The organism is Caballeronia sp. AZ10_KS36 (assembly GCF_023631105.1).
Taxonomy (GTDB): domain Bacteria; phylum Pseudomonadota; class Gammaproteobacteria; order Burkholderiales; family Burkholderiaceae; genus Caballeronia.
On the sequence record NZ_JALQDQ010000037.1, the window covers coordinates 55,676 to 286,361 of the forward strand.

Annotated in this window: 187 protein-coding genes and 2 pseudogenes (2 of these 189 cut by a window edge); 95 read left to right on the forward strand and 94 right to left on the reverse strand. The window is 63.9% G+C overall.

The window, feature by feature from the left end:
• Positions 1-523, forward strand: the 3' end of a protein-coding gene (locus NCR35_RS22795; RefSeq protein ID WP_250536206.1) for a hypothetical protein. It extends 659 nt beyond the left edge of the window; only the last 523 of its 1,182 coding nucleotides appear in the window; the start codon falls outside the window, past its left edge; its stop codon occupies positions 521-523.
• Positions 524-560: 37 nt separating this feature from the next.
• A complete protein-coding gene (locus tag NCR35_RS22800; RefSeq protein ID WP_250536207.1) occupies positions 561-1,580 on the forward strand; it encodes a polysaccharide deacetylase family protein in 1,020 nt (339 codons plus the stop codon).
• An 18-nt stretch (positions 1,581-1,598) separates the two neighbouring features.
• On the opposite strand, the gene NCR35_RS22805 is transcribed toward NCR35_RS22800, so the two are convergent.
• Together NCR35_RS22805 and NCR35_RS22810 are read right to left on the reverse strand one after the other, a co-directional pair.
• Entirely contained in the window at positions 1,599-2,726 is a 1,128-nt protein-coding gene (locus NCR35_RS22805) for an MraY family glycosyltransferase (protein WP_244850665.1), read from the reverse strand.
• Between the two features lie 396 nt (positions 2,727-3,122).
• The gene (locus tag NCR35_RS22810) at positions 3,123-3,689 is read right to left on the reverse strand and encodes a serine O-acetyltransferase (protein WP_250536208.1); all 567 of its coding nucleotides are present in this window, start codon (positions 3,687-3,689) and stop codon (positions 3,123-3,125) included.
• Between the two features lie 186 nt (positions 3,690-3,875).
• Here NCR35_RS22810 and NCR35_RS22815 point away from each other — a divergent pair, with 186 nt between their 5' ends.
• Entirely contained in the window at positions 3,876-4,832 is a 957-nt protein-coding gene (locus tag NCR35_RS22815) for a glycoside hydrolase family protein (RefSeq protein ID WP_250536209.1), read from the forward strand.
• A gap of 90 nt (positions 4,833-4,922) precedes the next feature.
• Positions 4,923-6,005 (forward strand): EpsG family protein, encoded by a 1,083-nt coding sequence (locus tag NCR35_RS22820; RefSeq protein ID WP_250536210.1) that lies wholly within the window; start codon positions 4,923-4,925, stop codon positions 6,003-6,005.
• 64 nt (positions 6,006-6,069) lie between these two features.
• Here NCR35_RS22820 and NCR35_RS22825 read toward each other — a convergent pair whose 3' ends face one another.
• On the reverse strand, positions 6,070-7,185 hold the full coding sequence (locus NCR35_RS22825) for a GNAT family N-acetyltransferase (RefSeq protein WP_250536211.1): 1,116 nt from the start codon (positions 7,183-7,185) through the stop codon (positions 6,070-6,072).
• 202 nt (positions 7,186-7,387) lie between these two features.
• Between NCR35_RS22825 and NCR35_RS22830 the strand changes: the two genes are divergently transcribed.
• The 3 genes from NCR35_RS22830 to NCR35_RS22840 all read left to right on the forward strand — a co-directional run bounded on the left by NCR35_RS22830 (position 7,388) and on the right by NCR35_RS22840 (position 10,885).
• Positions 7,388-8,761, forward strand: coding sequence for a GNAT family N-acetyltransferase (locus tag NCR35_RS22830; protein WP_250536212.1), 1,374 nt, complete (start codon positions 7,388-7,390; stop codon positions 8,759-8,761).
• Positions 8,762-9,352: 591 nt separating this feature from the next.
• Positions 9,353-10,456: a glycoside hydrolase family protein gene (locus NCR35_RS22835; RefSeq protein ID WP_250536213.1), complete on the forward strand. Its 1,104-nt coding sequence runs from the start codon at positions 9,353-9,355 to the stop codon at positions 10,454-10,456.
• 132 nt (positions 10,457-10,588) lie between these two features.
• Complete coding sequence (locus NCR35_RS22840) at positions 10,589-10,885, forward strand: hypothetical protein (RefSeq protein WP_250536214.1); 297 nt, start codon at positions 10,589-10,591, stop codon at positions 10,883-10,885.
• Positions 10,886-11,004: 119 nt separating this feature from the next.
• Here the strand turns inward: NCR35_RS22840 and NCR35_RS22845 are convergent, their stop codons facing one another.
• The 7 genes from NCR35_RS22845 to NCR35_RS22875 all read right to left on the reverse strand — a co-directional run bounded on the left by NCR35_RS22845 (position 11,005) and on the right by NCR35_RS22875 (position 20,677).
• Complete coding sequence (locus NCR35_RS22845; protein ID WP_250536215.1) at positions 11,005-12,201, reverse strand: glycosyltransferase; 1,197 nt, start codon at positions 12,199-12,201, stop codon at positions 11,005-11,007.
• Positions 12,198-13,373 carry a glycosyltransferase family 4 protein gene (locus NCR35_RS22850; RefSeq protein WP_250536216.1) on the reverse strand — a complete coding sequence of 392 codons (1,176 nt, stop codon included), beginning with the start codon at positions 13,371-13,373 and terminating at the stop codon, positions 12,198-12,200. The genes NCR35_RS22845 and NCR35_RS22850 overlap by 4 nt, the downstream gene beginning before the upstream one ends.
• Positions 13,370-14,560 carry a glycosyltransferase family 4 protein gene (locus NCR35_RS22855; protein ID WP_250536217.1) on the reverse strand — a complete coding sequence of 397 codons (1,191 nt, stop codon included), beginning with the start codon at positions 14,558-14,560 and terminating at the stop codon, positions 13,370-13,372. The genes NCR35_RS22850 and NCR35_RS22855 overlap by 4 nt, the downstream gene beginning before the upstream one ends.
• Complete coding sequence (murJ, locus tag NCR35_RS22860; RefSeq protein WP_250536218.1) at positions 14,557-15,852, reverse strand: murein biosynthesis integral membrane protein MurJ; 1,296 nt, start codon at positions 15,850-15,852, stop codon at positions 14,557-14,559. Before murJ ends, NCR35_RS22855 begins: the two co-directional genes overlap by 4 nt.
• A gap of 85 nt (positions 15,853-15,937) precedes the next feature.
• Complete coding sequence (locus NCR35_RS22865) at positions 15,938-17,041, reverse strand: SDR family oxidoreductase (protein ID WP_250536219.1); 1,104 nt, start codon at positions 17,039-17,041, stop codon at positions 15,938-15,940.
• Between the two features lie 20 nt (positions 17,042-17,061).
• Complete coding sequence (tviB, locus tag NCR35_RS22870) at positions 17,062-18,339, reverse strand: Vi polysaccharide biosynthesis UDP-N-acetylglucosamine C-6 dehydrogenase TviB (protein WP_250536220.1); 1,278 nt, start codon at positions 18,337-18,339, stop codon at positions 17,062-17,064.
• A 91-nt stretch (positions 18,340-18,430) separates the two neighbouring features.
• Positions 18,431-20,677: a polysaccharide biosynthesis tyrosine autokinase gene (locus NCR35_RS22875; RefSeq protein WP_250536221.1), complete on the reverse strand. Its 2,247-nt coding sequence runs from the start codon at positions 20,675-20,677 to the stop codon at positions 18,431-18,433.
• Between the two features lie 573 nt (positions 20,678-21,250).
• Here NCR35_RS22875 and NCR35_RS22880 point away from each other — a divergent pair.
• The 6 genes from NCR35_RS22880 to NCR35_RS22905 all read left to right on the forward strand — a co-directional run bounded on the left by NCR35_RS22880 (position 21,251) and on the right by NCR35_RS22905 (position 26,482).
• The gene (locus tag NCR35_RS22880) at positions 21,251-21,868 is read left to right on the forward strand and encodes a DJ-1/PfpI family protein (protein WP_250536222.1); all 618 of its coding nucleotides are present in this window, start codon (positions 21,251-21,253) and stop codon (positions 21,866-21,868) included.
• Positions 21,869-22,044: 176 nt separating this feature from the next.
• Complete coding sequence (locus tag NCR35_RS22885; protein WP_250536223.1) at positions 22,045-22,470, forward strand: NUDIX domain-containing protein; 426 nt, start codon at positions 22,045-22,047, stop codon at positions 22,468-22,470.
• Between the two features lie 127 nt (positions 22,471-22,597).
• Positions 22,598-23,632 (forward strand): PDDEXK nuclease domain-containing protein, encoded by a 1,035-nt coding sequence (locus NCR35_RS22890; RefSeq protein WP_250536224.1) that lies wholly within the window; start codon positions 22,598-22,600, stop codon positions 23,630-23,632.
• A gap of 105 nt (positions 23,633-23,737) precedes the next feature.
• Positions 23,738-25,657, forward strand: a complete 1,920-nt coding sequence (locus tag NCR35_RS22895) for a DNA-binding protein (RefSeq protein WP_250536225.1) — start codon at positions 23,738-23,740, stop codon at positions 25,655-25,657.
• A gap of 73 nt (positions 25,658-25,730) precedes the next feature.
• Positions 25,731-26,144 (forward strand): ester cyclase, encoded by a 414-nt coding sequence (locus tag NCR35_RS22900; RefSeq protein ID WP_250536226.1) that lies wholly within the window; start codon positions 25,731-25,733, stop codon positions 26,142-26,144.
• Positions 26,141-26,482 (forward strand): GFA family protein, encoded by a 342-nt coding sequence (locus tag NCR35_RS22905; protein ID WP_250536227.1) that lies wholly within the window; start codon positions 26,141-26,143, stop codon positions 26,480-26,482. Before NCR35_RS22900 ends, NCR35_RS22905 begins: the two co-directional genes overlap by 4 nt.
• Before the next feature lie 13 nt (positions 26,483-26,495).
• Here the strand turns inward: NCR35_RS22905 and NCR35_RS22910 are convergent, their stop codons facing one another.
• Entirely contained in the window at positions 26,496-28,049 is a 1,554-nt protein-coding gene (locus NCR35_RS22910; RefSeq protein ID WP_250536228.1) for an MFS transporter, read from the reverse strand.
• Positions 28,046-28,570 carry a MerR family transcriptional regulator gene (locus NCR35_RS22915; RefSeq protein ID WP_250536229.1) on the reverse strand — a complete coding sequence of 175 codons (525 nt, stop codon included), beginning with the start codon at positions 28,568-28,570 and terminating at the stop codon, positions 28,046-28,048. The genes NCR35_RS22910 and NCR35_RS22915 overlap by 4 nt, the downstream gene beginning before the upstream one ends.
• A 167-nt stretch (positions 28,571-28,737) precedes the next feature.
• On the opposite strand from NCR35_RS22915, the gene pssA reads away from it, so the two are divergent.
• The 7 genes from pssA to NCR35_RS22950 all read left to right on the forward strand — a co-directional run bounded on the left by pssA (position 28,738) and on the right by NCR35_RS22950 (position 37,493).
• The gene (gene pssA, locus NCR35_RS22920; RefSeq protein WP_250536230.1) at positions 28,738-29,346 is read left to right on the forward strand and encodes a CDP-diacylglycerol--serine O-phosphatidyltransferase; all 609 of its coding nucleotides are present in this window, start codon (positions 28,738-28,740) and stop codon (positions 29,344-29,346) included.
• Between the two features lie 175 nt (positions 29,347-29,521).
• Positions 29,522-30,436 carry a DUF3034 family protein gene (locus tag NCR35_RS22925; protein ID WP_250536231.1) on the forward strand — a complete coding sequence of 305 codons (915 nt, stop codon included), beginning with the start codon at positions 29,522-29,524 and terminating at the stop codon, positions 30,434-30,436.
• A complete protein-coding gene (locus NCR35_RS22930; protein ID WP_250536232.1) occupies positions 30,436-30,876 on the forward strand; it encodes a group I truncated hemoglobin in 441 nt (146 codons plus the stop codon). The genes NCR35_RS22925 and NCR35_RS22930 overlap by 1 nt, the downstream gene beginning before the upstream one ends.
• Positions 30,873-31,484, forward strand: coding sequence for a methylamine utilization protein (locus tag NCR35_RS22935; protein ID WP_250536233.1), 612 nt, complete (start codon positions 30,873-30,875; stop codon positions 31,482-31,484). Before NCR35_RS22930 ends, NCR35_RS22935 begins: the two co-directional genes overlap by 4 nt.
• A 1-nt stretch (position 31,485) precedes the next feature.
• Positions 31,486-33,825, forward strand: a complete 2,340-nt coding sequence (locus tag NCR35_RS22940) for a putative bifunctional diguanylate cyclase/phosphodiesterase (RefSeq protein ID WP_250536234.1) — start codon at positions 31,486-31,488, stop codon at positions 33,823-33,825.
• A gap of 273 nt (positions 33,826-34,098) precedes the next feature.
• The gene (locus NCR35_RS22945; RefSeq protein ID WP_250536235.1) at positions 34,099-34,308 is read left to right on the forward strand and encodes a hypothetical protein; all 210 of its coding nucleotides are present in this window, start codon (positions 34,099-34,101) and stop codon (positions 34,306-34,308) included.
• A complete protein-coding gene (locus NCR35_RS22950) occupies positions 34,296-37,493 on the forward strand; it encodes an ATP-binding protein (RefSeq protein WP_250536236.1) in 3,198 nt (1,065 codons plus the stop codon). The genes NCR35_RS22945 and NCR35_RS22950 overlap by 13 nt, the downstream gene beginning before the upstream one ends.
• Positions 37,494-37,505: 12 nt before the next feature.
• Here NCR35_RS22950 and NCR35_RS22955 read toward each other — a convergent pair whose 3' ends face one another.
• Positions 37,506-39,071, reverse strand: a complete 1,566-nt coding sequence (locus NCR35_RS22955; protein WP_250536237.1) for a sensor domain-containing diguanylate cyclase — start codon at positions 39,069-39,071, stop codon at positions 37,506-37,508.
• A 216-nt stretch (positions 39,072-39,287) separates the two neighbouring features.
• Here NCR35_RS22955 and aroQ point away from each other — a divergent pair, with 216 nt between their 5' ends.
• On the forward strand, positions 39,288-39,725 hold the full coding sequence (gene aroQ, locus NCR35_RS22960) for a type II 3-dehydroquinate dehydratase (RefSeq protein ID WP_250536238.1): 438 nt from the start codon (positions 39,288-39,290) through the stop codon (positions 39,723-39,725).
• Between the two features lie 22 nt (positions 39,726-39,747).
• Here the strand turns inward: aroQ and NCR35_RS22965 are convergent, their stop codons facing one another.
• Both NCR35_RS22965 and NCR35_RS22970 read right to left on the reverse strand, forming a co-directional pair.
• A complete protein-coding gene (locus NCR35_RS22965; RefSeq protein ID WP_250536239.1) occupies positions 39,748-39,909 on the reverse strand; it encodes a hypothetical protein in 162 nt (53 codons plus the stop codon).
• 45 nt (positions 39,910-39,954) lie between these two features.
• Positions 39,955-40,254, reverse strand: coding sequence for a hypothetical protein (locus NCR35_RS22970; protein WP_250536240.1), 300 nt, complete (start codon positions 40,252-40,254; stop codon positions 39,955-39,957).
• A 291-nt stretch (positions 40,255-40,545) separates the two neighbouring features.
• Between NCR35_RS22970 and NCR35_RS22975 the strand changes: the two genes are divergently transcribed.
• Together NCR35_RS22975 and NCR35_RS22980 are read left to right on the forward strand one after the other, a co-directional pair.
• Positions 40,546-41,940: an amino acid permease gene (locus tag NCR35_RS22975; RefSeq protein ID WP_250536241.1), complete on the forward strand. Its 1,395-nt coding sequence runs from the start codon at positions 40,546-40,548 to the stop codon at positions 41,938-41,940.
• 23 nt (positions 41,941-41,963) lie between these two features.
• Positions 41,964-43,160 (forward strand): amino acid aminotransferase, encoded by a 1,197-nt coding sequence (locus tag NCR35_RS22980; protein WP_250536242.1) that lies wholly within the window; start codon positions 41,964-41,966, stop codon positions 43,158-43,160.
• 22 nt (positions 43,161-43,182) lie between these two features.
• On the opposite strand, the gene NCR35_RS22985 is transcribed toward NCR35_RS22980, so the two are convergent.
• The gene (locus NCR35_RS22985) at positions 43,183-43,551 is read right to left on the reverse strand and encodes a hypothetical protein (RefSeq protein ID WP_250536243.1); all 369 of its coding nucleotides are present in this window, start codon (positions 43,549-43,551) and stop codon (positions 43,183-43,185) included.
• 137 nt (positions 43,552-43,688) lie between these two features.
• On the opposite strand from NCR35_RS22985, the gene NCR35_RS22990 reads away from it, so the two are divergent.
• From NCR35_RS22990 to NCR35_RS23010, 5 genes are all read left to right on the forward strand, one after another.
• On the forward strand, positions 43,689-43,937 hold the full coding sequence (locus NCR35_RS22990; RefSeq protein ID WP_250536244.1) for a hypothetical protein: 249 nt from the start codon (positions 43,689-43,691) through the stop codon (positions 43,935-43,937).
• A gap of 54 nt (positions 43,938-43,991) precedes the next feature.
• Entirely contained in the window at positions 43,992-44,315 is a 324-nt protein-coding gene (locus NCR35_RS22995) for a hypothetical protein (RefSeq protein WP_175945636.1), read from the forward strand.
• A 149-nt stretch (positions 44,316-44,464) separates the two neighbouring features.
• Positions 44,465-47,050, forward strand: a complete 2,586-nt coding sequence (locus NCR35_RS23000) for a glucose/quinate/shikimate family membrane-bound PQQ-dependent dehydrogenase (protein WP_250536245.1) — start codon at positions 44,465-44,467, stop codon at positions 47,048-47,050.
• A gap of 349 nt (positions 47,051-47,399) precedes the next feature.
• Positions 47,400-49,118, forward strand: a complete 1,719-nt coding sequence (locus NCR35_RS23005) for an outer membrane protein assembly factor BamB family protein (protein ID WP_250536246.1) — start codon at positions 47,400-47,402, stop codon at positions 49,116-49,118.
• A gap of 43 nt (positions 49,119-49,161) precedes the next feature.
• Positions 49,162-49,542, forward strand: a complete 381-nt coding sequence (locus NCR35_RS23010) for a DUF1801 domain-containing protein (RefSeq protein WP_250536247.1) — start codon at positions 49,162-49,164, stop codon at positions 49,540-49,542.
• Positions 49,543-50,116: 574 nt separating this feature from the next.
• Here NCR35_RS23010 and NCR35_RS23015 read toward each other — a convergent pair.
• From NCR35_RS23015 to NCR35_RS23030, 4 genes are all read right to left on the reverse strand, one after another.
• Positions 50,117-51,496 (reverse strand): CoA transferase, encoded by a 1,380-nt coding sequence (locus NCR35_RS23015; RefSeq protein WP_250536248.1) that lies wholly within the window; start codon positions 51,494-51,496, stop codon positions 50,117-50,119.
• A 154-nt stretch (positions 51,497-51,650) separates the two neighbouring features.
• Positions 51,651-52,652 carry a 4-hydroxythreonine-4-phosphate dehydrogenase PdxA gene (pdxA, locus tag NCR35_RS23020; RefSeq protein WP_244850566.1) on the reverse strand — a complete coding sequence of 334 codons (1,002 nt, stop codon included), beginning with the start codon at positions 52,650-52,652 and terminating at the stop codon, positions 51,651-51,653.
• 34 nt (positions 52,653-52,686) lie between these two features.
• On the reverse strand, positions 52,687-53,997 hold the full coding sequence (locus tag NCR35_RS23025; protein ID WP_250536249.1) for a four-carbon acid sugar kinase family protein: 1,311 nt from the start codon (positions 53,995-53,997) through the stop codon (positions 52,687-52,689).
• Positions 53,994-55,001: a 2-keto-3-deoxygluconate permease gene (locus tag NCR35_RS23030; protein WP_244850563.1), complete on the reverse strand. Its 1,008-nt coding sequence runs from the start codon at positions 54,999-55,001 to the stop codon at positions 53,994-53,996. The genes NCR35_RS23025 and NCR35_RS23030 overlap by 4 nt, the downstream gene beginning before the upstream one ends.
• Before the next feature lie 288 nt (positions 55,002-55,289).
• On the opposite strand from NCR35_RS23030, the gene NCR35_RS23035 reads away from it, so the two are divergent.
• Positions 55,290-56,063: a DeoR/GlpR family DNA-binding transcription regulator gene (locus NCR35_RS23035; protein ID WP_250536250.1), complete on the forward strand. Its 774-nt coding sequence runs from the start codon at positions 55,290-55,292 to the stop codon at positions 56,061-56,063.
• Between the two features lie 16 nt (positions 56,064-56,079).
• On the opposite strand, the gene NCR35_RS23040 is transcribed toward NCR35_RS23035, so the two are convergent.
• Positions 56,080-58,554 carry a hybrid sensor histidine kinase/response regulator gene (locus tag NCR35_RS23040; protein WP_250536251.1) on the reverse strand — a complete coding sequence of 825 codons (2,475 nt, stop codon included), beginning with the start codon at positions 58,552-58,554 and terminating at the stop codon, positions 56,080-56,082.
• A 267-nt stretch (positions 58,555-58,821) separates the two neighbouring features.
• Positions 58,822-59,760 (reverse strand): LysR family transcriptional regulator, encoded by a 939-nt coding sequence (locus NCR35_RS23045; protein ID WP_250536252.1) that lies wholly within the window; start codon positions 59,758-59,760, stop codon positions 58,822-58,824.
• A gap of 113 nt (positions 59,761-59,873) precedes the next feature.
• Between NCR35_RS23045 and gbd the strand changes: the two genes are divergently transcribed.
• From gbd to NCR35_RS23070, 5 genes are all read left to right on the forward strand, one after another.
• Entirely contained in the window at positions 59,874-61,013 is a 1,140-nt protein-coding gene (gene gbd / locus NCR35_RS23050; RefSeq protein WP_250536253.1) for a 4-hydroxybutyrate dehydrogenase, read from the forward strand.
• Positions 61,014-61,117: 104 nt separating this feature from the next.
• Positions 61,118-61,321, forward strand: coding sequence for a hypothetical protein (locus NCR35_RS23055; protein ID WP_250536254.1), 204 nt, complete (start codon positions 61,118-61,120; stop codon positions 61,319-61,321).
• 141 nt (positions 61,322-61,462) lie between these two features.
• Positions 61,463-62,356 (forward strand): urea transporter, encoded by an 894-nt coding sequence (locus NCR35_RS23060; RefSeq protein WP_250536255.1) that lies wholly within the window; start codon positions 61,463-61,465, stop codon positions 62,354-62,356.
• A gap of 465 nt (positions 62,357-62,821) precedes the next feature.
• Entirely contained in the window at positions 62,822-63,598 is a 777-nt protein-coding gene (locus NCR35_RS23065; protein WP_250536256.1) for a class II aldolase/adducin family protein, read from the forward strand.
• The gene (locus tag NCR35_RS23070) at positions 63,544-63,807 is read left to right on the forward strand and encodes a 4-oxalocrotonate tautomerase (protein ID WP_250536257.1); all 264 of its coding nucleotides are present in this window, start codon (positions 63,544-63,546) and stop codon (positions 63,805-63,807) included. Before NCR35_RS23065 ends, NCR35_RS23070 begins: the two co-directional genes overlap by 55 nt.
• Positions 63,808-63,859: 52 nt before the next feature.
• On the opposite strand, the gene NCR35_RS23075 is transcribed toward NCR35_RS23070, so the two are convergent.
• From NCR35_RS23075 to NCR35_RS23090, 4 genes are all read right to left on the reverse strand, one after another.
• A complete protein-coding gene (locus tag NCR35_RS23075; RefSeq protein WP_250536258.1) occupies positions 63,860-66,034 on the reverse strand; it encodes a malate synthase G in 2,175 nt (724 codons plus the stop codon).
• Between the two features lie 192 nt (positions 66,035-66,226).
• Positions 66,227-68,464: a xanthine dehydrogenase family protein molybdopterin-binding subunit gene (locus NCR35_RS23080; protein ID WP_250536259.1), complete on the reverse strand. Its 2,238-nt coding sequence runs from the start codon at positions 68,462-68,464 to the stop codon at positions 66,227-66,229.
• 31 nt (positions 68,465-68,495) lie between these two features.
• Complete coding sequence (locus NCR35_RS23085) at positions 68,496-69,500, reverse strand: FAD binding domain-containing protein (RefSeq protein WP_284503236.1); 1,005 nt, start codon at positions 69,498-69,500, stop codon at positions 68,496-68,498.
• Positions 69,501-69,510: 10 nt separating this feature from the next.
• Entirely contained in the window at positions 69,511-70,113 is a 603-nt protein-coding gene (locus tag NCR35_RS23090; protein ID WP_250536260.1) for a (2Fe-2S)-binding protein, read from the reverse strand.
• Positions 70,114-70,473: 360 nt separating this feature from the next.
• Between NCR35_RS23090 and NCR35_RS23095 the strand changes: the two genes are divergently transcribed.
• Positions 70,474-71,160 (forward strand): nitroreductase, encoded by a 687-nt coding sequence (locus tag NCR35_RS23095; protein ID WP_250536261.1) that lies wholly within the window; start codon positions 70,474-70,476, stop codon positions 71,158-71,160.
• A gap of 227 nt (positions 71,161-71,387) precedes the next feature.
• Here the strand turns inward: NCR35_RS23095 and NCR35_RS23100 are convergent, their stop codons facing one another.
• Complete coding sequence (locus NCR35_RS23100; RefSeq protein WP_250536262.1) at positions 71,388-72,704, reverse strand: MFS transporter; 1,317 nt, start codon at positions 72,702-72,704, stop codon at positions 71,388-71,390.
• A 230-nt stretch (positions 72,705-72,934) separates the two neighbouring features.
• Here NCR35_RS23100 and NCR35_RS23105 point away from each other — a divergent pair, with 230 nt between their 5' ends.
• On the forward strand, positions 72,935-73,831 hold the full coding sequence (locus tag NCR35_RS23105; RefSeq protein WP_244850537.1) for a LysR substrate-binding domain-containing protein: 897 nt from the start codon (positions 72,935-72,937) through the stop codon (positions 73,829-73,831).
• A gap of 94 nt (positions 73,832-73,925) precedes the next feature.
• Positions 73,926-75,119 (forward strand): M20 aminoacylase family protein, encoded by a 1,194-nt coding sequence (locus tag NCR35_RS23110; RefSeq protein WP_250536263.1) that lies wholly within the window; start codon positions 73,926-73,928, stop codon positions 75,117-75,119.
• Here the strand turns inward: NCR35_RS23110 and NCR35_RS23115 are convergent, their stop codons facing one another.
• Positions 75,120-75,992, reverse strand: a complete 873-nt coding sequence (locus NCR35_RS23115; RefSeq protein WP_250536264.1) for an endonuclease/exonuclease/phosphatase family protein — start codon at positions 75,990-75,992, stop codon at positions 75,120-75,122.
• A 157-nt stretch (positions 75,993-76,149) separates the two neighbouring features.
• Between NCR35_RS23115 and NCR35_RS23120 the strand changes: the two genes are divergently transcribed.
• Positions 76,150-76,608 (forward strand): DUF4019 domain-containing protein, encoded by a 459-nt coding sequence (locus NCR35_RS23120; RefSeq protein ID WP_244850527.1) that lies wholly within the window; start codon positions 76,150-76,152, stop codon positions 76,606-76,608.
• Positions 76,609-76,622: 14 nt separating this feature from the next.
• Here NCR35_RS23120 and NCR35_RS23125 read toward each other — a convergent pair whose 3' ends face one another.
• The 7 genes from NCR35_RS23125 to NCR35_RS23155 all read right to left on the reverse strand — a co-directional run bounded on the left by NCR35_RS23125 (position 76,623) and on the right by NCR35_RS23155 (position 82,872).
• The gene (locus tag NCR35_RS23125; protein WP_250536265.1) at positions 76,623-76,928 is read right to left on the reverse strand and encodes a high-potential iron-sulfur protein; all 306 of its coding nucleotides are present in this window, start codon (positions 76,926-76,928) and stop codon (positions 76,623-76,625) included.
• 386 nt (positions 76,929-77,314) lie between these two features.
• Positions 77,315-77,443, reverse strand: coding sequence for an MFS transporter small subunit (locus NCR35_RS23130; protein WP_250536266.1), 129 nt, complete (start codon positions 77,441-77,443; stop codon positions 77,315-77,317).
• 27 nt (positions 77,444-77,470) lie between these two features.
• Positions 77,471-78,865: an L-lactate MFS transporter gene (locus NCR35_RS23135; RefSeq protein ID WP_250536267.1), complete on the reverse strand. Its 1,395-nt coding sequence runs from the start codon at positions 78,863-78,865 to the stop codon at positions 77,471-77,473.
• 244 nt (positions 78,866-79,109) lie between these two features.
• Entirely contained in the window at positions 79,110-79,895 is a 786-nt protein-coding gene (locus NCR35_RS23140; protein WP_250536268.1) for an enoyl-CoA hydratase, read from the reverse strand.
• Positions 79,896-79,908: 13 nt separating this feature from the next.
• Positions 79,909-81,552 (reverse strand): acyl-CoA synthetase, encoded by a 1,644-nt coding sequence (locus NCR35_RS23145; RefSeq protein WP_250536269.1) that lies wholly within the window; start codon positions 81,550-81,552, stop codon positions 79,909-79,911.
• 31 nt (positions 81,553-81,583) lie between these two features.
• Positions 81,584-82,219, reverse strand: a complete 636-nt coding sequence (locus tag NCR35_RS23150) for a glutathione S-transferase family protein (RefSeq protein ID WP_250536270.1) — start codon at positions 82,217-82,219, stop codon at positions 81,584-81,586.
• A 26-nt stretch (positions 82,220-82,245) separates the two neighbouring features.
• A complete protein-coding gene (locus NCR35_RS23155; RefSeq protein WP_250536271.1) occupies positions 82,246-82,872 on the reverse strand; it encodes a glutathione S-transferase family protein in 627 nt (208 codons plus the stop codon).
• Between the two features lie 458 nt (positions 82,873-83,330).
• On the opposite strand from NCR35_RS23155, the gene NCR35_RS23160 reads away from it, so the two are divergent.
• Together NCR35_RS23160 and NCR35_RS23165 are read left to right on the forward strand one after the other, a co-directional pair.
• Complete coding sequence (locus tag NCR35_RS23160) at positions 83,331-84,467, forward strand: porin (protein WP_250536272.1); 1,137 nt, start codon at positions 83,331-83,333, stop codon at positions 84,465-84,467.
• A gap of 56 nt (positions 84,468-84,523) precedes the next feature.
• Positions 84,524-85,141: a hypothetical protein gene (locus tag NCR35_RS23165; protein WP_250536273.1), complete on the forward strand. Its 618-nt coding sequence runs from the start codon at positions 84,524-84,526 to the stop codon at positions 85,139-85,141.
• Between the two features lie 67 nt (positions 85,142-85,208).
• Here NCR35_RS23165 and NCR35_RS23170 read toward each other — a convergent pair whose 3' ends face one another.
• The 4 genes and pseudogenes from NCR35_RS23170 to NCR35_RS23185 all read right to left on the reverse strand — a co-directional run bounded on the left by NCR35_RS23170 (position 85,209) and on the right by NCR35_RS23185 (position 87,591).
• Positions 85,209-85,370 (reverse strand): hypothetical protein, encoded by a 162-nt coding sequence (locus tag NCR35_RS23170; protein WP_175945321.1) that lies wholly within the window; start codon positions 85,368-85,370, stop codon positions 85,209-85,211.
• Positions 85,371-85,557: 187 nt separating this feature from the next.
• Positions 85,558-86,459: pseudogene (locus NCR35_RS23175) on the reverse strand (DMT family transporter).
• A 13-nt stretch (positions 86,460-86,472) separates the two neighbouring features.
• Complete coding sequence (locus NCR35_RS23180; RefSeq protein ID WP_250536274.1) at positions 86,473-86,847, reverse strand: hypothetical protein; 375 nt, start codon at positions 86,845-86,847, stop codon at positions 86,473-86,475.
• A 69-nt stretch (positions 86,848-86,916) separates the two neighbouring features.
• Positions 86,917-87,591, reverse strand: coding sequence for an HAD family hydrolase (locus tag NCR35_RS23185; protein ID WP_244850506.1), 675 nt, complete (start codon positions 87,589-87,591; stop codon positions 86,917-86,919).
• Positions 87,592-87,758: 167 nt separating this feature from the next.
• On the opposite strand from NCR35_RS23185, the gene NCR35_RS23190 reads away from it, so the two are divergent.
• Together NCR35_RS23190 and NCR35_RS23195 are read left to right on the forward strand one after the other, a co-directional pair.
• Positions 87,759-88,877, forward strand: a complete 1,119-nt coding sequence (locus tag NCR35_RS23190) for a 3-deoxy-7-phosphoheptulonate synthase (protein ID WP_248324629.1) — start codon at positions 87,759-87,761, stop codon at positions 88,875-88,877.
• Positions 88,878-88,994: 117 nt separating this feature from the next.
• The gene (locus NCR35_RS23195) at positions 88,995-90,791 is read left to right on the forward strand and encodes a GGDEF domain-containing protein (RefSeq protein ID WP_250536275.1); all 1,797 of its coding nucleotides are present in this window, start codon (positions 88,995-88,997) and stop codon (positions 90,789-90,791) included.
• Between the two features lies 1 nt (position 90,792).
• Here the strand turns inward: NCR35_RS23195 and NCR35_RS23200 are convergent, their stop codons facing one another.
• A complete protein-coding gene (locus NCR35_RS23200) occupies positions 90,793-95,679 on the reverse strand; it encodes a response regulator (RefSeq protein ID WP_250536276.1) in 4,887 nt (1,628 codons plus the stop codon).
• 611 nt (positions 95,680-96,290) lie between these two features.
• On the opposite strand from NCR35_RS23200, the gene NCR35_RS23205 reads away from it, so the two are divergent.
• Positions 96,291-97,154, forward strand: a complete 864-nt coding sequence (locus tag NCR35_RS23205) for a tetratricopeptide repeat protein (protein ID WP_284503267.1) — start codon at positions 96,291-96,293, stop codon at positions 97,152-97,154.
• Positions 97,155-97,235: 81 nt separating this feature from the next.
• Positions 97,236-97,724, forward strand: coding sequence for a low affinity iron permease family protein (locus NCR35_RS23210; protein WP_250536278.1), 489 nt, complete (start codon positions 97,236-97,238; stop codon positions 97,722-97,724).
• Positions 97,725-97,755: 31 nt separating this feature from the next.
• On the opposite strand, the gene NCR35_RS23215 is transcribed toward NCR35_RS23210, so the two are convergent.
• From NCR35_RS23215 to NCR35_RS23235, 5 genes are all read right to left on the reverse strand, one after another.
• The gene (locus NCR35_RS23215) at positions 97,756-98,712 is read right to left on the reverse strand and encodes an ABC transporter permease (RefSeq protein ID WP_250536279.1); all 957 of its coding nucleotides are present in this window, start codon (positions 98,710-98,712) and stop codon (positions 97,756-97,758) included.
• 1 nt (position 98,713) lies between these two features.
• Positions 98,714-99,709, reverse strand: coding sequence for an ABC transporter permease (locus NCR35_RS23220; protein ID WP_250536280.1), 996 nt, complete (start codon positions 99,707-99,709; stop codon positions 98,714-98,716).
• Entirely contained in the window at positions 99,706-101,268 is a 1,563-nt protein-coding gene (locus NCR35_RS23225; RefSeq protein WP_250536281.1) for a sugar ABC transporter ATP-binding protein, read from the reverse strand. Before NCR35_RS23225 ends, NCR35_RS23220 begins: the two co-directional genes overlap by 4 nt.
• A 68-nt stretch (positions 101,269-101,336) precedes the next feature.
• A complete protein-coding gene (locus tag NCR35_RS23230; protein ID WP_250536282.1) occupies positions 101,337-102,338 on the reverse strand; it encodes an ABC transporter substrate-binding protein in 1,002 nt (333 codons plus the stop codon).
• A 116-nt stretch (positions 102,339-102,454) separates the two neighbouring features.
• Positions 102,455-103,558, reverse strand: a complete 1,104-nt coding sequence (locus NCR35_RS23235) for a LacI family DNA-binding transcriptional regulator (protein ID WP_250536283.1) — start codon at positions 103,556-103,558, stop codon at positions 102,455-102,457.
• Positions 103,559-103,749: 191 nt separating this feature from the next.
• Between NCR35_RS23235 and NCR35_RS23240 the strand changes: the two genes are divergently transcribed.
• Both NCR35_RS23240 and NCR35_RS23245 read left to right on the forward strand, forming a co-directional pair.
• Positions 103,750-104,550, forward strand: a complete 801-nt coding sequence (locus tag NCR35_RS23240; RefSeq protein ID WP_250536284.1) for a phytanoyl-CoA dioxygenase family protein — start codon at positions 103,750-103,752, stop codon at positions 104,548-104,550.
• Positions 104,547-105,506, forward strand: coding sequence for an aldose 1-epimerase (locus NCR35_RS23245; protein ID WP_250536285.1), 960 nt, complete (start codon positions 104,547-104,549; stop codon positions 105,504-105,506). The genes NCR35_RS23240 and NCR35_RS23245 overlap by 4 nt, the downstream gene beginning before the upstream one ends.
• 78 nt (positions 105,507-105,584) lie before the next feature.
• Here NCR35_RS23245 and NCR35_RS23250 read toward each other — a convergent pair whose 3' ends face one another.
• From NCR35_RS23250 to NCR35_RS23260, 3 genes are all read right to left on the reverse strand, one after another.
• Complete coding sequence (locus NCR35_RS23250; protein ID WP_250536286.1) at positions 105,585-105,881, reverse strand: hypothetical protein; 297 nt, start codon at positions 105,879-105,881, stop codon at positions 105,585-105,587.
• Positions 105,882-106,239: 358 nt separating this feature from the next.
• A complete protein-coding gene (locus NCR35_RS23255; RefSeq protein ID WP_244850473.1) occupies positions 106,240-106,563 on the reverse strand; it encodes a hypothetical protein in 324 nt (107 codons plus the stop codon).
• Positions 106,564-106,707: 144 nt separating this feature from the next.
• Positions 106,708-106,929, reverse strand: coding sequence for a hypothetical protein (locus NCR35_RS23260; protein ID WP_244850471.1), 222 nt, complete (start codon positions 106,927-106,929; stop codon positions 106,708-106,710).
• Positions 106,930-107,068: 139 nt separating this feature from the next.
• Here NCR35_RS23260 and NCR35_RS23265 point away from each other — a divergent pair, with 139 nt between their 5' ends.
• From NCR35_RS23265 to NCR35_RS23275, 3 genes are all read left to right on the forward strand, one after another.
• On the forward strand, positions 107,069-107,440 hold the full coding sequence (locus NCR35_RS23265) for a DUF3140 domain-containing protein (RefSeq protein WP_250536287.1): 372 nt from the start codon (positions 107,069-107,071) through the stop codon (positions 107,438-107,440).
• A 95-nt stretch (positions 107,441-107,535) separates the two neighbouring features.
• Positions 107,536-108,747, forward strand: coding sequence for a putative DNA modification/repair radical SAM protein (locus NCR35_RS23270; RefSeq protein WP_250536288.1), 1,212 nt, complete (start codon positions 107,536-107,538; stop codon positions 108,745-108,747).
• Positions 108,748-108,749: 2 nt separating this feature from the next.
• Positions 108,750-110,183 carry a UdgX family uracil-DNA binding protein gene (locus tag NCR35_RS23275; RefSeq protein ID WP_250536289.1) on the forward strand — a complete coding sequence of 478 codons (1,434 nt, stop codon included), beginning with the start codon at positions 108,750-108,752 and terminating at the stop codon, positions 110,181-110,183.
• Here the strand turns inward: NCR35_RS23275 and NCR35_RS23280 are convergent.
• Positions 110,180-110,968 carry an SDR family NAD(P)-dependent oxidoreductase gene (locus tag NCR35_RS23280; protein WP_250536290.1) on the reverse strand — a complete coding sequence of 263 codons (789 nt, stop codon included), beginning with the start codon at positions 110,966-110,968 and terminating at the stop codon, positions 110,180-110,182. The genes NCR35_RS23275 and NCR35_RS23280 overlap by 4 nt on opposite strands.
• A gap of 222 nt (positions 110,969-111,190) precedes the next feature.
• Here NCR35_RS23280 and NCR35_RS23285 point away from each other — a divergent pair, with 222 nt between their 5' ends.
• The 5 genes from NCR35_RS23285 (at position 111,191) to NCR35_RS23305 (ending at position 116,388) form a co-directional block, all read left to right on the forward strand.
• Positions 111,191-111,943 (forward strand): DUF4410 domain-containing protein, encoded by a 753-nt coding sequence (locus NCR35_RS23285; RefSeq protein ID WP_250536291.1) that lies wholly within the window; start codon positions 111,191-111,193, stop codon positions 111,941-111,943.
• Positions 111,944-112,011: 68 nt separating this feature from the next.
• Positions 112,012-113,283 (forward strand): cardiolipin synthase, encoded by a 1,272-nt coding sequence (cls, locus tag NCR35_RS23290; protein ID WP_250536292.1) that lies wholly within the window; start codon positions 112,012-112,014, stop codon positions 113,281-113,283.
• A 117-nt stretch (positions 113,284-113,400) separates the two neighbouring features.
• Positions 113,401-115,467 carry a putative bifunctional diguanylate cyclase/phosphodiesterase gene (locus NCR35_RS23295; protein ID WP_250536293.1) on the forward strand — a complete coding sequence of 689 codons (2,067 nt, stop codon included), beginning with the start codon at positions 113,401-113,403 and terminating at the stop codon, positions 115,465-115,467.
• 94 nt (positions 115,468-115,561) lie between these two features.
• Complete coding sequence (locus tag NCR35_RS23300; protein WP_175945515.1) at positions 115,562-116,005, forward strand: MarR family winged helix-turn-helix transcriptional regulator; 444 nt, start codon at positions 115,562-115,564, stop codon at positions 116,003-116,005.
• 89 nt (positions 116,006-116,094) lie between these two features.
• Positions 116,095-116,388 (forward strand): DUF4148 domain-containing protein, encoded by a 294-nt coding sequence (locus tag NCR35_RS23305; protein ID WP_244851117.1) that lies wholly within the window; start codon positions 116,095-116,097, stop codon positions 116,386-116,388.
• Positions 116,389-116,392: 4 nt separating this feature from the next.
• Here the strand turns inward: NCR35_RS23305 and NCR35_RS23310 are convergent, their stop codons facing one another.
• Entirely contained in the window at positions 116,393-117,259 is an 867-nt protein-coding gene (locus tag NCR35_RS23310) for an EAL domain-containing protein (RefSeq protein ID WP_250536294.1), read from the reverse strand.
• A gap of 331 nt (positions 117,260-117,590) precedes the next feature.
• Entirely contained in the window at positions 117,591-118,712 is a 1,122-nt protein-coding gene (locus NCR35_RS23315; protein WP_250536295.1) for an ABC transporter ATP-binding protein, read from the reverse strand.
• A 256-nt stretch (positions 118,713-118,968) separates the two neighbouring features.
• On the opposite strand from NCR35_RS23315, the gene NCR35_RS23320 reads away from it, so the two are divergent.
• From NCR35_RS23320 to NCR35_RS23355, 8 genes are all read left to right on the forward strand, one after another.
• Entirely contained in the window at positions 118,969-120,339 is a 1,371-nt protein-coding gene (locus tag NCR35_RS23320; protein ID WP_244850452.1) for an ABC transporter substrate-binding protein, read from the forward strand.
• A gap of 29 nt (positions 120,340-120,368) precedes the next feature.
• Positions 120,369-121,310, forward strand: coding sequence for a carbohydrate ABC transporter permease (locus NCR35_RS23325; protein ID WP_250536296.1), 942 nt, complete (start codon positions 120,369-120,371; stop codon positions 121,308-121,310).
• Positions 121,307-122,188 (forward strand): carbohydrate ABC transporter permease, encoded by an 882-nt coding sequence (locus tag NCR35_RS23330; protein ID WP_244850439.1) that lies wholly within the window; start codon positions 121,307-121,309, stop codon positions 122,186-122,188. The genes NCR35_RS23325 and NCR35_RS23330 overlap by 4 nt, the downstream gene beginning before the upstream one ends.
• A gap of 36 nt (positions 122,189-122,224) precedes the next feature.
• A complete protein-coding gene (locus tag NCR35_RS23335) occupies positions 122,225-123,205 on the forward strand; it encodes a sugar-binding transcriptional regulator (RefSeq protein WP_244850437.1) in 981 nt (326 codons plus the stop codon).
• An 8-nt stretch (positions 123,206-123,213) separates the two neighbouring features.
• Complete coding sequence (locus tag NCR35_RS23340) at positions 123,214-123,960, forward strand: SDR family oxidoreductase (protein ID WP_250536297.1); 747 nt, start codon at positions 123,214-123,216, stop codon at positions 123,958-123,960.
• Between the two features lie 75 nt (positions 123,961-124,035).
• Positions 124,036-125,070: an NAD(P)-dependent alcohol dehydrogenase gene (locus tag NCR35_RS23345; protein ID WP_244850427.1), complete on the forward strand. Its 1,035-nt coding sequence runs from the start codon at positions 124,036-124,038 to the stop codon at positions 125,068-125,070.
• 35 nt (positions 125,071-125,105) lie between these two features.
• Positions 125,106-126,197 carry an alcohol dehydrogenase catalytic domain-containing protein gene (locus NCR35_RS23350; RefSeq protein ID WP_250536298.1) on the forward strand — a complete coding sequence of 364 codons (1,092 nt, stop codon included), beginning with the start codon at positions 125,106-125,108 and terminating at the stop codon, positions 126,195-126,197.
• Between the two features lie 147 nt (positions 126,198-126,344).
• On the forward strand, positions 126,345-126,584 hold the full coding sequence (locus NCR35_RS23355; RefSeq protein ID WP_244850423.1) for a hypothetical protein: 240 nt from the start codon (positions 126,345-126,347) through the stop codon (positions 126,582-126,584).
• A 27-nt stretch (positions 126,585-126,611) separates the two neighbouring features.
• On the opposite strand, the gene NCR35_RS29935 is transcribed toward NCR35_RS23355, so the two are convergent.
• Entirely contained in the window at positions 126,612-126,737 is a 126-nt protein-coding gene (locus NCR35_RS29935) for a hypothetical protein (RefSeq protein ID WP_284503238.1), read from the reverse strand.
• Between the two features lie 185 nt (positions 126,738-126,922).
• Here NCR35_RS29935 and NCR35_RS23360 point away from each other — a divergent pair, with 185 nt between their 5' ends.
• From NCR35_RS23360 to NCR35_RS23370, 3 genes are read left to right on the forward strand one after another with little or no spacing between them, the layout of a single operon-like run.
• Positions 126,923-127,378, forward strand: a complete 456-nt coding sequence (locus NCR35_RS23360; protein WP_175945496.1) for a (2Fe-2S)-binding protein — start codon at positions 126,923-126,925, stop codon at positions 127,376-127,378.
• A gap of 1 nt (position 127,379) precedes the next feature.
• Positions 127,380-129,620, forward strand: coding sequence for a xanthine dehydrogenase family protein molybdopterin-binding subunit (locus tag NCR35_RS23365; protein WP_250536299.1), 2,241 nt, complete (start codon positions 127,380-127,382; stop codon positions 129,618-129,620).
• A gap of 9 nt (positions 129,621-129,629) precedes the next feature.
• The gene (locus NCR35_RS23370) at positions 129,630-130,922 is read left to right on the forward strand and encodes a cytochrome c (RefSeq protein WP_250536300.1); all 1,293 of its coding nucleotides are present in this window, start codon (positions 129,630-129,632) and stop codon (positions 130,920-130,922) included.
• A gap of 25 nt (positions 130,923-130,947) precedes the next feature.
• Here the strand turns inward: NCR35_RS23370 and NCR35_RS23375 are convergent, their stop codons facing one another.
• Entirely contained in the window at positions 130,948-131,217 is a 270-nt protein-coding gene (locus tag NCR35_RS23375; protein ID WP_244850417.1) for a DUF1488 family protein, read from the reverse strand.
• Positions 131,218-131,536: 319 nt separating this feature from the next.
• On the opposite strand from NCR35_RS23375, the gene NCR35_RS23380 reads away from it, so the two are divergent.
• Positions 131,537-131,965, forward strand: a complete 429-nt coding sequence (locus NCR35_RS23380) for a DUF3331 domain-containing protein (RefSeq protein WP_250536301.1) — start codon at positions 131,537-131,539, stop codon at positions 131,963-131,965.
• A 25-nt stretch (positions 131,966-131,990) separates the two neighbouring features.
• Here NCR35_RS23380 and NCR35_RS23385 read toward each other — a convergent pair whose 3' ends face one another.
• From NCR35_RS23385 to NCR35_RS23395, 3 genes and pseudogenes are all read right to left on the reverse strand, one after another.
• Positions 131,991-133,457, reverse strand: coding sequence for an amidase (locus NCR35_RS23385; protein WP_250536302.1), 1,467 nt, complete (start codon positions 133,455-133,457; stop codon positions 131,991-131,993).
• Between the two features lie 28 nt (positions 133,458-133,485).
• Positions 133,486-134,196 (reverse strand): annotated as a pseudogene (gene mnmC2, locus NCR35_RS23390) (tRNA (5-methylaminomethyl-2-thiouridine)(34)-methyltransferase MnmC2); the annotation flags it as partial.
• Positions 134,193-134,897, reverse strand: coding sequence for a YceH family protein (locus NCR35_RS23395; protein ID WP_250536304.1), 705 nt, complete (start codon positions 134,895-134,897; stop codon positions 134,193-134,195). The pseudogene mnmC2 and the gene NCR35_RS23395, both read right to left, overlap by 4 nt.
• A gap of 421 nt (positions 134,898-135,318) precedes the next feature.
• On the opposite strand from NCR35_RS23395, the gene NCR35_RS23400 reads away from it, so the two are divergent.
• Both NCR35_RS23400 and NCR35_RS23405 read left to right on the forward strand, forming a co-directional pair.
• Positions 135,319-136,791, forward strand: a complete 1,473-nt coding sequence (locus NCR35_RS23400) for a circularly permuted type 2 ATP-grasp protein (RefSeq protein WP_250536305.1) — start codon at positions 135,319-135,321, stop codon at positions 136,789-136,791.
• 65 nt (positions 136,792-136,856) lie between these two features.
• Positions 136,857-137,921: an alpha-E domain-containing protein gene (locus tag NCR35_RS23405; protein ID WP_250536306.1), complete on the forward strand. Its 1,065-nt coding sequence runs from the start codon at positions 136,857-136,859 to the stop codon at positions 137,919-137,921.
• Between the two features lie 9 nt (positions 137,922-137,930).
• Here NCR35_RS23405 and NCR35_RS23410 read toward each other — a convergent pair whose 3' ends face one another.
• Positions 137,931-138,992: a zinc-binding metallopeptidase family protein gene (locus NCR35_RS23410; RefSeq protein WP_250536307.1), complete on the reverse strand. Its 1,062-nt coding sequence runs from the start codon at positions 138,990-138,992 to the stop codon at positions 137,931-137,933.
• 125 nt (positions 138,993-139,117) lie between these two features.
• Between NCR35_RS23410 and NCR35_RS23415 the strand changes: the two genes are divergently transcribed.
• The 4 genes from NCR35_RS23415 (at position 139,118) to NCR35_RS23430 (ending at position 147,133) form a co-directional block, all read left to right on the forward strand.
• Positions 139,118-142,582 (forward strand): transglutaminase family protein, encoded by a 3,465-nt coding sequence (locus NCR35_RS23415; RefSeq protein WP_250536308.1) that lies wholly within the window; start codon positions 139,118-139,120, stop codon positions 142,580-142,582.
• Between the two features lie 39 nt (positions 142,583-142,621).
• Positions 142,622-145,204 (forward strand): circularly permuted type 2 ATP-grasp protein, encoded by a 2,583-nt coding sequence (locus NCR35_RS23420; protein ID WP_250536532.1) that lies wholly within the window; start codon positions 142,622-142,624, stop codon positions 145,202-145,204.
• Positions 145,204-146,112: a transglutaminase family protein gene (locus NCR35_RS23425; RefSeq protein WP_250536309.1), complete on the forward strand. Its 909-nt coding sequence runs from the start codon at positions 145,204-145,206 to the stop codon at positions 146,110-146,112. The genes NCR35_RS23420 and NCR35_RS23425 overlap by 1 nt, the downstream gene beginning before the upstream one ends.
• Positions 146,113-146,254: 142 nt before the next feature.
• Positions 146,255-147,133, forward strand: a complete 879-nt coding sequence (locus tag NCR35_RS23430; protein ID WP_250536310.1) for a DUF7164 domain-containing protein — start codon at positions 146,255-146,257, stop codon at positions 147,131-147,133.
• Positions 147,134-147,160: 27 nt separating this feature from the next.
• On the opposite strand, the gene NCR35_RS23435 is transcribed toward NCR35_RS23430, so the two are convergent.
• The 3 genes from NCR35_RS23435 to NCR35_RS23445 all read right to left on the reverse strand — a co-directional run bounded on the left by NCR35_RS23435 (position 147,161) and on the right by NCR35_RS23445 (position 149,998).
• A complete protein-coding gene (locus tag NCR35_RS23435) occupies positions 147,161-147,841 on the reverse strand; it encodes a dihydrofolate reductase family protein (RefSeq protein WP_250536311.1) in 681 nt (226 codons plus the stop codon).
• A 48-nt stretch (positions 147,842-147,889) separates the two neighbouring features.
• A complete protein-coding gene (locus tag NCR35_RS23440) occupies positions 147,890-148,117 on the reverse strand; it encodes a hypothetical protein (RefSeq protein WP_250536312.1) in 228 nt (75 codons plus the stop codon).
• A gap of 132 nt (positions 148,118-148,249) precedes the next feature.
• A complete protein-coding gene (locus NCR35_RS23445) occupies positions 148,250-149,998 on the reverse strand; it encodes a methyl-accepting chemotaxis protein (RefSeq protein WP_250536313.1) in 1,749 nt (582 codons plus the stop codon).
• A gap of 255 nt (positions 149,999-150,253) precedes the next feature.
• Between NCR35_RS23445 and NCR35_RS23450 the strand changes: the two genes are divergently transcribed.
• Both NCR35_RS23450 and NCR35_RS23455 read left to right on the forward strand, forming a co-directional pair.
• Positions 150,254-151,156: a PilZ domain-containing protein gene (locus tag NCR35_RS23450; protein ID WP_250536314.1), complete on the forward strand. Its 903-nt coding sequence runs from the start codon at positions 150,254-150,256 to the stop codon at positions 151,154-151,156.
• Between the two features lie 511 nt (positions 151,157-151,667).
• Positions 151,668-152,996 (forward strand): tyrosinase family protein, encoded by a 1,329-nt coding sequence (locus tag NCR35_RS23455; RefSeq protein ID WP_250536315.1) that lies wholly within the window; start codon positions 151,668-151,670, stop codon positions 152,994-152,996.
• Positions 152,997-153,054: 58 nt separating this feature from the next.
• Here NCR35_RS23455 and poxB read toward each other — a convergent pair whose 3' ends face one another.
• Both poxB and NCR35_RS23465 read right to left on the reverse strand, forming a co-directional pair.
• Entirely contained in the window at positions 153,055-154,776 is a 1,722-nt protein-coding gene (poxB, locus tag NCR35_RS23460) for a ubiquinone-dependent pyruvate dehydrogenase (protein WP_250536316.1), read from the reverse strand.
• A gap of 79 nt (positions 154,777-154,855) precedes the next feature.
• Positions 154,856-155,926 carry an SDR family oxidoreductase gene (locus NCR35_RS23465; protein ID WP_250536317.1) on the reverse strand — a complete coding sequence of 357 codons (1,071 nt, stop codon included), beginning with the start codon at positions 155,924-155,926 and terminating at the stop codon, positions 154,856-154,858.
• Between the two features lie 261 nt (positions 155,927-156,187).
• Between NCR35_RS23465 and NCR35_RS23470 the strand changes: the two genes are divergently transcribed.
• Positions 156,188-159,181, forward strand: a complete 2,994-nt coding sequence (locus NCR35_RS23470) for a response regulator (RefSeq protein ID WP_250536318.1) — start codon at positions 156,188-156,190, stop codon at positions 159,179-159,181.
• A 16-nt stretch (positions 159,182-159,197) separates the two neighbouring features.
• Here the strand turns inward: NCR35_RS23470 and otnC are convergent, their stop codons facing one another.
• From otnC to NCR35_RS23490, 4 genes are all read right to left on the reverse strand, one after another.
• Entirely contained in the window at positions 159,198-159,857 is a 660-nt protein-coding gene (gene otnC / locus NCR35_RS23475; protein WP_250536319.1) for a 3-oxo-tetronate 4-phosphate decarboxylase, read from the reverse strand.
• Entirely contained in the window at positions 159,854-161,155 is a 1,302-nt protein-coding gene (gene otnK, locus NCR35_RS23480; protein ID WP_250536320.1) for a 3-oxo-tetronate kinase, read from the reverse strand. Before otnK ends, otnC begins: the two co-directional genes overlap by 4 nt.
• Positions 161,156-161,257: 102 nt before the next feature.
• Entirely contained in the window at positions 161,258-162,319 is a 1,062-nt protein-coding gene (locus NCR35_RS23485) for a sugar-transfer associated ATP-grasp domain-containing protein (protein WP_250536321.1), read from the reverse strand.
• A 190-nt stretch (positions 162,320-162,509) separates the two neighbouring features.
• Entirely contained in the window at positions 162,510-164,252 is a 1,743-nt protein-coding gene (locus tag NCR35_RS23490; RefSeq protein ID WP_250536322.1) for a hypothetical protein, read from the reverse strand.
• Between the two features lie 702 nt (positions 164,253-164,954).
• Here NCR35_RS23490 and NCR35_RS23495 point away from each other — a divergent pair.
• On the forward strand, positions 164,955-165,146 hold the full coding sequence (locus tag NCR35_RS23495; RefSeq protein WP_250536323.1) for a hypothetical protein: 192 nt from the start codon (positions 164,955-164,957) through the stop codon (positions 165,144-165,146).
• An 85-nt stretch (positions 165,147-165,231) separates the two neighbouring features.
• On the opposite strand, the gene NCR35_RS23500 is transcribed toward NCR35_RS23495, so the two are convergent.
• The 3 genes from NCR35_RS23500 to NCR35_RS23510 all read right to left on the reverse strand — a co-directional run bounded on the left by NCR35_RS23500 (position 165,232) and on the right by NCR35_RS23510 (position 167,937).
• Positions 165,232-166,518: a PQQ-dependent sugar dehydrogenase gene (locus tag NCR35_RS23500; RefSeq protein WP_502801719.1), complete on the reverse strand. Its 1,287-nt coding sequence runs from the start codon at positions 166,516-166,518 to the stop codon at positions 165,232-165,234.
• Positions 166,519-166,543: 25 nt separating this feature from the next.
• Positions 166,544-166,996: a DUF2231 domain-containing protein gene (locus NCR35_RS23505; protein ID WP_250536324.1), complete on the reverse strand. Its 453-nt coding sequence runs from the start codon at positions 166,994-166,996 to the stop codon at positions 166,544-166,546.
• 197 nt (positions 166,997-167,193) lie between these two features.
• Entirely contained in the window at positions 167,194-167,937 is a 744-nt protein-coding gene (locus NCR35_RS23510; RefSeq protein WP_250536325.1) for an SDR family oxidoreductase, read from the reverse strand.
• Between the two features lie 114 nt (positions 167,938-168,051).
• Between NCR35_RS23510 and NCR35_RS23515 the strand changes: the two genes are divergently transcribed.
• Positions 168,052-168,975 (forward strand): LysR family transcriptional regulator, encoded by a 924-nt coding sequence (locus NCR35_RS23515; RefSeq protein ID WP_250536326.1) that lies wholly within the window; start codon positions 168,052-168,054, stop codon positions 168,973-168,975.
• Between the two features lie 6 nt (positions 168,976-168,981).
• Here NCR35_RS23515 and pelG read toward each other — a convergent pair whose 3' ends face one another.
• The 13 genes from pelG to NCR35_RS23580 all read right to left on the reverse strand — a co-directional run bounded on the left by pelG (position 168,982) and on the right by NCR35_RS23580 (position 194,839).
• Positions 168,982-170,352 (reverse strand): exopolysaccharide Pel transporter PelG, encoded by a 1,371-nt coding sequence (gene pelG / locus NCR35_RS23520; RefSeq protein WP_250536327.1) that lies wholly within the window; start codon positions 170,350-170,352, stop codon positions 168,982-168,984.
• 5 nt (positions 170,353-170,357) lie between these two features.
• Complete coding sequence (gene pelF, locus NCR35_RS23525) at positions 170,358-171,950, reverse strand: GT4 family glycosyltransferase PelF (protein ID WP_250536328.1); 1,593 nt, start codon at positions 171,948-171,950, stop codon at positions 170,358-170,360.
• A complete protein-coding gene (locus NCR35_RS23530) occupies positions 171,947-173,011 on the reverse strand; it encodes a tetratricopeptide repeat protein (RefSeq protein ID WP_502801716.1) in 1,065 nt (354 codons plus the stop codon). Before NCR35_RS23530 ends, pelF begins: the two co-directional genes overlap by 4 nt.
• Positions 172,998-174,455 (reverse strand): PelD GGDEF domain-containing protein, encoded by a 1,458-nt coding sequence (locus NCR35_RS23535; RefSeq protein ID WP_250536329.1) that lies wholly within the window; start codon positions 174,453-174,455, stop codon positions 172,998-173,000. Before NCR35_RS23535 ends, NCR35_RS23530 begins: the two co-directional genes overlap by 14 nt.
• 4 nt (positions 174,456-174,459) lie before the next feature.
• Positions 174,460-175,005, reverse strand: a complete 546-nt coding sequence (locus NCR35_RS23540; RefSeq protein ID WP_244850360.1) for a penicillin-binding protein activator LpoB — start codon at positions 175,003-175,005, stop codon at positions 174,460-174,462.
• Positions 175,006-175,055: 50 nt separating this feature from the next.
• Entirely contained in the window at positions 175,056-179,399 is a 4,344-nt protein-coding gene (locus NCR35_RS23545; RefSeq protein ID WP_250536330.1) for a tetratricopeptide repeat protein, read from the reverse strand.
• Positions 179,374-182,292 (reverse strand): bifunctional glycoside hydrolase/polysaccharide deacetylase family protein, encoded by a 2,919-nt coding sequence (locus NCR35_RS23550; RefSeq protein WP_250536331.1) that lies wholly within the window; start codon positions 182,290-182,292, stop codon positions 179,374-179,376. The genes NCR35_RS23545 and NCR35_RS23550 overlap by 26 nt, the downstream gene beginning before the upstream one ends.
• A gap of 166 nt (positions 182,293-182,458) precedes the next feature.
• Complete coding sequence (locus tag NCR35_RS23555; protein ID WP_250536332.1) at positions 182,459-182,842, reverse strand: response regulator; 384 nt, start codon at positions 182,840-182,842, stop codon at positions 182,459-182,461.
• Between the two features lie 162 nt (positions 182,843-183,004).
• Complete coding sequence (locus tag NCR35_RS23560; RefSeq protein ID WP_250536333.1) at positions 183,005-183,184, reverse strand: CsbD family protein; 180 nt, start codon at positions 183,182-183,184, stop codon at positions 183,005-183,007.
• Positions 183,185-183,385: 201 nt separating this feature from the next.
• Positions 183,386-187,516, reverse strand: coding sequence for a chemotaxis protein CheB (locus tag NCR35_RS23565; RefSeq protein ID WP_250536334.1), 4,131 nt, complete (start codon positions 187,514-187,516; stop codon positions 183,386-183,388).
• Between the two features lie 412 nt (positions 187,517-187,928).
• Entirely contained in the window at positions 187,929-188,213 is a 285-nt protein-coding gene (locus NCR35_RS23570; RefSeq protein WP_250536335.1) for a hypothetical protein, read from the reverse strand.
• Positions 188,214-188,534: 321 nt separating this feature from the next.
• The gene (locus NCR35_RS23575) at positions 188,535-189,845 is read right to left on the reverse strand and encodes an SGNH/GDSL hydrolase family protein (protein ID WP_250536336.1); all 1,311 of its coding nucleotides are present in this window, start codon (positions 189,843-189,845) and stop codon (positions 188,535-188,537) included.
• Between the two features lie 173 nt (positions 189,846-190,018).
• Complete coding sequence (locus NCR35_RS23580) at positions 190,019-194,839, reverse strand: autotransporter outer membrane beta-barrel domain-containing protein (RefSeq protein WP_250536337.1); 4,821 nt, start codon at positions 194,837-194,839, stop codon at positions 190,019-190,021.
• 939 nt (positions 194,840-195,778) lie between these two features.
• Between NCR35_RS23580 and NCR35_RS23585 the strand changes: the two genes are divergently transcribed.
• Positions 195,779-195,991: a hypothetical protein gene (locus tag NCR35_RS23585; protein ID WP_250536338.1), complete on the forward strand. Its 213-nt coding sequence runs from the start codon at positions 195,779-195,781 to the stop codon at positions 195,989-195,991.
• Positions 195,992-196,109: 118 nt separating this feature from the next.
• On the opposite strand, the gene NCR35_RS23590 is transcribed toward NCR35_RS23585, so the two are convergent.
• Positions 196,110-197,528, reverse strand: coding sequence for a hypothetical protein (locus NCR35_RS23590; protein ID WP_250536339.1), 1,419 nt, complete (start codon positions 197,526-197,528; stop codon positions 196,110-196,112).
• 583 nt (positions 197,529-198,111) lie between these two features.
• Here NCR35_RS23590 and NCR35_RS23595 point away from each other — a divergent pair.
• The 6 genes from NCR35_RS23595 to NCR35_RS23620 all read left to right on the forward strand — a co-directional run bounded on the left by NCR35_RS23595 (position 198,112) and on the right by NCR35_RS23620 (position 204,498).
• Positions 198,112-199,065, forward strand: coding sequence for a C-terminal binding protein (locus tag NCR35_RS23595; RefSeq protein ID WP_250536340.1), 954 nt, complete (start codon positions 198,112-198,114; stop codon positions 199,063-199,065).
• A 73-nt stretch (positions 199,066-199,138) separates the two neighbouring features.
• On the forward strand, positions 199,139-200,179 hold the full coding sequence (locus NCR35_RS23600) for an ABC transporter substrate-binding protein (protein WP_250536535.1): 1,041 nt from the start codon (positions 199,139-199,141) through the stop codon (positions 200,177-200,179).
• 76 nt (positions 200,180-200,255) lie between these two features.
• Complete coding sequence (locus NCR35_RS23605) at positions 200,256-201,692, forward strand: sugar ABC transporter ATP-binding protein (protein WP_250536341.1); 1,437 nt, start codon at positions 200,256-200,258, stop codon at positions 201,690-201,692.
• A gap of 71 nt (positions 201,693-201,763) precedes the next feature.
• Complete coding sequence (locus tag NCR35_RS23610) at positions 201,764-202,621, forward strand: ABC transporter permease (RefSeq protein ID WP_250536536.1); 858 nt, start codon at positions 201,764-201,766, stop codon at positions 202,619-202,621.
• Positions 202,618-203,568 carry an ABC transporter permease gene (locus tag NCR35_RS23615; protein WP_250536342.1) on the forward strand — a complete coding sequence of 317 codons (951 nt, stop codon included), beginning with the start codon at positions 202,618-202,620 and terminating at the stop codon, positions 203,566-203,568. Before NCR35_RS23610 ends, NCR35_RS23615 begins: the two co-directional genes overlap by 4 nt.
• Positions 203,569-203,580: 12 nt before the next feature.
• Complete coding sequence (locus tag NCR35_RS23620; RefSeq protein WP_250536343.1) at positions 203,581-204,498, forward strand: SMP-30/gluconolactonase/LRE family protein; 918 nt, start codon at positions 203,581-203,583, stop codon at positions 204,496-204,498.
• A gap of 163 nt (positions 204,499-204,661) precedes the next feature.
• Here NCR35_RS23620 and NCR35_RS23625 read toward each other — a convergent pair whose 3' ends face one another.
• The 3 genes from NCR35_RS23625 to NCR35_RS23635 form a co-directional block, all read right to left on the reverse strand.
• The gene (locus tag NCR35_RS23625; protein ID WP_250536344.1) at positions 204,662-205,429 is read right to left on the reverse strand and encodes a FadR/GntR family transcriptional regulator; all 768 of its coding nucleotides are present in this window, start codon (positions 205,427-205,429) and stop codon (positions 204,662-204,664) included.
• A gap of 577 nt (positions 205,430-206,006) precedes the next feature.
• Positions 206,007-206,903: an oxidoreductase gene (locus tag NCR35_RS23630; protein WP_250536345.1), complete on the reverse strand. Its 897-nt coding sequence runs from the start codon at positions 206,901-206,903 to the stop codon at positions 206,007-206,009.
• Positions 206,904-206,943: 40 nt separating this feature from the next.
• Positions 206,944-208,161, reverse strand: a complete 1,218-nt coding sequence (locus NCR35_RS23635; protein WP_350029224.1) for an MFS transporter — start codon at positions 208,159-208,161, stop codon at positions 206,944-206,946.
• Positions 208,162-208,289: 128 nt separating this feature from the next.
• Here NCR35_RS23635 and NCR35_RS23640 point away from each other — a divergent pair, with 128 nt between their 5' ends.
• Complete coding sequence (locus NCR35_RS23640; RefSeq protein WP_250536346.1) at positions 208,290-209,240, forward strand: LysR substrate-binding domain-containing protein; 951 nt, start codon at positions 208,290-208,292, stop codon at positions 209,238-209,240.
• Between the two features lie 100 nt (positions 209,241-209,340).
• Here the strand turns inward: NCR35_RS23640 and NCR35_RS23645 are convergent, their stop codons facing one another.
• Positions 209,341-209,883 (reverse strand): ureidoglycolate lyase, encoded by a 543-nt coding sequence (locus NCR35_RS23645; protein WP_250536347.1) that lies wholly within the window; start codon positions 209,881-209,883, stop codon positions 209,341-209,343.
• 29 nt (positions 209,884-209,912) lie between these two features.
• The gene (locus NCR35_RS23650) at positions 209,913-210,857 is read right to left on the reverse strand and encodes a LysR family transcriptional regulator (RefSeq protein ID WP_250536348.1); all 945 of its coding nucleotides are present in this window, start codon (positions 210,855-210,857) and stop codon (positions 209,913-209,915) included.
• A 187-nt stretch (positions 210,858-211,044) separates the two neighbouring features.
• Between NCR35_RS23650 and NCR35_RS23655 the strand changes: the two genes are divergently transcribed.
• From NCR35_RS23655 to NCR35_RS23665, 3 genes are all read left to right on the forward strand, one after another.
• Positions 211,045-211,728: a DUF2848 domain-containing protein gene (locus NCR35_RS23655; RefSeq protein ID WP_250536349.1), complete on the forward strand. Its 684-nt coding sequence runs from the start codon at positions 211,045-211,047 to the stop codon at positions 211,726-211,728.
• A 5-nt stretch (positions 211,729-211,733) separates the two neighbouring features.
• Positions 211,734-213,089, forward strand: a complete 1,356-nt coding sequence (locus tag NCR35_RS23660; RefSeq protein WP_250536350.1) for an amidase — start codon at positions 211,734-211,736, stop codon at positions 213,087-213,089.
• A gap of 175 nt (positions 213,090-213,264) precedes the next feature.
• The gene (locus tag NCR35_RS23665; RefSeq protein WP_250536538.1) at positions 213,265-214,362 is read left to right on the forward strand and encodes a branched-chain amino acid ABC transporter substrate-binding protein; all 1,098 of its coding nucleotides are present in this window, start codon (positions 213,265-213,267) and stop codon (positions 214,360-214,362) included.
• 302 nt (positions 214,363-214,664) lie between these two features.
• Here the strand turns inward: NCR35_RS23665 and NCR35_RS23670 are convergent, their stop codons facing one another.
• From NCR35_RS23670 to NCR35_RS23695, 6 genes are all read right to left on the reverse strand, one after another.
• Positions 214,665-216,236 (reverse strand): methyl-accepting chemotaxis protein, encoded by a 1,572-nt coding sequence (locus tag NCR35_RS23670; RefSeq protein ID WP_250536351.1) that lies wholly within the window; start codon positions 216,234-216,236, stop codon positions 214,665-214,667.
• 444 nt (positions 216,237-216,680) lie between these two features.
• Complete coding sequence (locus NCR35_RS23675) at positions 216,681-219,869, reverse strand: bifunctional diguanylate cyclase/phosphodiesterase (RefSeq protein WP_250536352.1); 3,189 nt, start codon at positions 219,867-219,869, stop codon at positions 216,681-216,683.
• Between the two features lie 472 nt (positions 219,870-220,341).
• Positions 220,342-220,764, reverse strand: a complete 423-nt coding sequence (locus NCR35_RS23680) for a hypothetical protein (protein ID WP_250536353.1) — start codon at positions 220,762-220,764, stop codon at positions 220,342-220,344.
• A 186-nt stretch (positions 220,765-220,950) separates the two neighbouring features.
• A complete protein-coding gene (locus NCR35_RS23685; protein ID WP_250536354.1) occupies positions 220,951-222,306 on the reverse strand; it encodes a pyridoxal phosphate-dependent decarboxylase family protein in 1,356 nt (451 codons plus the stop codon).
• A gap of 88 nt (positions 222,307-222,394) precedes the next feature.
• Complete coding sequence (locus NCR35_RS23690) at positions 222,395-223,411, reverse strand: aldo/keto reductase (RefSeq protein WP_250536355.1); 1,017 nt, start codon at positions 223,409-223,411, stop codon at positions 222,395-222,397.
• Between the two features lie 123 nt (positions 223,412-223,534).
• Positions 223,535-223,951, reverse strand: a complete 417-nt coding sequence (locus tag NCR35_RS23695; RefSeq protein WP_250536356.1) for a MarR family winged helix-turn-helix transcriptional regulator — start codon at positions 223,949-223,951, stop codon at positions 223,535-223,537.
• 248 nt (positions 223,952-224,199) lie between these two features.
• Here NCR35_RS23695 and NCR35_RS23700 point away from each other — a divergent pair, with 248 nt between their 5' ends.
• From NCR35_RS23700 to NCR35_RS23730, 7 genes are all read left to right on the forward strand, one after another.
• Positions 224,200-225,327, forward strand: coding sequence for an oxidoreductase (locus tag NCR35_RS23700; protein ID WP_250536357.1), 1,128 nt, complete (start codon positions 224,200-224,202; stop codon positions 225,325-225,327).
• Positions 225,328-225,355: 28 nt separating this feature from the next.
• Positions 225,356-225,748: a hypothetical protein gene (locus tag NCR35_RS23705; protein WP_250536358.1), complete on the forward strand. Its 393-nt coding sequence runs from the start codon at positions 225,356-225,358 to the stop codon at positions 225,746-225,748.
• A complete protein-coding gene (locus tag NCR35_RS23710; RefSeq protein WP_250536359.1) occupies positions 225,745-226,728 on the forward strand; it encodes a zinc-dependent alcohol dehydrogenase family protein in 984 nt (327 codons plus the stop codon). Before NCR35_RS23705 ends, NCR35_RS23710 begins: the two co-directional genes overlap by 4 nt.
• Before the next feature lie 35 nt (positions 226,729-226,763).
• Complete coding sequence (locus NCR35_RS23715) at positions 226,764-227,168, forward strand: winged helix-turn-helix transcriptional regulator (RefSeq protein ID WP_035970164.1); 405 nt, start codon at positions 226,764-226,766, stop codon at positions 227,166-227,168.
• 197 nt (positions 227,169-227,365) lie between these two features.
• A complete protein-coding gene (locus NCR35_RS23720) occupies positions 227,366-227,788 on the forward strand; it encodes a MarR family winged helix-turn-helix transcriptional regulator (protein ID WP_250536360.1) in 423 nt (140 codons plus the stop codon).
• A 189-nt stretch (positions 227,789-227,977) separates the two neighbouring features.
• Positions 227,978-229,162, forward strand: a complete 1,185-nt coding sequence (locus NCR35_RS23725; RefSeq protein ID WP_250536361.1) for a thiolase family protein — start codon at positions 227,978-227,980, stop codon at positions 229,160-229,162.
• Positions 229,163-230,638: 1,476 nt separating this feature from the next.
• Positions 230,639-230,686: the start of an efflux RND transporter periplasmic adaptor subunit gene (locus tag NCR35_RS23730; RefSeq protein ID WP_250536362.1), read on the forward strand. The gene runs 1,176 nt beyond the window's last position; only the first 48 of its 1,224 coding nucleotides appear in the window; it begins with the start codon at positions 230,639-230,641; its stop codon lies beyond the right edge, outside the window.

A 230,686-nucleotide genomic window follows, 5' to 3' on the forward strand; every position in this document is an offset into this window, starting at 1 on the left:
ACGATTTTCTTTACGCCGCGCTGTACTAGTGCAGGCGGTGTTGCTCGCCATCGCGGCGGCGGTCAATCTCGCAATCAAGCTGAAATATGCGGGAAATAGCGGCGACGTCGCGCAGTTTCACCTGTTTCATAATCTCGACTTTCTGATTCATCCGTTGAGCTATCTGCGCTTCGAATACAACTATGGCGTCGTGATGTCGAAGGGTTTCAACGTCATCAACATCGTGATTGCCGTTGTTCTGCTGCGCTCGGGCTGGAGCAAGCTGCCGCTCGTATTGCGGCGTCATGTATGGATTGCGCTCGCCGTGAACGTGCCGCTTTTCATCACGTTCGGATTCCACGATGAATTGCGCAATCTGAGCATGCTGATCGTCGGCCTGCTGATGATCCTGTGCGTGAACATTGCGCTCGTGCTGGCGTACGAGCGCGCGGGCGCGGCCGCTGACGCGCGCAGCGATGTGCCCGAGACGCCCGCCGCGACGCCATTGCGCGACCGAAACGCGATGGCCCGGTCGGCTCGTTGATCCCCGTAGCCGCGCACATTCGTCGGGAGACCGATTCATGCCATTCGATCACGGCGTCTTCACCGTTTCTCTCGACTTCGAGCTGCTATGGGGCGTGCGCGAAACGCGCACCATCGAAAGCTACGGAGAGAATCTGCGCGGCGTGCGGCGCGCCATTCCGGAGATGCTGCGCGTGTTCGGCGCGAGCGGCATTCACGCGACCTGGGCGACGGTAGGCTTCCTGTTTCATCGCGATGTCGCGGAACTCAAGGCCAGTCTGCCCGATGCGCGGCCCCGCTATACGCGCCCCGGCATATCGCCCTATGAGTACATCGAAGCCGCCCGCGACCTCGATCCGCTCTATCACTTCGCGCCGGAACTGATCGAGCGCATTGCGCGCCAGCCGGGACAGGCCATCGGCACGCATACTTATTCGCACTACTATTGCCTCGAAGAAGGGCAGGGCGTGCGCGAATTCGAAGCCGATCTCGCGCGTGCAGTGGAAGTGGCGCGACGCGCGGGCGTGTACGTGCGAAGCATCGTCTTTCCGCGCAACCAGTGCAACGACGCGTACCTCGCTTCGCTTACCCGCTTCGGGGTGCTGTGCTATCGAGGCACGCAAGAGGGGCACGCCTATGCGGCGTCCGACAAGGCGGGACAGAGCCGGCTCATGCGAGCGACGCGCCTGCTCGACGCTTACATCGACCTCTCAGGCCACAACACGTATGCGCTCGACGAGTGCTATCGGGCGATGCCGTTCAACTTCCCGGCGAGCAGCTTCCTGAGGCCGTACAAGCGCAAAACGGCGTGGCTCGACGGTCTTCGTCTGAAGCGAATCACCGACGCGATGACCTACGCGGCCATCAACAAGCGGCTCTATCATCTGTGGTGGCATCCGCACAACTTCGGGCGCGACACGGCGCAAAACATCGCGTTCCTGCAGCGCATCGCGGACCACTACGCGCATCTGCGCGACAAGTACGGATTCGTGTCGATGAACATGGAAGAGCTGTGCGCGCTCGCCGCCCATCATCGGACGGACGAGCCGGAGCACAGCACGTCCGAAGTGGCGAACTGAGCCGCCGCTTGGCTTCCGTCAGCGCCGCGTCTCCTGCGACGTGGCCGGCGTGATCGACGAATGGCCGACCAGAAAGCGCGGCGTCCTGAAGTGCACGATGCACGCGTAGAACCACACGTAGACGCTCACGAACACGAGGTCGGTGGCGAACAGCACGACCGGCTCGTTCCAGAACAGCGACGCCGGCACCACGCCCACCGAGCACAGCACCCACAGATACGGCGACGTGCGTGCGTTGCGGCGTCCGCGCTGCCGCGCATCGCGATAATCGGCGCCCCTGAGCGCGATGCGCCGATACACGAGCGTATGCAGATGCACGCCGTCCGGCTGGCTGACCGGCCGCCCGCGCACCAGCTTGCGCCGATAGATCGAGAAGACGGTTTCGAAGAGCGGATAGATCGCGACCACGGCGGCGTACCACGCTGAGACTGCCGGGTGGCGGGCGATCAGGAGTACGAGCAGTTCCGCCATCACGAAGCCGATGAAATAGGCGCCGCCATCGCCGAGAAAGATCGCGGCGCCCGGATAGTTCCAGACGGCGAACCCCAGGATGGTGCCGATCATCGTCAGTGCAACGCTCATGATGAGCCAGTCGCCTACTTGGTGCGCGACAAAGCCTATCGACCCGAAGATGAGAATGGACGACACCGAAGCGAGTCCGTTCATGCCGTCGATCAGGTTGATCGCATTCGTGAGCCCCGACACCGTGAGCACGGTGAGCGCGATGGCGAGCGGCATCAGCGCGAGACCGCGATCGACGATCGGCAGGTCCACGCGCCCGATCACGGCATTCAACGCATACACGCCGCCGATCGCGCCGGCCATCGCGGCGAGCAGCCTTGCGCGCGGACTCACGCGCTTGGTGAGATCCTCCACGCAGCCCGCCATGAAGGGAATCGCCGCGCATCCGAGCAGCAAGAGAGACTCGCCGCGCGGATTCGCGCCGAATAGCCCGCCCATGACAAACGTAATACCCGTTCCTCCGATGATTGCGATGCCGCCGACACGCGGAACCGGAAAGGCATGATTTTTCTGCACTCCCGTGAGATCGTTGTCGAGCCATTTCGATCCCGCATGGCTCGTGTATTTCACGATCAGAAGAGTCAGACAAAACGAAGTGAAGCAGCCGAGGGCAAGGTTCAGCATTGTCGTTTACTCATTTTGTCAACAGTGCGGACGATTCGGTTCAGAACATGTTGCACCTGCGTGCGATGGCCTCGAATTGATACGGCACGGCCATGCGTGCAAGCAGATGCAACAGACCCGCTTCGGCTGAAAAAGGAACACCGATAAATAAGGGCTCCGAAGTCCCGTTTATAGAAAAGCCTTTTTTATGATTAATCCGGGAAATCCCGTGCATACACGGACGTTTGGAGTCCGAATATCATCGCGCGGACAGCCGTTTTGGTAACTATGTTTTTCGTTGACGAAATGTTAGCTAGACCGCGTATTGATCCAAAATTGGCGGGCCGCAAAAGCCTTCGTTTGTGCTTTAGCGACCTTGCCGACATATCTCATGTCGCCGTCATGACACCCGAACGGTCATGCGATGTCTTTGGCGACCCAGCGGCGCACGATATAACGGCCTTCCCGCCTGCGTGCGAGGTCGTCGCTGACCACGCGGGCAGGCACGCCCGCGACGGTGACGTTGGAAGGCACATTCGACGTCACGACACTGCCCGCGCCGATGGTCACCGAATTGCCAATCAATACGTTTTCGACGATGCACACGTTCGGCCCGATATATACGTTGTCCCCAATGGTCGCAGCTTGTCCGTGATTCGATCCGATGGTGACGCCTTGGGACAGATTGCAATTGGCGCCGATCACCGCTGTTTCATTCACGACGATGGTGCCGAAATGGCCGATGTAGAGTCCCGGTCCGATACGCGTTCCGGCGGGAATGATGATGCCGAATTGACGTTGCTTGCGGCGCAATATGATTCTAAGGAGTACACCGGACAATCCGCGGGAATACCCCGATGCGAGACGAAACCACACGGAGTAATTGAATCCTTCGGAAGAAACGAACTTGCGAACGAACACGCCGGCACCGAGCGATCCGGCGTAACGGAAGAGATCGCTTCTGATAAGGTCGATGGGCTTCATTGCTTGATTCGTCGTGTGAGTTGAAGAGCGGAGATGGCGGCCGTTGCCGCGTAGCCTAACGGCGTCGAGCGGGCGAATAAGTGTGAGAACTCACATTTCGTTCGACTTATTCAATCTGCAGCGCGCTTGCGCCTGAATGGTATGCACAGAAGACTCGCGATACGGCTGATTGCTTCGGGCGTTCTTTTGAACAGCATCGCGCCGCGGCTCGCGTGGGCCGACGATACGGTCGATGCCGCCACCTTCGGCGTGAAAGGCGACGGCACGACGAACGATCGCGTCGCGCTTCAGAAAGCCATCGACGCTTCGGTCGGCAAGACGCTCGTGATCGGCGGCCGCTGCCGCATCGACGCGGCCGGCATCGAACTCAGGAGCGGATCGCGCGTGCGCTTTCGGCCCGGCGCATCCATCAAACTGCTGCGGCACGATACGCCGTTCTATCAGATCGTCCGCATCTGGGACGTGAACGACGTGGTGCTGGAAGGCGCCATGCTCGACGGCAGCAAGGAACTGAATGCCGCGCCCGCCAAGCGCCACGAAGAGGGCTACGGCATGGGCATTTCGGTAGCGGGCAGCGCCAATGTGACGATTCGCTCGGCGACCACTATCGGCTGCTGGGGCGACGGCGTGTACATCGCGAACAGTTACCGCCCGAGCGCCACCGCGCCGGATGGCATTCGTCTCGTCGATCACCGCGCGGTCGGCTGCCGGCGACAAGGCGTGTCGATCATCAGTGGCCGCAATATCACCATCGAGCGGGGCGTATGGGAAGACATCGGCGGCACGGCCCCTTCTGCGGGACTGGATATCGAGCCGAATTCGAATCGCGACGTGCTCGAAAACATCCGCGTCGTCGATCCCGTCACGCGCCGCTGCAAGATCGGCATTCTCGTGTTTCTCGCGCAATTGCCGGGTCCGCGCGCGAAGAATGTCGATATTCGAATCACCGGGCATCGCGACGAGAATTCGGCCGATAACGCGTTCAGTGTTTCAGGACTCGATACGAAAGGCTGGATCGTGAAGGGCCGCGTGGAAAGCCGCGCGCCCACATGGGTGAATTCCCGGCTTGCGTCGGTCGAGAACGTGGACTACGACAAGCGCGGTCCCGCGGTCGTCGTGACGGACCTGCGGCTCGTGAGGTAGCGCCATCCGCGCGTTGTGTGACAACGTACAGACTCGATGCGTGCGCCGCCGCACGCTCGCGTTAGGCCGATATTCCTTGGGAATCCTTAGATGAAAGCACGGGCAATGCGATTGAACGACGCGCAGGCGTCTCGCACGGGGCATCGCGCGCCGAACTTCTTCGCGACGCCGAGCGGCTGGGCTTATATCGCCATTGCACTGGTCATTCTGTATCTGATGGCGACGAGCCCGCGCGAGGTGTCCACGCTGCTCGACCAAGACAATTACCTCGAATACTTTCGCCGCACGACGTGGGACTGGTTCGTCAGCTCCTACCATCAACGGACCTCGACGCTTGCTTTCGTCATCAGCACGGTCACGGAGGAATTCGGCTGGCGCGCATGGGTGGTCGGGCTGAATGCGCTGGGCTTGTCGCCCGACACGGGCGTGCGCGTGACCGTGGTGCTGCTCAACACGCTGATCTTCATCGCGCTGCTGGAAACGCGCAGGCCGCTCATCGGACTCTGCCTGTGGGCCGTGGTGCCGATGGCGCTCGCCACCGTCGGCACATTCCAGATTCGTCAGGGCATGGGCTTTTCCATCGCCATGCTGCTCTCGCTGCGTTATCAGCGGCCTCTGACGGGATGGGCGCTCGCGAGCTTCGTCCATACGACATTCGCCGTCCCTGCGCTGCTGCTCGTGGCGATCCGCGCTTGCGGCGACCGCCGGCGGCTTTCGTTCGTTTGCGCGGGCGTCACGGCAATCGTGCTCGTATCGTCAGCGGGCTTTCTGTTCCGCAACTTCGGCGGCCGGCGCATCGACGAATATGCGAACTATCAGAACGACTTCACGATGAAGCTCGTGGTGTTGCTCGTCGTCTATATGACAGCATCCATCGTCATGCTGTACTCGGAATGGAAGAACAGGCCGAAGACGCAGCCCACCGTCTGGACGGAGCTCGCCACCATGCATATCGTGCTGGTGTTTTATCTGGTGCTCGCGTTCGCGCTGTTCCCGTTCGGTAAAGGGCGCGTGTGGTATTGCGTGCAGTTGCTTTTGCCCTTCATCGTGGCGCAGATTCGCTTTCGCAACGCATTCTCGATCTGGTGGATCGTGGGCGTATTGCTGGTGTTGTCCGCCGAGATCATCAAGAGTTCTTTCGAGGGCGTCTACGCGTATTTCATCGGAAGCTAGACAAGCGAGCGATTCGTCATCGACGCGATAGGGGAGTCGATGACGAACGCTCTAAGGCTTCAGATCAGGTCTTTTCCGCCGGCATCTTGCGCAGACGTTTGGCGCCTGTCTTGGTCGCGGTCTTTTCGCCGCGCAGGACGGTCCGCAGTGCGCCGAAGTCCGCGCGCACTTTCTCGATTTCATAGCGCGTGACGAGACGGCCGCCGAAGCCCGACAGGAAGTCGAGAATGCTGGCGGTGGAAATGCCGTCCAGATCGAACAGGAGCTTGCGCTCGCGGGCGACGCGCGCCGCTTCCCAGATCAGCAGGCTGATGGCGCCGCCGTGCGCTTCCGGAAGACGCGAGGAAAGCAGGTAATAGAGCGCGCGGTCGTCCCACACGAGAGCGGTCTCGGCCACGAGCTTGCCGCTCTGGTCGAACGCGCCCAGCAACGTGCCCGACTTGCGTTGAAGCACTTCGGTCAGCAGTCGCCGCATGATCTGCGAGCCGTAGACGTTGTTGCGCTTGCGCACGGCGAGATTCTCGTCGTAGAAGCGCGTGAAGGCATCCGGGCTGTCGATCTCGCGTATGGTGAGCTGCTCGCTCGCGCGCCGCACCCAGTTGCGGGTATTGCGGCGCAGGCCGGACCATGCTTCTTCTTCGGTGCGTTCGGCGGGCATTTCCATCGTATAGCCGATCGACACGTCGTAGCCGTGAATCATGAAGGCGAAGGCTTCGGCTTCCGACATGCGTGTATCCATCAATTGATGAAAATGCGCGACCGGCGGGAGCTTCGCAATGAGTTGCCTCGTAATGTCGAGGCGATAGCACCATTCGCGATCGGGCGTGCCCGATTTCTGCGGCTTGATAATGGGGCCGAGCGTGCGAGTCATCGGCGGCAGGGCCGAGATGCGCCAAATGCCTTTGCGTTCGAGCGTGTACGGCATTTCGCCGATGACTTCATCGCCCTGTTTGACTTCGGCGATGCCCCACTTGCCGTCGCTCGTGATATCGAGCCACCACGGCTGATGAAAGATCGACCGTTCGAACGCACCTTGCGGCCGTGCGTTGTCGTTCGCGCTTGTGACGATCTCTTTTGCTTTAGCCTTGGGTTTGTTGGGTTTCGACTTCGGTTTGGCTTTGACTTGTTCGGTATTCGTCGTATCGGGTAGAGCACTGACGGAAAAGCATTCGTTATCCATTGTCCCTCGCAACTCGGTTCATGATAGCCATGGGGCTAATTTCGGGCCTTTCGGCAGTATCAGGATCAGGCGCTGTGCGCGTTCGTCGACAACTTTCCGTTGCGTCGCGTGACAGGATGGAAAGCGTGCGCCGAGATCGGATCTAAGAGGCAATGCATAGTTTTGGGCGATGTCAAGTGAATTCGTCTGGCGACGAATTACGATGTTTTACCGCAGGGTATTGAGCATTCGCGTGAACCACTGTACGGCATCGCACGTTGCGCGCCTTGCTCGGCGATGCAAGATTTCAGGCGCAGGACAGTCGAGGGTCCAGGCTCGCGTACTTTTGTCCACCCCGTCGATCCCTGTTCCACGGGCGATCCTAAACCAAGCAAGGGTCTTAGGCACATTCATGATTGCACCAGCACCGCACATCGAGATCATCAAATCACCCGAAGTATTCAAGGCACTCGAACCCGAATGGCAGACGCTCTGGAGGCGCGCCAACGGGCGTCACCACGAATCGTTCCCTGTTGCGTGGCTCAGTTGGGAGTGCGTGGCAAAACCGCTCGGGCGCGCGCTGCGGCTCATCGCGGTCCGTAGCGAAGGTCGTCTCATCGCCGTATGGCCGCTCGTTCGCTCGCGCAATCGGCTCTGGACCATACTGCGTCCGTTGAGCCCCGAATCCGCTGACTATACGACCCTGCTCGCCGATCCGGACCATGCGTCGCCCGCACTGACCGAAGCAGTGTGGCGCGCGGCGCAGGCGCAGTGCCCATCGGACATCATCCTGCTTCCGTATCTCGACAAGGACGGCGATCTTTATCGGCTGGCGCGCGCCCACGAGGGCATGATGGTCGCGAACGAGCATCCCTATGCGATTGCGCGACTCTCGCGCGAGAAGGACTGGGAGAGCTTCGCGGCGCCGCTCGGCACGTTGTCCGGGAAGAAGCCCGGCGCGTTGCTCAGGCGTCTGGAGCGGCAAGGCAAGGTCGAGATCCGCATTCTCGGCCCCGGCGACGCCGACGAAAACGCCCGCATGGTCGACTGGATGCTTGCCTGTAAGCGTAACTGGGCCGAGCGCGTCGACAAGAAGGGCGCATGGCTCTATTCCCCGCTATTCCGCAATTACCTGGTGAGCATTCTCAATTACCCGGCCGGGCCCGACGCCGAGCCGAGCGCGCGGATGATGGTGCTCATGCTCGACGGCGCGCCCATCGCGGCCAACATGATCGGGATGGGCACCGACAGCATCCTCGGCGCGATGGGCGGCTTCGACCGCCAGCACAGCAAGCTCGCGCCCGGCGCCATCACCACGGAGGCGTGGGTGCGCTGGGCGCTCGAACACCGGCTGGACTTCGACCTCGGCGTTGGGTCCGAGGCGTTCAAGCCGTACTGGAGCAAAGGCAATCTCTCGGTCGCAGTCAGTATTCAGATCGCCCAGTCTCCGTGGGGGCGCGTTGCATTCGCGATGCAAGACGGCATGGCGAAACTCGCCGCGATTCGCGCGGGAATGCGTCGGCCGAATACGGATGTCACATCCGTAAAAACCCGCAGCGAATCGGTAGAAACCCGCACAAGCGAAGCCGCTAAATAATCTGATTAAAATCCGCCGGCTGGAATATCGAGCAATCAAAGACGCAGCCGGCGCATTAATTCAGAAGAATATCCGCAGCAAGAATTTCACTTTTCTTCAGACGTGAAAACCGTCGTCCTTTTGCGACGACGGATTAATTTCGCCGCTCGTGCGAAATTAATATCAATCATCAGAAGTAATTCCCCGTGTTTTCCCGAATCCCCCGCCAGGCGTGCGATTGAGGCATGCGGTCGTCCTCGACATTTTGACCTGTCCCCGCTACTTCGTTACAGCTCGTTACGAAACAATATTAATGGTCATACAAGGTTATGTATCATACGTGCCCGGTATCGGTATTAGATACCGTGTTCCGCGAGCGTTATGAAGTAAGTTTGACCGTTATATCGAAAGCGGCTTGCTTTGGGCAATCAAGAGCCCCGGTTAACCCGCCCGGCAAATGTCGCCGATTTATCGGTCTTCGACGAACGTTCTTTTCCTAGTCGCCTATCAATAACGTCAAGCACAATGTCTTTTTCAAAAAAAACCTTTAATTCCTTCCTCGAGCACTCCGCCTCCCAAACCGAAAACCGCATTTTCACGCGACGCAAGTTCGTGACCGCGCTTGTCATGGGCGCCGGCACGGCGGCATTGGCCGCGTGCGGCGGCGGAAGCGCCGACGACCTCGCCGCCACCGACAAACGCTGGCACCGCAGGTCGACTGCTACGGACACGTCGGCGGCATCCAGCACGAGCGTCGCATCGTCGACGCAAGCAACCGCGAGCACGTCGACCTCGGGCTCCGTCGTCGACGCGAGTTCCTTCGGCGTGAAGGCCGACGGCGTGACCAACGACCGCGTCGCGCTGCAAAAGGCCATCGACGGCTCGGTGGGCAAGGTTCTGCTGATCTCGGGCAAGGTGCGCATCGATGCGGCCGGCCTCGATCTGCGCTCGAATTCGCACCTGCGCTTCGCAAGCGGCGCGTCGATCAAGCTGCTCGCGCACAACACGGCGAGCTACCAGATGCTGCGCGTGTTCGACGTCGATAATGTTCAGATCGAAAACGCCACGCTCGACGGCAGCAAGGAGCTGAATTCCGCCGCGAACGATCCGAGCGAGGGCGGCCAGGGCATGGGCATTTCGATTGCCGGCGGCACCAACGTGACGATCAGCTCGCCGACGACCATCAACTGCTGGGGCGACGGCATCTACATCGGCAACTCGTATCGCACGGTCACGAAGGCGAGCAACGCGGTCATGATCACCAAGCACACCGCCACGGGTTGCCGCCGTCAGGGCGCGACGATCACGAGCGGCAGCAACATCACGTTCGACTCGCCGACGTGGTCGACAATCGGCGGCACGATGCCTTCGGCCGGCCTCGACATCGAGCCGAACAACAACAACGCGGTGCTGCAGAACATCAAGATCATCAGCCCGACGACGAACAGCTGCCACTACGGCATTCTCGTGTACCTGGGCGCGTTCCCCGGACCGGTGGCGAAGGTCGTGTCGATCGACATCACGAACCACCGCGACAACGCTTCGAACCACGTGGCGTACGCCGTTGGCGGCTTGCAACTGAACGGCCGCTCGGTCACGGGCCACATCAGCAGCGACAACCCGGTGTACATGCATTCGGCGCTCGGCTTCAGCAAGACGGACTGGGATAACGCCGGTCCGTCGGTCGAAGTGACGAACATGACCTACACGCGCTGAGCGGCAGCGGTTCGTTGCGTTGAACAGGAGAGCCGTGTTTTTGCCGCGGCTCTTTTGTTTGTCGGCTGTCTCTGATTTCCACTCAGCGCCGAAGCACTAAACTTCCAGTGAAATTTGCCGAAAACTTAAGGCATGGATGGTGCTCTAAAGGGTGGCCCGATTGCGGTTTACCCGGGCACCGAATCATCTGGAGAGTGCATGGATTTCGCCACTACTGTCGGCACGATCGCGTTTTTCGCTGTCGTCGCTCTGGCCTTGCTGGCGCTGGCCGAGGTGCTGCTGCCGTCGCGGCGGCGCAGTCGCCGGAAATCGGATAACGCGGACGCGTCGTCCGGATTGTTCGGCGGCATGCGTTCGCGGTTTCATAAGTCCGGACCGCTGAAGCCGAACGAAGCCGCTCAATCGTCGCGCTCGGGCCACTCCGACTGAAAGCGTGCAGTTTTTTCAAAGTCTGCGGTCGTCGCGTTCAACGCCACCCTAAACTTCAATCGTCAGTCTGTCGTGTCGCGGGCAACAGCCTGAGCTTTCCATAAGCCTCAGAGGTCGTTTCAGGCATTCAGCCTCTCCGCTCGCGGGCCGCGCGGCATCGTACGAATTCCGCGGTACGTTTCCTCGTAGCGGCGCCAGGTCGTGTCGATGGAAAACTGACGGTCTATCCGCTCGCGAGCCGCCTTTCCCAGCGCCGCGCGTGTCTCTTCGCTCAGCGTCAGCATCGCGACGAGCGCGTCCGCAAGCGCGTCGGCATCTTGCGGCGGAACCACGAACCCCGTTTCGCCGATAAGCCATTTCGTATCGCCCACATCGGTCGCCACGCAGGGAACGCCGCAGGCCATCGCCTCGCCGACCACCGTCGGCAAACCTTCGCTGCGCGAGGAGAGGCAAAAGACGTCGAGCGCCGCGAGTGTCGTTTGCGGGTCCCGCAACGCGCCGAGCAGCCGGCACGCGTGCTCGACGCCGGCCTCGCGCAACCAAGCGACAAGCTCGCCGTTGCTCTCGTCGAGACCGCGCCCGGCCATCACGAAGCGGCAATGCGGCAGCCCCTGAAGCACGCGGCGCATCGCGGCGATGAAATTCGGGTAGTCCTTCACCGGGTGATATCGCCCGACGATACCGATCACCGGCGCATCCGCGTCGAAGCCGAGCGCGCGGCGCAAGGTCTCGCGCGCATGCGGCATCGGTTTGAAGACATCGGCTTCGAAGCCGTTCGGGATCACCATCATCTTGTTCGCGTAGTAGCCGCCGTGCGCATGCGAACGCCTGGCCGCCTCGCCGCAGCAGATGATCGAGTCCGGCACGCGCGCCGACAGCAGCGCGCACGCTCGCGTGACCCAGCGCGTCATGCGGTTGCTGCCGGTCGAACGCAAGTCGGTGTGGTGGATGCCCCAGACGAGCGCGGGTCGGGGCGCGCGCAAACCGCGCATGCGTCGCCAGGCGCTTGCGGCATGCACGGCGAGCCCGCCCATCAGATCGCCGTGATAAAGCCACGTCTGCACGACATCCGGATCGAGCTCGTCGAGCCAGCGGATCAGCGTCGCGAACTTGCGCGGACCGGGCACGCCGCGGCGCATGCCGAGGATGCGCACGTCGGCGCCCGCTTCGCGAATGCGCGCCGCCAGCGTGTCTTCGGACGAAAGCGAGATCACCGTATGTTGAACGCCGGTTCCGCGTGATGCACGTATCAGCCGGTAGAGCAGCATCTCCGCGCCGTCGGCCGGCAGCGCCGTGATGATATGGACGATCTTCACGGCGCGATGTGCAGCGACGAAGGCGCGCGCTCCGGCGCAGGCGCGAGCGTGCGATACACGCCGATGGTCTTGTCGAGCACGATGGCTTCGTCGAATTCGCGCAAGGCTTTCTCGCGAGCGGCAAGACCCAGCCGGCGTGCGAGCCCGCGATCGTCGTCGAGCAGGCGGATGGCGTTGGCGAGCGCCGTCGCATCGCGCACCGGCACCACGAGACCGTCCTCGCCGTTGCGACTGACGACTTCGCGGCAGCCGGGCGCGTCCGTCGTGATGAGCGGCAGCGCGCACGCCGCCGCTTCGATCAGCGATTTCGGCAGACCTTCGCGATAGCTCGGCAGCACCATCACGTCGGTTTGCGCGAGTAGCGCGGGCATGTCGCTCACGTGGCCGCGCCATTCCACGAGACCTTCGGCCACCCAGCCTTCTATGGTCGACCGCTCGATCGACGCAGGATTGCCCGCGTCCGGCATGCCCGCAAGCACGAAGCGGATGGTGCGCTGTTCGCGCTTGAGCGCGCGCGCCGCTTCGACGAATTCCGCGATGCCCTTGTCCCACAACATGCGCGCGGCGAGCAGCACGCGCAGCGGTTCGGACGAAAGCGGCGCGTCTTCGGGCGGCGCCTTGAAGCGCGAACAGTTCACCCCCGAGCCTTTGATGAGATGAATCGCTTTCTCATCGACAAGGCGCGCGGTCTTGAACATCGTCACATCGTCGGGGTTCTGCAGGATGAGGGCGCAGTCGTCGCCGTCGAGCGCGACGCGCAGCACGCGTCGAACGAGCGGGCGCAGCAGCCGCGCCTTCAGATCGCGGCTCGTGAACACGTAGCCGAGGCCCGCCACCGAATTCACCCGGGCGGGCACGCCGGCCAGCTTCGCGCCGAGCGATCCGTACACCGCGCTCTTGATCGTGAAACCGTGGACCAGCGCCGCGTCCTCTTCGCGAAAGAGGCGGGCGAGCCATAACACCAACGCGAGTTCGCGGAACGGATTGAGACTGCGGCGAATCATCGGCACGGCGCGCCAGCGAAAGCCGAGTTCGCATAGCTTCGGCCCGTATTCGCCCGGCGGCGAGATCAGCACGACTTCGTGACCCATGTCGCGTAACCGGTACGCCAGCGACAGGCGGAAGTTGTACAGATACCAGTCGGTATTCGCAAACAGGATGACTTTGTTCATGGCCTCGTCCCATGCAGCGTAGTTGTGCCCCGACGATTGCGGACGTTCGCGCTCTGCGGCGCGTGGATGCCGGCTGCCCGCACACCGACGCGCTGAAATAGCGCGTCCCAAAGCCTGAGAATCGCGTCGACCGAGTAACGCTCGCGCATCGACTGCGCGCCTTTGCGTCCCAGTTCGGCGCGCAGTCTTTCGTCGCCGAGCAGGCGAGCCAGCGCGTCGGCGAGCGCGTCCCGGTCGTTCGGCGGCACGAGCAGCGCGTCTTCGCCGTTGCGCGTGATGTCGCGCGGGCCGCTCTTGCAATCGACTGCCACGGCGGGCACGCCGAGCGCCATGCTTTCGGCGAGCGCGAGCCCGAATCCTTCGAAGCGCGACGACATGGCGAACGCCTGCGCGCGCCGCATCTCCGTCCACGGATCGCTCGTGACGCCGGGCAGGGAGATGCGTTCGCCGAGTCCGTGGCCTTCGATCTTCGCCTGCAGCGATGCGCGCTCGGCGCCTTCGCCCCATATGGTCAGATCCCACATCGGGAAGCGCGACGCAATCGACGCGAACGCGTCGATCAGGAGTCCGTAATTCTTCTGCGGATGAAGACGTCCGAACGAAGCGAGCCGCATGCGCCCGTTCTCCGCGGCAAGCGCGCGCGGCCCCGACTCGCGGAACAGTTCGGGCGGCAGCGGGTTCGGCATGACCGCCATATGGCGCACGCCGGGCACCATCGCCCGGAAAGGCTCAACCACGTTCTCGGTCAGGACCGTTACCGCGTCCGCGTGCGGATAGGCAAGACGTGTGGCGAGCCGCCAGAACCGCGAGCGGCCGTCGACGGACGGATCGTTGTGCTCGCACACGATGAGCGGCACGCGTTGCCTGAGCGACGCGAGAATGCCCGCGACGTTCACGTTATACAGAAAGCACACGACGACATCCGGCCGGCTTTCGGCGATCACCGCGCGCAGCGCGCGCTGGCGCTCCAGATAACCGAGCGCGCCGCCGCGCGGCTGCTTCACGCGGTCGGCCAGCCGCACGAAGCGCACCGCGTCCGAGAGCGCATAGAAGCAGGGCGTGCTTCGGCGATACGTCGCGACCAGCGTGACGGTGTCGCCCCGCGCGCTCCACGCATTGACGAGCGTGGCCGCGACACGTTCGGCGCCCCCGCTTCCCATCGAACTCACGAGCAGCGTGATGTTCATGCGACCAGATCTCCCGTGGGACGCGCGGGCGGCACGCGCCTCGCGATGATCATCGACAGGCAGAACACCGAAGCGTGCATCATGCCGGTTGCGAGCAGCACCCCCGGCATGCCGATCCAGCGCGTGAGCACGACATTGGCCAGCACCTTCACGACGAAGGCGAGCGCCGTGACCACCGCCATGTCCTTGTAGCGCCCTTCGACGGACAGCAGGTTCATCATCACCAGCGCCGCGAAGTAGAAGGGAAGCTGCACGAGCGAATAACGCATCAGCTCGGCGACGAGCAGCGTATTGCTCGCCGTGAACGCGCCGCGCTGAAACAGCACCTGCACCATCCACGGCGCGAGCGGATACGCAATCACGGCGCAGAGCGCGCCTGCGCCCAGCATCAGCACGGACCACTGGAACGCCGTCTGCCGCGCCCGCGTCACGTCGTCCTTGCCGAGAATGTCGGAGAGCACGGGCAGCGTGCCCTGCGCAATGGCGAGCGCGCCCATGCTGATCAACAGGCCGAAGACGCGGTTCGCATAGCCGAGTGTCGCGACCGCGCCATCGCCCAGATGCGCGACGAAGTATTGATCCAGCGCGGGCGAGCAGCACACCACGAGCTGGCCCAGCATAAAGACGCGCACCGCGCGATAGATGGGTTGCCAGCGGCTCGAACGGAACGTGAGCGAGAGCCGCGCGTAACGGCCTTCCACCTTGCCGCCGAGCGGCCAGACCACCAGCACGAATACCGCATAGCCGAGCAGCGTGCCCCACATGAGCGGCACCATCGCGCTCTTCTCCGTCATGAACAGCACGAGCAGCAGCGTCATCACGGCCGGCAAGCCGTCGAGCAGCGTGCCGATATGGCGCTCTTTCGACTGCAAGCGCGTGCCGTACGCGGTCTCGATCATGATGAGTACCCCGATGGGCGCCATCACCAGCATCATTTGATGCGCCATCTCCCTCGTCTGCGCGGAGAGGCTGCCCGCCATGAATTGCAGAGCGTACGGCCACACCAGATAAAGAATCGCGGTGAAGAGCAAGCCGACGACGATCCCCCAAGCCACCAGCTCGCCGAGAAACTGTGCCTCCTCGTTCGCCGACTGGCGGCGCAGATCCACGAATGCCGGAACCAGCACGATCGCGAACACGGCCGCGCATGCAGCCGGCAGCCACGAAACGAGCGTCAACGTGATCTGATACGCATCCACGACGTGACTGATGCCATAGCGGTACGCGATGACCATTTCCTTGGCCGCGCCCGCGCATCGCCCGAGCAGGACGAAGACGGCGACACGGGCCATCCCGCGCGCGGCGCGCAGGTGATCCGGGTGAAGCTGCAAAAGCCGTTCTCTCAGTGCCGCAAATTGTGAGATCAACGCAAGGGCCTCATGGTCCGCCGCCTGCGGCCGATAGCGCCTGTGCGCTGATTGGCTCGCGGTCAGCTTGTTCTGAAAGGAAGCGGACATACCACGGCATGGCCTTCTCGATGCCATCCGCGAAAGCGACCTTGCGTCCGTAGCCGAGCAGACGCTCGGCCTTCGAGACGTCGGCTTGCGAATGGCGCACGTCGCCCGCGCGGAACGGGCCGTACTCCGGGTCCCGGCGGCTCGTGATGCCATGTCGGGCGAGCGCCCGCTTGAGTTCTTCGTATAACTGCTTGAGCGTCGTGCGGTCCCCGACCGCGACGTTGTACACCTGCCCCTTCGCCTCGCGCGCGGCCATCGCGGCGAGGATATTCACTTGCACGACGTTATCGACATAACAGAAGTCGCGGCTCGTTTCGCCGTCGCCGTTGATGGTGATGACTTCGTCCTCGATCAGCGCGGCGGTCCACTTCGGAATCACGGCCGCATACGCGCCGTCCGGGTCCTGACGCTTGCCGAAGACGTTGAAGTAGCGCAGCCCTGTCGCGTGGAAGTCGTAGGTCCGCGCGAACACCGACGCATACAGTTCGTTCGCATACTTGGTCACGGCATACGGCGAGAGCGGCTGGCCGATGCGATCTTCCACCTTCGGCAAGCCCGGATGGTCGCCATATGTCGAACTCGACGCGGCATACGTGAAGCTCTCGACGCCCGCTTCGCGCGCCGCGCACAGCATGTTGAGAAAGCCGCTCAGGTTGACGTCGTGCGTCGCGATGGGATCGCGCACCGAACGCGGCACGGAACCGAGCGCCGCTTCGTGCAGCACGTGATCCACGCCTTCGAGCGCCGTCTTGCAGTCCGCGATGTTGCGGATATCGCCTTCGATGAAGCGAAACCGCTGCCACTGCCGCTCGCCGACGACGCTGCGCACTTCGTCCAGATTGCGCCGGTGTCCGGTCGCAAAGTTGTCGAGGCCGACCACGCGTTGATCGAGCGCGAGCAAGGCTTCCAGCAGGTTCGAGCCGATGAAGCCGGCCACTCCGGTGACAAGCCACGTCTGCGGCTTCTCGCGCAACGCCTGGCATACGGATTCGTAACGGTCGAGGTCAAGGTCGGGGTCGGGCATGGTCGTTCTCTGTGAGGGCGTCACAGACGCAGGTCGCTGGCGTCGGCCGGAAGCACGTACTTCAGGTCGTACACCACGTGCTGATCCTTGCCGAGCGCATGCAGCGCGTCAGCGCCCATCTCCGCGAACTGACGATGCGATACCGCCACGATGATCGCGTCGTACGCGCCTTTCGCGGGCTCTTCGATAGGCTGAATGCCGTATTCATGGAACGCATCTTCACGCGAGATCCACGGGTCGTAGACATCGACGTTCGTGCCGTACTGCTGAAGCTCCGTGACGATATCGACCACGCGCGAGTTGCGCATGTCCGGGCAGTTTTCCTTGAACGCGAGGCCCATCACCAGCACGCGCGCGCCGGGAATATAGATGCGCGCACGGGTCATCGCCTTCACGAGTTGCGAGACCGCGTAAGTGCCCATGCTGTCGTTCAGGCGCCGCCCCGCGAGAATGATCTCGGGGTTGTAGCCGATGGACTGCGCCATGTGCGTCAAGTAATACGGATCGACGCCGATGCAGTGTCCGCCGACGAGCCCGGGCCTGAAGTTGAGGAAGTTCCACTTGGTGCCGGCCGCGAGCAGCACGTCTTCGGTGTCGATGCCCATCTTGTTGAAGATGATCGACAGCTCGTTCACGAGCGCGATGTTCACGTCGCGTTGCGTGTTCTCGATGGCCTTCGCCGCTTCCGCCACGCGGATGCTGCTCGCCTTGTGCGTGCCGGCGGTGATGATCTGCCGATACAACTCATCCACGGCGTCCGCGACTTCGGGCGTCGAGCCCGAGGTCACCTTCTTGATGTCGGGCAGTCGATGCAGCTTGTCGCCCGGGTTGATGCGCTCGGGGCTGTAACCCGCGAAGAAGTCCACGTTGAAGCGCAGGCCCGACACGCGTTCGAGCACGGGCACGCATTCTTCTTCCGTGACGCCCGGATACACGGTCGATTCGTAGATCACGACATCGCCGGGTTTCAGCGCCGAGCCGATGGTCTCGCTCGCGCGCAGCAGCATGCCGAGATCGGGGCGCTTGTGCCGGTCGATCGGCGTCGGCACGGTGGCGATGAAAACGGTGCAGTCCTTGAGCGCAGCGGGATCGTCGGCGAAGACGAGCGACTTTGCGGCGCGCAGTTCGTCGTCGGGCACTTCGAGGGTCGCGTCGTGGCCTTCGCGCAGCGAGTCGATGCGATGGCGGTTCACGTCGAAGCCCACCACTTCATGATGCTTGCTGAACTCGACGGCGAGGGGCAGGCCCACATAGCCGAGCCCGATCACGGCGATCTTCTGGTCAGTAAGCGAACGCATGACGGTTTCTCCAGTCTCTAAGCAACGCGTGTCGGATGGTGCCTGGCGGTTCGTCTGCTGCGGCCCCGGAGCGCAGGGCCGCGGGCGACCTTTATTCGGGTGCGGACTCGTAGTTGTGCGCCACATAGGCGCTGCTGCCATAGCGGCCCGCGAGCGCCTTGTTCGCCGTATGCAGCGAGACGCCGTTGAGCAGCACGCCGGTCACGCGCGCGCCCGTCTGGTTCAGCCGCTTCATGGCCTCCTTGATTTCGCCGACGCGCGTGCGCCCATACAGCGAGACGAGGAAGATGGTGCCGGCGGCGGGAGCGATCGCGCCTGCGTCCGATACGGCGAGCACGGCTGCGGCGTCCACCAGCACGATGTCGTAGCTTCGCGACGCTTCTGCGATCACCTCGCGGTACTTCGCGCTCAAGAGCAGCTCGGCCGGGCTCGCCGGATACGGTCCGCCTTGCAGCACATCGAGATTCGGCAACACGTTGCGCTGAACCGAACCTTCGAAGGTATGCGTGCCGAGCAGAATGTTCGCGAGCCCCGGCCCCGGCTGAATGCCGAACTGCCGATGCAGATAGCCTTTGCGCAAGTCGGCGTCGATCAGCAGCACGCGCGTGCCGCCCGATGCGAGCACCGTGGCGAGATTCGCGGACAGAAACGACTTGCCGACGCCCGGCAGCGGCCCGGCGATCATGACGACGTTGTTGCGCGCCCCGACCAGCGAGAACTGGAGCGCGGAGCGCAGAATGCGCAGCGCTTCGACGGTCGGGTCTTTCGGGAACTGCGCGGCGAGCACCGCCTGACGCGGCGACGTGCCGTTCACGACGCTCGTGAGCGCCGACTGACGCGCGCTCTGCGGAATCGTCGCGAACACGCTCAGGCCCGTTTCGACCTCGATCTCCTGCGAATCCGTGACGCCGCGGAAGATGCGGTCGAGCAGCATCGCGAGTCCCACGGCCGCGAAGAGGCCGAGCGCGAGCGCGACGGCGAACGCGAGCCACTTGATCGGCTTGACCGGCAGTTCGGGCACGTCCGCCGTGTCGATCAACTGAACCGACGCGGCCTTGCCCGCCTTGATGAGCATCATCTCTTCGATGTTGTTGCGCAGCGCCGTGTAAAGGTCCGTGCTCACCCGGACGTTGCGCAGCAGGCGCAGCGCGCCTTGCTCTTCCATCGGCATGGAACGCGTGCGGTCGTTCAGCTTCGAGAGAAATTGCTCGGTCGCGGCGATCTGCCTGTCGATGGCGACGATTCGCGGGTGCGCGCTCGAAAACGTCGTCGAGAGTTCGTCGCGCGTATGGCGCAACGTCAGCAGCTGCGCGTTCGCGTCGGCGGTTTGCTTGAGAAGCAGACGGTTCGCTTCATCGGTGTCGAGCAGCGAATTCTTGTCGCGATAGGTGTTGTACGCGTTCTCCGCGTCTTCCATCTGGCGCTTGAGCACGGGCAACTGACGTTGCAGGTACGTGAGCGAGTTCTCCGCGATGACGGCCTTGCGGTCGCCATTGAGCCGCACGTACTGCCGGCCGATCTCGTTGATGGTCGCGGCCACCTGCACGGCGTCGGCGCTTTCGAGCGTCGCCTTCAGCACGCTCGATTTATTGCCCTGCTCGCTGATCTTCATCTGATTCTGGATCGCGTCGATGGTCAGCTGACGCGAGTAGTGCACGACCTCGAAGCCGACGCCCGGATTCCCTCGCATCGCCGTGACGAGCAGGCGCACGGGTCCCTTCGGCGTCTGCACCAGCAACACTTCGCCGACGGTGCCGATGACCGGCGTGCCGAGCGCGGGATTGCTCAACTCGTACTGTCCGTCCTTGCGCGCCGTCAGCCTGAACTTGCTGCCTTCGAGCTGGCGCGGCACGTCGAAGTCGGGAACGGTGATGGATTCGTCGCCCCATGCGTAATCGCCGAAACCGAAGAGGCCCGGCTCCGACAACTCGCCGTTGTGATGCGAGAAGCGGTTGCCGAAAATCGGCAAACGCCGCGGCTCCGCGCCGATGTAGAGCTTGAGCGCGTCGACCGCTCGCGAGACGACGAGCTTCGAGCCAAGCACCTGCATTTCGCCTTCGGCCGACGAGCGATCGTCGAGCGTCGGCAGCATGTTGCTCAGTGGATCGCCGGGGCGCGAATTCGATACGTCCTTGTTGTCTTCGACCTTGATCAGAATCGCGGATTGATAGATCGGCGGGCTCAGATACGCGTAAGCCGCGCCGAGCAGCAACGCAAAAAGCACGACAACGGAAATCAGCACGCGGTGATTGATCACCGTGTCGATTAAAGAGGCAAAAGGAATCTCGTCGTCGGTATCTGTCGCGGCTTCGTCGGACGTTTTAGCTCTGGCAATCATATTAAGCAGTTCCGGGCGCTTATGGTCGGTTCAAACAGAGACGGCGGACTTCTGAAGCGGGCGGCTCCGAGTGAGTTTCTAAGGAAAGCAAATGATTGTTCTGTGTGCGCGTGAGACAAATTGCGCGTGACGCAACCGTATCAGTCTGCATTTCACGGGTATGCGCGGAACCCCACACTCCGGCCTGCGGGTATATCGGATAGCGAATCAAATCGCCTGAGGATTATTTAAGAACGCTCGCGTCTAGTTAATTCGGGTTGCTAAAGCAAGAGCGTTTGCGTCGGTGTTTATACCGACGTGCATATCCATCTAATGAATCGAACGTGAATCGCGTGGGTTTATGACTCGCGTATTAATCGAGTCGACTATTTCCGCGACGAGCGGCGTTTGTTTTGAACGCTTAAAAGAACGATGATGCGAATGGCTTCGTCGGAAGAATGGGCTTCGCGCGAAGGCTCGAAGTACTAATAGAGATGCACCGGCGCTCGGATGTCCCGGTTGCCCGCGTTCGCTCGTGGCTTTAGTATGCGAAATCCCTAACGCCGGTCCCTAACGCCGATTCCTTTAGCCGCCATGCACATCGCCATTCTCACCTTCGAAGGCTTCAACGAACTCGACTCGCTCATCGCGCTCGGCATTCTGAATCGGATCAAGAGGCCGGACTGGAAGGTGTCGATTGCAAGCCCGTCGGCCGAAGTGCGCTCGATGAACGGCGTCGTGCTGAAGGCGCAGGCATCGCTGGAAGACGCGGCGGTCGCCGATGCGGTTATCGTGGGCAGCGGCATGCTGACGCGCGAAGTCGTCGCCGACGCGAGCCTGATGTCGCGGCTCGCGCTCGATCCCGCGCGCCAGCTCGTCGGCGCGCAGTGCTCGGGCACGCTCGTGCTCGCGAAGCTCGGCTTGCTGCAAGGCGTCCCCGCCTGCACCGATCTCACGACGAAGCCGTGGGTGCAGGAAGCCGGCGTCGCGATTCTGGAGCAGCCGTTCTTTGCGCGGGGAAACGTCGCGACGGCGGGCGGCTGCCTCGCGTCCCAGTATCTGGCGGCCTGGGTCATTGCGCGGCTCGCGGGCGTCGATGCGGCGCAGAGCGCGCTTCACTATGTCGCCCCGGTGGGCGAAAAGGACGCCTACGTGGATCGGGCGATGGCCAACGTGACGCCGTATCTGGATGCGGCGAGCGTTGTCGCATGAGCGCTTTTTCCGGTCGATAGCCGCTCGATTTGGTTAAACAGGTGCCGAAAAAAGCGGTGTAACCGATTGCGCCGCGCGGCGGTTATGCGTTACAACGAAATGACCGTCAGCGGCCGCAACGCTGACGAGGCAGCCGCGCGAACGGGGCGACGCGGCATTCATCTGGAGATGGGGACATGAGGGTTCGGGCGACGGTGTTGCTGGTTCGCCAACATGCAGTGCTGCTGGTGAAGGAACGGGGCGGTCCGTGGTTTCTGCCGGGCGGCGAAGTCGGTCACGGCGAGCTGGCGATGAGCACGGCCATCAGGGAGCTTTACGAGGAGACCGGCGCCGAGGCAAGCGCAGCGGCGTTTCTGTGGCAGCACGTGTCGGCGCATCACGTGCATCATGTTTATCGCGTGGCGATTCCGGCCGACGTGCGTCCGCATGCGAACTATCGCGCGGGCATCGACGAAGTGCGCTGGGTCGAGCTTTCGCAGCTCGCGGCCATGCCGGTCACGCCGGGCACGCGCGCCATTCTGAACCGCGCGGCCGGCGGCGGCACGACGCGCTCGTCGTGGCGGGACATCGGCTCGGCGCCGGGAGCGTCGGCGGGCTTTTGAGGGGCGCGAGCCGCGTCGCGCGGCTTGCGCTACGATCGGCACTGCGCGCAGCCGGATTGTCTCCGCGCCGCGGAGACAATCGGCGGGCGCGGCGCCGCGCCAGACCGCCGATTCCGACCCTCACCCTATGAGCGACCTGATTCCTTCTTCGCTTCTCGACGAAGTCCGCCGGCTGATCGATGCCGCCCGCGAGCGCGCGGCGGCCGCCGTCAACGCCGAACTCACGCTGCTCTACTGGCAGATCGGCAACCGGGTGCGCACCGAAGTGCTGCGCGGCGCGCGCGCCGAATATGGCCGGCAGGTGGTCGCAACACTGGCGCGCGAACTCGGCGCCCGCTACGGACGCGGCTGGAGCGAGAAGCAACTGCGGCACTGCATGCGGCTCGCGGAGATTTTCCCGGACGAGCAAAGTGTCTCCGCAGTGCGGAGACAATTGAGCTGGACGCATCTGAAGACGCTGATTTATATCGACGATCCGCTCAAGCGCGATTTCTACATCGAGCTTGCGCGGGTCGAGCGGTGGTCGTCGCGGCAAATGCAGGAACGCATCAATTCGATGCTGTTCGAGCGCAGCGCCATTTCGCGCCAGCCCGAATCCGCCATTGCCCATGACATAGCCGTGATGCGCGACGAAGGGCGCATGGAACCGGCGGCGCTGCTCAAAGACCCGTATGTGCTCGATTTTCTCGGGCTAAACGACCATTACCTCGAAAAAGACCTCGAAGACGCGATTCTCCGCGAGATGGAGCAGTTCCTTCTGGAACTCGGCGCCGGCTTCACGTTCGTCGCGCGTCAGAAGCGCCTTCAGATCGACGACGACGATTTCTACATCGACCTGCTGTTCTATAACCGCAAGCTCAAGCGCCTCGTCGCGATCGAACTGAAGCTCGGCGCGTTCAAGGCGGAATACAAGAGCCAGATGGAACTCTATTTGCGCTGGCTCGCGAAGCACGAACAGGAGCTGGACGAGCTGCCGCCGCTCGGCATCATTCTGTGCGCGGGCAAGAAGCAGGAGCAGATCGAGCTGCTGGAACTGAACAAAAGCGGCATCCACGTCGCGGAATATCTGACGGTGCTGCCGCCGCGCGAAACGCTCGAAGCGAAGCTGCATCAGTCGATTCAGGCCGCGCGGTCGCGCCTTCTCACGCAGGAACCGGATTGAAGCGATGCTTCATCCGACGAAAGCGGGGCGCGAGCGCCAAGTTGTTGGATAATCCTATCTTTCGTCTGGCAAGTCGTTGCCCGATGCCTGTAATTCGAGGCGCCTATGTTCACAGAAGCAGACAACATCACCGATGAAGAGATTTTCTCGACCGTTCAACGCCTGACCGACGCGGGTCGTCCGGTATCGCCCGTGACGGTCTGGTCGGAACTGCGTCGCGGTTCGATCGTATCCATTGCCGCCGCGCTCGAACGCTGGCGCGACGCCCGGCAGCCCGCGCCGCCGGTCGCGCAGCCTTCGGCCGAGATGCCGCAGGAACTGGCCGACGCGCTGATGAGCGCGGTGCATCGGCTGAGAAAGGCGTCGTGGGACGAGGCGCACAGCGCGGGCGCGCATCGCGCCGACCTGCTCGGGCAACGGCTCCAGACGGCGCTCGCGGAGCGCGACGAGGCGCTCGCCGTCTATCAGCAGACCGAGGGCGATGCGGCGAACAGTCGCCGGCAACTGGAAGAGTTGATGCACGCGCTGCGCGCATCGGAAGAAGCGGTGGCGCGTCTGCAGAATCAGCAGAACGCCGCGAACGAGCGCGCCGAGGCCGCCGAAGCGCGCGCCGGCGAGCTCGCGCAGCGCGTCTCCGCGCAGGACGCCGAACTGAGCGCGGCGCGACTGTCGCTCGACGATGAGCGCAAGGCGCGCGAGGCCGCGAGCGCCGATCTCGCGAACAAGAACGAAGAGCTCGCGCGTATCGCCCAAGAGCGCGACGAAGCGCGGCAGCATCACGCGGCGAGCGCGCAAGAAGTGGAGCGTCTGTCGCAGGAAGCGAGCACGGCGTCGGCGCGCGCCGAGACCGCGACCGCGCAGGCTAACGAAAGCGCCGCGCGCATCGCCGCGCTCGAGGCGGAACTGGACGCGGCGCGTCAGGCGCTTGCCAGCGAACGCGAAGCCGGCGCGGCGCGAGAAGCGCAAGCCTCCGCCCGCGACGAAGCCTTGCAGCGCGCGACGCGTGAGCTCGACGAAGCACGCGCGAAGATCGACGAGAGCGAGACGCGCATGTCGGCGCTGGAGTCGGAACTCGCGGCACTGCGCGAGGCGAACGCGGCGGCATCGGCCGCGCATGAAGCGTTGCAGCACGCCACGCGCGAACTGGACGAAGCGCGCGCCAGGATCGACGAGAGCCAGAGCCGCATCGCGGCGCTGGAGTCCGAACTGATCGCAGAGCGCCAGGCGAGCGCGACGCACGGCGCAGCGGCATCGACGGCGCAGGAAGCATTGCAGCACGCCACGCGCGAACTCGACGAAGCACGCGCCCAGATCAACGACAGCCACGCGCGCATCGCGGCGCTGGAGTCGGAGTTGTCGAGAGAGCGCGAGACTAGCGCGGCGCAGAGCGCGCAGGCATCCACGGCGCAGGAAGCGTTGCAGCAAGCCACGCGCGAACTCGACGAAGCACGGGCCCGCATCGACGAGATCACGCAGGAGAAGCACGTCGCGCAAAGCGAACTGGCGCGCGTGACGCAGGAAGCCGCCGCCGCGGTCGCCCGCGCCGACGAAGCGCAGCAGCAGGCCGCGACGCTCGCGCAGCAGCTTGCCGAGCGCGAGAAGAGCGAGGCCGCCATGCGCGACGAACTGCGCGACCACAAGATCGCATTGCAGACGGCGGGCGCGGCCAAGGAAGAGGAAATCGCGGCATTGCAGCGCCGTATCGCGGCGCAGGCGCAGACGCATTCGAAGGCCTACGACGAGCTTCGCAGCAACGCGGAGCAATGGGTCACGTATGCGCGCGACTTGAAGCAGCGGCTCGACGTGGCGAACGAGAAGATCCTCTTCATCGACGCGCGCAGCACCGGCGAGGTCGCGCTGTTGCGCCGGCTCTCGACGGAACTGGAGCGCCTGAAGCCGGATCACGAACTCGTGTTCCGCGAGGCGCAGCAGAAGGTCATCGGCGAAAAGATCGCGCAGCAGCTTGCGCAGAAGGGCTATCGGTACGATCCCACGACGGCCGTCATGTCGAAGATCGAAGGCTAAACGCGCCGTGTCCGCGCACCGCTTGGGCTAATCGAAGCGGTGCGCGCGTTTCATCACCGCGATGGGGCTTGCCATGCAAACGGAACGCAGCGGCCTGGCAGAGATTTACCGCGACTACATCGCGTGTCTGAACGAGCAGAACTGGCCGATTCTCGGCGCGTTCGTTCACGATGACGTGATCCACAACGGCCAGTGCATCGGGCTCGCCGGCTATCGGGCGATGGTCGAACGCGACTTCGCGCAGATTCCGGATCTTCGCTTCGATATCCGCCTGCTCGCCGCCGATCCGCCTTTCGTCGCGAGCCGCTTGTGGTTCGACTGCACGCCGAAGCAGGACTTCATGGGCCTGCGCATCGACGGCAGGCGCGTGTCCTTCGCGGAGAACGTGTTCTACGAGTTCCGCGAGCGCAAGATCGCGCAGGTGTGGTCCGTGATCGACAAAGCCGCGATCGAAGCGCAACTCCGAACCGCTGTGCCAATGCCATGATCGACGCTTCCTGTCATTGCGGCGCCATCCGCTTCACGCTCGACGCACCCCCCGCCGAAATCAACGCATGCCAATGTTCCCTCTGCCGCCGCTACGGCGCGCGCTGGGCGTACTACGCGTTGCCGGCTGTTCGCTTCGCGCCCGATTGCGGTCCAACTGATGTCTACATGTGGGGCCCGCGCCGGCTGGAGTTTCATCGCTGCGCGCAGTGCGGATGCCTCACGCACTGGCGCGCCGTGGACCTGAATCGCCCGGTCATGGGCATCAATACGCGGATGATGCCGCCCGAGGCCGTCGCTGGCGCGCGCGAGTTCCAAGGCGGCGAGGCCGCCGAATAGCCAATGCGAGCGGTCAATCGATCTGCTTTTGCCACACCGCGACCACGCTCGCGCAGAGCGCAACGCCGATCAGGAAGTAGAAGCCATCGAGCGAACTCAGAAAGCTCGCCTGTTGCGTGACGATGCGTCCCACTTCCGCGAGCGCCAGGCTCTTGGCCTGCGCCGCGCCGTAGCCGAGCGCCTCGAATCCGCCGGTCAATCTCTCGTACGTGTTCTGGAACAGCGGATTGAACGCGCTCACGGATTCCGCGAGCCGCGACTCGTGCACGGCCATGCGATGCTGTTCGAGAATGATCATGGTCGCGGTCGAGAACGAATACGTCAGTTGCTTGACGATATTCTTGAAGCGGTAGCCGTGGTTGAACTCCTCGATCGCGAACAGGCGAAACGTCACGTTCGCCACCGGCAACGCGATAAAAAGCAGCAACAGGCCGCGCAGCACGAGCGGCGCGACGAGCCACTGCATGCTGACATCGGGCGGCATGCTCGACATCCACAAGCCGACGAACGCGGCCAGCAGAAAGCCCGGCACGATCATCCATTTCTTGTGCTTGATGCGCGCCGAGAGCCGGAAGTAGACGAACGCCATCACGACCGAGGCCAGCGACGAAAGCCCGACGAGCCGCCCCGCGTTTTCCACCGGATAGCGCAGCCCGCCTTCGAGAAAGCGCGAGACGAGATAGCTCATCGCGTTGCTGACGTAATAGAACGCGACGTATAGCGTGATGCCCGCGCGAAAGGTCTTCTCGCGCAGCGCATGAAGCCGAAGCAGCGGCTGCGGATGATGCCACTGATGCCACACGAACCAGCCGAGCGACAGCACGCCGGCGACCGTCAGCACGATGAGTTCGGGCGACGTGCTGAAGAGCTCGAAGCGCACTTGCTGCATCACGATCTGCAACGCGCCCTGCGCGAACGCGAAGATGATGTACGGCCAGAAGTGCGCCTCGCCGCGCTGCTCGCGCTCGACGTGGCCGGCATGCGGCACCGCGAGCAGCGCGAACACGCCCATCGCGACGCCGCCCGCCGCGCCGCATGCGAAGAGCGCGCGCCAGCCGAGCCACGCGACGAAATATCCGCCGATCAGCGGCGCGAGTCCGCTGCCGAGCAGAATCATCAGCAGGAAATAGCGCACGGCAGTCGGGCGCCGTCGCGGCGTGATCTGCGTCTGGATGAGGATGCGGCACGCGCTCATCATCGGGCCGATGAAGTAGCCCTGAAATCCACGCGCGAACGCCAGTTCCAGCGACGATTCCGACGCGGCTGCCGCCACTGCGCCCGCCGCGAACAGCAGCAGGCATCCGCCGACGTAGCGCCGGTAGCCGAGCCGCTCGATCCACCATTGCTGCTGGAGAATGCCGAGCACCGAGGCGACGGCATACGCGCTCGATGCCCACACGAGCTCGTCCGCCGATGCGTTGATGCCGCCCGCGATATAGCTCGTGAAGAAGGAAAAGACCGCGTTGTCGAAGTAGTCGAGGCCGGTGGCGAGCGCGACGGCCCACGGGAAGGCGTCGTCGAGAAGGCGCGACGCGAACGAGCTTCGCGCGAGCGGCACGGCGGTCATTCGTCGCTGCCCCCGCAGCCCTCGCTGCCCTCGCTGCCCTGGGCTTTGCGCCGCTGCCGCGCGGCCAGCCGTTCCTGAAAGAGCGCTTCCTGCTTTTCCCCGGCGATGCGCCGCCGGATGTAGTCGAGGTCGTCGCTCAGTTCGGCGCGCACGGCCTGCGCCTCTTTGAGCTCGCGCCGGACGCCGGCGATGCGCGCGTCGAGCGCGTCCACCTGCTGCGCGAGCGCCGCTTCTATCTCGCGCAGCGATTCGCTGGAATAGCCTTTGCGTCCGTCGCCGATGGGTTCGACCGGCCGCTTCAGCAATTCGACGATGCCTTGCAGCGAGAAGCCGAGCGCGCGCAGCCGCAAGATGCGCGCAAACCGTTCGAGGTCCTGCTCGCTATAGAGCCGGTAGCGGCCAACGCTGCGGCTCGGCGCGACCAGCCCGCGTTCCTCGTAGTACTTGAGCGTGCGAGGCGTGACGTTCAGACGCTCGGCGGCGTCGCGAATGGTGAGCAGCGCGGGCTTGCTGGAAGACATGGCGGCGAGCGCCCGTAATGGTGACTTGCCGCGAGTATAGCGCAAACCTGTACGTTCACGTTCACGTTGGCGCCCGCCGGTCCGAAAGAGGGCGCGATGATAGACTTGACCCGACTCCGAGGCTTTCCGCGACGCAAATGACCGACAACCAGCAAAGACAAAAAGGCATGAAACGTTTTTCGATGATCCGGGATTTCCACCTGGCCGACTGGTTCACGCTGGGCAACGCGGTCTGCGGCACGGGCGCGCTGTTCTCGACGATGAGCTATATCGACGACGCGGAGGTCTTCCATATCTATCTCGCGTGCGCGCTGGTGTTCGCGGCGCTGGTGTTCGATGTGCTCGACGGCCGCATCGCCCGCTGGCGTCAGAAGGCGTCGCTGCTCGGCAAGGAACTGGATTCGCTCGCGGACGTGATCTCGTTCGGCGTCGCGCCCGCCATCATCGGCTATGGGTTCGGCATGCGCGGCCTGTACGACCGCGTGGTGCTGGCGTACTTCGTCGCCTGCGGCGTGTCGCGGCTCGCCCGCTATAACGTGACCACCGAGGAAATGTCGGGCGGCACCGGCAAGGTCACGCACTTCGAGGGCACGCCTATCCCGACGTCCTTCGCCATCGTGCTGATGCTCGCGGTGGCCGCGTGGTTCGGCGCGCTCGGGCCGAACATGTGGTTCGGCGAATGGCGCATTGCGGGCTTCACGCTGCATCCGCTCGTGCTCGTCTACGCGCTCTCCGGGTCGCTCATGATCAGCCGTATCCGGATTCCGAAGCCCTAGCGCAGCGGCGCGTCTATCAAGTTTCGCCCAGCACCGCCGTTTACACGTGGATGAAAGGCGCCCCCGCACGGGTGAGCGCCGCCCAGACGCCGAGGCTCGCCGCGCTTTTGCACGCGGCACTCCCCGCGCGGCAGACGGGATTCTGACGAACCCGTCTCACGAGCTCATCCACGCAATGCCATTCATCCGCAAGACTGCGGGCCTCGCCTGCGCCATCGCATGCGCCGGCCTCGGAACCTTTTCGACCTTAGCGCGCGCCGAAGACTCGCCCGACGTCCCCGCCGTGCCGCTCACGGGCGGCAAGCTGCTGCTGACGGGCGGCGTATCGCAAGTCGAAGGCGCGGCCGGCGGCGGCCTCGCGCCGTGGGCCGTCATCGGCGGCTACGGCACCGCGCGCCAGCTCGGCGCGAACGTTCACGGCACGTATCTGCACACGCAGGACTACGCGCTCGGCACGTGGGGACTGACGGTCGGCGTGGCGAACCGCGTGGAACTGTCGCTCGCGCGCCAGCGGTTCGACACGCGGGAAGCCGGCGCGAAGCTCGGCCTGGGCGAGAACTACACGTTCAATCAGAACATCTTCGGCGTGAAAGTGCGCCTCGTCGGCGACGCCGTGCTCGATCAGGACACGTGGCTGCCGCAGATCGCGGCCGGCGTGCAGTTCAAGCACAACGAAGAGGGCGGCGTGCTGAAGGCGATCGGCGCAGCGAGCAATTCGGGCACGGACTTCTATCTCTCGGCGACCAAATTGCTGCTCGCGCAAAGCCTGCTGCTCAACGGCACGCTGCGCTTCACCAAGGCGAACCAGTTCGGCTTGCTGGGCTTCGGCGGCGACAAGTCGAATGCGTATCACCCGGAATTCGAATCGTCGGTGGCGTATCTGCTGACGAAGAACATCGCCATTGGCGGCGAATACCGCATGAAGCCGAACAATCTCTCGTTCGCGCGGGAGCAGGACGCGTACGACGCGTTCATCGCGTGGGCACCGAACAAGCACATCTCCCTCACGGCGGCGTATGTCGCGCTCGGCGATATCGCGACGATCAGGAATCAGCGCGGGCCGTACGTGTCCTTGCAGGCGGGGTTCTGATGAAACCGATGATGACCCTTCGCCATGCCGCGCTCGCCGTCTGCGCGTTCGCCGCTCTCAGTAACGCCGCTCACGCCGCCGACGACACGCTGTATCGCCAGTTCGGGGAGCAGGCCGGACTCACGCGAATCGTCGACGATCTGTACGACAACGTGCTCGCCGATCCGCGCACCGCGCCTTACTTCGAGAACGCGCCCATCAAGCGCATCAAGACCAAGCTCGTCGAGCAGTTCTGCGTGCTGCTGGGCGGTCCGTGCGAATACACCGGCCGCCCGATGCGGCGCACACACGAAGGCCAGAATATCGACCGCGCCGCGTTCGACGCGCTCGTCGAAGACTTGCAGGCCGCGATGGACAAGAACGGCGTGCCGTTTCGCGCGCAGAACAAGCTGCTCGCGAAGCTGGCGCCCATGTACCGCGACGTACAGGACCGCGAATGACACCCCGCCTCGTTATCTCTTCCCTGCTGTCGGCGATGGCGCTCATTGCGGCCTGCGCGCACGCGGCGAGCGTTCGCGTGCAAGTCGTCGATCAGGCGGGCGCGCCCGTGCCGGACGCCATCGTGTACGCGGTGCCTGCGAGCGGCAAGCTGCCCGCGACGAAACCGGCCAGCGCCGTGATCGATCAGGTGAAGCGCCGCTTCGTGCCGCTCGTGTCCGTCGTGCAGACGGGCGCATCGGTCACGTTTCCGAACAAGGACAACATCGAGCACGACGTCTATTCGTTCTCTCCGGCCAAGCGCTTCGAGTTGAACCTGTACCACGGCATTCCGGGCGCGCCGGTCGTGTTCGACAAACCCGGCCTCGTCGTGATGGGCTGCAATATTCACGATGCGATGGTCGCGTATCTGTTGATCGTCGATACGCCGTATTTCGCGAAGACCGACGCGAAAGGCGCAGCCACCATCGACAATCTGCCCGCCGATGCGTACAAGCTGACCGCGTGGCATTTCCGCCTGAGCGATCCGAACGCGCAGCCCACGCAGAAGTTGAGCGCGGCGTCCGACGCGACGGCGAAGTTCTCGCTGCAACTGAAGGCCGCCGAATAACATGCGCCTGCACAGCCTGCGGGCGCGCATCGCGCTGGTGTTCGTGTTGCTCATGCTCGTCGCGCAGGCGGCAGCGTACGTCGTCATCAATTCGGTGATTCTGAAGAACGCGCACCGGAACGCCGAGGAGCAGTTGTCGGTGGCCGAGCGCGTCTTCGGGCAAGTGCTGCGCGGCAACAGCCAGCAGTTGACGCAGGCGGCGAGCGTCGCGGCGTCCGACTTCGGCTTTCGCGAGGCGGTCGCCACGCATGACAGCAAGACGGTCGCTTCCGCGCTGCAGAATCACGGCGACCGCATTCACGCCGATATCGTGATGCTCGTCGATCTCGACGGCACGCTCGTTGCCGACAGCGGCGGCGCGGCGCATGAGGGTGCGGCGTTCGCGTTTCCGCATCTCATCAAGACGGTGGCGCAAAAGGGCGATGCGTCGTCCTTCGGCATGATCGGCGGCAAGGCGTATCAGCTCGTCGCGGTGCCGGTGAAGGCGCCGATTGTCATCGCGTGGGTCGTGATGGGCTTCGCCATCGACGACGCCCTTGCCCGCGAGATGAGTTCGCTGACATCGCTCGATGTGTCCTTCCTCACCGTGGACATGCGCGGCACCTGGGGCGTGCTTGCAAGCTCGCTGCCCGAAGCGGCGCGGGCGGGCCTCAAGGATCAGGCGCAACTCGCCGAGGATGGCTACGCGACGCGCGTGCTTCATCTGCATTCTGAAGGTCAGACCGTCGCGGTGTTGCTGGAGCGTTCGCTCAGTGAGGCGCTCGCGCCGTTTCATCGGCTTCAGTCCGCGCTCGTGCTGATCACGATACTGGGCGTGATCGTCTCGATTGCGGGCAGCATGCTCACCGCGCGCTCGGTCACGCGTCCGCTCGCGGCGCTCGCGCAGTTCTCGCGGCGTGTCGGCCACGGGGATTACAGTGCGCCGATCGAGGTGCGCCATCAGGACGAAATCGGCGAACTGGCGAGCGCGTTCAATCAGATGCAGGAAGGCATTGTCGAGCGCGAGCGCCGTATCACCGAACTCGCCTACATGGACCGTCTCACCGGGCTGCCGAATCGCGCGCTCTTCAACGACCGGCTGCAAGAGGCGATCGAGGCGGCGCGCGTGGAAGGCCGCGCGTTGTCCGTGATGATGATGGACCTCGACCGCTTCAAGCTGGTGAACGACACGCTCGGGCATCCGATCGGCGACATGCTGCTCTGCGAAGTCGCCAAACGCCTGCGCGCCACGTTGCAGCGCCCGGAGGATACCGTCGCGCGTCTCGGCGGCGACGAGTTCGCCGTGCTCTTGCCCGCCGACGATCTGCCGGCGGCGCGCGTGATCGCCGCGCGCATGCTTCGCGCGCTCGAAGAGCCGATCATGATCGAAGGCCAGCTTGTCGACGTGGGCGCGAGCATCGGCATCGTCGGATTTCCGGACAACGGCAGCGACATGAACGTGCTCTTGCGCCGCGCCGATATCGCGATGTACGTGGCCAAGCGCGCGAACCTCGGCCATGCGCTCTACGACGAGCGGCACGACGAGAACAGCGCCGAGCGCCTATCGCTGATGAGCGAACTGCGGCAGGCCGTCGAGCACGATCAGCTTACGCTCTACTATCAGCCGAAGATCGATCTGGCGACGCATCGCGTGAAATATGTCGAGGCGCTCGTGCGTTGGGACCACCCGACGCGCGGGTTCATCTCGCCGGATCAGTTCATTCCGTTCGCGGAGCAGACCGGCTATATCAAGACCGTGTCGCGCTGGGTCGCGGACAAGGCGATTGCGCAGTGCGCGGCATGGCGGGCGCAAGGCATCGAGCTGGCCGTGTCCGTGAACGTGTCGGCGCGCGAGCTGATCCAGTCGACGCTGCCGGAGACGTTCCAGAGCCTGCTCGACCGGCATGGCGTCGCGGCGCAATGGATTCGCATCGAGATTACCGAAAGCGCGATCATGGACGACCCGAACCACGCCATCGAGACGCTCGACCGGCTGCATGCGCTCGGCGTGTGTCTGTCCATCGACGACTTCGGCACGGGCTATTCGTCGCTCACGTATCTGAAGCGCATGCCGGTGGACGAACTGAAGATCGACAAGTCGTTCGTGATGAACATGACGCATCACAAGGACGACGAGACCATCGTGCGATCGACCATCGACCTCGGGCATAACATGGGGCTGAAGGTCGTGGCGGAAGGCGTCGAAAACGAAGCGACGATGCAGCGCCTGCGCGCGCTCGGCTGCGATCTTGCGCAAGGCTTTCACCTGAGCCGGCCGCTGCCGCCCGCGAAGCTCGTCGACTGGCTCGAAGGCTGGCGCGTGCAAAGCGGTATCGAACGCGAGCCGTCGCTGCCTGTTTGAATCGCACGGTGACATGCCCGCATAACGATGAACAAGCATCGGGCGTGACACTCTCGATTGTTTAGAACTCGCTCTATGGACAGCGGGCTTCGCATCTGTCATTTGGTTCGCCCGCGCGCTTTGTTCAATGCCCGGGCGTATCACGCGTCATAACGCCTGCAAGCACGCGAAGACGCGCTCCTTGTCGCCGCCATTAAGGGGACAGGGTTTTCGACATCGTTCTATATGACGAGAATTCCCGCGCCTTTATCGTTCAATGCAAGTCACGACAACATGGATGTACAGATAACGTCGACCCAGGTCAGTCCCACGCCGCGACATGCCAGCAGGCTCGAAGCGCGGCGCCGAATCCAGATTGCCGAGGCGCTCACGGGCTTGCCCTGCTGCGCGATGTTGAACGTGACGTCGACGTCGCCGGTCGCGGCACCGGGCGAGAATCGCGGCGCGCCGTCGAGCGCGACGCCGGGGCCGTGGGTCTCTTGATCTTTGCCGCGCTATGCGGCGCGATGGCCACCGGTTTCTTCCTGCTGACCTCGACATTGAAGACGGAGGCCGAGTTCGCGCAGACGGCGATGCGCGGCGTCAATGTCAGCGTATTCAGCCGATACAACATGCTGACGCCGGGGAGCCTGCTGCTCGAAGTCGGCGCGTCGCCCACGAAAATGAGCGTGCCGGAACGCCCCGGCAAGCCGCCATGCGAGGCCTATCCACCGGGCGCGAATGACAAGGCGCTCGCCGCGGCGTGCGAGGTCGCGCATCAGACGATCCCCGAGGAGAGTACGCCGCCTATCCTGCAATACGCGAACTTCGAAGGTACGGCTTCGTATGGCTTCGGGTTCTTCGCGGGCACCGACAACAAGGTGGCGCCGCCCCAGAGGCTCGCGGCGCTGACCGAACTGACGAAGATCTTCATGAGCACGCGCGGCGTCGCGCCCCTCGACGCGGCGCGCGCCCGGCGTGTCATGTGGTTTCTCGCGCCGCCGTCGGTCGGATTCACGACGCCGACCATCATCATGTTCATGGTGGTCGCACGGGACGGCGCGCCTTACGGTCTCGTGTTCACACGCATCACGCTGCACACGGCGCTGCGCGCCGTCACGCCGCCGTCGCTCGACTCGCAGATAGCGATCATGGATTCCGAACATCACGTGATCGCCGGAGACGACACGGCCGAAGTGCGATACATCAACGCGCGGCTCGAAAGGGCGCAACGGGGCGTGTTCCATTGGGTGCCCGGCTATGGCTGGGGCGCACGGCTCGACACGCTCGCGCTCGGCATCGGGCATATCGTCGTCGCGCTTCCACTCGTGACCGAACTTGTGGCGCAGCGCGTCCAGGTGTCGATTCTGCTGACCGTCACCGGGGCGCTCATCGCCATGCTGCTCGCGATGTATCGCTACTGGAATTTCCGCTTTCTGACGCGTTCGTACGAACAGGCGTGCCGCGCGGTCGAAGGCGAGATACTGAACCATCTGCTCGTGCATGCGACGCCCGTGGGACTGTGCATCGCGCTCAAAGACGACCTGACTGTCATCGCGGCCAATCAGGTCGCACGCACGCTCTTCGATCTGACCGACGCCTCCATGCGCCTGCCCGCCGGACTGCGCGATGCGGTCCATGCGCACGGCATCGCGCCGGCGGAGGAAGGGCGCGATGCGGCGATACGCCAACTCGACTACACGCTCGACAAACCAGACAACGGCACGCTGCATCTGAAAGTGTCGTATGCGTCGGCAGTGCTGAACAAGACCGATGTGCTGTTCTGCGCGATCGCCGACATTACCGAACACCGCGAAGTGGAGCGGCTGCTGCGCGAAGCGAAAGAAAGCAGCGACGCGGCCGCCAAAGCCAAGCTGAGCTTCTTCGCGTCGATGAGCCACGAGATTCGCACGCCGCTCTCATCGCTCGTCGGCAATCTGGAACTGGTCGCGCTCGGGCCGCTCGCCGCCGAACAGGAAGCGCGCGTCCACGCGATGCAGGCGTCGGCGAGCGCGCTATTGCAAGTGGTCAACGATGTCCTCGATTTCTCGAAGATGGATATCGGCGAAATGCGGCTCTCGGAAGAATGGGGCTCCATACGCGCGCTCGTCGTGCGCGTGATGGCCGCGCATGCGCCGCTCGCCAATCGGCAGGGCTTGCGGCTCTTTGTCGTGATCGACCGGTCGTGTCCTGCGAAGCTTTTGTTCGATCCGATTCGCGTCTCGCAGATTCTCAACAATCTGCTCGGCAACGCGCTCAAGTTCACGTACTCCGGCAAGATCGTGGTGCGCGCCCGATGGGCCGACGACGCGCTCGAACTCAGCGTCGCGGATTCGGGCATCGGCATTCCGGCGTCGCAGCGCGAGAAGCTCTTTCAGCCGTTCATGCAGGGCGACGCACACCGTCTCACGCAGGCGCGCGGAACGGGCCTCGGCTTGTCCATTTGCGTGCGGCTTTGCGAACTCATGAAAGGCCGCATCTCGCTCGACAGCACCGAAGGCGTCGGCACACGCATTCAGGTGTCGCTGCCGCTTCTCGCCGACGCATCGGCAACGAGCGACGAGGCCGCCCTGCTCGACGGCAAGCCGGCCGTTCTGTGCCGCGCGAGCGAGTATCGCGAATGGTTCGAGAACCTCTACGACCCGGAGCGCAGTTCCGTCACCTACATGAATCACGCGGACCCGGCGCTCGCGGAAGGCTGCGAGTACCTCATCGCCACGGACGAGTTCACCGAGGAAGATATCAAGGCGGCGTGGAAGGACGGCACGCGCGTGATCCGCATGACGCAGGACGGCCCGCTCGTGCCCGTGCATTGGGGCGACGGCGTGCTCGAAGTGAGCATCTTCAGCCTGAAGGGATTCAGGGACGCGATCGCAGCCATCAAGGGCCGGCAACGCGCGTCGCCGCATGCCGACGACGCGCTCGCGCTGCCGGCCGCGCGCAAGGCCGGGCCGACGGTCGTGATCGCGGAAGACAACCGGCTCAATCGCGGGCTCTTGCGCGATCAGTTGCTGACGCTCGGGGCATCCGTGCTGGAGGCGAAGGACGGCGAGGAGGCGCTCGATCTCTTGCGCAAGCATCGCGTCGATATCGTGCTGACCGACATGGACATGCCGAAGATGTCCGGCGCCGAACTGCTCGTCGCGGCGCGCGCGCTCGATCCCGCCATGCGCATCTACGCGATCAGCGCGAGCGCGAGCGCGCAGGATGTCGAACGCGGGCGCGCGCGCGGCTTTACCGATTATCTGACCAAGCCGGTCCCGCTCGCGGTGCTGGCGGGCGTGCTGCAAACCGCAGGCGTCGATGCGGCAGGCGCCGCGCCCGAATCCGCTGCGCAGAGCACGAACGAAGCGCCGGAGGACGACGATCTCCCGCCGCGCTTTCCGCCGATCCCCGCCGCGTACATGCCGGACCTCGCCGGACAGATCGACGAAGACATCGTCGCGCTCGACGACATCTGCAAGGACAAGGACGCGCGCAAGCTGCGCCGCTGGGCGCATAAGCTCGCGGGCGGGCTCACGGTGCTCGGACCGTCCATGCTGTACGACCAGTGCCAGGAACTGCGCGCGTTGCTGCGTGAATCGGAAAGCTGGGTGGAAGACGTCGATACCTTCACCGCGCTCATTCGCCGCGACCTGATCGAACTGCGCGACATGCTGCATGCCGTGCTGGACCCGCATGCGAGATAGCGAGCCGGGCGATTACATCCGATGCATGGGCGTGCCGAACGCGTCGAGTTCTTCACGCGCCGCGAGGGCGTCGTCTTCCGAGAAGCGGTATCCGCCGCGGCCTTCGGTCTTCGCTTCGTAGAGCGCGATGTCGGCCCGCTTGAGCGCGCGCTCGAACGATTCGCCCGGCTTCGCAAGCGCAATGCCGATGCTCACGCCCAGCGTCACGACCATGCCCGCGTCGAGTTCGTAGGGCAGCGAGAGATCGCGCACGATGCGACGCGCGAACGCGATGCTCGCGGCATCCGCGATGTACGTCGCGACCACGGCGAACTCGTCGCCGCCCAGACGCGCCGCGAGTTCGCCACGCCGCATCGCGTTGCGCAGACGGTCCGCCACGCGCCGCAGCAGTTCGTCGCCCGCATCGTGGCCGTGCGAATCGTTGACGTGCTTGAAGCCGTCCAGATCGACGTACATCACCATCACTTTCTCGCGGTGCGCGCTGCCCGCGATCAGGCGCTCGGCGTGGTCGCTGAGATAACGCCGGTTCGGCAGGCCGGTCAGCGAGTCGTGATGCGCCCAGTGCAGGATCTTCGCTTCCGCGCGGCGGCGCGCGGTCACGTCCTCGACGATGATCACGGCGCTGCCGTCCGGCACGGGATCGCGGCTCAGTTCGAGTCGGCGGCCGTCGGGCAGCGTGATATCGAGCGGGGCGTGACCGTTCTTCAGCCACCCGGCGCAGCATGCGGTCAGCTTCGCGCGCAGGGATTCGCCATGCTCGGCGAGCGCCAGATAGCCGATGAACTCCGGCAGCGCCACGCCGATGCGCAGCATGTCGGCGGTCGCGCCGAAGAGTTCCGCCACCTTGCGATTCGCGATGACCACCGCGCCCGCCGCGTCGATCGTACAGAGGCCGTGCGGCATGTGCGCGAGCGCGGCGTCGAAGCGCGCGGCCAGTTCCGCATGCTCTTCTTCGGCCGTCATCAGCGCAACGAGATTGCGATAGTGGCGGCGCACGACGACGCTCATCGCAGCGATGTAGACGGCAAGCGGCGGCACGAGCATCCAGTAGCCGGCCGGGCCGAGGAGCGCGCCCGCGCCGATCGGCACGCTGCCCGCGCAGATTTGCGAGATCGCGAGATGCGGCACGCCCGCGTTGCGCGACCCGATGCCGCCGAGCATGCCCGCCGTCACCATGATCGCGAGCGAGGCGAGCATGGCGTCGCCGGACATGACGCAGGCCATGGTGCCGAGGCCGGTCAAGCCGCAAGCGACGAGCCCGAACGGCGCATAGCGCCGCGCCCACGGCTCGGGCGGCGGCGACTGGCTGCGACGCGCGGCGCGGTAGCGGCGCACAACGGCCACGCGCGCGCCGAGAAACAGCGCGTCCGCGACGAACCACGCGACGGTCCAAGGCGCATGCACGCGCACGAGCGCGACCAGCGCCACGAACGCGGTGCAGCTGCCCGCGAGCAGCAGCGGGCGAATGTCTTCGAGCAGGGTGAACAGCAGCGATGAGCGAATGCAGGGCGTGATGCGCCCGTCGTCCGTTGCCGGCGTCGCCAGAAGGGAATCGAGCAAGGACGAGGAGCCTGACATGCGAGGTAACGGCGGACCGAGAAATACTTGGAAGGCATCGGTGAAGCGCGGACTATCCGGCGTGCACCGTCATATGCGGGTTTACGGCAGGTCGCTCGAAAACTGAAACGGGCGAGCGGTCAGCGGCGCTATTGTCATCGCGCGAGCCGGCCTTCAGAATCTGCGCATCCGAATCCGCAGCCCTTCAAGCCGCTGCTCATCCATCGAGGACACACCATGGCAAAGATCCTGACGCTGCACGGCGTCAACCTCAACATGTTCGGCAAGCGCGATCCGAAGCAGTACGGCACCGCGACGCTCGCGCAGATCGACGAGCAACTGGCCGCGCTCGGCAAGGAACTGGGCGTCGAAGTCGAGTGCTACCAGACCAACATCGAAGGCGAGATGTGCTCGCGCATCCATCAGGCGTTCAGCGAGAACGTCGATGCAGTCGTCATCAACGCGGGCGCGTGGACGCATTACAGCTACGCCATCCGCGATGCGCTCGCCATCCTGACCGCGCCGGTCATCGAGGTCCACATGTCGAACGTTCATGCGCGGGAAGCGTTCCGGCACGTGTCCGTATTCGCCGAAGTCGTGAAGGGGCAAATCTGCGGCTTCGGCGTAGAAAGCTATCTGCTGGGCCTGCGCGCGGCGGTATCGGCGATCAAGTGATGCCGCGTTGCGCGTAAGGTCCTTACGCGCGGCTCGCGTCCTTCACGCTCGCGCCGGCGGCGCGGCGCGCGCGGCTTTGCACGGGCACGGGCTTGCGCTCACGCAGCGTCGCGCCGCGGATGAACAGCACGGCGAACAGCGCGCAAACGGTCCAGACGATGGCGATGATGGTCAGGTAGTTCATTGTCGTATTCCTCGATTCGATACGTGTTCTTGTGAGGCGTGGTGCTCAGACTTCTGCGACGGGCATCGCGAGCAGGCGGCCGATCAGCCTTTGCGCGATTGCGTGCTGCCCGGCCAGCGCTTCGGCGGCGTCGGCGGCGGCATCGGCGTTGGCCTGCATGCGCACCTGCGCGGCGAGGCGCAAGACGTTGTCCGATGCCGTCCGGAGTTCGGCGAGCAGTTCGGCTTCGCAAGCCGCCATGGCCGCGTGCGATTCGATTGCGCCCAGAATCGCCGTCTGCTGCGGCGTGCCGTTTGTTTGCATCGTCTGGAACATGTTGGCTTCCCCGTGAGTGGATGAATCCATTCTGCGCGGGGAGCGCCCGAATCAATCCTCCGAAAAAGACCTGATTCCCGGTTCAGTTTGATCTGTTGACGACGCGCCTTCGCGCCCCATCAGGGTGCGAAGTCCATCCGACAAGGCTTTGCGGGGCGCCGGGGCGGTAAAATCGCGTGTTTTTCCGCGCGCCGTCGAGCATGGTCCGGCGAGTGTCCGCCCTGCACCGACGCGCGTCGCACGAAAAAACAACACTTTTCGCGTTTGCCGGCAGGCAGCGGCAGCGGCGCGCGTCCTTGGCAGTTCAGGCAGAGATCGACAATGGCTTCAGGCAACAACCCGGCAGCAGCGCAGCACGAAACACTCAGGCGCGGACTCAAGAGCCGCCACATTCAACTCATCGCGCTCGGCGGCGCCATCGGCACGGGGCTTTTCCTAGGCGTCGCGCAGACCATCAAGCTCGCCGGGCCGTCCGTGCTGCTTGGCTACGCGATCGCCGGGATGATGGCGTTTTTCATCATGCGGCAGTTGGGGGAAATGGTCGTAGACGAGCCCGTGGCCGGCTCGTTCAGCCATTTCGCGGACAGATACTGGGGCCACGCAGCCGGCTTCGTGTCCGGCTGGAACTACTGGGCCGTGTATATCCTCGTGAGCATGGCCGAGCTTTCGGCTGTCGGCATCTATATGCAGTACTGGTGGCCCGCGCTGCCGCCGTGGGTATCGGCGCTCGCGTGCTTCGCGCTCGTCAACGCGATCAATCTGACGAGCGTGAAGTCGTACGGCGAGCTCGAATTCTGGTTCGCTATCGTGAAAGTCGCGGCGATCGTCGGCATGATTCTGTTCGGCGGCTATCTGCTCGCGTCGGGCCACGCGGGGCCGCAGGCGAGCGTCGCGAACCTCTGGCGGCTCGGCGGCTTCTTCCCGTACGGCGCGAGCGGACTGGTGATGTCGATGGCCGTCATCATGTTCTCGTTCGGCGGGCTGGAACTGGTCGGCATCACGGCGGCCGAAGCGGAGGACCCGTCGCGCAGCATTCCCCGCGCGACGAATCAGGTCATCTACCGCATCCTCATTTTTTATATCGGCGCGCTCGGCGTGCTGCTTTCGCTCTATCCGTGGGATAAGGTCGCAACCGGCGGCAGCCCGTTCGTGCTGATCTTCCGCGAGATGAACAGCACGGTGGTCGCGAACGTGCTGAATGTGATCGTGCTGACGGCCGCGCTTTCCGTGTACAACAGCGGCGTCTATGCCAATAGCCGCATGCTGTACGGCCTCGCGCAGCAAGGCAACGCGCCGCGTGCGTTGCGCCAAGTGAGCGCGCGCGGCATTCCGCTCGCGGCGCTCTTCGTTTCGGCCGTCGTCACGGCGGCGTGCGTGCTGATCAATTACTTCATTCCCGGCCGCGCGTTCGAACTGCTGATGGGGCTCGCAGTATCGGCGCTCATCATCAACTGGGCGATGATCAGCATCATTCATTTGAAGTTCCGCCGCCACAAGCGCGAGCAGGGCGCGGCCACGACGTTTCGGAGCCTCGGTTATCCGCTCACGAACTATGTGTGTCTTGCATTCGTCGCGGGCATCGTGTGGGTGATGTACGAGACGCCGGACCTGCGGCTATCCGTCTATCTCATTCCTATCTGGCTGGCGGTTCTCGGAATCGGCTACTATCTCAAGACCAAGGCCGACGCGCGCCGTCCCGCTCATCCCTCGTCCTGAATTTCCGTCCTCATACCGATACCATGTTCGAACATATCGATGCCTACCCCGGCGACCCGATCCTCTCGCTGAACGAAGACTTCCAGAAGGACCCGCGCACGAACAAGGTCAATCTGAGCATCGGCATCTATTTCGACGACGCCGGCCGTTTGCCCGTCATGCAGGCGGTGCGCGAAGCCGAGCTCTCGATTCTGCAAGAGCTCGGCCCGAAGCCGTATCTGCCGATGGCCGGTTTCGCGCATTATCGCGATGCCGTGCAGGCGCTCGTGTTCGGCACGGGCAGCGCGGCGCGCGCAGAAGGCCGCATCGCGAGCGTGCAGACGCTCGGCGGCTCGGGCGCGCTGAAGGTCGGCGCGGACTTCATCAAGCGATACTTTCCGGCGTCGAAGGTATGGGTGAGCGATCCGACGTGGGAAAACCATCGCTTCATCTTCGAGCGCGCGGGCTTCGAAGTGAACACGTATCCGTACTACGACGAAGCCACCGGCGGCCTGCGCTTCGACGCGATGCTCGAAGCCATCGACGCGTTGCCGGCAAAGAGCGTCGTGCTGCTGCATGCTTGCTGCCACAATCCGACGGGCGTGGATCTCGACGAAGCGCAGTGGGTCAGGATCATCGACGTGCTGCACAAGCGCGACCTGCTGCCGTTCGTCGACATGGCGTATCAGGGCTTCGGCTCGGGGCTGGAAGACGACGCGTTCGCCGTGCGCGAGCTTGCGCGCCGTGGCGTGCCGGCATTCGTCGCGAATTCGTTCTCGAAGAACTTTTCGCTCTATGGCGAGCGTTGCGGCGGCCTGCATGTGATCTGCGACGATGCCGCCGAAGCCGACCGCGTGCTCGGCCAACTGACGAGCGCGGTGCGCGCCAACTACAGCAATCCGCCGACGCACGGCGCGAAGATCGTGACCAAGGTGCTGACGACGCCCGAACTCGCGCAGTCGTGGAAAGAAGAACTCGCGGCGATGTGCGAACGCATCGCGCGCATGCGCCGCGCCATTCACGACGGCCTGCGCGAGCATGTGCACGGCGAGGCTTTGTCGCGTTACGTCAAGCAGCGCGGCATGTTCACGTACACCGGTCTCGAAGCGCCGCAAGTGGACCGTCTGCGCGAGGAATTCGGCGTATATATCCTGCGTTCCGGGCGCATGTGCGTCGCGGGGCTGAACGAGAGCAACGTGCAGACCGTGGCCGACGCCATCGGCAAGGTGCTGGCGAAGTAAGGCATCGCTCGGCGCATTCGCTTCACAACGCGGGACACGACAGCACCTGCTGCTGCGGCAGCGTGCCCGGTCCCGCGTCCACTTTCGCGCCGCGCGGCGGCGTCGAAACCAGCCGCACGCTGTTTTCCCCAGCATTCGCAAGCACGTACTTCTCCGCGCTTCCATCCGGCTGCCAGTACACGCGATACACCGCGTCATCCCGATAGATATGCAGCGCGCCGTGCACGGTCTTGTCGCCCTGCACGAGATCGGCGCGCGCGCCTTCCTGCAAGGCCAGCGCGTTGCCCGACGCGCCTTGCAGCACGCCGCAAGCGGGCTCGTCAGCGCGAACCTGCGCGCATGCGAAAAGTGCCGCGCATAGAAACGCGTGGCGATACGGCGAAACGTTCATCGGCGATGCCTCCGGAAAGTGAATCGGCCACCTTCCGCAGCAAGTTATGTGCGTACCGCGTGCCGAGGCGATTCGCTTCGCCGTTCGTCCGCGCTTGTGCTACCTTGAATGAGCAGCGTTCGATGTTGGAGGGCGCCATGTCAGTGATCGCACCCGACGAAAAGGCGGTTTTCCTCGCGGTTCTCGCGCGCCACCGGCTCGACCCGGGCGATTTCCTCGTGCAGGAGGCGGGCGAATCGGATGTCGTGGACGACGTTTATCCGCTGCGGGGACACGTGAACATCGTGCGGCGCTCGACGCTGAAGGAGCGCGAATATCGCATCGGGCACGGCACCGCATGGGTGGCGGCGTTCGAGAAGGACCTCAATAAGGGCGCGTTCGGCTGAAAAGCGCGCGCCGCGTAAGTGTTTTCAACGCATCTTTTTGAAGCGGAGCACACGATGAGACCGACCGACTTCACATCGTTCAGGGCGCACCTCGCCATGCTGCTCCGCGATCTGCCGCGCGGCATGACCGCCGATCTGACCGATGTGGCCGTTGCGTACTGGAACGGCAAGCAGGTCGTCGGCGCGTATCTGCGCGATAACGGATGCATCGACGAAGACTTCGACTTCGACGAGAACGCCTGGGGCGTGTGGCGCGACGAGTTTCTGCTCTGGTTCGACGCCCCGCGTTTCTCGGAGCGCAGCGATCTGAAGGCTGCGCTCGTCTCCGGCACGCATTGCGCGACGGTTCACGGCGGACGGTGGCCGCGTCCGCGCTGAAAGCCTCGTCGCATCGAAGCACTGCTTTCTTTTTCCCTCGCTCTCCTGCCCGCGAACGGCATGTGACTTGCTGCCCAGACCGGTCTGGCAACGTCCGAACCACGGCTGACGACGGCCGCGTTCCGCCATTCTTCCGGGAGGGTTGCAGCATGCCGAGTACCTCAAGACTTCATCCGCTCACGTTCGGCACGGCTATCGCGTTCATCGTGATCGGACTCTTGCTCGCCGCGGGCGGCGCGTATCTCGTGACGCTCGATGGATCGTGGTACTACGCGCTCACCGGCGTGGCAATCGTGCTGACGGGTCTCCTCTTGCTCATCCGACGCCGCTCCGCGCTGCTGCTCTTCGCGCTCGTGTTGTTCGGATCGACGATCTGGGCGGTGTTCGAAGCGCGTTTCGACTTCTGGCAGCTTCTGCCGCGCTTGTGGATCTGGGTCTTGCTCGCGGTGTGGCTGCTCATTCCTTACGTGCATCGCGGCGCGCTGTTCGGTCCGCCTTCGACTGCGCGCGCCGCGCGCGTGCCGCTCGCGGCTGCCATCGTGCTGACGGTGCTGCTCGGCATCGGCACGTACTTCACCGATCCGCACGATCGCGCGGGCAGCATCGACGTGAGCGTGGCCGCCGATCCGAACCAGCCGGACCTGAACGCGGCGACCGGACGGCAGCCGGGCGACTGGATCGACTATGGCGGCTCGCCGCTCGGCCAGCGTTACGTGCCGCTCGCGCAGATCACGCCGCAGAACGTGCATCAGTTGAAAACGGCGTGGACGTTTCGCACCGGCGACATGCCCGGCCCCGACGATCCGACCGAAACGACCGACGAGAACACGCCGCTCAAAGTGGGCGACACGCTCTTTCTGTGTACGCCGCACAGCAAGGTCTTCGCGCTCGATGCCGCGACCGGCAAGGAACGCTGGCACTTCGATCCGCAGATTCAGAGCACGGTCGGGTTCAAGCATTGGGAGCACATGACCTGCCGAGGCGTCGCGTACTACGACCCGGCGATGCACGCGGCGGCGGCTTCGCCTGCGGGCGCGTCCGCTGCGTCCGCCGCTTCGGAAGCGTCACCCGATGCGCAGGCGTCCGCGCCCGCCGCGTCCAGCGACGCAGCCGCCTCCGCGCCCGCCGCGTCCAGCGATGCCGCCGCCTCCACGCCGGCCGCATCAAACGACGCAGCCGCCTCGGAGCCTGCGACGAATACCGCCGCTCAACCCGCCGCGCCTTCGAACGAATGCCCGCGCCGCGTCTTTCTCCCGACCGCCGATGCCCGCCTGATCGCGCTTGACGCCGACACGGGCAAGCCCTGCGCGAGCTTCGGGAAGAACGGGACCATCGACTTGCGCATGAACGTCGGGCCGTTCACGCCAGGCGGCTATTACTCGACATCGCCGCCGGCCGTCGCGCGCAATCTCGTGATCGTCGGCGGTCACGTGACGGACAACGAATCGAACAACGAGCCGTCCGGCGTGATCCGCGCGTATGACGTCAACGACGGCCATCTCGTCTGGAACTGGGATTCGGGCAACCCGGACGCCACTGAGCCGATCGCGCCCGGCGGAACTTACGTGCGCAACTCGCCGAACATGTGGTCGATCTTCAGCGTCGATGAAAAGCGCGGCATGATCTATCTGCCGATGGGCAATCAGACGCCCGACCAATGGGGCGGCCAGCGCACGCAGCAGGCCGAGCGTTTCGGCGCGGGCGTCGTCGCGCTCGATCTCGCCACCGGCAAGCTGCGCTGGAACTATCAGTTCACGCACCACGACCTTTGGGACATGGACGTGGGCGGCCAGCCGACGCTCGTGGACCTGCAAACCGCGCGAGGCATGCAGCCGGCGCTGATCGCGTCGACGAAACAGGGCAGTCTCTACGTGCTGAATCGCGAAACCGGCCAGCCGATCATCCCGATCAACGAGGTGCCGGTGCCGCAAGGCGCGGCGCGAGGCGACCGCACGTCGCCGACGCAGGCCGTCTCCGCGCTCAACTTCAATCCGCCGCGCGTGCGCGAGGCCGACATGTGGGGCACGACGCCGTTCGATCAGCTTTGGTGCCGCATCAAGTTCAAGAGTTTGCGCTACGAGGGGCCGTTCACGCCGCCGTCCGAGCAGGGCACGCTGGTGTTTCCGGGCAATTTCGGCGTATTCGACTGGGGCGGCGTGTCGGTGGATCCGGTGCGGCAGATCTTGATCGCGAATCCGGATTACATGGCGTTCACGTCGAAGCTCATCCCGCGCGAGAAGCTGGACGAGCAGGCGGGCGAGAAGAAGGGCAGCGAGACGAGCGGCATCAAACAGGCGCGCGGCACGCCGTTCGCGTTCGAGCTGAACGCGTTTCTGTCGCCGCTCGGCATTCCGTGTCAGGCGCCGCCGTGGGGGTATATCGCGGGGGTCGATTTGCGCACGGGCAAGATCGCGTGGCAGCACAAGAACGGCACGATTCGCGACAAGGCGCCGCTGCCGATTCCGATGCCGCTCGGCGTGCCGAGCCTCGGCGGCACCATTGTGACGGCGGGCGGCGTCACGTTCCTGACGGGCACGCTCGATCAATACGTGCGCGCCTACGACGTGCGCAACGGCAACAAGCTATGGGAAGCGCGTCTGCCGGCAGGCGGCCAGGCGACGCCGATGAGCTACGCCGACGCGAGCGGCAAGCAGTACGTCGTGGTGACGGCGGGCGGGCATGGTTCGCTCGGAACCAAGGCGGGGGATTACGTGATCGCGTACACGCTGCCGTGAAGCGAGCGCGAGGGCGGCGGTGGGTTGAACCGCCGCCCTGAGCGGATTTACACCGTGCGGCGATAGGCTTCGGCCATCAGCGCGCTGACCTTGGCGCGTGCCTTCAGTGCGTCACGAAGAGCGTCGGCGATGAACGAAAAAAGCGGGGCGAGGATTCCCATGGCAACTCCTTGATTCGGTGGCTTCTAGGTTAACTACCTAGGTAGTAACCCGTATATTAACAGGTTTGGTGCGACGCAGCAAACGGTCGTGCGCCAACGGCCTTCTACGCTGAACGACTCCCTGTGCGAACTTCGCGCGATAATCGACTGAAACGCGTGCTTCGCTCGTTCCCAGAAGGAGAATGCACATGAGTCGGCATTTTTCCGGTCGCGCCGTGCTCTCCCTGTTTGGCGCGGCGCTGATCGCGGCGGCGATCGTCGTGGGATGCAGCGGGGGCGGTTCTTCATCGACGACGAGTTCCGTCGCGGCGGGCGGCGGGGCGGCAGCGCCCGCGTCCAGTCCGGCGGCAGCATCGGCAGCATCGGATGGAACGAGCGGCGGCACACCGACGCAGCCGGTCACGCACCCGATGGACGTCGCGACCTATCACAACGACATCGCGCGCACCGGCCAGCAGCTCTACGAATCCGTGCTCACGCCCGCGAACGTCAACGCGGCCACGTTCGGCAAGCTCGCCGTCTTCGCGACGGACGGCCCCGTCGATGCGCAGCCGCTTTTCCTCGCCGCCGTGCCTACCGCGGGCGGCACGCACAACGTGCTGTACGTCGCGACCGAGAACGCCAGCGTCTTCGCGTTCGACGCGGACACCGGCGCCACGCTCTGGAAAGCGAGCACGCTCGCAAGCGGCGAGACGCCGAGCGACGATCACGGCTGCGGTCAGATCACGCCGACCATCGGCATCACCGCGACGCCGGTCATCGACCGCGCGCGCGGTGCGATGTATGTCGTCGGCATGTCGAAAGACGGCGCGGGCCGCTATCACCAGCGCATTCATGCGCTCGACATCGCGACGGGCGCGGAGCTTTTCGGCGGGCCGACGGAGATCGCGGCGTCGTATCCCGGCACCGGCGTGGGCAGCCAGAACGGGCGGGTCGTGTTCGATCCGGGGCAATACGCCGAGCGCGCGTCGCTGCTGCTGCTGGGTGGCGTCGTTTATACGGCGTGGACGTCGCATTGCGACATCATGCCGTACACCGGCTGGGTGATCGGCTACAACGCGAGCACGCTGCAACAGGCGAGCGTGCTGAACGTCACGCCCAACGGACAGATGGGCGCGATCTGGATGAGCGGCGCGGGCCTCGCTTCGGATGGCGCGTCGATCTATTTTCTCGATGCGAACGGTACCTTCGACGCGACGCTCGACGGGCAGGGCATGCCGATTCACGGCGATTTCGGCAACGGCTTCCTGAAGCTCGGCACGACGCCGACGCTCGCCGTCACCGATTACTTCCAGCCGTCGAACACGGTGCAGCAGTCGAGCGCGGACGAAGATCTCGGTTCTGGCGGCGCGCTCGTCTTACCCGATCTTCCGGATGCGAGCGGCGCGATCCGCCATCTCGCGCTCGGCGCGGGCAAGAACTCGGTGATCTACGTGGTCAACCGCGATTCGATGGGCAAGTTCGATTCGAACGCGGACCATATCTATCAGGAGCTCGTCGGGCAGATTCGCGGGCCGGTGTTCGGCATGCCCGCGTACTTCAACCGGACCGTGTACTTCGGCGCGATAGGCGACAGCATCAAGGCATTCGCGATCACCGACGCGCGGCTCTCGTCCACGCCCGCCAGCCGGACGCCAACGAGCTTCGGCGCGCCGGGCGCGACGCCGAGCGTGTCGGCGAACGGCGCGGCGAACGGCATCGTGTGGGCGGCGGAGAACGGCACGATTGCGGCGCTGCACGCGTACGACGCGTCCAACCTCGCGCGCGAGCTGTACAACAGCCGACAGGCCGGCTCGCGCGACCAGTTCGGCCAGGGCAACAAGTTCATCACGCCGACGATTGCGAACGGCAAGGTGTACGTGGGCACGCGAAGCGGCGTGGGTGTGTTCGGGCTGCTTTCGCGATAGATTTCGGTTTTGTCATCGCTTCGTCGAGAGTGAGAAAGATCGAATGAACGCATCGCAACGCATCGACCAGTTGATCGCCGAACTGACGGACTGGCGCGGGCAGACCTTCGCCCGCGTGCGCGAAAGCATCCTAGATGCCGATCCGGAGATCGTCGAGGAGTGGAAGTACATGGGAAGCCCGGTGTGGTATCGCGACGGCATGATCGCGGTCGCCAACGCGCACAAGGGCAAGGTGAAGGTGACCTTCGCTCACGGCGCGTCGATTGCCGATCCGGACGGGCTGTTCAACGCGGGGCTGGAAGGGAATGCGCGGCGGGCCATCGATTTCTTCGAAGGCGATACGGTCGATGCGGCGCGGCTTACGCGGCTCGTGCGCGCGGCGATCGAGTTCAATCGAAAAAAGACGAAGAAGTCGGGGAAGTGAGGGCGGGTTGGGTCGCTTCTCCCGCGAGGGATGCGACTCAAGCACGTGATTGATTCGTAGACCGAATGACGGTTGAATGCCGACGTATGCGTTGGGGGCGCTTGTCACTGTCCCGATTCGCAATCGCTGACGCGCGCCGCATGGCGGTCAGGACGCCTCGCACGGCTCATATCCGGCCAAGCGGCCCGGCTCGCTTGGCCGGTGACGGGTCGCCGCTGCATCGGCCGGTTGAGCGCATACCGCCGTCACAAGACGGGCTCTGGGCGTTTCCGATTGCGCTGGCCGCTTCCGCAACTGGCCGGCGTACACGTGCATTGCGTGCTTGCCGTGCCGCCTACAGTTCGCCGTCGAGAGGCGCGCTCTGCTCGTTGCTTTCACCGTGCGCGGCTCCGATGCACCTTGGCGGCACCCAAGCGCTCTCGTAGCCGCCCGGCATTCGCAAAAGTGGCGCGCTTCGCCGCGCCGCTTCTCAGCCACCCTTAGTCAAGCGTCGTGAGGCGCGTTTCGCCCGTAGGCTCCGGCCGCATCGACAGATGCGCTTCCATCGACCCATCGCGCCCTCACCAACGCGCCCTCACCAACGCGCCTCCGACGACCCCGGCGGCACCGACGCCCTGTCATAACCCGCAGGCGTGCGCGCGAGTTGCGCGCTCGGCCGCACCGCTTCCAGTTCGCCGAATCCCGATGGCCTGCGTTCCAGAAACGCCGCGATATCCGGCTTCCGCGCGCCCAGACCGCCCTCGATCCTGCCGAGCCCGCGCAGCCACTGCCCTGTCTGCGCCAGCGATACCTCCACATGCCAGCTTCCGCCTTCCCGCTGCTGTTTCCACAGCGCCGCCGCCGCGCCGAACGCCATCAGAAAGCCGGTCGCCATGTCGAGCATCTGCATCGGCAGCGCGCGAGGCTTGCCTGCGCCTTCTGCGTCGCCTTCGGCCGCGTTGAAGCCCATCGCGGTCTGAACGAGCGAGTCGAAGCCGCGCCGCCCGGCCCACGGGCCCTTCGTCCCGTAAGCGGACAGCGACACTTGCACGATGCCCGGCCGCCGCGCCGCCAGCTCGTTCGGCCCGAAGCCGAGCGACGCCAGCCCGCCGGGCCGGTAGCCTTGCGAGAACACATGCGCCTCGCCGATCAGACGCCACAGCGCCGCGCGTCCGTCTTCCGAGCGCAGATCGACATGGGCCGAGCGTTTGCCCCGGCTCGTATCGGCAATGGCGGAGATATTCGGCAGATGCGGCGAATTCACGAGCAGCACGTCCGCGCCGAACGCGGCGAGCGCCCGACCGCCGACCGGGCCGGCGAGAATGCGCGTCAAATCGAGGACCCGCACGCCGGAGAGCGGACGCGCATCGGCGGCGAGTGGCGGCAGCGTGAGCGGCGGCGCATCGCCGATGCGCGTGAACGTCATCAGCGGCTGCCCGGCGAGCGCGCGGCCTTGCGGCGTCGCGTCCCATTCGTCGAAGCGGCGCAGCTTCGTGACGACGAGACCGCGTTGCGCGCAGGCGTCTTCGAAGTCGCCCGCGCGCCAGTGGACGAGCGCGCGCTCCGCGTCGGCGCGCGTCGCCGTGGCCGGATCGAGACCGAGCACGCGCAACGCGCCGTCCTGATGGTGCGCGAAGTTCGCATGGATGCGCACGTAGCCGTCGGCGCAGCGGTAGAGCCCGGAGAACGGCCCCCACGTTTCCGGCTCCTTTCCGTCGAGCGTGAAGTAGCCGGTGCATTCGACGGCCGCGTGCGTCATATCGACCGCCACGCGCTGACGCGGCGCGCCGCGGACATGCGCGAGCTCGCAGGCGGCGAGCGCCGCTGCGGCGATGGTGGACTGCGCGGCCGTGCCGACGGCGAAGGTCGAAGGAAAGACCGGCTCGTGCCCGGTCAGGTCGACGAACGAAAGCGCATCGTCGGGCAGACCGGCGATGCGCCAGAGGGAAGCGAGGGTTTCGAAGGAAGCGGTCATGGCGGGAGCGCGGCGACGAAGATGCGCCATTGTCGCGCCGATTCGCGCCGGCTTCCCGCTACAGTTCTATGCGCGGGTGCCGGGCCGCTGGGAGGCGGCGGACATATCCATCCTCAGCAATACCGAGCGGCAAGCCCCCGCGCTCAACCAAAAATCACCCGCGCCGCGTCGCCAGTTCCGCGCCCTGACGCAGCGCTTCGAGCATGCTGCCTTCATCGGCGATGCCCTTGCCCGCGATATCGAACGCCGTGCCGTGGTCCACCGACGTGCGGATCACATCCAGCCCGACGGTCACGTTCACGCCCGCTTCGAGGCCGAGCACCTTCACGGGGCCGTGCCCCTGATCGTGATACATCGCGACGACGAGATCGAAGTCGCCGCGTCCCGCGCGATAGAACAGCGTGTCGGCGGGCAGCGGGCCGGTCACGTCGAGACCGCGTTCCTGCAAGGCCTTCACCGCCGGGATGATCTTCTCCTCTTCCTCGCCGTAGCCGAAAAGACCGTTCTCGCCCGCGTGCGGATTGATCCCGCACACGCCGATGCGCGGCCTTTCGATGCCCGCTTTCTTCAGCGTCGCGTCGCCGCGCTCGATGGTGCGCTGCACGAGCCCCGGCTCGATCTTGCGGATCGCGTCGATGATGCCGATGTGCGTCGTCACGTGAATCACGCGCAGCTTTGGCGCGACGAGCATCATCGACACTTCGTCCACGCCGGTCAGATGCGCGAGCATCTCCGTGTGTCCCGGGAACTTGTGGCCGCCCGCGTGCAACGCTTCCTTGTTGAGCGGCGCGGTGCAGATGGCGTCGATCTGATTGGCCTGCGCCAGTTCGACCGCGCGGGCGATATAGCGGTAAGCGGCGTCGCCCGCGACCGGCGAGAGCTGGCCGAACGGCAGGTCGTCGGGAATCAGACCGAGGTCGATGCAGTCGATCGCGCCCGGTTCATAGCGCGCCTCGGATGCGTCCTCGACGCGGCGGACGGTGGCCTTCACGCCGGTAATTTCGATGGCGCGCTCGAGGCGGCGCGCATCGCCGATCACGAGCGGACGGCACTGCTGATAAACGGTGTCATGCGCGAGGCTCTTGACGACGATTTCCGGGCCCACGCCGCTCGCGTCGCCCATCGTGATGCCGATTACGGGAAGATAGTTGGTCATGGTGATTGATAGATGTTGAGGGTTCGCGTGGTTCTTAGCGGGCGGCCACTGGCGAGGCCGCTTCGGCGTGTTCGTTCGAAAGTCCGCGCAGATGCCGGTACGCGCCGTAGAGCGCATGCTCGCTGCCGAACGCGCCTGCCTTCGTGACGATGGCCGCGCCGCCCGCCGTGTTCGATTCGCTCGTGGTGGCCCGTCCGAGCGCGACGCCGGCTTCGATTTCGCGCACGAGTTCGAGGCTGCCGACGTTCGCGGCCGCGAGCATGGCGCGGGCGGTTTCGCCGCCGGTCGCGATCAGGCCGCCGAGCGCGTCGAAGTGCGGCGCGACGAGCGCGGCGAGCGCAGTGGAAAGACGCGCGCCTTCGGCGGGGTCGAAGGCATCGTCGCGTCCGATTCGCACGATCAGATCCTGACCGCCGCGCAACGTTTCGCCGATGCGCTCGCCCCAAGCGCGCCAGTCCGCATGACGCTCGCCGTCGCGCAGCACCGCTGGCGGCAGGATGAATTCGACGAGGCCCGCTTCGGTGCGCAGCATTGCGCATTGCCGCTCCGACACCGCCGACAGGCTGCCGACGAGCGCGAGCACCGGGCCGCGCGCCACGTCTGCCGACGGGTGCCGCGCCGCCGTCGATGCAGCCGCTTCGAACAGATCGGGCAGCGCCGCGAGTTCGCGTGCAAGCCCGCCGGAGCCGACCCAGAAGAACGGCGTATCGAGCGATGCCGTGATGCGCGCGAGCGCGGCGAGGTCGTCGCTGGTTTCGGCATCGACGATCAACGCGCCGGTGCCTTCTGCCGCCGCCGTCGCGATGATCGCGGCGAGTGACTGCGGCTCGCCGCGCAGCGTGTCGAGCGCGACGTGCGCGGTCGTGAGGCCCGCCGCTTCGAGCATCGGCCCGAGGCGCGCGTCGCGGCCGGCGTGTTCGAGCTGCCACGTCTCCGTCTCTTCGAGCGGCACGCCATGCACGAACACGATGCCGTCGCGCACGGCGCGGCCCGTGGCCGGAAACGCGGGCGCGACGATCGCCGGGCCGGCGAGACGCGCGAGCGCCGCGACTTCGGCGGTCCAGTTGCCGCGCAGCGTCGAATCGATCTTCTTGTACAGACGCCGGCCGGGCGCGCGCAGCGCCTGCCACGCCTGTGCGACGCGCGCGCCGGCGTCCTCGGGCGCGAAGCGGCGCGTGTCGGTGTCGGCGGCGATCACCGTCGCGTCGTCGGCGGGCGACGAGATGTCCAGCGTCACGACCGTCTTGCGGCCCGACGCCGCAAACGCGATGGCGCAGTCGGCAGCGCCCGAGAGGTCATCGGCGAGAATCAGCATGCTCGCCGCTTGGACAGGCTGCGCGCTCATTGCGTGGCTCCCCGCTTGTCCCGAGCGCCGACCGCCATGCGGGCATCGCTGCGTGCGTTCACGCGCTTCGCAATCGCGGCCGTGACGATCGGCGTGACGATGGCTGTCACGACCACGCATGCCGCGACGAGCAGCGTCGCCGATTTCGCCGCCGATTCGTAGACCGGATTGGCCGCCGCGATCAGCGCCGGAACCGCCGCTGCATTACCTGCGGTATTCGCTGCCGCCGCGCCCGCCACGCCGGTGCCGCCCGTCAGACGGTCCGCGAAGTAGAGCGGAATGCCCGTCACGATGACCACCGCGAGCCCAAGGCCGATGCCGAGCAGGCCAGCCTGCCAGACCTTGTGCAAGTCGAGGCTCGCGCCCAGCGCCAGCGCGAAGAACGGAATCATCACCGGGACCGCGCGGCCGAGAAAGTCGCGCATGTCGCGGTCCAGATTGCCGAGCAACATGCCGATGGCGAGCGGCAGAATGCTGCCAACGAGCGTCGGCCACGGAAACGCCGAGAGGCCCGCGACGCCGAGCGTGACCATCGTGAGGAAGGGACCCGATTCGAGCGACATGATCGTGTACGCGCCGACGTCCTCCGAGCGTCCGTACTGGCCCATCAGCGCCATGTAGAGGCCGCCGTTCGTGTCGTTCATCGCGGCGACGACGGCGAGCGTCGAGAGGCCCGCGAACATGCCGGAGCTGATCGGCTGCTCGCCGAGAAAATGCCCGAGCACGATGCCCGTCAGAATCGCCATGCCGACTTTGGTGGCGAAGAGCGCGCCGCCTTTCTTGAGCAGGTAGGGCGTCGCTTTCACGTCGATGCCCGCGCCCATGCAGACATAGAAGACCGCGAGAATCGGCAGCGCGCCGGTGAAGAGCGCGTTCGTGAACGAGCCGAAAAACTTCGGCATGCCCGGCAGGAACGTCGCGATGAGCGAGCCGATCAGAAGCGGAACGATCATCATGCCGCCGGGTACGCGCTCCACCGCGCGTTTGATGGGAATCTGGGCCATGGGTGTCTCCGGGAGGATCTTGTCTGGTTCGATCAGGAAATGATTGCATCGATCATTTCCAAGTGTATCCTTTGATCGAATCGCGCGCAATTCGCTGCGTCTAGGCGTTTACACTGATCGAACCGCGCAAACGTTGTGACGATTAATGATCGAACCGATCAAAACGCCGGGGTGCGCTCGTGAGAACCCGGTGAGCATTGCCCGAGCCCGAAAGCATCGTCTGATTCGCTAAACTTGCGGACCGCCGCACGCGGCACGCGCAACCACGCTCAAAGGAACAGGAACCGCATGAAAGTCGAGAAACGCCGCGAAGCCATGTTGCAGGCCGTGCTGTCCGGCATGAACGATGTGGCCGCGCTGTGCGAGCACTTCGGCATGTCCGAGGCGACGGTGCGGCGCGACCTGCGCGCGCTCGCCGAGGAGCGCCGCATTGTGCGCACCTACGGCGGCGCGGCGTCGGTCGGCGTGCACGAGCCGGAGGAATCGCTCGATACGCGTCGGGCGAGTTTTCGGGAACAGAAGGAAGCCATCGCCCGGGCGGCGGCGCGGCACGTGCAGGACGGCGACACGCTCTTTCTGGACGGCGGCACGACGACCGCCGCGCTCGCGCGCTGCCTCGCGGGGCGCAAGGGCATTCAGGTCGTGACGAACAATTTGCTGGCGGTCAGCGCGCTCGCGTCGGCGGACGTGCCCGTGACGCTGATCGGCGGCGACGTGCGGCCGTCGAGCATGAGCACGCTCGGGCCCATTGCGCAGCTTGCGCTGTCGCGCGTGACTTACGACCTGGCTTTTCTGGGCGCGGACGGCGTGGTGGCGGGCCGTGGACTGTGCGAAGCCACGGCGGAGCAGGCGTTTCTGAAGGAGTGCATCGTCGCGCAGGCGGCGAGCGTGTTCGTGCTCGTCACATCCGACAAGCTCGGGCGCGCGAGCCAGCAGCACTGGACGCCGCTGGAACGCGACTGGACGCTCATCACCGATTCGCTGGCTGACCCCGCCGCCGCGAGCCGCTTCACGGAGCGCGGCAACGTGACCGTCGAGCGCGCGGAGAGCGAAGCGCGCTAGCGGCGCGCTTCCGGTTTTATTTGGCGGCGAGCGCGAGCACCGCTTCCACTTCGTCGAGATCCACCGGCTTCACGAGATGCGCATCGAAGCCGGCGGCGCGCGTGCGGGCGATGTCTTCGTCCGATCCGAGCCCGGTCATCGCGGCGACGATCACGTGCTTGCCGCCGTCGCTGCTCGCCTGCTCGCGGATGCCGCGAATCACGTCGAAGCCCGTGAGACCCGGCATCGACAGGTCCAGCAGCACGACCTGCGGCCGGCGCGCGCCGAACTGCTGCAACGCCTCTTCGCCGTCGTAGGCCGAGCGCGCGGTATGACCGAGCATGTCGACGAGCAGCGTCATGCTGTCGGCGGAATCGCGATTGTCGTCCACCACCAACACTTCCAGTTGCCGATCCGCCGTTGGCGCAGGCTCGGCCGGCGTCGCGCCGATGTCCGCGGGCGCCTGCGCGAGCGGCAGCCACAGCGTGAACGCGCTGCCGTTTCCCGTGCCGCCGCTCTTCGCCTCGACATGGCCGCCGTGCAGTTCCGCGATAGCCCGCACGAGCGTCAGGCCGATGCCGAGCCCGCCTTCGTCGAGATGCGCGCCCGGCGGATGCTCCTGCACGAAGAGATCGAAGACCGTGGCGAGCGCATCGGCGGAAATGCCGCGTCCCTGGTCGCTCACGCGCAACATGGCCGCATTGCCGCGCGGGCCGAGTTCGAGCGTGACCGTGGACCCGGGCGGGCTGAACTTCGATGCGTTGTTGAGCAGATTGTTGAGCGCCTGCACGAGCCGCGTGGGATCGCCGTTCACATACATGCGCTGGCCGCTCTCCTCGACCGCGAGGCACTGGCCGCGCGCATCGAACATCGGCTGGCTCGCTTCGACGCTCAGATGCACGACATCCGCGATATCCACGATTTCCGTCGAGAGACGGATCTTGCCCGAGCTGACGCGGCCCGCTTCGAGCAGATCGTCGACGAGCTTCGTCAGATGCGCGAGCTGCCGGTCGACGATCAGCCGGCTGCGGTTGACGTCGGGATCGTCGGACGCCTTCAGCTTCAGGATGCTCACGGCGTTGCGTATCGGCGCGAGCGGATTGCGCAACTCGTGACCGAGCAGCGCGAGAAATTCGTTCATGCGCCGGCTCGACGCTTCGAGTTCTTCGAGGCGGCGGCGCGCGGTCATGTCGCGCGTGATCGCGACGAAGTTCTGCTCGCGGCCGGTGGTGGACGGCAGCGCGCTCAGAATGGCATGCGCCCAGAACGCGGAGCCGTCCTTGCGCACGCGCCAGTCTTCGTGCTCCACGCGGCCGTGTTCGTTCGCGCGGCGCAGCGCTTCGTCGGGCCGGTCGCGGCCCAGTTCGTCGGGCGGATAGAACAGCGCGAAATGCCGCCCGACTGCCTCTTCCGCCGTGTAGCCGTAAAGGGCGCGAGCGCCGTCGTTCCAGGATTGCACGATGCCGTGCCGGTCCAGCATGCAGATCGCGTAGTCGCTGACCGAATCGATCAACAGGCGCAGGCGCTGGTTCGCCTCCGTCGCGCGCAGCCGGTCCGTGATGTCGTGGATGAAACACGCGAACTGGCGCTGGCCGTCGAACCAGACTTCGCTCACCGTCAGTTCGGCGGCGAATTCGGTGCCGTCGCGCCGCAGAGCCGGAAGCTCGATGCGCCTGTTGATCACTCGCGCTTCGCCGGTGGCGAGATAGCGCGTGAGGCCGGCGCGATGCGCGTCGCGGAAACGCTCCGGCACGATGAGTTGCGCCATTTCCCGGTTCAGCGCGTCTTGCGCGCGCCATCCGAACAGCGACGCCGCGGCCTCGTTCCAGTCGACGATCATGCCGGCTTCGTCCATCGAGACGAAGGCGACATTCGCGTTGTCGATCACGGTGCGGCGGCGGCGCAGGGCATCGGCGAGCTTTTTCTCGTACTCCGCGCGCAGGGACGATTCCATGCTCAGGGTTGCGCTCACGCTCGCATTGGCCGCCACGAGCTGGCGATTCTCTTGCGCCGCTTCCTCTCGTGCGATGGTTTCCGCGATGCACGCGCAGAACGCGTTCAGGATGGCGATGTCCGACTGGTTGAACTGGTCCGGCTGGCCGGAGATGAGCTTGAGCACCGCGACCGAGCGGCCGTCGTAGATGACGGGCGCAACCACCATGGAAACAGCGCCGACCGCCTGACACGCCGCGCGATCCACGCGATGGTCGTTTGCGGTATTGCGGCTGATGAGCGCCTGCTGGCGCGTGATGCACAGGCCGGACAGACTGCCGGCGCTCGGCAGCCGGACGCCGACGTGCTGCGCGGCCGCGCCGCTGGCTGCGCAATACACGAGTTCGTCGGCTTCGATCCATTCGACGACAGCCGAGGCGACGGCCGCGACTTCGCGCAAGGTGTCCGTGACTTTTTGCAGATAAGCGGGCAGCGGCAGGCGCGAATGCGCGAGACTGGCGAACGTTGCGAACCACCGCTGGAAATGCGCCTGACGTTGGCGATCGAACTTGTGCCTCATGTCGGTTGCGGAAGCCTCGTACTGGAAGCGCATAGCTCTTTATCCCATGCATGAAGCGCCGAGTGTGGCGCGCGGGAGTCAGCGTATTGGTGGCAGAAGGGTCTCAATTGAAACACAAATGAATCGCAAACGTTTGCCTAAAAGGCCAGTTTTTCGCTTCGCGAAAAAAGGGGCGCGGTAGGCGTTGCTGGCGCGTCACAACAACGTAAGTTTGTACATCAAAACGCGCGGCGCGTCGGTAATCTCGTCCGTTGTCCGACACAGCGATCATGCACTCACAGCGCGTCCCGCTTGCGTGATCTCTTCCATCAATAACCGCACGCCGGGGGATAACGGCGCATCGCGTCGGGTGACCATTTCGTATGGTTCGCTCTTCGACGAAAACGCGAGCGGCAGCGTGCACACGACGCCATGCGCGGTGCAGAAGCGCGCGACATCGACCGATACGAGCGCCACCAGCGACGGGTTCTTTTGCAATAGCGCGAGCGTCGCGAACGCTGAAGTCGTTTCGAGCAGATGCGCCGGAAAGCGCAGCCCTGCGTCGTGGAACTCGCGTTCGAGCAGAAGACGCATCGGCATGTTCGCGCGATACACGACCCAGCGGTGCTTGGCCAGATCCTTGAGCGCCACGCGCCGCCGCTTCGCGAGCGGATGCGCGGTATTGGCGATAACGGCGAGCGTCTCCTGCTGCACGACGACGCTGTCGTAGAGATACGGCGTCTGGCTCACGCTCGTGCGACACACGGCGACGTCGAGCCGTCCGGCGTCGATGAGACCGAGCAGCGTCGCGCTTGTGTCCTCGACGATCTCGACGGACATCTCTGGCTGACGCGCGCCGAGCGCCGTGATGGCGTCGGTGACGAGCGGCACCGCGCCCATGATGACGCCCACGGACACGCGCCCGCCGAAGCCGCGCATGATGCCGACGATCTCTTCGCGTAGATGCGCGAGGTCGGTCTGAATGAGCCGTGCATAGCGGATCACGCAATGGCCGACGGCGTTCGGTTCGAGGCCCCGATGCGTGCGCACGAAAAGCGGCGTGCCGAACGTGGTTTCGATTTCATGCAGCGACTTGCTCACGCCCGGTTGCGTGAGAGCGAGCTGACTGGCCGCGCCTTGCAGTGAACCGCGTTCTTCGAGCGCAATGAGAAGACGCAGTTGCCTCAAGTGCAGCCGCGAAAGAATCGAATTGAGCGATGGCGTCATGTTGCGGTTTGACTTGAGGAAAAGTTATACCCCTATCACATGCCGTCAGTATCGCGGACGCGCAGCGCTCCGTATACTCGGCCGATCTGCCTATAACTTTTCCTCATCTCGCCATGCCGCTCATCAATTACATCACGCAGATTCAGTTCGACTTCGGCGCCGTGCGCCTTCTTCCCGGAGAGTGCGAACGCATCGGTATTCGACGTCCGCTCATCGTGACGGATGCGGGTATTCGCGCTGCGGGCCTGCTCGACAAGATCGTGGATGCGCTCGGTCCCACGTTCGAGGCGCCGGTCTTCGACGCGACGCCGCCGAATCCGAACGAAGCCGCCGTGCGCGCGGCGGTCGAGTTGTATCGCGCGAACGGCTGCGATGGCGTGATCGCGGCGGGTGGCGGCTCGTCGATCGATCTGGCGAAGGGCGTGGCGGTTTGCGCGACGCATGAAGGACCGCTGCAGAGCTTCGCCGTGATCGAGGGCGGACTCGCGCGCATCACGGCGGCGACCGCGCCGGTCATCGCCATTCCGACGACGGCCGGAACCGGCAGCGAAGTGGGTCGCGGCGCGATCCTCATTCTGGATGACGGCCGCAAGGTCGGCGTGATCTCGCCGCACGTGGTGCCGAAAGTCGCCATCTGCGATCCCGAACTGACGCTCGGCCTGCCGCCGATGCTCACCGCCGCGACCGGCATGGACGCCATCGCGCACTGCCTCGAAACCTTCATGGCGCCGGCGTTCAACGCGCCCGCCGACGGCATCGCGCTCGACGGTCTGTGGCGCGCGTGGCGATACATCGAGCGGGCGACGCGCGACGGCTCCGACCGCGCCGCGCGCTGGAACATGATGAGCGCGTCGATGCAGGGCGCGCTCGCGTTCCAGAAGGGCCTCGGCTGCGTGCATAGCCTGAGCCATTCGCTCGGCGGCATCAATCCGAAGCTGCACCACGGCACGCTGAACGCCATCTTTCTGCCGGCGGTAATCGCGTTCAACCGCAGCGCGCCGTCGATGCAGGAGGAAGGCAAGCTCGACCGCATCGCGCAGGCGATGGGCCTTGCATCCGGCGACGAAGTCGGCGACGCGATTCGCGCGATGACCGCGACGCTCGGCCTGCCGCGCGGCCTCGCTGAACTCGGCGTCACGCGCGACCTGTTCCCGCGCATCATCGCCGGCGCGATGAAGGATCACAGCCACAAGACGAACCCGCGCGAGGCGACGAGCGACGACTACGCGGCGATGCTGGAAGCGTCGATGTAACGGGCGTCCGAAGCGGCGCACGGCGGATTTGCGGCATTGCAACAACACACTAGGGGAAAACCCTAGGCTCTGTTACAATCGCTGCAAATTCAGGAAGAAACACCATGCGCCACCGTTACGTCATTCTCGAAAAGATCGCTTTTACGTTGCTCACGCTGTCCGCAGTCGCCGATGCCAGCTACATCACCTGGGAAGAGCACCCGAACTTCCGCGAAAACGTCGCTGAGTTCGTCCAGAAGAGTTCGGAGCTGAATTACGCGACCGCCACGGTCGACGGCTCGACCCTCATGCCGATGGCTTTCAACTAAGCGATATTGCATCTCCCGCCGCTTCCGAAAGCGGCGGGCTCAAGCTCTCCCTTCCCGCATACCCGCTATTCGGCCCGCCGTCGCACGGCGCGCGCCGCTTGTCCTATGCTGGCGGCTTTCGGTCCAACGCAGCCGCCGCGCATGTCCACCGTTCTTCGTCGCGACGCCGTTCTCGGCGAAACCCTCGTCAGCTTCGCCCGCAGCATCGGGCAGATCGTGCTTCAGCAAAACGCGGCGACGGGCGCGTTCGTGTTCGCGGGTGTGCTGTGCGCGAGCCCGCGCCTTGCCTGCGGCTTGCTGATCGGCGCGCTCGCGGGGAAGGTCGTGACGATCATCACCGAAGCTGCCGATTCGCCCGCCCTGCGCGACGACCTCTACGGTTTCAACGGCGCGCTCGCCGCGTTGGCGGCGTTCACCTTCATTCGGGACGCGTCGCAGGCGGCGGCCGTCGCAATCCTCGCCGCCGTCTTTGCGACGATGCTCGCGGGCACGCTCGCGCGCGGGCTGTCGCGCTGGAACTTGCCGATCCTGTCGAGCCCGGCGATTATCGTCACCTGGTGCTGGATGCCGCTTCTGGCCGACCGGGGCGAAGTCGGCGCGCTGGGGCCTGTCGCCAGCAGTCTCGACGGATTGATCGGGGCCGCTTTCGCGGGACTCGCGCCCATCGTGTTCGCATCCGGCGCGCTCGCGGGCGGGTTGATCGCCGCAGGACTTTTGGCCGCGCGGCCCGCGCGCGCGGGCTGGGCGATCGCGGGCAGCGCGCTGGGCGCGGCGCTGCACGGCCTGGGCGGCGCGGACGACGCCGTGCTGCTGTCGGGCGCGTGCGGCTTCAACGCGGCGTTGGTGGCGCTGGCTGCCGCGCCGCTCGGCGCGCGGTATGCGCTCATCGGCATCGCGGTGGCGGTGGTCATCGAGCGCATCGCGGATAGCGCCGGCATCGCCGCGCTGACCGCGCCGTTCGTGCTGGCGTCGTGGGCGGTGATTGCGCTCGCGCGCAGGCTGGAAGGGCGTCGCGGAGAGACGTTTGTTGCATAAGGCCGGTGAGGCGTCGGGCCAGTATCAAGAATGAGGTCAGCGTGATTCGCCAAAGCGCCAATTCTTCCCGACAGCTTCGCGGAGCCTCAGTGCGGTGCCGAGGCGCCAACGCAAGTACACAGCTTCGAGAGCGGCCTGATTGAGACGCTGAGGCGCCAACTCTGTCTGACAGTTTCATCATGACTTTGGAGTCGGGCGTGGGGCCAGAGTAAGGCGCTAAAGCGCCAACTCTGGCCGACAGCTTTGCATGGGGCCATAGTAGGCGCTAAAGCGCCAACTCTGGCCGACAGCTCTGCATGGGGCCAGAGTAAGGCGCTAAAGCGCCAACTCTGGCCGACAGCTCTGCATGAGACCAGAGTAAGGCGCTAAAGCGCCAACTCTGGCCGACAGCTCTGCATGGGGCCAGAGTAGGCGCTAAAGCGCCAACTCTGGCCGACACGCCAACCCTGGCCCACAGGAGACCCTATGTCCTTCGCCCACACCCCCGAGCGCCGTATCGACGAAAGCGCGCCGCGTTCCGCCGCCGAAGCCGCCACGCGCGTCGAACTCGCCGCCGCGTATCGGCTCGTCGCGCTGAACGGCTGGGACGACGTCGTCTATACGCATATTTCCGCGAGCGTGCCGGGCGAGCCGGGCCGCTTTCTGATCAACCCGTTCGGGCTCGCGTTCGATGAAGTCACCGCGTCGAACCTTGTGAAAATCGACATCGCAGGCAACGTGATCGGCGAGCGCGCGCACAGTGTCAACGCCACCGGCTTCGCGCTGCACGCCGCCGTGCATGCCGCGCGCGCCGACGCCGCGTGCGTCATGCATCTGCATGTGCGCGAAGCCATCGCCGTATCGGCGCAACCGCATGGCCTGCTGCCGGCGTCGCAACACGCGATGCGCTTTCACGGCCACCTCGCGTATCACGACTACGAGGGCCTCGCGTTCTCGCCGTCCGAAGGCGAGCGCCTCGTCGCGAGCTTAGGCAGACATCGCGCGATGCTGTTGCGCAATCACGGCCCGCTTTCGCTCGGGCGCACCGTCGCGGAAGCCTATGTGCTCATGGATACGCTCGTGAAAGCGTGCGACATTCAATTGCGCGCGCTGGCCGGTGTGGGCAAGATGATCGTGCCGACGCCCGAGATCGTGGCGCGCACCGCGGCGCAGCTGCATGACGACGACGCCATAGAAGGCGCGCTCGAATGGCTCGCGCTCTTGCGCAAGCTAGACCGCATCGATCCGTCTTACCGCCATTGAACATTCAAGAGGAGAACGAAGCAATGCCGACTTTCAACATCCAGCTTTTCGAAGGCCGCACGGTGGAAGAGAAGCGCAAGTTCGTCGAGGCGATCACGCGAACGACGTGCGAGACGCTCGGCTGCGAGCCGGGCTCGGTGGATATCATCCTGACAGACGTCAAGCGCGAGAACTGGGCGACGGCCGGCAAGCTCTGGTCGGACCGGTAGTCCGACACAAAAAGAACGCAGCAGCACGTCGCTGCTGCGTTCATCCAGACGCTTACGCCGTCTCTTTCGCGGCCAGCCGGAACTTGTGCAAGAGCGGTTCCGTGTAGCCGTTCGGCTGCGTGCGGCCTTCGAACACCAGCGCGCACGCGGCCTTGAACGCGTAGGAGCTGTCGAACGCGGGCGCCATCGGACGATAGTACGGATCGGCGTCGTTCTGCTTGTCGACGACGGCGGCCATGCGCTCCAGCGTCTGACGCACCTGCTCCTCCGTGACGATGCCGTGCCGCAGCCAGTTCGCGATGTGCTGGCTCGAAATGCGCAGCGTCGCGCGATCTTCCATCAGGCCGACATCGTGAATGTCAGGCACCTTTGAGCAGCCGACGCCCTGATCGATCCAGCGCACCACGTAGCCGAGAATGCCCTGCGCGTTGTTCTCGATCTCGTTGCGGATATCGTCTTCCGACCACGACGGATTCTCGACGACCGGAATCGTCAGGAGTCCGTCGAGAAGCCCGTTCTTCACGCTCTCGTAGTCGATGCTTTCCATTTCCTGCTGGACCTGCTGCACATCGACCTGATGGTAATGCAGCGCGTGCAGCGTCGCGGCGGTCGGCGACGGCACCCACGCGGTATTCGCGCCAGCTTTCGGATGCGCGATCTTCTGTTCGAGCATCGCGTGCATCAGGTCCGGCATCGCCCACATGCCCTTGCCGATCTGCGCGCGCCCGCGCAAGCCGGCATTCAGGCCGACGAGCACGTTGTTGCGTTCATAGGCGCTGATCCATGCCGACGACTTCATGTCGCCCTTGCGCATCATCGGGCCGGCTTCCATCGACGAATGCATCTCGTCGCCGGTGCGGTCCAGAAAGCCCGTGTTGATAAACGCGACGCGCGCGCTCGCCGCCGCGATGCACGCCTTGAGATTGACGCTGGTGCGCCGCTCCTCGTCCATGATGCCCATCTTGATGGTGTGACGCGGCAGGCCGAGCAGGTCTTCCACGCGCGTGAAAAGTTCGTCCGAGAACGCCACTTCGGCAGGCCCGTGCATCTTCGGCTTCACGATGTAGATGGAGCCGGTGCGCGAGTTGATCTTGTTCTTGAGATCGTGCATGGCGCCGAGCGTCGTCATCACCGCATCGAGAATGCCTTCGGGCACTTCGTTGCCGTCGCGATCGAGCACGGCGGGGTTCGTCATCAGATGCCCGACATTGCGAATGAACAGCAGCGAGCGGCCATGCAGCTTGAGCGTGGAGCCGTTCGGCGCGGTGTATTCGCGGTCCGGGTTCAGGCTGCGCGTAAAGGTCTTGCCGTTCTTCGTGACCTGCTCCGACAGCTGGCCCTGCATCAAGCCGAGCCAGTTGCGGTAAAGCTGCGTCTTGTCGGCGGCATCCACGGCTGCGACCGAATCTTCGCAGTCGATGATGGTGCTCACGGCCGCTTCGATCAGCAGGTCCTTGACGTGCGCCGCATCCGTCTTGCCGATGGAGTCGTTCGCGTCGATCTGAATCTCGATATGCAAGTCGTTGTGCTTGAGCAGCACGGCGTGCGGCGCGCTGGCATCGCCCTGAAAGCCCGCGAACTGCTCCGGATTCGCTAGGCTGCTCTTGCCGTCACGCAACGTCACGACGAGTTGGCCGCGCTCGACGCTGTACTTCGTGGCGTCGGCGTGCGAGCCGTGCGCGAGCGGCGCGTTGTCGTCGAGGAACGCGCGCGCGTAGGCGATCACTTTCGCGCCGCGCTTCGGGTTGAATTCGGCGGTGCGCTCGGCGCCGTCGCTATCGTCGATGGCGTCGGTGCCATAGAGCGCGTCGTACAGGCTGCCCCAGCGCGCGTTCGCGGCGTTGAGCGCATAGCGCAGATTCGACAGCGGCACGACGAGCTGCGGGCCGGCCTGCTCGGCGATCTCGCGGTCCACGTTTGCCGTGGTCGCGCGCACATGCGCGGGCGCGGGAACGATATAGCCGATCTCCTCCAGGAACTTGCGATACGCGCGCAGATCGCGCACGGGGCCGGGATTGCTGCGGTGCCAGTTGTCGAGCTCGCTCTGCATGCGGTCGCGTTCGGCGAGCAATGCGCGGTTCTTCGGCGCGAGGTCGTGCACGAGCGCATCGAACCCTTGCCAGAAGGCTGCGGCATCGACGCCCGTGCCGGGAATCGCTTCTTCTTCGACGAACTTGGCGAGACTCGATGCGACCTTCAGGCCGTGCTGTTGAATCATGTCGTTCATGGGCACTCCGGCTGATTGCTGCTTAATAGAATAGGGGCGGGGTGGCTTATGGTAGCGCGGATCGAGGGCGGGATCGAATCTTGACCGCGCGCAAGCGATGTGCCTGCGCGGGCAGTGGCAGGCCATGTCGAAGAGAAATGTGGGGATCGGCCCGGCCCGTCGCGGGCAATGCACGACCGGGCCAGGCGATGACTACGCGCCGAGCAGATCCTCGATCATCACCGGCAGCTTTCTGACCCGCACGCCGGTCGCGTGATAGACCGCTCCGGTGATGGCCGCCGCGATGCCCGCCAGCCCGATCTCCGCGATACCCCGCGCGCCGAGTTCGTTGAACACCGTATCGGGATGGTCGAGGAAGGTCACATCCAGCCGCGGCGTGTCCGCATGCGTCGCGACCACGTAATCGGCCAGATTGTTGTTGACGGGCGCGCCGCTGCGCTCGTCGTAGACCGTGTGCTCGAAAAGCGCCATGCCGACGCCCATCACCACCGCGCCTTCCACCTGATTACGCGCGGCACGCGGGTTGAGAATCTTGCCGCCGTCGATCACGGTGACCACGCGGCTCACGCGCAGCCGCGCCGTCTCCGGCTCCCACGTCACTTCCGCGAAATGCGCGCCGTACGAGTGGATGGACCACTTCTTCTTGAGCGGATCGTCGAAGCCGCCTTCCGCGCTCGCGCTGCCCGACGCCGCGTGCATGCGCGCCGCCTCCAGAATGCGCGGAAACGGCACGCCGCTTTCCGGCGCTTCGTTCTTGCGATGCACGCGCGCGTGGCTGAACGCGAGGTCGCCCGCATTTGCGCCCGCGAACGGCGAGCCCTCCGCCGCCGCTGCGCGCGAGAGCACCATCTGGATGGCGGCACGCGTTGCGTCCAGGACGGCCGGGATCACCGATGCGGTCGCCGCCGATCCGCCGGAGATCGGACCGAGCGGCAACGCGGTATCGCCGAGGCCGACTTCGATCTTGTCGAGCGCGATGCCGGTCTGCTCCGCGACGAGCTGCGCGAGGATCGTGTACGTGCCGGTGCCGATGTCCTGCGTGCCGCACACGACGCGCGCCGTGCCGTCTGCGCGCAGATCGACGCTCGCTTCCGCCGAGAAGCGCAGCCCCGGCCAGCTGCACGCGCCGACGCCCCAGCCGAGCGTGAGTCCGTCGCGCTTCATCGAGCCGACTTCCGGCGTGCGCTGCGACCAGCCGAAACGTTCTGCGCCCGTCTTCAGGCATTCGACGAGATGCCGCGACGAGAACGGCAAGCCGCTGCTTTCATCGACAGAAGGTTCGTTGCGCAGGCGCAATTCGACCGGGTCCATCTTCAGCGCGATGGCGAGTTCGTCCAACGCGGATTCCAGCGCGTAGAGGCCGGGCACGGCGCCCGGGCCGCGCATCGACGTGGGCGAGCCGACGTGGCGCTTGACCGTGCCGCCCGTCACGCGCAGATTCGCCGTGCTGTACATGTGTGGCGTGGCTTCGCCGCAGTCTTCGGTGTAATCGTCGGCGAGCGCGCTGTGATTCAGGAAGTCGTGCTGCAAGGACACGAGCTTGCCATCCTGCGTCGCCGCGAGCCGCACGCGCTGCTGCGTCACCGGACGATGCCCCACGTTCTGGAACATCATCTTGCGGCTCACGACGAGCTTCACCGGCCGGGCGGTCAGACGCGTCGCGGCTGCGGCGAGCAGCGAATGCGGCCACATCCACAACTTGCCGCCGAAGCCGGAGCCGAGATAGCGCGAGACCACGCGCACCTTTTCTTTCGGCACGCCGAGCATCTGCACGAGCGTTCCGCGATGGTTGGACACCGCCTGACTCGTCTCGTAGAACGTGTAGTTCTCGCCGTCCCAGTGCGCGATGGTCGAATGCAGTTCGATCGGATTGTGCGTCTCGACGGGCGTGACATACGTCTCGTCGATCTTCACCGGCGCGCTGGCGAACGCGCCGTCCGGATCGCCGCGTTCGCTCGCCACCTTGAGCGGTTTGTCGGGTGTCAGCGTCGCGCTGACGTCGTGAGGCGCGACTTCATAGCCGACCTTGATCGCAGCGGCCGCCGCGCTCGCGGCTTCGAACGTCACGGCGATCACGCACGCGACGTATTGCCCGTAATAACGAATGACGTCGTCTTCGAACGGCGGGCGCTGTTCATCGACATAACCGTTTTCGAACGAATTGCCGGGTATGCGATACAGACGCCCGATGTTGCCGCGATGCAGAACGAGCTTCACGCCCGGCATCGCTTCGGCGGCGGCGAATTCGAGCGACGTGATCCTGCCGCTCGCGATGGTGCTGCAGACCGGCACGGCGTAGAGCATGCCGGGCAGATCGACATCGGATGTGTAAGTCGCGCGGCCGCAGACCTTGAGCGGTCCGTCGATGCGCGACTGCGGCCGTCCGATCACGCCGTTCGGTGACGGCTGAATGTCTGGCGCAGTGGACATGTGTCGGTTCCTCGATCGGATTCAGACGTGTTCAGGACGCTTGCGTGGCGAGCTTCAGCGCATGCACGATGCAGCGCTTCGCCAGCTCCACCTTGAAGGCGTTGCCGCTTTGCGGCTTCGCGTCGGCGAGCGCGGCGTCGGCGGCGCGGCGGAAGGCCGCTTCGTCGGGCGCGGCGTTCAGCAGTTCGTTCTCTGCTTCGCGCGCGCGCCAGGGCTTCGTCGCGACGCCGCCCAGGCCCACGCGAACATGCGCGATGCGTCCATCGCTCACGCCGATGACAATGGCGGCAGAGGCCAGCGCGAATTCATACGAAGCGCGGTCACGCAGCTTCAGATACAGCGAGCGCGTGCCCGCGACCGGCGGCGGCAGCGTCACGTGCGTGATGAGATCTCCGGGTTCGAGCACGGTCTCGCGATCGGGCGTCGAGGCGGGCAGCAGATGGAAGTCGTCGAATGCGATCGCGCGTTGGCCTCGCGCGCCTTCGACGTGAACCGTCGCTTCGAGCGCGGCGAGCGCCACGTTCATGTCCGACGGATTGCTCGCGATGCACGCTTCGCTCGTGCCGAGAATCGCCTGCGTGCGGTTGAAGCCGCCGATCGCGGAGCAGCCGGTGCCCGGCTCGCGCTTGTTGCACGGCGACGCGGTATCGCGGAAATAGACGCAGCGCGTGCGCTGCAACAGGTTGCCGCCGGTCGTCGCCATGTTGCGTAGCTGAACGGATGCGCCCGACAGCACCGCCTGCGAAAGCACCGCGTAACGCTCGCGTATCAGCGGATGATGCGCGAGATCCGAATTGCGCGAGGTCGCGCCGATGCGCACGCCGCCGTCGTCCGTCGCTTCGATCTTGTCGAGCGGCAAACGGCTGATATCGACGATGCGCGCCGGCTGCTCGACGTTGAGCTTCATCAGGTCGATGAGCGTCGTGCCGCCCGCGAGAAAGCGCACTTCCGCGCCTTGCTGCGCGGTATGCGCGCTTGCGCCCGCGTGAATGGCGTCGGGCAGGTCGCGCGCGCGGGAAAGCTGGAACATTTCCATGGCGCGCTCCTCAGCCCTTGTTGCCGCGCACGGACTGAATCGCCGCGACGATGTTCTGATAAGCGCCGCAGCGGCACAGATTGCCGCTCATGGCTTCGCGCACGTCTTCGTCGTTCGGGCCGATGGGTTCGTCGAGCAGCGCGACCGCCGACATCAACTGGCCGGCGGTGCAGTAGCCGCACTGATAGCCGTCGCATTCGACGAAGGCCGCCTGTAGCGGATGCAGCGCCTGTACTTCGCCGATGCCTTCGATGGTGGTGACCGCATCGCCGTCGTGAGCGGCGGCGAGGCACAGACACGAGTTCACGCGGCGGCCGTTGACATGCACCGTGCATGCGCCGCATTGCCCGTGATCGCAGCCTTTTTTCGTGCCGGTCAGATGCAGATGCTCGCGCAATGCGTCGAGCAGCGTCGTGCGCGGATCGAACGACAGCGTGATGCTGCGGCCGTTCACGGTAAGCGTGACGCTGGCATTCGCATCGCTCGTCTTGGTCGATGGCGGCGTGAGCACTTCGGCCGGCGCGGCGTGCGTCGCGGACTCTGTTTCATGAACGCGAGGCGGCGTGCGCGGCACGATGCGCGTGGCGTTCGATTGAGGGACGGGGTGTTGCATCGAGCATTCTCCTTTTCGACCGGCGCGGGGGCACGTCCGGTCCCATGCAAATGGTTGCGGGCAGTGGCGCGACTTGCAGCGAGAATGCGGCAGGAAGCGTCCAGACTGAAAAAGACGAAGAAGCGGCGACACATGCGGGGCGCGGCGAGCGCCCGCCAGTGCGGAGATGCGGCGCGAAACGGGTCTGCGCATGAGGGCGTCAGGACCGTTCCGGCTTTCGATGTGATGCGAGATGACACTCAGCCAGTATAGGCAGACGCGGCGGATCTTTCACGAATCGAGCGGCGGGTGCGTGAAACATGGCTTACGGCGGAATGCGTGGTAGCGTTCGCGGTGTCGCTTCACTGCCTATTCCGCCCGATGAACGAAAGCCTTTCCGTCACCGATGCCATTGCCACGCGCCGTTCGATCCGCGCGTTCTTGCCCGATCCTGTCGATCGTTCGACGCTCGAAGCGATCTTCACGTACGCCTGCCGCGCGCCTTCGGGCAGCAACATCCAGCCGTGGAAGGTCTACGTGCTCACGCGCGAGGTAAAAGCGGCGCTGTCGCAGGCGATACTCGACGTGTTCAACGATCCGGATGCAGACCGTGAGCACGAAGAAGAGTTTCCGTATTACCCGCGCACGTGGTCCTCGCCTTATCTGGAGCGCCGCCGCGCGCTCGGCATCGGTCTTTATACGCTGCTCGGTTTGACGCGCGAAAACAAGCAAGGCATGCATGCGCAGATGGCGCGCAACTTCGAGTTCTTCGGCGCGCCCGTCGGCGTTATCTTCACGACGGATCGCACGATGGAGCGCGGTTCATGGCTCGACTACGGCATGTTCCTGCAGAACGTGATGTTGATGGCGCGCGCCTTCGGCCTCGACACGTGTCCGCAGGCGGCCTTCAACCGCTATCACCGCATCATTGCGGCGCACCTGAAACTGCCGGAGAACGAGACGGTGGTCTGCGGCATGAGCCTCGGTTATGCGGACTGGTCGCAGCCGGAGAATCAGTTGATAAGCGCGCGAGAGCCGCTGCATAACGTGTTGCGGTTTGTCGATTAGTCAGTGAGGAATGAGGCCGCGAGCGAAGAGGGAAAGCACGAGTGCGCCTAGCGTCACGAAGACGACGAGCACGATGATTACGGCGAGAAGACGCAGGAGCAATTGCATTGCATGAGCCCCAAAAAAAAGGGCCGCTTGCGCGGCCGGAAGGAGGGGTGGGTCGGTCAAATGCAGACTACGACCCGTTTCTTAATCGAGGCTTAAGCAATGCAGCGCGGCAATGCTCATTAGCGCAGCGCGTCGCTATACCGGTCGCGCAGCGGAAGAATCGTCACCAGCGCGACCGCACTGCCGAAGATCACGTAATAGCAGATGGCGAGCGGATCGCCCGTGGTCATCGTGAGCCATTGGACGATAGCCGGCGCAAAGCCGCCGAAGATCATCACCGCGACGTTGTAGCTCACCGAGATGCCCGTCGAGCGGACGCTGGACGGCAGCAGTTCGGAGATGAACGCGGGATAGCAGCCCTGATACGCGCTGAGGTAGACCATGAGCAACGCCTGACAGCAGATGAGCGTCGGCAGGCTCGGATGCGCGGTCAGAAACGAGAAGATCGGATAGGCGGTCACGAGCGACAGCGCGAGCGCAGTGGCCATCACCTTCTTGCGCCCGAGACGATCCGACAGTCTGCCGAAGACCGGGCAGCAGACGAGATACACGAGCGCGCCGATGGTCGAACTGATGAGTCCGTCGGTGAGCCCCATGTGCAGCACGCGCGTCGCGTGCGTCGGCAGGTATAACAAAAAGATATACGTGCCGATGGTGCCGAACACCGTCAGTCCCAAACCGGCCAGCACGGGCAGCCAATGCTTCGTCGCGGTATCGCGGATAGGGCTCGCGCTGAGTTCGTTCTTCTGCGCCTTCTCGACGAAGACCGGCGATTCGTCCAGTTTCGAGCGCAAATAGAGACCTACCGGCACGATCAACAGGCCGATCACGAACGGCACGCGCCAGCCCCAGCTGTTTAGATGCTCGGGGCTCAGCGTGCGCGTGAGCACTGCGCCGAAGAACGAACCCGCGAGGCTCGCGGCGGCCTGCGCGACCATCTGGAAACTGCCGAAGTAGCCGCGCTTGTTCGCGGGCGCGTATTCGACGAGAAACGCCGTCGCGCAACCCACTTCGCCGCCCGCGGAGAAGCCCTGGATCAGGCGGCCGAGCAGCATCAGAAGCGGCGCGGCCACGCCGATGGCTGCATACGTCGGCGCGAACGCGATGATCGCGATACCCACGGCCATCAGCGAAATGGTGAGCGTGAGCGCCGACTTGCGCCCGACGCGATCGGCCACCGCGCCGAGCACGACGCCGCCGAGCGGTCGCGTGAGGAAGCCCACGCCGAAGGTCGCCCAGGTGGCGAGCAGCGAGATGGTCGGGCTCGTCGCCGGAAAATACAGCTTCGAGATGATGACGGCGAAGAAGCCGTACACCATGAAGTCGAACCATTCGAGCGCGTTGCCGATGGTCGATACGACGATGGCTCGTCGCCCGGAAAGATTGACCGCGGCGTTCTCGCCGGCGGCATGCGAAGCAGGTAGTACGGTGCTCATCGAGTGGACTCCGTGGCTTGGGGGTCGAGTGTGTGGGGTAAAAGCGCGGTGGCTCCCGGCTTCGTTGCGACGACATCCGCTTCAACCTGCTGAAACGACTACTGAAGAGTACGCCTCGCTGAAATAAGAAAATATAGAATTTCTGAACTGACACTCAAGGAAACCTGATTACGACGTCAGGTGAATCCCTAATACGAACGCGACCGAAACAAGATCGCCACGAGATCGCCATGAGCAACATCCGCTTTTTGCGCACGTTCATCGCCGTGGCGCGCTACGGCTCGTTCGCCGCCGCCGCCGAGAAAGTCGCGCTGACGCAGGCAGCCGTCAGCATGCAGATGCAGTCGCTCGAAGACGATCTGAAGCGGCCGCTGTTCGACCGCGTCGGGCGCACGAACCGGCTGACGAGCATCGGCAAGCAGGTGTTGCCGCAGGCGGAGCGGATCGTCGCGCTTTACGACAGCATGCGTCTCACCGGCCTCGACGATGAAATCGCCGGCTCTGTGTCGATAGGCGCGGTGGATTCGGCGATGGGCGCGCTCGCATCGGTCGTCACGGAGTTGAAAGGGCAGTACCCGCGGCTCGATGTGCGGCTCTTCACCGGCAAGGCGCTCGCGCTCGCGCCGCAAGTGGAAGCCGGCGAAATCGACGCGGCGGTGATCGTCGAAATGGCGGGCAAGACGCCCGCGAGCCTCAGCTGGACGCCGCTCTATTCGGAGCCGCTGGTCGCCATCGGATCGTCGGCGAGCGAGGGCGCGAGCGCAGCGGAGTTGCTTGCGAGCGCGCCGTTTCTGCGCTTCGACCGCGCGCAACGGACGGGCGCGCTGATCGATCGCGCGCTGCGGCACAATCGGCTCGCGGTGAACGAGTTCCTCGAACTGAATTCCCTCGAAGTGATCGTCGAACTCGTGCGGCAAGGCGCGGGCGTGTCCGTCGTGCCGCTGCTCGAATACGGTTCGTGGGCGAGCGACCCCGCGCTCGCCGTGCTGCCGCTCGCGAAGAATACGCCGCGCCGCGTCGTCGGCATGCTGGAGCGCAAGATCCACGACCGGCACGCCGTCATGCGCGTGGTGCAGGACAGCATTCGCGCACGCTCGCAAGCCGCCGAGACCGCACGCAACCCATGAGGTTTGCTTAAGTCACGGACAAGAAATATCAGCTTTCCCTGTGAATTACGGCCGTCGACAATGCTCTATTCTTTATTCGACGCAAGAGGACAGCATGCCGATTATTTCCGAGATCGCAGAGGCGCAGGACGAACTCAAGGCCATTCGCCGCGACATTCACGCGCATCCCGAGCTTTGCTACGAAGAAGCCCGCACCGCCGATCTCGTCGCGAGCAAGCTCGAAAGCTGGGATATCGAAGTGACGCGCGGACTCGGCAAGACAGGCGTCGTCGGCGTGTTGAGGAAGGGCACGAGCCAGCGCGCGATCGGCCTGCGCGCGGACATGGACGCGTTGCCGATTCCCGAACTCAACACGTTCGCGCATGCGTCGAAGCACGAGAACAAGATGCACGCCTGCGGCCACGACGGCCACACCGCGATGCTGCTCGGCGCGGCGCGTTATCTGGCGAAGCATCGCGATTTCGACGGCACCGTGGTCTTCATCTTCCAGCCTGCGGAAGAAGGCGGCGGCGGCGCGAAAGCGATGATCGACGATGGTCTTTTCAAGCAGTTCCCCGTCGATGCCGTGTACGCGCTGCACAACTGGCCCGGCATGGCCGCGGGCAACTTCGGCGCACGCGTGGGCGCGACGCAGGCATCGAGCAACGAGTTCGAGATCCGCATCGAAGGCGTGGGCGCGCATGCCGCGATTCCGCACGATGGCGTCGATCCCGTCTTCACCGCGTTGCAGATCGGCACGGGCTTGCAGAGCATCGTCACGCGCAATAAGCGGCCCATCGACGCCGCCGTGCTCTCCATCACGAAGATGGAAGCCGGCCATGCGGTCAATGCCATTCCGACGACCGCAACGCTCGCGGGCACGGTGCGCACGTTCTCCGTCGAAGTGCTCGACCTGATCGAAACGCGCATGAAGGAGATCGTGACGGCGACGGCGGCGGCGTACCGATGCAAGGCCGAAGTGAACTTCGTGCGCAACTATCCGCCGACCGTGAACACGGAAGCCGAAACGCAGTTCGCGCTCGGCGTGATGCAGGAAGTCGCGGGCGCGGATCACGTGAACACGAACGTCGATCCGACGATGGGCGCGGAAGACTTCTCGTACATGCTGCTGGAACGTCCCGGATGCTATGGATACATCGGCAACGGACTGGGCGCGCATCGCGAGCATGGGCACGGCATCGGCCCGTGCATGCTGCACAACAGCAGCTACGACTTCAACGACGAAGTCCTGACGCTCGGATCGACGTACTGGGTCAAGCTCGTCGAGAAGTATCTCGCGCGCGGCTGATCAACGCAGTTCCAGCCACATGGGCTGATGGTCCGATGACCGGCTCTGCTGATCTGCCTCGCAAGCCACGATGCGCGGCGCGAGGTCCGCGGTCACGAAGATGAAGTCGCACGCGAACGGACCGTCCGCCCATTGTTCGTGATCGTACAGGCCGACCGTCGCGGCGCGCGGCTCGTTCGGATGCGCGTGAGACCAGGCATCGACGAAAGAGGGCGCATCGGTCATCGGCTCCAGCATCGCGCGATACGCCGCGCCTTCGTAGGCGCTGTTGAAATCGCCGCAGACGATCGCCGACATGGGCCGCGCGGTATCGGCGAACGGGCTCGCGAGCGTCTCGGCCTTCGCGGGGCGGCGCGCATGCTCGCACGCTTCGCGATGCAACTCACGCAGCCGCGCGACCTGCGCGAGACGCTGCGTCTCCGAATAGAACTCCAGATGCGTGCTGATGACGCGCAGCGGCCCGACATCCGTTTCCATGACCGCTTCGAGCGCGACGCGCAGCATCGACGGCTTCGCCGGATCGGCGGGCCACGGCAGCGAATGACGCAGCACTTGCCGCACCGGCAAGCGGCTGACGATGGCGTTGCCGAACTGCCTGCGCGCCGTGCCTGAGCCTACGGGCGGCAAATCCGAGCCGATTGCTTCGATGACCGTCGCGCCCGGCATGAGGCTCGCCAGTTCCGCGAACTGGTCTGCGCCAGGGCCTCCCGCTAGCCCGCCCGCCTGCTCGCCCTCGTGAAAGCCGCGCGTGACTTCCTGCAGGCAGAGCACGTCGAAATCGCACAGCGCTTTCGCTTCCGCAACGATCCTCGCCACATCGACGCGGCCGTCCACGCCGCGTCCCCATTGCATGTTCCAGTCGACCAGTCGCATGTCGCGTCTCCTTCGAACGATATGTCCGGCTCTAAGGATGCGCGTGATCGCAGCATCCAGTACGCCTGACGAAACGCTGAATTTCAGACTGTCTCATAAAAGCGCGACCTACAATTGCTGCAAACCAATACGCAATCCTCCCACTATGAAAACACGCATGAACAAGCGGCTGGCCGCTTTGGCGCTGATGTCGTTGGCGGTACTCTCGCACGCGCAGCCGACGCCTTCGCTGACGCGCGAACAGCAGGCGGGACTCGACAAGCAGGATCAGGACATCGCGCAGATGGCCGATGTCATCGTGAAGATGATCGATCAGAACAAGACGGGCGAAGTGTGGGATGCAGGGTCGGCCGTCGCGAAGAAAGTCATCACGCGCGAGGACTTCGTGAGCAAGGTCACGCGCGACCGCGCCGCGCTCGGCACGCCGGGCATGCGCATGCCGATGGGCGTCAAGCACCTGCATTTCGACGGCACGGGCAACATGCCAGCGGGCTGGTTCATGAGCGTTTCGTTCGATACGCAGTTCAGCCAGGCGCGCCAGTCGGCGCGTGAAGTGGTGACGTTTATGCTGGACCCGGACAGGGTGTGGCGATTCGTGGGGTATTCGGTGCGGTGACGGTTCAGCCGCCCTCACATATTCGTATAAGAAGCACACCACCCCCGCCCGGCCACGAGCTTTGCGCCGAACAGCGTGCAGCCGCCCCACGCATCGGTGGACTTGCCCTGAAACAGCGAGCAGTTCGCGCACGCCTGATCCGCTGCGTAGTTCGGGTACTTCGCGTTGTCGACCTTCGCGGCATCTTCCTTGTAGCCGACGGCAATGGCTGCGGGATCGCTTTCGCTCAGATGCGGCGCGTCGGCGCTGGCTCGCGTGAGCCAAAGCGATGCGCCCGCGCCCGTCGTCAGAATCAGGAAGTGTCGGCGAGAGGTGGTCATAGCAAGCGGAAGTGATGAAGGGCGTTCGGGCATCCCGCACGATACGCCGACTCGCCCCGCGCCGCACGCGCGGCTCACGAACGGGCGATCGTTTTTCTCCGGCCGCGACAACGCCGCTCAACCTTCGCGCGCGCCTGCCGTTAATCCTGCCAGAACGGCAAACGTACAACACTCCACGCAGCGCCGCTGCGACCCAACTTCGAAGGAGAACGACAATGACTGAAGCAGACTGGATGATGGCAGGCGTGTATCTGTTCCATTTCGTGGCGGGCACGCTCCTTCTGAGCGCGCTCGCGCGACGCAGCCTGAGCCGGCAAAGCCAGCGCGGCCGTTAAGCGCGCCGCGAAGCCGGGCGCCGGAACGCGGCGTCCGGCTTGACGGCCGCGTTACTTGAAGAGCTTGACGGCCTGCGCGAGCGTGTTGGTGATGCCCCACGCGAGCGGAATCAGCACGTAAAGCCAGAACAGCAGCAACAGGCCCTTGTTCGACGAGCCGCGTTCGTATTGGTGGTTCATGCGGGTCTCCTTGTGGGTCTCGTTGGTTTAGCCGGCAGTGGCCGCCGTGTCCATGTGATGTTTTTCATCCACGCGCTTGATGAGAAGGTTGCATACGAAACCGACCACGAGCAGCGCCGCCATGATGTGCAAGGTCATGGTGTAAGCATCCGACTTCGCGACGCCGTGCGCCACTTCGTAGGCGCGGATGTAGTTCACGAGCACCGGACCCGCGATGCCCGCCGCTGCCCACGCCGTCAGAAGACGCCCGTGAATGCCGCCGACGAACGCCGTGCCGAACATGTCCGCGAGGTAAGCCGGAATCGTGGCGAAGCCGCCGCCGTACATCGAAAGAATCACGCCGTACGCGAGCACGAACAGCGCGATGTTGCCGGCCTGCGCGAACTGCGGCACGAGAAAGTAGAGCACCGCGCCCAGCGCGAAGAACACGAAGTAGGTGTTCTTGCGGCCGATCCAGTCCGACGCCGACGCCCACACGAAGCGTCCGCCCATGTTGAAGAGCGACAGGAGGCCGACGAAGCCCGCCGCCGCGCCCGCCGTGATCGACGACTTGAAGCTCTCCTGAATCATGACCGACGCTTGACCGAGCACGCCGATGCCCGCCGTCACGTTCAGAAAGAGCACGAGCCACAGCAGATAGAACTGCGGCGTCTTGAGCGCCTGATCGATGTGCACGTGGTTCTTCGTGATCATCTTGTTCGCGGTGGCAGGCGGCGTCCAGCCGGCCGGCTTCCAGTCCGCCGGCGGGATGCGGATCGCGAGCGCGCCGATGGTCATCGAGATGAAGTAGAGCACGCCCAGCACCACGAAGGTCTCGGCCACGCCCACGCTCGTCGCGCTCTTGAAGTAGTTCATCAGCGCGACCGAGCCGGGCGCGGCGATCATCGCGCCGCCGCCGAAGCCCATGATCGCCATGCCGGTGGCCATGCCGCGCCGGTCCGGGAACCAGCGAATGAGCGTCGATACCGGCGACACATAGCCGAGTCCCAGGCCGATGCCGCCGATCACGCCATAGCCGAGATAGAGCAGCACGATCTGATGCAGGTACACGCCGAGCGCGGACACGAGAAAGCCGCCGCCGAAGCAGCAGGCCGCGGTGAACATGGTGCGGCGCGGGCCGACCTTCTCCAGCCACTTGCCCGCAAAGGCCGCCGACAACCCGAGAAACACGATGGCGAGCGAGAAGATCCAGCCGAGCGTCGTGAGCGACCAGTCGTCCGGCGCGGATTGCGTGATGCCGATCACGCGCGTCAACGGCGCATTGAAGACGGAGAACGCATAGGCCTGCCCGATGCAGAGATGCACGGCGAGCGCCGCGGGCGGCACCATCCAGCGCGAGAAGCCGGGCCGGGCGATGGTCGCTTCCTTGGAAAAGAAGCCTTGCGGGCCGTGCGCGGCCCCTTGCTTGATGGTGCTGTTCATCGTGGTCTCCGTGGCGCGCCGTTCGCGATGCTTCTGGCGTGGCGCGCTCGTCTTTACTTTGTCGTGGCTGTGCGCGGTACGACGCACCGCTATGCATTCCGGCAAACATGCGATGGAACGACATATAGGCGCGACATTCCGTCACGGCTGCGCATGACGTTAGACAAGAGCGATGCGCTTTGCAATATGAAGCGGGCCGCCATAAGCGTTTGCCCCAGCCCCGCATCGGCCGACGCGTGACACGTCACCAGCGCGGCGGGCGCTTCTCGATGAACGCCTGCGTGCCTTCGAGCGCGGAATCGTCCATCATGTTGCAGGCCATCGTCTCGGCGGCGAGCGCGTATGCCGCTTCGATGCCCGTTTCGAGCTGCCGGTAGAAGAGCCGCTTGCCCGCCGCGACAGCTTCGCGCGGCTTGCGTGCGATGCTGGCCGCAAGCACGCGCACGGCGTCATCGAGCTCGTTCGCCGATGCGACGCGGTTCACGAGGCCACGTTCGCATGCTGTGTGCGCATCGATGAAGTCGCCGGTGACGAGCATCTCGAACGCGGCTTTGCGCGAGACGTTGCGCGAGAGCGGCACGCTCGGCGTCGCGCAGAACAGGCCCAGATTCACGCCGGATACCGCGAAGCGCGCTTCGTCGGATGCGACGGCGAGATCGCACATCGCGACCAGCTGACAGCCCGCCGCCGTCGCGATGCCGTGCACCCGCGCGATGACCGGCTGCGGCATGCGTTGGATCGTCATCATCATGCGCGAGCACTGTGCGAAAAGCGCGCGATAGTAGACAAGCGACGGCGTCGCGCGCATTTCCTTCAGATCGTGGCCCGCGCAGAATGCGCGCCCCGCGCCCGCGATCACGACCACGCGCGCATCAGATTCAGCGATGCGATTTAGTTCGGTGTCCAATGCATCGAGCATGGACTCGGAGAGCGCATTGAACGCGTTCGGGCGGTTCATCGTGACCGACACCGCGCCTCCCACGCCATATGCGTCGTGCTCGACGCACACGAGTGTTTCCGTATCGCTCATGGCGTGGTCTCCATCAAACGTCGATTGCCGCGACCGAGCCCGCGCGCTTGCGCAGTTCGAACTTCTGGATCTTGCCGGTCGATGTCTTCGGCAACTCGCAGAACTCGATCGCACGCGGCACTTTGAAGCCAGCGAGCAGCGTCTTGCAGTGCGCGATCAGTTCTTCGGCGCTCGCCTCCGCGCCGGCCTTCAGTTCGACGAATGCGCAGGGCGTCTCGCCCCAGCGCGCATCCGGTTTGGCGACGACCGCGACGGCCATCACGGCCGGATGCCGGTAAAGCGCGTCCTCCACTTCGATGCTCGATATGTTCTCGCCGCCCGAGATGATGATGTCCTTGCTGCGATCCTTGATGCGCACGTAGCCGTCCGGATACGCGACGGCCAGATCGCCGGTATGAAACCAGCCGCCGCGAAAGGCTTCTTCGGTCGCGCTCGCGTTCTTCAGATAGCCTTTCATCGTGATGTTGCCGCGGAACATGATCTCGCCGATGCTTTCGCCGTCAGCGGGAACCGGCTCCATCGTCAGCGGATCGCGCACGCTCACCGCATCCTGCAAGTGGTATCGCACGCCTTGACGCGCATTGAGTCTCGCGCGTTCGCCGATATCGAGCGTGCTCCATTCGGCCTGTTGCGCGCAGACGGTCGCGGGTCCGTAGACTTCGGTGAGGCCATACACATGCGTCAGTTCGAAGCCGAGCCGCTCCATGCCTTCGATCATCGCGGCGGGCGGCGCGGCGCCCGCGACCATCGCGTGAACCTTGTGCGCGATGCCGGCCTTCATGTCGTCCGGCGCATTCACGAGCAGGTTCTGCACGATGGGCGCGCCGCAATAATGCGTGACGCGCTCGCTGCGAATGAGATCGAAGATGATCTTCGCGTCGACCTTGCGCAGACACACGTTGACGCCCGCGCGTGCCGCCACCGTCCACGGAAAGCACCATCCGTTGCAATGGAACATCGGCAAGGTCCAGAGATACACCGCATGCTTCGGCATGTCCCATTCGAGGATGTTGCTCACCGCATTCGTGTAAGCGCCGCGATGGTGATAGACGACGCCCTTCGGATTGCCCGTCGTCCCCGACGTGTAGTTCAGGCAGATGGCATTCCACTCGTCCGACGGCGGCAGCCATTCATAGGCCGGGTCGCCGCTTGCGAGCAGCGTCTCATAGTCGATTTCACCGATGCGTTCGCCTGCACCGGCGTACTGCGGATCATCGACATCGATCACGATCAGCGGCTGCGGCACGTCCGTGAGCGCCTTCTTCACGACCGCCGAGAACTCGCGATCCACGATGATCGCCTTCGCTTCGCCGTGCGTCAGCATGAAGGCGAGCGTCGCGGCATCGAGGCGCGTGTTGAGCGTGTTGAGCACCGCGCCCGTCATCGGCACGCCGAAGTGCGCTTCGACCATCTCGGGCGTGTTCGGCAGCATGGCCGCCACCGTATCGCCCAAGCCGATGCCGCGCGATGCCAACGCCGATGCGAGACGTCGCGTGCGCGCGTAGGTCTCGGCCCATGTGCGACGCACATCGCCGTGCACGACCGCGAGCCGCGTCGGATAGACGGATGCCGCGCGTTCGATGAACGTGAGCGGCGTCAGCGCCGCGAAGTTGGCGGCGGTCTTGGGAAGGCCTTCGTCGTATTTGCCGGCGTTCATGGTCGTGGTCCTCGTGCGGATGCGGCGGTTATCAAGCCAGATCGTCGAGCTTCACTGCAAAGCCGCGCTGCACGCCGTCACGCGCGAACAGCGCTTCGTACCAACGCTTCACGTTGGGGTAATCGTCGAGCGAAACCTGATGGCGCTCGTGCCGCCACGCCCAGCCGAGTATCGCGAAGTCGGCAACCGACAGCGCGCCCGCGACGTACTCCACTTCGCCGAGCCGCCTGTCGAGCACGCCGTACAGCCGGCGCGTTTCGTCGGAATAGCGTTTGAGGCCATAGCGCCGGTCGCTTTCCGCTTCGACCATGCGGAAGTGATGCACCTGTCCCGGCATCGGGCCGAAGCCGCCCATCTGCCACATCAGCCATTCGAGCACGGGCACGCGCTCGCGCAGGCTCGCGGGCAGGAACTTGCCGGTCTTCTCGCCGAGATACAGCAGGATGGCGCCAGATTCGAATACGCTGATCGGCTCTCCGTCAGGGCCTTCGGGATCGACGATGGCGGGAATGCGATTGTTCGGGCTGATGCGCAGAAAGTCCGGCGCGTGCTGTTCGCCCTTCGTGATGTTCACGGTCCTGACCGTATAGGGCAGTTGCATCTCTTCGAGCGCGACGCTGATCTTGCGTCCGTTCGGCGTGTTCCACGTATGCAGTTCGATAGTCATGGCGGGTCGCTCTCGATAGGGTGAAGTCAGGTCAATTCGGATGCGACGTAGCGCTGAAAGCCCGCGCGCGCCGACTGCTTCGCGTACCAGCGTTCGAGATCGGGCAGCGACGGCCGCGCGAGTTCCGCGATGCCGTACCAGCGCCGCGCATACGCCGCGATGACGAGATCGGCCAGCGTGAAGGTGCCGCCTTCGAGATAGTCGCGGCCCTTCAGATGCGCATCGAGCATGCGCCAGAGCTTCTCCACTTCCATTGCATCGGCTTCGAGCTGTTTGACGTGGCGCTTGGCTTCGGGCGTTCGGACATAGCCCCAAAAAACCGGGCGTTCGGCGGGCTGCAGCGTGGACAGCGTCCAGTCGAGCCAGCGGTCCACGCTCGCCCTGACCTTGGGATCGGCGGGATACAGCGCATCGTCGCGGCCATATTGCATGACCAGATAGCGGATAATCGAATTCGATTCCCACAGCACGAAGTCGCCATCGACGAGCGTAGGTATGCGGCCCGTCGGGTTCATCGCCAGATAGCCGGGCTCGTGATTGCGGCCGAACTGCATGCCGGCGTCGATGCGCTCATAGTCGAGACTCAATTCGTCGCAGCACCACAGCACCTTCTGCACGTTGACCGAATTCGCTCGGCCCCAGATGGTCAGCATCGGACATTGCCTCCGTCGAAGTATTCGTTATCGACAAGCATAGCGTCTAACGATGGCCCGCTGTGCTTTGCCGCTTTGCAGCATGAGATGCGCAAGGCGTGTCTATCGTAACTACTGATTCAGCGCGTATTGAGCGAATGCTACTGCTGCCGCACGCGGACCGCGTGTATGTGCCCGAACATGCGCGCATCCTGTGGGAGGGCAGCCCGCGCGCTTCGAGCAAGAAATGAGCGAAGGCTTTCTCGATGCTCCGCCGTCGGGCACGACGCAAGCGGTGTGAGGCTGAGTCTCGTGCGAAAAGCGTTGCGCAAAACACCACACATACCGCTTCCGCTCGCATCAATCCGTGCACTGCGATATCTGGTGTGATAAAAGTCCGCGTGCTTTTTTCGAGGCGCGCTGGCTGTGCGCCGAAAACGAGCGCATCACATCGATAGAAATAGACGCAGAAGACACCCATGAAGACGATCACCTCGCGCGCGGCAAGCGCATTCGCCGCATCGGCCATTGCATTGGCCTGCCAGTCCGCTTTCGCGCAAAGCTCGGTCACGCTGTACGGCGTCGCCGATGTCGGCGTGCGCTATCTCACGAACGCCAACGCCAACAACGACGGCAAGGTGTTCATGACCAACGGCGCGGTCACGAATAGCCGCTTCGGCCTGAAAGGCACCGAAGAACTGGGCGGCGGCCTGAAGGCGGTGTTCCGCCTGGAGAGCGGCGTGGAACTGCAAAGCGGCCAGTACTCGGACAGCCAGCGCCAATTCAACCGCGCGGCCTACGTGGGCCTTGCGAACCAGTACGGCGCGGTGACGCTCGGCCGCCAGAAGACGCCGCTCTTCGACATGCTCGGCGATGTCTACGACCCGCTCACCGTCGGCAACTACTTCGAGAACGCATGGCTGCCGGTGGCGTTGGGCGCGGGCCTCTATGCGGATAACGCCGTGAAGTACACCGGCACGTTCGGCGGCCTCACGCTCGGCGCGATGTATTCGTTCGGCACCAACTCCACGGCGACGGGCGCGGGCGGCTTCTCCGGTCAGGTGCCGGGCCATATGGGCGCAGGCAACATGTACGGCTTCACGGCGTCGTACACGGTCGGGCCGCTTTCCATCGACGGCGGCTATCAGCAGAACAGCGACAACGCCAGCAACAAGCAGAAGATCTGGAACGCGAACGTGGTCTACGCCATCGGACCGGCGAAGGTGTACGTCGGCTATCTCCATTCGACCGATGACACGGGCTTCGTCGACAGCGTGCTCGCGCAGCGCAATCTCGTCGGGGGCGTCGATATTCTCAAGGGGTCCGGGCGCCGCGACGACGGCCCGTTCGGCGGCGTGACGTGGCAAGTGACGCCCGCGCTCTTGCTCACCGGCGCGTTCTACTACGACCACATGAAGAACGCGGCCATCGGCGGCGGCGCAACGGGCAGCGGCAATCGCTACACGGGCGTCGCGCTCGCGGAGTACGCGCTTTCGAAGCGCACGGAAGTGTATGGCACCGTCGACTTCAACAAGGTCACGGGCGCGGGCGTGGTCGAACTGCCGGGCCGGTCGAACCAGACGGGCGTATCGGTCGGGCTGCGCAACCTGTTCTGACGCGCCGCGCGCGGGTGCGGATTTTGCGTCTCCGGCATCAAAAACCGGAGACGACCATGCCCGATACGGCACATGATGACCCTTGCAGGCTCGGTGTCGCGTTCATCGACGCGCAATTGATGACGCTCTACACGCACGCCGGCCTGCTCGCCGACTGGATCGACCACGGCGAGCGCGCGCCGGACTTGAGCGCGGTCGCGCGGTTGCTCGCGCAGCGCCATGCGCGGCCGGAAGCGCACACGCACAGCGAAGACGGCATGCCGATGAAGCATGAGCCGTCCGACGACCTTCCCGCGTGGCCGACATTCGACGACGCGCGATCGCGCATGGCCTTCGCGCTGCACGTGCCCTGCACGAACGCGATTCTCGCGGTGGCGGATTTCTTCGATGTGCACCGGCTCTCGAATTCGCGTACGCCCGAGGTTCAGTTCCTCATGCGTCTGCGCGATGCGGCGGTGAACGGCAACCGCTTTCATATCGCCGACAACGAGTACATGCCGCATGCGGCGTACGGCGGTCTCATCATCGACAAGACATTGGACGGCAAGCCTCTGATGGGCGAAGGCGCGCAAGAAGGCTTTATCGCGTTTGGCGATGTGGTGGGACTGCTTCGCTATTTGCGCAAGCTCCTGACGAGCATGCAGTCGGTGATCAGTTCGGGGGATGCGGGCTAGAAACCAAAGCGGCCGCTGACGATACATGATCAGCGGCCGCGTCGCTCAGTGCTTGACCGACTCCGGCTTACTCAGCCGATTTCTTGTGATGTTTGTGATGCTTATGCGTCTTGCTGTAAGCGGGGCGCTTCTGGTTGGCCGGGTATTCGGCCGCAGCGAACGACAGCGTAGGCGCAGCGAACGCCGCGAGCACGAACAGAACGAGAGTCTTTTTAACGGCAGTTTTCATCGGAAGCTCGCAGAATAAAAGTGGTGGACGGCGGAGCGGCGAACGGTCGTTTGCCGGCATCGCACGTCACAGGTCACATGGAGAACTACGGAACTGCGCTCGGCAGTGTACCTGCGCAAAAAGACAGCGTGCCATGTCGATGTGACGCTGTTGCGAATTTGCCTAGCGTCAGGCGGTCACGCGTGTTTCATGCGTTGGGGCCGTCGGGCAGCTTGCGCTGCCACGCGACGACGATCGCGCTTCCCACGATCAACACGATGCCCGTGAGCGACAGCGGCGCGATGACTTCTCCCCACACCGCATAGCCGAACAACGCGGCCCACACGATGCTCGTGTAGTTGAACGGCGCCAGCGCGCCGGCATCCGCGCGGCGATACGCGACCGTACACAGCAATTGCCCGGCGGTGGCGAACACGCCGATCAGCGCCATGACGCCGAGCGCGTGCAGCGTGGGCGTCTTCCACTCGAACGCGAGCGTGCAGCCGGTCACGACCGTGCCGACAGCCGAGAAGAAAAAGACCGTGGTGCGTGAATCGTCCGTGGCGCGAATCCGCTTGATCTGAATCAGCGACAGCGCGCCGAAGAACGCGCAGCCCAGCAGCAACAGCGGCCCGAGCCAGTGTGACTCGCCGCCGCCGGACGCACCACGAGCAGCACGCCGACGAAGCCCGCACAGGCGGCGCACGCGCCGCGCGCCGTCATCTTTTCGCGCAGCAGGAAAGGCGCGAGCACGACCACGATCAGCGTCTCCGAATAGGCAATCGCGACGGCTTCGCCGAGCGGCATGTACGGCAGCCCCGCGAAGAAGAATGCCGACGCGCCGAGCAGCGTCAGCGCGCGCACGGTCTGGCCTTTGAGGTCGAGCGTCCGGATGCGTTCGCCGAGAGACCGCGTGCCGGTGCAGCACATCGCGAACGCGGGCATGAGGCCGAACAGCATGCGGAAGAACGTCACTTCGTTGGCGGCATACTGCAGCGCGACGATCTTCGCGAGCGCATCGACGATGGCGAAGCAGAACATCGACGCAAGAATGCAGCCGATGCTCGCAAGCGGTAGGTGGCCGCTGCGCGCGGCGATGGAAGTGGTCATGTCGTTCGACGTATTAGGGCTTGCGCGTGCTCCGCGACCTGCGCGGTTTCGGCTCCACGCCGATGCGCGGATCGCGCGCGAGAACGAGTGCCGTCAATTGCTGCGCGACCGTCTCGAAGTCCGGATGTTCCTGCGCCACGTAAAGCCATTTCCCGAGCACCGGATGCGGCTTGAGCGCGGGGATGGCATCGACGAGCGCGGCGTGCCGTTCCTGCGACGTGCACACGAGCAGGCCATTCCACGGCTTCTCGCGGTCCGCCGCGACGAGACACAGCATGCCGTCGATGTAAGCGGCATCGCATCCGAACATGCGTTTGCGGATGAACGTGGCGTCGCGCTCGAACGGTTCGAAGATCCAGACGAGGGAATTGCGAATGGAAGCGGGCATGTGCGAGATCGTCCTGTAGCCGCAAGATTCTCGCACGGCTTTCCCGCGTTTTCGATGACGCCGCTGCTGCTACGGCCGCGCGGCCACCTCGTCCAGATGCGCGAGCAGGTCCGCCGGGTCTTCGTAGACGCGCAGCGCGCCCGCGCGTTCGAGCTCATCGCTGCCATAACCGCCCGACAAGAGACCGACACCGAGCGAGCGGCAGCGGCGCGCAGCGAGCATGTCCCAGATGCTGTCGCCGACCACCACCGTATGCTCGATCGGCACGTTCAGCCGTTCGGCTGCGGCGATGAACAGATCGGGATCGGGCTTCGCGTACTTCACGTCGTCGCGCGTGACGACGACCTGCTTCGACGCATCCACGCCGAGCGCTTCCAGATTGACCGCGGCGGTCTCCATGCGGCCGCTCGTTGCGATGGCCCAGCGCGTGCCGGCTTCGGTCAGCGCGGCGAGCAGTTCGCGCGCGCCCGGCAGCGGGCAGACCTGCGCGCGCAGCCGCTGGTACGCCTCGGCATGCAGCCGCCGCAAATGGTCCACCCGCTCCGCGCTGATTTCGCCGTGCGTCTCGCGCAGCAACTGATTGGTGAAGAGCCCGCCGCTCATGCCGATCTTGCGATGGATGCGCCACACCGACAAGTCGATGCCTTCCGCATCCAGCGCTTCCTTCCAAGCCAGCACGTGCTGATACACGCTGTCGACGAGTGTGCCGTCGAGGTCGAAGAGAAACGACGTTTCGATTCGCATGGTGTTCTCCCTGGATGAAGCACCATCATACGCACCGATCGCGGCTCGCGTTCGCGCGCATCGTCATCAATGCGATAATCGAACTTCGCAACGAAAGACCGCAATCGCGCGCGAATGCTGCATTGCAAACGCATATCACGCTTAGATAACGCATGACGGAGCCTACTTTGAGCCGCATCGACAATCCCGCCCGCGACCAGGAAGCCGGCGTGGCCGACTCCACGCAAGACACCACCCGCATCGACGACACGCGCATCGGCGCGGTGCGTCCGCTGATCTCGCCCGCGCTTCTGCTCGACGAACTGCCGGTCACGCCCGCCGTGCAGACGCTCGTCGAGGCGAGCCGCGCCGCGATTGCCGACATCCTGCACGGCCGCGATGACCGCCTCGTGGTCGTGGTCGGCCCGTGCTCCATTCACGACCACGGCCAGGCGATGGACTACGCGCGGCGTCTCAAGACCGTGGCCGAGCGCCTTTCCGACGACCTCTGCATCGTCATGCGCGTGTACTTCGAGAAGCCGCGCACGACGGTCGGCTGGAAAGGCTATATCAACGATCCGCGTCTTGACGGCAGCTTTCGCATCAACGAAGGGCTGCGCCGGGCGCGCGAACTTCTGCTCGAAGTGAGCGGCCTCGGTTTGCCCACGGCGACCGAGTTCCTCGACCTGCTGAGTCCGCAATACATCGCGGATCTGATCGCGTGGGGGGCGATCGGCGCGCGCACGACGGAAAGCCAGAGCCATCGGCAGCTTGCGTCGGGTCTGTCGTGTCCGATCGGCTTCAAGAACGGCACCGACGGCGGCGTGCAGGTCGCGGCGGATGCTATCGTCGCGGCGCGGGCGAGCCATGCGTTCATGGGCATGACGAAGATGGGCATGGCGGCCATCTTCGAGACGCGCGGCAACGACGACTGCCACGTGATTCTGCGCGGCGGCAAGAAAGGCCCGAATTACGATGCCGAGAGCGTGGCCGCGAGTTGCGCCGCGCTTGCCGCGCTCGGCCAGCGCGAACAGGTGATGATCGACTGCTCGCATGCGAACTCCAACAAGTCGCATCTGCGTCAGGTCGATGTCGCGCAGGACATCGCGCGTCAACTGTCGGCGGGCGAGAAGCGCATCACGGGCGTGATGATCGAGAGTCATCTCGAAGAAGGGCGGCAGGACCTGAAGCCCGGCGTGCCGCTCAAGCACGGCGTCTCGATCACGGATGCCTGCCTCGGCTGGACGCAGACCGAGCCCGTGCTCGAATTGCTCGCCACGGCCGTGCGCGCCCGCCGCGCGCGCTAGACAACGCGCTAAAGGACATGGGCGCACCCGCGCGGTGCATCGCTTCACGAAAGCTTCATTCAAGTTCGTGACACGCGCACCGTTAGCTCGGACGATAGCCCGCTTATAGAAAGGCCCATGTCCGCCAGCCTCTGCGCCAATGAAACATCGCGTCCCAGCATCGAAGAACTCATCGCGTCCAATGCGCTGACGGCCGTGTTCCAGCCGATCGTGCGCTTCGCGGACGGCGAGGTCATCGGCTATGAGGGCCTTATTCGCGGGCCGGCCGGCAGCGCGCAGGAATCGCCCGCGGTGCTGTTCGAGCAGGCCACGCGCGAGCGTCGCGGCGTCATGCTGGAGCACGCGGCGGCGCGCGTCTGCATCGCGGCGTTCGCCCAGCTCGCGCGCAGCGGCCTGCTCTTCATCAACTTCAGCGCAGCGGCCATCGAGGCCGCGCTCGGCGAACGCGAGACGCCGGGCTATCTCGCAAGCGACAGCGGTCTGGATGCCAAGCGGCTCGTCATCGAACTGACCGAACAAAGCGTGATTCCGGATGCCGAACGCTTCGGCGCGACGGTGCGCGCGCTGCGGGCGTCGGGTCCGCAGTTCGCGCTCGACGACTACGGCAGCGCCAATGCCTCGATGAATCTGTGGGTGCGGCTCGCGCCGCACTACGTGAAGATCGACCGCTTCTTCGTCTCGGACATTGCGCGCGACTCGCTCAAGTTCGAAGCCGTGAAGGCGATGGTCGCGTTCGCGAACGCGAGCGGCGCGCATCTGATCGCGGAAGGCATCGAAAGCGAGGCGGACCTGGAGATCGTGCGCGATCTCGGCATTGCATGCGCGCAGGGTTTCCTGCTCGGCAAACCCGCCGCGACGCCGAGCGCGCGCGTGCCGGATGCCGTCGCCCGTGCGTTGCGTTCCGCGCAGATTTCGGTCTATCCGGCCCGCACGCGCATGGGCGCGACCGCCGACATGAACGCCGTGCTGCTCGAACGCATGCTCGTCGAAGCGCCGACGCTCAGCGTCAAGTCCCGCAACGACGACGTCGCGCGGCTCTTCAACGAGAGGCCGTCGCTGCATGCGGTGGCGATTCTTGACGATGGCCGCCCGGTCGCGCTCATCAATCGGCGCTCGTTCATGGATCAATACGCGCTGCCGTATCACCGCGAAGTGTTCGGCAAGCGGCCTTGCATGCAGTTCGCGCATCTCGCGCCGCTGATCGTCGAACGCGGCTCCACGCTCGAAGAGATCGCCCGGCTTTTTACGAGCGACGATCCGCATGATCTGTCGGATGGCTTCATCGTCACGGAGAACGGGCGCTATGCCGGGCTCGCGACGGGTGCGAGCATGGTGCGCGCCGTGACCGAAGTGCGCGTGGAAGCGGCGCGCTATGCGAACCCGCTCACGTTTCTGCCGGGCAACGTGCCGCTCAATTCACACATCGACAGGCTGATTGCGAACGGCTCGGCCTTCGTCGCGTGTTACTTCGATCTCGATCACTTCAAGCCGTTCAACGACCGCTACGGCTATTGGCAAGGCGACGAAGTGCTGAAGGCCGCCGCGAACGCGCTGGCCTCGGTCTGCGAGCCGACGCGCGATTTTCTGGGCCATATCGGCGGCGACGACTTCTTGCTGCTCTTTCAGAGCGACGACTGGCGCGAGCGCGTCGCGCGCGCCATGCATGCGTTCGACGAACTCGTAATGCGCTTCTACTCGCCCGAAGAACGGCTCGCCGGCGGTATCCACGGCGAAGACCGGTTCGCGCGGCCCGCGTTTTTCGGCTTCGTGCGGTTTTCGGCGGGCGCGGTGCGCGTGGCGCCCGGCGCGGCGCGCGGCAGCGCGCACGTCAGCGCGACGGCGGCAGTCGCCAAGCGCGCGGCGAAGGAAGAGGCGAGCGGCTTCGTGGTGATGGACATGCGCGAAGCCGAATGAATCAGCGCGCCGACGCCGCGCGCAACGCCTCCATCAACGCATGCGGATCGTACGGCTTGCGCAGCCGGATCGCATGCGGGAGCGCCTGCCGTTCCTCGTCGCTCAGTTCGAGGTCGTAGCCGGTGACGAACACGATGCCCAGACGCGGCGCCTGACGCGATGTCTCCTTCGCCAGCTCGATACCGGATTCGCCCGCCAGATTCACGTCGGTGAGCAGCACGTCGAAGCGTTGTTCGCCAAAGAGCGCGCGGGCCTCTTCGATGCTCGACGCTTCCGTGAGATCGAGGCCCATCTCGCGCAGCAACTCGGCGCTGCTCGTGCGCACCATCTCGTTGTCTTCGACGAAGAGCACGCGCAGGGTATCGGTGGAGTCGTGCGCTGCGGCATCGGCTGCATCAGTGGCATCGGCGGCATTCGTGGACGCAGTTTCGCGCGCGCGTTGCCCGAGCACATGGCGAATCTTGCGGGCGAGCGCCTCGTGCGTGTACGGCTTGCTCAACAGGTCGATGCCTTCGTCGAGCCGCCCCGCGTGAACGATCGCGTTGTCCGTGTAACCCGACGTGAACAGCACCGCGATGCCCGGCACGCGCTCGCGCGCCTTGCGCGCAAGCTCGGTGCTGCGCAACGGGCCGGGCATCACGACGTCCGTGAAGAGCATATCGATCGGCACGCCGCTTTCGACGATGGCGAGCGCGCTCTGCGCGTCCTTCGCCCGCAGCACGCGATAGCCGAGGTCCGCGAGAAGATCGACGACGGTCGCGCGCACTTCCTCGTCGTCTTCGACCACCAGAATGGTTTCGCTGCCGCCTTTAGGCGGTCCGGCGTCGACGTTCGTTTCGAGGTCTTCTTCCTGCCGCGCGCGCGGCAAGTAGAGGCGCACCGTCGTGCCGTGGCCTTCCTCGCTGTACACCTTGACGTGCCCGCCCGACTGCTTCACGAAGCCGTACACCATCGACAGGCCGAGTCCGGTGCCGTGACCTTCGCGCTTGGTCGTGAAGAACGGCTCGAACGCGCGTTCCTGCACTTCCGGCGACATGCCCGAGCCCGTATCGGTGACGGCGACCATCACGTATTGGCCGGGCGCGACGTCGGCGTTGCGCATCGCATAGGTTTCGTCGAGCGATGCGTTGCCGGCCTCGATGGTGAGCTTGCCGTGCCCGTTCATGGCGTCGCGCGCGTTGATCGCGAGATTGAGCAGCGCGTTCTCCACCTGGAACGGATCGACGAGCGTGTTCCACAAGCCGCCCGACACGATGGTTTCCACTTCGATGCCGTCGCCGAGCGCGCGGCGGAACATGTCGTCGAGACCGCGCACGAAACGGCCGAGATTGACGACCTTCGGCGCGAGCGGCTGGCGCCGCCCGAACGCGAGCAGTTGCGAGGCGAGATTCGCTCCGCGCGCCACGCCGGCGAGCGCGCTTTTCACGCGCTGCTCGGGCTTGTCCTGTCCGGCGACGTCTTTCGCAAGCAGTTGCAGGTTGCCGCCGATCACTTGCAGCAGGTTGTTGAAGTCGTGCGCGACGCCGCCCGTCAGCTTGCCGATGGCTTCCATCTTCTGCGCCATGCGCAAGGCTTCTTCGGTGTGCCGCAGCGCGTCGGCCGTTTCGCGGTCCGTGGTCACGTCGCGTCCGACGCCGTGAATGCGCCGCGTGCGCGGATCGAGCGAGAGCGTCCACGCAATCCAGCGCCAGCCGCCGTCGATGCGCCCGAGGCGGCACTCGTAGCGCACCGGCGTGCCGCTCGCCCGCAGCTTGTCGACTTCCAGCGCGACGGCGGCGCGGTCGTCCGTATGCACGATGTCGAGCATCGTGCGCGCATGCAGGCGCTCCGTGTCGATGCCGAGCACCGACGACCACGACGGGCTCACGCGCAACAGCGCGCCGTCGAAGCTCGCGATCACGAATAGGTCTTCGCTCAGTTCCCATAGGCGGTCGCGGTCCGCGACGACTTCGGTCACGCGGCGCTCCAGCGTCTCGTTCAGATCGCGCAGCGCGGCCTGCGCCTTGGCGCGCTCGGCGATTTCGTTCTGCGCCGCCTGAAAGAGCCGCGCATTGTCGATGGCGATGGCCGCCTGCGCCGCGATGCCCTTGACGATGCGCTCGGCGCGATCAGTGAACACGCCCGGTTGCGGATGACCGAAGAAGAGACCGCCGAGCACTTCGCCCGTGCGCGACACGACCGGCGCGGCGAGATAGCTGCGCAGCGGAAGATGGCCCTTCGGCATGCCGAAATGCGGCGAGTTGTGCCCGTAGCGCGGATCTTGGGTGATGTCGTCGGAGCGCACGATGCCGTGTCCGCCGAACGTCGGCCCGAAGACGGCGGTGTTGCGCGGCATCGGATAGTTCGCGAAGCTCTCCTGCGGCGCGCCGGAAAGCGCGTACAGCGTGTAGCTGCCGCCTTCGTCGTCGAGCACGTTGTAGAAGAACGAACCGAATGAGGCGCCGCTCAACTCCGTGGCGGCATCGGTCACGACCTGCACGACGCGCGAGAGATCGAGTTCCGCGGCGACCGTCGTGCCGACGCGGTTGAGCACTTCGAGCACGCGCGACTCTTCGCGCAGGCGCTGCTCGGTCTCGCGGCGCAGGCGCGACAGGCGCAGATTGCTCGCCACGCGCGCAAGCAGTTCGCGCGCCGAGAACGGCTTCGTCAGATAGTCGTCCGCGCCCGCTTCGAGGCCGCCGACGCGCGCTTCTTCGCCCGCGCGCGCCGACAGCAGCACGACCGGCGTCTCGCGCAGCGTCTCGTCGTCGCGTAGCGCGCGCAAGAGGCCGAAGCCGTCGAGGCGCGGCATCATCACGTCCGAGACGATGACGTCCGGATGCAGCGCGAAGGCCGCGTCGAGCCCGGCGCGGCCGTCGGCGGCGACGCTCACGTCGTGGCCGGCGGCGGCGAGCAGGCGGCGCATGTAGTCGCGCAGATCGGCGTTGTCGTCCACCACGAGCACGCGGCCCGTCAGCGCATCCGATGGCGCGGTCGCTTCCGCGGCGTGTGCGAGCGGCGAGTCGAGGTCCGCGACATCGAGCGCGGCGGCGTCGGCGGCGTCGGCGGCGTCCGCATCCGGCGTCCAGCGCAACGCGGCATCGACGAAGGACCGCGCGCGGCTGCTGGCCTCGGCGCGCGGGGCGTCGGCGCGCGATGCGGCGTCTTCGTGCGCGGCCGGCAGCGTCACGGTGAAGCACGTCCCCTCGCCCAAGCGGCTCGTCACGCCAATGCTGCCGCCGTGCAGCTTGACGAGTTCCTGAACCATCGCGAGCCCGATCCCGCTGCCTTCGACGGAGCGGCCCGCCGCTCCCGCCACGCGATGAAACCGCTCGAAGACGCGCGCCTGCTCGTGCTCGGCAATGCCGATGCCGGTATCGCGCACGCTCGCTTCGATCACGCCGCCGCGCACGGCGAGCGCCACCTCGATGCTGCCCTCGAAGGTGAACTTGAACGCGTTCGACAGCAGGTTCATCACGACCTTTTCCCACATGTCGCGGTCGATGTCGGCGAGCACCGGCGTATCGGGAATGTTCGTGCGAAGCGTCAGGCCGGCCGTCTCGATGGCCGAGCGGAACAACGACGCGAGTTCGGCGGTGAACGCGGCGATGTCCGTGCGCTGGCGATGAATCTCGATGCGGCCCGCCTCGATGCGCGAAAAGTCGAGCAGCGCGTTGACGAGCGTGAGCAGCCGCATGCCGTTGCGATGCATGATCTCGACGAGCCGCATGTCCTCGGGCGGCACGCGCCCTTGGTCCGCGAGCATTTCCTCGAGCGGGCCTAACATCAGCGTGAGCGGCGTCCGGAACTCGTGGCTGATGTTGGAGAAGAACGTAGTCTTCGCGCGGTCGATTTCCGCGAGCGCTTCGGCGCGGCGGCGCTCTTCGTCGTAGGCGTGGGCATAGCCGATCGCCGCGCCGATCTGTCCGGCGACGAGATTGATGAAGGTGCGATAGCCGTCGTCGAACAGGCGATACGGATTGAGCGCCGCGATCAGCACGGTCGCATGGCCGGTCTCGCCGGTCGGGGCGATCGGGACCATCACGGCGGTGGCCGGCGCGGCCTTCCAGGCGCCCGTGGGCAACGACGCGCCGACGTGCTGATGCAGGTTCGTCACGAGCAGCGCGCGGTTCTCGCGCAGCGCGTCCTGAAACGGCCACGGCTCGCGCCGGTCGCTGGTGAGCGTCGCGGGCGCCGCCGGATGCCCCGGCGCGATGCCGCATGCGCCGACGAGCGTCGCGGTCTCGTTGCCCGGGCCCGCCGCGTAGAGCAGCGCGAAGGGCAGATCGCGCGGCGCGCTTTTCAGCGCGTTCATCGAGCGTTCGCACGCCTCGCGCCAGGTGCGGGCATCGGCGGCGGAGGTCGCCAGTTCGCGCAGCACCGTCAGTTGCCGTTCGCCGAGCACGCGCTGCGTGTCGTCGCTGTTCGCGCAGATGATGCCGCCCGCGCCGCCGCGGTCGTCCGGAATCGGGCTGTAGGAGAACGTGTAGTAGGTCTCCTCGGGGAAACCGTTGCGCTCCATGATCAGCAGCTTCTGTTCGACGAAGGTGCCTTCGACGCCGGCGAGCGCCGTATCCAGCAGCGGCCCGATGTCGTCCCAGATTTCGCGCCACACGACCGAAGTCGGCTGCCCGAGCGCGTGCGGATGCTTGCCGCCGATGATCGACCGGTAGGCGTCGTTATAGAAGAAGAGAAGTTCGTGACCCCAGCCGATCCAGATGGGCTGGCGCGAGGTCAACATGATGCGAATGGCCGTCTTCAGGCTCTGCGGCCAGTCCTCGGGCGCGCCGAGCGAGGTCTGCGTCCAGTCGAAGCCCCGGATGAGCACGCCCATTTCTCCGCCGCCGAGCAGAAAGCTGGGGTCGACGCTGCTGGCGCTCGTGTCCGGGGGCACATTCTCGGGAGTCATCGACGCTAAATCTCCTCGCTGGGTGTCTCCACCAAGCGGCTTGGGGTTGAAAGGCGTGTCTTGGGATGACGCTGACTGAAACGCACGACCGGATAGGCTTCCGGATTCTCGCACGGAAACGGCTGCGGACCGTTGGGGCATGCGCGTTCGCAGGGCTATAGCAAGGTTCGTGACCGGGACGGCATGCTCCACGAATGTGGCCCGCGCTGAAGTCATTCAATGACCCTTTCAGCAATGCCTTTCGCGACCCCTCAATTCAAAATCACATATTTTTTTGCACTATACTCAGTTGAATCCGTTATCGTCCCTTTCTCCGCGAATCGGGAAACGCGAAAAACGCGTCTTTACGCCGTCGATTAAATCGGTCTGGAAATAAACCGCGCTAATCCCGCCGTCTTACGGGCAATGGCCGGCGCTTCCGTGGTCTGCGTTTCGGCGAAGCGTTTGCCGTGCGGCAAGAAGCAAGACAGTGCCGATTCGCGTTTCGTATTCGTGGTCACTCATTAAGCATTACCGCCAAAGCGATCCACGACAATTAACTCCATTGCATCAATACGCTCATGAACGAACCAGTCGATTCATTCAAAAGAAGCCTGTCCGACCGCGAAGCCATGCTTCGGCACGAGCTCGCGGTTAATCCGGACTCTGCGGCGGTGAAAAATAATCTGGGTCTCGTGATGCGACTGTCGGGCCGTCTGCCGGAAGCCGAGCAAATGTTCCGGCAGGCGCTCGCGCTGCAGCCCGATTCCGCCGACATTCTGGTGAACCTCGCGCTGGTCGCATTCGACGAGCGTCGTATCGAAGACTGTCAGGCGATCTTGATGCAGGCGCTGGCGCTTCGTCCGAACTTTGCGATGGCCAGGTTCACGCTCGGTTGCACGTTCCAGGCACAGCGACGCCTCGACGACGCCGCCACCGCTTTCTCCGAGGCAATCGCAGCGCAGCCCGATTTCGCGCAGGCGCATATCGGGCTCGCTCAGACGCTCTTCATGCAGGGCCGCATCTCGGACGCCGAAACGGCGTGCCGCAGGGGCATCGATCTCGCACCGCAGGTCATCGACGGTCATTTGTCCATGGGCGATGTCTTACTCGCGGCGGGCCGGCTCACCGAGGCCGAGGCCGCGTTCAACCGGGCGCTCGCGATCAATCCGCAGTCGGCGGAAGCGCATTGCGGCCTCGGCAACGTCGCGCACCGCCGCTTCGATCTGCCGGGCGCGGAAGCTCTGTTCCGCCAGGCGCTGGCCTTGCGTCCGGTGTTCTTCGAAGCGAGCCGCGGTCTCGGCCTCGTGCTGCTCGCGTTCGGCCGGGCTCAGGAAGCGGAGGGCGCGCTACGTCAAGCCTTATCGCTCAGGCCGGACGACGCAGGTGTGCAGAGCGCACTGAACGCCACGCTCACTTTTCCGCGAGCGCAGCCGCGTCCCGGCGTGCAGACGAGCGCCGACACGTTGATTGCGCCGCGCAAACCGTCCGCGTGATCCGCAATGGCTGAGTGCGTCGGAATGCTTCTGAAAGGAACGGGTCTTGCTTGCCGTCCTTCCGATCCAAGGGAGGAAAGCATGAATAGCAAACAACGGACCTCGACGGACGAGATCGATACTATCCCCGACACATCCAGCCCCGCCTACGCCAAATCGCATCCGTTGATGCGCGCGTTCGACAACTTCGCGAGCCTCGTCACGCGCTGGGCGGGTTCGCCGTTCGCGTTCGGGCTGGCGGTGGCGAGTATCGTCGCGTGGGTCATCACAGGGCCGATCTTTCACTATTCCGACGGCTGGCAACTCGTCATCAACACGGGCACGACCATCGTCACGTTCCTGATGGTGTTTCTGATCCAGCAGAGCCAGAACAAGGACAGCGTCGCGCTGCATCTCAAGCTCAATGAACTGCTCGCGACGCACCGCGCGGCGAGCAATCACCTGATCGGCATCGAGGACGCGAGCGAAGAAGAACTGCGCAGGCTCGCGGCCGCCTATCTGCGCCTGGCGTCGGAAGGCGGCGAGGCGGCGGCCGGGGCGTCGCCCGGCAGCGCGGGAAAGAAGCATTGAGGCCGCGCGACGATCATGGGCTCCTGTTGACTCAATGCGTGACTTTCGCCGGCACGACGCGCCGGTTCAGCACGCGCGCTTGCAGAACGATCACGAGCAACAGGAAAAGCCCGCGAATCACCGACTGCCAGTAAGCCGACAAGCTGATATACCCGAGCCCGTTCTCGAAGTTCAGCAGATTGAACACGAGCCCGAGCAGCGCGACGCCTGCAATGGTCATCGCGATGGAGCCTTCGCCGCCCGTCAGCCGCGTGCCGCCGAGCACCACCGCCGAGATCGCGAACAGTTCCCAGCCGACGCCTTCGTTCGGCTGCCCCGCGCCGAACTGCGCCGCGAGAATCGCGCCCGCGATGCCGGCGAGCAAGCCGCTCAACGCATACACCGCGACCAGCGTGCGATCGACGTTCAGGCCCATCAGCCGCGACGCCTCTTCGCTGCCGCCGATGGCGAGCGCATGACGGCCGAAGCGCGAGCTGCGCAGCGCGAGCCAGCCGAGCACCGCCGCGACCAGCGACACGATGCCGGGAATCGGCAGGCCGAACAGATCGCCTTGTCCGAAGGCGGCGAAGTTCGTATCCGACGAGATAGCGACCGCATCGTTATGGCCGAGCAGGAGCGCGAGGCCATGCGCGCCGAGGCTCGTCGCCAGCGTGACGATGAAGGGAAGAATGCGCATGTGCGTGATGACGATGCCGTTCAGCACGCCCACCGCGAGCCCCGCGAACGCTCCCGCGAGCACGCCCGCCACGCCGCCGTGCGGACTCGCCAGCGCCGCGACCACGCTGGCGAGCGCCGCCACCGCGCCCACGGACAGGTCGATGCCGCCCGTGATGATGACGAACGCCATGCCGATGGAGATCAGCGCGAACATCGAGTTGTATCGCCAGAACGACGTCACGTTGTAGGCGGAGGCGAAGTGCTCGTAGCGCACGACGCCCAGCACGAGCAACGCGACGAGCGCGATCAGGATAGGAAGGTTCTTCTTCATGTCATGAGCCTCGGCGGCGCTGCACGTACACGGCGCCGATGATGATCGCGGCCTTCAGCACGAGCGCGGCGGCGTCCGGAATGCCGTGCGCGAGCAGCGTGTAACGCAATAGCTGGATGATGAGCGCGCCGATCAGCGTGCCCGTGATGTACGCCTTGCCGCCCGTCAGCGCGGTGCCGCCGACCGCGACGGCCGCGATGGCATCGAGCTCGACGCCGAGGCCCACGACGTTCGCATCCGACGACGAATTCACCGAGATCGAAATGAGCCCGGCGAGACCGGCGAGCGCGGCGCATGCGGTGTACGCGATCAGCTTCACGCGCGCCGTCGGAATGCCGGAAAGATACGCGGCGTCCTCGTTGCCGCCCGTGACGAGCAGATACTTGCCGAAGAGCGTCTTGCGCACGATCCATGTGAAGACGGCGACGAGCGCGAGCATCAGCAGAATCTGGAACGGCACGCCCGCGACCTTGCCGAGCGCGATCCACTGAAACGCGGGATTGTTGAACGCCTGCAGGCTGCCGTCGGTCACGACCTGCGCGATGCCGCGCCCCGCGATGAAGAGCACCAGCGTCGCGACGATGGGCTGCACGCGAAGCCGTGTGACGAGCAGTCCGTTGAACACGCCGCACAACGCGGCGGCCAGCACGGGCAGCGTGAAGGCGAGCAAGATGCCGAGCGGCCCTTTGATGTTCATGAAGAGCATCGGCGCGAGCGCGCCGGCAATCGCCATCGACGCGCCCACGGACAGATCGATGCCGCCTGTCGCCACCACGAGCGTCATGCCGATGCCGACAATCACGATCGTCACCACCTGCGTGAGGTTCACGTTGAACGTCTGAAGCGACCAGAAGTGCTCGGTGAAGAACAGGTTGAACAGGATCATCGCGACGAGCACGATGATCTCGCGCTGGATCGCGATGCCGCGCCGCTTCTTGACGGGCGCGGCTTGCGCGTCCGCGGCGAGCGGCGCTGCCGGTTGTGTCTTGTCGATCATGACTCGTTTCCTTGCGCGGCCGTCGCTTGCGCGAGCGTCGATGTTTCACTCGAGCCGTAGGCGATCGCATCCATGATCGATGCCTCGTTCATCTGCGCGCCATCGAGTTGCGCCACGGTTTCGCCGTCGCGGATCACGACCGCGCGGTCGGCCACGGCGGTCAGCTCTTCCAACTCGGACGCCGACAACAGCACGGCCATGCCCGCATCGCGCAACTCGCGCACGATCTTCGCGACGTCGGCTTTCGCGCCCACGTCGATGCCGCGCGTCGGCTCGTCGAGCAGCAGAAGACGCGGATTCGTCGCGAGCCAGCGCGCGAGCAAGACCTTTTGCTGATTGCCGCCCGAAAGTTCGCGTATCGGTTGATCGGGCGAGCGCAGCTTGATGCCGAGCGACGCGATGAAGCCGTCCACGATCTCGCGCTGCTTCGCGACATCCACGACGCCGCGCTTCGTGAGCGCGGGCAGGCAGACGAGCGTGAGGTTGTCGCGCACGGAAAGCTCCGGCACGATGCCTTCGGCCTTGCGGTCTTCGGTGAGATACGCGATGCCGCGCGTGATCGCATCTTTCGGCGACTTGAACGCGGCGCTTTCGCCCGCCACCGTGAGCGAACCGCGCGAAGGACGGTCCGCGCCGAACAGAAGGCGCATCGTCTCCGTGCGGCCCGAGCCGAGCAAGCCGGCGAGACCCACTGCTTCGCCCGCATGCACATCGAGCGATACGTTCGTGACTTTCGCGCCCGCCGCTAGCGACTGCGCGCTCAACGCGACCGCGCCGCGCTTCGCCAGATTCTCTTCTTTCACCGCGCTGTCTTCGTGAACGACGGCGGCGAGCGTGCGGCCGAGCATCGTCGTCACGAGCTTGAGCTTGTCCATCTCCTGCATCGTGCTTTCCGCGACCGTCTGGCCGTCGCGCATCACGGTGACGCGGTCGCAGAGCGCATACAGTTCGTCCAGCCGATGCGAAACGAAGATGACCGCGCGCCCGTCGTCGCGCAAGCGGCGCACGACGCCGAAAAGCAGTTCGACTTCGCGCTCGTCGAGCGATGACGTCGATTCGTCCATGATGACCATCTTCGCATCCGACGAAACGGCCCGCGCGAGCGCGACCATCTGCTGAATGGCGGTCGAGTAGTCGCGCACGGGCTTCTTCACATCGATATGCAGTCCGAACGATTCGAGTAATTCAGTCGCGCGCCGCTGCACCGTTTTCCAGTCGATCAGGCCGAAGCGGCGCGGCTCGCGTCCGAGAAAGATGTTCTCGGCCACCGAGCGAAACGGCACCAGGTTGATCTCCTGATAGATCGTGCTGATGCCTGCTTCGCGCGCTTCCTTCGGCGTGCGGAAATCCACTTCGCGTCCGTCGAAGCGGATGGTTCCGCCGCTCTTGCGATACGCGCCGGTGAGAATCTTGATGAGTGTCGACTTGCCCGCGCCGTTCTGACCGATGAGCGCGTGCACTTCGCCGGCCGCGACGGTGAGGCGCGCGTGCTTGAGCGCCGCGACGCCGCCGAAGGCAATGTCGATGTCCTGCATGTCGAGTAGGGGAGCAGTGGCCATGCGGCGCTTGTCGTCCTTTGAAAAAGCGAGCGCCCGAAGGCGCCCGCGAACCAGCGAGACTGCTTCGCTCAATAGCCGTACTGCATGCTGGCGTCGACGTTGCTCTTGTCGTAGAAGCGATCGGATACCTTGACCCACGGCGGAATGGTCTCGCCCTTCGCGTATTTCTGCGCGACGTCGCACGCGAGCGGTCCGAAGAACGGGCTCGACTGCACGCTCGCGCCCAGTTCGCCCGCCTTGATCGCTTCGAGGCCGCCCTTCGTGCCGTCGATCGTGACGAGCACGATGTCCTTGCCGGGCTGCTTGCCCGCCGCCTTGATGGCGGCGATCGCGCCGAGCGCCATTTCGTCGTTGTGCGCGTAGACGGCGGTCACGTCGGGATGCGCCTGCAACAGCGTTTCCATGACCTGGCGGCCCTTGTCGCGCGCGAAGTCGCCGCTTTGCGACGCGACGATCTTCATGCCCGGATTCTTCGCGATGACTTCGTCGAAGCCCTTCTTGCGGTCGTTCGCAGCGGACGCGCCCGTGGAGCCTTCGAGCTCGATGATCGTCGCCTTGCCGTTCGTGGTCTTCACGAGCCAGTCGGCGGCGCGGTGGCCCTGATCGATGAAGTCGGAACCGATAAACGTGATGTAGTCGCGCCCGGCTTTCGCCATCGACTGATCGATGTTGCGGTCCACGAGAATCACCGGAATGCCGGCCTTCTTCGCCTGCAACACAACCGGCGCGAGCGGCTTTTCTTCGCGCGGCGGGAACACCAGCAGATCGACGTGTTGCGCGATCATGCTCTGGATATCCGACACTTGCTTGGCCGCCGAACTGTTCGCGTCGGTGATGATGACCTGCCAGCCGCACTTCGATGCGACGTCCTTGAAACTCTTGGTCTCGGCGAGCCGCCACGGGTTGTTGCTCTCCGTCTGCGCGAAGCCCACGCGCAGCGGCTTCTTGTTCGGGATCTTCGGCAACGCGTCGTCGGCGGCGTGCGCGGCCCCGGCTGCGAGCGTCAGAGCGGTGAGCGCGGCGGCGAGCGGGCGCAGGCCCGAGCGGAGATTCTTGTTCAGCGACAGCATGTCTTCCTCCGATATGGATGTTCGTCTTGTTGGTAATGCCGATGCTTGTTGATGCTTGCTGTGCCCGGTCTGTCTGATGCGAGAGATGCTGGGGCACTTCCTCCAGTTATGACCGGCTAATCACTAATATTATTAGTAGCGAACTGATGCGCTTCGGCGATGACCTTCACCGATCCGCGCTCGATCAACGGGCCGTCGAGCTTGACGGTGCGGCGCCGCAACGGCGCGCCGACGGCGCGGTTATGTTCTTCTTGCAGAAGCGTTTCGACCGCCCAGCGGCCGAGGTCGTAGTTCGGCAACACCACGGTCGATAACGGTGGATGCGTGTGGCGCGCGATCTCCTGATCGTCGTAGCCGACCACGGAGACATCGTCGGGCACGCGCAGCCCGAGTTGCTTGAGCGCCTCGATCGCGCCGAGCGCCATCAAATCGTTCGCGCAGAAAATGGCCGTCGGCGGATTCGGCTCGCGCATGAGCGAGAGCGTCTGCTCGAAGCCGGCGCCCGAACTCCAGTCGCCTTCGCGCACGAGTTCCGGCGCGAACGGCAAGTCCGCCGTCGCGAGCGCCGTGCGATAGCCCTTCAGCCGGTCGCGCGCCGCGTCCTGATACGGCTCGCCGTTGATATAGCCGATGCGCCGATGCCCCGCCGCGAGCAGATAGTCCGTCGCCGTGTGCCCGCCCGCGACCTCGGCCGGAACGACCGACGACAGGTTCGCATCGGTCGCGTAGCAGTTGAGCAGGACGGTGGGCACTTTGGCGAGCGCCGCCGGCAGAGCGACGAGCCGCGTGTAGACGGTCGCGTAGATCACGCCGAGCAAATTGGGATTGTCCAGCGTCGCCGCGAGCACGCGCGCTTCGATCTCCGCGTTGCCGTGCGTCGAATAGACGGCGAGCAGGCGGCCATGCGCGAACGCGGCGTCGCGTGCGCCGTCGATGCAGACCACGGGATGCGGGCTCGTCGAAATCTCATCGGCGAGATACACGATCAGGTTGCGCTCACTCTGCACGCCGGGCGTGTCGAAGGCGTCCAGCGCGGCGGGCTCACGCGGCGTCATGCGATAGCCGAGCTCCTGCGCCGCGCGCAGCACCTTGTCGCGCGTGACGTCCGAGAACTTCGCGCCGCTCGCGTTGTTGAGCACGAGCGAAACCGTCGACTGCGAAACTCCGGTGAGCTTCGCAATGTCGGTCATGGTCGGGCGGCGCTGCGTGGTTTTCTTCATCGGACAGGTGCGGCGTATGAGGCTTGGCGACAGACCTTAACACTAATATTAGTGATGGACAACACGGAAACCACCTAGCCAGAACATGGGACGGCACAGGGTTTTCACCGAGTATTACTAATAATATTGACGGCGCTATTACTGCCGTGCCATTCTCTTTCCGTCCGATTCACGACCGAAAGGAGCGGCGCATGGGCCGATACGACGAGACAACGAGAGACGCGCTTGCACAAGCGTTCGAGCGAGACGGCTTCGTGCTGTTGCGCGATCACTTCGAGCGCGCGAAGCTCGAAGCGTGGCGCGAGGCGTTCGCGCCGCTGTTGCAGCCACATGTCGATGCGGCGCGCGAGGCGTCGGCGAGCGGCAACCGCGGGCCGGGCCGCTACTACGTGACCTTGCCGTTCGAAGGCGAGTTCGCGGACCCGTCGATCATCTGCGACGAGGACATCATCGGCATCGTCGAACGCGTGGCGGGACGCGATCCTGTCATGTGCCAGCTCGCGACCGATACGCCGGTTCGCGGTTCGGACTTTCAGGACTGGCATCGCGATACGCCGCCGCTTTTCGACGACGCGCCCGAAACGCCGTCGTTCCAGCTTGCCGTGAACTTTCCGCTCGTCGATGTCGATGAGCGCAACGGCTCGCTCGAGACGACGCGCGGCACGCACCGCATCTCGCGCGAAGAAGCGCTCGCCGGTCTCGCCGATGGACGCTTCCCGCCCGAGCGCGTGCCGATGCGCGTCGGCGACGTGATGATCCGCGATGTGCGCGGGCTGCATCGCGGCACGCCCAATTACATCGACGAACCGCGTCCGATGGTCGTGATCGGCTATAGCCGCGCATGGTATTTCCGGCCCGAAGTGCATATCGACGTGCCGCGCGCCGTGCTCGCCGACTTGCCGCCGCGCGCCAAGCGACTGCTGCGCTACAACCCGGTGGTCGAGCGCACCCAGCGCATCTTCGACGAAAACTACCGGCAGTTCGCATATTGAGCGCCGATCGAACCACGTCGGGGCGCGCGGACGAAGCGCTCGTGGAATTGCGCCACGGCGCTCGGCGCGTGCTGCTCGCCCCGCATGTCGGCGGCGCGATTGCGGCTTTCTTCGACGCCCGCGAGCCCAACGAAGGCGGCGCGCTGCACTGGCTGCGTCCCGCCACGGTCGATGCGCTCGCCGCGCGCAATCCGCTCGGCATGGCGAGCTTTCCGCTCGTGCCGTATTGCAACCGTATTCGCGATGCGCGCTTCACGTTCGATGGCGCGCTCGTCGATCTGTCCGGCGACGGCAACGCGTTCCCGCACGCGCTGCACGGCAACGGATGGCGGCGGCCGTGGCGCGTCGATGCCGTCTCGGAGGCGAGCGCCCGTCTCACGTTGTCGCACGCGCCTTCGCAGGAGCCGGCGCATCATTGGCCGTTCGCCTTCGAAGCGGCGCAGGACATCGCGCTGGATACGCAGTCGCTCACCGTGACCATGTCGCTGCGCAATCTGTCCGACCGGCCGATGCCCTTCGGCCTCGGACACCATCCGTACTTTCCGCGCACCGGGCACACCGTCGTGCGCACGCGGGTGGGGTCGATGTGGCATACGACGCCCGAACCGTTGCCGACGCACGCCGGCCCGCATCCGAGCATCGACGCGCTGGCATCGCCGCAAGGCATGTCCGCCGATGCCTTCGATCTCGACAATAACTTCACCGGTTGGTCTCGCGAGACGTCGGTCGCGTGGCCGCGCGAGCATCGGTCGGTCACGCTGCGAGCGGAAGCGCCGTTCGACTTCACGGTGATTTATGCGCCTTCGTCGTTCGGATCGTTGCTGTGTGTCGAGCCAGTCAGCAATGTCGCGGATTGGGTGAATCTGGATGTCGACGCGTCGCGGAAAGGCGGCGGCGTGCTTGCGCCGGGAGAGTCGGTCAGCGCGCGGTTTTCGCTGACGCCGGAAGTCGAGTAGGGCTGTTCCCGGCTGGCGGCTCGCGCGACGAGCGCATGAGCTTCTGTCGTGCATGTCGCTCGTCGCGCCCCGTTGTGCTCAATGACCGAAGAACACGTCGCATCGCGGCTGGCTGCTGCATGCGTCGGTGGTCCGCCCGCCAGCCGACATGCTCGTTCCGGCTTTCGCGCCGCCGTAGGCTTGTTCGCCGGATGCGGACTCGGCCGTCGCGGCGTCGGTTTGCCGCGCGGTATGCGACGAATCCATCGGACGCATCGTCTGGACGAGTTGTTGCGTCGGTTCGGGCATGCCTTGCGCGCGGGCGTTGCCGATGCCCGCGGCCAGCGCACAGGCCGCCATCATCGCGATGAATTTCGGGTTGACGTTCGTCTTCATGTTCCAGCTCCTCAGAAGCGATTGCACAAGCAGCCGGCAACACGTTCCGGACTCCTTGCAGCGGTGGAAGAAAGGCGCGCAGCGACCATGCGAAGCCAACGCGTTCGCCGGCCGAAAGCGACCAAGCAACGACGCAGACGGCACGACCGAGCCCTTGTGATGAGATGCGAGGAAGTCGCTCGTATGCGGCGGGCGCGATAAGAAACCGCGCAGGCACACATTAGGGTCTGGGAAGAAGACGCGAAATCCCTATGTGGAAGGGATGCGTATGGAGGGAGTGATAAAGTTAAGGAGGGGATGACGCCCGGCCCGCGCAACGAACGACGCGGACCGGGCGGTCTTGCCAAAAGCGAACGCGTTATTCCGAGCTCGACGTGCCGCTACCGGACGAACCCGAACCACTCTTCTTGTGCATCTTGTTCGTCTTGCTGCTCGAACCGCTGCCCGAGCCCATGGTGGAGGAGCCGGTCGCACCCGAGGTCGCGCCCGTCGTGCCATTCGCGTTCGGCGTGCCCATGCCGGTGCCGCCCTGTCCCGCGCCATTGCCGCCGGCCGTGCCGCCCCCCGTTCCGCCGCCGCCCGCGCCACCACCGGCTCCGCCGCCCGCGCCCTGCGCGAACACGGCGCCCGACAGACTCAGAATCATTGCGGATACGAGCAAGCTCTTCTTGGCGATTTTCATGGTGCCTCCCTTGGATTTAGTGATGTGACGCGCGCCGCTGGGTTTGCCTGCGCGGCGTCGCGCCTTACATCGCGCAATCCTTGTGCCGCAGATGTAAGCGTTCACGCTCCCGGACGCGGCTAATGGGAACACAGGCCGATTCGGTCACGCCAATGCCTCGTCGCACCATTCAATGGCCCACGCCCGCGCGCAATGCAGTGCGTCCCATTCGTTCGGGAACGAGTCGAGATCCCCGGATTCGTGGACTTCCACGTTCGGCGTGTGTTCGTTGGGCGCGCTGGTGATTCGAGCGCGCGCGTAGTAGATGCCATCTTCATCATGGCGAGCGGTACAGTCGATATGGAAGTTCTTGTAGTCAAAACGCATAGGAAGTTCTCCACGAGAGAGTGCGTGGCGTCGCGGCTGACATCGCGAAGCCGGGCCTGACACTTGTGCGATAAACACCGCTGGAGCGGTGCTTGCTCGATGCCGGTGATGCGGCTGACCTCACCAACGGAGCGCGCTCATGACCACGCATGAAAGGACGCACGAAGCCCATGGACAATCGGCGGACGGCGAAGACAAGGCGACGTTCGACGAGTTCAAAGCGCTCGTGAACATGACGGCGCATCAGCTGGAAAAGTGGCTGGCGACGGATGAATCTCAGGCAGTGGGCCAAAAAGACGGAAACGCGGAATCGGTCGGGCATCAGTCCGGGCGGCGCATTATCGAATTGCTCGGCGCGAAGAAGAGCGAATTGCATGCCGACGACTACGGCCACATGCGCAAGGTCATCGGCTATGTGAAACGCCACCTTGCGCAGCGCCCCCAAGGCGATGTCGAACATACGAAGTGGCGCTACTCGCTGATGAACTGGGGCCATGATCCGTTGAAATAGCAGCGCGGCGGCGCCATGTCTGCGCTACCGCGCGGTTTGCAAACTTCCCGCGACACCATTAGCATACTGTATAAATATACAGTATCATAGCCAAGATGGAACTGTCCGAAAAGCTCGAAATTCTTGCGGATGCCGCGAAGTACGACGCATCGTGTGCAAGCGGCGGCGCGCCCAAGCGCGAGTCGCGCGGCGTCGAAGGTCTGGGCGCAAGCACGGGCTCGGGCATTTGCCACAGCTTCACGCCGGACGGCCGCTGCGTGTCGCTGCTCAAGATCTTGCTCACGAACTTCTGCCTGTACGACTGCCAGTACTGCATCAACCGCCGCTCCAGCAACGTGCCGCGCGCGCGGTTCACGCCGGAAGAAGTCGTCACGCTGACGCTGGACTTTTATCGCCGCAACTACATCGACGGGTTGTTCCTGAGTTCGGGCGTCATTCGTTCTTCGAACTACACCATGGAGCAACTGGTGCTCGTGGCGAAGACGCTGCGCGAGAAGCATCAGTTCTGCGGCTACATCCATCTGAAGACGATTCCCGATGCCGACCCTGGCCTGATCGCGCAAGCGGGGCGCTATGCGGACCGCTTGAGCGTGAACATCGAGCTTCCGACTGAAATCAGCCTTGAGCGCCTCGCGCCGGAAAAAAGCGGCCGCACCATCAAGCTGGCGATGGGCAACATTCGCGTCGCGCGCGAGGAGTCGGAAGCCGAGCCGCGCGCGCCGCGTTTCGCGCCGGCGGGGCAAAGCACGCAAATGATCGTCGGCGCGGACGAGACCGACGACCGCACCATTCTCGGCACCGCCGAAACGCTGTACGGCTCGTATCAGTTGAAGCGCGTCTACTATTCGGCGTTCAGCCCGATTCCCGACAGTCCGTCCGGCGTGCCGTCCAAGGCGCCGCCGCTTTTGCGCGAGCATCGGCTGTATCAGGCTGATTTTCTAATGCGCGGCTATGGCTTCAACGCCGCCGAACTGCTCGGCGATGCAGGCAATCTGCCGCTCGATGTCGATCCGAAGCTCGCATGGGCGCTCGCGCATCGCGAACGTTTCCCGGTCGATCTGAACACCGCGCCGGTGCGCATGATCGCGCGGGTGCCGGGCATCGGCATGCGCAACGCGAAGCGCATCGCGGAACTGCGCCGCGCGCGGCGCGTGCGTTACGCGGATCTCGCGCGGCTGCGCTGCGCGATGGACAAGGTGAAGCCTTTCGTCGTGACCGAGGACTATCGGCCGCCGCTTGCCGAAGCATCGTCGGAGCATTTGCGAAAGGCGCTTTCCACGCAGCCGGTGCAGCTTTCGCTCATCTAGCGATGCACGTCATCACCATCGACGACGACTTCGACGCGTGGCGCAGCGCGGCGCTCGACGCGCTCGCGCAAGACCTGAAGCCCGAGTCGATCGAATGGCGCACGCAGCAAAGCGACACCCCCGCGTTGTTCGCCGCTTCCACCGCAATGGCCGCGCCGGCCACTGAGGCGGCGCAAGTGCGCGTGTCACGCGAACTCGCCGCGTTGTTCAAGGACGCCGCGCATTTCCGCGACGAGCGGCGCTTTGGCTTCCTGTATCGCGTGCTGTGGCGCTGGACGCATGGCGACCGCTCGGTGGCGTCCGCGGCCGATGAAGACGGCGCGCGGCTCTACAAGATGGCGAAGGCGGTGCGCCGCGCGCAGCACGACATGATCGCGTACGTGCGGTTCCGGCAGCGAGAGGCGTCGCTCGGACCGCCGGAATTCGTCGCGTGGTACGAGCCGGATCACGACGTGCTCGCCTGGGGCGCGGAGCATTTCGCGGCGCGCATGGGCAAGTCGACGTGGCTCATCACGACGCCGGATGGCGCGGCCATGTGGAACGGCGAGCGTCTGCAAATCGAGCGACGCCGCGCGCTCGCCTCCGACCATGCATCCGACACGCCCGACGCCGCCGAAGACCTGTGGATGACCTACTACCGCAGCATCTTCAACCCTGCGCGCCTGAACGAATCCGTGCTCGAACAGCAAATGCCGGTGCGCTTCTGGAAGGGATTGCCGGAAGGCGCGCTCATTCCGCAGCTCGTCAGCGATGCGCGCGGCGGCGCGCGGCGCGTCGCGCAGGCGCGGGCGGTCGGCGCGCTCGGCGGCAAGATCGTGCAGGTGGAGGCAGAAGACGCGCAGCCGGAACGCGACGCGCCCACGTCGCTCGACGCCTGCCGCCGCTGCGATCTCTGGCGTCACGCGACGCAAGCCGTTCACGGCGCGGGCCCGGCCGATGCGCGCATCATGCTGCTCGGCGAGCAGCCGGGCGATCAGGAAGACCTGAAAGGCGAGCCGTTCGTCGGCCCCGCCGGCCAGTTGCTCGACGACGCCATGCGCCAGGCGCAGGTGCCGCGCGAGCAGGTTTATCTGACCAACGCCGTGAAGCATTTCAAATGGGAGCCGCGCGGCAAGCGGCGGCTGCACAAGACGCCCGCGCAGCAGGAAGTCGAAGCGTGCTCGTACTGGCTCGAACGGGAGCTTGAGCAAACCGGCGCGCGCGTCATCGTCACGCTGGGCGCGACGGCGTTGACCGCGCTGCTCGGCAAGCGCGCGACGTTGCGGGCGCATGTCGGCCGCGTCACGCCGTATGGCGACAAGCTGATCGTCGCCACCTATCACCCGTCGTATGCGCTCAGGCAACTCGACGATACCGCGCGCGACAAGACCATCGCCGATATCGTCGATGCGCTCGCCAAGGCGCGGTCGCTGGCCGCGCAGACGCAGCCGGGCTAGAACGCGGCGCGCACCACGCCGCCGTCCGCGCGCAACGCCGCGCCGTTCGTCGCCGAAGACAACGCCGAGCATACGTACACCACCATGTTCGCGATTTCCTCGGGCGCGATGAAGCGCTTGAGCAGCGAACTCGGCCGCGCTTCTTCGAAGAACGACTTCTGCACATCCTCCATGCTCTTGCCGCCGGAGAGCTTCTCGACGAACTCGGTCACGCCTTCGGAACTGGTCGGGCCGGGCAAGACGGAGTTGACGGTGACGCCGGTGCCCGCGCACGTTTCGGCAAGCCCGCGCGACAGGGCCAGTTGCGCGGTTTTGGTCAGACCGTAGTGGATCATTTCGACGGGAATCTGAATGCCGCTCTCGCTGCTGATGAACACCACGCGGCCCCAGTTCTTCTGCTTCATCTTCGGCAGATAGGCGCGCGACAGCCGCACGCCCGACATCACGTTCGCGTTGAAAAAGCGCAGCCAGTCGTCGTCGGAGATGTCTTCGAACGGCTTCGGCTCGAAGATGCCCATGTTGTTCACGAGGATGTCGACCTCGGGGAAGCGCTGCACGAGCGCGTCGACTTGCGCGGCGTCGGAGACATCGCCTGCGAAGCCTTCGGCCTGCGCGCCGGGAACGAGCTGGCGCAGCTTGTCGAGCGCCGCATCGACGGACGATTGCGAGCGTCCGTTCACGATCACACGCGCGCCTTCACGCGCGAGCGCCACGGCAATGGCATGGCCGATTCCCTTCGTCGACCCGGACACGAGTGCGAGCTTGTTGGCGATTTGCAGGTCCATGGTTGCTCCTCCGAAGCGTGGGTTGAATGGCGGCGTTCGAGCGCGCGTTCGACGCATGGTAGCGAGACTCGCGTCTTCATGCTCGAAAGCGGCTCGGCACGCCTGACACCCGGCGACATAAATGTTGAATGGCGTGCGCGGCGGGCATCGTCCATAGTTGCGCCACGGTGATCGACAGCCACGCCGCAGACCGCCACGCGACCAACGAACCCAGGTGCCGACATGTCCGATGCAACGAACTTCTCCTCGCTCGATTCCCTCGTCCGCCACGCCCGCCGCGCGCTCGTCGCGGGGCTAGTAACGGGCGTCGCGCTCTTTGCGGGCGCGGCGAACGCGGCCGGCGCCAGCGGTCAGACGGCGCCCGTCGCTGCGGTGCCCGCGGACACGACGATCTACGTGTATCCCTTCCAAAGCGACGCGGGCGACGTGAAGCTCGACAATCACGGCCTCGCGTCGAAGCTGAAGACGGCCATGTCCGGCGACACGCAAGCCCAGCAGCAGGCGCAAGACGCCATCGCGGCGCGTGAAGAAGTGGCCGACGAAATCGTCGCGAAACTGCATTCGATGGGTCTGCGCGCGGTCCGCGCCGACGTCGCGCCGCCCGATGACCAGAACGCGCTCGAAGTCGTCGGCAGCATCGACAAGATCGACGCGGGCAATCGCCGCCGCCGCGTGTTGATCGGGCTCGGCGCGGGACAAAGCAAGGTCACGGCCACTGTGCAGCTCGTGTTCAAGCCGGCGCACGGCGCGCCGCAATTGATCGAACAGTTCGATGCCAGCGCCGACAGCGGCCACGCGCCGGGCGTCGCGGAAACAGCGGGCGTCGGCGCGGTGGCGGGTCATGCGGTGAGTTCGCTTGCCGTCTCCGGCGGACTGCATGCGGTTTCCGAAACGAAGCGCGCCGGCGTTTCATCGGATGAACAGCGGCTCTCCGACGCCATTGCCAAGCAGATCGGGCAATCCTCGCAAACCTGATGGCCCGCGCGTTCCGGAACCACATACACTACCGGTTCCGGACGGATGTTCGCTTCGCGAGGCCCTGCATGCCGACGATTGCCCTGATTGCGTTGACCGTCGTCGCGACTGTGTTCGTGGTATTGGTAATCGCCAACCTGACGAGCGGTGAAAAGAAGATCGAGCACAAGATCGAGCGTCTCTACGCGAGCGACGATCCGCAGTTCCTCCGCTCGATGGGCCTGCTGCTCGGACCGCCCGTGGTGGACGGCAACCTTTTCGAGGTGCTCGTGAACGGCGACGAAATCTTTCCCTCGATGCTCGAAGGCATCCGCTCGGCGAAGAAGACGATCACCTTTGAAACCTTCATCTACTGGTCGGGCGCGATCGGCGAGCAGTTCGCGAACGCGCTCGCCGAGAAGGCGCGCGCAGGCGTCTCGGTGCATGTGCTGCTCGACTGGGTCGGGTCGTCCAAGATGGACAAGCGCTACTTGCAGACGCTGCGCGATGCGGGCGCCCAGGTGATTCAGTATCACAAGCCGCACTGGACGGGACTCGGCCGCATGAACGACCGCACGCACCGCAAGCTCCTCGTGATCGACGGCCGCACGGGTTTCACGGGCGGCGTCGGCATCGCGGACGAATGGACAGGCCATGCGCAGGACGAGAAGCACTGGCGCGATACGCACTTCCGCGTGCAAGGTCCGGCGGTCGGGCAGATGCAGGCGGTCTTCATGGACAACTGGGTCAAGGCCACCGGCAACGTGCTGCACGGCGCGGACTACTTTCCCGAGATAGCGCGTGCGGGCGACGGTCTCGCGCACATGTTCAGCAGTTCGCCTTCGGGCGGCAGCGACGACATGCAGCTCATGTATCTGATGGCGATCACCGCCGCGACGCATTCCATTCACCTGTCGAGCGCGTACTTCGTGCCGGACAAGCTGACGATCAACGCGATCGTCGAGGCAGCGCGGCGCGGCGTGCGCGTGCGCATCATCACGCCGGGCAAGCGCATCGACACGCATACGGTGCGCGAGGCGTCGCGCGCCTGCTGGGGCGATCTGCTCGCGGCGGGCGTCGAAATGTACGAATACCAACCGACGATGTTTCATTGCAAGCTCATCGTGGTCGACGAATTCCTGGTCTCGGTCGGCTCGACCAATTTCGACAGCCGGTCGTTCAAGCTCAACGACGAAGCGAACCTCAACATCTACGACCGCGATTTCGCGCGCCAGCAAACGGCGATTTTCGATGCCGATATCGAGCGTTCCAAACGCATTACGCTCGAAGACTGGCAGCGGCGCGGGCTCGCCGAACGGATGCTGGAACGCGTCGTGGCATTGTTGGATCCGGAACTGTAATGCGCCTGCTCATGGACAAATCCAGTGCTTGCGCCGAGCTTTCGAGCGGCCTAAAGATTCGCCCCTGTGCGCCGATAAGTCGCTTACGCAAACCCGCCCCTTTCATCCCGGCACTTCATGCACGGTACCTATAACTTCTGGCTCGTCGCGGCATCGCTCGTCGTCGCCACGCTCGCCTCGTACACGGCCCTCGACATCTCCGGCCGCATCGCGATGCTGTCGCATTCGCGCATGCGCCATGTCTGGCTCGCGGGCGGCGCGGCCTCGATGGGCATCGGCATCTGGTCGATGCACTTCGTCGGCGTGCTGGCGTTTTCGCTGCCCATCAAGCTCGGCTACGACTTTCGCATCACGGCGGCGTCGCTCGTGATCGCGATGCTGGTGTCGTTCTTCGCGCTCTCGGTCATCAACCGCGTGCGCCTGTCATTCCAGCGCCTCGGTGCGAGCAGCATGCTGATGGGAGCGGGCATTGCCGCGATGCACTACACGGGCGATGCCGCGATGCGCATGCATCCGGCGATACAGTACGACCCGCTGCTTTTCACGGCGTCCATCGTGATCGCCGTGGTCGCGTCGGGCGCGGCCTTGTGGATCGCACGCGTGCTGTCGAACGCGAACCAGTCGAACATCACGCAAAAGCGCGTTGTCGCTGCGCTCGTCATGGGCGTCGCGATCACCGGCATGCACTATACGGGCAACGCCGCCGCGAATTTCCTGCCGGGCGCGATTTGCGGCGCGGCCAACGACGTCGATGTGCATTGGCTCGCCACGACGGTCATGCTGTTCACGTTCGCCATCCTGATCATCACGCTCGTGCTGTCGCGTTTCGATGCACAGAATGAATTGCTCGCGGGTTCGGTTTCGCGCCTGCACGGGCAGATCGTTCACATGGCGACGTTCGACACGCTCACGGAGTTGCCGAATCGCCGCACGGTGACGGAGCGCATCGGCCGGGCGGTCAGGAACGCGACGAACAACGGCAGCCGCTTTGCGATCCTGTTCATGGATCTGGACGGCTTCAAGACCATCAACGATTCGCTCGGCCATTCGATCGGCGACGAAGTGCTGCAAGCCTTCGCCAAGCGCCTTCTGCAATGCGTGCGCGGCGGCGATGCGGTCGGGCGGCTCGGCGGCGACGAGTTCGTCGTCCTGCTCGAAGGAATCGGCCCGCCCACGGATGTCGAGAAGCTCGCGGAACGCATTCTCGATGCCATGAGAAAGGGTCTCGTCGTCGCGGATCATTCGCTGCAAGTGATGCCGAGCATCGGCATCGCGCTTTTCCCCGAAGACGGCGATAGCGTCGAAACGCTGCTCAAGCATGCGGATGTCGCGATGTATGAGGCCAAGCGCGGCGGACGCAGCACGTATCGCTTCTTCGAGGCGAGCATGAACGAGGCGGCGGTGCGCACGTTGCAGATTCAGCAGGCGTTGCATGAGGCGTTGACCGACGGCTACTTCTACCTACTGTTCCAGCCGAAGTTTCGCGGGGACGGCCAGCTTGCGGGCGCGGAGGCGCTCATTCGGCTGAATCATCCGGAGATCGGTCTTTTGACGCCGATGGAATTCATTCCGATTGCGGAGCGTTCGGGGCAGATAGTCGATATCGGCTACTGGGTCGTGCGCGAGACCTGCCGGCATATCGTGCGGTGGCGCGAGTCGGGGCGCGCGGCGGTGAAGGTCGCCATCAATCTTTCGCCGCGGCAGTTGAACGAAGCGGACCTCGTCACGCGCGTGCTGCAGATCGTGCGCGAAGAAGGCGTGCGAAGCGATCAACTGATGTTCGAGATCACCGAATCCGTCGCCATGCAGGACGCGCCGCGCACGACCGAAATGATTCGCGCGTTTCAGGACAACGGCTGCGAGATCGCCATCGACGATTTCGGCACCGGCTATTCGAGCCTCGCCTATTTGCAGCGGTTCCGCGCCAAGCAGTTGAAGATCGACCGCTTCTTCACCAACGGGCTGGACGAAAACGGGCAGGAAGGGCGCGCTATTGTGTCGGCGATCATTGCGCTCGCGCATTCGCTCGATATGGATGTCGTCGCGGAAGGCGTGGAAACCGGCACGCAACTCGGCCGCCTGCAAGACATGCGGTGCGACGAAATGCAGGGCTTTCTGCTGGCGCGGCCGCTTTCATCCGACGCATTCGCCGCGCTGCTCGAAAGCGGTCGCGTGAATGTGTGAGACAGGTCATCGTTTGAAAGTCGTTAGGACGCCGTAGCAATCCATTGTGCGCCAGTGCGCGCACGCCCGCCGCGCTCGTCCCTATAATCGCGCGATGGAACCTCAACTCGACAAACGCTTCGGCTTTCTGATTGCGGACGTAGACCGTCTGTGCGGAAACCGCTTCGACGAACTCGCGAAATCGTCGCTCAATCTCACGCGCGCGCAATGCCGCGTGCTCGCTTACCTGTCGCATTACGGCGAAGTGAATCAGGCGCGGCTCGCGTCGCTGCTGGAAGTCGCGCCGATCTCCGCAGGCCGCCTGCTCGACCGCATGGAGGAGGGCGGCTGGATCGTGCGGCGGCTCAACCCCGATGACCGCCGCGAGCGTCAGGTGCGCATGACTCCGAAGGCGCAGAAGGCGCTCGACAAGGCGCGGCGCGTCGGCGACGAGATCGCGGCGGAAGCGCTCGCCGGTCTCGGCCGCCAGGAGAAGGATCAACTGATCGCGCTGTTACAACGTGTGCGGAGCAACCTGAGCCGGATCGTCGACCGGTGACGTGGGACCGCTTCTTGCAGAGCCGTGACGCGCCATGCAAAGAAACGGACCGTCCAACGCGACGGTCATTCACACCGGAGAATCTCATGCTGAACGTTCGCACCGCACCGCTCGCCGTCATCGCGCTGGCCGCCGCCGCGCTCGTCACGATGCCTTGCACGCCCGCGCACGCGCAGGATGCGGGCGCTTCCACGCCGAAGCAGATCAAGAAGGCGGAGCGAAAGGCGGCGCGCGCCAAGAAGAATGCCGAACTGAAAGACCTCGAAAAGAACGGCTACAACCCGGCTGGCGAGCAGACCGACTATCCGCAGAACTTGCAGAATGCGCAGCGGCGCGTGAATGCCGAGAAGGCCGGGCAGCCGGCGCCTGCATCGGCGCCCTGAGGACTCAGGCAGCGTCCGCAAACGGCATCGCGCGATGCTGCGCCGCCTCGACTGGCCGTGTCACACGGGCGCCGGGCACGCTGCCGATGCCTAACACCGGCCGCGCCAGATAAAAGCCTTGCGCAAGAACATGCGGCCACTGCGCGAGCCATTGCGCCTGCGCGGCGGTTTCCACGCCTTCGATCACCACTGACAGCTTCAGCCGCGCCATGAGCGAGAGCACCGACGAGAAGACAGTGCGCGCATCGGCATTCTGCGGCGCTTCGGCCAGCAGTTCCTTTGCGATCTTCACCGTCCCGAAGCTGATCGGGCCGAGCGCGGCAAGGCAGGCGAAGCCGGTGCCGAAGTCGTCCATCGCGACGTTGATGCCGCGCGCGCGCAAACGTTGCACGACCTTCGCGATCGACGGAAAGCGGGCGAGGTCCTGGCTCTCGGACAGCTCGACTTCGATTGACGAAGGCGCGATGCCGTGATCGCGGCATACGGCTTCGAGCCGGTCGGCGAAGCCTATCCGCGCGGCAACCGACGGCGGGACATTGATCGCAACCGGATACGTCGCGCCGCCGTTCGCCTGCCACATCGAGATGTCGAGGGAGACGGCGTTCATCACGAAGTCGGTGAGCTCGATCATGACTTCTTCGTCATCGAGCGCTTCGTGAAAAGCGCCGGGCAGCAGCAAGCCGAACTCGGGATGACGCCAGCGAATCAGGGCTTCCATCTGCGCGAGTTCGCCGCTGTCGACGCGGTAGATTCCCTGATAAGCCATGCAGAATTCGCCGGCTTCCAGCCCTTGCAGCACCCGCACTTTCAACGCGTGACCCGATTTCAGCGTGACATTCGACGCGTGCGAGCGGAGTGGAGTTGTCTTCATGCTATGCCGCCTTGCCAGTGGACCACGCGCTTAAATGCACGAGTCATGCCCGAATGCGCTATTCGTCGGGCGATTCGGCATCAGCGAGGGGAAACCCCGAGGCATGCCTCAAGAGAGTGCATGATTGGGACACGATAACGTTTCAATAGCGATACAGATTGCATGGCTCAGTATAAAAAACTGAGACACCGTGAGACCCGGCGGTAATAACTATCCTTGCGCCGCGCGTTCGACCGCGCGCGCTTTGCAGTTTCTGCTGACGTTTCAACAATCGTTTGTAATCCGCACTAGCGCAACGGCTCGCGCAACGACTGACGCACGACTCGCGCAATTAAATAGCCGCAGCTTGCGCGACGGATCGCACCCGCGCGAGCGCCTGGCCGTCTTCGCCGAAGAGATGCACGTGCCGAATGCTGAAGCCGACGTTCAGCCGCTGGCCATCGACAGCCGTGGATTCACCGGACCCTTTGACCTGAATCACGAGATCGTTCGGTAATCTAACGTGAAGCAGCGTCTCGCCGCCAAGGTGCTCGATCACCATCACATCGCCGACGAGACCGCTGTCGATATCGCCGCCGCGCTCCTCGATGAAATGCTCGGGCCGTATGCCGAGCGTGAGTGTTTCCCCCACCTTGACCGACGACGCATCGAAAGGCAGCGTCAACGGCTCGCCACCCGGCAGCTCGATGGTCACGCCAGCCTGATCCACGCGCAGCACGCGCACGTCGATGAAGTTCATCTTAGGCGAACCGATGAAACCCGCGACGAAGCGATTGTGCGGGGTGCGATACAACTCCAGCGGCGAACCGATCTGCTCCACGCGGCCATGATTGAGCACGACGATACGATCCGCCATGGTCATGGCCTCGGTCTGATCGTGCGTGACGTAGATCATCGTTGCGTTCAACTGCTTGTGGAGCTTGATGAGTTCGAGCCGCATCTGAACGCGCAGCGCGGCGTCGAGATTCGAAAGCGGTTCGTCGAAGAGAAAGACTTTCGGCTCACGAACGATGGACCGCCCAATGGCGACACGCTGACGCTGGCCGCCCGACAGCGCCCGCGGACGACGCTCCAGCAATTGCCCGATTTGCAGGATCTGCGCTGCGCGCTGCACGCGCTCCTTGATTTGCGCTTCGGGGAGCTTCAGCATGCGCAGTCCGAACGCGATGTTCTCGTAGACCGTCATGTGCGGATAGAGCGCATACGACTGAAACACCATCGCCACGCCGCGTTGCGACGGTTCGAGGTCGGTCACGTCTTCGCCGCCGATCATGACCTGTCCCGAGTCGCTTCGCTCAAGTCCCGCGATGGTGCGCAGCAACGTGGACTTGCCGCAGCCCGACGGACCCACGAAGACCATGAACTCACGGTCGGCTACTTCGATGTCGATGCCCTTGAGCACATCGGCGCCCGCAAAGGACTTGCGAATCTGCTGCAAATGGACTGCGCTCATGCGTGTCTCCTACCGGAACGAGTGCAAGGCTGAACTGCTCGATCGCGCGCAGTGCAGCATCGGATTGCTTCCGTCGATTTAGTTCTTGACAAGCTGTTCGGGCCCAAATATACAATTGTAAAACGCAAATTACAAGTGAAACGGAGCAGCCTGACGCGCTTCGAACTTCACTCGTCACGGTGGGACGCAAGGCAAGAGACAAAGAATCAGACGAAGAATCCGCAAGCCATCAGCTCAAGAAAAACAGGAGACAGGCATGAACAATCGCTTCATCCCGGCCAAGCACGTTGGCCCGCTCAAACACGTCGCGGCTATTGCGCTGCTTGCCGCAAGCGCCGCGTTCGCCGCATCGAACGCTCATGCCTGGACACTGAAAGAAGCGGCGCAGCCGTACTCGGGCACCACGATCAAAGCCATATTCCTCGATCGTCCGGGATACAAGGCCGCACAAACCCTGATACCGCAGTTCGAGAAGGAAACCGGCATCAAGGTCCGCTGGGAAGTCATTCCGTACGAGAACACGCGCGAGAAGGAAGTGCTGAACTTCGTCGGCGGCGGAGATCAGGACGTGGTGCTGGTCGACGTCGTGTGGATCGGCGAATTCGCGAGCAACAAGTGGCTCGTGCCGATCAAGAAGTTCACGGACGATGCGAAGCTCGCCGATCCGAGCCTGAATCTGAAGGGCTTCTTCCCGATCCTGCTCGATTCCTTCGGCACATGGGACAAGGTGACCTACGGCCTGCCGTTCGATAACTACTCGGGTCTCATGTTCTACAACAAGTGCATGTTGAAGGACGCAGGCTTCGACGAGCCGCCGAAGACGTGGGACGAATTGCTGAACACGTATGCGCCGAAGCTCACGAAGGGCGACAAGTTCGCCTTCGCATTGCAGTCGCGCCGTGGCGAAACGCAATCGGCGGATAGCTTCATGCGCGTGCTGTGGCCCAACGGCGGCTCGCTGCTCGATGCGAAGTTCAAGTCGAATCTGATGTCGCCGCAATCGCAGGCGGGCCTGGAATATCGGCAGAAGCTGATGAAGTACATGCCGCCGGGCATCGTGGACTTCGACCACGCCGAAGCGGTGAACGCGCTCGCGCAAGGGCAGGTGGCGATGATCACCGAATGGTCCGCGTTCTATCCGACGCTGACCGATCCGAGCAAGTCGAAGCTCGGCAACTGCCTCGCCATCACGACGGAGCCCAAAGGTCCTGCGGGTCTCAAGCCGGCGCTCGGCGGCTTCTCGCTTGCGGTCAACGCCAAGTCGAACGCGAAGAAGCAGGCGGCTTCGTGGCTCTTTATCCAATGGATCACGTCCGAGGCAATGGCGAAGCCGTATCTCGACGCGGGCGGCGTGCCGGCGCGCATGGCGGTCTATCAGGACAAGGCCGTGCAGGACAAGTATCCGTTCGTGAAGCCGATGGTGGAGTCGTGGCAAGGCGGCGTGCCTGATTACCGTCCGCGCTTCCCGGAATGGCCGGCTGTGTCGGAAGTCATCGGCGAATGGGGCAGCAAGATCATGCTCGGACAGGTGACGGTCAAGGAGGGCGCGCAGACCATCGGCCAGAAGACCGAGGACATCCTGAAGAAAGCGGGCTATTACGACGGCAAGAAGCCGCTCTTGAAGTAAGCACGACGATCAGGAACCGGAGACGACGGATGGCGAACAGCACTGCAACTCCCGCGACGCACGCACGAGGTCCGCGCAACGGCGCGCGGCGCTTCGCGCTACTGCCGCGCTCGCCTGCATTCTGGTTCCTGATTCCCGCTATTTTCGCGCTGGCGGTCATCGGCATCTATCCGCTATTGCTTGCGCTCTACAACTCGTTTCACCAGTACAAGCTGGCGGATCTCGCATCGGGCACGCCGTTCGTCGGCTTCGACAATTACATCGCGACGCTCTCGGACCCTTCGTTCTGGGGCGCGCTCGGACGCACTGCGTTATTCCTTTGCCTGACGTTGCCGATCGAAGTGGCGCTCGGTCTTTTCGCGGCGCTGATGCTGCATCGCACGGACCTGCGCTTCATGCGCGCGGCGGCGCGTGTGAGTCTCGTCATTCCGATGGCGACCACGTATGCGGTCGTCGGTCTGATCGGGCGGCTCATCTTCAACCGGCAGTTCGGCGTGGCGAACTATCTGACGGGCCTGTTCGGCATTCCGCCGCAGGACTGGCTGGCCGATCCGACGCTCGCATTCGTGTCCGTGATGATCATGGATGTGTGGCAATGGACGCCGTTTTGCGCGCTCATCATGCTGGCAGGGCTTTCGATGGTGCCGAAGGAAGCCGAAGAAGCCGCCCGCCTGGAAACGCCGAAATGGACCATGATTCTGTGGCACTTGCAGCGGCCGTATCTGCTGCCGGGCTTGACCGCCATTCTCATTCTTCGCTCGGCCGACATGCTCAAGATGTTCGACGCCGTCTTCACGATGACGCGCGGCGGCCCCGGCACGGCCACTGAGTTCATCAGCGTCTATATCCAGCGCGTGGGCTTTCGGCTCTTCGATCAAGGCATGGCGTCGGCGCAGGCCATCATTCTGCTGATTCTGACCATCGTGCTTTCGCGTCTCTACATTCGCTTTGTTTATCGGGAGGCCGCGTGAGTACATCGGCTCTGCAAACGTCGAACAACGGCACGAGTCAGCGCGCGAGGCGTGCGCGCGCCGCACGAAAGCGCGCGACCGTATGGCACTTTCTCGGCCTCGTGGTCGTGTTTCTGTCGTCCGTGTTTCCGTTCTACTGGATGGTGACGACGAGCCTGAAAAGTCAGGCCGATGCGCTCGCGTATCCGCCGAAGTGGCTCTTCAGTCCGACCTTGCATCACTATTCCGCCGCGCTCTTCGAACACGACGTAGCAGGCAGCTTGCTGAACTCATTCATCATCGCGAGTTGCACGACAGTGCTTGCCATTCTGCTGGGAACGCCTGCCGCGTACGCGCTCGCACGCTATGAATTTCGCGGCAAGGAAGACTTGTGGTTCTGGTTCATCTCGAACCGCATGGTGAGTCCCGTCGTGCTCGCCGTGCCGTTCTTTCTGATCGCGACAAAGCTCGATCTCGTCGATACGCATGTCGTGCTCATATTGCTCTATCTGACGTTCTCGTTGCCGATCGTCGTGTGGATCTGCACCGACCAGTTCCGCAACATTCCTGTCGAACTGGACGAAGCCGCGCGGCTCGACGGCGCGTCGCCGTGGCGCGTGTTCTGGCGCATCAATCTTCCGCTCGCGATGCCGGGCATCGTGGTTTCCGCGATCTTCGCGTTCATCTTCTCGTGGAACGATCTGCTCTATGCGCTGGTGCTCACGCGTACCGAGGCGATCACGTCGCCGGTCGCGGCGACCAGCTATATGAGCGGCTATGAATTGCCGTGGGGCGAAATCATGGCGACCGGCACGCTGATCGTGCTGCCGATGGTGGTGTTCGCGTTGCTCGTGTCGGGCCGGCTCGTACAAGGGCTCACGATGGGCGCGGTGAAGTAGACTCGCGCCCTTTTACAGCATGACCACAGTGAGAACATGAGCAAGACAGCGCCGTCCATCGCCATTGCAGAGACAGACGAGTCCATCGACTCGGAGGAAGAACTGCAGGCGCGCGTCGCCTGGCATTACTACGTCGGCAATCTGACGCAGCAGGAAATCGCGCAGCGTATCGGCAGCAATCGCGTGCGCGTGAACCGGCTGCTCGCGGCGAGCCGCGAATCGGGACTGGTGCAGATCACCATCAACAGCAAGATCGCGCCGTGCGTGGCGCTGGAAAGTGCGCTCGAACGGCGGTTCGGACTGGATTGCGCGGTCGTTGTGCCGACAGGCGCGAATACCGAGGCGAATAACACGGCTTTAGGCATCGGCGCGGCGTCGTACTTCGCGAAGCAGATCGTCGCGGGGCAGACCATTGGACTCGGCTGGGGCCGCACCATTCGCGCGGTCCTGCGCGCCATGCCGCAACGCAGTTACGGCGCGGTGTCGGCCGTGTCGCTGCAAGGGGGTTTGTCGCATTGCCCGAGCATCAATACGTTCGACATCGTCTCGGACTTCGCGAACATCTGCCGCGCGGACGGATATCTCTTTGCCGCGCCTATCTATGTGAGCAGTCAGAAGGCGCGTGACGTGATCTTGCAGGAAGGCACGGTGCGCGAAACGTATGAACTCGCGCGCTCGGCGGACCTCGCGCTGCTGACTTGCGGGGACCTCACTGAATCGCTCGTCGTGACGTACGGCATCGACAATCCCGACCAGTTGCGCACGCTCGAAAAAGCGGGCGCTGTGGGAGACATGCTCGGTCATTTCATGGATGAAGACGGCGAGTTGATCGACCATCCGCTGAATCGCCGCACCGTGGCGATCACGCTCGACGACTTGCGCAAGATTCGCCGCGTGGTTCTCGTGAGCGGCGGGGCGAAGAAGTTTCACGTCACGCGTGCGGCATTGCGCGGGCGCTATCCGTCGGTGCTCGTCACCGATGAAGACACCGCGCGACGTCTGTGCGATGAACCCTGAAGAGTCCAATGACACCGATCGACAGAAACCGCGAATTCGCCGGCAAGACCGTGCTCGTGACCGGCGCGGGAAAGGGCATCGGCCATGCGACGGTGCATCTGCTGACCGAGCGCGGCGCACGCGTCATCGCGCTGAGTCGCAGCGCGACGGATCTCGCTGCGCTTGCAAGCGAGACCGGTTGCGAGACCATCGCCGTCGATCTGGCCGATGCCGATGCAGCCCGCGAGGCGGCGCGCGCGGCGCAGCCGGTGGACCTGCTCGTGAACTGCGCGGGCCTCGTCGAATTGCAGCCTTTTCTCGATACGACCGTCGATGCCTTCGATCTCACGATGCACGTCAACGTACGCGCCGCGATGATCGTGGCGCAGGAGTGCGCAAGGAGCATGATCGCGCGGAAGGCGGGCGGCGCGATAGTGAACGTGTCGAGTCTGTCGGCCAATGTGGGCTTGCCGCTGCACGCATCGTATTGCGCATCGAAGGGCGCGCTGGATGCCATGACGCGCGTGATGGCGGTCGAATTGGGACCGCACGGCATCCGCGTGAATGCGGTCAACCCCGTCGTGACCATGACGCCGATGGCCGAGAAAGCCTGGAGCGATCCCGCGAAATCCGGCCCCATGCTCGCGCGCATTCCGCTCAATCGCTTCGTGCAGCCGGTGGAAGTGGCGCGCGCCATCGCGTATTTGCTCGGCGACGATTCCAGCATGGTGAGCGGCGTGAGCCTTGCGATCGACGGCGGCTTTCAGGCGGGATAGTTCACGACGCATCGAATAGATTCAATCGACTCAATCGACCCAATCGACTCAAACGAACAGCACGAAGGAACGACAATGGAAGCACTGGTTCTAGAAGAAGCACGCCGCATCAGCTTGCGCCCGTTCAGCTTGCCGCAGGTCGTGGGGCCGCGCGATGTGCGCATACGCATTCACACGGTCGGCATTTGCGGCAGCGATGTTCATTACTATCAGCACGGCCGCATCGGTCCGTTCGTCGTCAATGAGCCGATGGTTCTCGGGCACGAGGCATCCGGCACGGTGGTGGAAGTCGGCGAGGAAGTGACGAATCTGAAGGCGGGCGACCGCGTTTGCATGGAGCCGGGCGTGCCCGACACGGAATCGCGTGCATCGCGCGAAGGCATGTACAACCTCGATCCGAAGGTGCGCTTCTGGGCCACGCCGCCGGTGCACGGTTGTCTCGCCCCTTACGTGGTGCATCCCGCCGCGTTCACTTACAAGCTGCCGGACAACGTGAGTTTCGCCGAAGGCGCGATCGTCGAGCCGCTTTCCATCGGCTTGCAGGCCGCAAAGAAGGCCGCTATCAAGCCCGGCGATGTGGCCGTGGTGCTCGGCGCGGGCACCATCGGCATGATGTGCGCGCTGGCGGCGCTTGCCGGTGGATGCAGCCGCGCGATCGTGTGCGATCTCGTGCAGGAGAAGCTCGACCTGATCGGCGGCGTGCAGGGCGTGACGGCGGTGAACATTCGCGACGAGCGCGTGCAGGACGTCGTGGCGCGGCTGACCGACGGCTGGGGCGCGGATATCGTGTTCGAGGCAAGCGGCAACGAGAAGGCGTTCGAAGGCATTGTCGATCTGCTCTGCCCGGGTGGCTGTCTCGTGCTCGTCGGCATGCCGCAGCGCGCTATTCCTTTAGATGTTGTCGCGGTGCAGATCAAGGAAGCGCGTATCGAGTCCGTATTTCGTTACGCCAATATCTTCCCGCGCGCCATTCAGTTGATTGCATCGGGCAAGCTCGACGTCAAGCCGTTCATCTCGCGCACGTTCCCGTTCGCGGAAGGCATCAAGGCCTTCGAAGAAGCAGCGAGCGGCGTGCCGACGGACGTGAAAGTGCAGATCGTGATGGAATGAGGAAGCGCTAACGATACATGACGGGAGACGCGATCATGAGCACGGCATCGGCTGACAGCAGTGACGAAATGACGGCAGTCGTATGCCGCGCGCCGAAGGATTATCGCGTCGAACGTGTGAAGCGCCCGCGTGCCGCACGCAATGAGCTGGTGATCCGCATTGCTGCGTGCGGCATATGCGCGAGCGACTGCAAGTGCTGGTCGGGCGCCAAGATGTTCTGGGGCGGCCCGAATCCGTGGGTCAAAGCGCCGGTTATACCCGGCCATGAATTCTTCGGCTATGTGGAAGAACTCGGGGAGGGCGCGGCCGACCACTTCGGCGTGCAAGTCGGCGACAGAGTGATCGCCGAGCAGATCGTGCCTTGCGCGAAGTGCCGCTATTGCAAGTCCGGTCAGTACTGGATGTGCGAAGTGCATAACATCTTCGGCTTCCAGCGCGAGGTCGCCGACGGCGGCATGGCCGAATACATGCGCTTTCCGCCGACGGCCATCGTGCACAAGATACCGGACGGTATCTCGATCGAAGACGCGGCCATCATCGAACCGCTTGCTTGCGCGATTCATACGGTGAATCGCGGCGATATTCAATTGAGCGATGTCGTCGTGATCGCAGGCGCAGGCCCGCTCGGACTGATGATGGTGCAGGTCGCGCATCTGAAGACGCCGAAGAAGCTCGTCGTGATCGATCTCGTCGACGAGCGCCTCGCGCTCGCTCGCGAATACGGCGCGGATGTCACGATCAACCCGAAGAACGACAACGCGCTCGAGATGATCCGCTCGATTACGGATCAATACGGTTGCGACGTGTATATCGAGACTACCGGTTCGCCTTCGGGAGTGTCGCAGGGTCTCGAACTGATTCGGAAGCTGGGGCGTTTTGTCGAGTTCTCGGTATTCGGAAGCGATACGACCGTCGACTGGTCGATCATCGGCGATCGCAAGGAACTCGACGTGCGCGGCGCGCATCTCGGGCCGTATTGTTATCCGATCGCGATCGATCTTCTGGCGCGCGGACTGGTGACGTCGAAGGGCATCGTCACGCACGGCTTCACGCTCGAAGAATGGGACGCGGCCATCGAGGTCGCCAATTCGCTCGATTCGATCAAGGTGCTTTTGCGGCCCAAATGATCGTCGTGTAAGGACGAGTGAGTTGGTCTTCGAAGACCGACTCACATCGAATCCGGGGAGAGAACGGCAACGACGCTTCGCTTTGGCGCGCGGTTTGCTCTTATCAGCAAACCACCAACCGCTGAACCGCTCTCCCAGGACATGGCAGTGAACGCGCTCTTCCATATTCGGGTGCTGACAGACGCACTCTCCGGGTGTGCCGAAGACGGCATCAGGATTCACATTGCCCCCGGCGTCTACGAAGCGCATCAAGAGGACGACACGCTCGTGTTCGTCGATGCCGACCCACGCATGCGCGGGTCGGTCTCCGTGGACCTTTGCGAGTATCTGGAGACCACCATCTTTCCAGAAGAGCTCGCGCGTAAGGGCCTCATCGAGATCGTCTGACTCTGGATGAGACTCACGTTGCATCACTCACTGATGGGGCAGTTCGGTCTCTCGTGGTAAAGCAACTAACTGTCTTTCTCCACCGCCGCCATCGAATTCAAACAGCATATCGGTCCACCCTGAAAATCCGTAAAGCAGAGCGGTTTTTTTCATTCACGCTCTTTTCTTAAACCAGCGCTACAATCTCTCGTCCCTATACGGCCAGCCGCACGTGTCCTTGCGTCTCATAGCGCCCTATACCGGCCTCAACGCACAGCACCGTCCGGCGCCGATTGCCGTCGCACGCAGCCCCGCGATCGCGCGATTCGCCAATACCAACGCATAAGCCGGAGCCGCTCATGACTACGCTTTCCATCAATGGTCAGTCACACACTGTCGACGCGCCCCCAGACATGCCGCTTCTTTGGGTGTTACGCGACCTGGTCGGCTTGACCGGCACCAAATTCGGCTGCGGCATTGCCCAATGCGGCGCTTGCACCGTGCATCTCGACGGCGTCGCGGTGCGTTCCTGTGTGCTGCCCGTCGCGGCCATCGGCGACAAGAAGATCACGACGATCGAAGCTGTCGGCGCAACGCCTGCCGGCAAGAAAGTGCAGGACGCATGGAATCAACTCGATGTCGTTCAATGCGGTTACTGCCAGTCCGGGCAAGTGATGTCCGCTGCCGCGTTGATTGCAGCAGTCCCCAATCCGACCGATGCCGATATCGACGCCGCCATGACCGGCAACATCTGCCGCTGCGGTACATACAACCGCATTCGCGCGGCCATCAAGCAAGCAGCGAAGGGAGCGTGACATGTCGCGAGGACTACTCGAAGCGGGACGTCATGCGGCTTCCGCCGGATTTTCGCGCCGTTCGTTTCTGAAGCTCGGCCTGACCGCCAGTGTGACCGCGAGTGGCGGCTTTCTCATTGGCTTCAGCTTGCCCGCCGCAAGTCAGGATCAGAGCAAAGGCAAGTCGGTCATCGGCGGCGATGGCGTGGAGCCGGCTCAAGCGGGCGTCTTTGCGCCCAACGCTTTCGTGCAGATCGACAAGACCGGCAAGGTCGTGCTCATCATTCCGAAGGTGGAGATGGGGCAGGGCGTCTATACGTCGTTGCCGATGCTCATTGCCGAAGAACTCGAAGTGCCGATCGATAGCGTCACCATCGACCATGCGCCGCCCGACGAGAAGCTCTTCATGGACCCGCTATTGGGCGGTCAATTGACAGGCGGCTCGACATCCGTGCGCTATGCGTGGGAGCCCATGCGCAAGGCGGGCGCGGCAGCGCGCATGATGCTGGTCGCGGCGGCCGCGCAGCAGTGGCAATGCGATGCATCGACATGTCATGCACAAGGCGGCAAGGTCGTGCATGCATCGGGAGATCGCACGGCGAGCTACGGCGAGCTCGTGCAAGCGGCAGCAAGCATGCCGGTGCCGCAAGACAAAGATATCAAGCTCAAAGACCCGAAAGACTTCAAGATCATCGGCACGAAGGTCAGGCGCCTGGATTCGCCGGAAAAGGTGGATGGCACGGCAATGTTCGGGTTGGACGTGCGTTTGCCTGACATGGTCTATGCGGCCATCGTCAATTGCCCGGTATTCGGCGGCAAGCTCGTTTCCGTCGACGATAGCAACGCGCGAAAGATTCCCGGCGTGCGGCAGGTGATCAAGTTCGACAACGGCGTTGCGGTCGTCGGCGATCACACGTGGGCTGCGAAGCGCGGCGCCGCGGCATTGTCCATTCATTGGGACGAAGGCGCGGACGCCAATCTATCGACGAAGCAGATCATCGACGAACTGGCGGTTGCATCGCAGAAGTCAGGCGCCGTCGCCCGAAAGGACGGCGATGTCGGCAAGGGGTTCAATGACGCCAAGACACGCGTCGACGCCGTCTATCAACAGCCGTTTCTCGCGCACGCCACGATGGAGCCGGTCAACTGCACCGTGCATGTACGCCCCGATGGCTGCGATATCTGGCTCGGCACGCAAGTGCCGACGCGCATCGTCGACACGGCCGTGGCCATCACCGGATTGCCGCGCGAGAAGATCGTGCTGCATAACCATCTGCTGGGCGGTGGTTTCGGCAGACGGCTCGAAGTCGACATGGCGACTCAGGCGCTCAAGATCGGCAAGCAAGTCGGCACGCCGGTGAAGGTCACATGGTCGCGCGAGGAAGACATCCAGCACGACATGTATCGGCCTTACTACTACGACAAGCTCTCGGCCGGCCTCGATGCAAATGGCAAGCCCATTGCGTGGACGCATCGCATCGTGGGTTCGTCCATCATGGCGCGGTTCGCGCCGCCCGCTTACAAGAACGGTATCGACCCGGACGCCATCGAAGTCGCCGCCGACCTTCCGTATGACTTCCCGAATCAGGTGATCGAATACGTGCGTCAGGAGCCGCGGCATGTGCCGACTGCTTTCTGGCGCGGCGTCGGCCCGACGCGCGGCACGTTCGTCGTCGAGAGCTTTATCGACGAACTCGCTGTGCAAGCGAAGATCGATCCCGTGCAGTACCGGCGCGACCTGCTCAACAAGACACCGCGCGCGCGCAATGTGCTCGATGTCGCGACGCAGGCGGCCGGCTGGGGCAAGCAATCCATGCCGCAGGGCCAGGGACGCGGCGTATCGGTCATGCATGCGTTCGGCAGTTTCTTTTCGATGGTCGCCGACGTCACCGTCAACAAGGACGGCGAGGTGCAAGTCAATCGCATCGTGTGCGCGGTGGATTGCGGCATGGTCGTCAATCCCAATACGGTGGAAGCGCAAGTGCAGGGCGGCATCATCTTCGGCATCACGGCCGCGCTCTATAGCGAGATCACCATCGAAAACGGCCGCGTGCAGCAGAGCAACTTCACCGATTACCGGATGTTGCGCATCGACGAGACGCCGCCTATCGAAGTGCATATCGTCAAGAGCACCGAAGCGCCGGGGGGTATCGGCGAGCCTGGGACGGCGGCGCTCGCGCCCGCCATCACCAATGCGATCTATGCCGCAACGGGCAAGCGCCTGAGGCAGCTACCGGTCGGCAACCAGTTGCGCAGCGCCTAAGGAGACCCCATGAAATTTGCCCTCAGGCCCTTCACGGCCGCGTTTCTCGCGGCGAACATCGCACTCGCGGCAGCGCCTTTGACGGCGCGCGCGGATGCGTCGAGCGACGCGCTCGTCGCGCGCGGTGCTTACCTCGCCAAGGCCGGCGATTGCATCGCCTGTCACTCCGCGCCACGCGGCAAGCCCATGGCAGGCGGCTTGCCCATGACGACACCGCTCGGCGCCATCTACACGACGAACATCACGCCGGACCCGGATACGGGCATCGGCCGCTATACCGAGCAAGACTTCGCGCGTGCGCTGCGCGAAGGCGTCGCGAAGGATGGCCACAATCTCTATCCGGCCATGCCTTACCCGTCGTACGCGAAGATCAACGACGAGGACATGCATGCGCTCTACGCTTACTTCATGCATGGCGTCACGCCGGTCAAGCAGGCGAACCGCGCAGCCGATATCAAATGGCCGCTCAACATGCGCTGGCCGCTCATGCTCTGGAACGCGGTCTTTCTCGACAAAGGCGTCTATAAGGACAAGCCGGGCAAGGACGTGGCATGGAACCGCGGCGCGTATCTGACGCAAGGTCTCGGGCACTGCGGCGCGTGTCACACGCCGCGCGGCATCGCGTTTCAGGAGAAGGGGCTCGACGAGAGCAGCACGGCTTATCTGACGGGCGGCGTGCTCGACAACTGGTTCGGTTCCAATCTGACCGGCGAGCACAATACCGGGCTCGGGCGCTGGTCCGAGCAGGACCTCGTCGCGTTCCTGAAGACGGGCGCAAACGCGCACGCGACTGCATTCGGTTCGATGACGAGCGTCGTCAACAACAGCACGCAGATGCTCACCGATCAGGACGTGACCGCGATGGCGCACTATCTGAAGTCATTGCCGGCTGCGGGCGGCAACGGCAACGCGCCTTATTCATACGATTCGAAGGCGACGAAAGTGTCGTTGACGCGTCCGGCATCGGACTCCGGCGCGCGTGTTTATGCGGCCTTCTGCATGCATTGCCACGGCATCGACGGGCGGGGTTTCGCACCCATGCTCTCGCCGCTTGCGGGCAATCCGAACTTGCTGGAGAAAGATGCTTCGTCGCTTATCAACGTGACGCTGAACGGCACCGAGAACCTCGTTATTCAAGGCGTGCCTGCGCCGTATCCGATGCCTCGCTACGCGCCTGTTCTGAATGATCAGCAGATAGCGGATGTGGTGACGTTTATCCGCGGCGCATGGAACAACAACATGCCGGCTGTGCAGCCCGAGGATGTCGCGAAGATGCGCAAGGCAACGCAGGCAGCGCGATAGCCACCTGTTTTACCGACGCGCGGCATCAGGAAGAAAAATCCATCACGTCCAGATGAATGGAGTTGGACGGATGCGCTAAAAACTTCCGATGCACGCGCGCGCTGATGCGTTCGTAGCCATCGTTCAACGCTTTGAGAAGGCGCTCGTCGCTCGCGCCGACGGGCGCCCAGAAACATTGTTCCAACGCCCTGCGCGTGATGTTGCAGTGAATTTCCCGCTCACGGGAAAACGCGACGAAGCTGACCGTGGCACGGTCCGCCGAAACGGTCGCATTGATGCAGAGCTTGCTTGTCATGATTCGACAGGAGGTTTGCGGTTCGCTGCTTTTATTTTGTCAGAAATCGGTCAGCGTGCGCATGCTCGTTCCGTTGCAACGTACGGCAGCCGCCATACGTGGGCAGCGCGCCTTTCGAACGTTCGTTCGCCCTGTATTGCATTTCCTGCATCGACAAAAGCCGGGCAAGAAAGTGAAACGGTTCTTTTTCAGTTGTACTACCCTTAGAACCGTCTTCGTATGAGCGGGCGCGGAAGCGATCCATCGCGCTCGCAGTGTTTCCTACAACGTCAACACGCAATGCGAGACAGGCGCGCGTTGCGACAAGCCGGAGCGGAGCATGAAGCATCCCTCGCTATTGGATCCGTGGAGCCGTACCCTCGCCATGCTCGACAATCGTTCGGGCCGCTGCACTCATTCCGCGCAAGCAACATCGCCGATAGCCCGCTCTACGGCGAGCGGCGTGCGCGGCAACGTGAACACTTCGAACGGTCATGTGCCCGCTGCAAACATTCGATTGCTCGAGCGCCTGAGTGAATCCACGCTCGCGCTTTCATGGCACGACCCGACATCGTTTAATTATTCAGAGCAGGTGTGGGCGCTCTGCACCGCGCGCAAGGGCGGCGTCTGCGCGTTGAGCGGTCAGGCCATTCGCCGTGGACAACCCGTCTACAGGCCGCGCCGGGTCGGCAGCTCGGTACCGTTGAATAGCGGCGCGATGATCCTTGCGCTCGCGCTCGCGCCCGCCGTTCACGAGTCGACGGAATGATGTCGGGCTCACGCTGTCACTCGACTCAACCGAGCAAAGGGCTATGCGTTTTTGAATAGCCGCTGGCACGGTCATACGCAAGCCCCATTTGAAGCACGGCAAGGTCCGTCTGCGCCGCGCCGATAATCTGCAAGCCCATCGGCAGGCCGTTGGGACCGAAGCCCGCCGGCGCGCATAGCGCCGGCAATGAAGCCATCGTTGCGGGCACGACCGCTTCCATCCAGCGGTGATACGTGTCCATCTTCCGGTCGCCGATGGAAGACGGCCAGTGCATCTCTGCATCGAAAGGAAAGACCTGCGCGGCCGGCATCACCAGAAAGTCGAAGCGTGCAAAGAGCGCGTTGATCGCTCGATACCACGCCGTGCGTTCGCGCACGGCGTCATACACTTGTTGTCCGGAAAGCCGCAACCCCCGCTCGATTTCCCACACGGCTTCCGGTTTGAGCATCGCGCGGCGGGTTTCGTCGCGGTAAAGCGGCGCGTTGGCACCGGCGAACGTGAAGCTGCGCAAGTCGAGCCACGCTTGCCATAAGCGTTCCATATCGAAGTCCACGCGCGCCGCTTCTACCGAGCACCCTGCCTCTTCGAAATGGCGCAACGCGGACACGCAGGTTTCGAGCACGCCGGGTTCCATCGGCAGATGACCGTCGAGGTCGGCCAGCCACCCGATGCGCGTGCCGCGCATATCGCGTTCAAGCGCGGTCGAGAAGTCGGAAGGCGTGTCGCTTCGACGGGAGAGCGGCGCGCGTGCATCGAAGCCTGCCTGAACGGACAGCAGCAAGCCCAGGTCTTCCACCGTGCGCGCGACAGGGCCTACGACGCTGAATTGCTGAAAGAAGACATCGTCGGCGGGACCGTAAGGCACGCATCCGGGCGAACTGCGAAATCCGAACACGTTGTTGAATGCGGCGGGCGTACGCAGCGAGCCCATCATGTCGGTGCCATCGGCGAAAGGCAGCATGTGAAGGGCGACTGCAACGGCCGCGCCGCCGCTGCTCCCGCCCGCCGAGCGCGATGGATCGAAGGCATTGCGCGTGGTGCCGTACACAGGGTTATAGGTATGACCGCCGAGTCCGAACTCAGGCGAGTTGGTGCGCCCGATAAAGAGTGCGCCGGCACGCCGCATCCGCTCGAACACGATGGCATCCGTCTGACTGACTTCGCCTGCGAAAATGGGCGATCCCTTGGTGGTCACCATGTCTGCGACAGGCAGGATGTCCTTCGGCGCTTGAGGAATTCCGTGCAAGGGCCCGAGATTTTCACCGCGCGATAACTGTGCGTCGCGCTTCTTCGCGAGAGCGAGAAGCGCATAGCCGTCTTGCATGGCGACGATTGCATTGACTCGCGGATTCAGGCGGTCCACTTGCGCAAGATAAGCCTGCATCACTTCCACGCATGAGACGTCGCGGGCTTGAATGGCTCGAGATAGCGCGCACGCATCGAGCGACACGATATCGTTTTGCGCATGCGAATCAGAATGCGTTGTGGGCATCGCGTCTTTCCTTGGAACTCTCGTCGCGCTGGCCGGTGAGCATGGCGCGCTTGCCTGCGAAGCCAGGCGTCTTGCGATACACGAAGCCATGTTCGAGAAGCGCCCGCTTGACGAGTCCGGCGCTCGTGTAAGTCGCAAAGGTTGCATCGGGTTTCGCGAGGCGCGCCAGCATGGCAAAGGTGTCGGGCGTCCACATGTCCGGGTTCTTTTTCGGCGCGAAGCCGTCGAGATAGATGGCGTCCGCGGTGAAGCCGAGTGCGAGCGCCAAAGGCCAGGCGTCCGCGATATCGGAAAAGATCAGCGTCAATGCAAGCGCGCCCGATGCAAACATCAGCCGATGCACGCCCGGACTGAGCGGCGGCCATTTAGAGACCAACTCATCTGCGAGCGGGCTGATGGACGCATCGTCGATGATGGCCGCATGCGCGCGCCTCAAATCGTCTGCGCTAAACGGATGCTTCTCGATCGACACGAATTCGAGTCTCTTCGGACGATGAGGATGCGTACGCCACATCGACCAGGTCGCCAGAAAATTGACTCCCATGCCGAAGCCGGTCTCGATGACGTTGAAAGAGGGTTGTTCCCGCCACCGTTCAGGCAGGCCATTGCCTTGCAGGAAGACATAGCGTGCTTGCGCGAGCGCGCCCGACGCACTGTGATAAATGTCGTCGTGCCTCGGGCAATACGGTGTGCCGTCGGCGCGAAAGGCGAGCGACGCCGGCATGATCGGCGTCGTCATGTCTGCGACGGCTTATCCAGTGCAATGCCTAATTCACTCGCCATGTGCTCGACCATCGCGCGCAATTGCGTCACCTCTTGAGCGAGCCGCTTGTGGTCCGCTTTCAGCGCCTCGAATTCCGACAAGGAATGCGACGCACCCGCTGACGCCTCTTGAGAAGGCGCATCGCTCAGGCTCACTTCTCCGCATAGCAAGTGCATCCAGCGGCTCTCGCGCTCGCCCGGCGTACGCGGGAGCTTGACCACGCGAGGCGGATCGCTTTCGGCGAGTTCTTCGAGAAAGCTTTCGACTGACGATATATCGGCAAAGCTATGCAAGCGCGCGCTGTTCGCACGCAGTTCGGCCGCTGTTTGCGGTCCGCGCAAAAAGAGCGTCGCCAGCAGCGCGACGGACTGGCTCGGAATGCCCATCACGCGATTGATGTTGTGCTCGAAACGCGGCACGCGGCTGCTGCTGCCCTCGATGACGAGGGAAAGGCGCTTCAGGCCGTCGATGGTCGTCAGCACTTCGTCTTCGGTCACGCTCATGACGGGCGAACGCGCGGTCTTCTGATTGCAACCCGCAGTGAGTGAATTCAGCGACAGAGGGTAGGTGTCGGGCACCGTCTGCTGCTTTTCGACGAGCACGCCGAGCACGCGCGCTTCGAGCGGTGTGAGTTCGCGCAAGCCGGAACGAGGGGCGCCTTGAAGAGGTGTGTTCATGAACGGTCAGAATGATTCGCCAGGATCCCCATGATACCGGCGCGGACGCGTGCCGACGAAGCGCACCGCCGTGCGGCATGACATTGGCTGTGGCAGTGTGCATAAGCCGGCAGGGCCGCGCTCTTTTGGTGCAGCAGTGATTTCATTGCCCTGCGCTTCTTCCATGCGTTCAACGAATTAGACGTTCGCTTACGACTTGGCATCGAAGTTGCTCGTTGCAATCTTGGCACTGGGCCGCCCGCGCAATGGACGCAAGATGCATCGCGCTTCGAGGTCGCCTATGAAAACCCGCAAGCCGAATGCGCCGCACGGTCATTCGGTGCGCCGCGTCGTCAGGCTCTTCAAGTGATTGCGAGTGCAACCAGAATACCAACCACAAGGGGATCCGTTCCCGGCACGCACTTGATAGGAAAGACCCGCCATGACGCAAGCATTCTTCAACGAGATGTTCGAGCAAAGCCAGCTCGAAGCGCGGGGAGTACCGGCGTCGGCATTTCCTGCCGCGGGCGAACCCCGCACGCACTACCGTGAATTCATGGAGTGGCTGAGCGCGCAAAGCGAAAGGCAAATCGATCTCAAGCGCGCGGAGGCGGACCTGAATTTTCGCCGCGTCGGTATTACGTTCGCGGTGTACGGCAAGAGCGACGTGCCGGGCATCATTCCCGAACGCACTATTCCGTTCGACGTCATTCCGCGCATTTTTCCGGCGGATGAGTGGAAGGCGCTCGAACGCGGTCTCAGGCAGCGCGTGAACGCGCTCAACCGCTTCATCCACGACATCTATCACGATCAGGACATCATTCGCGCGGGCATCATTCCGGAAGCGCAAATCGTGGGCAATGCGCAGTATCGGCCGCAAATGCGCGGCGTCGATGTCACGCGCAATATCTACGCGCATATCGCCGGCATCGATATCGTGCGTGCCGGTCAGGGCGAGTTCTATGTTCTCGAGGACAACTTGCGCGTGCCGTCCGGCGTGTCGTACATGCTGGAAAATCGCAAGATGATGATGCGGCTCTTTCCCGATCTCTTCGCGCGTAACCGCGTCGCGCCGATCGCGCATTATCCGGACTTGCTGCTCGATACGTTGCGCGCGGCTGCGCCCGCCGGCGCGGACAATCCGACCATCGTCGTGATGACGCCCGGCATGTACAACTCCGCGTATTTCGAGCACGCATTCCTTGCGCAGCAGATGGGCGTGGAACTGGTGGAAGGGCAAGACCTTTTCGTCGACGGCGGCTATGTCTATATGCGGACCACGCAAGGTCCTCAGCGAGTGGACGTCATATACCGGCGCGTCGACGACGACTTTCTCGACCCGCTCGTCTTTCGCCCTGATTCGGCATTGGGCGTAGCCGGGCTGATATCGGCTTATCGCGCGGGACACGTTTCATTGTGCAATGCGGTCGGGACGGGTATCGCCGACGATAAGTCCATTTATCCCTATGTGCCGGACATGGTGCGTTTCTATCTCGGTCAGGAGCCGATCCTGAATAACGTGCCGACATGGATGTGCCGCAAGCCCGATGACCTGAAGTACGTGCTGGATCATTTGCCGGAACTGGTCGTCAAGGAAACGCATGGCGCGGGCGGCTACGGCATGCTCGTCGGGCCGTCGTCCACTGCCGCGCAGATCGCCGAGTTTCGCGCGGTGCTCGAAGCGAATCCCGAGAAATACATTGCGCAGCCGACGCTCGCTTTGTCCACTTGTCCGACATACGTGGAAGCGGGCATCGCGCCGCGTCATATCGACTTGCGTCCGTTCGTGCTATCGGGCACCGACGTGCGCATGGTGCCGGGAGGACTGACGCGCGTTGCATTGCGCGAAGGGTCGCTCGTCGTCAATTCGTCGCAAGGCGGCGGAACCAAGGATACGTGGGTATTGGAACGCTAGAGGAACGTTAGAGGAACGCTAGAACACGCAATCGAGACCTACACAATACATACGCGAGACTACCCATGCTGAGCCGTACCGCGGATCATCTCTTCTGGATGGCGCGCTATACCGAGCGTGCCGAAAATACCGCGCGGATGCTCGACGCGAATTATCAACTGTCGCTTTTGCCTCAATCCGACGAATATGCGGAACTCGGCTGGCGGGCGATGCTCTCAATCTCCGAGTTGAGCGGCATCTATTCCGCCGCGCATCGCAGCATGAAAAGCCGCGACGTGATCGACTTCATGGCGCGCGATATATCGAATCCGTCGTCCATCGTCAGTTGTCTGCGTGCGGCGCGCGAGAATGCGCGAGCCGTGCGCAGTTCCACTAACAGCGAGCTATGGGAGACGCTCAATACGACATGGCTCGACTGTCAGCGCATGCTGCATGACGGCATCTTGGAGCGCGAGCCCTATACGTTTTTCGAGTGGGTCAAGTTTCGTTCGCACTTGTCGCGCGGCGTTCAGCTCGGCACGCTCGTCAAGGACGACGCGTTTTACTTCATGCGTCTCGGCACCTTCGTCGAGCGTGCCGATAACACGGCGCGCATTCTCGACGTGAAGTTCGAGATGATGGAGCAGCGCGCCGACACGTCCGCGCAGCCGTTCGACTATCACCATTGGACAGCGGTGCTCGGCTCCGTTTCGGGCTTCGAGGTGTATCGCAAGGTCTATCGCGATGTCATTACACCGGAGCGCGTTGCGGACTTGCTCATTCTCTATCGCGACTGGCCGCGTTCGCTTGCGGCGAGTCTCGCCGAAGTCGAGCAACTCATCATTCACGTGACAAAGGGACGCGATGCCGAAGCCGTGCGGCTTGCGGCGCAACTCAGTGCGGAACTGAGAAACGGCGATATCGGCGAGATTCTGCAAGGGGGCTTGCACGCGTACCTCGTGAGTTTTCTGGCACGCGTGAATGAGCTCGCGAGCAGCATCAGCCGCGAGTTTCTATTGCCTATCGCGGCCGAGGTGCCTTCGGAAAGTCAGAGCCAAAGTCAAAGTCAGACGCAGACGCAGAGAAACGGCGGATCGCAAGCTCAGTCGCAAGCGGAATCGCCGGTGCAGTCACAACGTTCGTCGAGCTGAACCGTGCGTTCAACGCTTGGCCGCCGCGGCGACGACACGATGAACGAAGCGCAGCTTGTCGATGACGGGCGGGGCGAGCGTGAACGGATAGCCATCCGGCATGCCGAGACTGCGGTTCAGGCTATTGAGCGCATACGTGAGCGGAAACCAGCGTTTCATCAGGTCATCGAACGTGCTTTCCTCGATAGGCGTGGTGTCCGTCAGCGTCGGTTCATGCGGGCTGTCGGGCACGAGAACCAGACCGCACGATACGGCCGTGTCCATCGTATCGACGATATGCAGGTAGTGCGCCCACGTCTCGGCCCAGTCTTCCCACGGATGCATGGTGGCATACGCGCTGATGTAATTCTCTGCCCAGTTCGGCGGCGGACCTTCCTTGTAATGGCGATCGAGCGCGGCCCCATAGTCCTGCTGTTCATCGCCGAACGCGGTGCGGAACGGCGCGACGCGCGGCGTATCCGCAATCAGGCGATCGAAGAAATAGTGCCCAGTTTCATGGCGGAAATGGCCGAGCAACGTGCGGTACGGCTCATGCATCGCGGAGCGCACCTTCTCGCGATGCGCGTCATCGGCTTCCGCGATGTTGAGCGTGATGATCCCGTTGTTGTGTCCTGTCATGACGCCGCGACCTTCCTCGTCTCCTTCGAGGAACTGGAATTCGAGGCCATGTTCAGGGTCTTGCTCGCGCGACTGCACGGTAAGACCCAGCTCGGCGAGCGTAAAGAGCAGCCGGCGTTTGGCTGTCTCCAGGCGATACCAGTAGAGGCGGTTGCCGGGCGTTTCCAGATTGGGGATGGTGCTCGTCAACTGGCACGACGAACAGAGCGGCTCCTCGGAATCCGCAGGGACCATCCAGTTGCAGACATTCTCGACCGCGTAATTGTGGCAAGGGCGATAGAGCTGATCTTTGGCGAGGGGATGAAGGCTCTTCCACGCGCCGTCCTCCGTCTCGTCGAATGCACTGATCTGACTCAGTTCGGGAACATAGCCGAGCTTCGCGCCGCAGTTTTCGCAATGCGTATTTTCGAAGAACACAAGTTGATTGCAGCGGTTGCAGTGAAAGGTCTTCATTATGTGAGCCGGAGGGAGGGATCGAACCGGATGTTGCCCGGAAGTCAGCGCCATGGCGCAAACAACGTGCCTCTTGCGAAGGTTCAGGGTCCAGTCGTTAGCTGCAAACGGAAAAAGGAGTCGGTGTGTCCATACGTGTCGCGTTGAACCATGTTACGCATTATCGCTATGACCGGCTCGTCGGTCTCTCGCCGCAAGTCGTTCGCTTGCGGCCCGCTCCGCATTGCCGCACGCCGATTCTTTCGTACTCGATGCGCGTCGAACCGGTGGATCACTTCATCAACTGGCAGCAGGACGCATTCGCCAATTACCAGGCGCGCCTCGTTTTTCCCGAGAAAACGCGTGAATTCAAGGTAACGGTGGATCTGGTGGCCGAGATGGCCGTCTACAACCCGTTCGACTTCTTTCTCGAACCGTCTGCGGAATCGTTTCCCTTCAGCTACGCGCCCGAGTTGCTGCACGACCTCGCGCCTTACATGATCAAGCGCGAACTGACGCCGCGATTCGCCGCGTTCGTCGAAAGCATCGACCGTTCGGCGCAGCCCACAGTCGATTTTCTCGTCGGACTGAATCAGCGCCTATCGCGTGAGATCCGTTATCTCATTCGCATGGAGCCGGGCGTGCAAACGCCGGAAGAAACGCTGGTGAGCGCGGCAGGCTCTTGCCGCGATTCGGGCTGGCTGCTTGTCGAGACGTTGCGGCATCTCGGGCTCGCAGCGCGCTTCGTGTCGGGCTATCTGCTGCAACTTGCGCCGGATGTGAAATCGCTCGAAGGCCCGAGTGGCACCGACGTCGATTTCACCGATCTTCATGCGTGGTGCGAAGTCTTCTTGCCGGGCGCAGGCTGGATCGGTTTCGACCCGACCTCCGGCTTGCTCGCGGGCGAAGGCCACATACCGGTCGCGTGTACGCCCGAGCCGGATAGCGCGGCGCCTGTCTCTGGTGCCGTGGACGAATGCGAAGTCGAGTTCGGGCATTCGATGTCGATCGAGCGCGTGCGTGAAACGCCGCGCGTGACGAAGCCTTATAGCGAGGACGATTGGCAGGCCGTGCTGCGCATGGGCGAACAGGTCGATGCGCAACTCGACGCGTCGGACGTGCGTCTGACGATGGGCGGCGAGCCGACCTACGTCTGCGTGCGCGACCGCGATGCACCGGAGTGGAACACGGACGCGCTTGGTCCGACCAAGCGCGCTTACGCGGTATCGCTGATGGACAAGCTACGCGCGCACTACGGCGCGGGCGGCTTCCTGCATATCGGGCAGGGCAAGTGGTATCCGGGCGAGCAGTTGCCGCGCTGGGCGCTGTCGCTGTTCTGGCGCGCGGACGGCGAGCCTTGCTGGCACGATCCCGCGCTCTTCGCCGACGAACGGCAGCCCGCGAACTACACCGCGGACGACGCCGCCCGCTTCATTCGTCACCTCGCGGGCAAGCTGTCTCTGAATGCTGAATACATTCAGCCGGGTTACGAGGACACGTGGTACTACTTGTGGCGCGAACGCCGTCTGCCTGTCAATGTCGACCCGTTCGACTCCCGCCTGGACGATGAACTCGAGCGCGTGCGCTTGCGCCGGGTATTCGATGCGGGGCTGCCCTCGGTCACGGGCTACGCGTTGCCGATCGCGCGCGAGGAAAGCGCGGCAGGGCGGCCGGGCCGCTGGACGACCGGCCCGTGGTTCTTCCGCGATGAGCGGATGTACCTCGTTCCGGGCGATTCGCCGATGGGCTACCGTTTGCCGCTGAATTCCCTGCCGTGGGTTGCCGAGGCGGACTATCCGTGGCAGCACGAACACGATCCGTTCGCGCCTTCCGTGCCGCTGCGTCGCGCCGCCGAACTGCGCATGCAGTACGCCGACCGTGATGCTGCATTCGGCATGCAGCATGCCGCACGCAAAATTCCGGGCGACGCGACTGAGGACTCCACCGGCGAAGCAACGCAAGCGACCACTGCCGACGCGAAGAGTCGCATGCCCGAGCGCGGCGAGTCTGCCGGCTGGATCGCGCGTACCGCGATCTGCGTCGAAGCACGCGACCCGGCGCGCGCGGCCGGTCCGAAGGTCGAAGCGGCAACGCTCGAAAAGTCAGGGCAAGGCAACAAGTTGATGCACGTGTTCATGCCGCCGCTCGTTTCGCTCGACGACTATCTCGACATGCTCGCGGCCGTCGAAGCGACCGCCGCCGATCTCGGCATTCCCGTCATCATCGAAGGCTATCCGCCGCCGCGCGACGCGCGCCTTAAGGTGCTTCAGGTGACGCCCGACCCTGGCGTGATCGAAGTCAACATTCATCCGGCGTCGAACTGGGCGGAACTCGTCGAGCACACCGAATACCTCTATGGCGCCGCGCACGAGTCGTATCTGAGTCCGGAGAAGTTCATGTTGGACGGCCGGCATACCGGCACAGGCGGCGGCAACCATTTCGTGCTCGGCGGCGCGACGCCGCCCGATAGCCCGTTCCTGCGGCGCCCGGATCTGCTGGCAAGCCTGATCGCGTACTGGCACAACCATCCGTCGCTATCGATGCTGTTTTCGGGGCTATTCATCGGACCGACGAGTCAGGCGCCGCGCATCGACGAAGCACGCAACGATCAGGTGTACGAGCTCGAGATCGCGTTTGCGGAATTGCAGCGGCAAGTGGATCTGCTCGGCGGGCGCGGCAGCGCCAAAGTGCCGCCGTGGCTTATCGACCGCATTTTGCGCAACATCCTGATCGACGTGACCGGCAATACGCATCGGGCGGAATTCTGCATCGACAAATTGTATTCACCCGACGGTCCGACCGGCCGCCTGGGTCTGCTCGAACTGCGTGGATTCGAAATGCCGCCGCACGCGCGCATGAGTCTCGTGCAGCAACTCCTGCTGCGCGCGCTCGTCGCCCGCTTCTGGGAGAAGCCCTATACGGCGCGGCTCACGCGCTGGGGCACGGAGTTGCATGATCGCTTCATGCTCGGCACTTTCGTGCAGATGGACTTCGACGATGTGATCGCCGAACTGCGCGATGCGGGCTTTGCCTTCGACAGGAATTGGTTTGCGCCGCATTTTGAATTCCGTTTCCCGGTCGTCGGTGCGTACGAAACAAGCGGCATCGCGATGACCATTCGCCACGCGCTGGAACCGTGGCACGTCATGGGCGAGGAGGGCATGATCGGCGGCACGGTGCGCTATGTCGATTCGTCGGTCGAAAGGCTCGAAGTACGCGTGCTCGGGCTCAACGGCAGTCGACATGTCGTGACCGTCAACGGCGAGCCCGTGCCGCTGCAACCCACAGGGCGCGTCAGTGAGTATGTCGCGGGCGTGCGGTTTCGCGCGTGGTCGCATGCGACCTCGCTGCATCCGACTATCGGAGTGCATGCGCCGCTGACTTTCGATATCGTGGATACATGGACCGGTCGCGCGATCGGCGGCTGCCAGTATCACGTCGCGCATCCGGGCGGCCGCAACTATCAGACGTTCCCGGTGAACGCGTATGAAGCGGAGAGTCGCCGGCGTGCGCGTTTCTTCGCGAGCGGCCATACGCCGGGCGCGATGCATGTGGCAACACGCGAGCCTAGCCTCGAATTCCCGTTCACGCTCGACCTGCGCCGCTCATGAAAGCCGTTGACGCGCGCAAGCATGACAAGTGAGGCCATCTTGGCGTTCCAATCGACATTGCCTTTCGATACCACGGCCGCGCATACCGACGCTTTGGCGCTCCTGCGCGCGTTGCCTGTACGCGAAGGGCACTGGGACGAGTTGCGCGACGCTTCGGGGCACATGCGAGAGCCGTGGCGGCGGTTCTTCGAATTGCTCGGCGAGCAGGGCATCGCGCGTCTCGACGACGGCGTGGCAGCCGTCGCGCGACAGATACGCGATAACGACATCACCTACAACGTCTATGCGGATAACGGCGAGCCGCGCGCGTGGTCGCTCGATCTCTTGCCGCTATTGATCGACGAGCGCGAATGGGCGGTCATCGAACGCGGCGTGGCGCAGCGCGCCCGCTTGATGGAGGCGATCGTCGCCGATGCCTACGGTGCTCAAACGCTTCTACAACGAGGGCTGTTGCCTGCTGCGCTCGTGTTCGGGCATCCGGGCTATCTGCGCCCGGTGAAGGGCTTCGTGCCTGCGAACGGGGGCTATCTGCAGATCGTCGCGATCGATCTCGCGCGTGCGCCGTCGGGCGAATGGACCGTCATTGCTCATCGCACGGAGGCGCCGTCGGGCCTGGGCTACACGCTCGAAAACCGCATGATCGTGGCGAGTCTTTTCAGCGATGCGTTCCGCACCCTGCGCATCAATGGGCTTGCATCGACGTATTCGCAACTCGTCGCGACGCTTGCGCAGGCGGCCCGAGGCATCATGCGCAATGATGAAAGCGCCGGCAGCGACGCGCCTCACATCGCGCTGTTGAGTCCTGGGCCCTTCAGCGAAACGTACTTCGAGCACATCTTTCTCGCGCGTTATCTGGGCGTGACACTCGTGGAAGGAAAGGACCTGACCGTACGCCACGACAAGCTGTACCTGAAAACGCTGGCGGGCCTCTCGCGCGTGCATGCCGTGCTGAGGCGTCTGGACGATGCGTTCTGCGATCCGGTCGAGTTGCGCGCGGATTCGACCATCGGCGTTCCCGGACTGTTGCAGGTCATGCGCGCGGGCAACGTTGCCGTTTCCAATGTGCCCGGCGCGGGCTTCACGGAATCGCCCGCACTACATGCATTTTTGCCGGGCATTGCGCGTGCGCTGCTGGACGAGGAATTGCATCTGCCTACCGTGCCGACGTGGTGGTGCGGCGAAGATGCCGCGCGACGCGAAGCCTTCGAGAAGCTCGATCGCGCTCTCGTGGTTCCCACTTGGTCCGGCATGCATGAGGAGGGCGCGCCCGGCATCGAAGCGGGATCGCAGGCGCTGGCGGGCTGGCGCGAGCGCATCGAGCGCGCGCCCGACATGTTCACCGTACAGGAAGACCTGCCGTTTTCGAGTGCGCCGCGCTTTCACGATGGCGCACTCGGCTCTCGCTCATGTGTCTTGCGTGCCTATGCCATCGCGCGGCCCGACGGAAGCTGGAGCGTGATGCCCGGCGGCTTCACGCGCCTCGCAGCGGACAAGCGCCCCACGGTGTCGATGCAGTTCGGCGGCAGCAGCGTGGATACATGGGTGCTGGCTACCCATCCTGGTCCCGCGGTGCCGCTGCGTCCATCGCCGATGCAGCCCGGTGATTTGCGCAAGCATCGCGTGGTATCGAGCCGCGCGGCGGAGAATCTGTTCTGGGCCGGACGCTATGGCGAGCGCGCCGAAAACAACGTGCGTCTGTGCCGCCTGTTGCTCGGCACGCTCGAAGCCAGTGATGCCGACGAGATGTTTCCCACGCTCGTCGAACTCGCCGCGCAATGCGGACTCATTCCGTCCATCGATACGCTTGCGCGAAGCTCGCCACACGCATTCGAGCGCGTGCTCGTCGCCGGACTGGCGGAGACGGCATCGGCCACGAGCATCGGCGGCAATCTCGCGAATCAGGCGCATGCATGCGGCGAGATTCGCGATCGGCTTTCCACCGATCACTGGCGCACGATTCTCGCGGCGCGCAACGACTTTCGCGATGCGCTCGCGCGCCTCGGCCTCATCACGCCCGACGTGCCGAGGGATTATGACCGCGTGATGTTGAGCGGCGCGCTGGAACAGCTTGCGACTCAACTGCTCGCGATTAGCGGCGCGCAAGGCGATCGGATGACACGCGATGAAGCGTGGCGCATGATCTTCATTGGCAGGATGATCGAGCGTGTGTCGACGATGGCTACTTTCCTGCGCGTGTTCGCGACGCAAGGCACGTTGACGCATCCGGCCGGCTTCGACTTGCTGCTGCATCTTTTCGATACCACGCTTACCTATCGCTCGCTTTATCCCGGCCGGCTAGAGGCGGCCGCGTTGATCGACCTGATCGTCGTGGACCCGACGAATCCGCGCGGACTCTATGGCGTGCTGGTCCGCTTGCGCGCGAAGCTCGATGAGATGATGAAGACCGCGGGCGCAGCACGGCGCGCGCATTTCATCGGTATTTCGCTGGACCTCGATACCTTGCCGCCCCTCGATGCATTGTGCAAAGCCGATGAAAACGGGCGGTTCGGCGCGCTCGTGCTGCTTTGCGACCGGCTGCTTGCATCTGTGAGCGCGGCATCGAACGAAGTCAGCGCGCACTACTTCAGTCACGCCAATCCCATTGCTGCACAGGTGTCCTAATGACCTCGACGATCGACAAAGCGCCAAGATCGACGACGCTCGCAGTGACGCATCGCACGACATATCGCTATTCGACGCCCGTCGAGATCGCCCAGCACCTAGCGACTATCCGTCCGCTGCATACGCCGTGGCAGCAGGTCATCGCGCATTCGGAGCGGATAGATCCGGCTCCTTCGTATGTGCATAGCCGTGTCGACGCATTCGGCAACGACCTGCTCTATTTCTCGCTGGACGCGCCGCACGAGCGTCTTTCGATGACAAGCGAAACCACGGTTCGTCTGAGTCCACGCTGGACGAAGCTCGACCCTCGGGCGACGCCGCCGTGGGAAGAGGTCGCACGACGGCTGCGCTACACGGCCGGTTCGCCGTTTGTCCGTGAGTCGGAATACTGTTATGGGTCGCCCAACATTCAGTTGACTCAGGCGTTGCGTGATTACGCGTTGCCGAGTTTCGTGCAAGGCACGCCACTGATCGCGGGCGCAATCGACCTCATGCACCGCATCCATGCCGACTTTACGTATAAGCCCTCATCGACCGCATTCGATACGCCCGCTACGCGCGCCTTCGAACTGCGCCAGGGCGTATGTCAGGATTTCGCGCAAGTGATGATCGGCTGCCTTCGCACGTTGGGCTTGCCGGCGCGTTATGTGAGCGGCTATCTGCGCAACGACCCGCCGCCGGGTCAACCGCGACTGATCGGCGCGGATGCCTCGCATGCGTGGGTGTCGGTGCATTGCCCGAAAAGCGGGTGGATCGACCTCGATCCGACCAACGACGTGCTCGCCGATCTGGACCACGTGACGCTTGCAACCGGCCGTGATTACAGCGACGTGTCCTTGTTGCGCGGCATGATTCTCGGCGGCGGATCGCATCATGTCGACGTTGCGGTGAACGTTCTCGCGCTATAAAAGCCGGCAGAGTTGTGCATTTATGCGCTACGGCGGCAGCGCTTCAACATTTTTGTATAGCATGGCGTGCTGCTGTCGCGGCTTCGCATACTCGACTCGTTCGCTTCGGCCGCGGCGCAGCAAGCCCGAGAAAGAGGACGTCATGCAACTTGGGATACTCGTCTATATCGACAACAGCGAGCAGATGCTCGAGGAATTCGGCTGGCTCTATAAGAGCGTTATCTATTCGGGCGTACTCGAAAGTGGCGGGATCGTTGCGGTGTGTCACCCGGCAATTGCGACCCGGTTGCCCGAGGATGCTCGCATCGAGACCATACCGAGTGTGCCTTATGCCGAACGCAATCCGCCGTGGCACGGTTACGGCTATATCAACTCCGTCGCGAATCTCGCGGAGCCTGCGGTAAGCGAGGCGTGCGCCCGCTTCGACTACATTCTGAAGACGGATTGCGATACGTTCGTTACTCCGGCGCTGAGAGACTTCCGTCCCTCTGGCCTTTGCGCAGGATTCGGCGCCTATGCCTACGATGCTTCGGTGCGCGCACGGCTTTCCGACATATCGGCGCGCTGGGGTTATCCGCACACTGGGCTTCACAACGTCGGCGCTTCGCTGCTCGGGCCATCGGAATGGCTGCGAAACTATCTCGCTGCGCAAACCGAAGCCTGCAACCGGCTGCTCGATGAAGAATTCCGCGATTTCGAAGGTGCGTGGCCCGGCTGGTGCAAGCAGGTGCTGACCATGTATGCAGGCGAGCTCGCCCTGCGATTGACTTACCCGCAGGCCTGCACGCTCGGATTGCTGGATCACTTCTCCTTCGCGGATCGCAAGCTAGGTAGCGACGTCTTGCACATTCATGCGTGGCATACGGACACGTACTGGTCGAAGCATCGCTATCGTAAAGGCGAGTACGCGCATATGGCGCTGGAGGATATCGATATCCGCAGCATCGCCGGCTATTGCCACTGGCTTGCGCAAGCGCCGCTGGAAGAGGCAAAGCGGCGCGCGTCGGAGCGTGCCGCCTAGAAGCCATTCATCGAGCGAACCCGACTCTCACTTCTTGCGCGTGTACCGGACCCAAACGACATCGTTATCCAGCTTCTCGACTGACTCCAGCTTCAGATAAGAGGGCTTCTGCCACTTATCCATTGCCACTTCGAATGACGAAGGATGCGCGTCACGCCCATCGACGAGCGGCATCAGCAACACGCTGACTTCATCCGCCAGTTGCGCGTTGACGAATGCTCCGGACACGTGACCGCCTCCCTCGACGATGAGCTTGTCGATCTTCAGTTCGCGGCCGAGCGTCTCCACGACGCGGTGAAGATCGACGTCGTCCTTGCCCCCAAAAAGATATGACGCGCCGATCGACTGAAGGTGCGCGAGATAATCGTCCTCCACGCTCTCCGCCAGGACTTCGACGATATGCGAGTCGAGCGCGGTGTCGGTCTTCCAGCCGACGCGGCCCTTGGGGTCGATCGACACGGCGTACTGGCTCGCGTCGCGCTTGGCGAAATGATCCGTGCGTGGCAGCGGGCTCTTGGCGAGACCGCGTGGATACTCTCGGTCCTTCGCGTGCGAGATTTCCTGCATGGTGACGCGGCCGCATAACCAGGCATCCGCGTTGAAACTGGCGGCCGTCTCCTCATAACAAGGGCTGGCGAAGTCGAGATGCCAGCCGTCCGTGAGGCTTCGGCCATCCACTGAAGACATCATGTGGCAGACGATGTACATCGGTTCTCCCTTGTCGATCTTGCGCTGAACTTGCGCGGCGTCGGCGTCTCAAATGCCGGGCTTCTCGTCCGGTGGCAAAGGGCCTTCCTGGTCGATGGTGCTGCCCTGACGCCAGACGTCCTTTCCCGCCTCCGAGAGCTTGCCGCTGCTCGAGTCCTTGTTCGCTTCGGTGCCTTCAACGGCCATCTTGCCTCCTGCCTGCTCCTGCGCGGGCAGTTTCTCGCCTTTCTCCGCCTGAATGCGGTCTTCCTGCGATCGTCCGGCATGCGTCGTCATCGTATCCTCCGATTCGTTGAATTGGACACGTTAGACTCGTAGCAAACGGCAAGCCAACCCTCGGGCGCGGTATCGGGTCCGGATCAGAAGCGCGCGATCGGTGGAACTACATAGGATGGCTAACTAGTAGCTTTAGAACGTCTCCCAGTCGCCGCTATTCGTCGCGGTTGCCACGGGCTTGTGCACCGCAGGTTCGACGCGTTTTGCTGTCACCGTCGGCTTTATCCGCTCCAATGCCGGAGCAGCGGCAGGGCGCTGCACTGTCGGAGCCGTCGCCGGACGCGGGCGGCTTTCTCTCGACACAGACGTCACCGCATGCGCGGCCACCACGGCTGCGCTCGGGCTCGTGCGAAAGACGCTGACGGCTTTGCGAAGCGCTTCGGCCTGGTCTTCCAGCGAGCCGGCCGCTGCGGCCGCTTCTTCGACGAGCGCGGCGTTCTGCTGCGTGACTTCGTCCATCTGTGAGATGGCCTGATTGACCTGCTCGATGCCGCGGCTTTGCTCGTGCGATGCAGACGCGATCTCGCCCATGATGTCGGTCACGCGCTGAATCGCGGACTGCACGCTGCGCATGGTTTCGCCTGCCTTCGCGACGAGTTCGGTGCCTGCGCCGACGCGGCTGCCCGACGTCTCGATGAGCGCCTTGATTTCCCTAGCCGCGCTGGACGAACGCTGCGCGAGGCTGCGCACTTCGCCTGCCACGACCGCGAAGCCGCGGCCTTGTTCGCCGGCGCGCGCGGCTTCCACTGCGGCATTGAGCGCCAGAATATTCGTCTGGAACGCGATGCCCTCGATCATGCCGATGATCTCCGCGATCTTCCCCGAGCTTTCTTCGATGCCGGCCATCGTCTCCACGACCTGCCCGACGATCGCCGTGCCTTCGTTGGCGACGGCGGTCGCGTTCTCGGCGAGATCGCTGGCTTGACGCGCGTTGTCGGCGTTCTGCTTCACGGTCGAAGTCAGTTCTTCCATGCTCGCAGCCGTTTCCTCTAGCGATGCGGCCTGTTCTTCCGTGCGCGACGAGAGATCCGTGTTGCCGGCGGCGATTTCCTTGGTTGCGCCCGCAATGGCGTTGGCAGACGCAGTCACGGCCCCCATCGTTTGCAGCAACCGGTCCTGCATGGCCCGCACCGATGCCATCAGACTCGCATCGTCGCCTGCCGCGACACGCACGGTCTCCGTGAGATCGCCCGCCGCGATGCGTTTGCACGCGTCTGCGACGTCCCTCGGATCGCCGCCGAGCCTGCGCAGCACATTGCGGATGATCCAGCCCATCGCCACGGTCAATGCAAGGCCGATGACGCCGACGATCGCGAGCATCGCAAGAAGGCGCCGGCCGAATTCACGGTTGATGTCGTCGACGTAAGCGCCCGTATAGACGTGCCAGTCCCACGCGCGAACATACTCGCCGTAAGCGATCTTCGGCAGCGCCTCCGTTTGGCCCGGCTTCGGATAGAGGTAATCGGTCAGGTGCGTACCGTCGAGTCCGTGCTTCACGATCGCCGCCGTGAAGTGCTTGCCGGTCTTGTCGACCAGATCGTTGATCTTGTTTTCGGTTTCGGGGCGCATCGGATTGAGCAATTGCAGCATCGTCGAGTCGACGACGAGCAGATAGCCGCTCTGCCCATAGCGCACCGGCCGCAGATGCGCGATGGCCGCGCGCTTGGCTTCTTCGGCGGGCATCGCGCCGCTTTGCGCCTGCTGCACGTAGAAATTCACCACGCTCACGGCGGACTGGACCTGCTCGGCCAGCGCCTGCTGGCGGTCGTGCATCATCAATGTGCGCGTCATGGCCGCGCTCGTGAGCGAAAGCACGATCAAACTCAGCCACACGAACCCCACGGTGCTCCACAGCGTTGCCTTGAAACTCATTCTCTTCATTTGTCCCGCCCTTGCGTTCAACTTTCGTTTTGCCGACATGGTCAATATCGGCTCGTTTGCCGGAAAGTTGAACGTTTGCTTTCAGACTGGCCGTGTACCGGGATACCGGATCGTTTCGCGCCAATGCAGGCGCCGTATCGTCTGATGAATGCGCGTTAGCGTACTTAAGTGCCGCCGCCTGCCCGGTAACGTATGCGGGGAGACATGGACCATCCCCGCATAGAGGGATGGCATCTGCCCCATCGAGATACGAACATGGTATTGGTCAAACTAAGCGCACAGGAACTTCAAATCGGCACGCCGCTTCCTTTCGCGGCCTATTCGGCAAGCGGCAAGCTTCTTTTGACGAGAGGCTATTGCGTGCGGTCCGAAGGGCAGCGCGACCGGATTCTCGCCGCAGGCGGGTTTCGCGATGAAGACGCGCCGACCGAGCGACCGCATGCGGAAGGCGTCAGGTCGAGCGAGCTGCTGATATCGACCGCGAAGCACCACGCGTCCATTAACCGTCCCAAGGTCGATCGCGCGGCAGCCGTTACCGGCACCTTGCCGAAAACGCTGGAAAGCATGCAGCTGACGCTAGTCGGCTGCGGTCACCCGCCGGTGCAGGCCGAATTTGTCGGTTGCGTGGCGGGCAGCGCGCTGGTCGTTACGGCAGGCAGCGCGCATGAGTTGTTGGACGCTGGAATGTCCGTCGAATGCAAAGGGCTTCTCGGGCGCAAGATCTACCGTTTCTCGAGCACGGTGATCGGACGAAGCGATTCGCCTGTGAAAGTCGTTTATCTCGCGTATCCGGAAACCGTGCAAACGCATATCGTGCGCAAGGACGTTCGAGTCTCGACCGAACTGGCAGGCCGTCTCATCAGGAACGATTGTGTCGCGGCGGGCTTCGACGTCGCCGTGGTCAATGTCAGCCTCGGCGGCGTGGCGTTGCGTCTGGCGGACGCGCTCGTCAATGTCGGCGAACACTTCAAGCTCGCGCTGCGCCTGCGCGCAGACGGGAAAGTGCATGCGGTGGTGTTCAACTGCGTCGTGCGCAATCTGCGTCAAGCGGCGGGCAGCGTGCTCGTCGGCGCAGAGTTCAGTAACCGGTCCCTCGACACGACCGCGCTGCTCAGGATTCACATGTTCGAGACGGCGACGGGCAGCGCGTCGGAATGAGGATCGCCACCAGACGATGTGTCATTGGCATAACTGACGAAGTCAGCAGGCAAGCTTCGAGGGAAACCGCATTATTGGCGCCGACCGATTGAACCACTGGTCGCCCGGACGACACTTCGCCCGAAACACGTAAGTGCTACAAGCAAACGCTGGCTCGCTTTCGAACGATCGAGCGTATGCGCGGGGCCATCTCCGAACGCATGCACACCTGCTATGTGGCCTACCGCACATTCTATATTTCGGAATGCAAATAACGCATTGAACGTTCGTTGCGGTGGTCCATACTCTAAGCGCCGGGGCAGCGTAGAAAACCGGCCGTCCGTTCTGCTGCAACGCACCCGCTCAGGGCCGCCTTGCAGGTCCTCTTTGTGCGCTCCCTGGGGGGTGTATGGTCTCCAATTCGACTAAGCGACGCGCGTTTCTGAAGGGAACGGCGTCCGCACTCGCTATTGCATCGCTTCCACGGTGGGGCGTAGCGGCCACTGCTCCATTTATCAGACTCGAATGGCAAGTGTTCAAAACCACGCCGCATTATGCGTCGTATCTCAACGCGGTGCGCACGATGAAAGCCTCCACCGACAGAAGGAGCCCCTCATCGTGGCAGTACTGGGTCGATGTTCACAACAATTACTGCCCGCACAGCGCCGCCTATTTCCTGACGTGGCATCGCGGTTACCTGTATTACCTCGAGCAACAGTTGCGAACCGTATCCGGCGACGCAACGTTGACCTTGCCCTACTGGGATTACTACACGTATCCGGTGATCCCTTCTGAATTCACAGATACCGCGAGCAGCAATCCGCTCTATGTCCCGCGGATCAATACCAATGTCTATCAGGCGCTCGATTTGAGTCCTTTCTCTTCGAGCGTGTATAACTTCCAGCGCGGCACCAGCAACGCATTCGAGCCCAAGCTCGAAAACGCGCCGCACAATCCGGTTCATGACATCATCGGTAACTACATGGCCGATATCGCCACCGCGCCGATCGATCCGATCTTCTACCTGCATCACTGCAATATCGATCGCCTGTGGAACGCATGGTCGTTGCGCTCGACGAGCAGAGTGCCGGTGGCCACCAGCAGCTACTGGAACGGCTACTTCACGTATGCGAAGGGCTTGACCATCTCGAAGTCCAAAACGCGCACGACCACCGGGATGAGTTATGACTACGCCAACGACACCATGCCCGCTGTGCTGCCGCGACAGGCGCAACAAGGGAGGATTATTCGCGTGCAAGCACAGATCGGCGCCATTCAGGCGCGGCCGCAGACCGGCGCATTCACGCCGAGCCCCGGGCGCACGGTGTCGGCGACGCGCCGCTCCCTGGGAGGCGTGAAGGGCGTCGTATTGGGCGAGACCTCGATCAGCGCGAGCATACCGCTGCAGGCCGCGAACGCCACGGCTTTGAAAGACGTGTTGACGTCTTCCCCTGCGGCTGGACTCAGCGAATCGTCGAAAGCATTGCAGGCGACGCCGCAGGCAACGAGCGGGTTCCAATACGTGAAGGTCGTGCTCGATGGCATCGCGATGCCCGCAGCGGCGAGAAAGGGCGGCTTCTTTTATAACGTCTATCTGAATCTTCCTGCAAGCGGCGATGTCGACGCCGTGAAGTCACAGCACTTCATCGGCACGTTGGGCGCGTTCCAGGTTGCGACCGCCGCGCATCACGGTATGAACGCGATCGACTACGACGTCACTGAAGTGCTCGCGCAACTCGGCATTTCGAATGTGAACGACGTCGTGATTTCCTTCGTGCGCGTGAGCGGGGCGAATTCGCCGAAGGGAATCGCTGTTTCCATCAACGAGGCGCGCATCGAACTCGGCACGGATGCCCCATAGCCGCAGATCATCGCGTCGCGGCGAACTGCACGCCGCGACGCGATCCGTCCTTGGCATCTCAGCGCAGATTGGTTCGCGCCAGTTCAATCAGTTCATCGCCGCGACCGCTGAACACCGCGCGCAGCATGTAGAGGCTGAAGCCTTTCATCTGTGCGAAGTCGATGGACGGCGGAATCGCGAGTTCGTGCTTGGCCGTCACGACGTCGACGAGCGCCGGGCCCGGATGCGCGAACGCATCCCTGAGCGCGCCTTCCAGTTGCTCCGATTGCTCCACGCGCACGGACCAGATGCCCGCGCCCTTCGCGATCTGCGAAAAGTCCGTCTTGGATAGATCGACGTTGGTGTCGAGATACCCCGCAGCCTTCAGCTCCATCGAAACGAAGCCGAGCAGGCTGTTGTTGTAGACGATGACCTTGATCGGCAACTCATGCTGCACGGCCGTGAGCAGATCGCCGAGCAGCATGGAAAGCCCGCCGTCTCCTGAAAGCGAAACCACCTGCCGATGCGGATTCGCCGCCTGCGCGCCGAGCGCCTGCGGCATGGCGTTCGCCATCGAGCCGTGATTGAACGATCCGTGCAACTGACGCTTGCCGTTCATCGACAGATATCGCGCGGCCCATAGCGTGGGCGTGCCGACATCGACGGTGAAGATGGCATCGTCGGCTGCGGCCTCGTCGACGAGTTTGGTCAGATATTGCGGATGGATGGGGCGGTCAGGCGCGGATGGCGTGGCGAGATGATCCAGCTCCTTGCGCGCATCCGCATAGTGTTCCAGCGCGTTTTCCAGGAAGCGCCGCTGCGTCTTGCGTTGCAGGCGGGGCATGAGCGCCGCGACCGTTTCCTTCACCGTGCCGATGAGACCGAGCGCGAGCGGCGCGCGCCGGCCAAGTTGCGAACCCCGGTTGTCGACCTGCACGATTTGCGCGTTCGGCGGATAAAACGGCCGATAGGGGAAGTCGCAACCGAGCAGCAGCAGCGTGTCGCACGACATCATCGCGTGATAGCCGGAGCTGAAGCCGATGAGTCCGGTCATGCCCACATCGAAAGGATTGTCGTATTCGATGAACGGTTTGCCGCGTAACGCGTGAACAATCGGCGCGCCGAGCGTATCCGCGAGCGCGACCACTTCGTCATGCGCGCCTGCAACGCCGCTGCCGCACATGATGGTCACCGCATCGCAGCCGTTCAGCATATGCGCGAGTTTGTCGAGTTCGGCGTCGGCGGGCACGATGGTATGCGGCGCCGTCGGTGTCCAGTGCGCGGGGGCATCGGGGCCTTCGGACAGCGCGACATCGCCCGGCAGCACGATTACCGCGACCCCGCGCTCTTCCAGCGCGGTGCGCATGGCGCGCTCCAGCACGCGCGGAAACTGCGAAGCGTTCGACACGAGTTCGACGAAGTGACTGCATTCGCTGAAATACGTCTGCGGATGCGTTTCCTGAAAGTACCCGAGCCCGATTTCCGTCGACGGAATATGCGCCGCGATGGCAAGCACTGGCTGACGATTGCGATGACAGTCGTATAGCCCGTTGATGAGATGCAGGTTACCCGGTCCGCAACTGCCCGCGCATACGGCAAGCCGGCCCGTGGTCGCGGCATCCGCGCCTGCGGCGAACGCGGCCGCTTCCTCATGCCGCGTATGCATCCAGCGAATGGTGCCTAACGCGTCGAGGCTGTGCGCGAGACCGTTGAGGCTGTCGCCCGTGACGCCCCAGATGCGCTCGACGCCTGCTGCGGCGAGTGTCTTTGCCAGATAGTCCGCGATTGAATGCTTGGCCATGTGCTTTCCTGAAGAAAACGCGCACCATGCGCGATGTGATCGACTCAGAAGGCGTCGCTGAAACGACAGCGTGACAAACTCACTCGGGAATGATGCGCTCGCGCTTCAGACGATCAAACAGCGCGAAGAACGAGTCAGGCGTGCTCTGATAATCGAGGAAGCCGGCCTTGCGGCTCTTCGTCATGTCCGTGAGTACTTCCATCGGACGTCCGAGATCCGCATCCGTATGCCACCAGGAGACGAGCTTGTCTACTTCCGGCTCTGCCAGTGCATGCCGCGCCGCGATCTCGGCCCACGTCTTGGCGGCCTGCTGCATGCGGCCTTCCAGCGGTCTCGTCTCGCCATCGAAAGGCGCAGGCTCGATACCGAAGTAATTGGCGATGCGCTCCCACATCCATTTCCAGCGGAACACGTCGCCATTCACGACGTTGAAGTCTTCGTTGCGCGCTTCGGGCCAGGTCGCTGCCCATTCCAGATGCCGCGCGAGAAGACGCGCGTCCGTCACGTCGGTCAGGCCGTGCCATTGCGCGGCCGAACCGGGGAACACGAACGGTTCGCCGGTTGCCCGGCACATGCTCGCATAGACGGCGAGCGTCACGCCCATGTTCATTGCATTGCCGATGGCGAACCCGATGATGCTGTGCGGCCGATGCACGCTCCATCCGAAGCCGAACTGGCGCGCTGCATCGAACAAGCGGTCTTCCTGCTCGTAGTAGAAGTTGTCGACGGGCTGCCGGCCTTGTTCCTCGCGGAAGGGCGTGGCCGGAATCTCGCCTCTGGCGTAGGCTTCGAAGGGCCCGAGATAGTGCTTGAGGCCCGTCACGAGCGCCGCATGTTCGAGCGCGCCCGACGGCCCCAATGCCGCGAGGACATTGGCGACCATTGCACCGTTGACGCGGATGTTCTCCGCTTCGGTCGCTTGCCGCGACCATGCGGTGAAGAAGACGTGAGTGAAGTCGCGGCCGCTCAATGCCTGCGCGACCGACGACGCCGACGTGAGATCCGCGACGATCGATTCGACGCCGGCGGGCGCAGGCGTGCGGCCACGCGAAACGCCGGTGATGGACCAGTCGCCATGCGTTTGAAGGTGTTCGGCGAGATTGCGTCCGATGACGCCGGTCGCGCCGATGATGAGTGCTTGTTTGTTCATTGCAGTCTTGCCGGTTGAATTGATCGATGTGCCAGTGTGACGTAATGCGATGATCCTTGCTGAGGACGTGCATATCGCCATGGCGATGACACGCGGCCGGCAAAACTGCCCTCTTGCCCGCATCGGCGATGTAAGAACTACTCGACGCGCAACGCTGCAACGCCATCGTCTCGCGTAACGCCGTCAGGCACGGGCCATCGCTCTCCAGGCGCAGTAGAATGCAGCACTCGAAAAAACGCCGAAGCGCCGGGGTATCGCCACATGGATGTCAACGATCAGGGTCTCGTCGGTTCTGCCGGTTCAGGCAGCGGACACTTCGAGCGCATGATCGCGGGGGTCAGGGACTACGCGATCTATCTTCTTTCTCCGAACGGGCTGGTCACGAGCTGGAACGTCGGCGCCGAGCGCATCAAAGGCTATGCGCCGGATGAGATCATTGGTCAGCACTTCTCACGGTTTTATACCGAAGAAGACCGCGCGACCGACTTGCCCTCGCGCGCGCTGGACATTGCGGTGCGCGAAGGCAAGTTCGAATCGGAAGGCTGGCGCGTGCGCAAGGACGGTTCGCGTTTCTGGGCGCACGTCGTGCTCGATTCCCTGTTCGACGATTCGGGGCACCATGTCGGCTACGCGAAGATCACGCGCGACATTACCGTGCAGCATGAAGCGAGGCAGATAGCCGAGCGTCAGAAAGCATTGGCGCTCGATGCGCGCACGCGCGAATATCACGAGTTGCTGCGGCTTTTCGAACAGGCGCCGGGCTTCGTATGTTTCTTTCGGGGTCCGAAGCATGTGTATCAGCTACAGAACGGCGCGCATCACCGGCTCGCGGGATTCAGGCCGATCATCGGCAAGCCTGTGAGAGAGGCACTGCCCGAGCTCGCCGGGCAAGGCTTCTTCGAACTGCTCGACGAGGTGTACCAGTCAGGGCGCCCGTACGTCGGCCGCGCCGTGCCGTTGCGTGTCGACCCTCTCGCGGGCGGCGAGAGCGAAGTGCGCTTCATCGACTTCGTGTATCAACCTATCGTCGATGACGCGGGCGTGGTCGTCGGTATCTTCTCGCAAGGCAACGACGTGACCGATCAGGTCGCAGCGCAAGAGGCGCTCAAACGCAAGCAAGGCGAACTGGAACAGGTCATCGTCGAGCGCACCGAGGCACTGGAAAGCACGAGCCGCGCGCTGGAACTGGCGAAGGAACTGCACGTCGATAACGCTCGCCTTCTGCGGCTTTTCGAGCAGGCGCCGGGTTTCGTCTGCGTGTTGCGCACGCGCGAGCACATATTCGAACTGGCGAACGCGGCGTATCGCAGCCTGATAGGAGATCGCGATCTCGTCGGAAAGCGCGTGCGGGATGCGTTGCCCGAAGTGGTCGAACAAGGGTTCATCGAATTGCTGTCGCGCGTGTTCGACACGGGAGAGCCTTTCGTCGGCAAGGCCGTGCCGGTCATGATCCGGCCGCGCGACGGCGCACCGCTCGAAACGCGCTTTCTCGACTTCGTCTATCAGCCCATTGCAGGCAACGACGGCGAAGTGGTCGGCATCTTCGTTCAAGGCCAGGACGTCACTGTGCAAAAGCTCGCGCAGGACGAAGTGGAGCGCTATCAAACGAGCCTCGAAGTGCTGGTCGAAGAGCGCACGCGCGAACTCGAAGAGACGCAAGCCGCGTTGCAGCGTTCGCAAAAGCTGGAGGCCATCGGCAAGCTCACCGGCGGCATCGCGCATGACTTCAACAACATCCTGCAAGTGATCGGCGGCAATCTGCAACTGCTGTCTGCGTCCGTTGCCGGCAACGAGACGGCGATCAAGCGCGTGGACACCGCGGCGAGCGCCGTGGAGCGCGGCGCGAAACTGTCTTCGCAACTGCTGGCGTTCGCGCGGCGTCAGCCGTTGCAGCCGGTCGTCACGAACCTCGCTCCCGTGGTCGCGGGCATGGACGACATGCTCCGTCGCGCGCTGGGCGAGTCGGTCGTCATGGAGACGGTCCTCGCGGGCGGGCTATGGAACGTGCAGGTCGACCCGCATCAGCTCGAAAACGTCGTGCTGAATCTCGCGATCAACGCCCGCGACGCCATGCCCGACGGCGGCAAGCTCACCATCGAACTCAGCAATTCGATGCTGGACGACGACTACGTCGCATCGGACGCCGATCTCGAACCGGGCCAGTACGTGATGCTCGCCATCTCCGATACCGGCACCGGCATGACGCGCGAAGTGATGGAGCGTGCATGCGATCCGTTCTTCACGACGAAGCCGGAAGGCGTCGGCACGGGCCTCGGTCTCTCGATGGCGTATGGCTTCGTCAAGCAAAGCGGCGGACACTTCAAGATCTACAGCGAAATAGGGCACGGCACCACGATCAAGATCTATCTGCCGCGCTCGCACGAAGCCCTGGTGCAGACCACGTCGTTCGCAGCGGCGCCGGTCGTCGGCGGCACGGAGACTATTCTCGTCGTGGAAGACGATCGGGCCGTGCAGACCACCGTCGTCGAGATGCTGCGCGAGCTCGGGTATCAGGTGCTCAAGGCCGACAACGCCGAGAGCGCGCTCGGCATCTTGCAGAGCGGCTTGGCCATCGACCTGTTGTTCACCGATGTCGTGATGCCCGGCAAGCTGCGCAGCCCCGAGCTCGCGAGAGGCGCGAAGGCGATCCTGCCGAACATCGAAGTGCTGTTCACTTCAGGGTACACGCAAAACGCGATCGTGCATGGCGGACGGCTCGACGCCGGCGTGCAACTGCTGACCAAGCCTTATCGGCGCGAACAGCTTGCGCGCAAGATCCGGCACATGCTGTCGAACCGGAAGCAGGTCGCGCTCGCGCGTTCGCAACCGGCACGGGAGACCGTGCCTCCGGTCGCGCCGTTGCCGCAGCGCTTCGGCGTGCTCGTCGTCGAGGATCACCCCGAATTGCGCGAGATGGCGCTCGAACTCATTCGGGCGCTGGGGCATCGGGTGACGGCCGTTGCCAGTGCGGAGGAAGCGCTCGCGTCGTTCGCCAAGGGCGACTTCGACATTCTCTTCACCGATGTCGGGTTGCCGGGCATGGACGGCGTCGCGTTGTCGCGCAGGCTCAAGGCGGAGCAGCCCGCCCTGCGCGTGATCTATGCGACCGGCTACGGCGAGGCGATCGAAGCGGGCGCCGACAGCATCGGCACGGTGTTGGCGAAGCCTTATACGCTCGCGAGCCTGAACGCGGTACTTGCGCAGTTTTCCGAATCGGCATCGGACGGGCACGCCGCCAGAGACGGCTCGCTATAGGCTCTTTGGGTGAACGCTACCAGCGCGCGCCGAAGCTCTGCCGCAGTTCGTCGATGGCGGCATCGTCGAGCGGGGCGGGGCGCGGCGTGGTCATCAGCCAGAGACGCGCGGTTTCTTCGAGTTCCTCGAGGGCATACGACGCATGGGAGACGCTGCGCTCCCATACCACGGGCCCGAGCCGCTCCAGCAGCACGGCGCGCACGTCGGCTGCGCGCGCCGCGATTTCGGCTGCCGCCTGCGGGTCGCCGGGGCGGCGGTATCGCACGAGCGGTACGTGGCCGACCTTCATCACGTAGTACGGCGTGATCGGCGGCAGCACGTCTTCGTCGCTCCAGACGCCCGCGAGCGTCAGCGCAACGAGCGACGTCGAATGTGTATGCACGATGCCGCGCGTTTCAGGACTGCGCTCGTAGATGCGCCGATGCAACTCCAGCGTCTTCGAGGGCCGCGCGCCGGAAACGTGCCGTCCCTGCGCATCCACCTTGGCGATCTGCGCGGGATCGAGCCGGCCGAGACAGGCATCCGTCGGCGTGATGAGCCAGCCGTCGTCGCAGCGCGCGCTGATGTTGCCCGCCGTGCCCACCGTGTAGCCGCGCGCGTAGAGACTTTCGCCGACCGTGCAGATTTCCTCGCGCAGCTTCGCGTCGCTGGCCGATGCAATGACGGTGTCGCTCACGCGCGCTCTCCCTCGATGTAACGCAGCGCCTTGTCGAAGAAATCGCGCGCGCCGAAGTTGCCGGACTTCAACGCCAGCGCAAGCGGCGTATCGCCGACGCTCACGGTCACGGGCACGCCCGGATCGATGGGCGGCCCGATCTGCAACATCTGAACGCCGAGCGCCTGCACCACCGCGCCCGATGTCTCGCCGCCCGCGACCACGAACCTGCGCACGCCGCGCGCGCGGGCTTCACGGGCGATGGCGGCGAGCGCATCCTCGACGAGCTGGCCCGCCGCCGCGCTGCCGAGCTCTTGCTGCACCGCCTTGACTTCATCGGGCGAAGCCGTGGCGTAGACCAGCACCGGCTGCGGCGCGTGCGCGTCGATGAAGGCGAGCGCCTCGTCGACGACCGCCTCGCCTCGTGCGAGCGCGCGGGGATCGACGCGATACGCCGGCCGTGCCGCGATCCACTCGGCTACTTGCGCGTTGGTCGCCTTCGATGCGCTGCCCGCCAGCACGAGCGCCGCGCCTTCCACGGCGGGCAGGTCCGCTGCCTTGTCGTTCGGCTCGATGAGTCCGGCGCGCCGGAAGTTCTCCGGCAAGCCGATGGCGACGCCGGAGCCGCCCGTGACGAGCGCGAGATCGGCGCAGGCCGCGCCGAGCGTGCGCAGGTCGGCGTCGGTGAGCGCGTCGGCAATGGCGAGCCGCACTCCATCGGCACGCAGGCTGGCAATCGCGCCGCGCACGGCATCGGCGCCCGCGGCGACCGTATCGCTCGCGATCAGACCGACCTTCGATTTGCTTTGCCGTTGGAGGACGCGAACGAGGTTGGGGTCGCGCATCGGCGTGAGCGGATGATGCTCCATGCCCGATTCGCTAAGAAGCGCGTCACCGACGAAAAGGTGCCCGCGATAGACCGTGCGCTTGTTCTCGGGGAACGCGGGGCAGGCTATCGTGAAGTCCGCGCCGCTTTGCCCGGCGAGCGCGTCGAGCAGCGCCTCGGCGACCGGGCCGATGTTGCCGGCATCGGTGGAATCGAACGTCGAACAGTACTTGAAGAAGAACTGGCGGCAACCCTGCGCGCGCAGCCAGTCGAGCGCCGCGAGCGATTGGGCGACGGCATCGGCCGCTTCGATCGTGCGCGATTTGAGCGCGACGACCACGGCGTCCGCGTCGAGGCGCGTGTCCGAGGCGGGGACGCCGATAGTCTGAACCGTGCGCATGCCGCCGCGCACGAGCATGCTCGCGAGATCGGTGGCGCCGGTGAAGTCGTCGGCGATGCATCCCAGGACGGGATGCCGGGTGGATGTGTGCATGTGCGACCTCCGTTGCGACGATTGTACGGGCGAACGGTGCAAAAGCGGTGGCGCAATGCACGGTGGACCCACGCGTTGGCTCAGACCATAACGCAAAGACGCTTACGCCATCGGCCGCAACGTTTCCCACTTCAGATCGGTGAAGCACGGCCCTTGCGTGGCCTCGCTGAACTTCACGTCGTTATGCTCGGCGTTCCACTCCATCACGAGCACGTTTTCGTCGATATCGACGGTCAGGTCCCAGCCGACGCAGCGCGCAAACGGCGCCTTCGCGTGCAGCGCCATGACTTTTTCCACGCACTTTGCAAACGCGGGCAAGGTCACGCCGTCGAAGCGGATCTTCGAATCCGGGTGCGCGTCCACGCGCGTCCAGTCGCTCAGATAGCCTGTGCTGAAGAGCCGCCCGCTCTCCAGATGCACCGGCACGCACACTTCGCTGTCGGGGCGAATATACGTGTCCGCGGACCGGCCGAGTCGCAAGAAGCAGGCGCGCAGCGAGATGGCGCCGGCGTCGTCGACGACCGTCGTCAGCCGCACCGTCGCGACTGCCTTGGACGCGAACTGGTCGAACGTCGCGTGCTGCACGATGAAGCGTTGCAGCACGCCGTTGCCGAGCTGGCTGATGCGCTCGGCATCGAAGTCCTTGCGGTCCATCAGAAAGACGCCCTTGCCCTGCATCGAGTGATCGAGCTTGAAGGCGATCCGGTCCGTCGTGCTGAAAACGAAGTTCGCGACCTGCGATTTATGAATCGCGATGTGATCGGCCGTGTAGAAGATGCCGTTGACGTAGTAGCCGAGATCGGGGAATGCGTCGTCCTGAAAGAGCAGCCGCGACACGGGCTTCAGATGCGACATCTGCCCGTACAGGCCTTTCATCTTCGGAACGACGATCCAGCCGTAGTAGTTGTCCGGAATCCAGCCTTCCTTGAAATGGCCGTTCAACGCCGTATAGACGTGGAGCCACGGCGCATAGCACGCGTCGCCGAGCACGTCGCGCGCGTACGCATCCGCGAGCCGCAACTGCCCGGCGTTCGTCCTGCCCTGCCTGCTCTCGATGCTGCGCAGCACCTCGCGCGCCTCCCGTGCATGCTTCCGGTGAAAGCGATGTTGCGAAAGGTTCTTCCACGAGATCTTGACGAGGCTTGCGACGTACGGTGCGGGCATGGCGGTTCCGCTCTGATCGAGCTTTGTTGTTTGACTTTATCGAGCAACAGAGCCTACCGGCCGTAACTAACGAAACCCTTAAGGAAAGGCGTCGTGGCGAGAAACGGCTGGCTTTTGGCGGGCGGCCTGATCAGACAAATGGGGCGGCTTTTGGCATACGAATATGAAGTGGCGATGCGTCGCGCACGCGTCATTGCGGCCACGGACACACATCTGCGGAACCGCGCGCGATCACAAGCGCTGTCGCTGCGGCGAGTGCGTAGCGTCCGTCGGGCACCACGTTGCAGTATTGGTCGTACCAACGGCTTCCCGAGGCCGCCGGCGGTATCGTGACTGAAGTCGATGCAACTCCGCACGCCGCGCCGTCGTACTGACACACCGCGTTGACGTAGACCCATCCGTTCGAATACTGCCGCGCGCATACGCCGGCATTGGCGTCGTTGACCCAGCCGCATGCGCCGACAGGCGGCGACGCGTACGGATCGACCAAAGGCGGCGGCGCAACCGGCCGGCCGACCGGCAACGGAGGGAAACCGCTGAACGAAAGGTTCTCGCTCGTGGCGCTTGCGGTCGCCGCCGTGTCGAGCGTGACGCTCGTCGATGAGTCCACGCTTGCGATAGTCGAACCCGGCGCGATGCCCGCGCCGTTCACGCGTAGCCCCGCCGAAAGCCCGCGCGTGCTGGCGAGGCCGGTGACCGTCGCGCTGCCGCGCGTCAATGTGCCGGTCAGCGCCAGGTCGACGTAGCCGCCCATCGACGGCGGATACTTTTGCGCCGCGCGCGACGATATTTGCGCGGCAGAAAGGTAGTTCTGCGTGCTCTGCGTAACGAGCAGCAGCCATGCGGTCGCCCACGTCTCTTCGGCGCGCGTCATGCCATTGGTGTCGTGTCCGTCGAGATAGCTGATCGCGCCGTAGAACTTCTGGCTCGCGCGTTCGGCGTTGTACAGATGCGCGGCGAAGAGATCGTCGATCATGAAGCCGTTGTACCACCTGTTCGCCAAAGTCGTGCCTTGATGTTGAGGCACGTTCTCTTCGACCACGCCGCTCACTGCATCGGCGATGTCGGTCCACATAGCGCCGCCTTGATAGCTCACATTGGCCACCGTCGCAAGGCCCAATGCTTTCGCTTGCCCGCTGAGAAACTTGATGTAGTCGAGGTTGACTGTGCTCCAGCTCGCATCGTCGGCCGATGCGTACTGCGTGACGAACGTTCCGCCACATGCGGGTCGCAACGAAGCCGGACACGGGGAAACGGTGCCGCTATAGTGCCCGCTTTGATAGACGGTCCCGTTACGAACGTTCGCAGTACTGACGTTGTCGATGGACAACGCCTGATAGCCGCTCGCGTGGTCTGCCATCGACTGAAACAGATGCTGCCGGACCGCCGGATTGACGATGTCCACGACCGGATAGCGCGTGTCGCCGAATTCGTAGAGTACGTTGCCGTCCGAGCCGTATTCGATCCAGTCCGAGTGGTGGTAGTAAAGCCAGCCGAGTTGCGTCGCGGGATAGTCAGCGCCGGCGCCCGTCCATCCGGCGGGCATGAAGTAGAGGCGGTAGGCGGGCGCGTAGGCCATCGAAAAGATGCCGGGTTGCGCGCCGTACCCCGATGACCACATCGCGCCGACCTGACCGACGAGACGCTGTTGCGCTGCTTGCGTCGTCGGGCCGAAGGCTTGGAGGAAGTTGATCGGATAGCTGAGGCTTTCGATCGAGATGGGAAGGTAGCCGGTATCAGCGGCGGTGGCTTGCGGCGCGGGCGCGGGGGATGCGACGGGTGCGGCCGTCGTTGCCGGAACGTTGGCATCGCTGCCGTTATTGCTTCCGCCGCATGCGGGCAGAAGACTGCAGCAAACGATGGCCCAGATGCGGCTCGACAGCGGGCGAATCAGTTTGGAATGAAGTGTGGTTGATGCGCTTTTATTGTTCATTTTTCCCCTCGTTGTTTTTCTATGCATCTGTGAAGCCGGGCGGCTGCGAATCGCAGCAAGGACGAGCTTTCGGTATCGGAAGTGGTCGCGAGCCGGTCGCCTTGAGCGTCTTCCGTGCTCATCGGCAAGCAATCCGAAGTGTCGATGTTTCGAGCGATACAGTTGCCTAAAAGCAAGTAATAGCCCGACGCGAAAAGTCGGATTTATCTTAACGTGGATTGGGAATGAAGTAGGAGAATTCGCATGTTCGGCGCATCGTCAAGGTTCGGCATCCGAAAGAAGCAGCGCATGCGCACGCAACGCAACGCCGATCGGGACAATGCCAAAGCACCACGAGCGGCCGAATGCCGAAGCCGAATCTCAGACGCTCGAAGTGTCTGCGCGAGAGTCACGCGGACCGAAGCGTCAGATACAGAGAGGCGGATAAAGAATGCGATTTCCAACGCGCGCGACTGCGAATCGAGGATACGAGCACTTTTCCCGGCATACGCGGCGTGGAAAACCCGAATTTGACATACAGATGCGCGCCAAACCCGACACAGAAGCGTACGGGACCCCTCACATCTCGACATAGAGATAACGGCGAACATCGCAACCGGGCTAGACTCGCAGCACAAACGCACAGCCGCGCGATACATGCCATGGAAAAACGAAGCACGCCGGCAAAGATGCGAAAGACCGCACGTTTCTCGGGGATCGTGAATGAAAAGGACGACGCTTATACGCCTGTTCGATGCACCCGCATCGGGCTTCATCTGGGTGGTCGCAATGTGCACCTTGCGCATCGTGCTCGCGCGCGACTGGCTGCAACACCGCATGGCCGCACGCCGTGAGCGAGGCAATCCGGGCGACGTGTCGCGCGAACGCGATATCGCATACCCGAAAGGCACCTGACGCAATAACGAGCGACAACGACCGCAAAACACAGCGGGCCCTCGAAACGAAGGCCCGCCGCGTTCGTTTCCGCACGAAGGACGCGCTAACCGCCTGCCTTGGTCACGCGCCAGACGGCGTTCCCGGCGTCATCGGCGATGAGAAGCGCGCCGTCCTTGTCCTCGGCCAGTCCGACCGGCGCGCCGCGCAACTGCTTCTCGTCCGCCGACACGAAACCGGTGACGACGGGCTTCGGCGCGCCGACCGGCTGGCCGTCCTGGAACGCGACATACGTGACCGCATAACCCGCGAGCGGCGAACGGTCCCAACTGCCGTGCTCGCCGATGAACGCGCCGCCGCGATACTGCGCGGGCAAGTTGTTGCCGGTATAGAACAGCAGCCCGAGCGGCGCGACGTGCGAGCCGATGGCGTAATCGGGCTTGATCGCTTTCTGCACGAGATCGGGTCTTTGCTGATGCACGCGCTCGTCTACGTGCTGTCCATAGTAGCTATACGGCCAGCCGTAGAAAGCGTGCTCCTTCACCGAAGTCAGATAGTCGGGAACGAGGTCCGCGCCGATCTCGTCGCGTTCGTTCGCCACCGTCCACAGCTTGCCCGTCTTCGGCTCCCATTGCAGCGAGGTCGGATTGCGGATGCCGGAGGCGAACACGCGGCTGCCGCCCGTCGCAATGTCGACTTCCAGCACGGCCGCGCGGCGGTATTCCACTTCGAGCCCGTTCTCGCCGACGTTGCTGTTCGAGCCGACGCCCACATACAGCTTCTTGCCGTCGGGGCTCGCGAGCAGCGCCTTCGTCCAGTGATGGTTGATAGTGCTCGGCAGATCGGCGAGCTCGACACCCGTGCCGTCGATATGCGTCGCGCCGGCCTGATACGGGAACGCGAGAATCGCGTCGGTATCGGCGACAAAGAGCGTATTGCCGACCAGTTGCATGCCGAACGGCGAATGCAAATGGTCGATGAAGACGTGCTTCTCCCATTCGCCGTTGCCGTTCGCGGGCTTGCGCAGCAGCGTGATGCGGTTGCCGCCTTTCGCTTCCTTGCCCGAACGCGTCTGCACCATGCCCGCGATGAGCTGCTTCGGCGTCGTGACCGGCTCTTCATCAGGACTACTTGATTCCGCCACGAGGATATCGCCGTTGGGTAGCGCGTACACCTGACGCGGATGCTCCAGCCCCGACGCGATGCCTTCTATCTTCAGCCCGTCCGCGACCTTGGGCGTCTCGCCGCTTTTCCAGCCGACGTGCTTCGGCACCTGCATCGGCGGGGCCAGGAAGTTGCGCGCGTCCGGCAGCGGCGGATTCGCGCCGGCCTGCTGCTGCGATTCGTAGGACGCGTGCTCGTTGCATCCGGCGAGGCACGCCGCAACGGCCATCGAAACGAGGCTTGTGCGCATGATGTTATTCACGGACGGCCTCCGGCAGGTTGAAGCGGTTGAACTTGTCGAAGGCCAGCATCACTTGCCCGGCGCTCAGGAGCACGACCGTGACGACCGAGAGGATGACGCTGAGTGGGACCATCGCGTAGGCATCGCGCGAGTGAACGAACGCGTTGACCACCGCCGCGACGATGCCGAGCAGATTCAGCCAGAAGTCGGTGCGTTCGAGGCTCGTGACCGTGCCGCGCCCGCCGAACCAGACGTGACCGAGATTGATGAAGCGTGGAATGATCGCGAAGAGCAGGCCTACCGTGACGAGCCACGCCGCGCCCTTCGCCCAGAAGATGACGGCGTTGATCGCATAGATGATGTCGAAGATCAGCGTGCCGACGAAGAGACCATATGGAATCGGATTGAGCCACTCGAAAAGCGCCGTGGCCAGGCGCGAGCGGTAGCGCGGGCGAATCGGTTTCATGAACGAGCCTCTTTGTGGTTGAACGGAACGGGCGAAAAGCGCCATGCGGCGACGCATGGCGCGTGCCCGTAAGCTGCCACTCCTGTTCCGTCCAGCCACCGCTTCCCGCGCGCCTTACGCGAAGATTCCGTCCGCCCGACGCAACGCCGACGGTTCTCTACGCAGCCCTTACGTATTGATGCCGGCGAAGCTCACCGTCACGCGCTGAAGCCTCCGTCGATCATGAGACTCGCGCCCGTCACGAACGACGCTTCCGGCCCTGCGACGTACGCCACCATCGCGGCGATTTCGTCGGCTTTGGCGTGCCGTTGCACGGCCATCAGCGCGTGCAGCGCGGAGCCGAACTCGCCTTGCTCCGGGTTCATGTCGGTGTCGACCGGGCCGGGCTGCACGTTGTTCACCGTGATGCCTTTCGGGCCGAGGTCGCGCGCGAGACCCTTCACGAGACCTTGCAGCGCCGCCTTGCTCATCGCGTAGGCCGCGCCGCCCGGGAACGGCATGCGATCCGCGTTCGTGCTGCCGATGTTCACGATTCGTCCGCCAGCCGGCATGTACGGCAGCACCGCTTTCGTCGCGACGAACACGGCGCGCACATTCACGGCCACCGTTTTGTCGAAGTCGTCGAGCGAGAAGGCATCGACCGGGCCGAGATACAGCACGCCTGCGTTGTTGACCAGAACGTCGATCTTGCCGAAGTGGCGCGCGGCCTGATCGATCGCGCGAGTCAGCGCGTCGGCGTCGGCTGCGTCGGACTGGATCGCGAGCACGCGGCCACCGGCTTCTTCGATCTTCGCGGCGAGCGCCGATGCCTGCGCCGTCGATCCGCGATACGTGAACGCGACTGCCGCGCCTTCTGCCGCGAGCCGGCTGACGACCGCCGCGCCGATGCCGCGCGCGCCGCCCGTGACGAAAGCAATCTTGCCGCTGAGACTGTTTGCCATGATCTGCTCCTGCTGGTTGAGTGAAAGTGAAGCCAGTATGGCCGTCGGATTCATCGTCCGGTAGCGCATAATGCGGGCAAGCAGTTTCAACCGGCGGTATCAAGCGAGGGTGCCGTGGAATCGTTCAACTTTCTGGAGTCGTTCGTCGTCACGGCGCAGACCGGCAGTTTCTCGGCGGCGGCTCGCCGGCTCGGGATGACACCGGCCGGCGTGAGCAAGAACGTCGCGCGGCTGGAGCAGCAGCTCGGACTGAGGCTCTTTCATCGAAGCACGCGCAGCCTGACGCTGACCGACAGCGGCGAGAGCTTCTATCAGGAAGTGCGCGCGCCCTTCGACGCGCTGCGCGACGCCGTCTCGCACGCAGCGGAGCAAAACGGCGCGCCGTCCGGCACGCTGAAAGTGAGCGTGGGCGTCGGTTTCGGGCGCGAGTATCTGGTGCCGATCCTCGGCGAATTTCTCGACCGTTACCCGGCCATCGTCCCGGACGTGCACTTCGACAACCGGCCAGTCGATCTCATCGGCGAGGGCTACGACGCCGCGATCGGCGGCGGCATCGAACTGAACGAAGGCGTCGTGGCGCGCGAACTCGCGCCGGCGCATGTGATCGTGGCGGCATCGCCCGCATACATGGCGGACAAGCCGATGCCCGCGCATCCGTCCGAACTCGAAGCGTTCGACGGCATCGCGCGCCGCTCGGTGTCGTCGGGGCGCGTCTTCGCGTGGAAGCTGCGCAACGCCGTGGGCGAACAGTGTCTCGTCCGGCATCGCACGCGCATGATCTTCGACGACCCCGAAGCCATAGCCGCCGCCGCCATGCAGGGGCTCGGCATCGCGCTGATTCCCATGCCGCACGCCGCGCGCTGGCTCCAGCAAGGCAGCCTCATGCGCCTGTTGCCGGGCTGGTTCGCCGAACTCGGCGCGATCAGTCTGTACTATCCGAGCAAGAAGCTCCTGCCGCCGAAAACGCGCGTGTTCGTCGATTTCGTGGTGGACGCGTTTCGCTCGGGCCGCATCGACGCGCGCCTCGACTCCCGCTAGCCGCGCTCACTGAATCATGAAGGTCTCGTATTCGAGCGAATCGAGCTTTCGATCCAGCCAGACGAGACTCGCGAGCACCACGACGAGCAGCGATCCCGCGAATCCGAAGCCGTACCAGCCGGGGTTCGCCATGAGCGTCAGTCCCGTCAGCACCACGTTCGACGCGACGAACAATGCGACGAGCGCCAGCACCACGCGCCGCTTGTCCAGATAGAAGAACACGTTGATGACGCCCATGAAGAGCACTTGCAGGCTCGCGGCGATCACATCGACATAAAGCAGCGGCGAGTAGAGCGTCGAAATGCGCAGCCAGCTAAGAAGCGTCGCGCTGATCGCGAAAAGCAGCAGGGCGGCGGTCGCCTGCACCTTGACGATCTCATACAGCCCGTTGCGCAGCGCCTCGACCATTGCGTTGCGCATGCGCTCGATGTGCTGCAACGACGCGCCTTCGCGCACCGCGCCATAGAACGCGTCGTAGTACTCGACGAAGTCCGTCTCGATGCGCATCAGGAACACGGCCATGCCGGGAATGATCGCCAGGTAGGCGAGGAACACGGGAATGTCGTAGATGATCGACGCGCGCAGCGGCCCGATGACCGTTTGCCCCGTACCCGGCGCGTACCAGAACATGTACTTGTCGACCCAGATGCCGAGGTTGTAGAGAAAGCCCGTCGCCATCAGCGTCGGATAGCGGTATCGCCGCGAGAAGAAGTCGTACGCGATAAAGCGGTCGCTCGTGTAGTCGCGATAGATGAGCGTGAGCAAGCCCGCGAGCAGCACCGTCTGCCCGAACACGAAGCCGCCGAGCAGCCCCGTCAGCCCGAACACGTTCAGCGTGATTGCCGCGCCCGCCGTCAGCGTATAGCCGATGAAAAACACCCACAGGATCGACATGTACTGCTTCATGCCGGAGAGAAAGATGGTGGCGAGCCAGATGTTGCTCATCACGACGAAGCCGGCGAGCATCAGCAGACGGTACGCCGCTGACTGATCGCGAAACAGGAAGACGACCGCGATGCCGCCAAGCAGCGTCGCGGCGGCGGTCGAAACCAGCGCCGCGCCGTGATAGTTCGGCAGCACCATGTCGGCGCGTTTCTCGAAGAGGCGGTCGGAGGTGAAGCGCGTGAAGCCGAGTTGCAGCGGTCCCGTCAGCACGAGCGACAGCGAAATGAGGTATGTCACCGACACCTGAAACTGCGTGATGAGTCCGGTCGGCAGCACGAACGGCAGGCTCAGAATGCCGATCAGCAGCATGCCGATGATCGACAGAATCCACGGTCCCGCGCTGATGAGGCCCGCGTAGGCATAGGCCTGCATCAGCCCGACGAGCGTGTCGCGCCGAAGCATCTTGCGCAGTTCGAAGCCGATTCCCGCCATGACGTTTAGGTATCCTGTATTGTTTCGCGCGTCGCTTCGAAGCCGATCAGCCGCTCGTACAGCACGCGATATGCGCCGACCATCCGCTCCTGCGTGTAGAAGCGTTCCACTCGCGCGATGCCGGCCGCCTGCGCTGCGCGCCAGTTGTTCTCGTCGAGCAGATCGAGCGCGGCGTCGGCGAGCGCGCGCGGATCGGCGATCTGCACCACGCGGCCCGCTGCGCCGAGCGCGGCGTCTTCGCCGGGCAGGCCGTAGATCAGTTGACGGCAGGAGCCGACGTCCGTCGTCACCGAAGGCACGCCCGCCGCGAAGCCTTCGAGCACCACGAGCGGCAGCGCCTCGGAGATGGAACTGAGCACCAGCACGCCGCATTTCGGCAGCAGTTCTTCGATCTTCTGAAAGCCGAGAAACTTCACCTTGCCTTCGAGCCCGAGACTTTCGACGAGGCTGCGGCATTCCTTCGCGTATTCGACGTCCTCGTCTTCTGGTCCCGCGATCCACGCCTCCGCGAGCGGCTCCTTGCGCACCACGGTCAGCATCGCGCGAATGAAGGTCTTGATGTCCTTGATCGGCACGACGCGCCCGATCAGGCACAGCGTCTTCGGCACGCCCGGCGCGCGCTTTTCGCGCAGCGGCGCGAGTCGCGGCAGGTTGACGCCGTTCGGAATGCTCGCCGTCCTTTGCGCGGGCGCACCGTCGGCCACTTGCCGCTGGCGATTGCCTTCGTAGAGCGCGATGATGTCGTCCGCGGCGTCGTAGCACACGCGCCCGAGCGTTTCGAAGAAGCGCACCCACAGATCGCGGAAGTAGCCGACTTGCGACACGTCGCGCTCGAAGATGCTGCGGTTGTCGCGTATCCACTGGCTCTGAAACAGGTCGATCTTGCGTTCCTTCGTATAGATGCCGTGCTCCGACACGAGCAGCGGCCGCCCCGTGCGATAGTGCGCGAGCGCGCCGAGAAAGCCCGCATAGCCGGTGGATACCGTGTGGTAGACGCCCGCATCCGGCAGACCCTCGGCAATGCGCGCGAGCAGCCAGAGCGGCTTGTGCATCACGCGCACGGTCCAGAAATAATCGACGAACGAAGGGTCGGTGCATCGCTCGCGATACTGCTCCGTCACGTAGTTCCACGCCTCGCGCGAGTAGAGGAATTCGCTCTCGGAGAGACGGCCGTCCGGCGCGAGGTCTTTCAGCATGTCGCGCAGCATGGAGCCGGCCGCGGCGCGCATCGCGGGATTGCGCATGGCTTCGTGCAGATCCGCCGATTGCGCGAAGGCCGCGCGATCGCCGCGGCGCTTCGCCACTTCGGGGTTCGCGGTGAAGTCGTAGAGAAAGTGGTTCTCCTGATGCACGACGTTCTCCGGCAGCGCATACGAAGCCTTCGGATAATCCTGCGGACGGCTGCCGAGAAAGCACAGCGCGAAGCTCAGGTCCGGAAACGCGCGGATCATCTGATTGACCCAGCTCGACACGCCGCCGCTCACATATGGGAACGTGCCTTCGAGCAGCAGCACGACGTCTGCGCGCGGCGCCTTCGGCAGTGTCGTCGTCAACGCGGGCCACGATTCATGCGGAATATCGGCGATGTTTGCGTTCATGAGACGCCTTTGCGCAGCGTGGCGAGCGAGCCGCGCCAGTAATCGAGTACGGGCTTCATGACGGGCAGGACCGCGGACGGGCTCATTTGTCCGAGAAGCGTCTTGACGCGGGCGAAGTCGCCGCGCAGATACGCGGCTTCGGCCAGATAAGGCAGCATGCGGTCGCGCGCGAAGCCGTGTTGAATCGCGCGTTCGAGCAGCATGTCGGCGGCGTCGAGGTCGCCGCGATCCAGCGCGAGCCGTCCGCGCATGCGCCACAGGGCCGCGTCCGCCGGTTCGATATCGAGCGCGGCGGCGGCGTAGGCATCGGCCTGATCCGCCGCGTTGCGATACACGTCGCCCTGCACGAGATGCGCATAGATCAGTTCGCCATAAAGCTCGGCGAGCGTCTTGTTCACTTCGTAACGCTCGCGCGGCGTGAGCGGTTCAGACAGGCGAGGGCGTTGCGCGAGAATGCGCTGCGTGAGGCGCTTCTCCTGGCTGTCGAGCATGCCGTAGGCGAGCAGGCGAATATCGTCGAGCGGATCGGCGAGCATGCCGCGCAACAGTGGACTGATGGTGTGCGCGGGCATCGACTGCATGGCGAGCAGCGCCGTCATGCGCAAGGACGTCGCCGCTTCCGCGTTCTGCAACTCGGCCTTGAGGCGCGCGCCGCGTCCGTAAGACACATGCGGAATCAGATGCGTCGCGAACTCGGGCTCTTCGATATAGGCGATGCCTTTCGCCGTCACGCGGCGCGGCAACGCGAGCGCGAGCACCATCGCGCCGACCGAGACCAGCGCGCCGCCGACCGGCACGGCGAACACGAAGAACCACAGATAGCACCACGTGCCCTTCGAGCGATAGCGCGCGGGCAGCGTTCGCCAGCACGCGAACGCGAGGAGCGTGGCCGCCACGGCCTGCGCGGCGAGGCAGACGAGCAGCACGCGCGTCGGCGGCGCGGCGCGCGAGGCGAGCACGAACATGCCGATCTGCACCGCGACGCCGAGCAGCGCGGCCAGCCACGCGAGCCACGCCAGCCACGCCGTTGGGCGATGGATCGTGCGCTCACGCGTCGGCATGACAAAGCCTCAGGAAGTGATGCAGCGCGTCGATCGGCGAATCGGCCGAAAGGCGCATGGAATGGGTCGCGACGCCGGCCGATTCGAAGTCCGTGCCGAACTGCGCGCGCAGGTTCTCTTCGATGCGCAGCAGATAGCCCGCGACCGCGCTTTCGCCCGAGAGCGGCATCAGCGTGAGCACGACGCGCTGTGTCGGCGTGACGATGGGCCATTGCGCATCCAGCGAGCGCCGCAGCCGCAGCACGTGTTCGTGCAGCGAGACGCCGAACTCGCTCGCGTCGAAGACGAGCGCCACGAGCGACGACTCCACGCCCGTATCGCGCAACAGACGCACGAGGCGCGCGTAATCCAGCGCGAAGTCGTACGGACAGCGCGGGAACGCCTGCAACACCGAACGGCTGATTTCGGCGTGGCGCACGCTGTCCGCGTAGTAGCCGCCGAGTACGAGCAGAAACTGGAGGTTGTCGCGCGTCATCGCGAGAAACGGCATGCGCTCGACGACGAGCAGCGCGACGTGCCGGCCGCCTGCATCGACGAGCGGCGCGACGGCGCGGTATCGCGTGTTCGCTTCCGCGCCCGCGCCACCCGATGCGGCGCTCGATTCCGGATGCGTGAGCGCGAGTGTTTCGCGCGCCTCGGCGACGAGCGGATCGGCGAGATCGAGCGTGAAAGGCTCGCCGACGCTCGCCACGGGCGTCGTCTGCACCGTGTTGCCGTTCCAGACGAAGAGGCTCGCCGTTTCGAGCTGACACGCCTGCGCGGCCGTCTTCAGAAAGCGCGCCGCGCCGATGAGCGGGCCGTCGTCCTCGTCGTTGAGCGCGAGCGTGCGCAGGCGCGCGAGCGAATCGCGCAGCGTGGCGGGACGCGCGAGCACATCCTGTTCGAGCCGTTCATGCGACAGCCGCAGCAGAAACTGGTTCTTCGTGAGAATGGAAAGACGCTCGGCGAGATAGTCGTTGGCGATGCGCGCCTGCCGCTGACGGCCGATCCAGATATCGCCGAACTGGCCGCATAGAAGCGTCAGCACGAATCCGCCGAAGAAGAAGCTGCCGGGAAAGACCGCGTGCGGATGCGGCGGTCCGGCCGCGTCCGACACATACCACGCGAGCAGCAGCATGAGGGCGCTCGCCATGCCGGCGAGCGTGCCGTAGCGCAGCGCGAAGACGACCGGCAGCAGCCACACCCAGCCGAAGCCCGTGCGCACGAGCAGCGGATCGGCGGGATCGACGAACCAGCAGACGCCCGCCATGACGACGGTCGCGACGGCGACTTCCATCGCGATGAACGCCGCCCGCCTGCCCGACATGCCCGAAGGCGCGATGACGCGCGCCCACGGCATGTCGCGCGAGACCGACTGTCCGCTTTGCGCCGCGCGTTGCCGTCGCGGGAGCGCCGCGCCGCCCGGCTTGGCGGATGCCTGCGGTTTGCCGTCCACGGTACCCATGGCGTTACTTCGTCAATGCGCCGAGCAGCTCTTTTTCGAGCTTCTGCGCGACGCCCGAGAGCGCGTCGCGGCTCCATCCGGTGCGGCTGCCAGCGGCGCTCCAGACGACCTTGCCGCTTGCGACATCGACGACATCGAAGGTCAGGCCCACGGCGGGCTCGCCATCGACGCCGACCTTGTAGCGCCATTCCGTCACCGTGCCGGTCAACGCGTAGCGCACGTTCTGCGAGCGCGCCCACGCGAGCGCCTTCGTGTCGATGCCGGGCTTCGCGGTATCAAAGAGCGTTTCCTCGTCGCCGCTATCCGGATAGCGCGTGAGCGCCACGCCGCCCGACGTCAGCAGACTCTGCGCGATGGCCGACGCGCGCAGTCCCGCCTGCGGCGTTTCCGTGCGATTGGTGATCGGCAGCACGGTCCAGCTCGCGTGCTTGTCGAGCGCGGCGCTGGCGTTGTCGCTGCGATCCACCACTGCGCAGGCGTTCAGCGCGAGCGCGACCCACACGCTGCTCAAGAGGCCCGCCCATCGTTCGAATTGTCGTGTCGTTTTCATGTGTGCTCCGCTTGCCTCGTTTTTTCGATGCCCGTGACGCGACCGCGCGGCTAATACAGCCAGCGATAGCGCACGCCGTACTCCGTGAAAGCCTGCGTGCGGCCGGACGTGACCCCGGCGTGCTCGTAATACATGGTCGCCTGATCGTTGCCGAAGACGCTGCCCGCCAGTCCGACGCGCACTTGCGCCGTCCAGCCCTGATTCGAATCGTGGATCGGCCCGGCGGCGAAGAACGGCCGCCACGCGCGCGTGTAGCCTTCTTCGAGATCGTCGCCGAACGAAAACAGCAGGCCTTCCTGCGTGAAGGTCTGCGGCATGAACTGCTGCGCGATGAGCGGCGCGCCCGCCGGCAACAGCCGCGCGAGTTGTCCGCCCGGATTGCCGGACGCACTGTACTGCCCGTGCGTGAGCACGGCGCGCACGGTGTAGTCCGGGTAGTCGACGCGCAGCTTGTAGCCCGCGTTGAAATCCGCGACGGCGCCCGTGCCGAGGAACGACTTGTCCTGTCCGTAGAAGCGCGCATATTCCACGCGCCCGCCCGCGAACACGTGCGGGTCGGGCCGATAATTCACGCCCACGCTCGCCAGATGTTTCACGCCGCCGACGATCAGCTGGCTCGTTTCGGTCGCCGTCTGATTGAAGCCGAGCGCGTAGTTGAAGCTCAGGTTCTGCTGCTCGAAAAGCGTGCCGTCGAGCCGGAAGGTCGTGAAGTCGCCGAGCGCGTTGCGCCTGCCGATTCTCACGCGCTCGGTGTCGTCGAGGCCGAGGTGCCGCCACGCGACCGACAACTGGCGGTCGTGGCGCGGCACGTTCGGCAATGACGTGTCGCCGTGCTGATTGCGCTCGGCGTAATCGAGCGCGAGCGATTGCGTCGGCGACAACCGCAAGCCCGCGCCGATGCCCGCCTCCGTGTACGACAGCCCGCCTTGCTCGACCACGCGAAAACGCGGCGCAATGGCCTGCGCGTTGCGCAGCAACTGCTCGCGCAGAATCTGATTGACGATTTCGTCGTCGGGCAGCGCGAACTGCTGCTCGTATGCATGCGTCTGCACGTCGCCGAAACGTCCGGTCGTCGCTTCGGCGTCGAGGCGGTTCTGGCGCGGAATCCAGTCGGCTTCGGTATCGAGCAGGCGATTCAGCGTCGCGCGGTCGTGCTCGGCCAGCGCGATGGTCACTTCCGCATACACCGGACGCGTCGCGCTGTCGATGTACTGGCGCAGCAGCCACAGACTTTCGGCGTCGTAGGCGTCGTGCGATTGCAGCCAGCCGAGCGCGGCCTCGCGCGCCACCGCCGAGTAGACGCGCCGCCGCTTCTCCTCGCGATGCGCGACGCCTTGCATCGCGTCGTCGGTGAAGGCGAAGGGCGGTGGCGCGGGTTCGTCGCCTGCACTGTCGCCGCCATCGGCGCGCAGCAGTTCGATCAGCACTTGCCGCGATGCGTCGCCGCCCGCGAACTGGTCCGTGAGGCCGACCATGCGCGCGCGCAGGTCTTCGCGCTGCTCGTCGTCGAGCGTCACCGGCTGTTTGCCCGCCGCGCGCTGCGCCATCTGCTTTTTCCACACGGCGTTGCGCACGCGCCAGGCGTCGTCGATGCGGCCGTTCAATTCGAGCGCGTCCGCATAGCCCAGCGCCCACAGCGGGTCGTCGCGGCGCGAGGCGGCTTCCTTGTGCATCATGGAGAGCGCGCCGCGTGCGTCGCCCAGACGCAGATACGACGCCGCGTACGGCGCCCAGAGCGCGCTGTCGCGCTCGGCATCGCGCGCGTGGCGGGCGAGGGCCGCGCGCAGTTCCGCATTGCTGCCGCGTTCGTTGAGCGCCCAGATGAGCGCGGCGCGGGCCTCGTCGTCGCCCGGAGCAAGCGCGGCGGCGGCGCGCGTGTCGGCGAGCGCGCCGTCCGGATCGCCCGCGCGGCGCAGGTATTGCGCGCGAGCGAGCAAGAAGCGCGGCGAGCGCTCGGCTGCGGCGAGCGACGCCGGATCGAGCGAGCCGAGCAACGCGCGGATGCGGCCCGTCGCGCGCGCCCGCAGATAGTCGTAGACGGCGAGTTCGAGCAGGCGCTCGTTGCCCGTCTTGCGATACGCGAACTCCGCGATGCGGCCCGCTTCGAGCGGCTGATCGTCGTACGCCGAAACCATCGCGGTGAGATCGTCGGGCGTCGCCACGCCCGCTTGCACCAGCTTGCCGTAGCCTTCGCGCGCCTTGCCGTCCTGCTGATCGACGGTCGCGAGCATCGCGTAGAAGCGCCAGAAGTCGGCATCCGATGCAGGGGCGCGGCTCTTTGCCGAATCGAGCACGGCGAGCGAGCGGTCGAACTGGGTGCGCGTGTAGTACATCAGGCTCAGTTTGAGCGCGTAGGCCGAATCGGGTCCGAACTCGCGCATCAGGCGCTCGTAGGTCGCGATGGCGAGGTCGTTGTCGCCTTTGCGTTCGGCGAGCCGGGCGTAGCGTTCCAGCACCGGCCGGCGATAGGCGCCGTTCGCGCGGGCTTGCAGGAAGCGCAGCGCGGCGTTGGGATCGGCCTGCGCTTCGTACGCGCTCACCACGCGGTCGAGCTGCTTCATGTCGCCCGGCGCGCGGTCCGATTCGTGGATGGCGGCGGCGAGCATCGCTTCGTTGTCGCCGAGCGCGGGCGCTAGGCGCTGGACCTGCTTCCAGTCGCGCTCGTCGTTGCGCGTGCGGGCCAGCGCGAGGTAGTTGGCGAGCGCGACATCGGGCGCGTGATTCCACTCGGCGACTTGAGCTAGCCGCTCGCGCCATTCGGTCGATGCCGGGTCGCGCTTCACTGCGTCCTGCGCGACGCGCTGGGCGCTTGCTAGATCGCCGTTGGCAAGGAAGACTTTGAAGCCGAGTTCGTAGTCCGACGCTTCGATGGGCGCGGACGGTTCCTGATTCGCCACGCGGAGGATCGAGAAGGCGTCGCGGGGGCGGAGCACGGCGGGGATCGCGTGGGCGCGGCCGGTCATGCAGGCGCGTGCGCACAGGAGAGTCTTGTGCTTTGCTGCGCTTATCGCAGGCGACGCGCTCACGACGTAGCTTGCGCGCACCGCGCTCGGAGTGTTCCTCGCGCTCGCCGCGTTACCGGCGCTCACCGCGCTTTTCGCGCTCGCCGCCTTCACCACGCTCGCTGCGTTCGCCGTGCTCGCGGCCTTGCCCGCCGTTCCCGCTTTCACCACGCTCCGAGCGCTCCTTGCGCTTGCTGCATTCCCCGCGATCGCCGCGTTCTCGACAGTCCCCGCGTTCGCCGCGCTTATCACGCTCGCCGGGATTGCCGCGGGCGCAGCGCTCCCCTCAATCACTGAATTTTCTTTGCTGTTCGCGTTCACCACTCTCGTAGCGCTAACTGCGCTCGCGGCACTGGCCGCGCTCCCGACAGTCCCCGCGTTCGCCACGCTCGCCATGCTCACCCCGTTCGCCGGGACTACAACGGGCAGAGCGCTCCCCGCGATTACCGCATCCCTCACGCCCTCACCCGACACGAACGCCTCGCTCCCCCGACGCCACCCCACGAACCTCGCCCCTCCGTCCCCCCGCTCGCGCGACGACATGTCGAGCAGGCGTCGCGCGTAGCGGTCCGCGATATCCGGCCGGCCCGCCGAGAGCGCGAGCCGCGTCAGATAGCGCAGCGTCTCGCGGTCGCGCGCGAGGGAACCAAGATGCGCGTCGGCGGCGGCCAACGCATCGGCGGGACGGTTGGCCGACTGCAAGGCCTGCAACGCCGACAGAAAGAGGCGCCGCTCGTCGTCGCGCGTCGCGGCGTGAGCCTGCGCCGCGAAGAACGCATCGGCGGCACCGGCGTAGTCGCCCGCGGCGAGCTTCAGTCGCGCGCCCTCTGCGAGCCAGCGCGGCGCTTGCGCCGGCTCCATCTGCGCAAGCCGATCGTAGTAGCGCCCGGCGAGCGCGCTGTCGTTCAGCGCGCGCGCCTTCTTCGCGTAAGTTTCGATCTGCGCGGCATCCCACGGCTTGTCGAGCGCCTCGGCGAGCAGCGCGTCGAGTTCCGCAAGCCGCGCCGCGCGGGCCGCATCGCCCGGCTTGAGCGCATAAGCCTGCGTCTCGGCGAGGTCGATGCGCGTGCGCAGCGCGCTCGACTGCGCCTGCGGATCGGACGAAACGGACAGGCGGCGCAGCATCTTCTGCGCATCCGCGATGCGCTGCGCCTTCAAATACTCCTGCGTCAGCTCGGTCAGCACTTCGGCGTTGTCCGGCTCGATGCGCAGCCACGCTTCGAGATACGCGACGGTCAGCGTATCGACCTGGCGGCCCTCGAGCAGCCGCTCTTCGAGCCGCTCACGAGGAAACGCGAGCACGAGCATGAGCCCGACCAGCAGCCCGAAAGCCGCGACGACGAACGGCGAGAAAAGCCGCTGGCGGTCAGGTTGCGCAGACGACATCGACATGAACGGAATTCGTTGCGTGAGCGGAGCCGGACGGCGAATACACGCGCCGTCCCTGCGCCATGCCGGGCGCGAGCGGGCGGCCATCCGCCTTCACGATGCAAGCGTTCGCGCGCGCCTCGCCGCCGATGGCGAAGCGCGGCGCGACGTGCGACGCGAGATCCAACGAGAAGCCTCGCGGCGTGCGCGCGAAGTGATCGATCACGCCGTTGGCTTCCGCGAGATACGGCAGCTTGGCGGCGTGCGCGGCATCGATCACGCGAAAGCGCGCGTCGGCGCCCGTCAGATGCACATACACGCCGCCCGGTCCCGGCAGATAGCCCGCCACGCCTTCGGCGCTCGCAAGATCGGGCGCGCGTCCCTCGGGCAGCCGCACGGTGCGCAGCGCGCCGCTGCCGTGGATGCGCCAGAAGTCGCCATCGCGCGATATGTTCATGCGCTCGAAGTCCAGCACCTTTTGCGCGTATTCGGAGACGTAGACAGGCATCAGCGGTTGCGCCGACAGCGTGCGATACACATCCGACAACGCCTTCACCGACGCGTACTTGGTGCCCGAGAACATGTGGTAATAGACATCGACCGGCTTGAAGCGGATAGGGCGCTCGGTCATGTCGAACGTCTCCAGCACGCGTTCGTAACCGTAGTACGGACCCTGCCAGAGCGCGGTGTACGCCTCCTCGTTCTGGTTCGGCGCGAACACCTGAAAGAAGCCGTTCTTGTCCACGCCGAGCGGCGCGATGGCGGCCCAGCTCGGATAGCGTTTCGTGATGAGCGTGTCGCCGCCGTTCATGTTGTAGACGCCCGCGTTGTCCGCCGCCTCGATGACCGGCGCGGGCACCTGACAGTCGCCGCTCCACAGCAGCACTTTCACGCGCTTGCCGGCGGGCGCGAGCCGGTCGATATAGCGAATCGACCCGCCGATCTCGCGGTCGGTGTCGTACCGGTAGCCAGGAATATCGATGGACAGGCCGTTGTAGTTCGCGCGGCTGCCACCCTCGGCCGTGTCGGTGTCGCCGCCGGACTTGCCGAGGCCGGTCACGCGCATCCACTGCAACGGATGCGTGTACGTGTGGCTCGCCATCTCCACGTTCGGCAGCGCGAAGATCTCCCGCGCAATCGCTCGCAGGCGCGGCGCATCCTTCGGGTACGGACCGTCGTCGGAGATTTCGCCTTCGATGACGGAGACGGTCGTCGGCAGACCGAACTGACGGATGACGTTGTAGAGCGCATCGCCGGAATACTGCGGCGGGGCAGACGTCGAGACCTTCATCGGCCCGCCGTTCACGTCGAATTCGGCGCGCGAGGCGAGGCCGTCGCCGTCAATATGCGTCATCAGAAGACGCCGGCCGTTCTCCGTCGTGGGATCGGGCGCGGGCATGTCGTCGGGCAGGCGCAGCGCCGCGCGAAAGAAGCGTATCGGTTGCAGCACCCAGCGCGCTTCGTTCGACATCGGCATGTCGAAAACGGCGAACGGGCGCATCGCGTAGCCGCCCCACGGCGTGATCGCGGCGGCGTCGATGGCGAAGTCGTTGCCCGCATCGGCCGATGCGAGCCTGAGCAGCGAATGGCTGCGCGGGCCGGCGCGCACGTTGGTCGTATCGTGCGGATCGGGCTGCGGCTTCATCTCGAAGCCCATCATCGACGCGTCCATCGACTCGACGCGCAAACGATTGCCCGGCCGGCCCGCGACGGGCACGAGATCGAGCTTCTGCGCGAGGTCGCCGTGTATGTCGATGCCGAATGTCGTCAGCATCGCGACGGGCACGCGATGATCGACCTGCGTTTCGAGCCAGTCGTGAAACGCCGCGCGATTCGGCGCGGGCGAGTCCAGCCACATGACGATGCCCGCGTACCGGCCCGACAAGTCGCCCTCGGGCAGCGGCTTCGCAATATCCGCGAACTCGACGCGGTAGCCGAGCCAGTTGAGCGGCATCGAAACGTAACGCACGCCGGCGGTCACGTTGAGGCTCGCGCCGGGCCGCACGTTCTGCACCACGAGGATCGTGCGCGGGACGTTGCGCCGGTTGGCGGCATCGGATGTGAGCGGCGCGGCGCTTTCGCCCGTCGCCGATGGCGCGCGTGCCGGGCCGGTGCCGACGGTTTGCAAAGCGCCGTCGGTGACATAAGGAATGATGCCCTGCGCGCTGATGTTGCGGATCGCGTCGTTGGTGCAGGCGCGGTCCGAAGGCGGGCAGTAGTCGATGGACAGCACCGGCAGGCCGTATCGCTCGCGCAATGGCCGGGCTTGCGCCAGCAGCCAGTCGCGGTCCGCTTCGGGTACCGCGACGTAACGCTTCTTCGCCTGATTCCATCCGCGATACAGCGATTCGAACGCGACCGCATAGGCCAGATCGTGCACGTCGGGCATCAGCTCGAAGCCGCGATTGAAAATGAGCCGCGCCTCGGGATAACGCGCCTTCAGCGCGCGAATGACGGCGACGAGTCCCGCTTGCTGGCGGGAGCGCTCGTCGTCGGTCGTGGCGATCGTTTGATACGAGTCGAGCGTGTCGAGAAAGAAGCCGCGATAGCCCTTGTCCCACAGCGGCGCGATGACGTGCTGAACGAAGAACTGCGGCCATCCGGGCGCGGTCTGGTCGATGACGCGCGACGCCCACGCCGCATTGCTGCCCTTGAGCCACGCCGGCGGCATGTCCTTGAAGTACGCGCGCGAAGGCGTCACTTCGCCGACGCTCACGTAGGCGAGCCACTTCGACGGGCCGGAAGCCGGCGCGTGCGCGGCGGGATCGAAGCCGCTGTCCGGTTCGACGACGACGTGGTCGAACGAAGCGAGCTGTCCGACCGGCACCGGCGCGCCATAGAACAACGCGATCGAGGGCATCGCGTCATCGGCGCGCGCACACGCGAACGTCAACGAAGCGGCTACGAGTGCCGCCATCTTGCGCCATAGGCCGCGTCGCACGTCAACGCCAGGCACGCGCATTATGCAGGGCAGGGGCCGGCCCGGTCGGCGGCTCCTCTTATTGCAACGGGCTCGGAGTGAATGTGCGTTGGTTTCGTATCGCTCGGGCCTTCAACGTTTGCATGGAGTCCTGTTCAATGTGTCACGCGGGCGGCGCACTGTAAGGAGCGTCGGCGTCGCACAGATAACGCAGTAACGGGGCGAGTTTGTCCGCGTCCGTCGGCTTGGCGCAGTAGGCATCGAAACCGGCTTGCTTCGCTGCTTGCAGGTCGCCGGGTGTCGAAAGCGCCGAATGGCCCACCAGTACCGGTTGTTCGAGTGTGGTCGATGCGCGCAGGTAGGCGGCGACCTGCAATCCCGACAAATCCGGCATCCAGATGTCCAAGAGCACGATATCGGGCCGCCAGCGTTCCGACGCCTCGATGGCCTGCCGGCCACTATAAACGACTTCGGTCGGAAAGCCATCGATGGCCAGCACCATTCCGATGGCGTCGGCCGTATCGACATAATCGTCGACGACAAGCACGCGAGGCGGCAGCGCGCCATGGCATCGGCGGCGTGTCCAGATCGCACACTTGGGAGAAACTTCAAAATCATCGCGCATTACGCCGCGCCCCACATGTGCGAAAGCCGCGTCGGTCCGGCACGCGGCTCGTTGATCAAGCCCGCATGGCTGCGGGACGGGCGTCTAGCGTTGGTCCTTCTTGAGGTCTTCCTTCACGTCGCCGTACTGCTTGCGGGCTTCGCCTACGCCCTGCTGCACCTGGCCCTTCACTTCCTGGCTGGTGTCGCCTGTCATGTTGCCAACGGCTTCGTTGACGTTCCCCTTCACCTTCTCGGCAGTACCCTTGACCTGGTCCTTGTTCATGGTGTTTCTCCTATCGGTTACGTGGGGGTTGACCACGGTTTTGTATGAGCAAGGATCGGGCCTGTTATTCGTGATGCGCGAAAGCCCGTGCGACATAGGGCGGAGGGGCCTCGAAGCCGGTGGAAACCAGCCGGTTTCGCGGCGGATTCGGGCAATTCTTGCAAGCGGACGCAACGCGTTCGCGCGTGTAGACCGTTGAATTTATCTGCCGGACCGGAGGCGGTGGACGACATCCGCCAGAGCCTGCAAATTGAACGGCTTCGCAAGACACGCGTCGCAACCCGCCTCTTGCGCGAGCGCTTCTTCCTGCGCGACCGGACGGCCAGTGAGCGCCGCAATGGGAATCGCCGAGCACAAGGGCAGTTTTCTCAGCGCACCGACGAGCTGATAACCGTCCATGTCCGGCAAGCCGACATCGGTAACGACGAGATCGAACTGCGTTTGCGACGCCTTCTGCAGCGCATCGTCCCCGTTCGCCGATGAAACCACGTGCGCTTCGTACAGCGACAGAAGGTCGGCCATCGCGGTCAGCGACTCTTCGGAATCTTCGACCAGCAGAATGCGCAGGTTCCTGAACACGGAGAGATCGGCGGGCATGTCGCCGGGCTGCCGGCGCACGAACGACGCATCCGCGGGAAGCGACACCACGAAGCGCGTTCCGCGTCCCTCGCCATCCGAGAACGCCTCGGCTTTGCCGCCGTGCAGTTGCGCCAGTTGCCGCACGAGCGACAGTCCGATGCCCAGTCCCCCGGGCCGCGCGCGGTAGGGCACGTTGGGCGTCTGCTGGAACATGTCGAAGATGGACGTAATGGCGGCAGGCGCGATGCCGCAGCCGGTATCCATCACTTGCAGCCGCACGATATCGTCGCGCTGTTCGAGCGTGACGGTGACACAGCCGCCTCGCGGCGTGAACTTGAGCGCGTTGCTCAAGAGGTTCCAGGCGATCTGCTCGACGCGGATCGCATCGCCGCGAATGAGCACGGGCGTCTCTGCAAGCGAAAGTCTCAGGTCGATGCCGCCTTCGTCGAAGTCGCGCTGCATCGCATCGGTGATGGAGCGGACGATGGCCGTCACGTCGGTCGGCGCGAAGCGCAACGAGAGCTTGCCCGTCTGGATGCGCGAGAAGTCGAGCAGGTCGTCGATGATCTGCGCCTGCGCGAGCACCGACTTCTGGATGGCATCCGACACTTCCTGAACGCGGCCGATGTGACGCGCTTCCGGAATGCGCGCGAGAATCTCCGCCTTCATGTGAATGAGATTGAGCGGGTTCTTGAGCTCGTGCGACAGCACGGCGATGAACTCGTCCTTCAGGCGGCTCAGCTTGCGTATCTCGATGTTGTTCGCGCGTTCCCGTTCGATCACGTTGTCCTTGCGGCCCTCGGCGATACGGCGCTGCGTCGCGTCATGAACGATCTTCGCGTAGCCTGCGAAGCCGGACGCCTCGATGCGGCTCAGAAAGCCGCTGCAGAAGACAGGCGTGCCGCGTTTCGTGGCGTGCCAGCGTTCGTCTTCCGTGCGCCCGCGCTCGCGCGCCTTCTTGCGTTCGCGCACGGGCACGCCGTCGGCGAGGTCCTCCGGCGTGTAGATCGGGTCCAGATGTTTGCCGACCATCTCTGCGCTGTCGAAACCGAAAATGCGCGTGGCTCCGACGTTCCAGCTCACGATGGTGCCGTCTTCGTCCATCACGATGATCGCGCAGTCGAGCGTGCCCTGCGCCGCGAGCCTCAGCTTTTCTTCGCTGACTTGCGCCTGGTCCTGCGCAGCCTTTTGTTCTGTGATGTCGATCAGCGCGAGCACCGCGCCGTCGATGCGGTCGTCGTCGGTGCGGTAAGGCAGCACGCGGGCGAGCAGCGTGCGGCCGTCCTTGCTCTTGACTTCTTTCTCCGAACGCTTCAACTGTTCGAACGCGTCGCGAAGATCCTGGAGCATGTCCGGATAATCGAGCTGATGCGTCAGATGTTCGAGCGGCCGCCCCTGGTCGATAGGTCGTATGTTGAAGAACGAATCGGCAGGCGCCGTGTAGCGCTTGATCCTCAGCGTCCGGTCGACGAACACGGTCGCCACGCCGACGAGCGCGATCAGATTCTGGAGGTCGTCGCTGACGCGCGACGATTCCTGAACCTTGGTCATCAATTCGGCGTTGACCGTCAGGAGTTCTTCGTTGAGCGACTGCAATTCCTCGCGGCTCGCTTCGAGTTCTTCAGTCGCCGAACGCAGTTCCTCGTTCATCGCCTGAAGCTCTTCGTTGGACGCTCGCAGTTGCTCGCTCGATGCCTGCTGATTATCCATGGACGTGCGCAGCCGTTCTTCACTTCCCTCCAGCGCCTGTCTCAGCGAGTCGAGCGTTTCCACACCAGTCGAGGCGCGCGGCGGATCGGCCGCGTCGCCGGGCGCGGGAAAGTCGCAAATGACCGACACCAGTTCCTGCCGGTAGGCGAAATCGCGATACGGCCGCAGCGAGAGGTCCGCGTCGAGCTCGCCCGCCGCGGTCACGAAGGGAACGGAGCGTTCGTCTTCGCGTCGCTTGCCGGCGATGCAACGCTCTGCCGCCTGCCGCACGCGCTCCTCGGCATCCCGGCGCACGATGTCGAAGAGGTTGGTCACGCGCTCGTGACGGACGTTTTCGGTGAGCGTATCGGCGCGCGCCGAGCGATGCACGATGGTGCCGTCGGGGCGCATCACGATGACGGCGGGGCCGAACAGGTCGAGCGCGCGTGCCTGGCTCGGCAGACGCAGATCGGCGCGGCGGCCCTGCGAAGCATCGTGAAAGAAGGTCTGTCCGCCGAAAGCGGGGCCTTCGCTTTCTTCCTTATCGGCGAGCAGTCCGCTCGTGGCCGAGGCGATGGCCTCCGCGGAGCTTGGCCGCGCGCGGTAGATCCGCCGTTGCTTGTCGACAGGGCGGAACAGTTCCTGGGCGAAGTCGGCGGATTCGGCGGTGCCGAGAAAGAGGAAGCCTTCGTGCGGACGCAACGCGTAGAAGAAGGTGTCGAGCACCTGCCTTTGCGCGCGGCGGTCCATGTAGATGAGCACGTTGCGGCACGACACGAGATCGATGCGCGAGAACGGCGGATCGCGCAACAGGTTGTGAGCGGCGAAGATCACCGTATCGCGCAGCGACTTGACGAGCCGGTAGCGGTTGCCGTCCCGCGTGAAATACTGGCTGAGGCGCGCCGCGCTGACATCGTTCTCGATGGCGAGCGGATAGCTTGCCGAACGCGCGACCGCAATGGCGCGCTCGTCGATATCGCTTGCGTACACGGTCACCTGAACGCGATGCGGCAAACGGCGGACGGCTTCGTCGAGAAGAATCGCGATGGAAAAAGCCTCTTCGCCCGTCGCGCACGCCGGAACCCACGCGCGCACCTTGTCGCGGCCGCCCAGGGTGTTCATCAGTGCGGGAATGATCGTGTTCTCGAGCGCGGCGAAGGCCTCCGTGTCGCGAAAGAAATGCGTGACGCCGATGAGCAGGTCGGCGAGCAGCTTGGGTGTTTCTTCGTTATGCCGGGCGAGATAGTCGCGATAGGCGGCCGCGGTCGCGAGTCCGTTGACCTGCATGCGGCGCTCGATACGCCGCACGATCGTGCCGCGCTTGTAGCTCGCGAAATCATGGCGCGTGCGGGCGCGCACGAGGTCGAGCACATCGTTGATGGCGTCGATGTGCGAGTTCGGCAAGTGGGCGTCGAGCGCGGGCTCGTCGTCGGACGGCGCGGGAAGCTCGATCTTCTTCGCGTTCAGCGAAAGCGCGAGGACCTTCGGGATGATTGCATCGAGCGGCAGAACGAGGTCGACATCGCCTGTGCCGATCGCGCTGCGCGGCATCTCGCCGTATTCGGCCTCATCGGGACGCTGCGCGATGGTGACGCCGCCTCGTTCGCGCACGCGCGAGATGCCGACCGAGCCGTCCGCACCCGATCCTGACAGCACGACAGCGAATGCGCGCGCGCCATGCGCGTCGGCGAGGCTGCGGAAGAACACGTCGATGGATGTCGGCGGCGTGCGGGGCAGATTAGGCTCGGAGAGGCGCAACTGGCCGTCGATCATCGAAAGATGCTTGCCGGGCGGGATGACGTAGACCGTGTCCGGTTCTAGCAGGACCGGTTCGTTGACCTGGCGCACGCGCAAGGGAGTCACGCGCTGAATGACCTCGTGCGCATGGCTCGCGTGATTCGGCGATAGATGCAGCACGACCACGAAGGCCACGCCGGGCGACGCGGGCGCCGCCTCGAAGAGCCGCAAAAGCGCCTGAACGCCACCGGCCGACGCGCCGATTCCCACGACCGAGAAGGTGGGGCCTGTGCGTTTCGGGTGGTGTTCTGTTGCCTTTGCTTCCATTGTCTGGCCTCCGCGATAACCGGGGACGGTCCGGCTTCGCTACTGTGCAATGTATGAGACGGATAAGCAACGGTATTGCGCGGTGGGGAGAGGATGATGTGGCGGCATGCACCGCGTTCAGCGGTGAAGAAGTTGACGTGTCGACAGGTTTTACGCTGTCCAGGAATTGTCTATGCGGCCCTCGGCATACTTGTGGTCGCGCGTCCGTTCGCGCGCTGGTTGTTGCCGGTATCCATGAGCACGTTGCGTATCGCAGGGCGGGGTGCGTTGTATCTTGTAGGCAAACGTCTACCAACTCACTGCGGCTGCATTCATTGTAGAGGCGACGTGGATCGCCGCACGTCGGCCTCGCGCCGAACTCACCGGCCCCCTGTGCCGCGGACGCCGCCCGGGAGGGCGGCTCGCAGCTTCGTTATTGCGTCGTCGTGGCCGAGCCCGTCGAGCCGCTCGAACCCGCAGAGCCGTCGCCCGAGACGTTCGCTTTCTTGCTCTTCGAGTGCTTGCGCGTGGCATGCTTGCCTGTCGGGCCGGCCGGCGAGCCGGTTTCACCGTTGCCGTTCGGCGTTCCGACGCCGACCCCGCCCTGGCCCGCGCCGTTGCCGCCCGGCAGGCCGCCGCCCGAGCCTTGCGCGAACGCACCGCCCGATACGGCCAGCACCAGTGCGGATACGAGAATGCTTATCTTTGCCGTCTTCATAAGGTCCTCTTGAGGAATGGTGGTCACCCGCAGAACGTCGATGCAGGCCGGTGCCGTCTAATGCAATTGTTGTGCCGCGGCACGGCAGCGTAGGCCGCGATCGTATCGGGGACTGAGGACGATGGTGTGACGAGCCGCACAGCGCCGCTGACCCGAACGATTGATTCGGGGCGACGTCAGGCTCGACGGTATGTCGGGCTCTGCGCGTCCTTGCTGAAGGTGCAGCGAAGGCGGCCGGGCCGAAAACGCGGTGCTTGGAACATGCCGCGTGATCGTCGCAGCAGGGCGTAAGCCGCCGCGACGATCACGCTCACAGGCGGATCAATCGCCCCGATCACCGTGCCGGTCGCCGTTGCCCCGCAGCAGCAAGGACAGGTCGATTGCGTTGGCCATCGCCACATATCCGGCGTCGTTCGGATGCAGATGGTCGCCGCTGTCGTACACCGCCTGCATGTCGTTGGGATGCGCCGGATCGCGCAGCACCGCATCGAAATCGACCACTGCGTCGAACGCGCCGCTCGTGCGAATCCATTGGTTCACCGCATGACGGATCGCTTCTTTCTGCGGCGTCCAGTAGCCCTCGTTGGCAGTGCCTTGCAGCGCGTTGCGGAAGGGCGTCAGCGTGCCGCCGATGATCTTGATGCCGCGCAGATGCGTGCGCGCGATGATCTGCCGGTAGCCGTCGATGATCTCTTCCGCGGACACCACGCGTCCCGAAGGGTCGAGCGCGGTGTTCGGCCAGCCGATGTCGTTGATGCCTTCGAGAAAGACGACCCACTTGACGTCCGACTGACTCAGCACGTCCCGGTCATACCGCGCGAGCGCGCTCACGCCCGCGCCGTCGCTCACCACGCGATTGCCGCTGATGCCTTGGTTCAGCACCGCGTAACCGCGCCGCGGCCCTGCGCTATTGAGGCGCGCGGAGAGATTGTCGGGCCAGCGCCGGTTCGCATCGACGGTCGACGAATAGCCGTCCGTGATCGAATCGCCGAAGGTGACGACGGCGGGCGTCGGGCGATCCGTATCCGTTAGGATTGCAGATAAAAAGAAGCGATTCGTATACTTGTGAGGAGAAGGCTGGTCGGGCGCCGCGGTGTTGTCGCCGCTCGACACATAGGCGTTCTGCATGGCGAGCTGATGCACCGTATAAGCGGGCGTGGCGTCGGGCAGGAACAGGCTGATCGCAACGTCTGACAAGGGCGCGAGCCGCATGTCGATGGGATCGCTCAAGATCGGCGCGCCTGCATACAGCGTCACGGTCGTCTTGCCGCCGAACGTCAGCGTGCGGTCCGTGTTGGGCGCGATCTTCGCGCCGCCGGCAGACAACGCGATATGCACAGGTCCCACAGTCACCGGCGCGGTGCCGAACTCATTCGTGAGCCTGACGCGCACGCGATCGCCGCCGACGCTCACGTGCTCGATCTGACGAATGGTCGTCGCGGCAGGAAAGTTCTGCGGCGTCGTGATGTTGTTGTTGCGATCGGGACTGGCGGTCCAGGTAGCGACCCAGCCGTCTCGTGCTTCTGCATCCGGGCGGTCTGCCGATGCCAGGGGCGCGACGAGCATCAGCAAGGCCGTACTGCACGCGGCCAGCACGCGGCATGAGGCGTGCGGGAAGAATGCGTCTTTCATGTGTCCCTCCATATTCGTTCGTGTTTGTGTACATCAGGAAAACGAAGTAAATATGGACGACACATCGACCGATGTCACTATCGTTTACCCGCGACGATGCGGGTCGTCGGGAAAGGACGGTAGGGCCGTTGCAGTGACGGCGGAGCTTCGTTTGTATGACGAACGCGAAGCGTTCACCAGACGTAGCGCGCGCCGAGCAAGCCTTCATATGCGTGGAAGCCGCCCGCGCCTTGCTGATATCCGAGATTGCCCCACACGCGCCACTGCCGGCCAATCAACCCTTGCGCACCGATCTTCGCTTCGAAGCGGTTCCTGGGGCCGTCTTGCGACACCGTGAAGCCGTTGAACGCAGCGCTCGCCACTCGCGTGTCGTGCAGCCAGTTCACTTCGACGAAGGGCAGCCATCCCGGTGCGGCCGTCGACCCCGGCGCATGAAAAAGCCGCATGCCGAGCCGCGTCGTCCAGTTGCTACCGTTCGGACTCCTGACGACCGTTCCACCGGCCTCGATATGATCGTCCGCGTGATAGTGACTGTAGACCAGTTGCGCTTGCGGTTCGAGCAATACCGGACCAGTCGACGTCTGACCGAGCGGAAGCGCCCAGCCGCCTTCCACCGATGCCGACCACACGTGACTCGCGTAGCTTTCGCCGGCGAGCGCATCGCCCTTTACGCTGTTGTCGAAGTGGCCGTACTGCAGCCACGTATCGACGTAAGGACCGGCTACGGAGTACGCCGTGCCGTGCCATGTCGCGTACAGGCCGCCGCTCAGACCATTCGTGTTGCCCCGCGCTTGTGCGCCGCCGTTGCGCGCTCTTGCATCCGTCGTCGACGAGCCGTAGCCCGCCATGACGCCGACTTGCCAGCGATGTCCGTCGCGCACGCGGTTGACCACGTCGATGCCGGCCTGGACGATGGCCGTATCGGTCGATTCGCCGATTCTTCCGCCCGCCGCTTCGCCGTCGACATGCGCGCCGCGCGTGCGCGCCCACGCGGTCGATGCGCCGCCGCCTTCGTGCTGCGCGGCAAAGGGATCGGCGAAACCGGCGCGGTCATGCAGCGTCATCCTGAACATGCTGGCCGCCGCCTGTTGATTGCCCAGGTACGCGCCGGGCTCGGGACGCGGCGCGGGGGAGGGGCCGTCCGACAGCGAACGCAGATACCAGTCCCCGCCGGCTTGCTGCAACACGTATTCGTAGGGGCCTGCGACGAGGCGGCCGTCGAGCTTGAAGACGCCGCTCGACTGGCCATCGACTTCTACGATCTCGATGCCCTTGGTCGTCGCCGCCCCCGCGCCGCCCGCGTTCGTCACCTTGACGCGCGTCTGGCCGGACGTGTCGCCGCGCACGATCAGCCGGTCGGTGGCCGATCCGTCGCCTGCGAGCACGGTGGACAGCGCCAGCGTTCCGTTATTGCTCGCATAGTTGCCGTTCACGGTCAGCACGCTCGCGGGCGCCGGACTGGCCATGCGAATCTCGCCGTTATTGACTAGCGCGCCTCCTACCGCGAACTGACCGGCCGGCCCGCTTTCGAAGCCGGGCGCGGCATCGGCCACGGCGAAAAGGCCGTCGTTGACGATGCTGCCGCCCACCGCGCCGTAACCGCCGAAGGTCGCTCCGGGCGCGATCGTCACTTGCCGGGTATTCGCGAGTTGCGCGCCGCCCGCGAGCACCAGCGCGCCGCTGTTGACCGCCGTGTTGCCGCCGTAGGTGTGGGTGCGGGTGAGCGTCACCGTGCCGCTGCCTTGCTGGACGACATCGCCCGATCCGGTGATCGCGCCGCCGTACGCGACGTTGCCGCTGCGATCGAATACGAGCGTGCCGTCATCGACGATATCGCCCGCGACGCTCCCGCTCGCACCCCCGGCGCCCAGCCGCAGCGTGCCGGCGGCGATGGTCGTGACGCCCGCGAAGGTGTTGTCGCCCGCGAGCGTCAGTGTGCCCGCGCCGGTTTTCGTGAGACTTCCCTCGCCGCTGATGATGCCGCTGAATGTGGTATCGGCCGCGCTGTTCACGTTCAGCGCCGCGCCGCCGAGCGCGACGCTGCCCGCGCCCGTGAGATTGTTCACGTGCTGGGCGAAGCCGCCCAGGTCGAAGGTGGCGCCTGATGCCACGCTCAGCTGCGAGCTCCGGGCGATGATGTCCGGCGCGCCCGCGACGAGCGTTCCGCCAGTCACCGAAGTGGCGCCGCTATAGGCGTTCGCCTTCGACAACTGGAGCGTGCCCGAGCCGGCCTTGGTGAGCGTCTTGCCGTCCCAGCCGGTCGCGGCGTTGGCGGCCTGATCGGCCAGGACGATGTCCATGTCGAAAGAATCGCCCGCGTCCGGCAACGTGAACACGCCGTTGGCTGATTGAGGCGTTGCGCTGAGCCCGGCGTACCACGTCGGCGCGACGGCGACCACGAAGGTCTGCGGCGTGTACCCGCTTGTCAGGGTCAGGAAATCCGGCGTGGTGACCGATCCCCCGATGCGCGTGGCGCCGAACGTTCCGGTGAGACCGCCGGGCGACGCGGTCCGAATCACCGTGAAGACGCCGTTCGCGAGTTCATGCGCACTCGCCGACGCGGGCGCCGAATAGCCCGCCAGATTGAATATTGCATTCGGCGCGATGGATGCAGTATTCGCTTCGATCACCGGGCCGGCCGGGCCGGCTATGCTGTCCAGCGTGCCGTTCATCGAGAAATTGCGGCCGACGGCCAGTTGCGATTGCGACGAGACCAGCGTCGTCGCGCCGGGTGCCGTCGCGAAATCGCCGGTGGTCGTGAAGACGCCGCTGCGCACGAAGCCCAATGCGCCTGCATCGACGGATACGCTGCCTTGCTGCGATCCCGCCGCCAGGAGCGCGACCGCGCCGCTGCCGGTCTTGACGAGCGCGCCCGGCCCCGACAGCACGTTGGGCACGATGCCCGCGCTCGCGAAATCGAGGTGCAGCGTTGCGCCGTTATTGACCGGGCCGGTCCCGAGCGCCCCGCTGCGCTGCGCGACGAGCGTGCCCGCCAGCACATCCGTGCCGCCGCTGTACGTGTCGATGCCACCGAGCGCCAGTGCCCCTGCGCCGCTTTTGATGAGGCGGCCGGTGCCGGCGATTGCCCCGTCGAAGGCGGAATCGGCGGAGTTCTGTGCGGTCAGGTTCGCGCTGCCGAGCAGGACGCGGCCGCTGCCGCTCAGGTTGTTGATTTGCTGCGGCAGGCTGGCGAGGTCGAGCGTCGCGCCGCTGCCGACGTTGACGCTCCCGCTGTTGATGAGGGCGTTCGCCACGTCGGTGCGCAAAATGCCATCGTTGACGAGCGTTGCGCCGGTGTAGGCATTCGCAGCCGACAGAATCAGCAGGCCCGCGCCGTTCTTCGTCAGCGTGCGACCATCCCAACCGCTGGCGAACGATCCCGATTGATCGATGAGCGGGACGTCGACGTTGAAAGTATCGGCGGCGCTGGCGAGCGTGAATGTGCCGTTCCCCTGCGCTGCACCGGCGTGCCACGTCAGGCCGAGGCGGACGTCGTAATCCCGAGCGTCGGGCGTCTTCGCGCCTACCGGTATCAGATAGTCGACGGGACTGGATCCTCCGAAACGTACGCTGGTGAAGTCCCCGGACAGGCCCGCCTGGTTCGATGCATGCACGACGTTGAATACGGTATTCAAAAGACCAGTCGCTGACACGGGCACCGAAGGGGCGAAGCCGTTGATCAGCAGCGCACCGTCCAGCATGCCGCTCGACGCCGTAATGACCGGCTCTGCCGTGCGCAGTCCCACGATGAGCGTAGAACCCGGCTGCTGAGTGAAGCTGTTGGCGACGGCCAATGTCGAATCGGCGGACATGACGGTCAGCGCGCCGGTCTCCGTCGTATAGGTGTTTGCGGAAAACGCGCCCGGCTGGGCCAGCCAGAGCGCACCGGAGTTCACGCTCACAGCGCCTTGCGACGAACCGGCGGCCGACAGCAACGTCGTGCCGTTGCCGATCTGCATCAGCGTGCCGCCCCCGGAGAGCGTGGCGTCGAACCTGAAAACGTCGCCGCGATTGAAGCGCAGCAATCCGTTGTTGACGATGTTGCCTGTCACGTTGCCGCTACTGCCGCCTGTGCCCAAGGTGAGCACGCCGCCAGGAGATACCGTCGTGGTACCGACGTCGTTGGTCAATGTGTTGGCGAGTGCCAGCGTTCCGTCCACAAGGACAGCCGCCGACGATTGATTCGACATCTTGACGAAGCCGTTGAGCGTCCAATTGCTGCCGGCAACCGCGCTCAAGGTGGCGAATCCATTGGAGGCCGAATTGGTATTGAAGCTGCCTGTCTCGGTGCCCGAGCCGGTCAGGATAATCGCGTTGCCGGGCGCGAGGCTGAGCACGTCCGCACCGTTGCCGCCGTTCAGAACCGATCCTGTTCCAAGCGTCACCGTAGCGTTTGCGCCGCTCATCAAGACCGCCGATTGCGTCCCGCTGGAGATAACGCCACGGTTGTCGAGCGTCCCGCCGGGCCCGAGCGTCACGCCCGGGCTGATATGGCCGCGTATGATGCCGGTGCTGCTATTCGTTACGCTCGCCGAACTGGCTCCTTTGACACCGACGCCTTCGTGATATCCGTCGATCAGCCCGTCATTGTTGACGGTGATCGAACCGGCATCGACCAGTACGCCGACCCCATACGTCCCGTCTCCCGTGCCGCTTTTGATGACGCCGCCAGCGTGATTGTTCACCACCACATGACCGGACGTCTGCAGATAAACGCCGTTGGGTGTCGTGCCTATCGACGGACTAGCGTTCAACGTACCGAAATTGTCGACGACGCCGCCCGCTCCCGACTGATAGGCAACGGCGTGACTGGTACGCGCGCTGATGTCGCCCTGATTGGAGAGCGCGTTGTTATCTCCCGAGGTGAAGACGACGCCGAAGGTGTTGCCGAGCAAGCGCCCGGATGAAACGTTGGAAAGCGTGCCGGGCACGTTGAATCGCACGGCGGCGGCCACGTTGTCGACCGAACTGGTTATCGAGCCCCCGTTAGTCATCGTGACGGGAGCGATGCCGTCGACATTGATCGCGTTCTGAGTCGTGGTCGTGATGACCGTTGCCGCTTCGATTTGATAAACGGAATCAGTCGAAAGCGTCTGCGACGTGTCGCTCGACGTAACTACCGTCAGCGCGTGGAGGGGGAACGGAAGCCCAATGAGGATCGCCGCGGCGAGAGGGCGGACAGGGACAGTGTTAACTACATAGATGTGCTTATTATTTCGCTGTGTGCACATACCATCGCCTCACACTGTTACGCGGGAACGCAACGATGCGCGCCGCTGTTTCTAATGTATGGCCCGGGCGTGGAACGGGGTCATAGGAAACCCTGCGCGACGGCCAATGAGCAATGGCAGTATAGGTAAACGCGCGTGTTGAGCGTCGCAGCGATTCGCGCATGAGGCGGGACAACGATTTAGTCGGTCTTGCTTCATTTGAGGCAACGGCGATGCGTGTAAAGGGCGCGCTCGGTGATTGCGAATATGCCCCGATAGCGCTTGCCGTAGGTTTCAGCTAACGGCGCGTTGTCCCGAAGTGAAGGCTAAATGCGGTCACGCTGCGTTCGAGTAAGTTCGGCGGATCGCGGACTCATTCACGTCCGGCCAGCGACATGTTATTGCGGCCTCGCGGGCTCGCACTTCGGCGTCGCGCGGCAGCCGGCAATCTCTGCACAATAACTCACCGTGAGCGCGCTGATGGACGACCCCGTTTTGGCAAGAGCCCCATTCGCGCTTTGCAAGCACTAGGCATGCATATAGCGATCGACGACGCCAATACGGGATGTCTCGCCATACCGGCGTGAAGATGAATCGCTCTTTCGTGGCGCGCATGCTGATCGTCTAGGACAAACGGTGTGCCACTCCGGGAACGATGGTCCCTTCTCGCACACGTGGCCCTGTGATTGCTTAGAGTGAAGGGGTGGACGAAAGGGCGACATCATGATTCCCGAGGAAATAGCGACTAGGGAGCTTGCCAAAGCTGAGGCGGAGATCGCCAAGTGGGAACATCGGGTTCTCAGGCAGCGCAACCATATCCTCACGTATCCGCTCTTTGGCGGCATCGACATGGAGCTTTCCAAGCAAATTCTGGCGACCTTCGAAGCGGCCCTCGCCGACGCGTACAAACGGCGGGATCGACTACTTTGGAAATAGCCTCTCTATGCCCCAATGCACCGACGCGGCAGCGACGCGTTCGAGCAAGCGCGCTCAACCCGTCACGCGTACTCTAGACCGCCCTCGGCTATTAGCCCGTCGCTGGCGGCTACCATCCTTACTTCCCGTGCGCCGACTTGTCCGGGCGATCGAGGCTGAAGACACGCACGATCATCGCATCGATCATCCGAAAGAAGCCGTCCGCGCCATAACCGGCAATAAATGCGATTCCCGACGCGGAAAGCGTGAGCGCGCCCGAGCCAGAACTCACAGTTTGCGCCACCGAGCCTGGCGTGAAGAACAGTCCGACGGCGAGCCCTGCGATGGCGCCGAGGATCAGGCGAATGATAGCGAGCGTTTCATCGCGCGGCGCCAGAATGCTGCGCGTGATCCGGTCGCTGATGTCGCGCAAAAACGAGGCAATCGTGCCGACGAGGCCGAACAGCACCGGTAATACATAGCTCGCGTAGGCGGAGAGAACCAGCGTGATGGACTGGATGTTTTCCTGCGCCGCCACAGCGTTGCCGCCTTTGTTCTTCGTGAGCAGCATCGAGGAAATAGGAAACGGCATGGTGAGCCATGACGACGGCGACGTTTCGGCGAACGCCGCCGCATCGTTGATGGATTTCTCGTAACGCGCCTGATAGTAGGACCAGCGGTTGCAGAGAAGCCGGATCTGGCTGCTCTGCTGATCGATCTTCGAATCACAACGCACGGGTACGCTGTCGTGCTTTTGCTTGTCCTGCGCGAGTAACGAATTCTCCTTGTCTACTGCCGCGTAGATCTGGCTGGTCAGGTCTGCCGTGCTCTTCTGGTCGTCCTCGAAGCGGGACGTCAATTGCAAGCCGTACACGACGAGCCAAAGCAGGATCGCGGAGAAAACCGTGACCGCCGCGCCGATACGCGAAACGTTCCTGTGAAAGCAGCGGAAGCGCTTCGCGCTCGGAATGAGCCCCGGATATGCCGACCTCGCGACGACCGCGCGAGTCTCTCTGTCGAGCGTAACGCCGTCCTGCAGCGGCGTCGGCGAGTGGTGCTTCGGCCTGGACCTCTCTTCGAGGAACATGTAGGTGTAGGCAATCGTGACCCCGTTCGCGGGATAAGCAATCGAGTTGACCTTGTCCTTCACGCATAGAAGCAGGGCGGCGTCGTCGGCGCGATCGTTCAGGCTCTGATTCGGCTCCGGCGGATAACGCAAGGCGCAAATTCGTCTGATCACTTCGATCGGCGGCAGCACGGCCGGCGGACTCGTTACGCGATTGCCGTTATCAGTGTTCGCGTTCCCCTCGGCGCCCTGCCGAACCGGATACTTGATGTCTCCGATGTCCCAAATGTGCACGTCCGGACGTCCGGAAATGAAGTCCAGCAATAGCAGAACTTCATTGAGGTCGCGCTGAAGAATGAGTTGCTCCGCTGGGAACCTGGACTGCTCGAACGTGCCTGACGGCGCAGGCTCTGTCGTGGGCTTGATCGGCGTCACCGATGAAGAAGACGCGCTGGTGTCTCCCGGTACCGGATTCACAGTTATGGAGCTCATGGCATTTCCTTTCGATAGAAGTTTCGGTCGCCCAGCGAATCGCGAATCACTTCCAGGTGCGGGTGGCGGTCGTCGTCGCCGATTCACGCATTCAAAGGCACGCGCCTACCGACGGGCAAGAACGAAAGCCGGTGACATTTAGAACGATAGACGTTCGGCCGAAAGAAAGTAGTCCCCCTTTCGCAGGGTGCGTCTACGTCCGTGCGGGGGTAGACCGATCTCCGCTCGCTCCGGAAAGCGATAGGGTGCCGCGTTGGTCGTAAAGGCGAGTCCGGCACAAAGCAAGCAGGTCGCGTTGAGGCCGCCTACACGTCAATTCCCGATAAGTCGAAGTCCCTGCGCGAAGACGCGCGTCTTCACCGACTCACCGCTTTGGTCGACGCGGCTTCCCGGACGTTGATTCGAGAAGTCGTCGCACGGTCCGACCGGCGCGAGATCTCAGCGGCGGTTCGCCGTGCCGACGGGATCTTGCGAGGCGCCGCGCGCGGATCTCTACAAAATTAATTGGCTAAGTGGTTTTACCAATTTGCCAATTGCCGGCGGCTCCCTACACTGCGTCCTCGTCCATACACCGAAAAGAAAAATGAAGATCCTGATTACCGACTACGATTTCCCGGACGTCGAAATCGAGAAGTCACTGTTTGAGGAGGCGGGGATCGATGTCGTCGTCGCGCAGTGCCGTAGCGAGGATGACGTCATTGCTGCGGCCGAAGGATGCCAAGGGCTGCTCGTTCAATACGCGCCAATCAACGACCGCGTGTTCTCGGCAAGGCGGGAGATCCGGATCGTCAGCAGGTTTGGCGCAGGCTTCGATACCGTCAATACCGCCGACGCCAGAAGACACGGGGTATGGGTAGCCAATTCGCCGGATTACGGCGTGGGTGAAGTAGCAACCCACGCATTCGCGATGACGCTGGCACTTGTACGTCACGTCGCTCTTTACGACCGTGATGTGAAGGCGGGGAACTGGCACTACTCCAATCCCGGGCCACTGAAACGGGCCTCCGACATGACGCTCGGCATCGTCGGACTTGGTCGTATCGGCAAGCGGATGGCGCACATTGCCCGTGACAGTTTCGCTCGCGTCGTAGCCTTCGACCCCTATCTGATTGACGGAGATTTCCCTCCGTATGTCCAACGCGTAGACCTGCAGACGCTCTTTGAACGGGCCGACGCCGTGTCTTTGCACGTGCCGCTGACTCAAGAGACGACAGGCTTGGTGAAAGGGTCGCTGCTGAACCTGATGAAGCCTGGGAGCTACCTCGTCAACACCGCACGCGGTGGAGTCGTGAATATCGACGACGTGCTGACGGCGCTCGACAGCGGCACGCTCGACGGTGCGGCGCTCGATGTTCTCCCCGTCGAGCCGCCCCAAACGCACTCGCGCATCGTGCAGCACCCCCGCGTGCTGGTCTCGCCGCATGCCGCGTTTTATTCAGTCGTCGCGGGCGCGGAATTGCGGCGCAAGGCGGCTCAGAACCTCGTCGACTGGGCGCACAACGGACGTCCTTCGTACGTGGTCGTGGAAGGAAAGTAGAAGCGGCCGCAGCACCGCCCGCGCCGGAAAGGGCAGTCGACTACTGCCACGTCATTCAATCAAGAGGAATTCAATGCACAACAAGAAACTCAAGCACATCGCGCGCGTCGCCGCCACGCTCGCACTGGCCGCCGCGACATCGACCGCCCATGCGCAAGCTGCTGCCGGCGACACGTCGAAAGCGAAGATCGCACTGTCCAACAATTACGCTGGCAACTCCTGGCGTCAGGCGATGCTCAAGAGCTGGAACAACGTCTCGACGGCGGCGACCAAGGCGGGGGTCATCGCAGGCGCATCGGCTTTCACTACGTCGGGCAACCAGATTACGGAACAGGCGCAACAGGTCCAGAACCTCATCCTGCAAGGGTACAAAGCCATTGCAATCGACGCTGCGTCGCCGACCGCGCTCAATGGCGTCATCAAACAGGCATGCGACGCGGGCATCGTAGTCGTGTCCTTCGACGGAATCGTGACGGAGCCATGTGCATATCGCGTGGTCGTCGACTACAAGAAGATGGGCGAGATGCAGCTGGACTATCTCAGCGAGAAGGTCAAGTCCGGAAATCTTCTCGAGATTCGAGGTATCGCTGGCTCGTCGATCGACGAACAGATTCACGGGGGCATCGCGAGCGGGCTTCAGAAGCACAGCGGGTTCAGGACCGTCGGTGCGGTCTATGGCAACTGGACTCAGACGGTGGCGCAAAAAGAGGTGACGGGCATTCTTCCCACGCTACCCAAGATCGATGCCATCGTGACCCAAGGGGGCGACGGTTACGGCGCTGCGCAGGCGTTCAAGGCAGCCGGTCGGCCGGTGCCGGTCATCATCATGGGCAACCGTTATGAAGAGCTCGATTGGTGGAAGCAGCAATCGAAAGACGGGTACCAGACGATGTCTGTTTCCATCGCGCCGGGCATCTCCACCTTCGCATTCTGGGTCGCGCAGCAAGTGCTTGCCGGGAAGAAGATACCGCACGACGTCATCGTGCCCCTCGTCACGGTTGAACAGAGCAACCTCGATGACATGCTCAAGAAAACTCAGCCGGGCGGCGTAACGAATGTCGAGTACACACGCGACGATGTGGTGAAGCTGGTCGACAGCATGCCGAAGCATTGAGGGGCGAGGTTGCCGGCCTTTGCACGGCGCGCGGGGGATTCCCCGCGCGCATTCTTCGACGATTCGAGAGATAAGCATGTCCAGCACCATCGTTTCACTCACCGGCATTCATAAGCATTTCGGCAGCAACCATGTGCTCGATGGTCTCCATTTCGCGGTCGAGAGCGGGGAGTGCGTCGGTCTGCTCGGCCACAACGGCGCTGGCAAATCGACGCTGATGAATATTCTTGCGGGCACGCTTGCCATCGACAGCGGAGAGATGCGAGTGGGCGACCGGCAGGTCACTGCGTATTCGGTGAATGAGGCTCATCTGTCGGGTATTCGTTGTGTGTTTCAGGAGCTGTCGCTGTGTCCCAACCTGACCGTAGCCGAGAATGTCCGCGTATTGCACCATGGCTTGTCCGGGTGGGGCTGGCGCAAGCGCGCCGCGCGCCTCATCACGGAAAAGCTCGACGAGATTTTTCCGGGCCATGGGATTCGATCGGACGCGGTGACAAGCGACCTTTCGCTGACACAGCTTCAGATGGTCGAGATCGCGCGGGCATTCACTGAAGTAGACGTACCGGTCAAGCTCGTGCTGCTCGACGAACCCACTTCGAGTCTCGACTCGACAACGGCCGAGCAGTTACTGAACTACGTGCGGACCGCAACCGCGCGGCAGCAGGCAGTCATTCTGATTTCGCACATGCTCGGGGAGATCGTGCGCGCTGCTGACCGCAGCGTCGTGATGCGCGATGGCCGTGTCGTCGCTACGTTCAGTCGTGGGGCGACCAAGAACGATCTGGTCGCCGCGATGGGCAACGTTGCTGCCGAGACTCACGGTAGCGCCCCTGCACGCATGAGCAACACAGGCGAGCTACGTGTCGATCTCGACGTCAAGGGGCAACGCGTTACCGCCCGCAAGGGGGAGATCATCGGCCTAGCAGGCCTCGCTGGTCATGGCCAGACAGAAGTGCTGCTTCAGGTCTTCGATCAAGCGCGGCGACGATCGTCGATCGCACGCGGCGCGGTTGCTTTCGTCGCAGGAGATCGCGTGAGAGACGGTGTGTTCCCGTCGTGGTCCATCGGCGGGAATCTGTCGATTAGCGCAGTGCCGCGGCTCGCGAGCGCAGGCTTTATTCCGCTCGAGGCGGAAGCCGCTCTCGGCGAGGCATGGCGGGACCGTATACGGATCAAGACGATGGATATGAACGGACCGATATTGTCGCTATCCGGGGGCAACCAGCAAAAGGTTCTATTCGCACGGGCACTCGCGGCCGACGCCGATATCGTACTCATGGACGATCCGCTGCGAGGCGTCGATATCGGCACGAAACTGGAGGTCTATCGGTTGATCCAGAGCGAGGCGGAGCAAGGGCGGACTTTTCTCTGGTACTCGACTGAGCTGGATGAGTTGGTCTATTGCGATCGCGTCTATGTATTTCGCAGCGGGCAGGTGACAGGCTGCTTTTCTGCCGACGAGTTTTCGGGGGAGAGGGTGATCAAGGCTTCATTCGAGGAGGTGGCGCTGTGAACGCATTGCTCCAGCCCGCGCGGCTGCGCGCAGCATTGCCGGTGCTTTCGCTGCTGATCGTTGTATTGCCGATGTTCTACCTGCAACCGCAGGCTTTCAGCTATTTCGGCATCAACACGCTGATTAGCCTGGCCGTTCCGATCGTGCTCGCGACAATGGCCCAGATGTGCGTCATCACCGTGAATGATCTCGATCTTTCTATCGGGAGCTTTGTCAGTTTCGTCGCATGCGTCGGTGCCTCGGTTCTCCAACAAAACACGGTGTTGGGCATCGCGACGCTCGCTGCGTGTGTCCTGGTCTATTGCGTAATAGGGATGCTGATCGAGTGGCGCAAGCTGCCCTCAATTGTCGTCACGCTCGGCATGTCGTTCGTCTGGCTCGGACTGGCGCTCTTGCTGATGCCGACGCCGGGCGGCAGTACGCCCGAGTGGCTGCGGCATCTGGTTCAGTGGCATATGCCGGTGATCCCGTTTCCGTTGGTAGCCGCCCTTGTCGTTGCTGTAGCGACGCATTTTTTCCTCATGCGCTCCTCGTGGGGCACGCTCTTGCGCGGAGCCGGCGGTAACGGTCGCGCGCTGGCTCGCGCGGGATGGTCGCTGCTGTGGGCGCGTGGCCTGATGTACGCACTCGCAGGCACCTTCGGCGTGCTGTCCGGACTGACGCTGGTCGGCTTCACGACCTCGGGGGATGCAAACATCGCATCGCGCTACACCATGATCTCTATCGCAGCGGTCATTCTCGGCGGCGGTGAATTCGTCGGTGGAAGGATCTCTCCGTGTGGCGCGGTCGTAGGAGCACTGACGCTAACGCTTGCAGCATCGCTGCTTTCATTTCTGGAAATCTCACCAACATGGCAAATCGGAGCGCAAGGCGCGATTCTTATCATCGTGTTGTCCCTGCGGGCAGTGATCGGACGGGCGCGAGCATGAATCGGATCGTGGCGGTTCGGGCGGTATTGAGCAAACCCTGGCTCTGGTCGTATGCCGGCGCGTTGATGGTGTGGCTGATAACCATCGGTGGCGTACGGGGGCAAGGCGCTGGCGGCATTGTCGCTGCGGCATTGGCGTTCTCGGTGTTCCTGGTTCTGGTAGGTCTCGGGCAGATGCTCGTCATCACGTCGGGCCCCGGCAACATCGATCTGTCTGTGCCTTCGACGATTACGCTTGCGGGCGTCGTCTCGATGCAGTTGATGAGCGGCGAAAGCGGAATGATTCTGGCCGGCGCGCTCGCCGCCGTCGCTGTCGGCATCGCGGTAGGGAGCTTCAATTACGGCCTGATACGGTTGCTGCGAATTCCGCCGATCATCGCGACTATGTCGTCGAGCTTTCTGATTCAATCGATGGCGATCAGCTATAACGAGGGCGCACACGCGTTGCCGCCGTCGACCCTCGCCGCTTTCGCGAACGGCCGCGTCATGGGCGTGCCTTACACGGCGATCGGTGTCGTTGCGCTGGCTGTTGCGCTCGGTTACGTCACGACTCGCACCGTGTATGGCCGCTCGCTGTCGGCCATTGGCCAGAACGCGGGCGCGGCGCGCCTGGCCGGCATTAGGGTCGAGCGCACGCGCTACTTCACCTACGCCTTCTGCGCCGTGCTGGCTGCCCTCACCGGATACCTGCTGGCCGCCTTTTCGGGCGGTGCGACGCTCGACATGGGCGACGACTACATGCTGTCGTCGATTGCGGTGACGGTCATAGGCGGCACGGCGGTTGCCGGTGGCCGTGCCAGTGTGCCGGGAATCTGGGGCGCGGCGCTGTTCCTGTTTCTGATGGTGGCCATGCTCAACGCGCTAGGCGTCGGCGCGGGGCTCCGACTGGTCATTACCGGCGTACTCATCATCGGCATCATCATTTTCGCTAGTCATCCAAAGAACTGATTAGGAGTGCACATGTCTGCAGAAGGGTGCGGTTATGAGATCATCGACCCGGCATTTCGGGAACTCATTCTTCCCAATGCCTGGGTTGAAAAGCTCCATGGCGGCTGCCGCTGGGCGGAGGGTCCGGTTTATTTCACGGACGGCGACTATCTCGTCTGGAGCGACATCCCGAACAACCGGATGATGCGCTGGGTGCCGGACCTGGGCGTGTCGGTGTTCCGCCAGTTTTCGAACTACAGCAACGGCAATACGCGCGACCGTCAGGGGCGGCTCGTGTCGTGCGAGCAGGGCGGGCGGCGCGTCACGCGTACGCAACCGGACGGCACGATCGAAGTCATCGCCGACCAGTATCGAGGCAAGCGGCTCAATTCGCCTAACGATGTCGTGGTCGCATCCGACGACAGCATCTGGTTCACCGACCCGACCTACGGGATTCACAGCGACTACGAAGGGTATAAGGCGGAAAGCGAGATAGGCGCCTGCTATGTCTACAGATGGGACGCGCATAGCCGCGAGTTGTCAGTCGTCGCGGACGACTTCCTGAAGCCCAATGGCCTCGCTTTCTCACCGGATGAAAGCCGGCTTTACATTGCCGATACGGGCGCTACGCACACGGAAAACGGCCCGCACCACATCCGCGTATTCGACGTCGTGGATGGGGCGACGCTTACTAACGGGCGAGTATTCGCGGAAATCGATCCAGGACTCGCAGACGGATTTCGCGTCGATATACAGGGCAACGTCTGGACGTCGGCCGGCGACGGCGTGCATTGTTATTCTCCTGCAGGCAAGTTGCTCGGCAAGATCAAGATTCCGGAAGTTGTCGCGAACTTGACGTTTGGAGGACCGAAGCGCAATCGGCTTTTTATCGCAGCTACGAGTTCGATCTACTCGGTGTACGTTGGCGTCGGCGGTGCACAACGACCTTGACGCCATCTAACGGCGTACCGGCAGAAGGCTGACGAAAGAAACGGCAAACAGCGCTTAGAGGTCGAGGTGCAGAGGGCCATGCCATCGAGCGCTGTCGGCCTATTCCACTCGACGGCGCGCCGATCAATCTACTGTAAGGCGCGAAGGCGTTTTAGGCGTGTGTCTAAGCAGGCCGTTTAGCGCCGCCACGTGTGTCGCGAGCGTTCGCCTTCACGTCAACCGGGGCGGCGTCCTGCGTCAGGCTCGACGTGAGCCGTTTGAACGACGAATCCATATGCTTGTGCATGGCAGCACGCGCGGCAGTGGCGTTCTTCGCCCGAAGCGCGCGCAGGATCGTCCTGTGCTCCGCGACTGCCTGGGCCCATACCGCAGCAGTATCGAAATGACTGTTCAACAAGTCGAAGAGCGGCCCCATGCGAGCATCGAACAAACGCGTAACCAGTCCGACCAGCACGCTGTTGCCCGTTGCTTCGGCTAGCGCTACGTGAAACAGGCGATCTGCCTCGAGCGGATTGACCCCCGCGGCGATCTGACTTTCCATCGTGTCGATTGCATCTTCGATGGCCTTGAACTGCGCCTTGCGCCCCGTTTTTGCCGCGGTCGCTGCGACTTCGCCCTCCACCAGCTTGCGGGCGCGAATGAGTTCGAGGGGGCCTTCTTCGCTCGACAGATCCAGTACGTCGTTGTTGCGTTGCTGGCGCAATGCCCGCACGTAGATTCCCGAACTAACGCGGACCTCTATCAAACCTTCGACTTCGAGTGCTATCAGGGCTTCCCGCAACGAAGGCCGACTGACGCCTAATTGAACGGCAAGATCTCGCTCCGTGGGCAGCCTGGTCCCAACCGGGAATTCCCCGCTCATGATGAGCTCGCGCAATTGGTCGCTGATCTTCCGGTAAAGCCGCTGGGGTTCGATTGCCTTGATGGGCATAAGCTGTTCCGTCGTTATTACTATATGTTTGACTGAGCACGAATCCAGAATGAGGGCGGTCGGCGCTTGCGCGTCCTTGCCTGCCTGATTGGAGAAATTATACGCGCCGGCGACCTTGCTCCTGGCTCGCAACGCGCGAGGAGGCAATCGGAAAGTGTCGCCCTGCGTTGGTCTGTTGCCGGCCGGCTTCGAGGAATTCGGTCGGCACTGGGGTACTGGAGCCGTGCAGAGTGAAGGTCCGCGAAAAAGGAGAGAGTGCACGGTACAGCGAGATCGATGCCGTCGCGCACGGGCTTCAACTGCGGCCAGGTACTCAGTGGCGAAGTGCTCATCGAGGACCTTGGCAAACGGTTGTTCAACGTTATGCTTGACGGCATCAGGGCAGCGTTCCCGAAGCGAAGCGCATGGCTACGGACAGCCCGGCACTCCTGTCGCAGGGCGTCAGACCGCTTTCGACCAGCTTATGCCCATGCCGAGCTCAGATGCGAGAGAGCCGGGCGGACGAATGACTCATAGCCTGTCAAACGTTTCATGCGGTCTTCGATGCACGCAGCGAAGACAGTTGAATGTGCTGCGCCTATCCCGGCCCATCGCTCGCCGCCGCGAGCAGCGGCACGAGCAGATCACTGACCGGCGTCGCGATGCCGCGCGCCCGGCCGCAACGTTGTATGACGCCGTTGCGGCTATCCCATTCGAGCGGCCTGCCTGCCTGCCGGTCTGCAAGGATCGATGTACCGAGGTCAGCCGGTGCGCGCCGGAATCCATCGACAATTTCTCGCATCACTTCATCGTCGAGCGTCGCGCCTTCCGCACGCGCGACTCGGATGCATTCCTTCAGATACGTGAGCGACAGGTGTTCGATATCGGACCGGGAATACATGCCGGCTCGGCGGCCCGTCAGCACCATCAATCCGGCCACTGCGTTCTGAAGCAATTTCCGCCACGCGATGCTGATGAAGTCCTCGGTGACATCCACGGAACAGCGTGTGTTGCGCAACGCCGTCACGACAGTCTGCGCCGCCGGAGTGTCTGGCAACGTGAGTCTCGGCTTCGCACGCAGCCAAACCGAGGCATCGGCTTCGCGCTGAGCCGGAAACCAGACCACCGAAGGCAGCACACGCTCTTGCGATACGTAAGCGGCGAATTGACTCTTCTGTTCCACGCCGTTCTGCAACACGCAAACCACGGTCTCCTCGCCGCACAACGCGGACAACCACGTCGAGGCAGCTTCGATCTGCGTCGTCTTCACCGCGACGAAGACGAGATCGAACGTCGTTTCGATGCACGCAGGGTTTGTCTGCACGGGACCGGGCACGCGGATCTGGCCGCCGTCGAATCGCACGTCGAGGTGGTCGTGTGCGGTGCGGCCGAACAACGCCGGTGTACGTCCAGCTTCGTGAAGCGCGGCGGCAACAGTGGCGCCGATCGCGCCGGGGCCGACTAAGGCAATCGTCGGATTGTCATGCATTTTCATAGGCTCCCTGGTTTGCCGAGCGTCGCGCGTACTCGGCAACTCACGTCGCGCTTAGATGGCGGCGAAGCGCCAGCGCTAACGGAAAGATGGCGAGCGCGGTGGCCGCGGTCGCGATCGTCGCACCATACACGCCGATCCGATCGCCCAACAGCCCGTACGCGACCGGAGCAAGTGCTCCCGATGCGATGGTGCCAGTGTAAAAGAGTGCAAACGCCCGCTCGGTGCCGCCAGCCGCCGCGAGTTCGGGCACCGTGCCGTAAAGCACTGATGACGTGCCATTGAGCATCACGCCGAGCACCGGCAGCAGGATCATCGCGGGCGAGAGCGGCAGCCAGATCATGGCGAGAATCAGCAGCGCGGTGGCGCCTTCAGTTGTGAACACCGTTCCTATGACGCCCACGCGCGCGCCGAGCGCACCACAGGCGAACTTGCCCGCGGCGCCGCCGATAAAAACCAGCGCCAGCGCCGTACTCATCATCTGAGGCGAGATGCCCTTCGAGCGCAGGAGAAAGGGCAGAAACGTGAGCAAGCCCATTCGCACAGCTGTGTCGAGCACGCCAATCCCGAAGAGCAGTGAGAAGCCGCTGCGCGGCCCCGTCGTGGCTTCGCTGGCCACCGCTTCGTCTCGTGGCGGCTCGATCTTGCGCGCCGAAGGGAGAAAAAGTGCGATGACCAGCCCGGTGAGAATGCCGATGGTCGACATCGCCCAAAGCGCATGACGCCACGGCATGAACGTGATAAGCAGCGAAACAGCCGCGGGCAGCGTGGACTTGCCGAGATCACCCGCGAAGTTATAGACGCTGAGCGGCGCCCGGGCGTCGCGTCCGTATGCACGAGACACCACTCCCGACGCCAGCGGATGCTGCGTGCTCGATCCGCAGCCCGACACCGCGAGCGCGACGCAAAGACCCAACAGAGAACCCGACATGCCCGCGATGGCATAGCCCAGCGCCGCGAGCAGAGTGCCGATGGCGAGGGTCGCGCGCGTGCCCAGGACGCGTGCCAGGCTGCCGGCAGGCACTTGCAGCGTCGCCATGGTGCCCGCGTAGACGCCTCGCAACAGCGCGAGCGCACCGTAGCCGAGGCCGAAATCCGCCTGCCATACAGGCAACAGCGCGTAGATCATGTCCGTGTAGCCGTCGTGCAACGCATGTGCCGCGCATGAGATCCATAGAGCCCGTTTGCGTCTCGCGGAGTGAGACGGATCGATATGTTCGGCCGAAGTCGTCGCCGGCGCGGAAAGGGAGAACAGTCGCATGCGATAAACCAGGAAGCGCGGGTGCAAGTTGCGTCGTATAGAACGTTTCAAGGTGTCTCGAGTGTACGGTTAGGGCACCCGCGCAACAACTGACATAAAATTGGCGCTCACGGGAGAAAAAGTCACCGATGAGAATTAAGAAGCCCGCCGCCGCAGATACGGAAACATTGCCCCCCTTGAATGCCTTGCGGTACTTCGAAGCGGTGGCCCGTCTCGGCAGTTTCGCGGGCGCGGCAAACGAGCTTCACGTGACGCATTGGGCCGTGGGCAAGCGTATCCGCATGCTGGAAGACTGGTTCGGCGTTCCGTTGTTCGAGCGTCGTGCGCGCGGCGTTGTGTTAACTGACGAGGGAACGACACTGCTCGTCGATGTCAACGGTGCGTTCGCACGGCTGGGCAGCTCGGTGAGCCGGTTGCGCCAAGAATCGACCACGCGCCGAATCAAGGGTGTGGTGCGCGTGAATGCGCTGGCGAGTTTCGCGGTGTGCTGGCTCATTCCCCGGCTGGCGGATTTTCAGGCGCTTTACCCCGACGTGGATGTAAGGCTTTCCACTACGTCACGCCGGCTCCGCTACGTCAGCGACGCGTTCGACATCGGCGTGCGTTCTGGGCCCGAGGACGCTGCGGGCATCAAGTCATCGGTCCTGATGCCCGACCTGCGTTTGCCCGCATGCAGCCCCAAGGTTTTGATCGGCCGTCCGCTCGGCACGATTGCCGATTTGCGCAGCCATACTTGGCTGCATTCAACAACCACACGCACGGCATGGTCCGAATGGCTGCTGGAGGCGGGAGAACCGGCCATGCAGGGTGCGCGTGATCTTCATTTCGATCACGTGTTCCTGCAATTGGCCGCAGCGACGGAGGGCCTCGGCGTGACCCTGGCATCGCTGCCTCTGATCGAGCGGGAGATCGCCGCAGGGCGGCTCGTGTGTCCGTTGCAGGGACCCGTCTGGCGCGGGCCAGATTACACGATGGTCGTCAATGTGGATCGTGCAGGGGACGAAGCCGTCAAGGTTTTCGGCAAGTGGATCACTACCGAGGCCAAAGCGAGTTGCCGATCGAGCATGAAGTTCTCCTAGCGCGCGGCGGCCTACCTTCGCCAATTTTTGCGCCGCCTAATCCCCCCGAACGTGCGCTGACCACTGGCCGCCTTCGGGCAGCTAGCTTGTGCCCGATCGCTCAAGACGTACTCAGTTCGAGCGTACGGCGGTCGATAGCCTTGATCACGCTTTCGCAAGCTGGCGCGCCCGTCTTGAGATGAACGACGAGATCGTAGGTAGTCGAGGGGCGGGTCAGCATCAGACACGTGGCCTCGCTATTCATCACACGCGTTGCGTGCCAGACGTTAGGGCGCATGCAAAGCCCTTTGCCGACAGTAATCTCGAATGCACGCAGCGACGAGAGATCGGGCTCGCCATCTTCCAGCGCGGTTGCGACGATATGCACGACAGGCGCCGTCAACGGCACGATGGCCTGCTGAGTCAGACGATGCAATTCGAGCGAAGCGACTTCCACGTTGCGATTCCGATACACCACCCAGAGTATTTCCGTTTCCCCGTCCGCGCCGGTGTCGAACAGATGCTCGCGCCAGAAGTCCGATGCGGGACTGACGAACGCAGGCGCGTCGCCGTCCGTGCGCACCGGCTTGCCCAGCAGCCAGCCATACGGTTCGCAGCGTTGCGCGTCCAGCGGTTCGATGGCAATGGAAGTTGCAGTCAGCATGTCAGCGTACTCGTGAATAAATAGATCACTCAGGCGGACCCCAGCGCGTCGTCCGATGGCGGGAACAGCGCGAACTCGGGTCCATGTTTCAGACTGAAATCGAGCACGACGTTCAGCGCGAGCCGCGTGATCGATTCGGCCAGCAGACTGTCGGGCGTGCGTCGATAGGCGGCGACGAGCGGCAATGCAGGCACGCGATGCGTGACCTGCAGCAATTGCAACTGTCCGGCCTCCAGTTCGCGCATCACGAATGCGGGCGGCAGCACCGCAATGCCGAAGCCGTCGACAACCAGCCGGATGATCGCCGCCACCGACGAAAGACAGTTGATCTGCACGTGAATGTCGCCGCTGTCCGCGAACAGGCTCGCGAGAAATTCATGCGGCGGAGAGTGACGTGCGAAGCTGATGACGGGATACGCGGCCAGTTCGTCTTCGGTCAGCGCCTGCGCAGACAGATTGAGCACGGGGCTGGCCATCCAGCGCATCGGCAGACTGCCGAGCGGCACGTTGGTCATATCCGCGCCGCTGACACTTGTCGTCTGAAACGACACATCGATATGGCCGTTCGCCAGTTGCGCAGAGAGGTTCGCGGACGTATCGCTGGTCAACTCGATCACGAGATTAGGATACTCGTTCCGAATGCGCTTGAGCAGATCGGGTAGCCACGTGTGTACGATCGATTCGATCGCCCCAAGACGCAGCAGACCCGACACCTTCGAACGATCGCCGACGCTTGCGAGCATCGCCTGGTTCAGCTTCAGAATCTGTTCGGCGAACGGCAGCGCCTTGCTGCCGTCCTGTGTCAGCGTCGCTTCTTTCGAACCGCGCTCGAAGAGCCGCACGCCCAGTTCCTGTTCGAGCGCTGAAATGCGGCTCGAAATGGCCGCCTGAGTGGCATGCAGGCGTTCGGCCGTCAGCCGGAAGCTGCGCAGCCGCGCCAGCCAGACAAACGTTTCCAGAAAGCGCAGATTCATTCACCACCCTGAGCATGCAAGCACGGATGACTGAGTGTAGCGCCGCGTCTCGCGGCACGTGACAAGAAAATATTCGACGGCGCGACAACATTAATTTGTTGGACACGCCTGCGGCGCGTGCCAACACTCTGCAACGAAAGCCTCACGGATGCAGGGGCCAACGGTTGTCAGAACAGGGGAGGTTGCAATGAACAAAGTGTCATGCGAAATCGAGGGCGGTACGCCCGTTGAAATCAGCGCGCGCCGTCTCGTGATCGCGGGCTGGGCGGGGCGAGACGAGGCTGAAGTCGAGCATCATATCCGCGAACTGGAAGCGATCGGCGTGCGCAGACCGTCGAGCGTGCCCTGCTTTTATGAAGTCGCGCCCGCGTTGCTGACCACATCGGACAGCATCGAAGTGATAGGAGGACATTCGTCAGGCGAAGTGGAGGTCGTGCTATTGCAGACGGAAACGGACGGATTGCTGGTCGGCATCGGGTCCGATCATACCGACCGCAAAGTCGAGGGATTCGACGTCGCCGTGTCGAAGCAGATATGCGCGAAGCCGCTCGGCCAGTCGCTGTGGCGCTACTCGGAGGTCGCCGCGCACTGGGACGCGCTGATTGCGCGCAGCTGGCGCATCGGTGGGAACAATGAGCGCATTCGCTATCAGGAAGGCACGCTCGCGCGCCTGATGCATCCCGAGTCGTTGATCTCGCGGGCGTTCGGCTCGATGTCGATGCCTGCTGGAACGGTGATGTTCTGCGGCACGCAGCCCGTCCTCGGTGCGCTTACGACCGCGCGCGCGTATGAACTGGAACTGCATGATCCCGTGCTCCGGCGCAGCTTGCGTCATCGCTACAGCGTCGATGCGCTCGCACATATCGAGTGACGGCGATGCGGACTATTCGTGAATACAGCAAGGCGCTGGCGGCCAAGCGCCTGTCCGCAGGCGAACTGCTCGACGCGAGCCTCGCGGCTATCGATGCCGATCTCGTACGCGGCGGCGCAACGTACACGCATATCGACCGGTTGGCGGCCCGCGAAGCGGCCGACGCCAGCGACGCGTTTCGCGAGCGCGGCTATGTCCCTTCCGCGCTCGCCGGTGTCCCGCTTTCAATCAAAGATCTGTTCGACATCAAAGGACAGGTGACGACAGCCGGCTCGCGAGTACTGTGCGGCGCCCCGCCCGCAGTGCGCGATGCGGCGGCCGTTGCGCGGCTGCGCGAAGCGGGCGCGGTGTTCGTGGGACGCACCAACATGAGCGAGTTTGCGTTCTCCGGCCTTGGCATGAATCCCCATTACGGAACGCCGGTCAATCCGCTTCACGCTGGACTGCTCGCGGGCGGTTCGAGTTCGGGCGCGGCGGTGTCGGTCGCGCTCGGGCACGCGGCAGCAGCGCTCGGTACGGACACGGGCGGCTCGGTTCGCATTCCTGCGGCGTTTTGCGGGCTGACCGCATTCAAGCCGACCGCGCGGCGCGTGCCACTCGATGGCGCGGTGCCGCTGTCCCTATCGTTCGATTCCGTCGGTCCAATCGCGCGCAGTGTCGACTGTTGCGCGCTGCTCGACAGCGTGATTTCCGGGCAAGCCCTCGATACCGCGCCGCGCCCGCTCGAGGGGCTGCGGTTCGGCGTCACGTATGACTACGTCGCCGACGATCTCGACGAAACAGTGAGAACGGCATTCCACCGCGCGGTCGGGATGCTGCGGCGCGCGGGGGCATCGGTGGAGCGTTTCGCATTTCCGGAATTGCACGAAGTGGCGGGCGGGAATCCGCTCGCGGGCATCACTGCTGCGCAGGCATGGGCATGGCATCGCGAGCATCTTGCGCGTGACGCCGACGCCTATGACGCTCGGGTGCTGAAGCGTCTGCTCGCGGGGCAAGGACGCAGCGCCGCCGACTATATCGATCTGCTGGCCGCGCGTGAACGTTTCGTCCGCGACGCGCGCGCGCGGCTCGCGCATTTCGATGCATGGCTGATGCCGACCGTCGCTGTGGTGCCGCCCGCCATCGCGCAGGTCGACCGCGACGATGCCGCGTTCTTCGCGATGAACGCGAAGGTGCTGCGCAATCCTAGCGTCGTCAATTTCATGGACGGCTGCGCGCTGACTTTGCCTTGTCATGCCGAGAGCGAGCTGCCCGTGGGTCTTTCGATTTGCGGCCCGGCCCTCGCCGATGCATCGATTCTCGCCATTGGCCGCAGTGTGGAAGCGCTGCTTCGCCAACGCGCGGATGTCGCGCCCGCATAACGTTTGTTTATCGGCGGCACGAAAAATTTCTCGTTGGACGCGCATTTTCGGCCCACGAATACTGGGTTTCAGTCGCGCAGCATATGCAGCGCTCGATCTAACTTCTTCAACCGATGTGAGGCAGACCGTGAATCAAAACCTTCGCTCTCTGGCCGGTGTCGTCGCGCTGGCCGCCATGCAGGCTGCGGCGCATGCTGCCGATGCAACGCCCGCTGTCGTGCTGATCGGCCACGCTGCCCCGCTCACGGGACAGCTCGCGAACATGGGCAAGGACAGCGAGAACGCTGCGCGTCTTGCCATCGACGAAATCAACAGCCAGCGGCCGATGATCGGTGGCAAACCAGTGCGTTTGCAACTCGACTCGCAGGACGATGCCGCCGATCCGCGGACGGGCACGCAGGTCGCGCAAAAACTCGTCGACGGGGGCGTCGTGGCGGTGGTCGGCGACATCAATTCGGGAGTATCCATTCCCGCGTCGCGCATCTATAGCGAAGCCCAGGTCGTGCAAATCTCTCAAGGCTCGACCAATCCTGCCTACACGCAGCAGGGGTACAAGACGACCTTCCGCGTGGTGGCAACCGATGCGTTGCAAGGGCCGGCGCTCGCGCGCTACGCGTTCAGTGCGTTGCACGCGAAACGCATCGCCGTGATCGACGATTCGACGGCTTATGGTCAAGGCCTCGCCGAAGAATTCATGAAAGCAGTGAAGGCCAACGGCGGCACGATCGTCGCGCGCGAGGCAACCAATGACAAGGCCACGGATTTTCGCGCGATCCTGACGAAGATCAAGGGGCTGCGGCCTGACGTCATCATGTACGGCGGCTCCGACGCAACGGCCGGGCCGCTGGCGAAACAGGCGTCGAATCTGGGCATGACGGCGAGAGTGTTGGGCGGCGATGGCGCATGCACGGAAAGAATGGTGGGCCTCGCGGGCGACGCGATCAGCAACGTGGTGTGTTCCGAAGCCGGACTCGCGCTGTCGAAGATGCCGAAAGGGCAGGAGTTCGAGCGTCGGTACACAGCGCGCTACAAGGTGCCCATCGATGCTTATGCGCCGTTCGCCTACGATGCCGTCTACGTGATCTACGACGCAATGAAACGCGCCAACTCGGTCGAGCGCACGAAGGTTCTGGCGGCCATGCCCGTCACGCAGTATGACGGCGTGATTGGAAAGATCTCATTCGATCCGCGTGGCGACTTGAAGGATGCGGCGATTACCATCTATCAGTTCAAAGACAAAAAGAAAACCGTGATGGACGTCATACGCATGTGATGGCGCGGCAACGTGCATCGAACGGGTTGGCGCCGCTCAGACTCGACTCTGCTTGTTGGGCGGCGAAATGGAGAATCGCCCGGTACTGTGGCGGCTGCACGAAACGGCAATCGATGTCGCGATCGTAACGGTCGCGCTAACCGCTTTCCCGAGCGCGCACGTTGCTGTCGGACCTCCCGAGCCTTGCTTCTCACTTACCCGAGCGCCAGGCCGTCACACGTCGGTTGCCGGCGGCGAGACGACGCGCGCACGTTCTTCACTATGCGGCGCGACATTGCGCCAAGTAGTGCGCGTCGCTGGGATCACGCGGGCACCGGCGTCGCATCATTGATCGTGCAATGGCCATCGCCACGCAACTTGAACACCGCGACCGCATTGCGCAGCGAACTCGCCTGCTCGGCGAGCGCGTGTGCAGCAGCCGAGGCCTGTTCGACGAGCGCGGCGTTCTGCTGCGTGACTTCGTCCATCTGCGTGACGGCCATGTTGACTTGCTCGATGCCGGTGCGCTGCTCTTGCGATGCCGAAGTAATTTCGCTGACGACGCCGGTCACGCGCTGCACCGATTCGACGATGCCCGCGATGATGCTGCCGGTGTCGAACACCAGCTTGGAGCCTGCGTCGACGCGCCCGGCCGACTGTTCGATCAGCGCCTTGATTTCCTTCGCCGCCGACGCGCTGCGCTGCGCGAGAGAGCGCACCTCGGACGCCACGACCGCGAAGCCGCGCCCGTGCTCGCCGGCACGCGCCGCTTCGACCGCGGCGTTGAGCGCGAGAATGTTGGTCTGGAACGCGATTGCATCGATGACGGCGATGATCTCGCTTACCTTGCCCGAACTTTCCGCGATGCCGTCCATCGTCGCGATGACCTGCTTCATCATCTCGCCGCCTCGCGTGGCGGTCTGCCGTGCGTCCTCTGCAAGCGACGACGCCGCGACCGCGTGACTCGCGTTCTGGCCGACGGTCGTGGTGAGTTCCTCCATGCTGGCCGCCGTCTGTTGCAGCGAGGCGGCCTGCTCCTCCGTGCGCGAGGACAAATCGAGATTGCCCGATGCGATTTCGGCGCTAGCGGTGGCCACGCCTTCCGCATTGCGGCGCACCTTGCTGACGACATTCGCAAGGCTCGTCTGCATGTGCTTGAGCGCGCCGAGCAGTTCGGCGATTTCGTCCTTGCCGTGCGCGTCGAAGTCGAGCGAAAGGTCGCCCTCCGCGACCGCCTGTGCGCATCCGAGCGCGCGGGCGATCGGGCGTGACACGGTTCGGCTAAAGAGGAAGCCGCCACCGAGCGCGAGCGTCAACACGGCGAGCATCAAGCCGATGCTCGTCACCGAGGCGGCATGCGCCGCGCGGTCGGCCTGCGCGGAGACATCGGCGCTGTCGGCGGCGATCTTCTTCGCGGCCTCTTCGAGCAGTGCGGCCGGTTCGCGATCGACGCCGGCGACGGCGGCATCGCCCGCCGAAGATTCGGCGCCCGCTGCTCTGAACGCCTCGATGCCTCGGCGATAGCCCTCGCCCATCGCGTGATGAGCCGAGGAGAAACGCTCAACAAGAGTGCGGCTTTCGCCCGGCGGGAGACGCGTTTTCAGCTGGTCCGCGAGTTGGTTGACCGCGCTTTCGCGCGCCTGGAAAGCGGCCCAGTATTTGTCGAGCTTCGCCGGGTCTTTGCCGCGCAGCAGGGTGTCCTTCCACTCCTGAACTTGCAGCTTGAAGGTGACGAGCGTCTCGGACACCATCCGCTCGTTCGCGACGTTGTCGGCTACCGCCGTGCGATATGTATCGATGGAGCGGTTCAAGGCGTAAATGCCGTACAGCGCACCGGCGAACATCAGCACGAGCGCGAGTGCAAACGCGAGAGGGATCTTCAGGCTAAGTTTCATGGCGGAGTCGATAACAGGTGAGCGGCGATGAGTATGTATTGGTGTTATCGTCAATTGACACCGGAACTGGAGCCTGCCTGAGTAAGTTCGGTAGCTTTATCGAAAAACTCCGCAACGGCCTGCGCTCACGCCAGCCAAGCCGGCAAGCGCGGCGTAACCGCTCGATGTTCGCGATCCAGAAGATGTGAGGACGACATGGAAGGGGCGCCTGCTGCATTCGTTGCGCGATATTCGGCATTCCTTATCGTCAGCCAACTCATCATCAGGCTGGAACATTGCCGCCGTCTCGGTCACGGTCAAGCTGCTGGAATATCAACTCGAGAAGAATGCATAACGACTCGGGGGCGTCGGAGGCCTATGCGCAACTCGAAAACAAGCGCATGCAGCCGACCGAGACTGGCACCACGCCCGGTCCCGGCGGCACGGCCATGCGACTCGCGACGCTCACGCCTCCTCGCGCGCCATGAGCGCCTCCGACCACGCGGGCAACGCGCTGCCCGGCATGGGTTTCGATAACAGAAAGCCCTGTAGTTGATCGCATCCGATGCCGCGCAACGTATCTGCCTGGTGCGCGCTCTCGACGCCCTCCGCGACCACGCGCAGCTTCAGTTCGTGCCCGAGATCGATGATCGCCTTCACGATCGCGAGGTCGGCGGGCGCATCCAGCATGTCGTGCACGAACGCGCGATCGATCTTCAGCCGGTCGAGCGCGAAGCGGTTCAGATAGCTGAGGCTGGAATAGCCGGTGCCGAAGTCGTCGAGCGAAAGTTTCACGCCGAGCGAGCGAATCGCATCGATCGCCTCCACGTAGCTTTCGGCGCTATCCATCAGCACAGTCTCGGTGATTTCCAGTTCGAGGCAATGCGGCGGCACGCCGTGCTTCGTGAGGCTGCGCTCGATCACGCCGACGAGTTCGGGATGGCGCAGCTGGATCGCCGACACGTTCACCGATGCGCTAATCGCAAGCCCTGCGCTGTCGCGCCACTCGGCGAGCTGCCGGCACGCTTCCTCGATCACCCACGCGCCGATCGGAATGATGACCTTGGTTTCTTCGGCGACCGAGATGAATTGCGATGGCATCACATTGCCGAGCAGCGGGCTATCCCATCGCAGGAGCCCTTCGACGCTCGCAAGCGCGCCGGTCCGCGCATCCAGACACGGCTGCCACACCAGACGCAATTCCCCGCGCTCGGTCGCGGTGCGCAGGCTCGCATCGAGCGAAAGCCGGTAGCGTGCGTTCTCCGCCATATCCGCCGAGAAGAACTTCACGAGATTGCGGCCTTCCGCTTTGGCCTGATACATCGCGGCATCGGCGTTTTGCATGAGCGTGTCGATGTCCGCGCCGTCGTCGGGATAAAGCGCCACGCCCACGCTGCACGATACCTGCAGCGTCTTGCCGCTGACCTCATGCGGCTCGCGCAGCAGCGTGACGAGCCTTCGCTCGATGATGTGCATCACGTCACTCGCATTGCTCACGCCTGTGAGAATGACCGTGAATTCGTCGCCACCGAGACGGCTCACCGTGTCGTTGGCGCCCACGCCCTGCAGGAGCCGCCGCGAGACGGAACGCAGCAGCCCGTCGCCGACATGGTGCCCTAACGAGTCGTTGATATTCTTGAAGCGGTCGAGATCGATGAACAATACCGCGGCGCGTTGCTGCGCGCGCTGCGCTTGAGCGATGGCCGCCTTCAGCCGCGCGCCGAAGAGTGCTCGGTTAGGCAATTCGGTGAGCACGTCGTGTTCCGCGAGAAACTGGATGCGCGCTTCGCTCTTCTTGCGGTCCGTGATGTCGATGAGCGTGCAGATGTAATGCGACACGCTGCTCTTCTTGTCGCGCACCGTGCTCACCATGAGCCACGCGGGATAGTTGCTGCCCTGGCGCCGCCGCACTTGCGCTTCACCGTTCCAGGTCCCGCTGTGTTCGCAGCGATCCACGATCCGCGCGATCATCGCGCGTTCGTCCCCGTCCTCCTGTGGGCCGATGAACGCCGGCGGCTTGCCGACGACATCGTCGTTACGATAGCCAGTTGCGCGATAGAAGGACGGATTGGCCGTGACGAGACGCGCGTTGGCGTCGAGAATGACGATCGCTTCCGAGGACGCCTCGAACACGCGGCCCCACAATTCCAGGCGCTGCTCCATGAGCTTGATCTGATTGATCGGCGTGAAGGCGGTCAGAATGGCATCGCGCCCCTGAAAATCGAGGCGGCGCGCGGACAGCATCGCCCATGTCGGCTGCGCGGTGGCCTTCCAGTGAACCTCGAATTCATTGATGGCCTCACGGTCGGACAATTGCTGGAAGAATCGCGCGCGTGTCGATGAATCCAGGCCGAACGCCCAAGGGTCCGTCGCGCAGCCGTTGAGCCAGAAGAGGCCGGGCTTGTTTGCGTGCAGCACTTCATGGCCGGGAATCGCAGTGACGACCATCGGCACGGGCGTCGCTTCCACCAGCGCATATTGCGCGGCGGATGCGCGTGTCGATGCTGCGAGTTCCTTCTGCACGTCGCGTTCGTGATCGAGCTGCGCGAGCATGTCGTTGAAGCCGCGCACCAGTTGGCCGATCTCGTCCTGACTGTGCCAGGTAGCGCGCAGCGAGTGGTCGCCCGTGCGCCGTACCGTATCCATCACGCGCGCCAGCTTGCGTAGCGGCGAGGAGATCTGCTGGGCAACGAAGTACACCATCGCGAGAATGCCGCACAACAAGGAGAGCGCAGTCCCGAGATGCAACCACATCTTCGAGAACAGTCCTTCCACGCGGGCACGCAGCAGTCGATCGAGGTTCGCTCCTGTTATGCGCCAGCTCGTGCTCGCATTGGCGATGACCGATTGCTGCGCGGTATCGATAAGAGAAAGCGTCACGGCGTCTGGAGCACTGTCGCCGTCCACGACGACGCGCGCCGCATGACGAAAGGCATCGACCGCTGCGCGCATGCGCAAGATTGACGGCCCGAGCGATGCGTCGAGCGCGTGATTGGCCGCGGCCGCTTCCGCGAAGTCGGAACGCAGGCCCTGCATCGCGGCGTCGAGCTGGCCTTCGAGCACGAGGTAACGCGTGCGCACTTCTTCACGCGAGCGCGCGGTGCGTCCTTCATGCAGGTGGCGTCCGATGCCGTTGACTGCATCGATCAGCGGGGGATAGCGCAGGATCGACTGTGACATCGTGTAGTAGCTGTCCAGGTCGGGGTCCAGGATCAGGTTCGATTGATTGCCGATACGCGTGATCAGTTCGCGGCATGCGTCGAGCGCTGCGTGGCTTGTCGGGGCGTCCGGCTGCCTGTCGAGCGACAGCGCTTGCAACGCATCGCGCAAGGAGCGATTGAGCGCGGCGCTTTGCAGCGGCTCGCCGTATTGCGCTTCGGCGGCGGCGAGTTGATCGATCGTCGCGCGCCATGCGGCGGGGGGCAAGCGCTGACCTGCGCCCGTCAGCGCGACGTCGATCAGCGCGCTCGTCACGACCCGCACATATGCGTTGCCGACGATCTCCTTGTTGGAGAAATCAATCGCGAGATATTTCTCGTGGATCAGAATGCCGCTGATATAGATGACCGCGCTCAGGTCCAACAGATAGATCAGCAGCAGCTTGTGGCCCACGCGGAGGCGGGCGAGCAGGCGGAAGAAGTGATTGGTCTTCATCGCCTGCGAGCGGTGCAGTGCCGGCTGTTAAAAGAACGATGCATCAACGGGACCTCGTGCGTTCGTGCGATGGGCGCGCCGGCTTCGAAAAAAGCCAGCCGGATACATCGACATTTACGGCGTTCCGCTATCGAACTTTAGCGTTGGATTGAATTTCACTATAGTAGTGCGCAGATGCGCGTTGACGGTGCGCACGCGTTATGGGAGGGCGTGTCGGCTGTGGGCATGCTGCGAAGGGGGCAGCGAGAGGCAGGATCGGCGGAGGCCGGACGTTCGCTTCGTCGGGATCGTTGCGAGTGCTAATGGAGCGATTGCTCGCTGCGACCCGCGAAGGTGACGTCGACCTTATCGATGCGAGGCGGGCGTGCGGAAGCAAACGTTGTCGTTCGAGACAGTGCCCTGCGAAAGCAGTTGCGAGCGCAACGCCGTGATGTCCTCTCCGACCTTCTTCGCCACGTGCCACTGCAAGGCGTTATGCAGCCTGTTGAAGGCTTCGCGTCGACAAGCCAAACTGCCTTGCGATGGAGCGAAGACGATCATGCCATTCCTCCGTCTCGAATACGTCATGTACGTTCTGCAGGCAGCTCAGCAGGTCGACGGTTTCCTGGGAGTAGGCGTTGATCCTTGCTCGCAACAGCGCGCGCTTTAACGCCGCCACGTTCGCATCCATATAGCTGGGGATGCGCATCGGCTCGGCCAGGACGAAGCGGACGGGCACGCCTTCCATCGAGGTGCGATAGTCGCCTGGGCGCAGCAGTGCGCCGACGGGGCAGCCGCCGCGTCTTCCGCGAAGAACCCCGCCGCCGCGCGACAAGAGCGACGGGCTGCGCTGGGCGACGAGGTGGGCGACGCTTTGGTCGAAGATCTGCTGTCGAGTCAGGAATGTCCGCGACATCGGTTGCTCCGGGCGGAATAGGATGGACATCGCTTGAACGCGATGAAGCCATCGACGTCGCATGGGTCACTTCTCCGACAAAGAGAGTACGTCGACGGCTAGTCGGGCTTACTGCAGCCAGGCGCAAGATGGCTAGGGCTGGCACGCATGCCGACCACCCACGAGTCGTGGTGCCGCTTGCCGACGTCAAGCCTTGTCGCGTGCGTTCCTGATGAGAGCGACAGTCCGCTCGATATCCGCTTCGTCGGTACGCCACGACGATACGCTCAGGCGGAATGCAGGACGTCCGTCCCAGACAGCCGGACCGAACCAGGCTTCACCCGACTGCTCCACCGCTTGCCGAATCGCGGCCGTCTCCGCGTCGTCCTTTGCCCGTACCAACACCTGATTGAGAACGACGCGATTCAGTACTTCGAAACCGGCATCGCGCAAGCCGTGCGCCAATCGTGTCGCCTGCGAGCAATGACGTTCGATCATCGCGGCCACACCGTTCTGGCCCAGCGTACGGAGCGCGGCCCAAATGCTGATACCGCGAGGCCTTCGGGAAAACTCGAGCGTAAGGTTCTTCTGGGCCAAGCGCGAGCCGGTGGCGTACACAGCATCGCTGCTCAAGGTCTCAGCCAGCGCGTCGGGGTCGCGGCAGATCGCCATTGCGCAGTCGTACGGCGTGTTCAGCCACTTGTGTCCGTCGGTGGTCCAACTGTCCGCAAGTTCGACACCGTGCGTATGATGCCGCAACGTCCGGGAAGCGCGCGCCCATAGGCCGAAGGCACCATCGACATGCACCCAGGCGCCTTGCGCCTTCGCCTTTGGAATCAACGTCGCGAACGGGTCGAACTCACCCGTGTTGACCTCGCCGGCCTGCAGACAAAGTATGGTGTTGGCGTCGAGTTCCGGCAGGCGTTCGGGATCGACGCGGCCGTGCGCATCAGTCATTGCTGGGATCACCTGCTCTGTTCCGAAGCCCAGCACGCGCAATGCCTTGAGCACCACGACATGAATCCGTGCCGATACCACCACGCGGATTTGCGGCGCACCGTACAGTCCCTTGCTGTCGAGGTCCCACCCCGCCCGCTTTAGCAAGGCGCGCCGTGCGGCTGCAAGGCAACCTAGCCCGCATGCCGTTGCTGATGTGCCGAAGCCGACAGCGCTGCCGCGCGGCAAGTCGAGAGCCTCGAGCAGCCAGTTGCTGGCCACGGCCTCGATTCGTGCACTGACCGGGGACGCCATCGCGAGCGGTGCGCCTTGGTCCCACGCCAGCATCAATCGCTCTGCAGCGGCCGCGCCGGGCAACGACGCTCCGACAACGAAACCGAAATAGCGCGGCCCGTTCGACGCCACCGTTGCCGGGGAGCCCATGTCGTCCAGCAGCGCTAATGTATCGAGTGCGGAGTGCCCCTGTTCGGGGAGCGGCTCCTCGAATGCCGCCAAGGCTGCAATTGCCTCCGGCGTAGGAAAGACACGCCGGGTTTCGACCGACTCGAGATACCGAGCCGCGCGCCGGTCAGCGTCGGCGATCAATGCGATTTCGCCTGCTTTCATGTCGGCGATGCTGCCTGCGGCTAATAGGGAAGTGCTCATGTAGTAGAGGAAGCAGGATCAAGGTGGGAGAGGCGCAAAACGCCGTGCGTCACGCGACGGGAATCGTCGGCAGCTCGGTGTCCGCATTCGAGTGGGATACCGCGGCCACCGTGGCGACCTTGGCTGGGGGCGCACTGACCTCGTCTAATCGCTGAAGCTGCTCTGCGCTCAGCGTCAGATTCACCGCCCTCAGATTGCTGACAAGCTGCGGAAGTGAGCGGGGGCCGATAAGCGGCAGGCCCCCGTGCGCCGCTACCCAGGCGATGGCCACTTGATCCGGCGTGGCCTCGAGTTCGCGAGCGATATCGAGCACCGTGTCCAGCACGTCGGTACGCTGCCGCGAATCTTCGGCTTGAAACACGGCGCCTCCAAACGCTTCACGTCGGCCCGATTCGCCGTTGCGATACTTTCCAGTCAACATCCCTCCGCCGAGCGGCGACCAGGTCAGCGTCGCAAGGCCCAAGGCACGGCAGGCTACGAACGTGTCGGCCTCGGGTTCACGATGCACGAGACTGTACTCGAACTGCGCCGCGGCGATCGGCGTCGCGCGCGTAACCTCGGCAAGCGTGACGGCGCGGGCGAGGCGCCACGCCGGGAAGTTGGACAGGCCGGCGTAGAGAATCTTGCCAGCGCGGGCAAGATCATCAAGCCCCCGCACGATTTCCTCCGAGGGTGTGAACACGTCGGGCTGGTGCACCCACAGCAGGTCGATTCGATCGGTCTTCAAGCGCTTGAGGCTTGCCTCCACCGACGCGACCATTGCCTTGCGGCTATTGCCGGTCACGAGACGGTCGGGGACGGCGCTCGCGCCGCTCGAGAATTTGCTCGCGACGAAAAAATGGTCGCGCTGGCCCTGCAGCAATGTGCCGAGAATCTCCTCTGATTGCCCGAATTGATAGACGTCGGCCGTATCAATGAAATTGCCTCCTGCTTCAGCATAAGTCTGGAAGAGGGAGGCGCTCTGCGCCTCATCCGCTCCGTGGCCCCAGCGCGTGCCAAAGTTGGCCGTACCGAGAACGATCTGCGATACGCGCACGCCAGTACGCCCAAAACTCTGATATTTCATTGACAACTCCCTGAGGAAACGGATGATGCGGGTATATACCCGCAATGGATGCTGAACTACTTCAGCGTGGTCGGCCAAGGGTGTCCGGCCCTTCCCGCGTTTGTACGGCTTCGAAGCGTGCGCCTAAGTGATTGCCTCGCCCAACTCTGCAAGCATCGAACGAAGGGCTTCAACCTTTTTGAGCCCAATCTTCTCGCGCACCGAGACCTGGCAGCGATCCCAGGCCGGCGTAGCGCGACGCAGCAACGCTTTGCCGTCCGAGGTAAGCGACACGACGCGCTCCCGCTGGTCGCCGGGATCAATGCCGATATGCGTCAGCTCGCGACTTTCGAGAACCTTCACGTTTCGGCCGATCGTCGAGCGGTCGAGATCGACGAGCGCGCCCAACTGGGTCAGACTGACCGGTTGGTGATCGGCGATGGTTCGCATTAGAAAGTACTGAGCAATGTTGATTTCGAACGACGCAAGCGCCGCGTCGTACGCCTCAGTCAATTTTCGGGAGGCGCGGCGAAGGTCGGTGCATAAACAAGGCGTTTTCATGAACGCGAGTATATACCCGCAATTTCTTCGAGGCAATCGTCGCGTGCAACGTACTAGGTGCAAACGACGTTACCAGAAGCAACCGATCTGCCTTCTTGGCAATCGTCACATAGCGACTTAAGCTGCGGAGGTATCGAGTTGAGACCATGTCTTGAGGCAAGACACCCGGCCGAACCGCACTGTCGATCCCCGGAACGACGTCGGAGTCGGTCTTGAGTTCACATTCATTGGATGACCAAGGGAAGCTTATGAGCGACGTTCTTTTCACTCCGTTCACGATTCATGCACTGACTATCCCGAATCGCATCGTGATGTCGGCAATGACGCGCGGGTTCTGCACCGGCGGAGTGCCCGGCGACGATGTGCTCGCTTATTACCGCGCCCGCGCGGCCGGCGGCGTCGGCCTCATCATCACCGAAGCCGTCGCGGTGCAACGCGCCGCTGCTGCCGAGGTGCAGGGCATTCCGGTCTTTCACACTGCCGAGGCACGCGCGGGATGGTCATCGGTCGTCAAGGCAGTGCACGATGAAGGCGGCAAGATCGCAGCGCAATTGCATCATGCGGGTGCGTTGCGCGATCCGGCGCTGATGGGAGCGTCGGCGGTGCCGAACGACGAGCCTAACAGCATGACCGTGGCCGATATCGAGAACACGATCACGGCCTTCGGCGAAGCGGCGGCCACGGCACGCGCCCTGGGATTCGATGCCGTGGAAGTTCACGGCGCGAACGGCAACCTGATCGACCAATTCCTTTGGGAAGGACGCAATACCCGCAGCGACAGCTGGGGCGGCAGCTTGATCGCCCGCACCAAGTTTGCCGCCGAGGTGGTGCGTGCGGTGCGTCGGGCGGTGGGACCGTCGTTCCCGATCCTTTTTCGGATATCACAATTCAAGCAACGTGCCTTCGACGCCAAAATCGCGAGCGACCCTTACGAGTTCGGCGTTATTCTCAACGCACTGTCGGACGCAGGTGTCGACGTCTTCCACGCCTCGCAGCGTCGTTTCTGGGAGCCGGCGTTCGAGCCGTCGCCGCTGAACCTTGCCGGCTGGGCCCGACGTTTGAGCGGCAAGCCAGCCATGACGGTGGGGTCGGTGGGTCTGGACGGTCCGGACATCACAGATCTCTTGACGGGCAATGGCGGCAACGCCGGCCCAGCTGGACTCGATGCATTGCGTAGAGGCATCGACGAGGGCCAGTTCGATCTGATCGCCGTCGGTCGTGCATTGCTGACCGATCCAACGTGGCCGAACAAGGTACGGGAAGGGCGATTGGCGGACTTGCGCGGTTTCGATCTCGCGTCGCTAGGCAGCCTCGTCACGAGCGATCCCGCCGCTGCACTGTCCGTTCCCGCCGCCGAAGTTGCTGGCAATGCTTGATGCGAACCGACCAGGGGAGAAGTCCGCGATGACCGATGCCGCACCCAAGTCCCATCCGTTTCTCGACGATCTCGACGAGAACGTCGTCCTGATCAGTTCAGTGTTGCGTTGCCCTGTGCATGGTCGCGAGACGGTTGCCCGCGTTGTCAAGGCGGGCGCTTGCCACTACGCCAGTCAGACGCCGCGGTTTCTAGGCGCGGCGGGGGAGCGCAGCTACTTCGAGTACGACGCGCAGCTAGTGGACGGTGTCGCCGCGTCGGGCCTCGTATCCATGGTGCGCAATGCGCACGGACGGGTGACGCACCTGCATATCGCGTTTAGCCCGCTCGATGCGGTGCTGTCGATGGCGAACGGCCTGCGCGAACAACTCGGCGCCGAATGCGATCCAGCATGGTTCCTGCCATCAGGAGAAGGAGTGTGAGAGCCGCACGCTTGACCTCATATGGTGATCCGGTCGCCGGAATCGAACTGCATGAGATTGCCGAACCGCCACATCCTGGCCCCGACGAAGTGTTAGTGCGGATGCGCTATGCCCCGGTCAATGTCAGCGACCTGATGGTGGCGCTCGGCGTCTACGATTGGCGGCCCGCGCTGCCGGAAGTATTGGGCAACGAGGGCGTCGGAGTTGTGCTCGCCTGCGGTTCAGGCGTTAGCGGTTTAGCGCCGGGCACCGCTGTGGTGGTGCCGTTCATGGCGCGGACTTGGCGTGAGCGACTCGTCGTGAGGTTCGATCAATTGACGCCCGTCCCCGATGGAGTCGACTTGCAGCAGGCGGCGATGGCCACCATCAATCTCGTGACGGTAAAGATGCTGCTCGATGACTATGTGAGCCTGGCCCCAGGCGATGCAATCGTCTACAACGCGGCGAACTCGGGACTGGGTCATTGCGTGGCCGGCCTTGCGTCGCGGCGGGGGCTTCATACGATTGGGCTGGTGCGCAGACAAGCGGACGTCGAGCGGGTACGGCAAGCCGGTTGCGAACACGTGTTGCTCGACGAGGACGCGAGCGTGTCGCCCGGCCGTCTGCCTGCCGGCTTGCGTGTCCGTCTTGCGCTCGATGGCGTGGGTGGCTCATCCTCGGGGCGGCTCGCACACATTCTGTCGCCCGAGGGCACGCTGGTGGCTTATGGCGCGGCGAGCCACGAACCGATGGCAATCTCGGCCCAGCATCTGATCTTCAAGCAGATCGCGGTTTATGGTTTCTTCGAGGGCCGTCAAGAGAATGCGGCGCGCATACCGGGCGTGCTCGCATCGGTGCTCGAGACGTTGGGCCCAGACGGCATCCGCCAGCCCATCGCGGCGGTCTACCCGCTAGTCCACATCCGCGATGCGGTGGCCCATGCGATGCGCGGAGGGAAAGTTTTGATCGATCTGGACGCCCTGAACAAGGTTGGCGTGTGATGATGTTGGCTTTCGTTACCCACGCAGGACGGAACGTGCCCGATACCCATGATGTGGTCGTCGATAGTTACCGACGCTGGCTCGCCATGCCGGTGATCGCCTCTCAATGTCCAGTGCGCGACGTGCTAGATCGCCTCGGAGAGAAATGGAGCACGCTCCTGGTGATGGCGCTTGCCGAGCGGCCGCGCCGTTTTGGAGAGTTGATGCGTGCGGTGCCCGACATCTCTAAGCGCTCGTTGACTCACGCCTTGCGTAATCTCGAGGAAGACGGAATAGTCATCCGCAAAGTATTTCCTACTAAGCCGCCGTCCGTCGAATACGGGCTATCGCCGCTCGGTGAGTCGATGCTGGCGCCGTTAGCCACGCTGATTGCTTGGGCCGAGCAGAGTCACGGCGAAATCAAGCAGGCGCGCGAGCACTACCGTAATCGTGGCGATTAAGCCGCGCCGATTTGTTCCTCCACTGATTCGGGGAATCGTCATGTCTACCTCGCCCCTTCGTATCCGCGTCCAGTTGCCACGACTGTAATCCACTGCGCTCGCCGCCTGAAGCGTCGACGCCAAGGTCGATGCTTCCCGGCGGATTGTCGCCAACAAATCACCTTGACATAGTGCGTATGCACAGTTACCCTCGGCATATGGAAACAGAGCAGCCTCCTGACGACTGTAACTGCTTGGTGCTGCGACAAGCCGCTCGGCGAGTCACGCAGCTTTACGAGCGCTACCTAGGTGCGGTTGGTTTGACAACCGCACAGTTTTCCATCATCTCGAAGATTGCCCGGTACCCGGGCGTAACGACGCTGGAACTTGCCGAAGAGATGGTCATGGACCGGACCACTTTGGTGCGCGCAGTGAAGCCATTGCAAAGGGAAGGCTTAGTGTTGGCAAGTAAAGGACCGGGAGCCGGTCGCACACATGTCCTGTCCCTCACAGTCGAAGGACAGATCAGATACACCCTGGCGCAGGAGTCATGGCGTGCGGCGCAGGCGGAGTTCGAGCGGCGGTTCGGAGCAGCGCGTGCAGAATCGGTTCGCGAGGAACTGCGAGCCATTACGGTGTAAGGCGCAATTGCGCTCGGGCGTGAGCGCGCTCGCTTGGGTGAGGACGCCGCGCTCAGCGCCGCGCCCGTGCGACTTCGCCTACTTCGTCCATGCAAACTCCGTCTCTTGAAAGTGCTCACCAACGAGAATGACGCCGGTTAAGAACCGATAGGTGTCCTTCATTTCGTTGCTATTAAATGGGAGATTGAAATGCTTGGAAGGGATGTGGTCATTTGTGCTGCCGTTCGCACAGCCATCGGAAGCTTCAATGGGTCGTTGCGAGCGGTTCCTGCAACGGAGCTTGGCGCAACCGCTATTAAGGAGGCGATCGCACGCTCCGGCTTTGGCGCCGGCCAAGTGGGCGGGGTGGTGATGGGAAACGTCGTGCAGGCGGGGAACAAAATGAATCCTGCACGTCAGGCTTCGATCAACGCTGGTATCCCGGTATCAGTGCCGGCCTTGTCAGTGAACCGGGTGTGTGGATCAGGGGCGCAAGCAGTGGTTTCAGCGGCACACGAGATCTGGCTTGGTGTTCACGACGCAATGGTCGCCGGCGGTATGGAGAACATGGACATGGCGCCTTTCCTCCTCGCCGGCGGCCGTTGGGGCTACCGGATGGGCCACGCCGAGATCTACGACAGCTTGCTACGCGATGGTCTGGAAGACGCTTTTTCTGGAGAGCACTCCGGATGGCATACAGAAGATCTGGTAGCGCAGTTCGACTTGACGCGCGAATCCCAGGATCGGTGGGCAACCCGTTCACAACAACGCTTCAGCAACGCTCAGAGACGAGGGCTTTTTCGGGAGGAAATTGTTCCAGTGTTGGTTGCAGAAAGAAAGGGTGTGGTCGTCTTCGAGCAGGATGAAGCACCGCGGCCGGATACGAGTGTAGAAGCACTCGCCAAACTGAAGCCGGCATTCCGGCCCGAGGGTACGATCACTGCCGGAAATGCACCTGGCCTGAACAGTGGAGCAGCCGCGTTAGTCCTCGCCGAGCGGAAAAAAGCCGAAGCAACAGGCATTGAGCCACTCGCCCGCTTGGCCGGGTACGCAGTCAGCGCTGTGGAGCCCGGCATGTTCGGACTGGGCCCCGTCCCGGCAATCCGAACGGTGGCCGACAGGGTTGGCTGGGCACTCAATGAAGTGCAGCGGTTCGAAATCAACGAAGCATTCGCGGCAGTGCCGCTTGCCGTTATTCGCGAACTAGGTATCGATAGCGAACTCGTGAACGTCGAAGGAGGAGCTATCGCGCACGGGCATCCAATTGGCGCCACCGGCGCAATCCTAGTCACGCGACTGCTCCATTCCATGCGACGTGACGGGTTGACTCGCGGGATAGTGTCGCTTTGCATCGGAGGAGGTCAAGGGATCGCGCTAGCGGTCGAAACTCTATGACAACGGGCGCGCTGTGGTAACAGCCGGCGGCGACTTATGGTTTGTTAGAAAGTTCTAACGGCTCGAGCAAGAGTCGTCGGCTGTGACTTCTATCCATTAGCGCGCGTCATACAAGCCGAATGCAATCGACCGATGCGGCCTACGCTGTTGCATTCAATTCACACTTCGGATGCTTGTCTCTCACGTCGGCAGAAAGCGCGAGGGAATGAGTCCTGCTCGCCTGACCGATCGCACGGCGAGCGGGTCAACCGTCAGCGATGTGACGGCCGGCGACAGTAATCTACGCGGCGAAAGCCAAGGCATGCGAGAACACGATCAAACCAAGCGCCGTATGCCTGCGGCAGCGGCGAACGAAGTTGCTCTTCGGGTACACCTCGCGTTGGACGCACTTCTTCGTGGGAAAGGAAGTCAAGAATCCGCGCACTTGTTAATGCAGTCTGTCGTCCTGTGTCGTTTCCTTTGCGACGAGGGATGCGGACGCCAGGACGAAGATATCTTCGATACGGCCGAAGCGGCCATCGTTGCTGTGACACTCGAGGGACGATCGACAGGTAACTGGTCTGTAGGTGAGCGTGCGGCTGGACCACTTGCAGCAGTGGTGTGCCTATACGATTATCAATTGCAGACCGCTACGCTGAGCGTACTATCGGACGTCGAGACGAGATATATGCAATTCGTGCGGGATGGATTAGGGCAGAGGCGACTACACCCCCGCGCAGCAACTCATAAGTCAGGGTCCCTGCGATAAAGGTATGCGGCGTATGCGATAGGAGCCCGCATCAGACAGGCCGACGCTGCGCCGGCGTAGATCGTCAGGCACATTCCCTCGAGACCTTGCTCTATTGTGCCGAACGCCGCGAGAGTCGACCGTTACCGTCAACCCGTCTTTCGTGCCTCTGTCGTAAGTCTCTAACGCTCACTCAGCCCCTTAAATACTGTCTCTTCTATGGCAGACAGTTTGGCGTCGTTAGTCGGTCGATCCGACCGATACAGCGTCACAGGCAACGCCTGCGCTGGACCGAATTGGCGGTTTGCACATGCCGTTGCCCGAACCTAGTCGATTGCGCCTGCTTCTGAGGACTAAAAGCGATAGACGGACAACGGATCGCAGCGATGCGTTCGAAAAAGACGACCGATCTCTCGCGCGGAAATTCTGGCGTGTGCGTATAATCCTGACGCCGACGGTCGTGAACCGCAGGGGGCGCATCGTTGGCACCGTTGCCTAAGTCAGCGGTTCGGCCTGGTGCGAACGGAATTCAATATTCTTTTAGCGTGAATAATTGCTTACCACTTGTCGGATACGATCATCGACAACGAGATTCAGGCAACGCATTTCTTTTGGGCGCCCGAGACAGTGCGAGCAACCGCGGACAGGTTTCCAGCACAAAGTCGAAAGAAGGCTCGCTTTGACGCTGACGACGGCGAAGCATTTCGGGCAAGTGGTGAGAAGTAATCGAACGTATTGGGGGTGAACGGGTGGATACCGAGAACAAATCGCTGTACGAAGATGTGAGCACCCGCACC

Excerpts from the sequence above, each read along its gene's own strand:
- NCR35_RS23040 (WP_250536251.1), bottom strand. The coding sequence starts at position 58,554 with ATGAGGCACAAGTTCGATCGCCAACGTCAGGCGCATTTCCAGCGGTGG.
- NCR35_RS22865 (WP_250536219.1), bottom strand. The coding sequence starts at position 17,041 with ATGCCCGACCCCGACCTTGACCTCGACCGTTACGAATCCGTATGCCAG.
- NCR35_RS23285 (WP_250536291.1), top strand. The coding sequence starts at position 111,191 with ATGTCCGATGCAACGAACTTCTCCTCGCTCGATTCCCTCGTCCGCCAC.
- NCR35_RS23705 (WP_250536358.1), top strand. The coding sequence starts at position 225,356 with ATGACCGATGCCGCACCCAAGTCCCATCCGTTTCTCGACGATCTCGAC.
- NCR35_RS23360 (WP_175945496.1), top strand. The coding sequence starts at position 126,923 with ATGACTACGCTTTCCATCAATGGTCAGTCACACACTGTCGACGCGCCC.
- NCR35_RS23550 (WP_250536331.1), bottom strand. The coding sequence starts at position 182,292 with ATGGCGGCACTCGTAGCCGCTTCGTTGACGTTCGCGTGTGCGCGCGCC.
- NCR35_RS23310 (WP_250536294.1), bottom strand. The coding sequence starts at position 117,259 with ATGAAGACAACTCCACTCCGCTCGCACGCGTCGAATGTCACGCTGAAA.
- NCR35_RS23595 (WP_250536340.1), top strand. The coding sequence starts at position 198,112 with ATGAAGATCCTGATTACCGACTACGATTTCCCGGACGTCGAAATCGAG.
- NCR35_RS22880 (WP_250536222.1), top strand. The coding sequence starts at position 21,251 with ATGCACATCGCCATTCTCACCTTCGAAGGCTTCAACGAACTCGACTCG.
- NCR35_RS22985 (WP_250536243.1), bottom strand. The coding sequence starts at position 43,551 with ATGAACGTTTCGCCGTATCGCCACGCGTTTCTATGCGCGGCACTTTTC.
- NCR35_RS23135 (WP_250536267.1), bottom strand. The coding sequence starts at position 78,865 with ATGAACAGCACCATCAAGCAAGGGGCCGCGCACGGCCCGCAAGGCTTC.
- NCR35_RS23275 (WP_250536289.1), top strand. The coding sequence starts at position 108,750 with ATGCACGTCATCACCATCGACGACGACTTCGACGCGTGGCGCAGCGCG.
- NCR35_RS23585 (WP_250536338.1), top strand. The coding sequence starts at position 195,779 with ATGATTCCCGAGGAAATAGCGACTAGGGAGCTTGCCAAAGCTGAGGCG.
- NCR35_RS22910 (WP_250536228.1), bottom strand. The coding sequence starts at position 28,049 with ATGACCGCCGTGCCGCTCGCGCGAAGCTCGTTCGCGTCGCGCCTTCTC.
- NCR35_RS23690 (WP_250536355.1), bottom strand. The coding sequence starts at position 223,411 with ATGAAATATCAGAGTTTTGGGCGTACTGGCGTGCGCGTATCGCAGATC.
- NCR35_RS23160 (WP_250536272.1), top strand. The coding sequence starts at position 83,331 with ATGAAGACGATCACCTCGCGCGCGGCAAGCGCATTCGCCGCATCGGCC.
- NCR35_RS23465 (WP_250536317.1), bottom strand. The coding sequence starts at position 155,926 with ATGAACAAACAAGCACTCATCATCGGCGCGACCGGCGTCATCGGACGC.
- NCR35_RS23685 (WP_250536354.1), bottom strand. The coding sequence starts at position 222,306 with ATGAAAGCAGGCGAAATCGCATTGATCGCCGACGCTGACCGGCGCGCG.
- NCR35_RS23630 (WP_250536345.1), bottom strand. The coding sequence starts at position 206,903 with ATGAAAATGCATGACAATCCGACGATTGCCTTAGTCGGCCCCGGCGCG.
- NCR35_RS23405 (WP_250536306.1), top strand. The coding sequence starts at position 136,857 with ATGCTGAGCCGTACCGCGGATCATCTCTTCTGGATGGCGCGCTATACC.
- NCR35_RS23060 (WP_250536255.1), top strand. The coding sequence starts at position 61,463 with ATGTCCACCGTTCTTCGTCGCGACGCCGTTCTCGGCGAAACCCTCGTC.
- pssA (WP_250536230.1), top strand. The coding sequence starts at position 28,738 with ATGAAACGTTTTTCGATGATCCGGGATTTCCACCTGGCCGACTGGTTC.
- NCR35_RS23000 (WP_250536245.1), top strand. The coding sequence starts at position 44,465 with ATGCCGAGTACCTCAAGACTTCATCCGCTCACGTTCGGCACGGCTATC.
- NCR35_RS23695 (WP_250536356.1), bottom strand. The coding sequence starts at position 223,951 with ATGAAAACGCCTTGTTTATGCACCGACCTTCGCCGCGCCTCCCGAAAA.
- tviB (WP_250536220.1), bottom strand. The coding sequence starts at position 18,339 with ATGCGTTCGCTTACTGACCAGAAGATCGCCGTGATCGGGCTCGGCTAT.
- NCR35_RS22945 (WP_250536235.1), top strand. The coding sequence starts at position 34,099 with ATGGATGTACAGATAACGTCGACCCAGGTCAGTCCCACGCCGCGACAT.
- NCR35_RS23200 (WP_250536276.1), bottom strand. The coding sequence starts at position 95,679 with ATGACTCCCGAGAATGTGCCCCCGGACACGAGCGCCAGCAGCGTCGAC.
- NCR35_RS23700 (WP_250536357.1), top strand. The coding sequence starts at position 224,200 with ATGAGCGACGTTCTTTTCACTCCGTTCACGATTCATGCACTGACTATC.
- NCR35_RS23240 (WP_250536284.1), top strand. The coding sequence starts at position 103,750 with ATGGGCCGATACGACGAGACAACGAGAGACGCGCTTGCACAAGCGTTC.
- NCR35_RS23535 (WP_250536329.1), bottom strand. The coding sequence starts at position 174,455 with ATGGGTACCGTGGACGGCAAACCGCAGGCATCCGCCAAGCCGGGCGGC.
- NCR35_RS23600 (WP_250536535.1), top strand. The coding sequence starts at position 199,139 with ATGCACAACAAGAAACTCAAGCACATCGCGCGCGTCGCCGCCACGCTC.
- NCR35_RS22940 (WP_250536234.1), top strand. The coding sequence starts at position 31,486 with ATGCGCCTGCACAGCCTGCGGGCGCGCATCGCGCTGGTGTTCGTGTTG.
- aroQ (WP_250536238.1), top strand. The coding sequence starts at position 39,288 with ATGGCAAAGATCCTGACGCTGCACGGCGTCAACCTCAACATGTTCGGC.
- NCR35_RS23495 (WP_250536323.1), top strand. The coding sequence starts at position 164,955 with ATGAAAAGGACGACGCTTATACGCCTGTTCGATGCACCCGCATCGGGC.
- NCR35_RS23030 (WP_244850563.1), bottom strand. The coding sequence starts at position 55,001 with ATGGCCCAGATTCCCATCAAACGCGCGGTGGAGCGCGTACCCGGCGGC.
- NCR35_RS23260 (WP_244850471.1), bottom strand. The coding sequence starts at position 106,929 with ATGCGTTTTGACTACAAGAACTTCCATATCGACTGTACCGCTCGCCAT.
- NCR35_RS23575 (WP_250536336.1), bottom strand. The coding sequence starts at position 189,845 with ATGAAAGACGCATTCTTCCCGCACGCCTCATGCCGCGTGCTGGCCGCG.
- NCR35_RS22970 (WP_250536240.1), bottom strand. The coding sequence starts at position 40,254 with ATGGATTCATCCACTCACGGGGAAGCCAACATGTTCCAGACGATGCAA.
- NCR35_RS23065 (WP_250536256.1), top strand. The coding sequence starts at position 62,822 with ATGTCCTTCGCCCACACCCCCGAGCGCCGTATCGACGAAAGCGCGCCG.
- NCR35_RS23720 (WP_250536360.1), top strand. The coding sequence starts at position 227,366 with ATGGAAACAGAGCAGCCTCCTGACGACTGTAACTGCTTGGTGCTGCGA.
- cls (WP_250536292.1), top strand. The coding sequence starts at position 112,012 with ATGCCGACGATTGCCCTGATTGCGTTGACCGTCGTCGCGACTGTGTTC.
- NCR35_RS23485 (WP_250536321.1), bottom strand. The coding sequence starts at position 162,319 with ATGCCCGCACCGTACGTCGCAAGCCTCGTCAAGATCTCGTGGAAGAAC.
- NCR35_RS23265 (WP_250536287.1), top strand. The coding sequence starts at position 107,069 with ATGACCACGCATGAAAGGACGCACGAAGCCCATGGACAATCGGCGGAC.
- NCR35_RS23450 (WP_250536314.1), top strand. The coding sequence starts at position 150,254 with ATGGTATTGGTCAAACTAAGCGCACAGGAACTTCAAATCGGCACGCCG.
- NCR35_RS23425 (WP_250536309.1), top strand. The coding sequence starts at position 145,204 with ATGACCTCGACGATCGACAAAGCGCCAAGATCGACGACGCTCGCAGTG.
- NCR35_RS23055 (WP_250536254.1), top strand. The coding sequence starts at position 61,118 with ATGCGCCACCGTTACGTCATTCTCGAAAAGATCGCTTTTACGTTGCTC.
- NCR35_RS22820 (WP_250536210.1), top strand. The coding sequence starts at position 4,923 with ATGAAAGCACGGGCAATGCGATTGAACGACGCGCAGGCGTCTCGCACG.
- NCR35_RS23435 (WP_250536311.1), bottom strand. The coding sequence starts at position 147,841 with ATGTACATCGTCTGCCACATGATGTCTTCAGTGGATGGCCGAAGCCTC.
- NCR35_RS23665 (WP_250536538.1), top strand. The coding sequence starts at position 213,265 with ATGCAGGCTGCGGCGCATGCTGCCGATGCAACGCCCGCTGTCGTGCTG.
- NCR35_RS23580 (WP_250536337.1), bottom strand. The coding sequence starts at position 194,839 with ATGACTAACGGGGGCTCGATAACCAGTTCGGTCGACAACGTGGCCGCC.
- NCR35_RS22830 (WP_250536212.1), top strand. The coding sequence starts at position 7,388 with ATGTTTTACCGCAGGGTATTGAGCATTCGCGTGAACCACTGTACGGCA.
- NCR35_RS22965 (WP_250536239.1), bottom strand. The coding sequence starts at position 39,909 with ATGAACTACCTGACCATCATCGCCATCGTCTGGACCGTTTGCGCGCTG.
- NCR35_RS22810 (WP_250536208.1), bottom strand. The coding sequence starts at position 3,689 with ATGAAGCCCATCGACCTTATCAGAAGCGATCTCTTCCGTTACGCCGGA.
- NCR35_RS23340 (WP_250536297.1), top strand. The coding sequence starts at position 123,214 with ATGACACCGATCGACAGAAACCGCGAATTCGCCGGCAAGACCGTGCTC.
- NCR35_RS23635 (WP_350029224.1), bottom strand. The coding sequence starts at position 208,161 with ATGCGACTGTTCTCCCTTTCCGCGCCGGCGACGACTTCGGCCGAACAT.
- NCR35_RS23615 (WP_250536342.1), top strand. The coding sequence starts at position 202,618 with ATGAATCGGATCGTGGCGGTTCGGGCGGTATTGAGCAAACCCTGGCTC.
- NCR35_RS23570 (WP_250536335.1), bottom strand. The coding sequence starts at position 188,213 with ATGAAGACGGCAAAGATAAGCATTCTCGTATCCGCACTGGTGCTGGCC.
- NCR35_RS23530 (WP_502801716.1), bottom strand. The coding sequence starts at position 173,011 with ATGCCGACGCGTGAGCGCACGATCCATCGCCCAACGGCGTGGCTGGCG.
- NCR35_RS22800 (WP_250536207.1), top strand. The coding sequence starts at position 561 with ATGCCATTCGATCACGGCGTCTTCACCGTTTCTCTCGACTTCGAGCTG.
- murJ (WP_250536218.1), bottom strand. The coding sequence starts at position 15,852 with ATGGCCCGTGTCGCCGTCTTCGTCCTGCTCGGGCGATGCGCGGGCGCG.
- NCR35_RS23105 (WP_244850537.1), top strand. The coding sequence starts at position 72,935 with ATGAGCAACATCCGCTTTTTGCGCACGTTCATCGCCGTGGCGCGCTAC.
- NCR35_RS23675 (WP_250536352.1), bottom strand. The coding sequence starts at position 219,869 with ATGAAGACCAATCACTTCTTCCGCCTGCTCGCCCGCCTCCGCGTGGGC.
- NCR35_RS23445 (WP_250536313.1), bottom strand. The coding sequence starts at position 149,998 with ATGAAGAGAATGAGTTTCAAGGCAACGCTGTGGAGCACCGTGGGGTTC.
- NCR35_RS23315 (WP_250536295.1), bottom strand. The coding sequence starts at position 118,712 with ATGAGCGCAGTCCATTTGCAGCAGATTCGCAAGTCCTTTGCGGGCGCC.
- NCR35_RS23100 (WP_250536262.1), bottom strand. The coding sequence starts at position 72,704 with ATGAGCACCGTACTACCTGCTTCGCATGCCGCCGGCGAGAACGCCGCG.
- NCR35_RS23195 (WP_250536275.1), top strand. The coding sequence starts at position 88,995 with ATGTCCGCCAGCCTCTGCGCCAATGAAACATCGCGTCCCAGCATCGAA.
- NCR35_RS23015 (WP_250536248.1), bottom strand. The coding sequence starts at position 51,496 with ATGACCGCTTCCTTCGAAACCCTCGCTTCCCTCTGGCGCATCGCCGGT.
- NCR35_RS23565 (WP_250536334.1), bottom strand. The coding sequence starts at position 187,516 with ATGGAAGCAAAGGCAACAGAACACCACCCGAAACGCACAGGCCCCACC.
- NCR35_RS22930 (WP_250536232.1), top strand. The coding sequence starts at position 30,436 with ATGAAACCGATGATGACCCTTCGCCATGCCGCGCTCGCCGTCTGCGCG.
- NCR35_RS23725 (WP_250536361.1), top strand. The coding sequence starts at position 227,978 with ATGCTTGGAAGGGATGTGGTCATTTGTGCTGCCGTTCGCACAGCCATC.
- NCR35_RS23130 (WP_250536266.1), bottom strand. The coding sequence starts at position 77,443 with ATGAACCACCAATACGAACGCGGCTCGTCGAACAAGGGCCTGTTGCTG.
- NCR35_RS23165 (WP_250536273.1), top strand. The coding sequence starts at position 84,524 with ATGCCCGATACGGCACATGATGACCCTTGCAGGCTCGGTGTCGCGTTC.
- NCR35_RS23230 (WP_250536282.1), bottom strand. The coding sequence starts at position 102,338 with ATGCTGTCGCTGAACAAGAATCTCCGCTCGGGCCTGCGCCCGCTCGCC.
- NCR35_RS23560 (WP_250536333.1), bottom strand. The coding sequence starts at position 183,184 with ATGAACAAGGACCAGGTCAAGGGTACTGCCGAGAAGGTGAAGGGGAAC.
- NCR35_RS23380 (WP_250536301.1), top strand. The coding sequence starts at position 131,537 with ATGAAGCATCCCTCGCTATTGGATCCGTGGAGCCGTACCCTCGCCATG.
- NCR35_RS23110 (WP_250536263.1), top strand. The coding sequence starts at position 73,926 with ATGCCGATTATTTCCGAGATCGCAGAGGCGCAGGACGAACTCAAGGCC.
- NCR35_RS23155 (WP_250536271.1), bottom strand. The coding sequence starts at position 82,872 with ATGCTGACCATCTGGGGCCGAGCGAATTCGGTCAACGTGCAGAAGGTG.
- NCR35_RS23680 (WP_250536353.1), bottom strand. The coding sequence starts at position 220,764 with ATGTCGCGGACATTCCTGACTCGACAGCAGATCTTCGACCAAAGCGTC.
- NCR35_RS23205 (WP_284503267.1), top strand. The coding sequence starts at position 96,291 with ATGCTTCGGCACGAGCTCGCGGTTAATCCGGACTCTGCGGCGGTGAAA.
- NCR35_RS22935 (WP_250536233.1), top strand. The coding sequence starts at position 30,873 with ATGACACCCCGCCTCGTTATCTCTTCCCTGCTGTCGGCGATGGCGCTC.
- NCR35_RS23125 (WP_250536265.1), bottom strand. The coding sequence starts at position 76,928 with ATGACCACCTCTCGCCGACACTTCCTGATTCTGACGACGGGCGCGGGC.
- NCR35_RS23335 (WP_244850437.1), top strand. The coding sequence starts at position 122,225 with ATGAGCAAGACAGCGCCGTCCATCGCCATTGCAGAGACAGACGAGTCC.
- NCR35_RS22980 (WP_250536242.1), top strand. The coding sequence starts at position 41,964 with ATGTTCGAACATATCGATGCCTACCCCGGCGACCCGATCCTCTCGCTG.
- NCR35_RS23625 (WP_250536344.1), bottom strand. The coding sequence starts at position 205,429 with ATGCCCATCAAGGCAATCGAACCCCAGCGGCTTTACCGGAAGATCAGC.
- poxB (WP_250536316.1), bottom strand. The coding sequence starts at position 154,776 with ATGGCCAAGCATTCAATCGCGGACTATCTGGCAAAGACACTCGCCGCA.
- NCR35_RS23545 (WP_250536330.1), bottom strand. The coding sequence starts at position 179,399 with ATGTCGATGTCGTCTGCGCAACCTGACCGCCAGCGGCTTTTCTCGCCG.
- NCR35_RS23500 (WP_502801719.1), bottom strand. The coding sequence starts at position 166,518 with ATGGCCGTTGCGGCGTGCCTCGCCGGATGCAACGAGCACGCGTCCTAC.
- NCR35_RS23350 (WP_250536298.1), top strand. The coding sequence starts at position 125,106 with ATGAGCACGGCATCGGCTGACAGCAGTGACGAAATGACGGCAGTCGTA.
- NCR35_RS23215 (WP_250536279.1), bottom strand. The coding sequence starts at position 98,712 with ATGAAGAAGAACCTTCCTATCCTGATCGCGCTCGTCGCGTTGCTCGTG.
- NCR35_RS23220 (WP_250536280.1), bottom strand. The coding sequence starts at position 99,709 with ATGATCGACAAGACACAACCGGCAGCGCCGCTCGCCGCGGACGCGCAA.
- NCR35_RS23540 (WP_244850360.1), bottom strand. The coding sequence starts at position 175,005 with ATGAAAACGACACGACAATTCGAACGATGGGCGGGCCTCTTGAGCAGC.
- NCR35_RS23095 (WP_250536261.1), top strand. The coding sequence starts at position 70,474 with ATGAACGAAAGCCTTTCCGTCACCGATGCCATTGCCACGCGCCGTTCG.
- NCR35_RS23440 (WP_250536312.1), bottom strand. The coding sequence starts at position 148,117 with ATGACGACGCATGCCGGACGATCGCAGGAAGACCGCATTCAGGCGGAG.
- NCR35_RS23590 (WP_250536339.1), bottom strand. The coding sequence starts at position 197,528 with ATGAGCTCCATAACTGTGAATCCGGTACCGGGAGACACCAGCGCGTCT.
- NCR35_RS23025 (WP_250536249.1), bottom strand. The coding sequence starts at position 53,997 with ATGAGCGCGCAGCCTGTCCAAGCGGCGAGCATGCTGATTCTCGCCGAT.
- gbd (WP_250536253.1), top strand. The coding sequence starts at position 59,874 with ATGCCGCTCATCAATTACATCACGCAGATTCAGTTCGACTTCGGCGCC.
- NCR35_RS23605 (WP_250536341.1), top strand. The coding sequence starts at position 200,256 with ATGTCCAGCACCATCGTTTCACTCACCGGCATTCATAAGCATTTCGGC.
- NCR35_RS23235 (WP_250536283.1), bottom strand. The coding sequence starts at position 103,558 with ATGAAGAAAACCACGCAGCGCCGCCCGACCATGACCGACATTGCGAAG.
- NCR35_RS22995 (WP_175945636.1), top strand. The coding sequence starts at position 43,992 with ATGAGACCGACCGACTTCACATCGTTCAGGGCGCACCTCGCCATGCTG.
- NCR35_RS23070 (WP_250536257.1), top strand. The coding sequence starts at position 63,544 with ATGGCTCGCGCTCTTGCGCAAGCTAGACCGCATCGATCCGTCTTACCG.
- NCR35_RS23670 (WP_250536351.1), bottom strand. The coding sequence starts at position 216,236 with ATGAAACTTAGCCTGAAGATCCCTCTCGCGTTTGCACTCGCGCTCGTG.
- NCR35_RS23505 (WP_250536324.1), bottom strand. The coding sequence starts at position 166,996 with ATGAAACCGATTCGCCCGCGCTACCGCTCGCGCCTGGCCACGGCGCTT.
- NCR35_RS22955 (WP_250536237.1), bottom strand. The coding sequence starts at position 39,071 with ATGTCAGGCTCCTCGTCCTTGCTCGATTCCCTTCTGGCGACGCCGGCA.
- NCR35_RS23325 (WP_250536296.1), top strand. The coding sequence starts at position 120,369 with ATGGCGAACAGCACTGCAACTCCCGCGACGCACGCACGAGGTCCGCGC.
- NCR35_RS23210 (WP_250536278.1), top strand. The coding sequence starts at position 97,236 with ATGAATAGCAAACAACGGACCTCGACGGACGAGATCGATACTATCCCC.
- otnK (WP_250536320.1), bottom strand. The coding sequence starts at position 161,155 with ATGCACACATCCACCCGGCATCCCGTCCTGGGATGCATCGCCGACGAC.
- NCR35_RS23510 (WP_250536325.1), bottom strand. The coding sequence starts at position 167,937 with ATGGCAAACAGTCTCAGCGGCAAGATTGCTTTCGTCACGGGCGGCGCG.
- NCR35_RS23365 (WP_250536299.1), top strand. The coding sequence starts at position 127,380 with ATGTCGCGAGGACTACTCGAAGCGGGACGTCATGCGGCTTCCGCCGGA.
- NCR35_RS23610 (WP_250536536.1), top strand. The coding sequence starts at position 201,764 with ATGTTCTACCTGCAACCGCAGGCTTTCAGCTATTTCGGCATCAACACG.
- NCR35_RS23090 (WP_250536260.1), bottom strand. The coding sequence starts at position 70,113 with ATGCAACACCCCGTCCCTCAATCGAACGCCACGCGCATCGTGCCGCGC.
- NCR35_RS22925 (WP_250536231.1), top strand. The coding sequence starts at position 29,522 with ATGCCATTCATCCGCAAGACTGCGGGCCTCGCCTGCGCCATCGCATGC.
- NCR35_RS23185 (WP_244850506.1), bottom strand. The coding sequence starts at position 87,591 with ATGCGAATCGAAACGTCGTTTCTCTTCGACCTCGACGGCACACTCGTC.
- pelF (WP_250536328.1), bottom strand. The coding sequence starts at position 171,950 with ATGAACGCAAACATCGCCGATATTCCGCATGAATCGTGGCCCGCGTTG.
- NCR35_RS23410 (WP_250536307.1), bottom strand. The coding sequence starts at position 138,992 with ATGAAGACCTTTCACTGCAACCGCTGCAATCAACTTGTGTTCTTCGAA.
- NCR35_RS22905 (WP_250536227.1), top strand. The coding sequence starts at position 26,141 with ATGATCGACGCTTCCTGTCATTGCGGCGCCATCCGCTTCACGCTCGAC.
- pdxA (WP_244850566.1), bottom strand. The coding sequence starts at position 52,652 with ATGACCAACTATCTTCCCGTAATCGGCATCACGATGGGCGACGCGAGC.
- NCR35_RS22805 (WP_244850665.1), bottom strand. The coding sequence starts at position 2,726 with ATGCTGAACCTTGCCCTCGGCTGCTTCACTTCGTTTTGTCTGACTCTT.
- NCR35_RS22915 (WP_250536229.1), bottom strand. The coding sequence starts at position 28,570 with ATGTCTTCCAGCAAGCCCGCGCTGCTCACCATTCGCGACGCCGCCGAG.
- NCR35_RS23640 (WP_250536346.1), top strand. The coding sequence starts at position 208,290 with ATGAGAATTAAGAAGCCCGCCGCCGCAGATACGGAAACATTGCCCCCC.
- NCR35_RS22885 (WP_250536223.1), top strand. The coding sequence starts at position 22,045 with ATGAGGGTTCGGGCGACGGTGTTGCTGGTTCGCCAACATGCAGTGCTG.
- NCR35_RS23080 (WP_250536259.1), bottom strand. The coding sequence starts at position 68,464 with ATGTCCACTGCGCCAGACATTCAGCCGTCACCGAACGGCGTGATCGGA.
- NCR35_RS23645 (WP_250536347.1), bottom strand. The coding sequence starts at position 209,883 with ATGCTGACTGCAACTTCCATTGCCATCGAACCGCTGGACGCGCAACGC.
- NCR35_RS23385 (WP_250536302.1), bottom strand. The coding sequence starts at position 133,457 with ATGCCCACAACGCATTCTGATTCGCATGCGCAAAACGATATCGTGTCG.
- NCR35_RS22900 (WP_250536226.1), top strand. The coding sequence starts at position 25,731 with ATGCAAACGGAACGCAGCGGCCTGGCAGAGATTTACCGCGACTACATC.
- NCR35_RS22875 (WP_250536221.1), bottom strand. The coding sequence starts at position 20,677 with ATGATTGCCAGAGCTAAAACGTCCGACGAAGCCGCGACAGATACCGAC.
- NCR35_RS23150 (WP_250536270.1), bottom strand. The coding sequence starts at position 82,219 with ATGACTATCGAACTGCATACGTGGAACACGCCGAACGGACGCAAGATC.
- NCR35_RS22850 (WP_250536216.1), bottom strand. The coding sequence starts at position 13,373 with ATGAACAAAGTCATCCTGTTTGCGAATACCGACTGGTATCTGTACAAC.
- NCR35_RS23145 (WP_250536269.1), bottom strand. The coding sequence starts at position 81,552 with ATGAACGCCGGCAAATACGACGAAGGCCTTCCCAAGACCGCCGCCAAC.
- NCR35_RS23005 (WP_250536246.1), top strand. The coding sequence starts at position 47,400 with ATGAGTCGGCATTTTTCCGGTCGCGCCGTGCTCTCCCTGTTTGGCGCG.
- NCR35_RS23370 (WP_250536300.1), top strand. The coding sequence starts at position 129,630 with ATGAAATTTGCCCTCAGGCCCTTCACGGCCGCGTTTCTCGCGGCGAAC.
- NCR35_RS23270 (WP_250536288.1), top strand. The coding sequence starts at position 107,536 with ATGGAACTGTCCGAAAAGCTCGAAATTCTTGCGGATGCCGCGAAGTAC.
- NCR35_RS22990 (WP_250536244.1), top strand. The coding sequence starts at position 43,689 with ATGTCAGTGATCGCACCCGACGAAAAGGCGGTTTTCCTCGCGGTTCTC.
- NCR35_RS23250 (WP_250536286.1), bottom strand. The coding sequence starts at position 105,881 with ATGAAGACGAACGTCAACCCGAAATTCATCGCGATGATGGCGGCCTGT.
- NCR35_RS23140 (WP_250536268.1), bottom strand. The coding sequence starts at position 79,895 with ATGAGCGATACGGAAACACTCGTGTGCGTCGAGCACGACGCATATGGC.
- NCR35_RS23035 (WP_250536250.1), top strand. The coding sequence starts at position 55,290 with ATGAAAGTCGAGAAACGCCGCGAAGCCATGTTGCAGGCCGTGCTGTCC.
- NCR35_RS22890 (WP_250536224.1), top strand. The coding sequence starts at position 22,598 with ATGAGCGACCTGATTCCTTCTTCGCTTCTCGACGAAGTCCGCCGGCTG.
- NCR35_RS23490 (WP_250536322.1), bottom strand. The coding sequence starts at position 164,252 with ATGAACAATAAAAGCGCATCAACCACACTTCATTCCAAACTGATTCGC.
- pelG (WP_250536327.1), bottom strand. The coding sequence starts at position 170,352 with ATGGCGGGAATCGGCTTCGAACTGCGCAAGATGCTTCGGCGCGACACG.
- NCR35_RS23650 (WP_250536348.1), bottom strand. The coding sequence starts at position 210,857 with ATGAATCTGCGCTTTCTGGAAACGTTTGTCTGGCTGGCGCGGCTGCGC.
- NCR35_RS23180 (WP_250536274.1), bottom strand. The coding sequence starts at position 86,847 with ATGCCCGCTTCCATTCGCAATTCCCTCGTCTGGATCTTCGAACCGTTC.
- NCR35_RS23170 (WP_175945321.1), bottom strand. The coding sequence starts at position 85,370 with ATGAAAACTGCCGTTAAAAAGACTCTCGTTCTGTTCGTGCTCGCGGCG.
- NCR35_RS23300 (WP_175945515.1), top strand. The coding sequence starts at position 115,562 with ATGGAACCTCAACTCGACAAACGCTTCGGCTTTCTGATTGCGGACGTA.
- NCR35_RS23395 (WP_250536304.1), bottom strand. The coding sequence starts at position 134,897 with ATGAACACACCTCTTCAAGGCGCCCCTCGTTCCGGCTTGCGCGAACTC.
- NCR35_RS23400 (WP_250536305.1), top strand. The coding sequence starts at position 135,319 with ATGACGCAAGCATTCTTCAACGAGATGTTCGAGCAAAGCCAGCTCGAA.
- NCR35_RS23430 (WP_250536310.1), top strand. The coding sequence starts at position 146,255 with ATGCAACTTGGGATACTCGTCTATATCGACAACAGCGAGCAGATGCTC.
- NCR35_RS23320 (WP_244850452.1), top strand. The coding sequence starts at position 118,969 with ATGAACAATCGCTTCATCCCGGCCAAGCACGTTGGCCCGCTCAAACAC.
- NCR35_RS29935 (WP_284503238.1), bottom strand. The coding sequence starts at position 126,737 with ATGAAAAAAACCGCTCTGCTTTACGGATTTTCAGGGTGGACCGATATG.
- NCR35_RS23010 (WP_250536247.1), top strand. The coding sequence starts at position 49,162 with ATGAACGCATCGCAACGCATCGACCAGTTGATCGCCGAACTGACGGAC.
- NCR35_RS23295 (WP_250536293.1), top strand. The coding sequence starts at position 113,401 with ATGCACGGTACCTATAACTTCTGGCTCGTCGCGGCATCGCTCGTCGTC.
- NCR35_RS23655 (WP_250536349.1), top strand. The coding sequence starts at position 211,045 with ATGAACAAAGTGTCATGCGAAATCGAGGGCGGTACGCCCGTTGAAATC.
- NCR35_RS23045 (WP_250536252.1), bottom strand. The coding sequence starts at position 59,760 with ATGACGCCATCGCTCAATTCGATTCTTTCGCGGCTGCACTTGAGGCAA.
- NCR35_RS23280 (WP_250536290.1), bottom strand. The coding sequence starts at position 110,968 with ATGGACCTGCAAATCGCCAACAAGCTCGCACTCGTGTCCGGGTCGACG.
- NCR35_RS23470 (WP_250536318.1), top strand. The coding sequence starts at position 156,188 with ATGGATGTCAACGATCAGGGTCTCGTCGGTTCTGCCGGTTCAGGCAGC.
- NCR35_RS22840 (WP_250536214.1), top strand. The coding sequence starts at position 10,589 with ATGGATGGTGCTCTAAAGGGTGGCCCGATTGCGGTTTACCCGGGCACC.
- NCR35_RS23115 (WP_250536264.1), bottom strand. The coding sequence starts at position 75,992 with ATGCGACTGGTCGACTGGAACATGCAATGGGGACGCGGCGTGGACGGC.
- NCR35_RS22825 (WP_250536211.1), bottom strand. The coding sequence starts at position 7,185 with ATGGATAACGAATGCTTTTCCGTCAGTGCTCTACCCGATACGACGAAT.
- NCR35_RS23345 (WP_244850427.1), top strand. The coding sequence starts at position 124,036 with ATGGAAGCACTGGTTCTAGAAGAAGCACGCCGCATCAGCTTGCGCCCG.
- NCR35_RS23255 (WP_244850473.1), bottom strand. The coding sequence starts at position 106,563 with ATGAAAATCGCCAAGAAGAGCTTGCTCGTATCCGCAATGATTCTGAGT.
- NCR35_RS23660 (WP_250536350.1), top strand. The coding sequence starts at position 211,734 with ATGCGGACTATTCGTGAATACAGCAAGGCGCTGGCGGCCAAGCGCCTG.
- NCR35_RS23085 (WP_284503236.1), bottom strand. The coding sequence starts at position 69,500 with ATGGAAATGTTCCAGCTTTCCCGCGCGCGCGACCTGCCCGACGCCATT.
- NCR35_RS22975 (WP_250536241.1), top strand. The coding sequence starts at position 40,546 with ATGGCTTCAGGCAACAACCCGGCAGCAGCGCAGCACGAAACACTCAGG.
- NCR35_RS23620 (WP_250536343.1), top strand. The coding sequence starts at position 203,581 with ATGTCTGCAGAAGGGTGCGGTTATGAGATCATCGACCCGGCATTTCGG.
- NCR35_RS23120 (WP_244850527.1), top strand. The coding sequence starts at position 76,150 with ATGAACAAGCGGCTGGCCGCTTTGGCGCTGATGTCGTTGGCGGTACTC.
- NCR35_RS23075 (WP_250536258.1), bottom strand. The coding sequence starts at position 66,034 with ATGAACGACATGATTCAACAGCACGGCCTGAAGGTCGCATCGAGTCTC.
- NCR35_RS22855 (WP_250536217.1), bottom strand. The coding sequence starts at position 14,560 with ATGAACATCACGCTGCTCGTGAGTTCGATGGGAAGCGGGGGCGCCGAA.
- NCR35_RS22895 (WP_250536225.1), top strand. The coding sequence starts at position 23,738 with ATGTTCACAGAAGCAGACAACATCACCGATGAAGAGATTTTCTCGACC.
- NCR35_RS23375 (WP_244850417.1), bottom strand. The coding sequence starts at position 131,217 with ATGACAAGCAAGCTCTGCATCAATGCGACCGTTTCGGCGGACCGTGCC.
- NCR35_RS23225 (WP_250536281.1), bottom strand. The coding sequence starts at position 101,268 with ATGGCCACTGCTCCCCTACTCGACATGCAGGACATCGACATTGCCTTC.